Origin of the sequence: Nostoc sp. MG11 (genome assembly GCF_014904695.1) — a bacterium.
Taxonomy (GTDB): Bacteria; Cyanobacteriota; Cyanobacteriia; order Cyanobacteriales; family Nostocaceae; genus Komarekiella.
In genome coordinates this window covers 1-230686 of the sequence record NZ_JACXXN010000001.1, presented here as the reverse complement: position 1 = coordinate 230686, position 230686 = coordinate 1, and the positions used below count along the sequence as shown (strand labels likewise).

Annotated in this window: 203 protein-coding genes and 7 pseudogenes (1 of these 210 cut by a window edge); 106 read left to right on the top strand and 104 right to left on the bottom strand. The window is 41.7% G+C overall.

Translation table 11 applies throughout. The features are described 5' to 3' along the window. Together HCR01_RS01035 and HCR01_RS01030 are read right to left on the bottom strand one after the other, a co-directional pair. Positions 1 to 710: the 5' portion of a hypothetical protein gene (locus HCR01_RS01035; RefSeq protein ID WP_193193686.1), read on the bottom strand. It extends 322 nt beyond the left edge of the window; only the first 710 of its 1032 coding nucleotides appear in the window; it begins with the start codon at positions 708 to 710; its stop codon lies off the left edge, out of view. 816 nt (positions 711 to 1526) lie between these two features. Continuing rightward, positions 1527 to 3602 carry a cation:proton antiporter gene (locus HCR01_RS01030; protein WP_193193684.1) on the bottom strand — a complete coding sequence of 692 codons (2076 nt, stop codon included), beginning with the start codon at positions 3600 to 3602 and terminating at the stop codon, positions 1527 to 1529. 515 nt (positions 3603 to 4117) lie between these two features. On the opposite strand from HCR01_RS01030, the gene bchM reads away from it, so the two are divergent. Continuing rightward, positions 4118 to 4804, top strand: a complete 687-nt coding sequence (bchM, locus tag HCR01_RS01025) for a magnesium protoporphyrin IX methyltransferase (protein ID WP_193193682.1) — start codon at positions 4118 to 4120, stop codon at positions 4802 to 4804. Positions 4805 to 4877: 73 nt separating this feature from the next. Here the strand turns inward: bchM and HCR01_RS01020 are convergent, their stop codons facing one another. Continuing rightward, on the bottom strand, positions 4878 to 6368 hold the full coding sequence (locus HCR01_RS01020; protein ID WP_193193680.1) for an ATP-binding protein: 1491 nt from the start codon (positions 6366 to 6368) through the stop codon (positions 4878 to 4880). Positions 6369 to 6764: 396 nt separating this feature from the next. On the opposite strand from HCR01_RS01020, the gene HCR01_RS01015 reads away from it, so the two are divergent. The 4 genes from HCR01_RS01015 (at position 6765) to HCR01_RS01000 (ending at position 10721) form a co-directional block, all read left to right on the top strand. Beyond that, positions 6765 to 7244, top strand: a complete 480-nt coding sequence (locus HCR01_RS01015; protein ID WP_193193678.1) for a hypothetical protein — start codon at positions 6765 to 6767, stop codon at positions 7242 to 7244. A 62-nt stretch (positions 7245 to 7306) separates the two neighbouring features. Next, a complete protein-coding gene (locus HCR01_RS01010; protein WP_193193676.1) occupies positions 7307 to 7687 on the top strand; it encodes a DUF423 domain-containing protein in 381 nt (126 codons plus the stop codon). Between the two features lie 267 nt (positions 7688 to 7954). Then, the gene (locus HCR01_RS01005; protein ID WP_193193674.1) at positions 7955 to 8842 is read left to right on the top strand and encodes a phosphate/phosphite/phosphonate ABC transporter substrate-binding protein; all 888 of its coding nucleotides are present in this window, start codon (positions 7955 to 7957) and stop codon (positions 8840 to 8842) included. Positions 8843 to 8861: 19 nt separating this feature from the next. Next, on the top strand, positions 8862 to 10721 hold the full coding sequence (locus HCR01_RS01000) for an ATP-binding protein (protein WP_193193672.1): 1860 nt from the start codon (positions 8862 to 8864) through the stop codon (positions 10719 to 10721). Between the two features lie 143 nt (positions 10722 to 10864). Here the strand turns inward: HCR01_RS01000 and HCR01_RS00995 are convergent, their stop codons facing one another. Next, positions 10865 to 11626 carry a DNA polymerase beta superfamily protein gene (locus tag HCR01_RS00995; RefSeq protein ID WP_193193670.1) on the bottom strand — a complete coding sequence of 254 codons (762 nt, stop codon included), beginning with the start codon at positions 11624 to 11626 and terminating at the stop codon, positions 10865 to 10867. Position 11627: 1 nt separating this feature from the next. Between HCR01_RS00995 and egtC the strand changes: the two genes are divergently transcribed. The 4 genes from egtC (at position 11628) to aqpZ (HCR01_RS00975) (ending at position 16409) form a co-directional block, all read left to right on the top strand. Continuing rightward, a complete protein-coding gene (gene egtC / locus HCR01_RS00990) occupies positions 11628 to 12416 on the top strand; it encodes an ergothioneine biosynthesis protein EgtC (RefSeq protein ID WP_193193667.1) in 789 nt (262 codons plus the stop codon). After that, positions 12391 to 13713: an ergothioneine biosynthesis protein EgtB gene (egtB, locus tag HCR01_RS00985; protein WP_193193665.1), complete on the top strand. Its 1323-nt coding sequence runs from the start codon at positions 12391 to 12393 to the stop codon at positions 13711 to 13713. Before egtC ends, egtB begins: the two co-directional genes overlap by 26 nt. Positions 13714 to 14174: 461 nt before the next feature. Next, positions 14175 to 15215, top strand: a complete 1041-nt coding sequence (gene egtD / locus HCR01_RS00980) for an L-histidine N(alpha)-methyltransferase (RefSeq protein WP_193193663.1) — start codon at positions 14175 to 14177, stop codon at positions 15213 to 15215. Positions 15216 to 15659: 444 nt separating this feature from the next. Further along, positions 15660 to 16409 carry an aquaporin Z gene (aqpZ, locus tag HCR01_RS00975; RefSeq protein WP_193194216.1) on the top strand — a complete coding sequence of 250 codons (750 nt, stop codon included), beginning with the start codon at positions 15660 to 15662 and terminating at the stop codon, positions 16407 to 16409. 146 nt (positions 16410 to 16555) lie between these two features. On the opposite strand, the gene HCR01_RS00970 is transcribed toward aqpZ (HCR01_RS00975), so the two are convergent. Continuing rightward, positions 16556 to 16969, bottom strand: a complete 414-nt coding sequence (locus tag HCR01_RS00970) for a Fur family transcriptional regulator (protein ID WP_193193661.1) — start codon at positions 16967 to 16969, stop codon at positions 16556 to 16558. A 144-nt stretch (positions 16970 to 17113) separates the two neighbouring features. On the opposite strand from HCR01_RS00970, the gene purS reads away from it, so the two are divergent. Continuing rightward, positions 17114 to 17392: a phosphoribosylformylglycinamidine synthase subunit PurS gene (gene purS / locus HCR01_RS00965; RefSeq protein WP_193193659.1), complete on the top strand. Its 279-nt coding sequence runs from the start codon at positions 17114 to 17116 to the stop codon at positions 17390 to 17392. Between the two features lie 279 nt (positions 17393 to 17671). After that, on the top strand, positions 17672 to 18349 hold the full coding sequence (purQ, locus tag HCR01_RS00960; RefSeq protein WP_193193658.1) for a phosphoribosylformylglycinamidine synthase subunit PurQ: 678 nt from the start codon (positions 17672 to 17674) through the stop codon (positions 18347 to 18349). A 256-nt stretch (positions 18350 to 18605) separates the two neighbouring features. Here purQ and HCR01_RS00955 read toward each other — a convergent pair whose 3' ends face one another. From HCR01_RS00955 to HCR01_RS00930, 6 genes are all read right to left on the bottom strand, one after another. Continuing rightward, the gene (locus HCR01_RS00955; protein ID WP_193193656.1) at positions 18606 to 20594 is read right to left on the bottom strand and encodes a DICT sensory domain-containing protein; all 1989 of its coding nucleotides are present in this window, start codon (positions 20592 to 20594) and stop codon (positions 18606 to 18608) included. A gap of 236 nt (positions 20595 to 20830) precedes the next feature. Beyond that, the gene (locus HCR01_RS00950) at positions 20831 to 21451 is read right to left on the bottom strand and encodes a pentapeptide repeat-containing protein (protein ID WP_193194214.1); all 621 of its coding nucleotides are present in this window, start codon (positions 21449 to 21451) and stop codon (positions 20831 to 20833) included. A gap of 203 nt (positions 21452 to 21654) precedes the next feature. Then, entirely contained in the window at positions 21655 to 22617 is a 963-nt protein-coding gene (locus HCR01_RS00945; protein ID WP_193193654.1) for an orange carotenoid-binding protein, read from the bottom strand. Positions 22618 to 23312: 695 nt separating this feature from the next. Further along, positions 23313 to 24839 carry an anthranilate synthase component I gene (trpE, locus tag HCR01_RS00940; protein ID WP_193193652.1) on the bottom strand — a complete coding sequence of 509 codons (1527 nt, stop codon included), beginning with the start codon at positions 24837 to 24839 and terminating at the stop codon, positions 23313 to 23315. A gap of 105 nt (positions 24840 to 24944) precedes the next feature. Further along, positions 24945 to 25367: a photosystem I reaction center subunit II PsaD gene (locus HCR01_RS00935; RefSeq protein WP_193193650.1), complete on the bottom strand. Its 423-nt coding sequence runs from the start codon at positions 25365 to 25367 to the stop codon at positions 24945 to 24947. 187 nt (positions 25368 to 25554) lie between these two features. After that, positions 25555 to 27564, bottom strand: a complete 2010-nt coding sequence (locus HCR01_RS00930) for a DICT sensory domain-containing protein (protein WP_193193648.1) — start codon at positions 27562 to 27564, stop codon at positions 25555 to 25557. Between the two features lie 1470 nt (positions 27565 to 29034). On the opposite strand from HCR01_RS00930, the gene HCR01_RS00925 reads away from it, so the two are divergent. Beyond that, entirely contained in the window at positions 29035 to 31323 is a 2289-nt protein-coding gene (locus HCR01_RS00925) for an amylo-alpha-1,6-glucosidase (protein ID WP_193193645.1), read from the top strand. Positions 31324 to 31873: 550 nt separating this feature from the next. On the opposite strand, the gene HCR01_RS40655 is transcribed toward HCR01_RS00925, so the two are convergent. The 4 genes from HCR01_RS40655 to HCR01_RS00905 form a co-directional block, all read right to left on the bottom strand. After that, on the bottom strand, positions 31874 to 32149 hold the full coding sequence (locus tag HCR01_RS40655; RefSeq protein ID WP_193194212.1) for a type II toxin-antitoxin system RelE/ParE family toxin: 276 nt from the start codon (positions 32147 to 32149) through the stop codon (positions 31874 to 31876). Then, on the bottom strand, positions 32149 to 32334 hold the full coding sequence (locus HCR01_RS00915; RefSeq protein WP_193193643.1) for a hypothetical protein: 186 nt from the start codon (positions 32332 to 32334) through the stop codon (positions 32149 to 32151). Before HCR01_RS00915 ends, HCR01_RS40655 begins: the two co-directional genes overlap by 1 nt. Before the next feature lie 161 nt (positions 32335 to 32495). Next, positions 32496 to 32825, bottom strand: coding sequence for a DUF2973 domain-containing protein (locus tag HCR01_RS00910; RefSeq protein WP_191760005.1), 330 nt, complete (start codon positions 32823 to 32825; stop codon positions 32496 to 32498). A gap of 295 nt (positions 32826 to 33120) precedes the next feature. After that, the gene (locus HCR01_RS00905) at positions 33121 to 33438 is read right to left on the bottom strand and encodes a DUF2605 domain-containing protein (RefSeq protein WP_193193641.1); all 318 of its coding nucleotides are present in this window, start codon (positions 33436 to 33438) and stop codon (positions 33121 to 33123) included. Between the two features lie 737 nt (positions 33439 to 34175). Between HCR01_RS00905 and thrS the strand changes: the two genes are divergently transcribed. Then, the gene (thrS, locus tag HCR01_RS00900) at positions 34176 to 36038 is read left to right on the top strand and encodes a threonine--tRNA ligase (protein WP_413773914.1); all 1863 of its coding nucleotides are present in this window, start codon (positions 34176 to 34178) and stop codon (positions 36036 to 36038) included. 75 nt (positions 36039 to 36113) lie between these two features. On the opposite strand, the gene HCR01_RS00895 is transcribed toward thrS, so the two are convergent. Beyond that, positions 36114 to 37082, bottom strand: coding sequence for a glycosyltransferase (locus HCR01_RS00895; protein WP_193193637.1), 969 nt, complete (start codon positions 37080 to 37082; stop codon positions 36114 to 36116). Between the two features lie 58 nt (positions 37083 to 37140). Then, positions 37141 to 38490, bottom strand: a complete 1350-nt coding sequence (ctpB, locus tag HCR01_RS00890) for a carboxyl-terminal processing protease CtpB (RefSeq protein ID WP_193193635.1) — start codon at positions 38488 to 38490, stop codon at positions 37141 to 37143. Positions 38491 to 38802: 312 nt separating this feature from the next. On the opposite strand from ctpB, the gene HCR01_RS00885 reads away from it, so the two are divergent. From HCR01_RS00885 to HCR01_RS00875, 3 genes are all read left to right on the top strand, one after another. Next, entirely contained in the window at positions 38803 to 39504 is a 702-nt protein-coding gene (locus tag HCR01_RS00885) for a YdcF family protein (RefSeq protein WP_193193633.1), read from the top strand. A gap of 19 nt (positions 39505 to 39523) precedes the next feature. Continuing rightward, a complete protein-coding gene (locus HCR01_RS00880; RefSeq protein ID WP_193193631.1) occupies positions 39524 to 39661 on the top strand; it encodes a hypothetical protein in 138 nt (45 codons plus the stop codon). Positions 39662 to 40177: 516 nt separating this feature from the next. Further along, a complete protein-coding gene (locus HCR01_RS00875) occupies positions 40178 to 40957 on the top strand; it encodes a phosphate ABC transporter ATP-binding protein (RefSeq protein ID WP_193193629.1) in 780 nt (259 codons plus the stop codon). A gap of 242 nt (positions 40958 to 41199) precedes the next feature. On the opposite strand, the gene HCR01_RS00870 is transcribed toward HCR01_RS00875, so the two are convergent. Continuing rightward, on the bottom strand, positions 41200 to 44265 hold the full coding sequence (locus HCR01_RS00870; RefSeq protein ID WP_193193627.1) for a PA14 domain-containing protein: 3066 nt from the start codon (positions 44263 to 44265) through the stop codon (positions 41200 to 41202). Positions 44266 to 45704: 1439 nt separating this feature from the next. Here HCR01_RS00870 and HCR01_RS00865 point away from each other — a divergent pair. Then, positions 45705 to 45929, top strand: a complete 225-nt coding sequence (locus HCR01_RS00865) for a hypothetical protein (protein ID WP_193193625.1) — start codon at positions 45705 to 45707, stop codon at positions 45927 to 45929. Positions 45930 to 46177: 248 nt separating this feature from the next. After that, entirely contained in the window at positions 46178 to 47578 is a 1401-nt protein-coding gene (gene mgtE / locus HCR01_RS00860) for a magnesium transporter (RefSeq protein WP_193193623.1), read from the top strand. 59 nt (positions 47579 to 47637) lie between these two features. Here mgtE and HCR01_RS00855 read toward each other — a convergent pair whose 3' ends face one another. Next, on the bottom strand, positions 47638 to 47895 hold the full coding sequence (locus HCR01_RS00855; RefSeq protein ID WP_193193621.1) for a hypothetical protein: 258 nt from the start codon (positions 47893 to 47895) through the stop codon (positions 47638 to 47640). Between the two features lie 165 nt (positions 47896 to 48060). After that, positions 48061 to 48915, bottom strand: a complete 855-nt coding sequence (locus tag HCR01_RS00850; protein ID WP_193193618.1) for an SDR family oxidoreductase — start codon at positions 48913 to 48915, stop codon at positions 48061 to 48063. 846 nt (positions 48916 to 49761) lie between these two features. Between HCR01_RS00850 and HCR01_RS00845 the strand changes: the two genes are divergently transcribed. The 6 genes and pseudogenes from HCR01_RS00845 (at position 49762) to HCR01_RS00820 (ending at position 58224) form a co-directional block, all read left to right on the top strand. Next, positions 49762 to 51363, top strand: a complete 1602-nt coding sequence (locus tag HCR01_RS00845) for a peptide ligase PGM1-related protein (protein WP_193193616.1) — start codon at positions 49762 to 49764, stop codon at positions 51361 to 51363. A 681-nt stretch (positions 51364 to 52044) separates the two neighbouring features. Further along, positions 52045 to 52819: pseudogene (gene aqpZ, locus HCR01_RS00840) on the top strand (aquaporin Z). Between the two features lie 206 nt (positions 52820 to 53025). After that, entirely contained in the window at positions 53026 to 54786 is a 1761-nt protein-coding gene (locus HCR01_RS00835; protein WP_193193614.1) for a serine/threonine protein kinase, read from the top strand. Between the two features lie 274 nt (positions 54787 to 55060). Beyond that, positions 55061 to 55627 carry a pentapeptide repeat-containing protein gene (locus HCR01_RS00830; protein WP_193193612.1) on the top strand — a complete coding sequence of 189 codons (567 nt, stop codon included), beginning with the start codon at positions 55061 to 55063 and terminating at the stop codon, positions 55625 to 55627. 122 nt (positions 55628 to 55749) lie between these two features. Further along, a complete protein-coding gene (locus HCR01_RS00825) occupies positions 55750 to 56931 on the top strand; it encodes a M20 family metallopeptidase (RefSeq protein ID WP_193193611.1) in 1182 nt (393 codons plus the stop codon). A gap of 114 nt (positions 56932 to 57045) precedes the next feature. Continuing rightward, positions 57046 to 58224, top strand: a complete 1179-nt coding sequence (locus HCR01_RS00820) for an extracellular solute-binding protein (protein WP_193193609.1) — start codon at positions 57046 to 57048, stop codon at positions 58222 to 58224. A gap of 192 nt (positions 58225 to 58416) precedes the next feature. Here HCR01_RS00820 and HCR01_RS00815 read toward each other — a convergent pair whose 3' ends face one another. Together HCR01_RS00815 and HCR01_RS00810 are read right to left on the bottom strand one after the other, a co-directional pair. Further along, on the bottom strand, positions 58417 to 58944 hold the full coding sequence (locus HCR01_RS00815) for a hypothetical protein (protein WP_193193607.1): 528 nt from the start codon (positions 58942 to 58944) through the stop codon (positions 58417 to 58419). Positions 58945 to 59284: 340 nt separating this feature from the next. Beyond that, complete coding sequence (locus HCR01_RS00810; RefSeq protein ID WP_193193605.1) at positions 59285 to 60061, bottom strand: class I SAM-dependent methyltransferase; 777 nt, start codon at positions 60059 to 60061, stop codon at positions 59285 to 59287. Positions 60062 to 60186: 125 nt separating this feature from the next. Between HCR01_RS00810 and HCR01_RS00805 the strand changes: the two are divergent. Continuing rightward, positions 60187 to 60862 (top strand): annotated as a pseudogene (locus HCR01_RS00805) (Uma2 family endonuclease). 13 nt (positions 60863 to 60875) lie between these two features. Here the strand turns inward: HCR01_RS00805 and HCR01_RS00800 are convergent. Then, on the bottom strand, positions 60876 to 63428 hold the full coding sequence (locus tag HCR01_RS00800; protein WP_193193602.1) for a U32 family peptidase: 2553 nt from the start codon (positions 63426 to 63428) through the stop codon (positions 60876 to 60878). A gap of 159 nt (positions 63429 to 63587) precedes the next feature. Here HCR01_RS00800 and HCR01_RS00795 point away from each other — a divergent pair, with 159 nt between their 5' ends. The 4 genes from HCR01_RS00795 to HCR01_RS00780 all read left to right on the top strand — a co-directional run bounded on the left by HCR01_RS00795 (position 63588) and on the right by HCR01_RS00780 (position 65137). After that, positions 63588 to 64259, top strand: coding sequence for a DUF726 domain-containing protein (locus HCR01_RS00795; RefSeq protein WP_193193600.1), 672 nt, complete (start codon positions 63588 to 63590; stop codon positions 64257 to 64259). A 56-nt stretch (positions 64260 to 64315) separates the two neighbouring features. Further along, the gene (locus tag HCR01_RS00790; RefSeq protein WP_193193598.1) at positions 64316 to 64531 is read left to right on the top strand and encodes a type II toxin-antitoxin system HicA family toxin; all 216 of its coding nucleotides are present in this window, start codon (positions 64316 to 64318) and stop codon (positions 64529 to 64531) included. Next, a complete protein-coding gene (locus tag HCR01_RS00785; RefSeq protein WP_193193596.1) occupies positions 64528 to 64737 on the top strand; it encodes a type II toxin-antitoxin system HicB family antitoxin in 210 nt (69 codons plus the stop codon). The genes HCR01_RS00790 and HCR01_RS00785 overlap by 4 nt, the downstream gene beginning before the upstream one ends. A gap of 235 nt (positions 64738 to 64972) precedes the next feature. Continuing rightward, positions 64973 to 65137: a hypothetical protein gene (locus HCR01_RS00780; RefSeq protein ID WP_193193594.1), complete on the top strand. Its 165-nt coding sequence runs from the start codon at positions 64973 to 64975 to the stop codon at positions 65135 to 65137. Between the two features lie 31 nt (positions 65138 to 65168). Here the strand turns inward: HCR01_RS00780 and HCR01_RS00775 are convergent, their stop codons facing one another. The 5 genes from HCR01_RS00775 to HCR01_RS00755 all read right to left on the bottom strand — a co-directional run bounded on the left by HCR01_RS00775 (position 65169) and on the right by HCR01_RS00755 (position 69892). Beyond that, on the bottom strand, positions 65169 to 65918 hold the full coding sequence (locus tag HCR01_RS00775; RefSeq protein ID WP_193193592.1) for a HEPN domain-containing protein: 750 nt from the start codon (positions 65916 to 65918) through the stop codon (positions 65169 to 65171). After that, positions 65902 to 66963 carry a ParA family protein gene (locus tag HCR01_RS00770; RefSeq protein ID WP_193193590.1) on the bottom strand — a complete coding sequence of 354 codons (1062 nt, stop codon included), beginning with the start codon at positions 66961 to 66963 and terminating at the stop codon, positions 65902 to 65904. The genes HCR01_RS00775 and HCR01_RS00770 overlap by 17 nt, the downstream gene beginning before the upstream one ends. A gap of 313 nt (positions 66964 to 67276) precedes the next feature. Further along, complete coding sequence (locus tag HCR01_RS00765; RefSeq protein WP_193193588.1) at positions 67277 to 67591, bottom strand: DUF4058 family protein; 315 nt, start codon at positions 67589 to 67591, stop codon at positions 67277 to 67279. Continuing rightward, entirely contained in the window at positions 67582 to 68121 is a 540-nt protein-coding gene (locus HCR01_RS00760) for an SH3 domain-containing protein (RefSeq protein WP_193193586.1), read from the bottom strand. Before HCR01_RS00760 ends, HCR01_RS00765 begins: the two co-directional genes overlap by 10 nt. Positions 68122 to 68383: 262 nt before the next feature. Then, on the bottom strand, positions 68384 to 69892 hold the full coding sequence (locus HCR01_RS00755; protein WP_193193584.1) for a UbiD family decarboxylase: 1509 nt from the start codon (positions 69890 to 69892) through the stop codon (positions 68384 to 68386). A 705-nt stretch (positions 69893 to 70597) separates the two neighbouring features. Here HCR01_RS00755 and pstS point away from each other — a divergent pair. The 4 genes from pstS (at position 70598) to pstB (ending at position 74564) form a co-directional block, all read left to right on the top strand. Next, entirely contained in the window at positions 70598 to 71641 is a 1044-nt protein-coding gene (gene pstS, locus HCR01_RS00750) for a phosphate ABC transporter substrate-binding protein PstS (RefSeq protein ID WP_193193582.1), read from the top strand. 174 nt (positions 71642 to 71815) lie between these two features. Then, positions 71816 to 72814, top strand: coding sequence for a phosphate ABC transporter permease subunit PstC (pstC, locus tag HCR01_RS00745; protein ID WP_193193580.1), 999 nt, complete (start codon positions 71816 to 71818; stop codon positions 72812 to 72814). 58 nt (positions 72815 to 72872) lie between these two features. Next, positions 72873 to 73751: a phosphate ABC transporter permease PstA gene (gene pstA, locus HCR01_RS00740; protein WP_193193578.1), complete on the top strand. Its 879-nt coding sequence runs from the start codon at positions 72873 to 72875 to the stop codon at positions 73749 to 73751. A gap of 33 nt (positions 73752 to 73784) precedes the next feature. Continuing rightward, the gene (gene pstB / locus HCR01_RS00735) at positions 73785 to 74564 is read left to right on the top strand and encodes a phosphate ABC transporter ATP-binding protein PstB (RefSeq protein WP_193193576.1); all 780 of its coding nucleotides are present in this window, start codon (positions 73785 to 73787) and stop codon (positions 74562 to 74564) included. Here the strand turns inward: pstB and HCR01_RS40650 are convergent. The 4 genes and pseudogenes from HCR01_RS40650 to HCR01_RS00715 form a co-directional block, all read right to left on the bottom strand. Further along, positions 74509 to 74667 (bottom strand): annotated as a pseudogene (locus HCR01_RS40650) (hypothetical protein); the annotation flags it as partial. The gene pstB and the pseudogene HCR01_RS40650 sit on opposite strands and share 56 nt — an antisense overlap. Before the next feature lie 195 nt (positions 74668 to 74862). Next, complete coding sequence (psb27, locus tag HCR01_RS00725; RefSeq protein WP_193194210.1) at positions 74863 to 75261, bottom strand: photosystem II protein Psb27; 399 nt, start codon at positions 75259 to 75261, stop codon at positions 74863 to 74865. A gap of 160 nt (positions 75262 to 75421) precedes the next feature. Continuing rightward, complete coding sequence (gene cofH, locus HCR01_RS00720) at positions 75422 to 76561, bottom strand: 7,8-didemethyl-8-hydroxy-5-deazariboflavin synthase subunit CofH (RefSeq protein WP_193193574.1); 1140 nt, start codon at positions 76559 to 76561, stop codon at positions 75422 to 75424. Positions 76562 to 76652: 91 nt separating this feature from the next. Then, the gene (locus HCR01_RS00715; RefSeq protein ID WP_193193571.1) at positions 76653 to 78599 is read right to left on the bottom strand and encodes an ArnT family glycosyltransferase; all 1947 of its coding nucleotides are present in this window, start codon (positions 78597 to 78599) and stop codon (positions 76653 to 76655) included. Positions 78600 to 79450: 851 nt separating this feature from the next. Here HCR01_RS00715 and HCR01_RS00710 point away from each other — a divergent pair. Continuing rightward, positions 79451 to 81172 (top strand): glycosyltransferase, encoded by a 1722-nt coding sequence (locus tag HCR01_RS00710; RefSeq protein WP_413773913.1) that lies wholly within the window; start codon positions 79451 to 79453, stop codon positions 81170 to 81172. A gap of 130 nt (positions 81173 to 81302) precedes the next feature. Here the strand turns inward: HCR01_RS00710 and HCR01_RS00705 are convergent, their stop codons facing one another. Then, complete coding sequence (locus HCR01_RS00705; protein ID WP_193193569.1) at positions 81303 to 81905, bottom strand: DUF3318 domain-containing protein; 603 nt, start codon at positions 81903 to 81905, stop codon at positions 81303 to 81305. Positions 81906 to 81931: 26 nt separating this feature from the next. Here HCR01_RS00705 and HCR01_RS00700 point away from each other — a divergent pair, with 26 nt between their 5' ends. Next, positions 81932 to 82156: a hypothetical protein gene (locus HCR01_RS00700; RefSeq protein ID WP_193193567.1), complete on the top strand. Its 225-nt coding sequence runs from the start codon at positions 81932 to 81934 to the stop codon at positions 82154 to 82156. A 26-nt stretch (positions 82157 to 82182) separates the two neighbouring features. After that, positions 82183 to 82443 (top strand): hypothetical protein, encoded by a 261-nt coding sequence (locus HCR01_RS00695; RefSeq protein ID WP_193193565.1) that lies wholly within the window; start codon positions 82183 to 82185, stop codon positions 82441 to 82443. Between the two features lie 107 nt (positions 82444 to 82550). On the opposite strand, the gene HCR01_RS00690 is transcribed toward HCR01_RS00695, so the two are convergent. The 5 genes from HCR01_RS00690 to HCR01_RS00670 form a co-directional block, all read right to left on the bottom strand. Beyond that, positions 82551 to 84176, bottom strand: coding sequence for an iron uptake porin (locus HCR01_RS00690; protein ID WP_193193563.1), 1626 nt, complete (start codon positions 84174 to 84176; stop codon positions 82551 to 82553). A gap of 130 nt (positions 84177 to 84306) precedes the next feature. Continuing rightward, entirely contained in the window at positions 84307 to 84915 is a 609-nt protein-coding gene (locus tag HCR01_RS00685; RefSeq protein WP_193193561.1) for a Crp/Fnr family transcriptional regulator, read from the bottom strand. Between the two features lie 654 nt (positions 84916 to 85569). Next, positions 85570 to 86241: a phosphate signaling complex protein PhoU gene (gene phoU, locus HCR01_RS00680; protein ID WP_162396364.1), complete on the bottom strand. Its 672-nt coding sequence runs from the start codon at positions 86239 to 86241 to the stop codon at positions 85570 to 85572. A gap of 31 nt (positions 86242 to 86272) precedes the next feature. Next, positions 86273 to 87604, bottom strand: a complete 1332-nt coding sequence (locus HCR01_RS00675; protein ID WP_193193559.1) for a sensor histidine kinase — start codon at positions 87602 to 87604, stop codon at positions 86273 to 86275. A gap of 53 nt (positions 87605 to 87657) precedes the next feature. Further along, complete coding sequence (locus HCR01_RS00670) at positions 87658 to 88410, bottom strand: winged helix-turn-helix domain-containing protein (RefSeq protein ID WP_162396366.1); 753 nt, start codon at positions 88408 to 88410, stop codon at positions 87658 to 87660. Between the two features lie 488 nt (positions 88411 to 88898). Between HCR01_RS00670 and HCR01_RS00665 the strand changes: the two genes are divergently transcribed. Then, positions 88899 to 89882, top strand: a complete 984-nt coding sequence (locus tag HCR01_RS00665; protein ID WP_193193557.1) for a hypothetical protein — start codon at positions 88899 to 88901, stop codon at positions 89880 to 89882. Positions 89883 to 90100: 218 nt separating this feature from the next. Continuing rightward, positions 90101 to 91183 (top strand): hypothetical protein, encoded by a 1083-nt coding sequence (locus HCR01_RS00660; protein WP_193193555.1) that lies wholly within the window; start codon positions 90101 to 90103, stop codon positions 91181 to 91183. 700 nt (positions 91184 to 91883) lie between these two features. On the opposite strand, the gene hisA is transcribed toward HCR01_RS00660, so the two are convergent. Genes hisA through HCR01_RS00645 form a run of 3 tightly spaced genes read right to left on the bottom strand, consistent with a single transcriptional unit; the run spans position 91884 to position 93340 of the window. After that, positions 91884 to 92657, bottom strand: coding sequence for a 1-(5-phosphoribosyl)-5-[(5-phosphoribosylamino)methylideneamino]imidazole-4-carboxamide isomerase (gene hisA, locus HCR01_RS00655; RefSeq protein ID WP_193193553.1), 774 nt, complete (start codon positions 92655 to 92657; stop codon positions 91884 to 91886). Positions 92658 to 92696: 39 nt separating this feature from the next. Continuing rightward, complete coding sequence (locus HCR01_RS00650) at positions 92697 to 92999, bottom strand: DUF3593 domain-containing protein (RefSeq protein ID WP_193193551.1); 303 nt, start codon at positions 92997 to 92999, stop codon at positions 92697 to 92699. Next, positions 92999 to 93340, bottom strand: a complete 342-nt coding sequence (locus HCR01_RS00645; protein ID WP_193194206.1) for a DUF2499 domain-containing protein — start codon at positions 93338 to 93340, stop codon at positions 92999 to 93001. The genes HCR01_RS00650 and HCR01_RS00645 overlap by 1 nt, the downstream gene beginning before the upstream one ends. 238 nt (positions 93341 to 93578) lie before the next feature. On the opposite strand from HCR01_RS00645, the gene csaB reads away from it, so the two are divergent. Further along, on the top strand, positions 93579 to 94622 hold the full coding sequence (csaB, locus tag HCR01_RS00640; RefSeq protein ID WP_193194204.1) for a polysaccharide pyruvyl transferase CsaB: 1044 nt from the start codon (positions 93579 to 93581) through the stop codon (positions 94620 to 94622). Here the strand turns inward: csaB and HCR01_RS00635 are convergent. Continuing rightward, the gene (locus tag HCR01_RS00635; protein ID WP_193193549.1) at positions 94619 to 95185 is read right to left on the bottom strand and encodes a Uma2 family endonuclease; all 567 of its coding nucleotides are present in this window, start codon (positions 95183 to 95185) and stop codon (positions 94619 to 94621) included. The genes csaB and HCR01_RS00635 overlap by 4 nt on opposite strands. Before the next feature lie 96 nt (positions 95186 to 95281). Here HCR01_RS00635 and HCR01_RS00630 point away from each other — a divergent pair, with 96 nt between their 5' ends. Together HCR01_RS00630 and HCR01_RS00625 are read left to right on the top strand one after the other, a co-directional pair. Further along, the gene (locus tag HCR01_RS00630) at positions 95282 to 96076 is read left to right on the top strand and encodes an AAA family ATPase (RefSeq protein WP_193193547.1); all 795 of its coding nucleotides are present in this window, start codon (positions 95282 to 95284) and stop codon (positions 96074 to 96076) included. A gap of 70 nt (positions 96077 to 96146) precedes the next feature. Continuing rightward, complete coding sequence (locus tag HCR01_RS00625; RefSeq protein WP_226889014.1) at positions 96147 to 96623, top strand: retroviral-like aspartic protease family protein; 477 nt, start codon at positions 96147 to 96149, stop codon at positions 96621 to 96623. Positions 96624 to 96631: 8 nt separating this feature from the next. Here the strand turns inward: HCR01_RS00625 and pgeF are convergent, their stop codons facing one another. Continuing rightward, positions 96632 to 97417, bottom strand: coding sequence for a peptidoglycan editing factor PgeF (gene pgeF / locus HCR01_RS00620; protein WP_193193545.1), 786 nt, complete (start codon positions 97415 to 97417; stop codon positions 96632 to 96634). A 77-nt stretch (positions 97418 to 97494) separates the two neighbouring features. Between pgeF and HCR01_RS00615 the strand changes: the two genes are divergently transcribed. After that, a complete protein-coding gene (locus HCR01_RS00615) occupies positions 97495 to 98307 on the top strand; it encodes a biotin--[acetyl-CoA-carboxylase] ligase (protein WP_193193543.1) in 813 nt (270 codons plus the stop codon). 90 nt (positions 98308 to 98397) lie between these two features. Next, positions 98398 to 100008 carry a peptidoglycan DD-metalloendopeptidase family protein gene (locus HCR01_RS00610; protein ID WP_193193542.1) on the top strand — a complete coding sequence of 537 codons (1611 nt, stop codon included), beginning with the start codon at positions 98398 to 98400 and terminating at the stop codon, positions 100006 to 100008. 106 nt (positions 100009 to 100114) lie between these two features. Here HCR01_RS00610 and HCR01_RS00605 read toward each other — a convergent pair whose 3' ends face one another. Continuing rightward, positions 100115 to 100795: a riboflavin synthase gene (locus tag HCR01_RS00605; protein WP_193193540.1), complete on the bottom strand. Its 681-nt coding sequence runs from the start codon at positions 100793 to 100795 to the stop codon at positions 100115 to 100117. Between the two features lie 340 nt (positions 100796 to 101135). On the opposite strand from HCR01_RS00605, the gene HCR01_RS00600 reads away from it, so the two are divergent. From HCR01_RS00600 to HCR01_RS00585, 4 genes and pseudogenes are all read left to right on the top strand, one after another. Next, positions 101136 to 101633, top strand: a complete 498-nt coding sequence (locus tag HCR01_RS00600) for a bifunctional nuclease family protein (protein WP_162396377.1) — start codon at positions 101136 to 101138, stop codon at positions 101631 to 101633. Positions 101634 to 101796: 163 nt separating this feature from the next. Beyond that, the gene (locus tag HCR01_RS00595; protein ID WP_193193538.1) at positions 101797 to 102927 is read left to right on the top strand and encodes an aldo/keto reductase; all 1131 of its coding nucleotides are present in this window, start codon (positions 101797 to 101799) and stop codon (positions 102925 to 102927) included. A 4-nt stretch (positions 102928 to 102931) separates the two neighbouring features. Continuing rightward, the gene (locus tag HCR01_RS00590) at positions 102932 to 103549 is read left to right on the top strand and encodes a Uma2 family endonuclease (RefSeq protein ID WP_193193536.1); all 618 of its coding nucleotides are present in this window, start codon (positions 102932 to 102934) and stop codon (positions 103547 to 103549) included. A 253-nt stretch (positions 103550 to 103802) separates the two neighbouring features. Next, positions 103803 to 105400: pseudogene (locus tag HCR01_RS00585) on the top strand (tetratricopeptide repeat protein). 160 nt (positions 105401 to 105560) lie between these two features. Here the strand turns inward: HCR01_RS00585 and HCR01_RS00580 are convergent. Both HCR01_RS00580 and HCR01_RS00575 read right to left on the bottom strand, forming a co-directional pair. Then, positions 105561 to 106217, bottom strand: a complete 657-nt coding sequence (locus HCR01_RS00580; protein WP_193193534.1) for a GDYXXLXY domain-containing protein — start codon at positions 106215 to 106217, stop codon at positions 105561 to 105563. 54 nt (positions 106218 to 106271) lie between these two features. After that, positions 106272 to 107720 (bottom strand): DUF2157 domain-containing protein, encoded by a 1449-nt coding sequence (locus HCR01_RS00575; RefSeq protein WP_193193532.1) that lies wholly within the window; start codon positions 107718 to 107720, stop codon positions 106272 to 106274. A 622-nt stretch (positions 107721 to 108342) separates the two neighbouring features. Between HCR01_RS00575 and clpB the strand changes: the two genes are divergently transcribed. Continuing rightward, positions 108343 to 110961, top strand: coding sequence for an ATP-dependent chaperone ClpB (clpB, locus tag HCR01_RS00570; protein WP_193193529.1), 2619 nt, complete (start codon positions 108343 to 108345; stop codon positions 110959 to 110961). Positions 110962 to 111217: 256 nt separating this feature from the next. After that, positions 111218 to 111379, top strand: a complete 162-nt coding sequence (locus HCR01_RS00565) for a hypothetical protein (protein ID WP_193194268.1) — start codon at positions 111218 to 111220, stop codon at positions 111377 to 111379. Positions 111380 to 111607: 228 nt separating this feature from the next. On the opposite strand, the gene HCR01_RS00560 is transcribed toward HCR01_RS00565, so the two are convergent. Next, the gene (locus HCR01_RS00560; protein ID WP_193193527.1) at positions 111608 to 112183 is read right to left on the bottom strand and encodes a DUF924 family protein; all 576 of its coding nucleotides are present in this window, start codon (positions 112181 to 112183) and stop codon (positions 111608 to 111610) included. A 5-nt stretch (positions 112184 to 112188) separates the two neighbouring features. Then, a complete protein-coding gene (locus HCR01_RS00555; protein ID WP_193193526.1) occupies positions 112189 to 112746 on the bottom strand; it encodes an SRPBCC family protein in 558 nt (185 codons plus the stop codon). A gap of 1171 nt (positions 112747 to 113917) precedes the next feature. Between HCR01_RS00555 and HCR01_RS00550 the strand changes: the two genes are divergently transcribed. The 9 genes and pseudogenes from HCR01_RS00550 to lpxD all read left to right on the top strand — a co-directional run bounded on the left by HCR01_RS00550 (position 113918) and on the right by lpxD (position 120579). Then, positions 113918 to 115330 (top strand): cation:proton antiporter, encoded by a 1413-nt coding sequence (locus HCR01_RS00550; RefSeq protein ID WP_193193525.1) that lies wholly within the window; start codon positions 113918 to 113920, stop codon positions 115328 to 115330. A gap of 148 nt (positions 115331 to 115478) precedes the next feature. Next, complete coding sequence (locus HCR01_RS00545; protein WP_193193524.1) at positions 115479 to 115814, top strand: cation:proton antiporter subunit C; 336 nt, start codon at positions 115479 to 115481, stop codon at positions 115812 to 115814. Further along, positions 115811 to 116094, top strand: a pseudogene (locus tag HCR01_RS38290) (cation:proton antiporter); the annotation flags it as partial. The gene HCR01_RS00545 and the pseudogene HCR01_RS38290, both read left to right, overlap by 4 nt. A gap of 11 nt (positions 116095 to 116105) precedes the next feature. Beyond that, positions 116106 to 116696, top strand: a complete 591-nt coding sequence (locus HCR01_RS00540) for a DUF4040 domain-containing protein (RefSeq protein ID WP_193193523.1) — start codon at positions 116106 to 116108, stop codon at positions 116694 to 116696. After that, on the top strand, positions 116693 to 117355 hold the full coding sequence (locus HCR01_RS00535; protein WP_193193522.1) for a Na(+)/H(+) antiporter subunit B: 663 nt from the start codon (positions 116693 to 116695) through the stop codon (positions 117353 to 117355). Before HCR01_RS00540 ends, HCR01_RS00535 begins: the two co-directional genes overlap by 4 nt. A 314-nt stretch (positions 117356 to 117669) precedes the next feature. Continuing rightward, the gene (locus HCR01_RS00530; protein WP_193193521.1) at positions 117670 to 117864 is read left to right on the top strand and encodes a hypothetical protein; all 195 of its coding nucleotides are present in this window, start codon (positions 117670 to 117672) and stop codon (positions 117862 to 117864) included. Between the two features lie 52 nt (positions 117865 to 117916). After that, positions 117917 to 118078 (top strand): rubredoxin, encoded by a 162-nt coding sequence (gene rd, locus HCR01_RS00525; RefSeq protein ID WP_193193520.1) that lies wholly within the window; start codon positions 117917 to 117919, stop codon positions 118076 to 118078. Between the two features lie 51 nt (positions 118079 to 118129). Continuing rightward, positions 118130 to 119365: an NAD(P)/FAD-dependent oxidoreductase gene (locus tag HCR01_RS00520; protein WP_193194200.1), complete on the top strand. Its 1236-nt coding sequence runs from the start codon at positions 118130 to 118132 to the stop codon at positions 119363 to 119365. Positions 119366 to 119532: 167 nt separating this feature from the next. Continuing rightward, the gene (gene lpxD, locus HCR01_RS00515) at positions 119533 to 120579 is read left to right on the top strand and encodes a UDP-3-O-(3-hydroxymyristoyl)glucosamine N-acyltransferase (RefSeq protein WP_193193518.1); all 1047 of its coding nucleotides are present in this window, start codon (positions 119533 to 119535) and stop codon (positions 120577 to 120579) included. Positions 120580 to 120794: 215 nt separating this feature from the next. Here lpxD and HCR01_RS00510 read toward each other — a convergent pair whose 3' ends face one another. Beyond that, positions 120795 to 121700: a CoB--CoM heterodisulfide reductase iron-sulfur subunit B family protein gene (locus HCR01_RS00510; protein WP_193193516.1), complete on the bottom strand. Its 906-nt coding sequence runs from the start codon at positions 121698 to 121700 to the stop codon at positions 120795 to 120797. A 389-nt stretch (positions 121701 to 122089) separates the two neighbouring features. Between HCR01_RS00510 and HCR01_RS00505 the strand changes: the two genes are divergently transcribed. The 5 genes from HCR01_RS00505 (at position 122090) to HCR01_RS00485 (ending at position 127165) form a co-directional block, all read left to right on the top strand. Then, the gene (locus HCR01_RS00505; protein WP_162398036.1) at positions 122090 to 122341 is read left to right on the top strand and encodes an acyl carrier protein; all 252 of its coding nucleotides are present in this window, start codon (positions 122090 to 122092) and stop codon (positions 122339 to 122341) included. Between the two features lie 458 nt (positions 122342 to 122799). Continuing rightward, on the top strand, positions 122800 to 124050 hold the full coding sequence (fabF, locus tag HCR01_RS00500) for a beta-ketoacyl-ACP synthase II (RefSeq protein WP_193193514.1): 1251 nt from the start codon (positions 122800 to 122802) through the stop codon (positions 124048 to 124050). 255 nt (positions 124051 to 124305) lie between these two features. Further along, the gene (gene tkt, locus HCR01_RS00495) at positions 124306 to 126333 is read left to right on the top strand and encodes a transketolase (protein WP_193193512.1); all 2028 of its coding nucleotides are present in this window, start codon (positions 124306 to 124308) and stop codon (positions 126331 to 126333) included. A gap of 125 nt (positions 126334 to 126458) precedes the next feature. Continuing rightward, positions 126459 to 126761 (top strand): hypothetical protein, encoded by a 303-nt coding sequence (locus HCR01_RS00490; RefSeq protein ID WP_193193510.1) that lies wholly within the window; start codon positions 126459 to 126461, stop codon positions 126759 to 126761. After that, the gene (locus tag HCR01_RS00485) at positions 126758 to 127165 is read left to right on the top strand and encodes a PIN domain-containing protein (protein ID WP_193193508.1); all 408 of its coding nucleotides are present in this window, start codon (positions 126758 to 126760) and stop codon (positions 127163 to 127165) included. Before HCR01_RS00490 ends, HCR01_RS00485 begins: the two co-directional genes overlap by 4 nt. A 61-nt stretch (positions 127166 to 127226) precedes the next feature. Here the strand turns inward: HCR01_RS00485 and HCR01_RS00480 are convergent, their stop codons facing one another. After that, positions 127227 to 128108: an SMP-30/gluconolactonase/LRE family protein gene (locus HCR01_RS00480; RefSeq protein WP_193193506.1), complete on the bottom strand. Its 882-nt coding sequence runs from the start codon at positions 128106 to 128108 to the stop codon at positions 127227 to 127229. A gap of 222 nt (positions 128109 to 128330) precedes the next feature. Between HCR01_RS00480 and HCR01_RS00475 the strand changes: the two are divergent. Together HCR01_RS00475 and HCR01_RS00470 are read left to right on the top strand one after the other, a co-directional pair. After that, a pseudogene (locus tag HCR01_RS00475) lies at positions 128331 to 128577 on the top strand (hypothetical protein); the annotation flags it as partial. A gap of 340 nt (positions 128578 to 128917) precedes the next feature. Continuing rightward, a pseudogene (locus HCR01_RS00470) lies at positions 128918 to 129436 on the top strand (Uma2 family endonuclease); the annotation flags it as partial. A 77-nt stretch (positions 129437 to 129513) separates the two neighbouring features. Here HCR01_RS00470 and HCR01_RS00465 read toward each other — a convergent pair. Next, positions 129514 to 130452 (bottom strand): NAD-dependent epimerase/dehydratase family protein, encoded by a 939-nt coding sequence (locus tag HCR01_RS00465; protein WP_193193502.1) that lies wholly within the window; start codon positions 130450 to 130452, stop codon positions 129514 to 129516. A 286-nt stretch (positions 130453 to 130738) separates the two neighbouring features. Between HCR01_RS00465 and HCR01_RS00460 the strand changes: the two genes are divergently transcribed. From HCR01_RS00460 to HCR01_RS00435, 6 genes are all read left to right on the top strand, one after another. Beyond that, complete coding sequence (locus tag HCR01_RS00460; RefSeq protein WP_193193500.1) at positions 130739 to 131881, top strand: glycosyltransferase; 1143 nt, start codon at positions 130739 to 130741, stop codon at positions 131879 to 131881. Positions 131882 to 131993: 112 nt separating this feature from the next. Continuing rightward, positions 131994 to 132725 carry a sugar transferase gene (locus HCR01_RS00455; RefSeq protein WP_193194197.1) on the top strand — a complete coding sequence of 244 codons (732 nt, stop codon included), beginning with the start codon at positions 131994 to 131996 and terminating at the stop codon, positions 132723 to 132725. Between the two features lie 429 nt (positions 132726 to 133154). Continuing rightward, positions 133155 to 134234, top strand: coding sequence for a GDP-mannose 4,6-dehydratase (gmd, locus tag HCR01_RS00450; protein ID WP_193193498.1), 1080 nt, complete (start codon positions 133155 to 133157; stop codon positions 134232 to 134234). Positions 134235 to 134257: 23 nt separating this feature from the next. Next, positions 134258 to 135202 (top strand): GDP-L-fucose synthase family protein, encoded by a 945-nt coding sequence (locus HCR01_RS00445; protein ID WP_193193496.1) that lies wholly within the window; start codon positions 134258 to 134260, stop codon positions 135200 to 135202. A 68-nt stretch (positions 135203 to 135270) separates the two neighbouring features. Further along, positions 135271 to 135843: a 5-formyltetrahydrofolate cyclo-ligase gene (locus tag HCR01_RS00440; RefSeq protein WP_193193494.1), complete on the top strand. Its 573-nt coding sequence runs from the start codon at positions 135271 to 135273 to the stop codon at positions 135841 to 135843. Positions 135844 to 135963: 120 nt separating this feature from the next. After that, on the top strand, positions 135964 to 136806 hold the full coding sequence (locus HCR01_RS00435) for a carbohydrate ABC transporter permease (RefSeq protein WP_193193492.1): 843 nt from the start codon (positions 135964 to 135966) through the stop codon (positions 136804 to 136806). Positions 136807 to 136884: 78 nt separating this feature from the next. Here HCR01_RS00435 and HCR01_RS00430 read toward each other — a convergent pair whose 3' ends face one another. Together HCR01_RS00430 and HCR01_RS00425 are read right to left on the bottom strand one after the other, a co-directional pair. Further along, positions 136885 to 137592 (bottom strand): sugar transferase, encoded by a 708-nt coding sequence (locus HCR01_RS00430; protein ID WP_193193490.1) that lies wholly within the window; start codon positions 137590 to 137592, stop codon positions 136885 to 136887. A 280-nt stretch (positions 137593 to 137872) separates the two neighbouring features. Further along, a complete protein-coding gene (locus tag HCR01_RS00425) occupies positions 137873 to 141925 on the bottom strand; it encodes a hypothetical protein (RefSeq protein ID WP_193193489.1) in 4053 nt (1350 codons plus the stop codon). 1022 nt (positions 141926 to 142947) lie between these two features. On the opposite strand from HCR01_RS00425, the gene HCR01_RS00420 reads away from it, so the two are divergent. The 3 genes from HCR01_RS00420 to cobT all read left to right on the top strand — a co-directional run bounded on the left by HCR01_RS00420 (position 142948) and on the right by cobT (position 145656). Further along, a complete protein-coding gene (locus HCR01_RS00420) occupies positions 142948 to 143649 on the top strand; it encodes a Crp/Fnr family transcriptional regulator (protein ID WP_193193487.1) in 702 nt (233 codons plus the stop codon). A 14-nt stretch (positions 143650 to 143663) separates the two neighbouring features. Then, complete coding sequence (locus HCR01_RS00415) at positions 143664 to 144404, top strand: DUF2232 domain-containing protein (RefSeq protein WP_193193485.1); 741 nt, start codon at positions 143664 to 143666, stop codon at positions 144402 to 144404. Positions 144405 to 144483: 79 nt separating this feature from the next. Next, positions 144484 to 145656 carry a nicotinate mononucleotide-dependent phosphoribosyltransferase CobT gene (gene cobT / locus HCR01_RS00410; protein ID WP_193193483.1) on the top strand — a complete coding sequence of 391 codons (1173 nt, stop codon included), beginning with the start codon at positions 144484 to 144486 and terminating at the stop codon, positions 145654 to 145656. Positions 145657 to 145715: 59 nt separating this feature from the next. Here cobT and HCR01_RS00405 read toward each other — a convergent pair whose 3' ends face one another. Both HCR01_RS00405 and HCR01_RS00400 read right to left on the bottom strand, forming a co-directional pair. Next, entirely contained in the window at positions 145716 to 146090 is a 375-nt protein-coding gene (locus HCR01_RS00405; RefSeq protein ID WP_193193481.1) for a hypothetical protein, read from the bottom strand. A gap of 293 nt (positions 146091 to 146383) precedes the next feature. Next, complete coding sequence (locus tag HCR01_RS00400) at positions 146384 to 147016, bottom strand: TetR/AcrR family transcriptional regulator (protein ID WP_193193479.1); 633 nt, start codon at positions 147014 to 147016, stop codon at positions 146384 to 146386. A gap of 100 nt (positions 147017 to 147116) precedes the next feature. Here HCR01_RS00400 and HCR01_RS00395 point away from each other — a divergent pair, with 100 nt between their 5' ends. After that, entirely contained in the window at positions 147117 to 147830 is a 714-nt protein-coding gene (locus tag HCR01_RS00395; protein ID WP_193193477.1) for a Coq4 family protein, read from the top strand. Positions 147831 to 148059: 229 nt separating this feature from the next. Here the strand turns inward: HCR01_RS00395 and HCR01_RS00390 are convergent, their stop codons facing one another. The 4 genes from HCR01_RS00390 to HCR01_RS00375 form a co-directional block, all read right to left on the bottom strand. Continuing rightward, the gene (locus HCR01_RS00390) at positions 148060 to 149028 is read right to left on the bottom strand and encodes a glutathione S-transferase family protein (protein ID WP_193193475.1); all 969 of its coding nucleotides are present in this window, start codon (positions 149026 to 149028) and stop codon (positions 148060 to 148062) included. 207 nt (positions 149029 to 149235) lie between these two features. After that, complete coding sequence (gene gatC / locus HCR01_RS00385) at positions 149236 to 149526, bottom strand: Asp-tRNA(Asn)/Glu-tRNA(Gln) amidotransferase subunit GatC (RefSeq protein WP_191757515.1); 291 nt, start codon at positions 149524 to 149526, stop codon at positions 149236 to 149238. 114 nt (positions 149527 to 149640) lie between these two features. Next, on the bottom strand, positions 149641 to 150162 hold the full coding sequence (locus HCR01_RS00380) for a photosystem I assembly protein Ycf3 (protein WP_162398059.1): 522 nt from the start codon (positions 150160 to 150162) through the stop codon (positions 149641 to 149643). 94 nt (positions 150163 to 150256) lie between these two features. After that, complete coding sequence (locus tag HCR01_RS00375) at positions 150257 to 150934, bottom strand: SOS response-associated peptidase (protein ID WP_193193473.1); 678 nt, start codon at positions 150932 to 150934, stop codon at positions 150257 to 150259. Positions 150935 to 151133: 199 nt separating this feature from the next. Between HCR01_RS00375 and HCR01_RS00370 the strand changes: the two genes are divergently transcribed. Next, positions 151134 to 151745 (top strand): glutathione S-transferase family protein, encoded by a 612-nt coding sequence (locus HCR01_RS00370; RefSeq protein WP_193193471.1) that lies wholly within the window; start codon positions 151134 to 151136, stop codon positions 151743 to 151745. 108 nt (positions 151746 to 151853) lie between these two features. On the opposite strand, the gene HCR01_RS00365 is transcribed toward HCR01_RS00370, so the two are convergent. The 4 genes from HCR01_RS00365 to HCR01_RS00350 all read right to left on the bottom strand — a co-directional run bounded on the left by HCR01_RS00365 (position 151854) and on the right by HCR01_RS00350 (position 153893). After that, complete coding sequence (locus tag HCR01_RS00365) at positions 151854 to 152081, bottom strand: DUF167 domain-containing protein (RefSeq protein ID WP_193193469.1); 228 nt, start codon at positions 152079 to 152081, stop codon at positions 151854 to 151856. After that, positions 152059 to 152475 (bottom strand): DUF2809 domain-containing protein, encoded by a 417-nt coding sequence (locus tag HCR01_RS00360; protein ID WP_193194195.1) that lies wholly within the window; start codon positions 152473 to 152475, stop codon positions 152059 to 152061. The genes HCR01_RS00365 and HCR01_RS00360 overlap by 23 nt, the downstream gene beginning before the upstream one ends. 116 nt (positions 152476 to 152591) lie before the next feature. Beyond that, positions 152592 to 153134 carry a DUF2231 domain-containing protein gene (locus tag HCR01_RS00355; protein WP_193193467.1) on the bottom strand — a complete coding sequence of 181 codons (543 nt, stop codon included), beginning with the start codon at positions 153132 to 153134 and terminating at the stop codon, positions 152592 to 152594. A gap of 18 nt (positions 153135 to 153152) precedes the next feature. Further along, entirely contained in the window at positions 153153 to 153893 is a 741-nt protein-coding gene (locus HCR01_RS00350; protein ID WP_193193465.1) for a DUF2993 domain-containing protein, read from the bottom strand. 258 nt (positions 153894 to 154151) lie between these two features. On the opposite strand from HCR01_RS00350, the gene HCR01_RS00345 reads away from it, so the two are divergent. Then, a complete protein-coding gene (locus HCR01_RS00345; RefSeq protein ID WP_193193463.1) occupies positions 154152 to 155204 on the top strand; it encodes a hemerythrin domain-containing protein in 1053 nt (350 codons plus the stop codon). A 137-nt stretch (positions 155205 to 155341) separates the two neighbouring features. Here HCR01_RS00345 and aroA read toward each other — a convergent pair whose 3' ends face one another. After that, complete coding sequence (gene aroA, locus HCR01_RS00340; RefSeq protein ID WP_193193461.1) at positions 155342 to 156691, bottom strand: 3-phosphoshikimate 1-carboxyvinyltransferase; 1350 nt, start codon at positions 156689 to 156691, stop codon at positions 155342 to 155344. A gap of 518 nt (positions 156692 to 157209) precedes the next feature. On the opposite strand from aroA, the gene HCR01_RS00335 reads away from it, so the two are divergent. Next, on the top strand, positions 157210 to 157722 hold the full coding sequence (locus HCR01_RS00335) for a hypothetical protein (RefSeq protein WP_193193459.1): 513 nt from the start codon (positions 157210 to 157212) through the stop codon (positions 157720 to 157722). 321 nt (positions 157723 to 158043) lie between these two features. Here the strand turns inward: HCR01_RS00335 and HCR01_RS00330 are convergent, their stop codons facing one another. After that, entirely contained in the window at positions 158044 to 158625 is a 582-nt protein-coding gene (locus HCR01_RS00330) for a thioredoxin family protein (RefSeq protein WP_193193457.1), read from the bottom strand. A 143-nt stretch (positions 158626 to 158768) separates the two neighbouring features. Further along, positions 158769 to 158984: a chlorophyll a/b-binding protein gene (locus HCR01_RS00325; protein ID WP_191757526.1), complete on the bottom strand. Its 216-nt coding sequence runs from the start codon at positions 158982 to 158984 to the stop codon at positions 158769 to 158771. Between the two features lie 190 nt (positions 158985 to 159174). On the opposite strand from HCR01_RS00325, the gene HCR01_RS00320 reads away from it, so the two are divergent. The 4 genes from HCR01_RS00320 to HCR01_RS00305 all read left to right on the top strand — a co-directional run bounded on the left by HCR01_RS00320 (position 159175) and on the right by HCR01_RS00305 (position 162787). Further along, entirely contained in the window at positions 159175 to 160668 is a 1494-nt protein-coding gene (locus tag HCR01_RS00320) for a thymidylate synthase (RefSeq protein WP_193193454.1), read from the top strand. A 242-nt stretch (positions 160669 to 160910) separates the two neighbouring features. Further along, on the top strand, positions 160911 to 161675 hold the full coding sequence (locus HCR01_RS00315; protein WP_193193452.1) for a dCTP deaminase domain-containing protein: 765 nt from the start codon (positions 160911 to 160913) through the stop codon (positions 161673 to 161675). Positions 161676 to 161731: 56 nt separating this feature from the next. Further along, positions 161732 to 162190 carry a nucleoside 2-deoxyribosyltransferase gene (locus tag HCR01_RS00310; protein ID WP_193193450.1) on the top strand — a complete coding sequence of 153 codons (459 nt, stop codon included), beginning with the start codon at positions 161732 to 161734 and terminating at the stop codon, positions 162188 to 162190. 24 nt (positions 162191 to 162214) lie between these two features. Further along, positions 162215 to 162787: a deoxycytidylate deaminase gene (locus tag HCR01_RS00305; protein ID WP_193193448.1), complete on the top strand. Its 573-nt coding sequence runs from the start codon at positions 162215 to 162217 to the stop codon at positions 162785 to 162787. Between the two features lie 53 nt (positions 162788 to 162840). Here HCR01_RS00305 and HCR01_RS00300 read toward each other — a convergent pair whose 3' ends face one another. Further along, a complete protein-coding gene (locus tag HCR01_RS00300; RefSeq protein WP_193193446.1) occupies positions 162841 to 163377 on the bottom strand; it encodes a P-loop NTPase family protein in 537 nt (178 codons plus the stop codon). A gap of 343 nt (positions 163378 to 163720) precedes the next feature. On the opposite strand from HCR01_RS00300, the gene HCR01_RS00295 reads away from it, so the two are divergent. The 5 genes from HCR01_RS00295 to HCR01_RS00275 all read left to right on the top strand — a co-directional run bounded on the left by HCR01_RS00295 (position 163721) and on the right by HCR01_RS00275 (position 168293). Then, the gene (locus HCR01_RS00295; RefSeq protein ID WP_193193444.1) at positions 163721 to 164275 is read left to right on the top strand and encodes an adenylate kinase family protein; all 555 of its coding nucleotides are present in this window, start codon (positions 163721 to 163723) and stop codon (positions 164273 to 164275) included. Positions 164276 to 164407: 132 nt separating this feature from the next. Continuing rightward, entirely contained in the window at positions 164408 to 165154 is a 747-nt protein-coding gene (gene rph / locus HCR01_RS00290) for a ribonuclease PH (protein ID WP_193193442.1), read from the top strand. 194 nt (positions 165155 to 165348) lie between these two features. Further along, the gene (gene pgl / locus HCR01_RS00285; RefSeq protein WP_193193440.1) at positions 165349 to 166071 is read left to right on the top strand and encodes a 6-phosphogluconolactonase; all 723 of its coding nucleotides are present in this window, start codon (positions 165349 to 165351) and stop codon (positions 166069 to 166071) included. Between the two features lie 404 nt (positions 166072 to 166475). Further along, on the top strand, positions 166476 to 167360 hold the full coding sequence (locus HCR01_RS00280; RefSeq protein WP_193193438.1) for an FHA domain-containing protein: 885 nt from the start codon (positions 166476 to 166478) through the stop codon (positions 167358 to 167360). A gap of 192 nt (positions 167361 to 167552) precedes the next feature. Beyond that, positions 167553 to 168293, top strand: a complete 741-nt coding sequence (locus tag HCR01_RS00275) for a M50 family metallopeptidase (protein ID WP_193193436.1) — start codon at positions 167553 to 167555, stop codon at positions 168291 to 168293. 10 nt (positions 168294 to 168303) lie between these two features. Here the strand turns inward: HCR01_RS00275 and HCR01_RS00270 are convergent, their stop codons facing one another. The 4 genes from HCR01_RS00270 to HCR01_RS00255 form a co-directional block, all read right to left on the bottom strand. After that, positions 168304 to 169365 carry a 2-hydroxyacid dehydrogenase gene (locus HCR01_RS00270; protein ID WP_193193434.1) on the bottom strand — a complete coding sequence of 354 codons (1062 nt, stop codon included), beginning with the start codon at positions 169363 to 169365 and terminating at the stop codon, positions 168304 to 168306. Positions 169366 to 169591: 226 nt separating this feature from the next. Continuing rightward, on the bottom strand, positions 169592 to 169957 hold the full coding sequence (locus tag HCR01_RS00265) for a nuclear transport factor 2 family protein (RefSeq protein ID WP_193193432.1): 366 nt from the start codon (positions 169955 to 169957) through the stop codon (positions 169592 to 169594). Positions 169958 to 170490: 533 nt separating this feature from the next. After that, a complete protein-coding gene (locus HCR01_RS00260; protein WP_193193430.1) occupies positions 170491 to 172311 on the bottom strand; it encodes a tetratricopeptide repeat protein in 1821 nt (606 codons plus the stop codon). 328 nt (positions 172312 to 172639) lie between these two features. Next, complete coding sequence (locus HCR01_RS00255) at positions 172640 to 175825, bottom strand: plasmid replication protein, CyRepA1 family (RefSeq protein WP_193193428.1); 3186 nt, start codon at positions 175823 to 175825, stop codon at positions 172640 to 172642. A gap of 600 nt (positions 175826 to 176425) precedes the next feature. Here HCR01_RS00255 and HCR01_RS00250 point away from each other — a divergent pair. Continuing rightward, a complete protein-coding gene (locus HCR01_RS00250; protein WP_193193426.1) occupies positions 176426 to 176938 on the top strand; it encodes a hypothetical protein in 513 nt (170 codons plus the stop codon). A 485-nt stretch (positions 176939 to 177423) separates the two neighbouring features. On the opposite strand, the gene bchB is transcribed toward HCR01_RS00250, so the two are convergent. Next, the gene (bchB, locus tag HCR01_RS00245; RefSeq protein ID WP_193193424.1) at positions 177424 to 178950 is read right to left on the bottom strand and encodes a ferredoxin:protochlorophyllide reductase (ATP-dependent) subunit B; all 1527 of its coding nucleotides are present in this window, start codon (positions 178948 to 178950) and stop codon (positions 177424 to 177426) included. 440 nt (positions 178951 to 179390) lie between these two features. Between bchB and HCR01_RS00240 the strand changes: the two genes are divergently transcribed. Then, positions 179391 to 180128, top strand: a complete 738-nt coding sequence (locus HCR01_RS00240) for a COG4280 domain-containing protein (protein WP_193193422.1) — start codon at positions 179391 to 179393, stop codon at positions 180126 to 180128. Between the two features lie 514 nt (positions 180129 to 180642). On the opposite strand, the gene HCR01_RS00235 is transcribed toward HCR01_RS00240, so the two are convergent. The 12 genes from HCR01_RS00235 to HCR01_RS00180 all read right to left on the bottom strand — a co-directional run bounded on the left by HCR01_RS00235 (position 180643) and on the right by HCR01_RS00180 (position 195782). Continuing rightward, positions 180643 to 182226 carry an iron uptake porin gene (locus HCR01_RS00235; protein ID WP_193193420.1) on the bottom strand — a complete coding sequence of 528 codons (1584 nt, stop codon included), beginning with the start codon at positions 182224 to 182226 and terminating at the stop codon, positions 180643 to 180645. Positions 182227 to 182404: 178 nt separating this feature from the next. Continuing rightward, positions 182405 to 183601 carry a histidine phosphatase family protein gene (locus HCR01_RS00230; protein ID WP_226889012.1) on the bottom strand — a complete coding sequence of 399 codons (1197 nt, stop codon included), beginning with the start codon at positions 183599 to 183601 and terminating at the stop codon, positions 182405 to 182407. Further along, complete coding sequence (locus tag HCR01_RS00225; protein WP_193193416.1) at positions 183585 to 185441, bottom strand: ABC transporter ATP-binding protein; 1857 nt, start codon at positions 185439 to 185441, stop codon at positions 183585 to 183587. Before HCR01_RS00225 ends, HCR01_RS00230 begins: the two co-directional genes overlap by 17 nt. Positions 185442 to 185494: 53 nt before the next feature. Beyond that, positions 185495 to 186490: a glycosyltransferase family 2 protein gene (locus tag HCR01_RS00220; protein ID WP_193193414.1), complete on the bottom strand. Its 996-nt coding sequence runs from the start codon at positions 186488 to 186490 to the stop codon at positions 185495 to 185497. A gap of 105 nt (positions 186491 to 186595) precedes the next feature. Further along, entirely contained in the window at positions 186596 to 187807 is a 1212-nt protein-coding gene (locus tag HCR01_RS00215; RefSeq protein WP_193193412.1) for a glycosyltransferase, read from the bottom strand. A gap of 138 nt (positions 187808 to 187945) precedes the next feature. Continuing rightward, entirely contained in the window at positions 187946 to 189133 is a 1188-nt protein-coding gene (locus HCR01_RS00210; protein ID WP_193193410.1) for a glycosyltransferase family protein, read from the bottom strand. Then, positions 189130 to 190422, bottom strand: a complete 1293-nt coding sequence (locus HCR01_RS00205; RefSeq protein WP_193193408.1) for a glycosyltransferase family protein — start codon at positions 190420 to 190422, stop codon at positions 189130 to 189132. Before HCR01_RS00205 ends, HCR01_RS00210 begins: the two co-directional genes overlap by 4 nt. Before the next feature lie 468 nt (positions 190423 to 190890). Continuing rightward, positions 190891 to 192015, bottom strand: coding sequence for a HAMP domain-containing protein (locus HCR01_RS00200; RefSeq protein ID WP_193193406.1), 1125 nt, complete (start codon positions 192013 to 192015; stop codon positions 190891 to 190893). A 2-nt stretch (positions 192016 to 192017) separates the two neighbouring features. Next, on the bottom strand, positions 192018 to 192380 hold the full coding sequence (locus tag HCR01_RS00195) for a response regulator transcription factor (RefSeq protein WP_193193404.1): 363 nt from the start codon (positions 192378 to 192380) through the stop codon (positions 192018 to 192020). A gap of 173 nt (positions 192381 to 192553) precedes the next feature. Further along, entirely contained in the window at positions 192554 to 193222 is a 669-nt protein-coding gene (locus HCR01_RS00190) for a response regulator transcription factor (RefSeq protein WP_193193402.1), read from the bottom strand. Positions 193223 to 193228: 6 nt separating this feature from the next. Next, positions 193229 to 194806 carry a sensor histidine kinase gene (locus tag HCR01_RS00185; protein WP_193193400.1) on the bottom strand — a complete coding sequence of 526 codons (1578 nt, stop codon included), beginning with the start codon at positions 194804 to 194806 and terminating at the stop codon, positions 193229 to 193231. Positions 194807 to 194900: 94 nt separating this feature from the next. Beyond that, a complete protein-coding gene (locus HCR01_RS00180; protein WP_193193398.1) occupies positions 194901 to 195782 on the bottom strand; it encodes a hypothetical protein in 882 nt (293 codons plus the stop codon). A gap of 136 nt (positions 195783 to 195918) precedes the next feature. On the opposite strand from HCR01_RS00180, the gene HCR01_RS00175 reads away from it, so the two are divergent. From HCR01_RS00175 to HCR01_RS00165, 3 genes are all read left to right on the top strand, one after another. Next, positions 195919 to 196836 (top strand): metallophosphoesterase family protein, encoded by a 918-nt coding sequence (locus tag HCR01_RS00175; RefSeq protein ID WP_193193396.1) that lies wholly within the window; start codon positions 195919 to 195921, stop codon positions 196834 to 196836. Further along, complete coding sequence (locus tag HCR01_RS00170) at positions 196833 to 197366, top strand: GAF domain-containing protein (protein ID WP_193193394.1); 534 nt, start codon at positions 196833 to 196835, stop codon at positions 197364 to 197366. The genes HCR01_RS00175 and HCR01_RS00170 overlap by 4 nt, the downstream gene beginning before the upstream one ends. A 274-nt stretch (positions 197367 to 197640) precedes the next feature. Then, positions 197641 to 198162, top strand: coding sequence for a GNAT family N-acetyltransferase (locus tag HCR01_RS00165; protein WP_193193391.1), 522 nt, complete (start codon positions 197641 to 197643; stop codon positions 198160 to 198162). Positions 198163 to 198260: 98 nt separating this feature from the next. Here HCR01_RS00165 and pcrA read toward each other — a convergent pair whose 3' ends face one another. The 8 genes from pcrA to HCR01_RS40360 all read right to left on the bottom strand — a co-directional run bounded on the left by pcrA (position 198261) and on the right by HCR01_RS40360 (position 203848). Then, on the bottom strand, positions 198261 to 200585 hold the full coding sequence (gene pcrA / locus HCR01_RS00160) for a DNA helicase PcrA (protein WP_193193389.1): 2325 nt from the start codon (positions 200583 to 200585) through the stop codon (positions 198261 to 198263). A gap of 342 nt (positions 200586 to 200927) precedes the next feature. After that, on the bottom strand, positions 200928 to 201044 hold the full coding sequence (locus HCR01_RS00155) for an SDR family oxidoreductase (RefSeq protein WP_193193387.1): 117 nt from the start codon (positions 201042 to 201044) through the stop codon (positions 200928 to 200930). Between the two features lie 120 nt (positions 201045 to 201164). Beyond that, positions 201165 to 201410: an aldo/keto reductase gene (locus HCR01_RS00150; protein WP_320073067.1), complete on the bottom strand. Its 246-nt coding sequence runs from the start codon at positions 201408 to 201410 to the stop codon at positions 201165 to 201167. Between the two features lie 80 nt (positions 201411 to 201490). Further along, on the bottom strand, positions 201491 to 202549 hold the full coding sequence (locus tag HCR01_RS00145; RefSeq protein WP_193193385.1) for an NAD(P)-dependent alcohol dehydrogenase: 1059 nt from the start codon (positions 202547 to 202549) through the stop codon (positions 201491 to 201493). A gap of 28 nt (positions 202550 to 202577) precedes the next feature. Then, positions 202578 to 202856 carry a hypothetical protein gene (locus HCR01_RS00140; protein WP_193194266.1) on the bottom strand — a complete coding sequence of 93 codons (279 nt, stop codon included), beginning with the start codon at positions 202854 to 202856 and terminating at the stop codon, positions 202578 to 202580. Next, complete coding sequence (locus HCR01_RS39800; RefSeq protein WP_264299870.1) at positions 202774 to 202950, bottom strand: SDR family oxidoreductase; 177 nt, start codon at positions 202948 to 202950, stop codon at positions 202774 to 202776. Before HCR01_RS39800 ends, HCR01_RS00140 begins: the two co-directional genes overlap by 83 nt. Beyond that, a complete protein-coding gene (locus tag HCR01_RS00130) occupies positions 202950 to 203348 on the bottom strand; it encodes a cupin domain-containing protein (protein WP_193193383.1) in 399 nt (132 codons plus the stop codon). The genes HCR01_RS39800 and HCR01_RS00130 overlap by 1 nt, the downstream gene beginning before the upstream one ends. Before the next feature lie 248 nt (positions 203349 to 203596). Further along, positions 203597 to 203848: a hypothetical protein gene (locus tag HCR01_RS40360; RefSeq protein ID WP_320073075.1), complete on the bottom strand. Its 252-nt coding sequence runs from the start codon at positions 203846 to 203848 to the stop codon at positions 203597 to 203599. Between HCR01_RS40360 and HCR01_RS00125 the strand changes: the two genes are divergently transcribed. Further along, entirely contained in the window at positions 203753 to 204541 is a 789-nt protein-coding gene (locus HCR01_RS00125; protein ID WP_320073073.1) for an AraC family transcriptional regulator, read from the top strand. The genes HCR01_RS40360 and HCR01_RS00125 overlap by 96 nt on opposite strands. 162 nt (positions 204542 to 204703) lie before the next feature. Here HCR01_RS00125 and HCR01_RS00115 read toward each other — a convergent pair whose 3' ends face one another. Then, complete coding sequence (locus HCR01_RS00115) at positions 204704 to 206428, bottom strand: ATP-binding protein (protein ID WP_193193379.1); 1725 nt, start codon at positions 206426 to 206428, stop codon at positions 204704 to 204706. Between the two features lie 1056 nt (positions 206429 to 207484). On the opposite strand from HCR01_RS00115, the gene HCR01_RS00110 reads away from it, so the two are divergent. Continuing rightward, on the top strand, positions 207485 to 207928 hold the full coding sequence (locus HCR01_RS00110) for a CAAD domain-containing protein (protein WP_193193378.1): 444 nt from the start codon (positions 207485 to 207487) through the stop codon (positions 207926 to 207928). 132 nt (positions 207929 to 208060) lie between these two features. On the opposite strand, the gene HCR01_RS00105 is transcribed toward HCR01_RS00110, so the two are convergent. From HCR01_RS00105 to petH, 3 genes are all read right to left on the bottom strand, one after another. Next, the gene (locus HCR01_RS00105; RefSeq protein ID WP_193193376.1) at positions 208061 to 209290 is read right to left on the bottom strand and encodes an S-layer homology domain-containing protein; all 1230 of its coding nucleotides are present in this window, start codon (positions 209288 to 209290) and stop codon (positions 208061 to 208063) included. Between the two features lie 172 nt (positions 209291 to 209462). Then, positions 209463 to 210749: a homoserine dehydrogenase gene (locus HCR01_RS00100; protein ID WP_193193374.1), complete on the bottom strand. Its 1287-nt coding sequence runs from the start codon at positions 210747 to 210749 to the stop codon at positions 209463 to 209465. Between the two features lie 293 nt (positions 210750 to 211042). Beyond that, positions 211043 to 212389, bottom strand: coding sequence for a ferredoxin--NADP reductase (gene petH, locus HCR01_RS00095; protein WP_193193372.1), 1347 nt, complete (start codon positions 212387 to 212389; stop codon positions 211043 to 211045). A 1173-nt stretch (positions 212390 to 213562) separates the two neighbouring features. Here petH and HCR01_RS00090 point away from each other — a divergent pair. The 3 genes from HCR01_RS00090 to HCR01_RS00080 all read left to right on the top strand — a co-directional run bounded on the left by HCR01_RS00090 (position 213563) and on the right by HCR01_RS00080 (position 216965). Continuing rightward, positions 213563 to 214567, top strand: a complete 1005-nt coding sequence (locus tag HCR01_RS00090) for a phosphoribulokinase (RefSeq protein WP_162394190.1) — start codon at positions 213563 to 213565, stop codon at positions 214565 to 214567. A gap of 261 nt (positions 214568 to 214828) precedes the next feature. Beyond that, entirely contained in the window at positions 214829 to 216103 is a 1275-nt protein-coding gene (gene metK, locus HCR01_RS00085) for a methionine adenosyltransferase (protein WP_193193370.1), read from the top strand. Positions 216104 to 216572: 469 nt separating this feature from the next. Then, entirely contained in the window at positions 216573 to 216965 is a 393-nt protein-coding gene (locus HCR01_RS00080) for a hypothetical protein (protein ID WP_193193368.1), read from the top strand. A gap of 355 nt (positions 216966 to 217320) precedes the next feature. Here the strand turns inward: HCR01_RS00080 and HCR01_RS00075 are convergent, their stop codons facing one another. Both HCR01_RS00075 and HCR01_RS00070 read right to left on the bottom strand, forming a co-directional pair. Then, the gene (locus tag HCR01_RS00075; RefSeq protein ID WP_193193366.1) at positions 217321 to 217776 is read right to left on the bottom strand and encodes a pentapeptide repeat-containing protein; all 456 of its coding nucleotides are present in this window, start codon (positions 217774 to 217776) and stop codon (positions 217321 to 217323) included. A 312-nt stretch (positions 217777 to 218088) separates the two neighbouring features. Next, entirely contained in the window at positions 218089 to 218955 is an 867-nt protein-coding gene (locus HCR01_RS00070) for an alpha/beta fold hydrolase (RefSeq protein WP_226889007.1), read from the bottom strand. 208 nt (positions 218956 to 219163) lie between these two features. Between HCR01_RS00070 and HCR01_RS00065 the strand changes: the two genes are divergently transcribed. From HCR01_RS00065 to HCR01_RS00050, 4 genes are all read left to right on the top strand, one after another. Continuing rightward, a complete protein-coding gene (locus tag HCR01_RS00065; protein WP_193193364.1) occupies positions 219164 to 219979 on the top strand; it encodes a DUF1206 domain-containing protein in 816 nt (271 codons plus the stop codon). A gap of 63 nt (positions 219980 to 220042) precedes the next feature. Beyond that, a complete protein-coding gene (locus tag HCR01_RS00060; RefSeq protein WP_193193362.1) occupies positions 220043 to 221191 on the top strand; it encodes a glycoside hydrolase family 10 protein in 1149 nt (382 codons plus the stop codon). 12 nt (positions 221192 to 221203) lie between these two features. Next, the gene (locus HCR01_RS00055) at positions 221204 to 221632 is read left to right on the top strand and encodes a DUF2358 domain-containing protein (protein ID WP_193193360.1); all 429 of its coding nucleotides are present in this window, start codon (positions 221204 to 221206) and stop codon (positions 221630 to 221632) included. A 472-nt stretch (positions 221633 to 222104) separates the two neighbouring features. Continuing rightward, complete coding sequence (locus tag HCR01_RS00050) at positions 222105 to 222389, top strand: hypothetical protein (protein WP_193193358.1); 285 nt, start codon at positions 222105 to 222107, stop codon at positions 222387 to 222389. A gap of 169 nt (positions 222390 to 222558) precedes the next feature. Here HCR01_RS00050 and HCR01_RS00045 read toward each other — a convergent pair whose 3' ends face one another. Then, positions 222559 to 223710, bottom strand: coding sequence for a hypothetical protein (locus HCR01_RS00045; RefSeq protein WP_193193356.1), 1152 nt, complete (start codon positions 223708 to 223710; stop codon positions 222559 to 222561). 505 nt (positions 223711 to 224215) lie between these two features. Between HCR01_RS00045 and HCR01_RS38285 the strand changes: the two genes are divergently transcribed. Continuing rightward, positions 224216 to 224395, top strand: coding sequence for a hypothetical protein (locus tag HCR01_RS38285; RefSeq protein WP_226889005.1), 180 nt, complete (start codon positions 224216 to 224218; stop codon positions 224393 to 224395). Beyond that, positions 224361 to 224618 carry a helix-turn-helix domain-containing protein gene (locus tag HCR01_RS38280; protein ID WP_226889004.1) on the top strand — a complete coding sequence of 86 codons (258 nt, stop codon included), beginning with the start codon at positions 224361 to 224363 and terminating at the stop codon, positions 224616 to 224618. The genes HCR01_RS38285 and HCR01_RS38280 overlap by 35 nt, the downstream gene beginning before the upstream one ends. A gap of 264 nt (positions 224619 to 224882) precedes the next feature. On the opposite strand, the gene HCR01_RS00035 is transcribed toward HCR01_RS38280, so the two are convergent. The 3 genes from HCR01_RS00035 to uvrA form a co-directional block, all read right to left on the bottom strand. Beyond that, a complete protein-coding gene (locus tag HCR01_RS00035; RefSeq protein WP_193193355.1) occupies positions 224883 to 225101 on the bottom strand; it encodes a DUF4926 domain-containing protein in 219 nt (72 codons plus the stop codon). A 17-nt stretch (positions 225102 to 225118) separates the two neighbouring features. Next, on the bottom strand, positions 225119 to 225451 hold the full coding sequence (locus tag HCR01_RS00030) for a DUF6883 domain-containing protein (RefSeq protein WP_193193353.1): 333 nt from the start codon (positions 225449 to 225451) through the stop codon (positions 225119 to 225121). A 78-nt stretch (positions 225452 to 225529) separates the two neighbouring features. After that, positions 225530 to 228427, bottom strand: a complete 2898-nt coding sequence (uvrA, locus tag HCR01_RS00025) for an excinuclease ABC subunit UvrA (protein WP_193193351.1) — start codon at positions 228425 to 228427, stop codon at positions 225530 to 225532. Between the two features lie 183 nt (positions 228428 to 228610). Here uvrA and HCR01_RS00020 point away from each other — a divergent pair, with 183 nt between their 5' ends. Both HCR01_RS00020 and HCR01_RS39795 read left to right on the top strand, forming a co-directional pair. After that, positions 228611 to 229357 (top strand): Uma2 family endonuclease, encoded by a 747-nt coding sequence (locus HCR01_RS00020; protein ID WP_193193349.1) that lies wholly within the window; start codon positions 228611 to 228613, stop codon positions 229355 to 229357. 452 nt (positions 229358 to 229809) lie between these two features. Further along, entirely contained in the window at positions 229810 to 229932 is a 123-nt protein-coding gene (locus HCR01_RS39795) for a hypothetical protein (protein WP_264299869.1), read from the top strand. Here HCR01_RS39795 and HCR01_RS00015 read toward each other — a convergent pair. Beyond that, complete coding sequence (locus HCR01_RS00015; RefSeq protein WP_193193347.1) at positions 229929 to 230129, bottom strand: hypothetical protein; 201 nt, start codon at positions 230127 to 230129, stop codon at positions 229929 to 229931. The genes HCR01_RS39795 and HCR01_RS00015 overlap by 4 nt on opposite strands. 39 nt (positions 230130 to 230168) lie before the next feature. On the opposite strand from HCR01_RS00015, the gene HCR01_RS00010 reads away from it, so the two are divergent. Further along, on the top strand, positions 230169 to 230306 hold the full coding sequence (locus tag HCR01_RS00010) for a hypothetical protein (protein WP_193193345.1): 138 nt from the start codon (positions 230169 to 230171) through the stop codon (positions 230304 to 230306). A 147-nt stretch (positions 230307 to 230453) separates the two neighbouring features. Here the strand turns inward: HCR01_RS00010 and HCR01_RS00005 are convergent. Next, positions 230454 to 230686 (bottom strand): hypothetical protein (locus HCR01_RS00005; protein ID WP_226889003.1); only part of this gene is annotated, 233 nt, incomplete at its 5' end.

The window sequence follows — 230686 nt, the reverse complement described above, 5'->3', positions numbered from 1 at the left end:
TTACCTAAGTTCCAGTTACCATTACCGTCGGTTTTATTATCGTTACCAAAGCCCCAGTTGCCATTACCTTCGGTTTTACTGCCATCACCATAGTTCCAGTTAGCGTTACCGTTGGTTGTGTTGCCATCACCAAAATTCCAGTTACCATTACCGTCGGTTGTGTTGTCACTACCATATAACCAGTTACCGTTACCTTGACCACTGTTGGCACTAGCATTTGCGCCATCTAAGTTTTGAATATCAGATATCCAGTTGTCACTTTTATAAGGTACAGGTAGACCGTTACCAGTTTCAGGTAGTTTGCTACCACTCTCTTTTGAGGGGGGAGTGCTACCAAATGGTAAGTTACCAGGAAGATTGGCATTGTTAGCACCAGAGGCGCTACCACCAGCAAAGGGGTTGCTACCACCACCTAATGCACTGGTGTCACCGCCAACGACTCCGATCAGTTGATTGAACGGATTATTAGTATCTGTTAAAGCCCGCTCGTCGAGTGGTCGCTCATAATTGTAGGCGTACTGTCCATCTTTATTGGTTGTGGATGAGTTGCTACCAGCAGTAGCGCCACCGAAGCCACCACCACTAACCAAAGTGCTGCGATCGCTCGATTGCCATTTGCCATCACTGAAAGAAAAATTGTTATTACCAGTTGAATTGTTGCTAGTATCTTGTGACCCAGCAGTTTGATTGCTATTTTCAGAAGTTGCCATCAGAATTAAATTCCCATTATTCAAAGTGAAATTCCTCCAGGAAGAGGAAGCTCAACGACATGAATGAAAGCATTTTTCGACTTTCATTTTCAATAAAAAAATATCTTCTAACTACATATCTATTTTGGACAATTAGTTAGAATTTGCTTGGAAGTAAGTTAAATATCAATTAAAATACTTTGATTTAAGAAAGCCTTAATTTACCAAAAATCAAAGTAAAAAACCGTGAACGCCACACTTAAAAAAAGTATATAAGATAAGATTTATGTTTAAAATGAACAAAGCTTAGATTTGATTGTTAATTCTTTTGATTTTGTTTAGGCAGAATATTATGCAAGGTAAGAATTCAGGTTTACTTTTGTCCTTCCTAGTTACATTTTCAAGATTTGCTAGTAGAGACGTTGCAATGCAACGTCTGTACATGGTCTATCTGTCACATTCTTTTTTTAAATTGGTATAACTTGGTACGTAAATTCCTGTAAATTAGCTTTAAAAATGAGATTATTGCGGGTAAATTTCCGACTGTCGCGGCTAAAAATCAAATCTCCCAGCTTTATGTTATTGATGATGATAATAATTTAGATTTATTGAATTTTAATCTTATTTAAAAGGAATACTAACCATCACTTAACTAAAAATCTGTAGAAGCGATCGCTCTTTGCGGTTCCTGTCAATGAGCAATTGGCTGAAAAGCGATCGCAATTTACCAGAACTACAGCAGATTTTAGGTAAATAAAGTACATAAATAAAACCCTAAACCCTATAGAGAGACGTTACATGTAACGTCTCTACTTGTTATTTGTGTTGATTTCCAGATCAGGAGTTAGGTTCTCCCAGCAATACAATTGAACACTTCAATTCTTTAATTAGCTGCGTTGTCACTTGGCTGACGGCTAATCCTCCTGCTGTGCGATAACGGACGGAACGTAACACTACTAAGTCAAATGCCTGAGCCTCCCGAATTATAACTCTAGCGATATCATCACCTCTGATTGCCTGAATATTTGTACTCACCTGTAACTGACTTTTAGCAGCGATATCAGTCCATTGAGATGCAAATTTTTCTACCAAGGTTTGGGGTATTTTGCGATCGCATACATGTAACAGCAGCACCTCAGCTTGATTGACATCAGCCAAAATTTGAGCAAACCGCACAGCACCTATGGTTTGACGCGTTAAGTCTCCGACTGGTACGAGAATTTTGCGAATTGTTGTAGGACTACTTAACAAGCGTGTTACTGCTACCGGACAATGAGAAGACCAGAAGACGCTATCAATTACACTACCGAATAAACGGGCACGCAAACCTGTTGTCCGCGACCAACCCATCACAATTAAACTAGAGTTTTGTTCTCGACTGGTACGACTAATTCCCAAAGCTGCATCATCATCAATCCGAGTTGCAGGTGATACTTCTACGTCAAATTCTTGACTGATTTCTCTAGCTAAATTCAATCTTTTTTGATTTTCTTCTAGTGCTATAACTAACTGCGGATCATCCATGTGGATGTGTGCTTTAGTAATAGCTAATGGCACAATCCGCCCAGATTCATGATGAGCTAGGAGTGCTGCCATTTCTATTAAATAGCGCTGAGTTTGAGGGTTATAAATCGGCACTACCACAGTAAATGGAGCTTGTTGTTCTACCTGCTGAGTCTCATAATCCCACCAAGTTGTTAAACTATCTGTTCCTATATCTGCGGGAGCTAGCTGTAGCAAAGTGGCAAATCGAGCTGTGATTATCGGCCCTAAGATTGCAGTAACCAGCATCAGGACAATGACACTGTTTAACACACCTTCATTGATTAATCTCTCACCAGCAGGATTTAAACTTTGATAGGCAACCAACGTTGCTGCTAATGTGGCTGCTACCTGTGGCAAAGATAATGACCACATTGTTAGTAATTCCGCCGTATTGTAGCGGTAAAACAGTTTGGCTAAAAATGCCGCTATAAATTTGCTGCCAATCAAAGCCACTACTATTGCTAGCGTCAGCCAAATTGAACTGAGGGTTTTGATAAATGCAGGAATATTAATTAACAATCCCATGTCTACAAAGAAACAAGGGATAAATAATACACTGCCAATAAACTCAACTTTTTCTTTGACTGGGCTACGTCCTAGAACATCATTGACAGCTAATCCTGCTAAAAATGCACCAACGATTTTCTCAACTCCAATTACCTGCGCTCCAACAGATGCTAAAAATAAAGCTAGTAAGATAAACAAAAACTGATTACTTTGTTCATCTCCAGAGCGACGAAAAAACTCTTTTCCTGCCCAGTCAAATCCAAATAGAACAATAGCAGAGTAAATTGCTAATCCACCTAACAAAGTCGCTAAACTCAAGGCGGAAAATTCCCCTCTATGAATTCCAACACAAATTGCTAGCACTAGCAAAGCACCCGTATCAGTAAAAATTGTTGCACCAATTGTAACTGTTACAGCTTCATTTGTTACAACTCCCAAACGACTCACGATTGGGTATGCTAAGAGAGTATGAGAGGCAAGCAAAGAACCAATTAGGACTGAAGCATTCCAACCAAAATTGAATAAACGCCCTACAATAATGCCAGCAATCATTGGTACTATGAATGTCAGAGTACCAAACCCAATTGAGCGATTCCTAGTTTTACGAAATTGCTCTAAGTCAATTTCTAAACCTGCCACGAACATCAAATAAATCTTGCCAATATCTGAGAGTAATTTGACAGTGTCAGACTCAGAATCTAATAGTTTTAGCCCGTTTTGTCCTAGAACGACACCTGCTACAAGCAATCCCACTAATCCAGGAAGTCGGAGTCGCTCAAATATAGGAGGTACAGTAAAAATTACTGTTAGAAGAATTGTAAATGCAATGATAGGACTGTCTATTACGGAATCTGGTATCATTTGTAATAAATAAACCTGAAATGTTAAAGTTAATTATAAATAAAAAATACACTAATTATTGCTTAAAATTATTATATTATTTAGTATCCTTAGTTACCACTCGTTAAATCTTTAACAGCATAAATGTTGCGATCGCACTAACGACTCTACCTTAAGAAAGGCGTTATTCATATCTATAGATAGAAATAAGAGTGGAAGTGTCTATTAATAAAATAATCGATATTTCAATAGTTATAAATGTTATCTACGAATTATAAATAGTGAAATTATAGAAAAATAAAAGTTTTTAGTTGAAATAAATCAAAATTTATGCTGAGTTAAAGTTTTGAATAGAAAATAATGATAATAATTTGTGAGATAACAAGATTAAAGTTAGATTTAATGCAAAAATCCGTAAATGTCCCCAGATTAAAGCCTGAGCCTAACCAAACAAATGGAAAAATCTAAAATACTGCTCTTTTGGGTTCCTATCAATGATAATTTTAAGCATTGGGAACCTTAAAAAATCACAGTTTATGAACGCAACCGATGATAAAACAATAGTTCGTGAGTATTTCAATTCCACAGGGTTTGACCGTTGGAGGCGGATATACGGCGATGGCGAAGTCAACAAAGTCCAGCTAGACATCCGCAACGGACACCAGCAAACTGTAGATACTGTTCTTGGCTGGTTGAAAGCTGATAACAATTTAGCAGAGCTATCAATCTGTGATGCAGGGTGTGGTGTAGGTAGTCTTAGCATCCCCTTGGCGGCAGATGGTGCTAAGATTTATGCCAGCGATATTTCTGAAAAAATGGTCACAGAAGCCAAGGATAGAGCTTTGGAAACCTTGGGAAACTCGGAAAATCCCACTTTTGCCGTGCAAGATTTGGAATCATTGAATGGTAGTTACCACACTGTTATTTGCTTGGATGTTCTCATCCACTACCCTCAAGAAAAAGCAGATGAGATGATTTCTCACCTTTGTTCTTTGGCGCAGTCGCGGATAATTCTCAGTTTTGCACCGAAGACTTTCGCTCTCAGTATACTCAAGAAAATTGGCAGTTTCTTTCCTGGAGCAAGTAAAGCCACTCGCGCTTATCTGCATCGTGAGGCTGATGTGGTGAAAATTTTAGAAAGTAATGGTTTTTCAGTACAAAGACAGTCGATGACTCGGACTCGCTTTTATTTTTCGCGTCTGTTAGAAGCGACGCTTCAGTAGTGCTGAGTTGTGAGTGGTGAAGCGCGATAGCGGAGCTTTAGCCTGTGCTGAGTTTTGAGTACAAGCGTATGATTCAGTACTCAGCACTGTCGCTAGATATTACAATTGATATCAAGTTCTGCGCTTTATCTTGACGATCGCTCTGCTTTGAAGAATAAATCATGATCATAAAAGAAGCGATCGCAGCAGCTCCTAAGAGAATGATTCCAGCAACTAACCAGACTTCACGCTTAGTGAAAGAATTTTTAGGTTTTAAAGTTTTGACAGCAGATACATGATGATTAAAACTTTGAGGATAGTGATTCAAATCACTGTTTTCAATAATACTACTCTGCTGTTGCCTTATTGGTTCCTTTCTGACTTGGTTGCTTATTTGAGGTGTTTGATTAAGTGTTTGAGAAGTATGGTCAACTTTTTGTTGATCTAGTTTCTCTAATTCCCTGATTTCATCCCATAACGGATGACGTTGGAGTAACCAACGATGGACTAATTCTATTCTTATTTTATTGCCTTGCTCGTTTAAAAAACCCTTATATGTTAATTCTCTAGCTAGTTCTTCTATCAAATATCTTGACAAGACATCATTGCCTTCCAGGAGCATTAAGGGGTCTTCCTCTAGTTGTTGGTCATTTTTTTTAATAGCTATCCTTTGCGCCTCCGCCACAGCAGAAAATACTACTTTCTCTCTTACAGATAAAGCCTCCCAGTACCATGCAAAGCCAGCTTCCGCGAGTTCAATAGCTTTATCTACAATAGTTTCTACATCTTCTTCAGTGACTTCCCATTTTTCTAGTTCTCGCGCTCTATTGAAAATCGCAAAACATAAGACTTGAATGAAGTACGGATGTCCTGCGGATAAGTTGGTAATTGCTTGTATGGCTTTTGGTTCGTACTTTAGAGAATTTGCAGCAGGTTTGATAATCAACTGCTTAATACTCTCGTCATCTAGCAATCCAACTTCTACAATAGGTACATTCTGAAATATTTCTATTAAATTTGATATATCTGTGGTTTGTCTACCAGCAAAAATAATTACAAATAATCTTTTATTTTGAAAAACAACATGGTTTAATTGCTTAAACAATGATTCTAATGTTGCACCTATACTTTTATCGTTTAAAGCATCAAACTCATCTAAAAGTAATACCAAATTAGTGGCTTTCAAGTATTCATAAATCTGATGCAAGAATTTGGTATAGAAAATATCTTTTTGTTCTTGTATTTGTTTGACTCTGGGTATTACTACTTTGCCTGGAGTGATTTCTAATTGTTCGATAACGGTTTCCGCTAAATTCTCTAAGAGATATTCAATTTTTTCTTGGCTATAATGTTCTAAATCAAAGGTAACAAAAGCAAAGTTATCTAGTTTGACGCATTTAGAAATCTTATGAAGCAAGGATGACTTACCAATACGTCTTTGACCATGCACTAATATGATTTTTTCGCCTCGTTTGAGGTTTTCCTCAATAAACGATAATTCTTCCTCTCGCCCAAAAAATAGTTCCGGTTCACTAATAGGACGACCAATGATATAAGGATTTCTCTGAGACGGTAATGGTATCATAGTAATATGTGCACTAGGTCTACTGAGCATCGATTTTTTGGTTTGTAAAGTGTCTTTGAGGTTGAATTTTTAGTCTTGTATATTGGCGGGATAATGTTGATACATTGGTAGGATATGCGTTTCACCTCTGCTTGCATTTTTGGAATGCGTAGGATGTTTACCCTACAATCATCATTTTGAAATTGTGTAACGCCGAATTTTTACAGTGAATAAGTATATTAAAATATTACATGATTGCTGGGGTGCCTTACACGCGATGAGTAACTCTGCTTCTTCAAGGTGCTGGAGTTAGCGAGACAGTGAGGTGTAACAGCTAAAAAGCCCAGATTGAGATACTGGAACCTTTGCGAAAGTAAAGTTAAAATCGCTAGCAAAGTTAAAATCTGAAGTGGAAATATGAAGACTGCTGAAAAATTGGCCGCAGGTTGGCTACTTACACTCGGATTCATGTTTGTAACGTTATCAGTCTCAGCGGTAATTGAAAAAAATGCTACAAACAAGATAAACGTATATCCCAAAGATGAGTATGATTTTACGGCACAAAATCCTACTTATCAAGAAGATAATACTGCCGTTGGTGGTCTGGTTTTTGGTGTCCCTACTTTAATATTGGGGGGATGGTTAGCATTGGGATTGTACAGTCAAAGTCGGCAGCAAAAAAAGGCACTTAATCAACAAGCTAGCGATCGCCTGCAATCGGTTTTTTATGAAATGCTAGAAGAAAATAATGGGCGGATGACTGTACTTGGCTTTGCCATGCAATCACAATTACCAGCAGCCGACGCCAGACAATATCTAGATAAAAAAGCTAAAGAATTCAATGCTAATTTTAAGGTGAGTGAAGAGGGGGCTGTATCATATCATTTTGAAGTCTAGATTCAATTAGGGATTTATACTTTAGCCCCGTCAAATTTTACACCAAATTACGGCTAAGTCTCATGACGCAGATTTTTTTGAGCGTAGCTGCCATTTTAAGCGGTTTGTCTGTTGCCGCTGGTGCTTTTGCTTCTCATGCCTTGCGAGAAAAAATTAGTGAGCGATCGCTAGAAATTTTTGAAACTGGCGCTCGCTACCAAATGTATCATGCTCTTGCACTTTTACTTGTAGCAGTACTAATTAGCCGCACCGAGTCCCCTCCACCTACCCTCATAGCAAGTGGATGGTTATTTATCATTGGCATTGCTATTTTCTCAGGAAGCTTGTACACCCTTAGCTTAAGTAGTGTTAAATCTTTGGGGGCGATCGCACCACTCGGCGGCGCAGCCTTTCTTGCTGGTTGGGGGGCTTTAGCTTTTGCTGCTTGGAATTTAAAGTTATAGAAAAGTTCAGAATTAGGAGTGAATCAATTAAAAACTCCTAATTCCTAACTTTAATTAACTCAGCATTGCTGAATAGTTTTATCATTTATTAGTCAAAAAAACAATGATAAAGCAACAAGAATAATTTAAAACACTCAGGATTTCCAAATTCATCAAACTTATTTACGTAATTTTACAGAAGTCACAAATACAAAAAAGCAATAAGCTTCATAAGTATATTACTAATAACAACCAATAAATTTTACATTTGCAATATCATTCAAACTTATGAAACGGCGGAACTTACTTTGGTATTCGCTACTGTTTACTGCTGGCTGTACAACAGGAGTAAATTCTATTAATAACTCAGAGCAGATGACAATAACTGCACCAAAAAAGCTAAAATTTGCAGTTACAGATGCCACTGGAATTGAAGATTTACAACGAGATTATGGAGTTTTCCGCACTGTCTTAGAAGAAATATTAGGTATAAAAATTGAGTTTTTCCCTGTAGAAAATCCTACAGCAGCAGCACCAGCCCTGTTATCAAGAGAGGTAGATATTGTATTTGCAGGGCCTTCAGAATACTTAATCTTGAATGCTAGGGCAAAAGCTATTCCGATAATTGCCATCGAGCGCAGCAACTACCATCCTATTATTGTAGTTCGTGCAGATAGCAAAATTAAATCATTAGCTCAATTGAAAAATAAAACAATTGCCATGCGAAAAGTTGGCTCAACCTCTGGACACCTTGCTCCTACAAAACTACTGATGGATGCTGGATTAGATCCAAAAACTGATTTCAAAATTGTTATGTTAGGTGATAAGGGAGTACAAGCTTTAAAAAAAGGTGAAGTAAATGCCTGGGCAACTGCATCTGACAGATACAAAAACATTTTAGAATCTGAGGGCTTACTTGAAAAAGATTTTTCTATAATATTTACAGGTCCGTTACTTCCTAATGATGTATTTGTTGCTAGTAATCAATTAACGTCTAGCTTTATAGCAGACCTACAATCGCGCATGATTGAGCATCAAGAAAAACTAATTCAAAGTTTGCTGACTGCTAAAGAAAACCAAAAGTACAAAGGAAGTAAATTAATTCCGGCAAATGATGATAGTTATAATATGATTCGTGAAGTTTATCAAAAGCTCGGACAAGGAAATTTTTTATAAAAGTATAATCCCTAAATGAATGATAGCTGATACGAAACACTATTTTAGAAAAATCTTTATTTTCCTTAGTCACTTAAGCGATGATTGGAACATCGCTAGAAAGATTAGTTATGGCTATACTGTGGCAGTTAGCATTACTTTTATAGGCACAATAAGTGGTTTTTTATTTGCATATCGCTATGAAAGGCTTGCTCAGCGACAGTTGAATTTATCTTCTCAACAACAATCTCTTTTAAAAGATTTAGAAAATAAAATAACCAGAGTGAGATTACATCCACAAAGGTTAGTTACTGTGTTAGAAAACTCTGTTTGGTTGGAATTTGAAAAAAATAAATTCCTAAATGAAATTACTCAAGTTAATCAGCAATTATCTGAATTAGAAATATTTATAAATACATATCCTCATGATTTGATCATAAATAACACAGAATTGTTAAACTTATTGAATAATTATAAAAAAAATACTGAAATCTATACACAGATAGTAAAAAATTTTTGGCAGCAGATTGAACAAAATAAATTATTAACAAAAGAAGCAAAATCTGACCAGAAAGAACTACTAAGTTTTTTTAATAAAGAAGTTAACATTTCTATTGAATTTGAGAAACTTTCTGATGAGTTAATTCGGATTATAGGATATTCTGAAATTTATAAGAAACAGGCAAATACTAACTTTGATAGTGCTCAAAAACTGCGAATTAAAGTAATTATTGCAAGTATGTTATTATCATCTGCGATCGCAGCTTTACTAGCACTATACACCAGTAGGTTGATTGCCCGTCCCCTACAAAGAGTTACTAACGTTGCCAGAAAAATTACTCAAGAATCAAATTTTCAACTCAGAGCTAATGTTACAAGCAAAGATGAAGTAGGGACATTAGCGACTTCCTTGAATCAATTAGTGGAATGGGTAGGAGATTACACCCAGGAACTAAAGCTAGCTCACCAAAGTCTAGAGCAACGGGTAGAAGAACGAACCCAAGAACTAGAACTAGCTCGCCAAAGTTTAGAGCAACGGGTAGAAGAACGAACTCAAGAACTTCAAAAAATATTGCAAGACTTAAAAGAAACCCAAGGGCAATTAATTCAAACAGAAAAAATGTCTTCTCTTGGGCAGATGGTAGCAGGTATAGCTCATGAAATTAATAATCCTGTTAACTTTATTTATGGTAATATTCAATGCACTAATGATTATACTCAAGACTTACTTAATCTAGTAAATTTATATCAGCAACAATATCCAGATCCCATCTGGATAATTGAAGAAAAAATTGAGGAAATTGATTTAGATTTTATTAATAAAGACTTACCCAGTCTACTTTCTTCTATGAAAATGGGTGCTCAACGCATTCGGGAAATTGTGTTATCTTTACGTAACTTTTCCCGATTAGATGAAGCTGATATGAAAGATGTAAATATTCATGAAGGAATTGATAATACCCTGTTAATTCTAAATCACAGATTTCAGTCAGAAATTGAAGTAATTAAAAACTATGGAGATTTACCATTAGTTGAGTGTTATCCAGCACAACTTAACCAGGTATTTATGAATATTCTGAGTAATGCAATAGATGTTCTGCTAGACCAAAAAGGTCAATCACGTAAAAGTAAACAAATTATTATAAATACATTAAAAAAAGATGATACTTTTATCCAAGTAGGAATCAAAGATAATGGTTATGGAATTTCACCAGAGATTAAAAATAAACTATTTGATCCATTTTTCACAACTAAGCCAGTAGGAAAAGGAACTGGATTAGGTTTAAGTATTTGTTATCAGATAGTTGACAAACACAAAGGAAAAATAGAAGTAACTTCAGAATTGGAACAAGGGACAGAGTTTGTAATCGTCTTACCGATTAAAACAGAAATAAACTAGTACTGTTATTATATGAAAAACGCATAATTCAAAATCACCGACGCTTTGGCTGTTGAAAGCAATTGCACAATTCAGTGGTACTGTCTTTCTTGCGGATAGAGGTATTTTAGCTTTTATTATATTAGAATTAATACGTTAAGAACTCATGATAAACAATTTCTCACTCTCAAACGTATTAGCAAATTATGCAAAGCTGCCATAGCTGAAGGTGCTTCTGGCAATGTACTTAATTCATACGCCTCTTGCAATTGATATCGTAGTCGCTCATACTCCCTCTGATGAAAATTCACATCGGCATCTAACAAACTAGACTTTTCTAAACCTGTCAACTTTTGGGCGAGCAAATCAGGAATATATGACAAATTAAAGACTTGATTTAGCTGAATTAAATTAGCTTCAATAATTCCTGTTTGCATCAGATAAATTCCTGTTAGCAACACTCGATAAACATAAAGTAATGGTTTGATTCGATATAGTTTTTCTTTCTCAAAAAGCTTCCATTGTGTTGCAGCAAAACCAATATAATGGTAGCTATGGTGACGGGTGATGCAATTTTTGGCAATAAATTTCAATTCCTCATGTTCTGGAGAAGTTGTTAATATTAAAGGTGAATACAGTTGCTCTAATACATAACCATTTTTTTTAAGTAGCATCAAAAAGAATTTTTTAATATCATGAGTGACTAAATCAATTTGCAAAGATTCGCGAACTTCTGAAATGTCAATAGTTTCATTCCCAGTTTCTAATCCTACTATTTCTTGCACTGGTAAAATATGTACACCACGCAAATCATAATCAGAATCAGGTGACGGAAAACCATATAAATGGGAACCGCTGATAATGGTGAATAAAAACGGGTAAGGTTGCTGCCAAATAATTGTGCTAATAGAAGATGGAATATTCATAATGTGCCGTTTACTTGCTTATCTCGGTTCGCCTATTTCTTTAGAAAAACTTCTGTATAAACCAGAACATTCTTTAATAGTTCAGAGTTACCAACCCCGCGAAATGACCTCTGGAGTAGTAAATGCAGATGGCTTCGGTATGGGTTGGTATCATAATCAAAAAGATACTGAACCTTTTATTTATAAGAACACACTGCCTATTTGGAATGATATCAACTTACCCAGTCTCAGCCGTTATGTTGAATCAAAGTGTGTACTTGCCTATGTTCGCAGTGCTACACCAGGTCAAGCCATTGATTTTGCTAATTGTCAGCCGTTTAATGATCAACAGTTGTTATTTATTCATAATGGACGAATTGAGAATTTCCGCCAAACATTACATAGAAAAATCCGCAGCACTTTAACTCAAAATCTCTATGAAAAAATCAATGGGAGTACTGATTCTGAACACATTTTCGCGCTGTTACTTTCCCAAATAAAAATTAACAAGCATCGACCTCCACAATATGCTTTACGCACTACATTATTAACACTTTTAGAGATGGCAAAACGCTATCAAGTAGAAGTTTCAGCAAATGTAGTTTTTAGCGACGGACATCGCCTAATAGCCTCCCGCTTTACTACTACTTCACCTGCTCCATCTCTGTATTGGATACGGGATGATCTAATTTTCCCCAAATCTGTAATAATTGCCTCCGAACCTCTATTTATTGGTAATTGGACTGCTTGCCCAGAAAATAGCATCATCAGTGTGAGAGAAGATTGTGATATCCAATTTGAGCAAATCTAGTGTAAAAAAGACTGTTTTTCAAGCCTTTGATGAATGTCGCGCAAAAACCCTTTCGTTGTTCCAAGATATAGACCAAGCCAAATTCTCTAGTCAGCCTCATCCTGACTTTAGCCCTGTTGGTTGGCACTTAGGGCATATTGCCTATATTGAGTCTTTATGGATTTTAGAGCGCAGTGTAGGTTTGCCATGTTTTTTTCCGCAATACCGTAAACTTTTTGCAGCTGACGGTTTACCCAAGTCACAACGTGTCCAATTACCAAATTTAGAGGACATCCTCTATTACCTGGATACAGTTAGAGAAAAAGTGCTGGAATACCTAGGAGTTGCTGATATAGAGCAGCAAGAACGTATTTGGCGCTTTTTAATTCAGCATGAAAGCCAGCACTGCGAAATAATTAGTATGGTGCTGGAATTAGTCAAGAGTCAGGAGTCAGGGGTCAAGAGTCAGGAGTTAAAGTTTATTAGTTTGGACTCTGAACTTTGGACTTTTGATTTTACAAAGTTAGTGGAGATGGTTTGCATTCCAGGAGGTGAATTTGAGCAGGGTAACAACTCGATTGATGCTCTAGACAATGAGCAACCTATACATAAAGTATACTTAGACACTTACTGGATTGATCGCTATCCCGTTACTTGTGGACAGTATCGGTCATTTATGGAGGCGGGAGGTTATCAAAATCCTTGCTGGTGGTCTAAAGCTGGGTGGCAGTGGCTAAACACTGAGCAAGTGACACAACCTTTTTACTGGTGTGGCGATGCCTACGGCAGCAAGCTACGCATCTGGGATAATCACCCAGTTTGTGGTGTTAGTTGGTACGAAGCACAGGCCTATTCACGGTTTATTGGTAAGCGGTTACCCACAGAAGCCGAGTGGGAAAAAGCAGCAAGTTGGGATGCAAGAGCTAGCCGCCGCCGCACCTATCCTTGGGGAGATGAAGAATTAACAACCCCAGCCCAGAATTGTAACTGCGATCGCGCCATTGGCAAGACAACCGCAGTCTATGCCTATCCCGCTGGACAAAGTGCTTATGGTTTATACGACACTCTGGGAAATGTCTGGGAGTGGACAGATTGCTGGTTTGATGGTTACGACGGTTTTCAAAGTTACCCTTACTCAGGCTACTCAAAAGTTTATTTTGACCAACAACACCGTGTTTTAAAAGGTGGTAGTTGGGCAACTCGTCCCTGGGTGCTGCGTTCTAGTTTTCGCAATTGGTATCATCCCAACGTGCGCCAAATTTTCGCCGGGTTTCGCTGTGCTGCTAGCGAAGTAAGCTCATCGGCGCGTGAGCCGTAAAAAAAGACCTCTTACAGCTTTTACTACGCAAAACCGTCCCTCTCCAATTCAGCTACGGTGTACACACAAATCTTTTAGAGTTGCCCCACAGGCTTTTGATCCCCCCAACCCCCCTTCAAAAGGGGGCAAAAACCTCTCAAAGTCACCCTTTTGAAGGGGGATTTAGGAGGATATACAACGATTTTGGTTTTGTACAGAGATGTGTGTACACCGTAGCTCCAATTCAGAGAGGGATAAACTTGAACTCAAGTTCAAGACAGGGAGAAATTTATCGAACTCACGTTAAAATGCTTAACAGCTTAATCAATGCTGAGTCAGGAAAAATCCTTAAATATAGCTTTAAAGCTTGAATAATATAGCTCAGGCGTGATGTTATGGGATATAGCTATGTGTTTCACTGGCTGGGGTAAAAAGTTTGCTCTCAAAAGCAACTTAAATTACGCCAGGTATACGGAGGTTAAATGTCAGTATCTAAAGCTGTTAGCAACCAGTCTTCTCAAAACAGCATTGAAAAACGCTTGCAGATACAGCGTTTAGTAGAGGCAACCCAAATAGTTGCGCCTAATACTGGGGGTGATGTAGTTAAGGGATTAACTCAAATATCCAAATCTTTACCCCCCAGTTACTTTTATGATGACCGTGGTTCTGAGTTATTTGAGCAAATCTGTAATTTACCAGAATATTACCTGACGCGCACAGAAACAGCGATTTTACAGCAGTATGCTAGTGAAATTGCCATAATGACTGGTGCTTGTGAATTGGTAGAACTTGGTAGTGGTAGTTCTACCAAAACCCGTATTTTACTAGATGCCTACCAGCAGTTAGGCTATCCTCTGCGTTATGTACCGATTGATGTAAGTGCAGGTATTTTAGAAAGTAGTGCTAAGCAGTTACTAGTAGATTATCCCTCATTGCAAGTTTGTGCGCTGGCAGGAACCTACGAATTAGCCCTTGCACAACTCCTAACAACACAATTACCTAGTAGGATAATTTGTTTTATCGGTAGCAGTTTAGGTAATCTCAAACCCCAAGAGTGTGATGTCTTTTTCTCCCAAATTATAGATGCTTTGCAAGTAGGTGAGTATTTCTTATTGGGGGTAGATTTACAAAAACCGAAACATATTTTAGAACCAGCTTATAACGACAATCAAGGGGTAACGGCAGCGTTTAACCTGAATATGCTGGAGCATTTAAATCAGCGATTTGAGGGAGATTTTGATACAGCACAGTTTAAACACTGGGCATTTTATAACGAAACTGAGCATCAAATAGAGATGCATTTACGAAGTCTGCGATCGCAATCTGTAGAATTACGCGCTCTTAACCTCAAGATTAATTTTGCCGCAGATGAGACAATCCTCACCGAAATCTCTCGTAAATTCGACCTCAACACTATCAAACAGCAACTTACTACAAAGGGTTTAGTACCTCTGCAAGTGTGGACTGACCCCAATCAGTGGTTTGGTTTATTGCTGTGTCAATTGCAACCTGCCAATATTTGAGCAACTGCCAAATATGCCTTATAGAAACGTTCTTTCGAGGAACCGCTAATTAGCACATAGCGCCTTCCTATTGATTTCAATTCTTAACACAGCGATCGCTAAATTATTCTCTCTGATGAGGTAGATATCTCTGGCTATTTTGAGGATACAGAAAGCACAATGTAATTAGTTTTGTGAAATTATCCAGGCAATAGTACAAACTTCATCTAACTTACGAGTGAAGTTTTACCAATTCAGCGTAGCTAGCATCAAATGAACATAAAGCAGAGAATCCGCTACCTTTAGTCTCCAACTCATTTTTGAGGGTTGATTTATGGGTTGAGATGGCTTGGTTGTTTATCCGGTAATGATTCCCGGTTAATCGAGTGTTGGTGGCTATGAGGAAGAAAGGCGATCGCTTACTTGACTTAAATCAATTTAAGGAAGAATCTCAATATGATGACGATGCCACTTTTTACGCGATGCATTGCAGAATTTATTGGGACATTTGTGCTAGTACTTGGTGGATGCGGTAGCGCTGTTTTTGCAGCTGCATTTCCTGATGCAAAAGCCAATGAACTGGGAATTGGCTTTGTAGGTGTTGCTCTGGCATTTGGTCTAACAGTGCTGACTATGGCCTACGCAATTGCTCATATTTCCGGTTGTCATCTTAACCCGGCTGTATCATTTGGACTTTGGTCAGGAAACCGTTTTCCTAGTTCCGACCTACTTCCATATATCGCTTCTCAAGTATTAGGAGCAATAGTAGCTGCAGGTCTAGTTTATTTAATTGCCACTGGTAAATCAGGATTTACACTTTCTGGTTCTAATCCACTAGCGACAAATGGTTTTGGAGAACATTCTCCCGGCGGTTATTCATTTGTTGCTTGTTTCATTACAGAGGTGGTACTTACCTTCATTTTTTTAATTGTGATTTTAGGTGCAACCGATGGCCGCGCTCCTAAAGGTTTTGCACCTATTGCCATTGGTTTAGCACTAACACTCATTCATTTGATCAGCATTCCGATAACTAATACATCGGTTAATCCTGCTCGTAGTACTGGCCCTGCTCTTTTTGCTGGTGTAGAATTGTTTGGGCAACTTTGGATGTTTTGGGTAGCTCCAATTTTAGGTGCAATATTGGCAGGTATGTTCTATTCCAAAGTTTTAGGTGAATCAGGAGCGCAAGTTATGGGTGACGTTCAACCAAGATAGCGTTTTGAAGGAAATCACTGATCTGTTGAACAAGAAGGAAGGAAGATCATCTTTCTTCCCTCTGACCTCTGACCTCTGACCTCTGACCTCTGACCTCGTTGAGAAATTAGGAGTTAGAAGTTAGAATTCAAAACTTCTAACTTTTATTATTCTGTCGCCATGCCGGCGCCGGCAGCTTGTAAATTCTGGCATTGGCTGCACAAACCAAAAAACTCTAGGGTATGGTAAAAAATTTTAAACTTATGGCTGGATTCTAACTGGTCTTCTAGATTATGAACAGGGCATTGATTAATCGGAATTGAGACGCCGCATTGCAGGCAAGTTAAGTGGTGTTTATCTTGCTGCGCTAGGCTGTATAAGGCTTCACCGTTAGCCAAAGTCCGTACTTGTACCAAGCCTTCCAATTTTAAAGCTTCCAAAGAGCGGTAAACTGTCGCTAAACCCATGCTCTGATTGCTATTACGTAGTTCTACGTAAATATCCTGGGCGGAAATGCCTTGTTTGATAGTTTTCAGCAGGTTCAAAATCCGCTCTTGACTGCGCGTGCGTATGGCTCTCATAGACAATAGGTTAAATTTGCCACTGTAATTGAAGCTGTTGGACTGGCTAACTGATAGATTAACTTTAACCGCTTCGTAATCTTATTTTCACTCAGTTGGAACAGAAAGTTATAGTATAGCGATCGCAGCATTCAGCAAAAGCCCGTGCAAAGGAAATATTTAGCCAAAATTTTCGTGACGCTTCGTCCTTCAGTCTTAGATCCCGCTGGTGTGGCTGTACAATCCGGTCTTAAGCAACTGGGATACGACAACGTTGAACAGGTGCGGATTGGTAAGTACATTGAACTGACCATCACCTCGACAGAAGAGAAAAAAGCGCGTCAAGACCTTGATAACATCTGTGATCAGATGCTAGCAAATACCGTAATTGAAAATTATCGCTTTGAGTTGATTGAGGTCGAAACACAAACGGGAGTCTTTTAGGGATTGAGGACTGGGGGAATTTTAGATTTTAGATTTTAGATTTTGGATTGAACAATCTAAAATCCGTCTTGGAAAGTTCTGAACGCTATGCGGGTCTGACTGCCCAACCGTGCTTTTAGAACGGTTGCCTTGTGTCTTTTAGACACAAGGAGAGGCGCAAGGCTTTGCGCCCAAGGGCAGTAAAACAGACCATCGGAGGAAGCCTCCGCTCAGACTTTCCGCAAAATTGCAAATCCAAAATTGAATGACCCTTGACCCTTGACAAATGACAAATAACAAATGACAAAATTCGGCGTTATTGTTTTTCCAGGTTCTAATTGCGATCGCGATGTTGCTTATGTTACCAGAGACTTGCTGGGGCAACCAACTCGCATGGTTTGGCATCAAGAAACGGATATTGATGATTTGGATGTTGTTATCATACCTGGTGGTTTTAGTTACGGGGATTATCTACGCTGCGGTGCGATCGCGCGGTTTTCGCCTGTAATGCAGCAGGTTGTAGAACACGCTCAAAAGGGTAAGTTTGTCCTCGGTATTTGCAACGGTTTTCAGGTATTAACTGAAGCTGGTTTATTACCTGGGGTATTGACTAGAAATCGGGATTTGCATTTTATTTGCGATCGCGTTCCCATGAAAGTTGAGCGTACCAATCTCCCTTGGACGCAAGCTTACACCACTGGTGAAATTATTACCTTGCCCGTTGCCCACGGAGAGGGGCGATTCTATGCTAACCAAGCAACATTATCAGAGATTGAAGATAACGGACAAGTGGTGTTCCGCTATGAAAAAGATAATTTCAACGGTTCACTAAACAACATTGCAGGAATTTGCAATCGTCAGGGCAATGTCTTAGGGATGATGCCACACCCAGAAAGAGCATCTGATGTCATGCTGGGGGGTAGTGATGGGTTGAGGTTGTTTCAGGGATTGTTAGAGAAAGTAGCAGCGTTGGCTTAGGGTTAATGTTTGCGCGTACCTCTAATAATAAACAAAGTTAGGGATACAGCAATGCTGTGTCCCTGTTCGATCTAGCGATCGCCAATTTTTGCTATAGAATTAACTTCAACGCTACAGATATTTTGCGATCGCTCTCAAAATCTCAACTAGGATAGGACTTACGCACACTCTACGAATTCTTCTCTACGAGACGCTACGCGTTGGCGGTTCGATAAATTAAGATTTTTCGCAATTTTTGCGTAAGTCCTGTATGAGATTAAAGAATGGGCAACGCAACTGGAATTGTAAAGTGAAACTGGCTACCCTGGTCTTTACCCAGAGACTCAGCCCAAATTTTTCCTCCCAGATTATCGATAATGCAACGACAAATCGCTAAACCCAATCCGGTTCCTCCCACAGTACGTTGCAAAAATCCTTCTTCTTGATAAAAGCGCTCAAAGATAGATTCTAGTCGATTAGGTTCGATACCTCGACCTGTATCCGCAATAGTGACTTTTAGCATAGAAGTCTTATTAGAATTCTCCAAGGCTGCTTTGTCTTCAACCTCTTCTGAACTCATAAGGTGAGCACGAATAGTAACTTGTCCACTTTTGTCGGTAAACTTACAGGCGTTATCGAGTAGCTTACTCAAAACTTCGATTAGTCCTTCTCCATCTACCTGAATTAAAGGCAAATGCTGAGGCAATTCTACAATAATTTTGGGTAATTTCTGACGCGATTCCAGTCCACTTAAGGCCAAATCCAGGTATTCTTGAAGTGAAATTGGCTCTGGTTGCCAGCGCACCAACCCACTTTCCAAACGAGATAAGGTAATAAAGTCTTGGATCAGCTTACGCAAACGCTCTGCATCATCCAAAGCAGTTTGCAGCATTATTTGCTGCAAATCTGGCGGCATTTCTAGTTCTGTGACTAAACTCTCTAAGCAAACACGAATAGTAGATAAAGGAGTACGTAGTTCATGCCCGACAATGGCAGTTAAATTACTTTGGGTGCGCTCTAAGTCTACCAGTTGGCGATTAAGAGTTTCTAGGTTGGTGTAAGCCTGTGCCTGCATTAAGGCGACTCCAGCTTGAGTAGCGATCGCTTCAACTAAAGCTATATCATCCTCTGTCCACAGATAAGGCTGTGGCTGATGCAATTCCAGCATTCCCAGCCAGATTCCCTGGTAACGGATGGGAACTAGCAAGCAAGCCCGGATTTGCCAGTGCGCTAGTTGCGTTTTTAAGTCTGGATGTGATTGCAAGCCCAAGTCTTGGGTGATATCGGCAATAGCTAGAATTTCTGACTGGTTTTCGCTATTGGTTCGATTTTGCGTCAAAGCAGTTTGAAACAGTGGATGATCTGCCAATGACCAAACTTCCCCCTTCAAAGAAGGTAATTCAGCAGGTGTTGACTCATAAGCAATTGGCTGTTGGCTACCTGGCTGATCAAGATAAAGTAAACAGCGGCAATGGCTAAAGGCTTGACCTAATTCTGTAACAGTAACATTCAGAATCTCTTCGGTGTTCAAAGAGCGGCGGATAGAAGTGGCGATCGCATTGAGCAGGCGCTCTTTACGCTCCTTGCTGGCGATCATGCGATAAGCTTTTAGCAGCCTGTATTGACTGGCTTGTAGATATGTAACTAGGCGGTTGACAAACAGTCTAGAGCCAATCTCTAATACCCGATTAGTTGATGTCTGCGCTTGCGATTCATCCAGCAGACGATAACGTCGCTGTGCTCGCTTGATTTTAGAGGCTAGTTTTGGTTGATAAGTCAGAATCCGCTCCAACATTAGTCGAGCCGCATGAATGCTAACTTGGGGGTCAAAAGTCCAAACCCCCTGAAATTGCCTTAACTGGTCTAGTGATGCTGATTCTATAGGTGAAGCGTGCTCTCGACAAACCACGCAGGCTGAATATCGCCGACCAATTACGATCAAATGCCACTCTTGAGCTAATTCGTCGTCAGGAGCAAAAGGGATAGTTGCATAAGGAGCTGAAACAGCACCAAAGTCAGTCTCCGGTGCAGCTAATACGTAAACATGGTCTGAATGCTGAGCGATTTTCTCATACCGAGGGATTTCCTGGCGGTAAAAGCGCTCCTGTTGAAAATTGGCAATTACTAGGGGTCGTTCTGTCCCTGCCAATACTAGGTCTTCTATGGCGTGAGAAAGAGCCGTCAGCGAAGACTTGAAATAGATTTGAGGTTGTAGATGTGGTAGTACTTCGCACAAATTCTGCAACAGGGAATTCGAGACACTCATCAGTAGTTAGGTTTGAAACTGCCTTTGATAATGAGCTTTCAATAAACAATGGCAGGAGTTATCTAGAGGTTCGCTCTTAACCCCTAAATCCATCTGAGATTTGCTAGGTGGGTAGACATCAATTACTACAACAAGGGTTTCCCCGAAGTCTGAGCGCCGTTTTTGCTGTTTAAGACTTCTATTACACACGCGATTAGCTTAACTATTCGCAAAATCTCAAATAGACGACTGTATGATTAACCTACCTCGACCAAGCTACGTTCAGGCAAGGTTGCTCCGCTAAGAAAGCAGTAGCGCAAATCCACTTTAGTCAGGTCTACTTCCGTGAAATCAACGTAACTTAGATCAGTTTTGAACAAAATAGCTTTGGTAAGATTGGCATGACTTAAGTCTGTCTTGCTTAAGGTTGTCCCAGTCAGATTTGCACCGCTAAGATTTGCCCCTGCCAGAAAAGCGCCACTGAGATTGGCATACCGTAAGTCTGCACCACTCAAGTTTGCACCACTCAGGTCGGCATTACTTAAGTCTGCTAAGCGTAGATCTGCCTTGAGTAGAGAGGCCTTATGCAAATCTACCTGACTAAGCTTCGCCCGAATCAGGTTAGCGGCCTTTAAGTTTGCCCAAATCAGATTCGCTCCACTAAAGTCGGTTCTCCAGAGAGCTGCCGCAGTCAAATTTGCTTCAATCAGATTTGCCCCACGCAAGTTAGCCTGAGATAGAGTCGTGTTAGCTAGATTAGCTCTATCTAGATTGATTCCAGCTAGACACACCTCGCTCATGTTGACTGAGTGCAAGCTTACATAAGTGAAATTTCTCTCTCCTGCACAATAGCGTTTGAGAAGTTCATCAGCATCCATATAGTCTGCCTCCAAATCTCCATTTATCATTCGGAAATTACAGTATCCAATTGATGATTGCTGAAAATAGCGTTTTTTAAGAGACTTTTAAAAAGTTTGCACTGATTTTAAAACTATTTAACAATGTTTTTCCTTAAGCGTGACGAGGTAGCGATCGCTCACTCGCTCACGCTTAAGTAAGTTGGAGCGACTAACCTAATACTCTATTTACGTACTAAGTTGAGCAATTCTTTAGGAGAAGCCAACAAGTCAATGGCAACGAAGAAGATTTTGCCTTGGGGATTTAGCAAAAATCGCCACGCAATATTCATGCCTACACTGGCACCAAACCAGGGAGTTTGGACTTTGCCCGTGACTTTAACTTGGGTATACCCATCTTCTACTGGCTCAGATACACCACGCTCTGGCATCATTTTCAGTCCTTGGCATTCTTCACGCATATAAGCGCGGATTGCTTCCTGACCAACAATCGGTCTTTCAAAGGGAGGTTGCAAAGCACCATCGGACATAAATAGACCCACAGCCGCATCAAAGTCGTTGGCATTCATGTTGTTGATATAGCCCAACACCGTAGGATTGCTGATGCCCTCAATAGTAACTTTAGTCCGAAATGCTGGTGCAGTAGGAGGAGCCACAGGCTCTAAGACTTTTTTGTAACTACCTGGAGCATTTGGGTCAAATCCCATGCTAATTACGGTATTGCGTAGGATTGTGATTTGTTGACCGGGATCGGCTTGTCGGATTGCTTGCAGCACATCGGCAGCCTTAGTAGAAAGCTTATAGCCTTCTGGAATAGGAGCGACGATTCCTTGCGCCATCCATTCTCCTAACTGATACCAGAAGCCTAACTTGATGTTTACAGTGAAGGACGCATAAGAACGGCAGAGGGGAGTATCAGCACGGTTAGCCAAATCATACATGACTTGTGTTTGAGTATCAAAAGGCATCTGCTTGATTTGCTCAAGTAAGCCTTGCGCCAAAACCATGTTAGCTGCCCCTGGAGCCGCAACCGTAATAGATCTACCCATCTCGGTATAGGCAAACCAAAGTAATGCTAGTTGATCTTCAGCATTGAGCTGAGAAAACGATTCAACGACAGTTGGAACAACGTCAGCAACTAAAGTGCCGGGAAAAATACTTTGAGCCGACTGGATGGTAAAAGACATGGCAGGGATTTCAAAAAGAAAACTAAAGTACTGTCAAATTTGAAAAAACAGAAGGAAAATACGCTACACACAACAACTTATTTGCTCCTGAGTTGGATACTCAGCAAAGCAAATCACAGGCTAAATTGCATAGTTATTCAACAAGCCTTGGTTAGCAGTGGTTTAACGCATTTGTATCGTTTTTGTATCTTTATGTAAAGAAACATAACAAGTTTGTTACAAATAAGCAATGATTTCTTAGATATATATTTATAAGTTTTATTTATAAAAAACATAAGATTTGCTTAACTCATAAACAACACCTATATTGATTGAAAGTCGCTCAAATCTTCTCAAAAGCGATAGTTATTTTTGATACAAAAACGTAATAGTTATAGGCGAGATGATGATTTATCATCTGCACTGAGTTGCAAATACATAACTGGAAGCTTGAAATTCAAAATGTAATGTATTTTTCTTGGTGTCTTAGTGCCTTAGTTGTTAAATTATTTAACCACCAAGGCACTACAAAAAGTATGAGTGTCGGCTTTGGACAAACATAACTTTTCAATACAAAGACACTAAGGTAAAAATCCCAAAATTAAAGAAATTTTCTGGGATTTTTACCTTCTTGAAAAGACTAGTTTTTGGATATTTAGAAATAGAAAATTAAGGGCTTATTAAGCCTTTCTTTGCCTGCAATGAAGAGTTGAATTTCAACGCAAGCAACGAATCGCTTCTAAAAGTCCTCTGGCTTTATTCAGTGTCTCCTCGTATTCTTTCTCAGGCTCAGAATCAGCCACCAAACCTGCGCCGGCTTGAACGCTTACTGTATTATCATGCATTACCATTGTACGGATTGCTATAGCACTATTTAGTTGTCCTTCAAAATCATAATATCCATACACACCAGAATAAACGCCCCGGCGACTAGGCTCTAACTCGTGGATAATTTCCATTGCCCGAATCTTAGGTGCGCCGCTGACTGTACCTGCTGGGAAGCAAGCTTTCAGTAAATCCCATGCGGTTTTGTTTGGTGCTAATTTACCTACAACATTGCTGACAATGTGCATTACATGGGAGTAGCGTTCAACTACCATTAATTCATCAACTTTCACGCTACCGCTTTGGCAAACACGCCCCAGATCATTGCGCCCTAAATCAACGAGCATGACGTGTTCAGCAATTTCCTTGGGGTCTTTAAGCAAATCTTCAGCTAGCTCTGCATCTTCTTGGGTTGTCTTACCCCGTGGACGCGTCCCGGCAATTGGGCGTACTGTTGCTATCACTCCACCATCTGGGTCTAGTTCTGCTTTTACCATCACTTCTGGACTGGAACCGATGATTTGCCAATCTTGAAAGTGAAAGTAAGCCATGTAAGGCGAAGGATTAATCTGACGCAAGGAGCGATACAGGGCAAATGGGTCGCCTGTGTATGCTGTTGATAATCGCTGTGAAATTACGACTTGGAAGATATCGCCTGCTTTAATGTAGTCTTTTGCCTTTTGGACATTGGCACAGAAATCGGGGCGAGTAAAGTTGCTGGCGTATTCCTCTACTCCTGTGTTCCTCTCTTCCTCTGCTCCTTTACTTCGTGGGGGTGTCCATGCCAATTTGGTATTTTGTAGCGATAGAGGCAAAGATAGCTTATTGAGCATTTGGGTGACGCGATCGCACGCTTGCTGGTATGCTTCGTGTAAATCAATGGAGTCACGCAAATCAGCATAGGCGATTGCCCAAATTTTTCGCTTCACCTGATCAAAAATTAACAGGTGGTCTACTTGCATCCACAATCCATCTGGAATATTTCTCTCGTCTGGCGGATGAATTGGTACACGCGGCTCTATCCAGCGAATCAATTCATAGCCCCAAAACCCGAACAATCCGCCAATTCCTGGAGGGAGTTGCGGTAACTTGACTGGCTGATAAGGTTCTAGACATTGGGCTAAAGCTGTAAAGGGGTCGCCTTCAAACATCACCTGCGAACCGTCGCGGTGTGTTTGGGTCGTGTTATTATCCCTTGCTTCTAAAATCCACAGCGGGTCGCAACCCAATAAACTGTAGCGTCCCAGTTTTTCTCCGCCTTCTACCGATTCCAACAAAAAGCTATAGGGCTGACCTGCACATACTTTATACCAAGCAGATACGGGCGTATCTAAGTCTGCTACCCACTCTTGATACACCGGGACAAAGTTGCCTTGTTGGGCTAGGCTGGAAAACTGGGAAAAATCAGGAAAAATCATAATTTATCAATGGTAATTGGCAATAGGTAATAGATTAATTGGTAATTGTTTTTTTACTCATTACCCATTACCCATTACCCATTACCCATTACTACTAACAACTAGTTATGGAGCGTCGTAAGGATAAACGCCGCTAAACTTAAGTTTTACTGGACTAGGGTTTTCGCCAATGCGACGGTCTACGTAACGTACTTTTTCGCGGCCTTCGTTTACCTTTTCGGGGAAGACACCATCAGCCGGGTGAATGAAAGTGGTTTCTCCGTTGGGTAAAATCCGGTAGATTTTGTAGTTGGTAATTTTGAACTTTCGGAGTTGACCGCCTAAAGCGATGCATTGCTCTTTTCGAGCTAAATGCAGGAGATTTTCGCCGTTTCGCATAGTGGCAGCACCACCTGTAGGCAATTCAAATACTTGGTCTTTGGGACTAGTCCAAGTAATAGCGTACTTTTCTTCTTCTTTTGCTTTTGTTAGCAAGCCGCCAGTGTTGCCACCATATAGCGGAGTTTGTCCAGAGAGTGTTTCTGCCATAGAGTTGTCTCTCAACGTTTTTAGGGCATCCTAACACCGCCATCAGGATCATATTGCGATCGCGTCATAGACTGTAACAGTTTTTAGTCATGTGTCATCTCTTACAAAGTCTGAGCGCCGGAAGCCGGCGCTCAGACTTTGCGCTTTGTCATTCGTCATTTGTTATTTGTCCTTTGTAAGTCTTAGACTATTTACTCTTGACTTTTGACCGTTTTTCCTCTTTGCTACTCTGGACAATGGGAATGGTGAAATGAAACTGACTACCTTGGTCTTTGCCAAATGACTCTGCCCAAATTTCACCACCCCAGCCATTGACAATTTGGCGGCAAATTGCCAAGCCCAGTCCAGTGCCGCCAGTGGTACGTCGTAGTGCGCCCTCTTCTTGATAGAAGCGGTCAAAAACTACTTCTAGACGATTGGGTTCAATGCCGCGTCCGGTGTCAGCTACGGTGACTTCGACCATCTGATTCTTGTTACGAATAGCTTTAATGGTGATTTCTCCTTGTGGCGGTGTAAATTTACAAGCATTGTCTATAAGTTTTGCTAGTACCTCCACCAGCCAATCACCGTCAGCTCTAACTAAAGGCAAGTCTTGAGTAATTTGAGTTTTGATTTGAGGCGGCTTTTCTTCTGAGGAGCGGGTGCGATTGCGGCTGAGTGCTAGATCTACACACTCTTGTAAGGTCAGCGATTCTGGATGCCATTCCACCCGACCGCTTTCTAGGTTGGAAAGGGTGAGGAAATCTTGTACTAGTTTTCGCATCCGTTCGGAGTCAGAAAGAGCAGTATTGAGCATCACCTGCTGCAACTCCAAGGGCATATCCGGTTCACTGGCGAGGCTTTCGAGACACACTTGAATTGTGGATAGGGGGGTACGCAGTTCGTGTCCGGTGATGGCTATTAGGTTGCTGCGTGTGCGATCCAGGGCTTCTAGCTGTTGGTTAAGTTCTTCTAGGTTGGCGTAAGCTTCCGCTTGAATCAGAGCGGCTCCTACTTGAGTGGCGATCGCTTCTACTAGATCCAATTCCCCAGATTGCCAATCGTGCGGTGGCATCCGGCAATAGTGTAACTCTACAATGCCCAACAATCGCCCTTGATAAAATACTGGTTCTATTAGCCAAGAACGAATAGCAAATTTTTTGGCGATTAAGGAAAGTCCCACCGAATTAATAACACGATTGTCAGTCAGGGTATCGTTAACACAGACGCCCTCACCCTGTTGGACTATTTCTCGAAATAGAGGATTTTTTTCTAACTCCCAGGTTTGTCCGCGAACAGATACAGTGCCAGGAGTTAAAAACTCATGTTCAATTACGGCTTGACTATCGGTAGCTTGAGCGCGGTAAATTAAACAGCGACAAGCTTCTAGGTGTTGTCCTAATTCTTGTGCTGCTACCTGAAGAACTTCATGAGGATCAAGCGATCGCCTGATGGCAGTACTGATCGAGTTGACCAATCGTTCTTTGCGTGCTTGAGCAGTAATTGAACGATAGGCTTTATGCAATTTGTACTGACTAGCTTGTAAATAAGTTACCAAGCGCTGCACAAAGGGGTCTGTGTCAATGTCACAAGCATATTCACTGACCTGTTCTACTCCAGAATAGTTTCTTAGCTCGCCTATGCCAAACCTCTGGCGTGCCTTTTCGATTTTGTTTGCCAGTTCTGGTCTGTAAACCACAATTCTGTCTAAAAGCAATTGGGCTGCTTTGAGGCTAACTCCCCTTTCTGATGTCCAAATCCCCTCAAATCTTCGCGCTGTATCCATATCCAGATTCGGACTTATTTCTGGCAATTGGCTATTTTTGGCAATAGAGCCAAGGCTTTCACGGCAAACCAGACAAGTAGCGTAGTTGTCAGCAATTACTATTAAATGCCACTCTTGACTTAAACCATCTTCTGGCTCAAAAGCTACCTTTTCGTAGTATTCCGAACTATTGGCAAAATCCGTTTCTGGAGCAGACAATACATATACTTGATTGCTTCGCAAAGCAAGCCGCTGGTAGCGATGAGCTTCTTGGCGGTAAAATCGCTCTCGCTGAAAGCTAGCAATTACGAGGGGTTGAACTAAAGTCGCAGCCAAAACCTGATCTTCCATTGCGTGGGAGAGCGCCGTTAGTGAAGCCTTGAAATATAGCTGGGGCCGCAGGTAGGGTAGGGACTTTAGCAGATCACTCAGCACGGAAGTCGAAATGCTCATGAATTATCGTTAAACGCCCAATCTCGACAAGATCTATCCACGTCACAGCTGCATTGTACAAATTACAAAGGACTCTCAAGTTAATTAGACAGTTGCAATATGTAAAGAATGCTAAAAAGCACTTTTTGCCAATGCAAGCGCAGCACTTTGTTACCATAAAGAAGGAGCATGTGCAGCTTTATTTACAAATTGAAAAGTCTTGATTAGCAAATATAGCTACAGCGGCAATGCATTAGTATTTTGCACCCTGACGTGCCGCAAGCATAGATGTAGCACAACCATTTGCCATAGCCGCTTTGTTCTTCACCCAAGTTTTCTTTATCCATTGGCTAACATGTGATGTTTCAAATAGTAGGCTACTAAGCCCAATATACATTCTCGCTCAGCTTTGCCATTAGGTAGCGGTGGCAAAGAACCGACAAATTATAGAAAGGGACAATTAAACAAAGGGGTTTACCCCGGTTAGCTTGTCTCCAAATTCTCTATTCCCTTACGGTAAGCCATCTTCTGGGCGTTTACGTGGGAATCTTAGTCTGCTAATTAGATAGAGACGCAAACAGAAGAAATCAGACGAGCCTGCTTTTTGGAGGACATTGAGGGATTTTATGATTGGGGACAATCATAAATCATACTTGTCAGACACAGGTTGTCAGTTCTTTAGCGCCAAGTTCATAATCGATCAGTAGGAGAAAGGTTACAAGATAGTGCTAAGGTAATAACTTGTACTTGTAACCCATAACTCTCACAGTTAGAAGTTAAAATCATCAAATCATCATTTTGCCTTGTGACTTTCTACTTTATTAACACTAGCAATCGCCGACGTTGATTTCCGCCCACTCTGTTAATCTTTGTTTGTCATCCAGAAATCATTGCTGCTGCATTTACATAAGTTAGTTCACGATTTATTGAATAAATGTAATCAATTAATTAGTTATCATAAATTTGTCTAATCCAATACCAAAAATATTAAAGATGATTGCATACAGTAGTAAGTCTATGGATGCTTTGCCTAAATAAATAACAGTGGATTTTGCATCTTCGCTGGTATTTTCTGTGCCTTGTGTCTATTAAAGTCGAATGACTAAGAACTCATCTAAAAAATTTCCCAGTTTCCAGTCTTGACTTTGGATGTATAAAATATACATTGATATATACATTAATAAATATTTGCCTATAAAGGTTTGATCGCTACTCTGCCAACAGCATGTGACTATTATTTTGACTCGAAAGGCCAAATGATTTTTAGAGAGCGCCTTTTTACCAAGCTGTGAAGGCCGGTTTTCGATCCACTCTGCGGCAAGCCCTTCTCCTGTAGTTAACACTCTTGCTAGCTTGCTTTCTCTTTCTGATGTTCAAGTACTCGCAAAGCTACCGCTAGCGCTGTCTCAACACAGAAGCATCTACGGGTTCATCACTTGTTGACTCTGATACAACCACGTAAATACAGACCTGTACACGGAACTTTGGCTAATGACACCGGATATGCTGATGACCCCGGAAAAAATTTTCTTGGACGGAAAAACTTTTATTCCTGCCGAACAATTACCTATCCCAGAGTGGCCTTGTGTTGTCAGTGAAAGACAACAGCCAACCCTAACGGTTAAAGATGATGATTTATTTTTCGTCACAGATACTATCGGGAACATTTCTGGCTGTTCCCTGAATGATGGCAATCCCAGTATGGGACTGTTTTGTTGTGATACGCGATTTCTCAGTCGCCTAGAGTTACAAATTGAAGGGCGATCGCCTGTACTCCTCAGTAGTACTGCTGAGAAAGGGTTTTCACTCTCAGTTTTGTGTACTAACCCCAGAATCGATGAATCCTTGAGAGCCGAGACTGTAGGGATTCGCCGGGAAATAGTACTCAATGGAGCGCTATTTGAAGAAATAGAGGTATCTAACTACAGTACAACTACCGTCAGTTTTGAACTAAGTCTCAGCTTTGATGCAGATTTTGTCGATTTATTTGAAGTCCGGGGTTATGACAGAGAAAAACGGGGTAGGCTTTTACGCCTAGTGGAACCGACGCTTGAAGAAGGAGCAGTTTCTATTGTTGATAGCGCCTCGTTACCAGCTCAACCTCCCGCGCCGAAGGAAGAATTTTTGACACTCGCCTATCAAGGTCTAGATGGTTCGATAATGGAATCGCGTATCCAATTCCAGCATCGGCGGCCAGACAGTTTTAAAGGTTACACTGCGGTTTGGCAACTAGAGTTGGCTTCTCACGAAACCCAAAAGTTGGGTTATCGAGTCAATATGTTGAAAAACAACAAATCTAGTTCCACCGTGAGCGCAGCTTTTACTCTAGTACAAGCGAAAGCCGCCGAGTTGATGGAGGAGCAAAACTGGGTACAACAAATTACACGGATTAGCTCCGATAAGAGTATTTTCAATCGAGTTATTGAACGCGCTGAGCAAGATATGTATTTGTTGCGCCAGTCTTTTGGCAAGTATAAGACTGTCTCTGCTGGAGTGCCTTGGTTTTCTACACTGTTTGGGCGGGATTCTCTGATTACAGCTTCTCAAAGCCTAATGTTAAACCCGCAAATAGCTAAGGAAACTCTAATTTTACTAGCAGCACACCAAGGTCAAACAGACGATGAATGGCGTGAAGAGGAACCAGGTAAGATTTTACACGAGTTGCGCTTGGGGGAAATGGCTCGTTGTCAAGAAATTCCCCATACACCCTACTACGGTACAATCGATGCCACTCCTCTGTGGTTGATGCTATATGCCGAATATTATGCTTGGACTCACGACCAAGAAATTCTAGAGCAACTTTGGCCTAATGCTCTAGCAGCAATGGAGTGGATTGATCGCAATACCAAACAAGGTAGCTATCTTAGCTATTACCGTAAATCTAAACGCGGTCTTGCTAACCAAGGCTGGAAAGATTCTGGCGATTGTATTGTAGACCGCAAAGGAGAACTAGCTAACGGCCCAGTTGCCCTTTGTGAGGTGCAAGCTTACGTTTATGCTGCTAAAATGCGCCTAGCAGAAATAGCTAGGATGAAGAAGCGGCTCGATCTAGCAGATCGTTGGCAAGAAGAGGCTAGAAATCTCAAGGTTCGTTTCAACAAAGACTTCTGGATGGAAGACCAGGATTTTTGCGCTTTAGCTTTAGATGGAGACGGCAAGCTAGTAGATAGTATTACCTCAAATCCAGGTCACTGTCTGCATTTGGGTATCTTTACACCCGAAAAAGCTTATAGTGTGGCAGAGCGATTGCGAGCACCGGATATGTTTAATGGTTGGGGTATTCGCACTCTAAGTAGTATGTCACCGGCTTATAATCCGATGGGCTATCACATTGGTTCAGTTTGGCCCCACGATAACGCCTTAACTGCAATGGGATTGCGATCGCTTGGCCTAATCGATCAAGCCCTAGAACTTTTCCAAGGCTTATTCGACATGACCAGTCAGCAGCCCTATCAACGTCCTCCAGAACTCTTCTGTGGCTACGAACGCAATGGTGATAATGCCCCTGTACAGTATCCTGTTGCTTGTACTCCGCAAGCCTGGGCTACTGGCAGTATCTTTCAACTACTGCAAATGATGGTCAACTTAGTGCCTGACGCCCAAAATAACTGCTTGCGAATTATCGACCCCGCTTTACCAGAATCGATTAATCGCCTGTCCTTCCATAATTTGCGAGTAGGTGCAACCATTCTCGATTTGGAATTTGAGCGTTCTGGTGGTACTACTGCTTGTCGTGTTGCTAAAAAACGGGGCAATCTCCGGGTAGTAATTGAAGCATAGGAAGGGAGTTAGGAGTAGGGAGTGGTAAATTATCTACTCCCAATTTTATGCTGCGGGGCGATCGCCTACCAGCATAAGGGCACAAATTGTGATTGTGCTGGATGCCCGTAGGTGAAAAATCTTGAGATATGTAGAGCTATCAATGTAATTGTGCCAAAGCTCTAGAAACTGATCCTTTCAAGTTATCGCACTCGTTGACCAGCCTCATGACAACTTTGCCAAAGTAGTCTATGTCGATTAGGTTCATCTCAGCATTGTGCATAATTAAGAAAACGTGCTGCCCATCAAGTTCTTCTATGCACGTACTGGGTTGCTTTGTTGAGCTGCTGACTGCGACCAGAGGATTGAAAACTACCGCCCAGTAGCTTCACTGAGTGCTTCACGAATTATCTGATCACTCACACCATGCCGTTTCAGGCTCGCAATCAATGTAGAAACAGTATCACCTTCAAGTCGCTCAAGATCAACTCTAAGGTTCTTTCGTAGAGACGTTGCAATGCAACGTCTCTACAGTCAACGATAATTGGTCGTTTTACCTTACAATTACAATTCAGGGCTTGAATCTTGATGCGTGCCAGAACCTTGCAATACTCACCTGTTTCTTATCCTCCTCAACCCGATAAATGATGCGATACGGCTTTAGGATTAACTGGCGAATATCAGGTTCATCAAATTCAGAAACCTTTTGACCTTTAAATGGAAATTGGCTAAGTTCTTTCGTTTTCTCCAATAAATGCTGACCAATTTTCCTGACTGCTTCAGGATTGTCCTGAGTGATGTACCGGACGATAATTTCTAAATCTCCAAGTGCTTTTGGCGAAAGAATTACTTAGTAGTCCATGCATCGATTAAGTGTTCAACCTGCTCAACCGGAATGCCTTGCCCTTGATCAATTTGGTCAAACCCTTCCCGTATAGCTGCAATAAACTCTATTTTCTGAACAATTTCTCGTAAAGTTACATCTTGGGGTAAATGTTTCACCAACTCAATAACAGCTTCTTTGTCACTCATAGCAACTTAAACCTATGTCAAGTAGACAATAAAATTTTAACTTACCAGCTTATGGACGCGATCGCCTACAAGTTCAAGGATGGTAAGAAATTTCTGCTAAGAGAAGGGTTAAGGATGTAAAAACAACAATAATTTACACCCAAACTCCCAATTCCTAAATCTTATGCTTCTTCTGAATTTTCGCTTTTATGTCCTGGGGATGATTCGTAAAGGGCATCCAACTGTTGGCGAGCATCGTCAACATTAATTGAACGCATGACTAAAAGTGGCTCTTTAATTAAATTGCCCGCGTTATCTAATAACTCTGGATGAGGTATAAACTGTTGTCTTGATGCGAGATAACCAAAATTACCTTGATTACCCATTCTTGAAGAATTTGTCGGATAAGTCCGCTCTCGATCAAAACTGAACATAATCAGGTTACGAATTAAGTTAGCAACAGCGATAAATGCAAGGATAGTAAAAGCAAGAATGTAAAGCAGGTGTAACATCGGATTTTCCTCCAGAGCAGCAATTTTTAAAACTTTATATTTTAACGCCTTGCTTCGCCGACACTGTGGCTCACAATGGTAGCGAATATTTGATGCACTCTATGTGTGTGCGTTTGCGTTTATTATTGAGGCAAATTGTCAACCGTTATTCCACTTACGGTAACATAGGATACATTATTTTGTTAATCCGAACGATGTTAAGACAATGTTAAGGATTCTGTACTCTTTCTTCGACTTGTATACTGTCTTGCTATTGTCAAGTAGTTTGCCGAATTTTCAATAGATGCAACCAGCCTCAAACTTCATGAGACTGACGAAAGCGCATTGCCACATTCCAGCATTCCGTTACCAATTGATGCCAAGGTATTAACGTTGCCATTTCAATCCCGACTTGCCCATCAGTGGCAGCAAATAGCATCTTCGCCGTATTTAATTCATCTTGCGCTTGCTTAACTCGCAAAAGCAAGTCCGATTGCTCCTGGTCACTCATAAATGAAATGTGTTCGGTTTCCAGCAAATTGCGCGATCGCGTAAACCAGTACTGAAAATCGTCCAGCAGAGGTTCCAAAACCGTTTTTAGCAACTCAGTCCCCGGTAAATTAGAGTCTCGCATAAATGAGAAGCATACTTCCAACTTTATTACTAATATTAACGTTATTTACGATTCTTAACACTTTTCTCATTTATCTCATAACTCATATAAAAAATATTTTTTGTAACAAAAGATACATTTTGTATTGTATGGTCTGACAGAGGGTTTTGTACAGATCCCTGAGAGATATGTCTATATACCCGCAGGTATAGCTGCTAACGAATTGCAATCAAAAATAAGAAAGGAGGTATTAGAGGTTAAACTTGTAATTTATGATGGTAAAGCGATTAAGTCTTTTAATCAATATGTCAATAGACATCTATAAATTCTTGCACCGCTTTTCTAGGAGATGCTATACGTAGCTTACTTCTTTGCATGAATACGCAGATTCATTTAATCAAATATAAATTTCTACATTTTTTTAATACAAATTAATTCAGCAGTTGGAATATTAAGCCAAACTTACAGAAATTAAAATAGTTATAGTTGAAGAAGCTTACATATCAAAATGTTCTACATTTTATTGTGAAGTAATGGCAGCACTCAAAAATTAGGTGATTCAACGTATAAAAAGAGAAATGTTTAAGACAGCCACAGGTAAACTAATTAATGCTTAATACTAATTTAACCAGACTGTTGTGATGCTATGCATCCAGTATAGGTAAAAGCGTACAAACCTAGAAAGTATACCCATGTTATATTTGGGTAGATTTTCAGAACTCGAACTTAGTAAATCATCTTTTGTAATCACTTCGCTAATAGTTCAGCAACCAATGTCGCCAAAATCATCTTCAAATCCCGCTGATCAAAACTTAGAGCTTGAACAACCTAAAAAAATGTATTTACCTCGTACCAGCGAATCGGAGAATTTAAAAAAGATTCGCCACACTGCTTCCCATGTGATGGCAATGGCAGTACAAAGGCTGTTTCCCAAAGCGCAAGTTACAATTGGGCCTTGGATTGAAAATGGTTTTTACTATGACTTTGACAATCCAGAACCATTTAGCGAAAGTGATCTCAAAGCCATCCAGAAAGAGATGGTAAAGATTATTAATCGCAAACTGCCAGTTATTCGCGAAGAAGTCAACCGCGAGGAAGCCGAACACCGGATTAAGGAAATTAAAGAACCTTACAAGCTAGAAATTCTGGCAGATATTAAACAGGAACCAATCACGATTTACCACCTGGGAAATGAATGGTGGGATTTATGTGCTGGGCCTCATTTAGAAAACACCAGCGAATTACACCCGAAAGCAATTGAATTAGAAAGCGTTGCTGGCGCTTATTGGCGTGGGGATGAAACCAAGGCTCAGCTACAACGCATCTACGCTACTGCTTGGGAAAACCCAGAACAACTTGCTGAGTACAAGCGACGCAAAGAAGAAGCACTGCGGCGAGATCACCGAAAACTTGGTAAGGAACTGGGATTATTTATATTTTCTGACCAAGTGGGCCCAGGTTTACCCTTGTGGACGCCTAAAGGTACGCTGTTGCGAAGTCTTTTGGAAGATTTTCTGAAGCAGGAACAAATAAAACGCGGATACCAACAGGTTGTCACCCCTCACATTGCCAGAGTGGATTTATTTAAAACCTCTGGACACTGGCAGAAATATAAAGACGATCTCTTCCCAATGATGGCGGAGAGTGAGGAAGCGGCGGCACAAGAACAAGGCTTTGTTCTCAAAGCTATGAATTGTCCCTTCCACATCCAAATATATAAGAGTGAGTTACGCTCTTATCGGGAACTACCGATGCGACTGGCGGAATTTGGTACCGTTTATCGCTACGAGCAATCAGGGGAATTGAGTGGTTTAACGCGAGTACGCGGTTTCACCGTGGATGATTCTCACCTCTTCGTCACTGAAGAACAGCTAGACAGCGAATTCCTCAGAGTTGTGGATTTGATTTTGTCAGTTTTCAAAAGTTTACAACTGAAGAACTTTAAAGCTAGGCTCAGTTTCCGCGATCCAGCTAGTGATAAGTATATCGGGTCAGATGAAGCGTGGGAAAAAGCCCAAAGTGCTATTCGTCGTGCTGTCGAACAATTGGGGATGGAGCATTTTGAGGGTATTGGAGAAGCAGCGTTTTATGGCCCTAAACTTGACTTTATCTTTAGTGATGCTTTAGGGCGGGAATGGCAATTAGGGACTGTGCAAGTAGATTACAACTTGCCAGAACGCTTTGATTTGGAGTACGTCGCGGAAGATGGCGATCGCAAACGGCCAGTAATGATTCACCGTGCGCCTTTTGGTTCACTGGAACGGTTGATTGGTATCTTAATTGAAGAGTATGCTGGGGATTTTCCTTTGTGGTTAGCGCCAGTACAAATTAGATTGCTACCAGTGGGTGAAGCACAGCTAGATTTTGCTCAAGATGTGGTAGCGAAGATGAGAGCGTTGGGTATGCGTGCAGAAGTCGATATTAGTGGCGATCGCTTAGGTAAACAGATTCGCAATGCTGAGAAAGAAAAGATACCTGTGATGGCGGTAGTGGGAGCTAAAGAAGTTGAAACTAACACCTTGAGTATCCGTACCCGCGCCTCTGGGGAGCTTGGAGCTATAGCTGTAGATGAGGTAGTAGAAAAGATGAAGCAAGCGATCGCAAACTTCGAGAACTTCTAGCCAAAAAACGTAATTTAACTAACAGTTTTATAGCTGGAATGCCTGCTACTATAACCATTTGGTAGCAGGTATTTTTTAAAGCCGCTCAATTATCTTGGCATTTTCTGGCAATTTTGCATCTCGTTGACCAACCGAACGCGCTCTAGCAGTGAATAAACCAATGGGAGTATTTAATATATCTACAAGCGTGGCTTTACCTGCGATCGCCTTTACACTTTCTTTCGGTACTTCCTTCAATAACCAACGTGTTAAGCGATAACCGCATTCTTGAAGTGTAATCTCTCGCATCAACTCGACACCATGCAAATCGTGCAAATAACGATTTGAGCGTCCATAGCGCCGCCATTGACTTTGCAGTTCCTTGAGTGTGGCGCGGTGGCGGTGCTGAACAATCGCTTCTGGGGCAAATTCTAAACGCCCGATGTTTTCCAAGAGAATCCGCCAGCATATATCTGCGTCGCCACCACTTGTAAGATAAGGACGAAATAAACCTGCTTTTTCCAAGGCGATACGTCGAATTGCTAAATTAGCAGTTTGACCGTAGGGATGAAAGGAATGGCCAAGAGTATGCTTTTGTGATAGGGTTTCTTGACGCTCTGCGTGTTGTTCTAAGAGAGTTTTGCCTGGTAGTGCCACAATTTCCCCTGCGACAATTACCACTTCTGGGTTGACAAAAGGTTGAATTAATGCTTTTAACCATTGTGGTTGTGGACGGCAATCAGCATCAGTAAAAACCACAATTTCGCCCGTTGCAGCGCGAATCCCAGCGTTGCGAGCAGCGTAGGAGCTTTGAATTTGGTTTTCGCTTAATGGGTGAATTTTGATTGGGCAGTTTTCAGCAGATGTTTTTAGAAAGGTGAGAGTGCGATCGCTGCTATTATTGTCTACCAGTAAATACTCTACCCGGTCTTTGGGATAAGTTTGAGACAACAGACAGGAGAACAAATCGGGTAAATCTGCCTCACCATTATAAATAGGTACAACCACCGACACATGTGGCAAGAAGCTGTTGGCGGTGGTTGTATTAATTGGCTGATGATTCATAATCCTGAGATTTTGGAGTTGGGATTACTATGTAGTATTCCCAATCCAAGATTCGGTATCAAAATTTCAGGTCGTTGGCGCGATCGCTCAGAGGTAGGGAAGAGGAAGGACGATTGACCGGAGGTTGAGCAAAATTACCACCAGATAGAACTGCGATCGCGCGAGCATATTGCGGATCACTCCTAGTTCCAATTAAATTTGGATTAGAAGCCAGCTGACGCTCTTGTGGCTCTGTCAAGTCTACCTTAATATCTGGCGTAATTCCCTTGTGGTTAATATCCGTTCCTTTGGGAGTGTAGTAATGGGCAATGGTTACTGCTAAACCAGAACCATCTGAGAGTTCATGAACTGACTGGACTAGAGCTTTGCCAAAAGTTTGACCACCAACAACTACCGCCCGCCTGTTATCCTTGAGCGCTCCTGTGAGGATCTCGCTAGCACTAGCTGAATTACCATCTACCAATACCACCAAAGGACGATTTGTCAAAGCAGTGCGATTCGCTTTAGTTTCTTCACTTCCTCCCTGGCGGTCTACGGTCTTGACAATTCCGCCATTATCCAGCCACATCCGCGCAATTTCAATGCTCGCCTGCAACAAACCGCCAGGATTACCGCGTAAATCCAACACATAAGCATCAGCTTTCTTAGTGTTCAAATCACGGATAGCTCGTTGCATTTGCTCTGCGGCATGGGCACTAAACTCTCGCAAACTAATATAACCAACGCGTCGATTTCCTTCTTGTTTAAGGGTATAGCGTACTGTTGGCACTTCAATAGTTGCTCTTGTCAACTTCAAATTAACAATATTTTGTCCCGTCCGTCCCAACCGCAACGTTATGGGAGTTCCTGCTTTACCGCGAATTAGCTTGGAGGCGTCATCCACTTTCATCTTGAGAGTGGGTTTGCCGTCAATTGCCAAAATTTCGTCGCCTGCTTTGATCCCAGCTTTCAGCGCTGGAGAATTTTCTATAGCTTCAACAACGGTGAGTCGCTTAGTCTTTTCGTTTAGCTCCATCCGAATACCAATTCCAGAGACTTCCCCAGACGTTTGGTTCGTCAGAGCTTCATACTGTTTGGGATCCATAAACCGTGTGTAAGGATCTCCCAACTTTTGCAAAGCTTCACGGATGGCAGTGTAAGCTTCTTCACGAGAAGTATAGTCTTTACTTAACAGGCTTTGCCTGGTTGCTTGCCAATCTTGTTGATTAAATTTACCATCAACATATTCACGGTTCACCACTTGCCAGGCTTGGTCAACAATCGCTTTGGGGCTATCTTGCAGGGCTAGGGCGGCGCGAACGCAGCGAGTCCAAGCAGGGCCAAACACGGAAATAGCAGCGGTTGTAGCGATCGCTCCCCCAATCAAGGCTACCTGGAGCGGCGAGTAACTTTTCGCAGATTGGTTCATGTATATCAGCTGGAATAATTGTGTTGTTGACAGTTTAGCAATCAGGCTTTCCAGAAATTTTTAAGTTTTTATACTCCAAAATCGGCTATACTCTCTTCACCATTTTTCTATTTAAATGATGCTGAAAATACTGCATTAGTTGTTAACAATCATTTCTGAGTTTGCTAGTCTTTTCCGGAAGGCTATACTGACCATGTGACACTTTAATCAGCGTCATTTTTGCAGTCTAGATTACTTTTATAAGATAGCACTTTGATCTTTTAATTGCAGTACTGTCAGACAGCCATAGAATCAGCTTTCTTCACTTAAGTCATGAAACGCAAATTTACCATCAAATCATCAATCCCAAGTAGAGGAAAATTCGGTAACCTGTGGCAATTGTTACAACAATTAGTTTGGGGATGGTGCCTGATCTTGGGCGGTTGGCTAATTTGTACTACCATAACCTTATTTTTTGCTGCTTCTAGGCCAGTAGATGCGTTTTTTGTGCTTGGTGGCAGTATTCGTCGGGAAATCTATGTTGCTCAACAAATAAGACAATATCCGCAAACTCCAATTTTAATCTCTCACGGTTCCCCAGACCCATGTTTATGGCTAATTTTTCAGCGAGAAGCAGTAAGTTTACAAAAAGTTTGGTTAGAAAAGTGTGCTAATTCTACCTTTGAAAATTTTTATTATGGTATTCCGATTTTGCGTCATTGGAAGGTGCATAATATAAGACTGATTACTTCCCAAACTCACTTACCAAGAGCCAAATGGATGGCACAAATTCTCTTGGGCGCTCATGGTATTTGGGTAGATTTCGACATTGTTCGCGAGCAAGGTATTCCTGGTAATCGTGAGTTTTGGCAAAAAACAGTACTGGATTTAACGCGCAGCTTCTTTTGGGCGATTTTTAGTCAAATTATTCAGCCGCAATGTACTGCAAATGTCACAAGACTTACGCAAGTGGATATGTCAGCGTGGCAGCATCGAGGTTTTAAATGTGAACGCCAAGGGGAAGTAGCGAGATGAAAGCGGGGAGAATGAATAATTGGCAATATTTGGTATTGTTGAAAACAAGCTCGGATTGATGAGAGAAATTCAGTTGGCTATCCAGGTGAATATGCGATCGCAACAATGCAGAACAACTTGTTTATCCATCTTAGAAAGTGCTGCACGATTTTTATGAATCTCTTGGTATCAAAGAACAAGATGTCAAATCGTACCAATTTTTGCTCATAAATAATAATGGCACATACAAATCCTCTTGAATCTATAAGTACAGGAGGATTTGATTTTTATATTTGATATAAGTTCGACATTCTACTTCTTGCAAAAGTCGTTTTTTGCAGTTTTCTTTGAGCTTTTGAGTGAGTGTTGTAAATATTACAATTGGTTATAAACGACAATAGTTATAAAGAGTCTGTAAAAAATTAATTGTTAAGTAAGGAGGTCTAAAGAAATTCAAGTTTGCAGTTACCGCTTTAGCCCTAATTACAAGCTAGAAAGCATTTTCTCTTCGTTGATGTCTACTTATTTTGTATATATATTTTATACAGACAATTATTAGCTGCATATCTGCTGCATGACAAATAATCTCTGTAAATATCCGTAAATATTCGCTTTTCAGGGTAACATAGTGAAGCAGCGCCATTGATTTTTACTGCTTTATTTAGTAAAGAGTTGTGACACACGTTTGGGAAAGATGAGTAAACTAATTCCAGCCATAAGAGTCAAAAACCTCAACTTTTATTACGACACACAAAAAATGTTTGAAGGCGTGTCAATGGATATTTACCAAAACCAAGTTACGGCAATTATTGGTTCTAGTGGTTGTGGCAAGTCTACTTTTCTTAAAGTCCTAAATCGCATGAGTGAATTGGAAAAAGAAGTGAAAGTAGAAGGCAGGGTAGAATTTTTTGGACAGAATATTTATGAGCGTCGCGTCAATTTAAATAGATTACGCCGCCAAATTAGTATGGTTTTCCCCAGACCAAATCTTTTCCCTATGAGCGTTTACGATAATGTTGCCTATGGGGTGAAATTAGTGGGATGGCGTCCGAAAGTAGAATTAGATGAGATTATCGAATCTGCTATAAAAGCTGCCGATCTTTGGGATGAAATAAAAAATAAACTGCATAAATCTGCTTTGGAGCTTTCTGGAGGTCAACAGCAACGACTGTGCATTGCTCGTGCTTTAGCAGTTAAACCGAAAGTTCTCTTGATGGATGAGCCTTGTTCAGGTCTTGATCCGATCGCCAGCATGAAAATTGAGAATCTAATCCATAGTTTGCGCTCTGAATTGACAATTGTGATTGTGACTCATAGTATGCCGCAAGTTACTCGCCTCTCTGATTTCACGGCTTTCTTTTATAGCAATGAAAATCGCGTTACTCAATTGCTTGAATTTGGTACTACAAATAAAATCTTTACCAACGCCCTGGATTCTCGTACCCGCGACTATGTTTTAGCGCGTATTAGTTGAAGTTTTTGTTGGGGTTATTTAGATTTGATTTACACAATCTATATTCAAGTAAACTTAGTCAGCTTTCACTTGATATTACGAGTCAGGAAACCCAATGCCACTTGCTTCAACTAATTTTTATAGAAACTAGAGGAGAAAGAGACAGACGTAAATGTCTCCTTCTCCCCTAGAACCACTTAATCAGTGTCTTAAGAAAGCAAAATCAACGTCTTAAGAAAGCAAAATCAACAAAAATGCTATCTCTAAGCAGGTCGCCAGCGCTCTATTTTACCTGTGTACAAGCTTACGTAGTACAGATTTCCATCTGCTCCATTGCTAATTTGCACAGGTGATACTAAATCGGATGCAAACCGCCTAACTGAAACAACTTTGCCCTCACTGTTCAATGTCAAATTATCAATAGTTCCTCTACTCGCATCAGCGATAAACAAGGTATTTTGATAGATTGAGGGGAAAGTACTACCTGTGTAAAAATCACCTCCAACGACCGCACTACCGGGATCATCATTAGCATTAGAATGTTTGTAGGTATAAGTTGGTGCTGTGACTTTTGTGCCGCTATTGTAGAAAGCTGTCGCTGATGTCGCTGTACCTGGGTTAACAGCATATTGTGATTGTTTTAGGCTGACAACATTGCCGCTCGCATCAAGACCACCTTCAAAGTAAGGCCAGCCAAAGTTAGCTCCTTTTTTTCCAATATTGATCTCTTCCCAATTCCGCCAACCTACGTCACCAATGACGGGAGTATTGTTCCGTGCATCTATGGTGAAGCGGAAGGGGTTACGCAGACCGGAATTATAGACCTTGGAACGGTTGCTATTGGGATCTCCGTTGTAGTAAGGATTATCGGTTAAGCCTGCACCAGTAATTGGGTTAATGCGTAGCATCTTGCCCGACAGATTATTGACATCCTGGACGCGAATTGCTCGTGGATCTTCCCGGTTGTAGGAAGTACCATCGCCGATGCTAACAAATAGAGAGCCATCAGTACCAAACTGTAGACTACCAACTGAGTGAGATTCACTATCGGTCGCTATAAAATCTTGGACGTTTGTGATGTTGTTGAGATTGTTTAGATAATCTTGAGTGTTGGCAAATAGCTTGCCAGTAGTTTTGTTGAGAATTCCTGATGGTGCCAAGTTACCTGTATTGTTAGTACTGACATTTGTGCTGTTACCATCTGGACGACTGATGTACTGCCAAATGCTGTTTTTGCCTAACAGGGTAACTTCGCTGTTAGCGATCGCAGTAGTGTAGTTGGTTTTAGCGTCCGCTGTCACTCGAATTAACCGAGCGGCACGGTTGCCAGCCTTGTCTGGATCGTCCAATGTGCTGCTGGTTTTGTTTGTATAAACTTCTGCTGGATCGTAGGTGAATAACAGATAAACGTATGGGGTTTTGGGGAAATCTGGATGTACAGCAATGCCTAACAGACCGCGATCGCGCGTATTATTTACCTGTTGAGAAATATTGATAAATGGCGTTGATAGTAAAGTGCCATTTTCAAATACCTTCACCACCCCATCTTTTTGGGCAATGAACATGCGTTTATTGTCAGGTGTCCAATCAAAAGCTGTAGGATTGTTCAACCCGGAGACCACAGTCTCTTTAATGAAGCTACCAGGGTCATCATCAATGATGGTAATGACAGACGTGTCTTTGCTAGTTAGTTTTGCCCCAATTGCATTACTTAATTTCAAATTGAACGTTTCATTTGGTTCTCCAACGGTGTCATTAATGATGGGGATAGCGATCGTCTTACTGATTTGTCCGGCTGCAAAATTCAAGGTTCCAGATACAGCCTTGTAATCAGATCCAACTTTTGCAGTCCCATCCACAGTTTTGTAATCTACACTAGCCGTTGCTGAACTGTTACCCCGTGTAACTGTCACAGTAGCAGTACCATCTTTCTCGTTCACTACTGGCGCAGAGATATTGAGGTCAGTGCCATCGTCATCTTGAATCGTAATTGTGGTAGTTCTCTGAATTCCTAGAGTTGCCCCTTCTGGCTGATCAATGACGAAACTGAAGGTTTCATTTGGTTCTGGTAATGAATCATTCAGAATAGGAATCTTGACCTGTCTGCTACTTTCTCCAGCTGCAAAGATGATTGTCCCGGCGGTTTGAGTATAGTCAACCCCTGCTGTAGCACTCTCAGCAGTGGTGGAATACTTAACTGAAGATATCCCTTTTAAATCACCACTTCGCAGTAAAGTAATGCTCACACTACCATCTGATTCGCGTACAGTTCCAGGAGATGAGCCTAATGTGATGGTGGGTTCAGAAGTTGGTGAATAAAGTTGTGACTGAGGAATAATTTCCTTAGTCTGAGAAGAACTTGACCAAGCGAGTTTAGCAACTCCTTCATATCTATCTTCGTAGTACTCCATCTTAATGTCGTACTTCTGACCTGCAACCAGTGTGATTGTGCCGCTCGATTCTGTGGGGCGTTGGTTAACAAAGTTGTTGATAATTTGTTGACCATTCACCGACAGTCGTACACCATCATCAGCAGTGGTGTAGAAGGTGTAGGTTTCGCTGTACTTGGCTTGCACCTGACCTGTCCAGCGCACCGAGAAGGTATCTGCACCTACCGATGTCGCAGGCGAACCGCTACCCCAGTCAAAGTTCACCCCTGCATCTGTACGAGTTAGCTTCAGGTTGGTGAAGTCTTTGTTGTCGTAATATTCTCCTTTTAATCCTGTACCCGTACCTACCGGGGCTGTGGGAGTTGTGGGAGCTGCACTATAAAGTTGTGACTGAGGAATAATTTCCTTGGTCTGAGAAGAACTTGACCAAGCGAGTTTAACAACTCCTTCATATCTATCTTCGTAGTACTCCATCTTAATGTCGTACTTCTGACCTGCAACCAGTGTGATTGTGCCGCTCGATTCTGTGGGGCGTTGGTTAACAAAGTTGTTGATAATTTGTTGACCATTCACCGACAGTCGTACACCATCATCAGCAGTGGTGTAGAAGGTGTAGGTTTCGCTGTACTTGGCTTGCACCTGACCTGTCCAGCGCACCGAGAAGGTATCTGCACCTACCGATGTCGCAGGCGAACCGCTACCCCAGTCAAAGTTCACCCCTGCATCTGTACGAGTTAGCTTCAGGTTGGTGAAGTCTTTGTTGTCGTAATATTCTCCTTTTAAGCCATTTCCACTAGCGAGTGTGCTATCGCTAGCTCTAGCGGTTACGACTGATTTTTGTTCAGTTGTATCTAAAGGCGATTGAGTAGCAACCACTGAACTTGTCTTTGGATCAGTATTTAATAGACTATTAGAGTTAGGACTTGCAAGATTATTCATTGAGATATATGCCTCATAGCTACATTAAAACTGACACCCAAATGAATACTTTAGGGTGAGTTTTACATTGATTTCTTTGTAAAAATAAACGCCAATCTATAGTGTGGCAATTCTAGATTTGAGTTATGAAAATGTTTTTTCAGAAGACGCGCAGCAGTTTACAGCAGAGTATTGCAAGCACACAAACAAAGAAAAAATATCGTTTGACACATCATCTAGAACTACACAAAAATTTTGATTAGCCTGTTATCTTAATGAATCTAAATTTTTCCATCAGTGCCCACTTTTCTTCTAGTAGAAATTTACAATCTTTGGCACGTCAAAAACTAGCTTGATGAATTTAATCTAATTAAATTCATCAACTAATTATTTACATTAATTATCCAAAATATGACGTGACTATATAATCAAAATATACTTCTGGCTAAAAAAACAGAAGCTATTTCTAGACAGTAACTTACTGAAAATAACTAAATAATAGGTTCAACACTACTACATAATCACTATTTTTGAGAACCCATAATCAGACTAACATCTAAGTGATGAAGGCATAGTAAAAGTAGTGTTTGGCAAGAACAAATACATACTTAGATGCATGAAACCTTAAATTTTGCTATCTTCATGTAAATTCGGTAATTACTTGGTTTTAACTAATTCATTACATATTTGACACTACATACCAGTACTATGTCTATTTTTTTTAGAAGCATTGTTTAAATATTCATATATATATCTAGTTTTTAAAGCTATATCAAAGTTTTCCGCAGCCTTGAATGAAAATAACCAAAATACGGGATAATTACCTGTCTTCTGGATTACAAATATAATAAGTATATAAAAATTTTATGAAGAAGGCTGTTGATATTTAAAGATTAAAAAAATACTATTAATATTTGGTTGGTTCAACACTATGCCATTTCAGCTACGCCGATAACTTTTATAGTTGAATATTATACGACTATATTATGTGCGTTTAAGTAGCTGGGTACAAATAAACATAATTATAATCAAATCACTGTACTAAAGCTTAAAGTTTATAAAAAACAAGCCTTTGACTTTTAATTATTTATTTCCCATTAACGTTTAATTGTGCCTATATATTGAATAATTTTGTAATTTTTGGTCTGAGAGGATATTTTAAAAGTCCAAGAAGGTATAAAACTGTCATTCTGTGTGGAGCAAAGCGCAAGGTACCCCGTAGGAGTACGGGACGCTTCGCTGTGTACCCAATACTTGTCGGTTAAGAAGAAAAGGGGAAAGTGGGTGGGGATAAGAGGCAGAGGAAAGCGGAAAGAAAAAACCTTTAACCCTTACCCTTTAACCCCTTCGGAGTGATACCTCCGGCACGCCTTAGGATGCCCAAAGGGCTGTAAGGCGAACGCCAGTCGCTCACGGGCAGGCAGAGACACTGCGTTGCAAAGACAGCGCTGTGGGCGGCTTTGCCGACTTGTTCGCGCAGCGTCTCCGCTAGGAGAAGCGACTGTCGTCGGGTTCCCCGCGTTGAAGCAAGTATCGTCGGCTTTGCCGACTTGTTCGCGCAGCGTCTCCGCCAGCAGAAACAACTGGTGTGGAAACCCCCTTGCGAGAGGCTCCGCCAACGCGCAGCGTCTCGTAGAGAAGACCGCGCTAGCTCACCTTTTTCCCTAAATCAAATTCCGAGTTAAAAATACTTAACCGAGTAGTATTGGCTGTGTACCCTGCGCTTGCTAGAGCATGACAATAGAAACCCTGTTAAAACATCCTCAGATAAACTTCTATTTACTGGCGGTTGAAGGTGCTAACTGAGATTGATGCTGTTATACCATTTCACGAAAATAACGTAGGAAAAATCACAAGTTTGACGTTGTACATTCCCACTTTCCCCTAGACTAAGGGCAGCAACTTTGTTCAAACTGGCTGAGGAAAGTAAACTTTGACTGAGACAAACAATTTAAGCTTGTCCCTCCAGAATGTCTCACGCAGGGAATTGCGAGATTTAGTACGAACTCAGCTGCAAATGCTGCTGGAAGTGGAGGATTTGCAGGGAGCAAAAGCGATTCTGGTACCTGTCCAACCTGCGGACATTGCCGAGGCAATTGAGGGTTTACCAGAAGCAATGCACGCTTTGGCTTTTCGCTTGCTTTCTAAGGATGAAGCAATTGAGGTTTATGAACATCTTGATTACAGCGTCCAAGAACGGCTAATTGAAGAACTGAGAAGTCAGGATGTGCGTGACATTGTAGATAAAATGTCGCCGGATGACCGAGCTAGGTTATTTGATGAATTACCGGCAAAAGTCGTTAATCGCCTGCTAGAACAACTGAGTCCAGCAGAACGCCAAGCTACGGCCCAGCTATTGGGTTATGAAGCTGATACAGCTGGGCGAATCATGACGCCAGAGGTAATGTCATTAAAAGAAAATTTTACGGCATCTCAAGCACTAGAGCGGATTCGCAACTTAGCTAATGCCAGTGAAATGATTTATTACCTTTACATTACTGATGCGGAAAGGCATTTGACGGGGATTCTATCACTGCGTGAGTTGGTAACGGCTCAACCGGAGCAAACTATCGGCGAAATTATGACGCGTGATGTGGTGTTTATCCACACTGATACAGATCAAGAAGAAGTTGCAAGATTAATTCAAAGATATGATTTTTTGGCTGTGCCTGTGGTAGACCGAGAACATCGTCTAGTGGGTATCGTCACTGTGGATGATGTCATCGATATTTTGCAACAAGAAACCACCGAAGATATCTATGCCTTGGGTGGAGGTGTGCAGTCGGGCGGTGACAACTACTTTCAGATGAATTTACTGGAAGTTGCTCGTAAACGAGTTGTGTGGTTGTTAGTTTTATTAATAACTAATACGATTACAGGCACAATTATTAAGTCACAAGAAGAGCTTTTGACAAAAGTGGTAGTGTTAACTGCATTCATCCCTTTGCTGACTGGTACTGGCGGTAACGTGGGTGCTCAGTCTTCCACAGTAGTGATTCGCGGGATGAATACTGATGAAATCCGATCGCTTGGAGCGTTACAGGTAATTGTGCGGGAAGCGATCGCCGGGGCGTTGCTGGGAGTTATGCTAGGTACGATCGCCACTGTGTGGGCTTACTTTTTACAAGGACAGTTAGAGGTAGCGATCGCTGTTGGCTCCAGTTTAGTAGCTATTTCTCTTTTAGCTTCTATTTCTGGTTCTGCCCTGCCGTTTTTATTTCGCTTCCTTCGCCTAGATCCTGCATTAATGTCAGCACCATTTATTACTACGGCTGTTGATGTAGTAGGCGTTTTAATTTACTTCAATTTGGCGCGGGTAATTTTGAAATTATGATTAGTCAAGGGTTAAAATTAATCACTCTGAACTTTTGACTATGGACTCCGCGCAGCGGTTTACAATTCTGATTCTGTATCTGGAGCAACGATTTCGCCAGTACCCAATTGTAGTATCAAGTCTTGGTCGGTAATCAGTTCGCTGAGTTCTTTCACTTGCAAATTCATTTCTTCACAAGCTTGCCTGAGTTCTCTTGCAAATTTGTTGAGATCATCACCATAGCCACATTGATAGGCAGCTGTTTCAATTCCCTGCTTAGCATTTGCTCTAGCACAATCCACTAATTCTGTGCCATGCAATGGTGTAGGAGATGCCATAGACTTAGTTGTTATTTCTTGTGTTTGCTGTTAGCCAGCTTACCAGTCTTTCAGCATTAATTCATCTCTCCAATGGATGACAATGGAGATATAATTAAGAGTAAAAGTGAGGAATTCAAAATGCAAATTTTGTAGTTCCTCACTCATAATTATTATTTATTTTGCTTAACCGTTAACTACTTCTCCACCATTAGGATGTAAGACCTGACCAGACATATAAGAAGCGTCATCAGAAGCTAAAAATACATAGCTGGGTGCTACTTCTTCAGGTTGTCCGGCTCTTTGCATTGGTACTTGTTTGCCGAAATTTTCAACTTTCTCTTCGGGAAAAGTTGCAGGAATTAAAGGTGTCCAAATCGGCCCCGGAGCCACAGCATTGACACGAATACCCTTTTCAATTAAATTCTGAGATAGGGAACGAGTAAAAGCAATGATCGCACCTTTTGTGGAAGAATAATCAAGTAGTTGCGGACTGCCTTTATAAGCTGTTACCGATGTTGTATTGATGATAGAACTGCCTTCTTGCATGTGCTTGAGTGCAGCTTTGGTTAAGAAAAACATAGAGAAAATATTAGTGCGGAAAGTTCGCTCTAACTGCTTTTCGCTGATATCTTCAATACTTTCTTGCGGATGCTGTTCGGCAGCATTGTTGATCAGAATATCGAGTTTGCCAAACTCATTCACTGTTTGTTGTACAGCTTGCTGACAAAAGCTTTCATCGCCAATGTCACCTGCTATGAGTATTGCACGACGCCCTTGTTTTTCTACCAAATCTTTTGTTTCTTTAGCGTCATCATGTTCGTTAAGATAAAGAATCCCCAGATCTGCACCTTCTTTGGCAAATGCGATCGCCACGGCACGACCAATACCACTATCTCCACCCGTAATCAATGCTACTTTGCCTTTTAATTTGTCACTTCCCCGGTACTGAGAATCGTCGGCTTTAGGTTTTGGCGTCATTTCTGATTCAACGCCTGGTAATTCTTGACTTTGTGGTGGTTGTAATGTTTGTTCTGCCATAAGACTATTCCAATAGTAAAAAAGAACCGATAATTGACAAATGCCCAAAAGTAAACCTTGGATCAATTCAACCCAAGGTTTACTTTTTGCTTTGGCTCCCACTTGCCATTTGCAACTTTGGGTGTTTCCACCCTAGATACCTACTAAACGTACTAATTACTGCAAACTGTACGTGAATTTGGTTATTTATCCTCACTCCAGACACCCATTTTTACTCTGACCACGAAAACAAGTACACAACTTTCTGAACGATGAAGGATTTCTCCTTTTCATCTGTTTTTAAGTTAGCTATAAATACTGCTGAAGTTTATCGCTCTCTAGATGGAACTCAAGCTCAAATTTGCTCAACCTTAAGATGTAAAATAAGTTAAGAAAAATTATGTCATTTGAAATATAAAGTATGTTTTTTATCTTTTATGTAAGCCTGTTTTTAGGTGATAAGCAATATAAACTTTAACCTTCCCAGTTATAGGTTCAAAAATAGCTTAATTATGCTATTTCCGTTAAGATTAATTCAGGTGTATATATTCTGAGAACCTTACAGCACGTTGCCGCCAAGATTCTCTGGAATACCTACATCAACGAATTTAGTGTTAGGCATAAGTGTATTTAATTGGTAAATTCGCATACTAGTATTCTGGACTTAAGGGGGTTTCCATTATTTGATATTCAACGTTTGGGACTGTTTAAGCGATCGCTAAATCTATAGTTTTGTCTTTTGCTTAGAAGCGGAGACAAATTTTACAAAAAGATACACTCTCAAGGTTGAATATTAACACTTCTAAATTGGGGTTTGGGACATAACAGAGTAGTAAAGCAGTGTTGTAATTAGGATGGGAAAAGGCTATGACAACAATTAATCTTTCAGAATTAGAGCAGTGTGATCAGTTTCGCCATTTGCAATTAACTTTGCGCGAACGCTGGAAAACTATCGAGTTATTTGACAATAGCGAGGCAGATATTTTAGTTGTTCCCTCCTTAAGTATCGACCAGCGCGAACTCCAAAAAATCGCAGGTTGTGAACATTATGAAGAACGATTACTATTTTCCTTAATGCGCTTACGGAATCCCCGAACTAGGCTAATTTATGTGACATCAGTACCACTGCATCCCAGTATTATTGAATACTATTTACAACTTTTACCTGGAATTCCCTTTTCTCATGCTCGCAATCGCTTGCTGTTACTTTCTACTTATGATTCCTCTCTTAAACCCCTAAGTCAAAAGATTTTAGAACGTCCGCGTTTACTAGAGCGAATTCGTCAAGCTTTGAGGCTGGAAAAATCATTTATGATCTGCTACAATTCAGCGTCATGGGAAGGTGAATTATCTGTAAAATTGAGTGTACCACTTTACGCAGCTGCACCAGATTTGCAGATTTGGGGTAGTAAAAGTGGAAGTCGGCAGATTTTTGCTGAAAGCGGAGTACCACATCCAGATGGCAGTAAAAAGGTTTGGAATTCCGCAGATTTAGCAGAAGTTACAGCTGATTTATGGGAACGCCAACCGACATTACAACGAATAGTAGTAAAGCTCAACGAAGGCATTTCTGGAGAAGGAAATGCGCTGCTAGACCTGAGACCAATTGCAAGTGTAGCACCAGAGCAATGTGATCATGCTCAAAGGGTAGCAACAATTAGCGATCGCTTCTCAACTCTGCGCTTTCAAGCCAAACAAGAGACTTGGGAGAATTTTTCGGGGCGAATCTCGGAATTAGGCGCAATTGCTGAAGCATTTGTAGAAGGGGAAATCAAGCGATCGCCCAGCGTCCAAGGACGAATCACACCCACTGGCGAAGTGGAAATCCTTTCAACCCACGACCAAATTCTCGGAGGCCCAGACGGTCAAATTTATCTTGGTTGTCGATTCCCTGCTGATGAAAGCTATCGGTTGCAATTACAGCAATTGGGGTTAAAAGTTGGCAGAAAGCTTGCAGAGAAAGGCGCTTTAGAGCGATTTGGAGTAGATTTTATTACTGTTGATCAGGGTAATCGAGAGTGGGATATTCAGGCGATCGAAATTAATCTGCGTAAAGGCGGTACTACTCATCCTTTCATGACCCTGAAATTATTAACTAACGGTCGCTATGACCTGTCCACAGGTTTATTTTACAGTCAGCAAGGTCGTCCCAAATACTACATTGCCACCGACAATCTACAAAAAGACCGCTATCGCGGATTATTACCTAATGATTTGATGGATATCATCGCTCACCACAGACTGCATTTTGATAGTGGGACTGAGACAGGAACAGTGTTTCATCTCATGGGTTGTCTTTCCCAGTTTGGCAAATTGGGATTAACTAGTATCGGTGATTCCCCACAACAAGCAGAAGAAATTTATAACAAAGTCGTCAAAGTTTTGGATGAAGAAACTCGCAGCAACAATAAGGATTTACCCTTGTTCTCCGATTACGCCTTTCCCGTTACTTGGGATGGATATGAATAGACCTCTTGCAAAAATCCGAAAATTATTAGTGTCATTCTGACCAGAAGGTAGTGGAGGGTATCCCTACGCAAAAGCCAAGCTACGCCTTGGTTCCGCAGGAAGGAATCTCACTCCTATGTTTCGCTCCGCTCAACATGACAATTTGAGCATTAATGAATTTATTTACTTTATATTTTTTAACAAACAAGTCAAAAAAGTTAAGATATCAAAATCCTTAAAACATTTGTGTGTTTTCTGATTATTTTAGTTTTTTTGGATATTTTACTTTATCACTACGATATTCAAAGTACTTCTGAAAGTATCGAGACATAGCAAAAAGTAATCAAAACTTCCTAGGTCAACCTTTGTATGGGATGACTTGAAGTTTATATTGCTTAGTGAAATTTTTGTGCGAAATTAGTCTAAATTTCCTATTTTGTGGATTTAGTTTCATAACTAAACTACTTTGATAGCTTGCTAAAAATCGGAATAACTCAAGGACTGTTCAGCATAGCTAAGTAGGTAGACGTAATTAAATGTAAGATAAAACTTTTGTTAGTAGTGAGCGATTTATCGCTCTATACAAGGTTCTTAAGGGCTAGAGCCGCTTACTACAAGCTTTGCTTTAATTAAGCCCTTCTACTTACAAGTTTAAGGTATTTAGTTTCTCATCTGTAATTGAATCTAAGGAGTGTTCTAAATATGCCTCTTGCAAAACCTTGTTTAGCCGAATTTATCGGCACTTTTTGGCTTGTTTTGGGTGGCTGTGGTAGTGCTGTTTTAGCTGCCGCATACACGGCAGATGCCGCAAAAATCAGCGAGAGTACTTCTTTTCCATTGGGTATTGGATTAGTGGGCGTATCCCTAGCATTTGGACTTACTGTCCTTACAGGGGCTTATGCACTTGGTCATATTTCTGGTGGTCATTTTAACCCAGCTGTTTCTTTTGGACTGTGGGCAGGAAAGCGCTTTCCGGGTTCAGATCTACTACCTTATATTATCTCTCAAGTGCTTGGTGCATTTGTTGGTGCAGGTGTTATTTATCTAATTGCTAGCGGTAAAACTGGATTTGTCCTTAGTGGCTCTAATCCACTTGCTACTAATGGCTATGGTGCTCATTCTCCAGGTGGTTATACGCTGTTTGCTTGCCTGATCATTGAAATTGTGATGACTTTTATGTTTCTGCTAATTATTTTAGGTGTGACTGATCGCCGTGCTCCCCAGGGACTTGCACCACTTGCAATTGGTTTTAGACTAACCTTGATTCACCTAATTAGTATTCCTGTAACTAATACCTCTGTAAATCCTGCCCGCAGTACTGGAGTTGCTCTATTTGCAGGCGTAGAACTTTTTTCCCAAGTATGGCTGTTCTGGGTAGCTCCTATTCTTTGGAGCCATTTTAGCAGGATGGTTCTACTTGGCTGTATTTAGTGAATCGACAGTGGAAGAACCGCAGCAACTCAAGGAATTAGTCTAGTTGCAATGAAAAATTATCTTCTGATGAGGCTGCGATCGCTAACGCTCGTATGACATCCAAGGAAATTTGAGCATCAGCTTAAAAACTCAGTATTAAATATACCGAATTGTCGTAATTGTTGAGCGTCAAATAATTTGACGCTCAACAAAAAATATTTAAAAGCAGAGAAACGCTAAAATCAAGTCAGCCTTTGTATTGTAGCGGTTGTGTCCCACATCACTCAGAGTGCGGTTCACTGCATAAATCCTGACTGTCAACGTCCTTATCCTCAGCCTTGGGGAAACAAATTTTGTAATAGCTGTGGCGCACCGCTACAGCTGTTAGACCGCTATATCCCATTTCAGCCTTTAGGTTCAGGAGGATTTGCTCAAATTTACACGGTTTGGGATGAAAAAACTCAAACAGAGAAAGTGCTGAAAGTGCTGGTGGAAGATTCACTCAAAGCACAGGAATTGTTTACCCAAGAAGCTGCGGTTTTAAGTAGTTTGCAGCATCCTGGTGTCCCTCAAGTTGATGCTGATGGGTATTTTCAAATAAATTTATTCAGTCCCAAACAGCGCCGACTAGCTTGTTTGGTAATGGAAAAAATCAATGGGCAAACTTTAGAGGATATATTAAAAAGTTATCCTCAAGGGTGTCCTGAAGATTTGGTATTGAGCTGGTTTACCCAGGCAGTGAAGATTTTACAGGTATTGCACAAACGCCAGATTATTCACCGCGACATTAAACCTTCTAATTTGATGCTGGGTACTACTTCGCCAAATGTACCCCTAGTTCCAAGAACGGGTGGCGATGATCGCTTAGTGCTAATTGATTTTGGCGGCGCAAAACAATTTAGCACAGCAATGCTGCGTCGAGAGTCTAGTTCCACCCGGTTATTTTCTTCTGGCTACAGTCCACCGGAACAAATGACTGGGGGAAATGTCGGGCCAAGTGCTGATTTTTATGCCCTCGGTCGAACGATGATTGAATTACTAACGGGCAAATATCCGCCGCAGTTGGAAGATCCGCAAACTGGAGAGTTGCGCTGGCGTGTTGGAGTGAATGTCAAACCGCAACTAGCAGATTTGTTAGATGAGATGGTACGAGATGATGTGCGATCGCGTCCAGCAAATGCAGCTATTATTCAAAAACGTTTAGCGAAAATTTCTAAAGTATCACCACAGCAAGGGTTATTTTCCCAACTACGAGACACTGTTAAACAAACCTCAACGCAAGCATCCCAAAAATTTGCACTGCTAATACAAGCTGTTGAGCAAGCTTTTGCCGACTTTAATCGAACTGTCGGTAAAACTGCTCGTTTCACAGTGAAGACAATTTTTAAAGTTTTACAAGCTTGTCTAGCAACAATTTGGGCGATGATCCTGACTTGTATTGGCGCTTGTGTAGGTGCGATCGCTGGTTTTATTTTGGCGTATCGGACAAATTTGGGCAATCGTGTTGTGGAATTTATGGTTTATCAGCTAAATCAATTAGTTCCCAATATTCAACCTGACTTTGGGGCTGATATTCTGGTTTTCGTCGCGGCGGGTGTGGGAACGGCTTGGGGACTAACGCTGTCGGGGTGTTTTGGCCAACGGCGGCGATTCTTGGTGGCGTCGCTGATGGCTATGATTAGCTATGGCTTTGGGTGGTTGGTTTTGCAATTAATCACGCCAAAAGATAGCGGCGAGGGCTTGGTGGCATTTATTCTAGTGGCAGTTTGCCTACTGACTTTGAGTCTAGGTCTTCGCAGCCATCATATAGTTTATGCTGTGGTTGCTTCCTTTGGTACTGCGATCGCCTTTGCAATTTCAATTCTTTTAAGGTTGACACCGCCTATCTGGCATTTTTCAAGTCAGCCTGGTTGGTCGGAGTTATGGCTACCTTTAGCGTTTTTTGGTTTTGTAGGTGTCTTCTTGAGTTTCTGGTTGGGGGTAAGTTACTACTTAATTGTGCCTGGGTTGCGTCTTTTGAGATGGCGTTAATCACATATCCAAAAACAAGATCCCCCTAGTCGTTTTTCATTGAGCTAGGGGGATCACATATGTGGTAGTCTATAAAGAGTTCGGTATAACTGGCTATGCTCTGATTCTAAATCCTAATACTTTGTTTTGAGTAGTCTTATCATCAGAATTTATACTATTTTCATAGCTTCTTAATCAATGCTTCATGCCTACTGTTTGCTAGAAAACTCGTATATGTAAGGATGACAATAGGCAACATGTGTAACTAGTCATCCTTGAAAATATCTATAAAACTATGAAACTTAAGATTTTAGCTACCATCGCCCTGTTAGGTTGTTTGAGCTTTGCAGAGCAAGCCTTGGCATTAAACCAACAGGACTTGGATCAGTTGAAAGCCGCGAGTGCCTGTCCTCGATGCGATTTGAGCGGTGCTGACCTAACTCAACTGAACCTAACTGGTGCAAATTTGCGTGGAGCTAACTTGAGCGGTGCAACATTATCTCAAGTTAATCTGACGAATGCTGACCTGACTGGTGCGAATTTGGAAGCTGCGGTTTTGAATTCAGCAAATCTCAGTGGCGCTTCCTTGACAGGTGCAAATTTGAAATCAGCATCTCTAGAAAATGCAGATTTATCCTATGCTGGTTTCATTAGCGCTAATTTGGAAGCAGCCAACCTCAAGGGCGCAAGAGTGCAGTTCACTAATTTCCGGGGGGTAAACTTCCGACTGACAACGCTAGGTAACGGTGTGGTTACTTCTGACAAACCCTATTGGTGGTCGTTAGAGCGTACAATTCCCATAGAATGCAACAAATTTAAAGCCGAGAACGCTAGTAGAGGTACAACCTGCTACACCAAATAAGAAGTTTTAATGAAGTTATGATACCAGGCTTTGTTTAATAAGGCTTGCCCATGTATGGCAAAAGCATTTTATTTATTAACAGTTCTTTATCATGGGAAAAAAGCCTGTAGATTAATTGATCGATGCTTACCCGTATTCAAGACTTAGCAGTAAAACTAGCACCCCGCTTAATTGAAATTCGCCGCCACATTCACTCTCATCCAGAACTCAGTGGTCAGGAATACCAAACAGCAGCCTTTGTGGCTGGTGTTTTATCTTCCAGCGGTCTGCATGTACAAGAGGGAATTGGTAAAACGGGCGTCATTGGAGAACTACAAGGTACTAACCAAGATCACCGTTTGTTAGCGATTCGTACTGATATGGATGCGTTACCAATTCAAGAACGCGCCCGTTTAGAATATGCCTCTCGTGCAGAAGGTATTATGCACGCCTGTGGTCACGATGTCCACACTACAGTAGGCTTGGGAACGGCAATGGTGCTGTCCCAAGTAGCAGATGAGTTGGGTGGTAAAGTGCGGTTTTTATTTCAGCCAGCAGAGGAAATTGCTCAAGGAGCAAGCTGGATGGTAAAAGATGGAGCGATGGAAAATGTTTCAGCTGTATTAGGAATTCATGTTTTCCCTTCAATACCCGCAGGGTCTATTGGCGTGCGTTACGGTGCATTGACGGCGGCGGCTGATGATTTAGAGATTATCATTATTGGAGAATCGGGGCATGGAGCGCGTCCCCATGAGGCGATTGATGCAATTTGGATTGCTTCGCAAGTAATTACAATGCTGCAACAATCCATCAGCCGGACACAGAATCCCTTGCGTCCTGTAGTATTGAGCATCGGGCAGATTAGTGGTGGCAGAGCGCCGAATGTCATTGCTGATAAAGTGCGATTGTTGGGAACTGTGCGATCGCTCCATCCTGAAACCCGTGCTCATCTCCCTAACTGGATTGAAAACATTGTGGCTAATGTCTGCCATATCTATGGAGCAACTTATCAGGTTAATTATCGCCAAGGCGTGCCTAGCGTGCAAAATGATTATGCTCTCACACAACTTTTACAATCAGCTGCCGAAGAAGCTTGGAGTAGCGATCGCGTCCAAGTCTTACCTGAACCATCCCTAGGTGCTGAAGATTTTTCTGTTTATTTGGAACATGCTCCTGGTTCTATGTTTCGCTTAGGTGTAGGCTACAAAGATAGAATTATTAATTACCCATTACACCATCCCGAATTTGAAGTTGATGAATCTGCAATTATCACTGGGGTTGTGACTATGGCTTATGCTGCTTACAAGTACTGGCAGCAAGAGTAATATTTTTGTCTTTTGTTGTTGCTCACAAGTGATTTAGGACTGCTATGGTAGTAAAACCTCTTAGAGGTCTTTTTTTACTATTAAGTATTATCCAAAATCTCAAATCCAAAATCGATGGATCGACGATCTTTTTTACTAAGTACAAGTACACTGGCACTTTCGCAACTGCTTTTTAGCTGTAGTGGAAACAACCAGGCACAACTAAAAGTACGTTTATTAAAGGGTTCCATACCTGGTCAGGTAGTTAATCAATTTCAAAAAGGTTTACAGCAACAGGTACAGTTAAAGTTTGCTCCAGTTGAGCAGATACGGGATTTATTTCAGCAATTACAAAATTGGCAGCAGAAATCAAAAGCTACCGACCAAGAAATATGGAGCCGCTTTATACCGTTTAGGCAAAGTCAAAAAGTAGATGAAGCTGATTTAGTAACATTAGGAGATTACTGGCTAAAAGCAGCTATTGAGCAGAAACTCATTCAACCACTAGATGAAGTACAGAAAAATCAATTAAAACAGTGGTCTGTTTTAGATGAAAAGTGGAAAAGACTGGTAACACGCAACGACCAAGGCAATTTGGATGCTCAGGGAAAAGTTTGGGCTGCTCCCTACCGTTGGGGTAGTACGGTAATTGTTTATAACCGTGATAGGTTTCGAGACTTAGGATGGACGCCGAAAGATTGGCGTGATTTGTGGCGGGATGGATTGCGCGATCGCATTTCCTTACTAAATCAACCTAGAGAAGTGATTGGTCTGGTCTTAAAAAAGCTAGGGAAATCTTACAACACAGAGAATCTTGACCAAGTACCAGACTTGGAAAAAGAATTACAGACATTAAATCAACAAGTTAAGTTCTACAGTTCTAATAACTATCTAGAACCCTTAATCATTGGAGACACTTGGCTAGCAGTTGGTTGGTCAAGTGACGTGCTGCCAATTCTTGGACGTTATCCACAATTCGCAGCAGTTATTCCCCAGTCAGGAACAGCAATCTGGGCAGACTTGTGGGTACGTCCCACGGGTGTTGCTCAGGATACTTTATCATCCCAATGGATTGATTTTTGTTGGCAACCAGATATCGCTAGGCAAATTTCTCTGCTGACTAAAAGTAATTCACCAATTTCTACAAATATTGTCCCCTCTGACATTCAGAAGCCATTACGCAGTCTATTACAAAGCGATGTCTACGACGGGCTACGCCTACGCGAAGTTTTTGACAAAAGTGAATTTTTGCTTCCCTTATCCCCAGCAGCAGCAAAACAGTACGAGTCTTTATTCACCAAAATTAAAGCTTAATTAGACATTGAGCAGGGGGCAGGGGAGTAGGGGAGCAGTGGAGCAGGGGGGCACAAAAGTAGAGTTCAGAGGTGGATTCATCCGGTTCAAAGACTCGTTAATCCAGTTCAAAGGTGGATTCATCCAGTTCAAAGACTCGTTTCTACATCCCAAAATATATCTTCTCTGCCCCCCTGTCCCTCTCTACCCAACCTATAAAGAGCGCAGCAACCCTAACTTATTCTGAGCGTTCATCTGGATGCTACATAACGCTGGACTTGTATTAAAGTTACAGGTGTAGGTTGCTAACAGTTCTTGCTGATAATTGAAAACCCGAACGTTATAACCGTCCTTCCGAGCAACGCTACCCAAGCGATTTACAAAGTCGTAGCGCTCCAGATAGTCTAGTAAGCTCCAAATCTGCTGATTTACTATCAGGTCTGCTCTAGCAGGTTCTTCGGCGGAAGCAGAATATGCTATCCAGTTATCTAATAGCTTGTTCTCAGAGTTTTCTTTGGCCCACCATAAACTAGGAGTGGCTATTTTTTCTAGGTTAATGGTGTTAGCTGTAATCACATAGTCTTTTGGCTTAGTTAATAAATCTAGTTGCAGAGGTGCACTAGAAGGTGGTGGTACTGGGGTCTTTTGCGCTAGCGAGGGTGAGACTAATAAGGTTGTGAAACTAATAGTTAATAGTAGTGATAGCGGTGTCTGGCGACCAGTTGGTTTGTGTTTAAGCATAAGCTAATACCATTTTTGATGGTGGATGAATCTCCAATTCACTCATGAGTAATGGGTGATAGATTTTACCCATTACTAATAATCTATCTAAAATAATTACCGTTTTTATTTGGGCGTTGCTGAATCCAGGTATGAATTTATCTCACGCAGAGACGCAGCGGAAAGTCTGAGCGCCGGCTTCCGGCGAACAGACGCCACTTGCTTCAAGCCGGGGAACCCGTCCAACGCAGTGGCTCAACTTTTCAAGACAGAGGCGCAGAGAGTAAGAGTTTAAGATGTTAAGTTTTTAAATTTCATACTTCAATTCAGCAATGCCTTATTTGATCATGAGCGACACAATCTAAACTTTGATTGCAAAGATGCGAATTCGTCGATAGTCTGCTGTCCAAGTACCCTGTTGATACATTGTCGGCTTGAGATACTGCTCTACGACGTGGATTATGTGCGTTTGTTGCTCAGCAGACAGTCCTACTAACAAAGAGCTGGCAAACATCTGAATCCAGTTTGCTATACCTGCTTCTCCTGCTGCTAAAGGAGTTGGACGAGCAAACAAAGTAGCATAGATGACATCAAAGCCTTGTTGTTCTAGTCGAGTAGCATATTCGCCAACGCTGGGGAAATACCAAGGATTCACTACTTGTGCTTTGGGAATACTGATCGCTTCCAAAGCAGTGTATAAAGCTTTGGCGATCGCCTGCACATTTCCCTTACCACCGAATTCAGCGACAAAACGCCCACCTGGCTTTAGTGCTTGATGTATGGAAGCGATCGCCTGATCTGCTTCTTTCACCCAATGTAGTACAGCATTAGAGAATACAGCATCTAATAGCTGGTCTACGTGAAAGTTACTAGCGTCAGCAACATCAAAGCGCAGATGAGGATAGTTTTGTCTTGCCTTCTCAATCATTGCAGGTGCATGGTCAATTCCCATAACCTCAGCCCCAGCGATCGCAATTTTTTCTGTGAGTTGTCCAGTACCACAGCCGAGATCCAAAATCAATTCTCCCGGCTGGGGGTTGAGTAATTGCAGCAAGTCCTCGCCATACTGCCAGACAAAGGAGTGTTTATCTTCGTAAAGAGCAGTATTCCAATTATTAGGTAAGGAAATATTATTCATAGACAACTATGGTAATTTTTAATTGTATGCCTTTTTGCTTGCTGAATCTGCTGAAATCAGAAAGCAATTAGTGAGTATTACCAAGTAATTTGCTAAACTCTGAACCAGAGTCAGGAGCAAATCTGATGTTTCAAGCTTTACCAAAAACAATCACTTTTGAAGAATTTCTAAATTGGAAACCAGACGGCGGATGTTATGAACTACACGATGGGGTAATTGTTGAAATGCCCAGTAGGAGATCATGAAGAGATTAACGGTTTTTTAGCTAAAAAACTAAACGTAGAATTTGAACGGTTGAGTCTCCCCTACCTCATACCCAAGCAAGCACTAGTTAAAGTTCCTGACAAAGAGTCTGGTTATTCGCCTGATGTCATAGTCATAAATCAAAAAAATCTTTCATTAGAACCGATGTGGAAAAAGTCCTCAACGGTTACTCAAGCTGCATCTGTTCCCCTAGTTATTGAAGTCGTCAGTACTAATTGGAAAGATGATTATGCACACAAGCTGGTTGACTACGAAACTGTTGGCATTCCTGAATACTGGATTGTTGAGGACACTGCGTTGGACGGGTTCCCCGGCTTGAAGCAAGTGTCCGTTGACTATTTAGCTTTGGGTGGGAGACGGTACATAGGTAATCCTAAACGACCTACTATTTCCATCTACTATTTGGTGGATGATGAGTATCAAGTTAGCCAGTTTCGGGGAAGCGATGCCTACGGCGGTAAACAACGCATCGTATCGCCTACATTCCCAGAATTGAATTTGACCGCTGAACAGATTTTCCAAGCTGGGCGGTCGTAAAATGAGTAATGAGTTATGACTGCAACGCAGACACTCCCATAGGGCCGCGAGTTACGCCCAACTGATTTTGTAGCTTCAATTCTCGCCAAAGTTGGGAACCTGTAATCTCGCCTTGCAGTAATTGGCGATAGCAATGTATCGTTTTAGCCACTTGCTCAGCTGTCTCATTCACAAACTCGATGCGAAAGTGACCTAATCCCAAATCTCTGAGACGTTGTACGTACTCGGCTCCTGTTTGAGCAGTGCCGTTAAATACAGTATTCCGGCAACTTACATCTGCCTTGAGGACGTGTTCACTACCGACGCGATCTCTTAATTTCACTTCGTGCTTTTCACAAGGTCGTCCACAGTTGGTGTAATCTGTACCCGTCGATAGAAAGGTACAAAAAACACAATGCTCCATGTGAAACATTGGCATCTGTTGATGAATTGTCACCTCAAACCACTGAGGTGAACAACTGGTAAGTAAGTCTTCTAGTTGGGTGATATTCAGATCATAGGAAGCCGTTAGTCGTTCTAAGCCAAAGTGATGTTGAAAGTAGTCCGCCGTTAAGGGGTTGGAAACATTGAGCGAGAAATCTCCGATACAACGGTCTGCTGCAAAGAATTGCAGTTGGTCATAGTTTCGTACCAGATAGCCATCTGCTTCTGAGGCACGTACTTGTTGCAAAATCCAGTTTTCCCCAGGTTTGGTAATCCGGGGAGGCGCAACCCAGATAGTTTGATTAGCAATAGTTTGACCGTCGCGTACCATCTGCACAGCCTTTCTGTAAGCGCGGGGGTCTTCAAATTCACAATACAGCGTTTGGATTCCTGCTTGGAGGGCGGCTTGGAGTTGTTTGAGATTTCTGACTAGGACGATGAGTGAGGGGGAGTTAAGGAGTGGGGGAGTGGGGGAAGGAAGTAAATCTGCGAGGGAAGCGTTTAAAAATAATTGCCAGCGTTTGGGTTGACTTCGCAACTCTTCTAACTGCGTCACGATTTCCCGCCGCATTCGATTCAACTCACTTACGGGCAGCATAACAGTACCGTTGAGGTGATTGCTTAAGGTTCCCAAACAGAAGGGGGTATTACCAAGACGACCCAACTGTTCTTGTAAACGGTCTGTAGTTAAGGGTTTGGTGTGCGCCTCTACAAGTGAAATTGCAGACTCTACCTGTACGATATTACCGAGATCATCACGAGCGATCGCAATCAACGGCTGACCAACTTCTCCATAAACCTCCAGGTGAATGGGACGCTGAAACTGCGGATTTTCTCCAGCAAAACTCTGACGCAATTGCTTATCAAGTTCTGGGTCATTGGTTTTCCAAACCTTATCGCCCACATGCACCCGACGCAGGTTTAAGTCATGCCGACCAAAGGTTAGCATAGCTTCTTTGCCCTTCTGCACCACCGCGTAGACTCGGCCTCCTTCTTCCTTAGCTTCTGGATGACCGTAGTCAAAAACAATTCCATCCCCTGGCTTAACTGGTGCTTCTAGTCTGAGTGTTACTTGTTCATTGTGGATGCGAGTGACTTTACCCAAGTAAACTCCACGCTTTTTACCAAAGTGGGCATGAACCAATTCTTGATTATTAATCCCGCCAAACCAGCCTGTATATAGTCCGCGAGAAAATGCCATTTCTAAGTTATGTCGTTCCTGGGAAGTTGAGGAGGAGATGGGCAAATGGGGGAGTTTCGTTGTTGGCGTACCCTTGTCCTTTTCCAATTGCACCATCACACGATCAAGCGCTTCTCGATAAACACGTATGACATTGGCAACATACTCTGGGGCTTTCAGACGACCTTCAATTTTGAGGCAAGTTACTCCTGACTTGACTAAATCTGGCAGTACTTCTAGCCCAGCTAGGTCTTGAGGACTAAGTAAGTATTTGCGATCGCCTAAATTTACAACTTCCCCATCAGTAATTAACTCGTAGGGCATTCGGCAAGCTTGGGCACATTCACCTCTGTTAGCAGAACGTCCGCCTAAAGCTTCACTTGTCAAACATTGACCGGAATAAGCAACGCACAAAGCACCGTGAACAAATACCTCTAAAGGTAGCGAAGCATCCTGTTGAGTGATCTGCTGTTGAATTTTATTAATTTCTTTAAGTGAACATTCACGCGCCAGCACCACCAATTGACAGCCAAGAGACTTGGCAAATTCTACCCCAGCAGCGCTGGTGATCGTCATCTGGGTTGAGGCATGGATAGGAAAATCGGGCGAGATGTGACGGATAAGACGGCATATACCCACATCTTGGACAATCACCGCATCGACACCTGCGGCAATAATTGTACGGAGATATTGCTGTGCTGCTGCTAGTTCTTTAGGGAAGATTAGTGTATTGAGGGTAACGTAGCCCTTGACGCCCCGGAGGTGCAGGAATGCCATCAATTGGGGTAAGTCCGCCTCAGTAAAATTTTGCGCCCGCATTCGGGCATTAAACCGATCCAAGCCGAAGTAGATCGCATCTGCCCCATTTTCCACAGCAGCTTTAGCACAGTCCCAATTACCTGCTGGCGCGAGTAGTTCAGGACGTTGAAGAGAGGGCAGGGAATGGAGGCGATCGCTTTTCATCAGTCTAAGGGTTAAGTAGCACCATAGTGATTTTATCGAAGTTGGTGGGAGATGGTGGGGGAAGAGGGCGATCGCTTTTTGTATGGAAGGAGTGATATGGCAAGAATACTTCTGGGAACACTGAAATTGAGTGATAGTTAGTTTAAAAGAATATATGTAATGGAACGTCCTGAACTGCGACTTATTTCACAATCAGCCGGAAGTTCAAAAGCCTTAGTATTTATAGATGGTTATTTAAGTCAAGATAAGGTGCGCGATAACTTGCTTTCAGCATTGAGTTATGCTGAATGGCAATACTCTGTTTATCATTTATGGTGGGATTCTTCTTGTTGGGAAAGTATGGTCTTGGGATTAATTATCCCTCATTGGCATAACTGCAAAAGTCGTGCAAAAAGTGTTGGTAAAGAATATCTACCAAGTTTAATTTACTCTGACATTTCTGAACAACATATTTCTATTGTTGCACACTCACTAGGGGCACATGTTGCTTATTATTGTATGGAGGTTTGGTTAGAAACTTACCATTCATTGCAAGATGTAATTCTTCTCGGTGGAGCAGTTCGTAGGGATAGCAGTAAAGAATGGGGATATGTAGCCTCGCAAATAAGAGGAAATCTAATAAATGTGTATAACTACGATGATCCAATATTAAAAAAGAAATTTAAAGTAGCTGAGGTAGGTAATAATGCTTGTGGACGTAAGCCAATTAAAGAGTACCATTCAAAGATAATAAATGAAGATGCTACATCTTTTATTGGTAAAAGTCATAGCCTTTCAAACTACTTAGACTATTTGCCAAAATTAGTTAGAAAGGGTTTATGGCAGATATGAAATAAATTAGGCTGTTAATAGTCAACAATTAGTATAGTGATTTAACTTGGAGGTAGATGCCCAAAAAAATTAGACAGTTAAAGGCAATGTTGTCAAAGGCTGGGTTTGTCTATCGTCCCGCCAAAGGTAGTCATACTTTCTGGACTCATCCAAAGATACCTGATGAACCAGTCACCGTTGCTGGAAACGATGGAGATGATGCACCGCAATACTTGGAAAAACAAGTCGACCGTGTATTGAAAAAGCTAAGGGAAATAAAGGAGGAAGAATGAATGATCGCTACAGTATGGTTATCCAATGGTCAGATGAAGATAACTGCTACTTGGTACACCTGCCAGAATTCCCTTGGCAGCAGTTTCATACTCATGGCAAAACCTATGAAGAAGCTGCTAAACATGGACAGGAAGTGATTGAATCTCTAATTGAATGGTATCAAGAGCAAGAAAAACCTCTGCCAGAGCCAATTACTTTTCCTTAAAAGCCCTTAAAAGTAGCGTAAACTTCGTTGTTACTATGAGAAAAATAGGTGGTTTGTATAAGTTAGGCGATATCTTCTCTACGAGACGCTACGCGAACGATGGCTACGCCTACGCCCCTTTCAACCCGATTTTCCAGCATCAGCGCTTTTTGCTTTTAACTCAGCAAGCTCAAATTTTACTTTGTTATACAAATCTTGCCAGGAAATTTTAAAAGGTACAGTCACAAGAGCGTAGATGCCTAGCGGCTTGTCGCCAGACATCGCTTTTCATCAGGCTTGGGGAGGATTAAACAGCACCATAGTGATTTTATCGAAGTTGGTGGGAGATGGTGGGGGAAGGGGCGATCGCAGTCTTTATTTTTCCACAACGATTGTCTGCCTATCTTACCCAATTAGTTAGTTAACAATTTCTACCCTTGATCCACTAAAAGCTACAAAATTTGATGAATACTCTCTACAACCTGCTCAAGAAAATCAACTGTATCACCAACCATTGATTCGTCAATAAACCAGCGATTACCTATGTTGAGGGTAGGATCTATATCTGCTTCATGAGCAATTTTATTTCTGCGATCCACAATTAGAGTAAGTTGTTGCTTAATATCTTTAGGAGGTTTACTCATTTTACTAGCAACCTCATCCCACAATTTTTTATCCGAAATTTGCCTGATTGCATTAGCTATTTTGTCAGGTTGCTGGAAGCTTTGATAACTTAGACGTTCTCGAATCTCGTCTTCTAACCATGAAGTATTATTTAATCTATTCAAAATACTATTTGATATATCTGGAATTAAACCAGAAATAGTATGAAAATACTGTAAAAAGTTAGCTCCATAAACCTGCTGTATGTCATTCTCTATCCAAGAGGCGATATCTATGGCTATTTTTCTATCCTCACGAGCGCTTCCCAAGGAAACTTGAAAACGGGAAAAGGCTGATTGAGTAGTATTAGCTGAAGATGCTGGTTCAGTACGTTGTCCTCGATGAATTTCCAGCATACCCAATGTGACAACCTCATGGATATAATAATCCAGGGCACTAACAGTTAGAACTAGGGCAGCTCGTAAAATGTCTGAAAGATCCAGAGCAGCAGTAGCTTGAGCCTTAACGGAAGTATGAAGAGCAATCAGATCTCGAACACGCTGGATACTAATGCGAAATTGGTCAAGCGCTGATTGCATAACTGGATGATAGTGCAATAATTTTACCTGCTAACTCAGAAAAAGTTGTTTTAAATTCCTCTTGCTTTCTTTGATTATTTTCGCGTACAATACCTGTCTGTCCTAAATGCTCGGTTATAAGTGCATAAACTGGCGTACTGTGTTGCTGTGAGAGAGCAATTAAACTATTAAAGTTAGAAATTTTTGTCAGAGTACAACTACCATTCATACCCTGCTCAGTATAGACTTGCTTTGGTAATAAAAGATTATTTTGCTCTAGAACTGGTAGTAGTTTATAAGTAACTGTATTCTCTATTTTTTCTATCCATGTTTGAAATGCAGCTGTTTCTTTACCCCTAATAATTCTATAGTTTTGAACTATGGTTCCTAAAAATTTCAAGGTAAATTCTGGAAAAGGATAAGCAGCTTCCTTTAATATAGGATTTGCGCTTGCCATCCTTGCCCAACTACACCATTTTGATAAAATTCTAGACAGAGAATCAATCGCCATTACAGAGAAAAAATCAGCCGTTGTAGGTACTAAGAAAAAGTCACTTGTCATTAGTAAGTTCTGATTAATTGCTCCTAAACTTGGACTCATATCAATCAGAATATAGTCAGCATTAAATTTATTAGCAGTTTTTTCCAACAGATCAGAAATAGCACCTGGCAAGTTTTTGAGTGTCTGAATTGAGCCACTGAGTTCCTGTGCAATACCTAATGTTACTTCATATTCAGCAAAGCCAACATGACCAGGTAATACAAATAACCCTTCTTGTCCTTGTATAGGAATACAATCGACAGCTTCAATAGCCCGTGGCTGTGACTCAAAAGCAGGAGCCAAGCCAGTTTTTATATTTGAATGTGTATTGTAGATGTTTTCTATCCTTGCCTCATCATCTTCAGTCTCTTCTTTTAGAGCTATTCCTGTTAGATTACATTGAGGATCAGTATCTACAAGGATAACTCTTTTACCCTTTGAAGCAAGCATCCAACCTAAGTTAAAAGTTGTTGTGGTCTTACTGACACCACCCTTGTGATTGAACAAGGCAATCTTGTGAACCATCTTATTTTGCTTTTGATACTTCTGAAATCTTTTGAGTACAGGTTTTATTTTAGAACCTGTATGACTTAAATATAGCTTCTAAAAAGCTTACAGAACAGCAAGTTATTTAACGCCCCTTTATCCCAATTATTCAACATCAGCACTTCCCCTTCCGATTCAACAAGCTCGAATTTAACCTTGTTGTATAAATCCTGTAGGGAAATCTTAAAGGGTACAGTCACAAGAGCGATCACTTGCTTTTCGTCAGTCTAAGAATTAAGTCAAGAGTTATAGTGAGTTAACGTAGTCCTTTTTCTCGCAACACTGCATCCACTCAAACTCTATTCTCTTCTGACAATTGTGATGCTAGCTCTTGACTATAATCTATTACTAAGTCATAACTTGCGCGGTCATAAATTCCAGTTAATAAACTCTGCAAATCTATTAAGGGTTCACGATCATCCGCTCGCAAAAGCAAGGAAAATGAAGGAATTGCATCTTGCAAATTAAAGGCATATAAATCAGATTGCGGACGATTTTCCCCTCGACTAACTAAAATGCGATAATCATCTTGCGTACCATCGCCATTTTTGACTTTTTTCTTAACCCTCTTTTTTTGTGGTAGAGGGGTATGTAGCTCTAAGAACAACTAGTTAGGGCAGCACCACACTGATCTTCCCTTGCCAACCAACCCTTGACACCTTGATATTCTACCCGCGCCCAATCTCCCTGACAGCCTAACAATTTAATATTCACACCAGCGGGAATTTTTCCCACTTTTCGGCCTTGCTGATTAGCATTAGCGTAAATATCTACGCCATTAGTAGCATAGCCCCGTGATGATATGCCTAAGTTTTGCACAAAAACCCATCCAGTTCCTTGAAAACCATCGCTAGCGTTAGTAATCTGTACCCATTTTCCCAAGGCTGCAACAATCTGAACTGTTTCATGGATAGGTATTTGCCCCAGAATTCTGTTTCTGACACTTGCACCACTCCGCACATTTAAACCTTGTAGATCTGTATCAGTAACGTAGGCAAGAATATCGCACTTATTTTCATTAGTTGATTTTGCTAAAACGATTTGATTAGCTATACCAGTATTGATAATTACGCTAACACAACTTAGTCCTAATACTATAGCGAGCTTTGATGGTGAGTTTTTCGCATTTTTTGTCATATTTTCTCTATTTTCCTGGTATCAGTACCCAATGCGGCAGTCTTATTTGTATCTCAAATCATACCTGAAAAAATAGAGTTAATTGATAATACAGAAATGCTTCATTGTCTCAAAGCTTTTTCTGATAATAAAAAAGATATTTATATCAAACTAGATTATTCAGATTTTTCTTTCTGAGATTTTATTATTTTGTCAGTTTGACTGACGAAAATCAGCCAAACTGATAGCTAGTGTAGATTTTTATTGGTTACAATCCAACACTTTACTTCATATCGTAGCCAAACAGATTTGGGTTAACTTCTCCTAACTGTAAATCAGCCAAACCATATTCTGCCCATCGCCTCTCTACCATCGCCGCTACATTTGGATCTGACTCTAAAGGCGCACCCCACTCATGTTCGGTTTCTGGGGGAATCTTCGTGGTAGCATCGATTCCCATCCGTCCGCCTAAACCAATTTTTTCACTAGCAAAATCCAGAGTGTCAAAGGGTGTATTCGGCAAAATAAACACATCTCGTGTGGGGTCAACTTTGGAACTAATCGCCCACACTACTTGACGCGGATCACGAATATTTATGTCTTTATCTACAACAATGACAAACTTTGTGTATGTGAATTGTGGTAGAGCACTCCAAAATGCTAAAGCCGCCCGTCGCGCTTGTCCGGGATATGCTTTATCAATGGAAATAATTGCAGCTTTGTAACTTAAAGCTTCCATTGGTAAGAAGAAATCAACAATTTCTGATACTTGTTGCCGCAGAATAGGGGTATAAATGCGATTTAGCGCGATCGCCATCATCGCTTCTTCTTTGGGTGGACGACCGCTAAATGTTGTTAAGTAAATCGGATCTTTGCGATGCGTCATACATTGGAAGCGAATCAATGGCGAATCTTCGACGCCACCGTAATAACCCATGTGGTCGCCGAAAGGCCCATCTGGTAAAACTTCCCCTGGTGTAATCGTCCCTTCTAAGACAAATTCCGAATCTGCGGGAACTTCCAAATCTACGGTTTTGCACTTTGCCAATTGCACACCCGAACCGCCGTAAAGTCCTGCAAATAACCATTCTGATAAATCTACAGGTATGGGCGTAGCAGCTGCCATGATAATTAGAGGATCAACGCCGAGTGCGATCGCTACTTCTAAGTTTTTCCCACGTTCGGCGGCTTTTCGCAAATGCCTCGCCCCACCCCGTACCGATAACCAATGAACTGTCATCGTATTCTGTGATTGCAGTTGTAAGCGATACACACCTACATTTGGCGTACCTGTCTCGCAATCCCGTGTAATCACTAATCCCAGCGTGATAATTTTGCCAGCATCACCAATATAAGGACGTATTAAAGGCAACTTATGCAAATCTACATCATTGCCTTGCAGCACCACTTGTTGACAAGCGGGAAAAAAGTCCCGTCCTGGTTTCGCCTTAACTACGTCAAATAGCACCTTACCAAAATCTATAGCTTGGGAAATCTTCTTCGGTGGTTTTGGCTGTTGCAGCATACTCAGCTTTTTCCCCAGAGTTTCCAACTCTTCTGGATGCTGCATATTCATCGCCCAGCAAATTCTTTCCACAGTTCCCATCAAATTCACCGCCACAGAGAAAGAAGCGCCTTTGACGTTTTCAAACAATAACCCTGGCCCACCTTTTTGCAGCATCCGGTTGGAAATCTCAGCAATCTCTAAATCTGGGTCAACTAAAGCTGAAATTCGCTGTAATTGTCCTCTTTGTTCCAGAATTTTAATGAATCCCCGCAAGTCTCTCGCCATTGTTCTAATAAAATCGAATATTTAAGAAGTGTGAAGCGCTTTCTTATATTATTAGTCATTTGTTAAGAGTTAAGGGTCAAGGGTCAAGAGTCAGTATTTATTCCCCTCTGCCCCTCTGCTCCCCTGCTCTCTTCCTCCACCATCTGGGAAATTGTTAACTTTAACTGCAACTTAATCTATTTATTTATTTTTCTTAACCATGTTTTACAAACAATTTGGTTATCCTAACCTGGGATAAGCATTATTTATTACAAATAAGCGCTAACCTGCTCAAACATGGCCAGAATAAACTATACCTTACTGGCAGGCAGTCTTGTTATATGGCTCCTGCCAGTTTTTTTGTGTTTTTATAAATTTTTGGAAGTTTGCGATCGCTTAAGTGATTAACCAACCTAAGCTAGTTAGCATTTTCGTTTCTAACTATAAAGAATAAATTACATAAATCTCAAGATAGCAAACTATATTATATTGATATTTTTCTACGTTTGAATTGAATTTTTTCCAAAACATATTAACTCTAATTTTTTTTATATTAAATATACTTAAATAGAAATCAAAGCATAGTATATGCTTTGTTGCGATTAAAAGTTAAAAATATTTTAATAATTTGTTTACCTGTCGTTAAATTGCCTTTAACCATAAAAAATGTACCTTATTTCAAGGCTGTAATGACAACAGTAAAATCTTCCTTTAATACGAGGTAATATGATTTTTTCAACTACCATTTTGAATCGTGTAGTTACTACTTCAGTAGTGACATCTGCTATTGCACTTAGCCCGATTTTTACTGCGATCGCTCAAGCTGAAACTTTGAATGGTGCAGGAGCAACTTTTCCAGCTCCGCTTTACGAACGGTATGCTCGTGAAGTTAGAAAAAAACATCCAGAACTGAAAATTAACTACCAAGGAATTGGTAGCGGTGGCGGTATTCGTCAAGTAATTGCTGGAACAGTTGACTTTGGTGGTAGTGATGCAGCAATGAAAGATGATGAAATGGCTAAAGTCAAGAATGGTGCAATCTTAGTACCCACAGCAGGGGGTGCGGTTTCTGTTGTTTATAATCTTCCAGGTGTTAACAGTCTCAGATTATCTCGCGCTACACTTCCAGCGATTTACTCAGGTCAAATTACTAACTGGGATGACGCAAAAATTAAAGCTGATAATCCTGGTGTAAATCTACCAAATCAACCAATTAAATTTGCTGTTCGTGCTGATAGTAGTGGTACAACTTTCATTTTCACCAATCATTTGAGTGCCATCAGTGCTTATTTCAAAGGAAGAATTGGAGCTAGCACTTCTCCTAAGTGGACACTACCAAACGTCCTTAAAGGTAAAGGTAATCCTGGCGTAGCTGCTTTAGTATCTCGTACTCCCGGCTCTATTGGTTATGTTGAATATGCCTACGCTACCCAAAACAAATTGAAATCAGCGCTGATACAGAACAAGCAAGGAGAATTTGTTGCTCCTTCTTTAGAATCTGCAAACGCAGCTTTATCAGCTGTAACTTTTCCAGACAACTACCGCGTTTTTGTAGGAGATCCAGGACAAGGTTATCCTATCGTAGGTCTTACTTGGATGATGATTTATAAGCAGTATGCTAATGCTTCCAAAGCTGATGCTGTCAAGAAATGGATTAATTGGGTACTGACAGACGGTCAACAATATAACAGTGACCTCAGCTACACTAAGATTCCATCTAATGTAGCAAACCGAGTACTTCAGACAGTAAATAGCACTGTTAAGCCTTAATTTGTCATCTAACTAATTTCTTTCCTGATTAGGGTGGGGGATTTTTCCACCCTATTTACATAAAAAAAGGCTATATTTCTAGATTTGTAATGACCGACATTTCTTGATGTCACAGAGCAAGCAGATTTCTCTGTGAGATCAATCCAAAATCTAAAATCCAAAATCTAAAATTGAATGACATCATCAGAACCAGCCAAAAATAATTCATCAATTCAACAGAATTTAGGCGATGAAAATCTTGACCTGACAGCCACTAGCAGAACAGATTTTTGGTTTGACCAAGGATTTAAACAGCTTGTTTATGTTTTTACCGTAATTACTGTTGCGGTGCTATTTGTGATGAGTTGGGTAATTTTCCGCGAAGCTCAACCAGCCATTGTGCAGTTTGGGCTGGGGTTTTTGTGGGGTCAAGATTGGGATACAGGTAATCAGATTTTTGGTGCTTTACCTTATATTTATGGAACTTTAGTAAGTAGCGCGATCGCTATTTTATTTGCTGTACCAGTAGGAATTGCCGTCGCCTTAGTTACTAGTGAAAATTTCTTACCTTCATCGGTACAAACAACTTTAGCATTTGTTGTTGAATTAATCGCAGCAATTCCCAGTGTGATCATTGGTTTATGGGCTATTTTTGTCTTTATTCCGGTTTTAGAACCTCTGCAAAAATGGCTAGCGATCATTTTCAAATGGATACCACTATTTAACACAGAAGATCCTGTTGGAACGAATATGTTAACTGCTGGCATTATTCTAGCCATCATGATTTTGCCAACAATGGCAGCGATTACTCGTGAAGTATTGCTAGCTATACCTAAAGAATTACGCAGTGCATCTATGGCTTTAGGTGGTACACGCTGGGAAACAATTTTTCGGGTCTTGCTACCATCTGGGTTTTCTGGAATTATGAGTGCAATAATGCTCGCTCTAGGACGTGCTTTGGGCGAAACAATGGCTGTGACTATGGTGATTGGTAATTCTGCTCAAATCAGTCTATCCTTACTTAATCCGGCTTATACAATTCCCTCTGTATTAGCCAATGAATTTGCAGAAGCCGAACCAGGATTGCATATTGGCGCTTTAAGTTATTTGGGATTAATTTTGTTTGGGTTAACTCTAGTTGTAAATGTTGGTGCAGTGTTATTAGTGCAGTGGTTTGGTAGGAAAAATAAATAAGATATTGAACTAGATCGCATCTCAACAAAAAACTTAAATATTATAAACGTTCAAAAAAATGAGTGGTTATCTAAAGTCTGAAAGCAATAAAATAGCAGCAGAATTATGCAGCCCTTTACCAACAAGGCGACTGTTGTTTACATATACAATGAATGCGATCGCCTTTGTTTTTACAGGTCTAGCACTTGTTCCTTTGCTGTCACTTTTATGGGAAATTGTTGTGCGAGGAATATCTGCACTCAATCCAGAAATGTTTGTCAAAACAGTAATTGATAATGGGTTTGCTAATGCCATACTTGGTACGATCACAATGGTGCTGATTGGTGCATTATTAAGTATTCCCACAGGCATAATGACAGGAATTTTTTTGGCGGAATTTAATCAAACCAATCCAGCTATTGGCTTTGTTCGTTTTATTACTAAAATTTTTACAGGTGTGCCTTCGATTGTTGTGGGTATATTCGCTTATGGTGTGATTGTTTTAGTAACTAAGGGATTTAGTGCGATCGCAGGTGGCTTTGCTTTAGCCGTCATCATGCTACCCGTTATCGTACTCACAACAGAAGAATCCTTAAAACTCATTCCCACTACTCAACGCCTCGCCTCCGCCGCTTTAGGAGGAACTAGTCTACAAACTACTTTTCGCATAGTTTTTACTGCTGCAATCCCTGGGATTACTACAGGCATTTTATTAGCTGTAGCTCGTGCAGCTGGTGAAACAGCACCTCTGATTTTTACTGCTTTGTTTAGTCTAGATTGGTCAGAAGGATTGTTAAGTCCAACAGCTTCCTTACCAGTATTGATTTTTAACCTCTACAACGACCCCGACCCGCAAAAAAATCAATTGGTCTGGACTACTTCCATAGTTCTACTCAGCTTAGTTTTGTGTGTCAGTATTGTCTCTCGGTTAGTTATTAGCAAGAGAGAGACAAAGTAAAACTCAATTTTTGTTTCACACCTTTGGTTAAGTATGAGTAACTTAATTCCAGCCATCAAAGTTAAAAACCTGAGCTTTTATTACAGCACTTCCAAAGCAATTGAAGGAATATCAATGGATATTTATCAAAACCACATAACAGCAATTATTGGGCCGAGTGGTTGTGGTAAATCTACTTTCATCAAAACCCTCAATCGCATTAGTGAATTAGAAGGGCCTGTGAAAGTTGAAGGGTGCGTAGAATTTTTTGGTCAGAATATTTATGACCCTCGGATCAACTCAAATAAGCTACGCCGCCAAATTGGTATGGTGTTCCAGAAGCCGAATCCTTTTGCCATGAGTATTTATGAAAATGTTGCCTACGGTGTGAAAATAGCCATGAGGCGTCCCCAAGCAGAATTTGATGAGATTGTCGAATCCGCTTTGAAAGACGCTGCTCTTTGGGATGAGGTGAAAGATAAACTGAATAAATCCGCTTTAGGGCTTTCTGGCGGTCAACAACAGCGACTATGCATTGCTCGTGCTTTAGCAGTCAAACCCAAAATTCTCTTGATGGATGAGCCTTGCTCGGCTCTTGACCCGATTGCTACGATGAAAGTTGAGGAGCTTCTCCATAGTTTGCGATCGCAATTAACGATCGCGATCGTTACCCACAATATGCAGCAAGCCGCTCGTATATCAGATTTCACGGCTTTTTTCAGCACAGATGAGAGTCGTATTGGTCAAATGGTTGAATTTGGTGCTACAGAACAAATCTTTAACAATCCACTCGACCCCCGTACCCGCGACTACATTTCAGGGCGTTTCGGTTAAGATACTTTTTTGTATAACAAAACTTAGTTGTGTTGTCGATGAGTACCACCTCTCGTCCATGACGCGCCAGGTGCGTTGCTACCTCGGCACCCGCAATCCCAGAGCCGAGTACAACACCTGCCCCCGCAGCTTAGTTTGCTCACCCATCTCAAGAATATCGGTGATCATATGACCTCCAATCTATGTATAGTGTCGAAAATAATTTTTCTGTATAATATAATGCCTTAGGCCCAATGCCCAAAAACTCCACCCACAAAGAGATGGAGTTTTTAATTTTTGACGGTAGGTTGGCGAATAGTTAAGCGCCACGCTTCAGCGCCGTCTCTACCTGCTGTAACTCCTTCTCTAAACGATTTTTGAGCTTTTGTGGTACAGGGCGATTTGGGTAAGAACTGTAGTGTCCAGCTAGGGAGTTGAGAGCTGTTCGCATGGTTGTAAAAGAGCCAAGACCAGAAACAGAATTAACTCGCTGGTAGCGAGCTGAAAAGTCATTAATTTTTTGACGCGCTTCTGCTTGAACTTCTGCTTTGTTTTGTGAATCTTCTGATAAATTTAGGGCTTGCCTCATGGAATTGACTACAGCTAAGGTATCTTGGCGATAATCCCCTGTTAAACTATCTGGACTACCAGAACACCCTATTAAGCCAATGGCTAAAACCAAGACCAGTGCAAGCAGACGCGACCAATAGCGCTTCATATGCATTAAGTGAAATACTACGCAAATCAACGTCCATAGTATCCTGGATTGGTATCTTGGGGATCAATTTAGTGCTGAGTGAGGAGTCAAGGGTCAAAAATTGGACTTTGGACTCTGGATAACCTCCACGAAAGAAATGTAAGACTTGCGTAAGTCCTATTTAACTCCTAACTGTTTGATAAAGAGTATCTCGTTGTTGATAAGGTCGTCCTAAAGAAGCGATCGCTGTTTGCAATGTTTCCACTTCCATGCATGTGCCACCTAAAGCACCTGCCATTGTGGTAATGTGTTCTTCCATCAATGTGCCGCCGATATCGTTGCAACCCCAAACTAAGGCTTCCTTTGCACCTGCAAGTCCTAGCTTTACCCAACTCTGCTGATGATTGGGAATCCAGTTACCTAGGAAAATCCGCGCCACAGCGCCTAGTAGTAGCGCATCAGTCAAAACTGGTTGATCGCGTCCGACACGACGACGTAAGGGTTTTGGCGCTTCTTGACCGACGAAGGGTAATAAAATAAATTCAGTAATGCGGGCTGGGTATCCCTGATTGATGGCGGTTTTTTGGAGTGATCGCAATTTTTCTAAATGCTCGATTTGCTGTGCTGGTGTTTCAATATGCCCAGACAGCATGGTGCTAGTAGTGTGTAAGCCTAATTTGTGAGCTGTGCTGACAATTTCTAGCCAAGTAGCTGTGTCAATCTTCTCTGGACACAGTATCCGCCGTACTTCATCATCTAACACTTCGGCTGCTGTTCCTGGCATTGAATTAACGCCAGCATCTCGCAAAGCGGTTATTACATCGGCATACTCAAGTCCGTCAATTCTGGCTATAAATTGCACTTCTTGCGGAGAGAAAGCGTGTAGATGTACCTGGGGAAATTCCTGCTTGATGGTTTCCACTACCTTGAGGTAATAAGCTAAAGATTTGCCGTTTATCTGTGCTTGCGGGTTCAATCCCCCCTGCATACAGATTTCCGTCGCACCTCGCCGCACCGCATCTGTAGCTTTTTCTAAAATTTGCGCCCAATCTAACCAATACGCACCAACATCACCATCATCTCTACGGAAAGCACAAAAACTACAGTGCTGCTCACAGATATTAGTAAAGTTGATATTGCGGTTAATTATGTAGGTAACTGTGTCACCTACTTGAGCGTAGCGGAGTTTGTCGGCTGTGGCGCGAATCGCTGCGATCGCCTCTGGGTCAGTTTGTTCTAATAATATCACTCCCTCTGAAGGAGATAAATCGTACCCTATCAAAGCACGTTCAAGAATTGTTTCAACAGCACTTTTGGTCACATTACATCTCAAAAACTAAAGTATTACTCTCTTAATTTTCTCAGTAAATCTTAAATTTGTGATGCTGTAACCAATAAAATTCTCCAAAATTCTACTTATTTATAAATACACTAAGTTCTGGAGAATACCAGGCTCGCTCATAAATTTTATCTTGAAAATTAATCTTTTGGCGTTTTTCTTGCCTGCTTTTTTTAGTTTCCATTGAAATTATTCCACAAGGTAGAAATTCTTTATAGGGATACTCATTTTCTAGAGACGCTGAAATATTATTTAAATTAATATGTTGAATTTTAACTACTTCTTGCTGGTTTTGCTGTAAAAGTACCCATAAAGGATATTCCCAAGGGTCATTACCCATTGATAACCCAATATTCGAGCATTTTGCTGAATTTAAAAACTCAACGGCTCCTGTGTAAGTTACGTTGAGGTATGGTCTATTGCTAAAGTATTGTTCCACTCTGCTTATTTGGAAAATGCTTTTATTAGAAATAATCGGTCTATATCTGTTAAAAAATACCCAACTTAATGATGATAAAAGCAGGAACAATAGTATAAATATTGCTACTTGATCTTTTTTAACATTGGATAAAACAACACCTATAAATGGAGACATCAGTACGAAAAAAGGTAAATGAAGGCGACTATTCCAGGCTTGCCATTTTACTAAATAACAAAATATCAAAAATGTAAACACGACAGTAATCAGATAAGCAAAAATATAACTTTGCTTACGGAGAGATTTTTTGGTTATAAAAACAGTAATACATAAAATTATGAGAATTAGATGTACTAAATTACCTGCATTGTTTTCATTGCCAGTTATCCCTATTGTTGACCAACCTCCTGGCACAAAGAATGTTTTAGAAAAAGTTATCCTAGGGTCATCAACATCTACACCGATGAATGTGTGGATAATTCTAATTAACTTATTGGCTATCCCATTCCATAAACCGATTGGTGTGCCTATGTGTAAAGCAAGATTTTTGAGTATATTGGAAACAAGTATATTAACACCAAGTATTTCATTTCGATAACCACCTGGTTCACCAAGTGGCGAAGCGAATAAATTATAATTGCGTAAACAGTGATTAATATTAAGCAGTAAAGATATACTACTTACAATCAAAGCTGGCTTCCACACTTGCCAATGTAAGCGTTTAATCTGAGATAAACCTAACCAAATTAAGAAGGGAAATACATAAAAATAAGCTGTTCCCTTAGTCAAAATAGCTAGCCCTATACTACTACCAATTTGGAGGAAATTAGTCCAATTAGAGTTATTTCTTGCTTGTACAGTTAATAGCACATAGTGAGCAAGACAAACTAACCAAAATGCAATTACATAATCATTTTGAGTACTTGATGCTTGCAAAATACCCATAGGAATCGTTACAGCTACAACAGCAGAGAAAATCTGACCTCTTAAATCTGCTCCTAATTGTTTTGCAATTAACGAGACTGCAATCAGGCAGCCAATCATACTCAACCATTGGACTAAGTTAGCGAAGTAGTCACCACCACTCAAAATTTGAAAATGCAAAATTACAAATTCTGACCAAGGGTTTTGATATAGCTGTGGCGTATAACTTGTTGGATAATGAGCAATGCTATGATTTTGTATCCAATGAGCAACGCGACTCATGTGATAGTCCATAGAGTCCCAATTATTGGGTGGTGCGATGATGGCAATTAATCCAATTGTTACTATATAAAAAGCTATATTGCACAATAATAAAATTATTAAGGGCTGAATTGGATTTTTTTTATTGATTTGAGATATTTTATTTTCGGAAATATCATATTTTTGAGTGTTTAACTTAAAATATATAGAAATTAGGATGATACAGCTTACTCCCCAAGCTCCTAATATCCAACCAAAAGTAATTAACTTAAAATAACTCAAGCTTTCTGTGATGATAGTGAGTAAAACTGCCCAGTAAGTAGCTGCCAATATCACAGACTCACGCCAATCGATCCGATTTTTATTAATTATTAAAAAAATATTAATTAAGCAGACAATAGGTAATATAACTAGCATTTTTTCAAAAAATATAAAAGATTGTTGCTATTCCGATGAATCAAGCGAAAAACAACAATAGTTTACGACAAATTTATGTTGATTAAAACCTATATAAGTAGAAGGGCTTAATTAAGTCAGAGCTAGTAGTAAGGAATTTCTCCCTTGAAAACCTTATATAGAGCGATAAATCGCTCACTACGAACAAAAGCTTTATCTTACATTTAATTACGTCTATCTACTTAAAATATTTTGAATGATTTGATATTTATCAAAATTCAGTGTTTATTTAACCAGATTTTTAGGTGGTAGGCGACTAGAGAACTTATTTTAAGACTGATTGTTGAGGATTTGCAGCATTCACCGGAGTGTTGAGGCAACTGTATCGTAGGATTGAAAGGGGCGCAGATTTGACAATAGCTAGTCATCAATAAAAGGAGGCAGTGTAAGTAGTTAGAGTGTTGGCAGGGTTTTTTAATCCCGTGGTGCATTGGAGTGCGATCGCAGGTACAACGCCCAATGATATAAAATTCTCTTGCAGCTAATTGGACGGCAAAAAGTAATTTAAATTGCTGAACTTGTACCCAAATCTAGCAAGCAACCGACGTGAAATAGTCACGAATGGAGATTTTTTAATCGAACTTAAATCTAAAATGTCAAGTCTAAGTAAAAATTGGCTTGTTGATGGCAGGGCTATGAAAGCTATTTTTTGGGGCGTATCTCAATTTTGCAGAAGGATGATCTCGTTGCTACCTACCGACGCTAATCACCGTGTACCTTTGGCAGGTGAAACCTCTGCCTCACAACAAATGCATTTGCATAATTGGCAAGCTTTCCTCCTTTCTCGCTGGTTTCATCCCTTGCTTTGTTTGATGTGGTTGATCATCGGTATCAGCTTACGCCTAGCCAACTTGACTGCAAAGCCTCCTTGGACTGACGAGTTTTCCACTTTGGTGTTTAGTTTGGGGAATAGTTTTTTAGAAGTACCCCTAGATCAAGCAATTGCCCCTGATATCTTATTGCAACCACTACAACCACAACCCGCCGCTAACATTCGAGATGTATGGGCACACTTGAGTCATGAAACTAATCATCCCCCACTTTACTTTGTCCTAGCTCATTGGTGGATGCAGTTATTTCCCACACAAGAGAGTTTAGTGTCTTTGTGGGGGGCGCGATCGCTTGCGGCTATTTTTGGTGCTGCATCCATCCCAGCTATCTATACTTTAAGCTGGCTGAGCTTTCGCTCTCGCTTGGTTGGCCATTTAGCCGCTGCCATGATGGCAGTATCACCCTATGGCATTTTTTTAGCACAAGAAGCGCGTCATTACACTTTGGCGATTTTGTGGGTGATTGCTTCCCTGGGTTGTTTGGTAATTACCACACGTCACATCAAAAACCGAACACAATTACCTATTTGGGTAGCAATCTCCTGGGTGGGAATTAATGCTTTGGGTATTGCGACTCATTACTTTTTCGCCCTTACCCTCTGTGCTGAAGCTCTAGTTTTAATTGTTTTGGCTTGGCAGCATCAGGCTGGCGCAAAATTTTCTCTTCTCTTCTCGCATCCCTGGCGGCGCCTCTATGCCGTTGCTGTTGGCACTTTTGTAGCAGGTGCAGTTTGGCTACCCATATTTTTACACAATAGCTATGGTAGTAAATTGACAGACTGGATACAGCAGCCACGTGTAGGATTTGCTTGGTTAAGCCCAATTTTTCAGGCTTTTGCGGCATGGATAACCATGATTTATTTGCTACCAGTTGAAGCACCACAGCTAGTAATTGTGATTGCTTCGGGGCTGGTGATGCTGATGTTCTTGATTTGGGCTGCACCAATTTTGGTTCGTGGACTAAAATTTCAGCTACAGCAATCAGAGAATCGCTTGATGACTCAGGTATTAGCTGGGGTAGTTGTGGGGGCGATCGCTTTATTCTTTATCTTTACGTACTTTCTTGGTATTGACCTGACAAGGGGCGCTCGTTATAACTTTGTTTACTTTCCTGCTGTCATAGTTTTACTTGGGGCGAGTCTTGCGGTTTGTTGGCATTCTCCTAAAAAACTGATGAAAAGGACTTCCGAAGAAATAGCCAAATGGAGAGAAATTCGGAAATCGAAAATTGATCCTCGGAACTTTGGGAGAATAACTGGTAAAAAAGCCGTGATTCTCATTTGGCTAATGGGATTTTTCAGTGCCGTAACAGTCATTTGCAATCTTGGTTATCAAAAATACTATCGCCCTGACCTTTTTGCACAGCTAATTCAGCAAACATCGCAAGTTCCAGTACTCATTGCCACCACCCAAATTACTCATGTGCATATTGGGGAAATGATGGGAGTAGCGAGGGAATTTAAAATGCAGAATTCCCGTTTCTCAGATATTCTGTTTCTCCTGGCTCATCAAGACCAAGACCCTAATACTTCTACAATTGCTTTAGCAAATAACTTAAAGACGCTACCACGACCCTTTGACTTATGGCTTGTAAATTTTCATGCTCCCATAGCAGAAGAAGTCAAAGAATGTGTTGCTAATACCCAATCTTTGCCATTAGTAAACGGCTATGATTACAAACTTTTTCATTGTAAAAAAGATTAATCAGAATGGTTGATAAGTTATTGCATTATTATGCGTTATCTTAACTCCTGGTGAATTACGAATTACCTAGCTTGCTTCTCCTCGGAGGCGAGTACTACGAATTACGAATTAGAGCAAAGCGGCTCTTTCCTCACTCAAAACTTTCAGGCATACCCACTGGCGATAAACCCGCGATCGCTCGTAAGTTTTGACAACGAATCAATTCAGTAAAATTTAAACCAGAACGTCCTTCAATCTTAGCTACCGCCTCAATTGCAGATAACAAATGTGCTGCTGCTGCAACTTCTGAATAACCGCGCCGTTGTCCTATGCGAATTGCTGCTGCATCAGCATTTAACTCTGATTCTTGAGATTTATTAGTGCGCCAAATCCGAGTAAGTGCGATCGCGCTTAATCCCCCAGCCACAGCTATACCTACTACATCTGACTGTGTTGATTCCACTAATCCACCTAAAAGCCCCGCCAGTACTACACCTTGATAAACATCTGGTTTAAACCACTTCACCCCTGTTAACCAGCTAACCATCTGCAACAGCAGTAAATCTCGTTGCGGCTTCGTCAGACGACGCCACAAATCGAAGTTAATATATATTGGTCGTTCTCGATTCCAGGGTAAGGGAAAAGAAGCTTGTATTACCTTTGACTGCTCCGGTTTGCTGACGACTTTTGTGGTCATCCGACCAGAAGCAGGCATGACATCTAACAAACGTCGAATTTCAACATTTGGCTCCATATTTTTAATTATTAACCATAATATGCATGGTGACTAATTCTGCAAAAGATAAACTTTTCGTGTTAATCTTTGATTTGTCAAACGTTATCACCGTATTTAAGAATAAACCTTCTATTGGTGAAAACCTACGCAAACTAGGGTTTGTAAATAGAACAAACAAAGCTATAAAAATACTAGTAGAGCGATTTTATAAGATGGCGGGATTTTATGGTATCCGTTTGCCCCCAAGTTCAAAACCTCAAATTGGATAACTATTAAGACTACATTTGATAAATACATGGACGCTTTTGCTCTCATCCCGCCTGAATGGACGAATAAGGCAACACACGCTTATGATTTTTGTTGTCCTAACTGCCACTCAAGCAGCTTAGAAGCTGCAAAAGTTTGGCTGAATCGGCGATCGCCCGTCATGACAGAAGACCGTCGCCGCAAATGGCAGGAGTTCTACTATTGTCATTGTGATTATGTATGGTGGGCTTGGAGTAGCGATCGCCCCCCAACAGACATATCTAATCAGCGAGATTATAATTCCACGTAATCCCATTTTTTCCTAAACAAAAACCCGCACAAAGGCGGGTTTTTGTTTATCTAATAGGCTAGTAAGTAGTGAGTACTTGAATGGTCACTACTAACTTACGAATAGTTTTAGAAAGTGAAGGTTGTACGCAGTGTACCTATATAAACGGTGTCATTGGCGTCATTGTGTTCAGGATTGAAGATCACCAACACACCAGGAGTCACAGCAATGTTATCGGTGAGTTTCACCTTGTAGAGGGCCTCTGCATGATAAGAGGTGTCTGGATCTTCTCTACCCGCGACATCATTACTAGTAACTGTGGGTGATTGACCAAAGATTAGACCAAGCAAGTTACCTTCTCTACCAAAGTCCTTAAGACCAAGGGTAGCAGCCCAGTAAAACAAGTCTGCATCACTACCCCTAGTTGCACCAGCTTCAGATTTGGCGGTTGTATAACCAACCCAACCACCAACGGTCAATGCTGAGCTGGGTTGAAAGGTAGCTTGTACGCCATAGTGGTTTGCTGAAGTAGCAACACCATTGCCAAAGGGACGAGTAGCGAAAGCACTACCTGTACTTCCCGTCAGGTTAATATCGTTGGGATTACCAGCAGCCGTAAGATCAGGATCTCTACCACCATCGTAGGTGTGAGCGTAGGTTAGACCTATATTGAAAGCTTTGCTAGGTTGGAATGCGATCTGTCCAAAGGCTGCATAGTCACCATCGGAAATTCCAAAACCGTCGTTGGGGTTGCTAGCTCTAGGAGCCAGATAAGCACCCGACAAGCTAAGAGCACCATTAGGATTAAAAGTGACAGTTACACCAGCGCCACCAGAACCTTGGCGATAAATGGGGCTGAAACGTCCGTAGCGAGATAAAGCACCTGAGCCGCTGCTTCTGAAATCAGGGTTAAAGACGTTGACGTTTTCGTACAACTCAGCACCAGTAGCTTCAACCTTGATACTCAATGCGTCATTAAAGTTAAAAGCATAGTTAACTTTATCAATTTCAACGCCATTGCCGGTATCACCATCAAAGCCTAAGCGGGTCATGTTGGTACCAGTTACACCGCTATTAGATACGATATTGGCAGCATTCAACCGAACTTGCAATTGGTCTTTACCAGCGAAGCTACTGTACAAGTTCAAACGAACCCGGTTAGAAAAAGTAGTATTGCTTTGTAAGTCGCCACCACCAGCTCTCTCATCTCCGAAAGCATCAGATACGTTGAAAATTGCTTCCCCAACCAATTTAGTAGTGGTGGAAAACTGATTAGCTTCAAGTTCAGATGTGCGTGCTTCTAAACTATCAACGCGACCGCGTAAGGTTGCTAATTCGGCGGAAAACTCTTCTTGCAAACGCTGTAAGGTAGCTAGGTCTTGCTTAGTTACCAAGTCAGCTGTAGCTGTAGCAATCAGTTCATTAACCCGATCCAAACAGGCATTCAAACCTGCGGCAAATTCATAACGGGTTAAAGCACGATTACCACGATAAGTACCATTAGGATAACCTGCAATACAGCCGTAGCGCTCAACTAAGGATTGCAAAGCTTGGAATGCCCAATCTGTAGGTTGTACATCCGAGAACTGAGAAACAGATGTTACCTGACCAAGGCTATTAGACTCTTCTTGAGATAGTTGGGCAACAGTTGTTACTTGTTCTTTAGTTTCCGCGGCTAAAGTGCTGTTAGCAGCAAAAAATGTAGCTACGATAACTGGACTGACCTTCAACACATTCCAAAACAGTTTTGTCATGTTTTTACTCTCACTCACACCTAAATAAATTCAACTTATGGTAAAATTACAAGAACTTTTTTTTCAGGAATTTTACTCACAATTTCCGCACCAATTATACCTTGTTTCTAGCAATTATCACAAGTTAAGACTATAGTTTAGTTAATTGCTTTGGTAAACGCAGAATAATACGTCGTTTGTGGCGTAAAAGCGCTCCTTCTTCCTCAAACTGCTGTAACAGCCGAGTTACTGTTACTCGCGTAGTATTCAATACCTCTGATATTTCTTGATGAGTAACATTCATATCTATTAGCTTGCCTTGTTCTACATCACGACCAAATTTTTCACTTAACCACACTAAAAATTGCCATATACGTAACGACATTGGTTTGCGATGTACTATGCTTAATAGTTCTTCTGCCTGCTGAATATGAGACAACAAGGCATTAACATCTTGATGCCAAAGATGAGGTGGTACAATGCTAACTTCCACGCTTGTCAGACATTCGATTTGGTAGGGCATAACTCTAGAAAAAGAATAGCCAATCAGATCCTCAGGGCCCCAATAACCTAGAGTTACAAATGTTCCGTCTTCACTCCAGGTTAAAGTACGAACTGCTCCGCGCTCAATGCGCCACAGTACATCATTCCGAGGTGGAATAACTTCCCGACGGCTAAATAGACGTTGAGGTAAATGGCCACCCAAAGCAGAATTATTCGACGCAACAGAATAGTTAGGAGTAAGACTTGTAGAATACATGATTGCAGGGTTTGAAAGAGCGGAACTATTTGATTAATTTAAAATTTATCAGATGTATCCTAGCAATTTTTTATGAACTACTATGTGGCTAAATAACTTCAAAATTGTTTAATACTGGTGTTTGTAATTATCAAACTTAATTCAAAGATTACAAGTGCTATTACACAGTCAACTCTGGTTACTTTAATCGTGTAAGTTTAAGAAAAGGTAAGCTTTTAGTGAAATGTATGTTAGCTAACTAATTTTTAATTTTTTTTTATATTAGACTTTTTAAGTGAGAATATCTGACATAGGTATTAAATACAACTTTAAAATTAGGTCAGACATCTGAATCGCTTTTTCAACTTGTCACGACAAGGACTCTCCACCATGTCAACGTCTGGTGAAAGGAGGAACTGTTGCTCTCGTTAATCTTTACTACGATGAAGCTTTTATCTTCTACGAATTCTCAAACTCATTTTTCAATCACTATTTAATTGGCTCTTGCACATCTATCTAAAGTAGTATGTTTTTTAACTAAAGTACTGATGTCAAGTCTACCTGAATAGCGACAACGTTATGAGCACCGACTTTCGACACTCAGGCTTCTCTATGCACGCGACGGGCTGCCCGATTTATTATCTCCAAGCTCTAATAAGCTCTAATAAGCTCTAATTAAGAGCGCTGACCAGTAACGATGTATGCCACTCTTTGACCAATATTAGTAGCATGATCTGCCATGCGTTCTAAACAACGAATCGCCAACGCCAGCAGCACAATCGGCTCGACAACACCTTGAACATCCCGTTGGTGAGCTAAAGTCTGATAAACGCGATCGTAGGCATCGTCTACAGTATCATCTAAATGCTTTAAACTTCGTCCACCAGCTTCATCCAAATCTGCTAAAGCCCCCAAACTAGTTGCTAGCATAGCCTGGGCGTGAAGGGACATGGCTTCAATCTCTGATAAACACGTATGAGGCGGATAAGGAAAGATTTTAATTGCAATCTCAGCTAAATCCTTAGCATAGTCGCCAATGCGCTCTAAGTCTCGCACAAGCTGCATAAAAGCACTCAAGCATCGTAAATCTTGGGCCGTAGGTGCTTGTAGCGTCATGATTGCTGTACAGTCTGATTCTATTTGTCTATAAAAGCGATCAATTTTTTTATCTAATCGGGGAAGTTTCTCAGCAGCCGTTAAGTTGCGGGCAAATAACGCTTGGTGGCTGAGGCGAAATGAGTTTTCTACCAAAGCTCCCATAATCAATACATCCCGCTCTAAGCGCCTAATGGCGCGTGCCAGCTGGTGGGGTCTTTGAGAATCAGGATTAGAATGGACAGCTTTCACACTACTTGTAGTCTCAAACGTGAAGATATTATTAACTATAGTCTTGGCTTTGAGAGTTTGCCATAACTTCAGGAAGTTGTAGTTGCATCCATGCACCACCCGTTTCTGGATGGTTCATAGCTTTGATTGAACCACCGTGGGCGAGAACAATTTCCCAGACGATCGCCAAACCCAAGCCATTACCAACAATCGTTCCTATCGAATTACTTTCTTGCAATGGCGAATGAGTCCGCGCTTTATCTCCTCGGTAAAATCGCTCAAAAACATGGGGTAAATCTGCTGGCGAAAAACCGACTCCCGAATCAATAAGATTTATTTCTACAGCTGGGTAAGCAGGATCGCCTTGATGAGTATCCTCTTTCGATAAGATTTTCGCTTGGACGTGAATGGTAGTCTGAGGAGGACTATATTTAATGCTGTTGTCCAGCAAGTTGAGAAAAACTTGGTAAATGCGGGCTTGATCTGCTTTAATCCAAAGATTATCGGGACCAGAATAAGTAAGAGACAGATTTTGCCGCTGTGCCAACGGTTCTAATGTTTCCCATACACATGCAATTAGCGATCGCACTTCCACAGCTTCAGCTTGCAATTGAATAGGTGAGCTTGCTTCCAGTTGAGTCAGTTCCAACCAGCTTTGCACTAAGTTAATCAGCCGATCAACTTCCTGCATCAGGCGGTTAACCCAGCGATCTAAAGGTGGTTCCAAGCGGTTTTGTAACGTTTCCACAACCAGACGAATCGAAGTTAGTGGCGTTCTGAGTTCGTGAGCTAGATCAGAAAAAGAACGGTCTCGTGCTTGATTTATATCGAGTAGAGGTTGGCGGTTTTCTAAAAATACTCCTACTTGTCCTTGAGGTAAAGGTAAACTGGAGGCTCGCAAAGTCAGAGATTTTATTGCCTGCATCTCTGCCGCATTATCACAAGAAGGGTGAAATACCCATTCCCTCATCTGGGGTTTTTGCCAATCACGAGTTTGCTCAATTAAATGATCAAGTTCATAAGACCGTACCAACTCCAGTAACAAGCGCACCTGTCCTGGTTGCCATCTTTGCAAGTACAAAATTTCTTGCGCCTGCTGATTGCACCACAGCAGTTGATTTTCTTCATCCACCTGCAAATATCCCACTGGTGCAAAATCTAACAGGTCTTGATAAGTTTGTAACGACTGCTGCAAATCTTGCCGCAGCTTCTGCACCATTGCTACTTTTTGCCACAGGCGAGGCATAAGTGGCAGATCCACCTTAGAATGACGGCAGGATAGTGATTGGAGTGCTCGCCCTAGATAGCGGTTTAATTTAACCTGTTGCCAAACCCAAAACCCAATGCCTATCGCTAAGCCTAAAAAAAATCCCAATAAAAACATTTGAGTTGTTAGTTTCTTGGTGATTACTAAAAACTAGCAACTATCTCAACTAATTATCCAAACCTATAGCCAAAACCTCTCACAGTCACAATATATTCAGGGTGACTAGGGTCTTGCTCTAATTTTTCGCGTAACCAGCGGATGTGAACGTCTACAGTTTTACTATCCCCAACGAAATCTGGCCCCCAAACTTGATCCAGTAGTTGTTCCCGCGACCATACCCGACGGGCATAACTCATGAACAGTTCCAGCAAGCGGAACTCTTTAGGAGATAAACTTACCTCTTGACCACGAACCAATACGCGGCACTCTTGAGGGTTCAATGCCACATCTTTATATTTTAATACAGGTAGTTGCGGCAAAGTGCTCAAGCGTTGGCGGCGTAGTAAAGCTCGACAACGTGCTACTAGCTCGCGCATACTAAAGGGTTTAGTGAGATAATCATCTGCCCCTACTTCTAACCCCAGAACTCGGTCTGTTTCACTACCCTTAGCACTCAGCATTAAAATTGGTACTGGGTTTCCTTGATGACGCAGTAACCTACAAATATCTAGTCCATTTATCTGAGGGAGCATCAAATCAAGAATAATCAAGTCAAAAGGAAGATCTCCTGAGTTAGGTTCAAAATTTTTGAGATACTCTATTGCAGATCGACCATCAGGAGCAGTTATTACTCCGTAACCTTCCTCTTCCAATGCTACAGCTAGCATCTCTTGGATTAGTTCTTCATCTTCTACTACTAAAATGCGGCTGGTTTGACCGATGTCCGCTCTAGTAGAATACTTTGTCGATTCACTGGTATACATTGATATCATAAAATTCTGGGACTGTACTTGTATCAATATGATAATTGAGTCAATTATCTAGTCTCAGTGCATCCACACTTTTGGGGTAGAGAATTTCTTTACAATAAGTAACATACATAACAGTACCCTCTATATTGATATTGTAAATCAATGTGGCTGTAAGCCACTAAAGTCTCTGTGTCTTTAAAAGTTTTGAAATTCCCAAATAAATTTGATTCTGTCTTGACAATAGCAGATAAGGTTAAGTATATTTATCTTAGTACAAAAGTACTATATAAATTTCAAAAATAAGCTATACCTAAAAACAACAGGATACTGTAATAGATAATTGAGTCCACAATCAAGTGTCATGTGTTTCATTAATCATTCCAGTATTTGTACTGCGCTAAAAATGCTAGTTTCAAGGCTACCCTGATGTCTGCATAGGGTAGTTCTTGGTATGACTTGCTACCCACATAATTCATTGTTTATTCAAAGGAGTTGAAGTTATGACTATAGTTGCAATCCAGGATAGTAAACAACAACTAATGCAAGCATTTCAACAAATTCTTGCAGATAGGAAAAAGCTAGAGTCAAAAATAGCAACTAAACAAGAGGAAGCAGCAAAAACAAAAAACCAAGAAATACTAGAATCTGCTTCCACATACACTGTTGAGAGTATTGTCAAAGGTTTAGCTGATTTGCAATTAGAGTTTGGTGACATTCTCAATGCACTATCTGAGAAGTTAGATAAAGAAAATTCTCGGTTAGATGAATTGAATCAAGCTCTAGAAATTAAAAGTCAGCATTTGCAAGAGCTTAGAAAAATTAGAGTTGTAGCAGATATTTTAGATATTTTAAATCAAGAACATCAAGAAAAATTAAAAATTTTAGAACAGGATAATGCTAGCAAGCAAGAAGCACTAGAGAAAGAAACTACAATCCGTCGCAAAGAATGGCAAAAAGAGCAAACTGAGTATGAGAAAAAACTTCAATTTTATAATGATTTATTAGTAAAAGAACGCCAGCAAGAACTAGAAGAATGTGAATATAAACTAGAAACAACTCGTAAACTAAATACAGATACTTACGAGGCAAAAAAACGCCAGCAAGAAAGGGAAATTCAAGAAGGTTATCAACAGAAAGAGAAAGACTGGACAGAAAGAGAAAAAATATTGACTGAACGTCAAGCAGTATTTGTGGAATATCAACAAAAAGTAGCAGCATTTCCTAATGAACTGGAAGAAGTAGTTAAAAAATCTAGAGAAGAAGCAATTAAAGAAACAAGTCAAAAAGCTAAAATTGAGGCTGATTTATTTGAAAAAGAGTGGGAAGCTAACAAGCAAAATTATGAATTAAAAATTCAAGCTTTAGAAGAAACAATTAAAAAGCAGACTGAGCAAATAGAAGGTATTTCTACTCAACTTCAAACTACATTGAAACAAGCACAAGACTTAGCTATGAGAGCTTTTGATAGTTCTTCTAACAAATAGATTTCTTGCATAAATGCTTAAATTGTCATGTTGAGCAGAGCGAAACATCTCGGAGATTCTTTCCTGCTGAACCAAGGCGTAGCTTGGCTTTTGCGTGGGGGTACACTCCACTATGTTCTGGTCAGAATGACAGTTATAATTTTCGGACTTTTGCAATAGGTATTATAGTTATTGTTGAGTATTTTAGTAATTTTTAGTTTTTGCAGAGGAGAGATTTTGTGGCAGTTAAAAAACCAAGCGATAAAAATACCAAAGTTGAAATTCTTCAGGCATACGAAGAGTTAAATAAAGAAAAAATAGCACTAAAATCCCAACTTGATCAAGTAGTTAAAGAAAACCAGCCTGCAACTAAAGAAATCCCTAAAGTAGAGCAAAAAATGTCTGTAAATAATCAGCCTTCTACTATCCAGCAAAAGATGAATTCTACAATTGAAAGCTTGGCAAAAATTCAGTTAGGCTTTGGTAGTGCTGCTAATGAATTATCAGAACAACTAACTATAAAAGCATCTAAGTTAGCAGAAATTAGGCAATCTGTAGAGAATGAAATTCAGCAATTAACACAGTTACATAATTTGGAAATATCTGAAGATATATTGGATACTCTCATCCAATCGTACGAAGATAATTCTAAAGGTTATCAAGAAGAATTTCACCAGCGCTATGAAATACTATCACAAGAAACATTAGAGCAAAGGAATACTTGGGTAAAAGAGCAAGAGGAACATCAACGAGCTATCAAAGAACGAAATGAAAACCTCAACAAAACTCGGCAACGGGATGTAGCAGAATACAAGTATGATTTAGAACTCCAGCGTCAACTTGAAAGCGATGAATACGCACAACAGCAAAAAATATTATATAACCAACTAAAAGAATTACTACAAGAAGCAGAAAAACAGTGGACTGAACGAGAGAAAGCGATTTCTGAGCGAGAAAAACAATTTGAGGAATATAAAACTAAAGTAGAAGCATTTCCTAAAGAGAAAGAAGCATCTATCAAAAAAGCTATGGAAGAAGGCAAAGGTATCGCCTACTACCAAGCTAAAGTCAAAGCAGATTTATATGGTAAAGAAGTCGAAGGGCAAAAGCGTTTCTATGAACAAAGATTACAGTCTTTAGAACAAACTATTATCAATCAAGAAACAAGGATTCAAAACCTTTCTAAACAGCTTGAGTCTGCCCTCAAACAAGTCCAGGATTTAGCAGTTAAAGCTATTGAAGGAACTGCAAATGTCAATTCATATCAGGCAATCAAAGAAATAGCTTTAGAACAGGCAAAAAGTCAAGTTAAAAATAAATAATTAGGTTACATTATGGAGACGTAGCTCTAATTACGTCTCTATAACTAACTATGATTTTATATTTGGGGTTTTTTAATTGGTTTTTTTAATTCAGTCTTACGTGGTTTACCCAGAGTGTTAGGGGGTTGTGGTTTATCTCCTCTGTGATGTTGGTCATGTTCTTGGTTAGACATAAAATTAAACTTTTAAGTTAACTACAAATTTAGCTACATTGTAAATATTATCGATTCCAGAAATATATCATAATTTTTCTAAAGAAAAAAATAGAGACGTTGTGATTCTTACGTCTCTATAACAGAGGAAACCCATTATTTTTAATAATTCTAAATAAAATTTCTATAAAATAAATTTTTGATTGAAATTTGAAATCTAGTAATTAATCAAGTTATTTGCAGTAGTTGAATTTTACTTTTCAAATGGGCATTACTAGGCTCGGTTTTAAGTGAATTGGCATTCTTAAGCAGTTGTTGAGTCCTGAGAACATCAATGATTGTGAACCTTCTACAAGTGGGGATACAAGAGTATAAATTGCAAATTCGGAAATTTTAAAAAAATATAAGATTTTTGTATGCTCAAGTGAGGTGTATTCTGAGAGAGTTTGAAAAGTTAAAACAGCTATATTACAGATATGTCTCGACATAGAGACACATCTGTGCATTAGTTTAGATGCAGCAAAACCTTTGGGCAAAGGCAGAAAATTTCAAGCGAAGTTAGAAAACCCTATATTTGGTGGAATATCCTGAATTCGCCCTGGCCCGATCGCTCGCAATGCTTCTTTCAACAAAATATCCCCAGTATACAGCGCACGACCGACTATTACACTAGTCACACCTTGAGGTTCTAGCGCCAACAAACTTAACAAATCGGTAACAGAACTCACCCCACCAGATGCAATTACTGGGATGGAAATCGCCGCAGCAATTTCTCGCAAAGCTTCTAAATTCGGGCCTGTGAGAGTACCATCACGGTGGATATCTGTGTAAATAATGGCAGCTGCGCCCAATTCTTGCATTTGTACGGCCAGTTGAGTTGCTAAAACTTCCGAGGTTTCTAACCAGCCGCGAGTTGCTACTCGGCCATTACGGGCGTCAATGCCGATAATAATCTGTTTAGGAAATTCTTGGCAGAGTTCTTGTACTAGCTGGGGTTGTTCTACGGCAATAGTTCCGAGAATTGCCCACTGTACGCCTAAATTAAAGACTTGTTGCACGCTAGCGCGATCGCGCAATCCTCCACCTACTTCAATAGGCACTGATATTGCTTGAGCGATCGCTTCAATTGCGCCCAGGTTTACTACTTTACCTGCTTTTGCACCATCTAGATCAACTATATGCAATCTGGTAGCACCCTGATCAACCCACTGTTTGGCAACATCAACAGGGTTTTCGCTAAAAACTTGTGATCGTTCATAGTCTCCCTGATACAGTCGCACACAGCGACCTTCTAGTAAATCAATCGCTGGAATTACATCCATTTACTTGTTCCTCATAACTCAATCTAGTTAAAATTCTTGCTATATCTGGGTTTTTTTCGTTTTTAATTGCCTGACAGCTTGCCCGAAACCCAGCACAAGTAAGATGTTAGAAAGCGTCAAAAAAACTTCTGCACCGCCGTGTAGCCAATCTACATTTGCTAAAGACTCGCCATAATGCAATACAGCATAAATTCCCGCTGGGATGGTGATGGCAACAAACACTAGAGTGCCGTAAAATCCATACAGTGCCAAACGTGGCATTTGCTGACTGCGGCTGATAAACCACAAGAAACCCAAGTAGGGAAACAGTGAAAGGGCAAACAGGGTTTCTTTAGACATCATTACTCTGATTTAATAGGTTTTGGCTCAACAGTTTTAGTTACAGTGTTGGCATTGGTAGAGCGCCAGATCAAAAACGCCGCTGCCCAAAGCGTAAAATTACCAATTAAGGTCATGGTAGCTTGAAGCGTTACCAGCCATTCTAGAGATTCGGCGTTGTCGAAATAATGCCAGGTACAAGCGCACATAGCGCTGACCAAAGCTGGTAACATGGCAAGGGACAATCCCCACCAAGTACGGTTATTAGTAAGTTCGCCGTAAGTCCAGATTAACCAAATGGCGGCAATCCACTCAATAACGCTAGAAATATGAATAATCCAGGTGGGAATTGAAAGGGCGTGCATAAGAAAGTCAAGAGTCAAGAGTCAAAAGTCAAGAGTAATTAGTTCTCTTGTTTTTCTATAACATCATCTTCCCACAAGAAAATTCCTCTTCTGTTGGTAGGATGGCTGATATCTCGTCAACTATTTAGAAAAAAGTTGATAATCTCAAATCCGTCTTGGAAAGTCTGAGCCAAGGAAATCTATCTTCCAACTTTCCGCTAAATCCAAAATCCAAAATCCAAAATCCAAAATGGTAAAGATGCGGGCGTTATTATCTGGGTATTACGGTAAAGGTAATGGTGGTGACGAAGCTTTGTTGGCGACGCTTTTGCAAATGCTACCACCTGATGTAACGCCTGTGGTTCTTTCGGGCAATCCAGAGGAAACCCGCGATCGCTACAATGTCGAAACCCACAATCGCATGGCTCCTTTACCTGTACTGCAAGCTTTACGCTCTTGCGATGCTTTTATTTGGGGTGGTGGAAGTTTAATTCAGGATGTTACCAGTACCATAAGCCCATTTTATTATGGGGGACTGATGGCATTGGCTCAAAAAATGGGATTAAAAACTGTTGCTTGGGCGCAGGGTATCGGCCCGTTAACACGCGCACAAACTCGTTGGTTGGCACAATACTCCTTCGGATATTGTACCAGAGTTAGTGTCCGCGATCGCGCCAGTGCTAGTTTATTATCTGATTGGCAAATTCCTTGTATCCTTGCTCCTGACCCTGTTTGGGCGTTGGAGTCTAAACCAGTACCAGGACTTTGGGATTTACCTGCGCCTAGAGTTGCTGTGACTTTGCGATCGCATCCCCAACTTACAGAAACACGCCTAGCAAATTTAACTCGTGCTTTGGTTGACTTTCAAAAAGCTACGCAGGCTTTTATTTTACTGCTGCCATTTCAGAAAAGTGAAGATTTAAGTATTGCCGAAGCTATTCAACCACATCTTAAAGATGTCAGCAAGATTTTATGTCTGGAAGACCCGCAACTTTTGAAAGGTGTATTTCGCGGTGTCGAGATGGCAATTGGAATGCGGCTACACAGCTTGATCATGGCTGCTGCTGAAGGTTGTCGCTGTTTTGCTCTTAGTTATGACCCCAAGGTAAATCGTCTGATGGAAGAGTTGGCGATACCTGGGTGGGATTTGGCGAGTTTGCCAGATGACCCCAATTCGATTAGTCTGACTTGGATGGAGCATTACGCTAATGGTGAGCCATTATCATCTGAGCAAATCCAATCTTTGGTAGATCGTGCGTTAATGCATCGTGAAGTATTGTATGAAGCACTGGCTAAAGATTAACTGAACAAACGCGCAACATCGCAAGTGAACCCAGGTAGTAGCGGTGAACTCAGATTATCGTTGCTAAACAACGTTTCTATTAGCACCAGTGTTGCTTGCTCTCGTCGATAAACTTGAATTTGCTGTAACTGCCAATCAACAATCCAGTATTCTCGGACACCTTGAGCAGCGTAAAGTTTCAGCTTCACCTGTCGGTCACGTCGTTCGTTTTCCTGTCCAGGAGAGAGAACCTCAACTACTAACTCTGGTGCAGCTGTTAAATGGCCAGCATCATCCAGCACAGAAGCTAATCGTTGATTGCTAATCCAAACCACATCAGGGATGACGTTATCAGCATCGCTAAAGATAATCCCAGCACTACTTACAGGCTTTCCTAAGCCAGTCTGCCGTGACCATAGTTTTAACTCTGTACAGATATTGTCAGTAACTTCTTGATGACCCCAGTGTGGTGCGCGTGTCACAAATAATTCTCCGTCTACAATTTCATAGCGATTGCCGTTGTCTGGCAACAACTCTAAATCGGCAGATGTCCATCGTACTTGGTTAGTCGAAGTCTGGTTCATAGGGGCATCCTTGGAATTATATCTTTCAATGTACCAAGCCTAACTGAGATGCGGCACAATTATAAAGTTGTGCTGTAAATGGGTAAGTATGATTAAATGATCCATTTAAGAGCGATCGCTAAAAAACAAATCAATAAAAATATTGATTCTTTCCCTTTTAATCTCCCTTTAATGAAAGCTTTGAAAGAAATTAAGTTTTCAAATTCCGTAACTTTTTTTGTGGGAGAAAATGGTTCAGGTAAATCAACTTTATTAGAAGCAATTGCCGCAGGTGTTGGCTCAATTAGCGTTGGTGGTGAAGATATTCAGCAAGATAGAACATTAGACCATGCTCGAAAGTTATCTACACAATTAAAGTTTGTCTGGCAGAAAAAGACTGGACGTGGCTTTTTTTTAAGAGCAGAAGATTTCTTCAATTTTGCAAGGCGAATTAAAACCCTTAGCCAAGAATTAGAAGAACAAGTATCAGAATATGACCAAAAGTTTACGGGAACTGGTTTATGGCTCGCTAAACGCTCTGTACTAGGTCAAAAAGCTGCTTTAGCTGATAAGTATGGTGAAAATCTTGATGCTAACTCTCACGGAGAAAGCTTTCTCAAACTTTTTCAATCACGCTTCGTTCCTGGTGGATTATATCTTCTCGATGAGCCGGAAGCACCTCTTTCTCCTCTGCGACAATTATCACTATTGTCTTTGTTAAAAGATATGGTAAATCAGGATAGCCAATTTATAATTGCTACTCACTCTCCAATTCTCATGGCATTTCCACAAGCATCAATTCTCAGTTTTGATACCTATCCACCACAAGAGGTAGAATATAATGCACTTGAACACGTTACTTTAACAAAAGCTTTTTTAAATAATCCCCAATCTTTTCTACGGCATTTGTAAAAAGTTCATAGTTAGCAATAAAGCACTAATTATAGACAATACCTAGCGGGATATTCTAGAAACAGATTCAATGATTTTCCAAAATACACCGATTATGGTAAATCTCAATCGTTCACATCCTGCCAGCAATCAATCTATGGGTGCAGTTCGAGTCAAAGTCAAGCTCACCAATGCCATTGATGAAGCGCTTGTCAGCCGAGGAATGCTCAACCCAAATATGTTGCGAGTGTATGAAACTGAAGCACTCGTAGACACTGGGGCAGTACGTACTGTACTACCCATGTCTATTGTGCAACAACTTGGTCTAAGAATTCGAGGACAGCAGATAGCCCAATACGCGAATGGTAGTGAAGAATCAATTGGCTTGACTGAACCCGTAATTATTGAATTGGCAGGACGGGAAACTACTGAAGCAACATTAGTTACAGGTGATATAGTCCTGATTGGACAAACGGTGCTGGAGACGCTGGATTTACTAGTAGATTGTAGAAATCAGCGACTTATCCCGAATCCTGAGCATCCTAACTATCCTGTGCTAAGGATATAGCAGCAATTCTAGTGACTTGTTTTGCCGCTGACAATTCCCGACCACTGAACTTTTTTCTCTTTTTCTCGACGGTAAGAAAAGAAATGCTCTGGAGTTTGGTAAGTACAGTATGGAGCGATCGCAACCTGTTCTGCACTAATCCCCATATTTTCTAACTGTAAAGCATTTATCCGGCGTACATCCAGCCTTACCTTACCTGGATTTGGATCTTCTAGCAAGGGTGAATTGGGTAACTCATGCAACGCAGCCACAATTTTTTGTTCGTCTTCGTGTGGTATTATGCTAGCCCCGATTTCAGCAGCTACTTCAACAGAAACTTGGTAAACCTCACCAGCGATCGCCGGGCCCATTGCAATGCGTAAATCATCAAGTTTGCTGCCTTGGGATTGTAATCGAGCGATCGCTAGAGGCACAATCTTCTTAGCAGTACCCCGCCACCCTGCATGTAGTGCTGCCACTTGTCCAGTTTTTATATCCCCAATTAGCACGGGTGTACAATCTGCACTAGCCACCCATACCGTTTGTAAAGGCTGCTCGCTAATTAAACCATCTGCCGATGCTAAATCATCTTCACCCGAACTTAACTTTTTATTAATTTCTTGTGGGGTGAGAACAGTATTGCCATGAACCTGCTTCAAACGATAGACTGATGCCTCTGGTTGCAGTACTTCTGTCAGATTTTGTGGCGAACGCGGCCAAAATTGCTGGGTAAAGAAGCCGTGATGCCAAAATTCTAAGAGACTACAAGTCAGATAGGGCAGTCCTTCCCAATTGCGCCAATGCCAAGTGTGCATCTTGAACCAAACCTAAACAGAAATCACTTATCAGCCAATTAATGCTAACTTGAACAACGGGATTTGGGTCAACTGCTGTGGAATTTAATCGGCAAAACTTGGAATTAGCCCTAAAAGCTGGGCGTAAGTCTAAATATTTACCATTTTCCCTACACATTTTTGAAAGCGTCTCCTCCACTAACCAAACCCTTTGGGACTTGCTCGCTCAGGGAGCAGAAGCGGGATGTGTAGTGATTGCAACTCAACAGACTGCTGGGCGGGGACAATGGGGACGCCAATGGGTTTCTCCTTCTGGAGGATTATATCTTTCGGTTGCGATCGCTCCTAAAATAGAAGCTACTGATAGCTACCAACTAACTTTGGCTTGTGCTTGGGGAGTTGCTTGGCAATTACGAAAGTGTGGTGTGAATGTGGGAATTAAATGGCCTAATGATTTAGTCCTAAATGGTCAGAAATTAGGCGGCATTTTAACAGAAACTAAAGTAAACAAAGGAAAAATCACCCAAGCAGTGATTGGTGTTGGTATTAACTGGGCTAACCCGGTACCTGACACTGGAATCAATCTGGAATCGTGGCAAGCTTCGCAACATTCCAATCCCATTTCCTGTCTGGAAATGCTAACCTCTACGGTTTTACTAGGCATAGAATCCGGTATAGAGTGCCTTTTCCAAGAAGGAGTAAGCATACTCTTGTCTCGCTATCAAGATTTGCTTACAAACATGGGTGATCAGGTTTACGTAAATAATCTTTCAGGCAATGTAGTAGGAGTAACTCCTCAAGGGAATTTACGAGTGGATCTAGAAACACATGATACAAACGAACTAATAAGACCAGAAATTTACGTTGAACCCGGTACAATCAGTTTGGGTTACAGTAAATCTTCCGTTTAAATTTGAGGTTTGTTTAAAATTTCGCTCTTTGGGCAAGACAAACCACTGACATCATCTGTTTATGCTAATTACACACAACTGAGAGAACAAATGACGCAGCGCAATCACTCTGCCCACAATCGTTTGCACTACTCATGGCCGCGGGGTCAAACTAAGAAACGCTTCGCCTCTACCTTACCAGCACAGAGCCTTTGTTGGCTTAGCAGTGTTAGCCTGCTTAGCGGCGGCTTCGTGTTTGCCCAAACGGAAACATCAATAGATAATATCGTTCCCACTATTGAAAATTCCCAGCCAGCAGCAGTTACAAATTTCATAAAAAAACCAACTGTTGCACCGGAAGCAGCTCAAGCACAGCCAAACTTTTCCCGACAGCAAACCAGACTTAGACAGAGACTCCGCAAGCAAGCGGTTTCTCAAACAAAACAGCCACTTAGACAATCTAAACCCAAAATAGAAGCTTCCGCGCCTGCCACTGGTATTAGACGCTCTATTCCCCAGGTAGAAACTTCGCGGGTTGCACCTGCCAGGGTTAGTCAAGAAAAACCCAAGCTCGAATTCCAACCAAGAGCAAATATCAGAAAAATTGAGGTAGCCAAACCCACTGCTCCTGCGCCTTCCTTACCTGAGAAACTCCCAGAAGTTGCCCAACCATCTAATAACTCAAATAGCACTGCCAGCCGGACAGCGGGGAAAACCAAGGATTATAATAACTCCTATATTGACCCCAACAATTACGATAGTGCCACGGGTACTTATCAAGCACCCAATTCCGTAATTATCACAGAGCGTTCTAGTGGTTGTCGAGCAATTTTACCTTCAGGACAAGGTTTATTGGGCGGCGTTTGCGCCAAAGTACCATCGCGCAATCAGCGTGTAGCTGGTTCTAATGGCACAGCACCTAATTGGCTCAAAAGAAGTCAAAATGCACAGTTAGCAACCGTTTCAGCAAGACGGCAGGTTGTAACCACTGCTAATAACAGCGGATGGCGTGCGACTCGGAGTGTTTCGGGCAATGCCAAGAGCGCATTTCGCCCTAATCGGTTTATCCCTAATCCCGGCGATTTCAGCACCGCAACTAGAGTCAGTGCAACTCCCATTGCACCGAGTGGTGGTACTTTGCCCCCACCAATGGCAGACGGTAACGTTGCACCCCGCCCCAGCACTGTGGCTTATGACTTCTCGCTAGCATCAGTATTGCCGCAAATTCCCTACACTGGTGCAGTCGCCTATCGTGGTACGGGAATGATGTACCCACTATCTATCCCCGCTCCCATTACTTCTTTATTTGGTTGGCGAGTTCATCCGATTACAGGTAATCAACGCTTCCATGCTGGTACAGACTTAGGTGCGCCAATGGGTACACCAGTTTTAGCAGCCGCAAAAGGCCAAGTGGAAACTGCTAATTACTTGGGCGGTTATGGTTTGACTGTGACTCTGAATCACCAATCTGCTCAACAAACCCTCTACGGTCACATGTCAGAAATCTTTGTTCAACCCGGTCAGTGGGTGGAGCCGGGAACTGTCATTGGACGGGTTGGTAGTACAGGCAACTCCACAGGCCCTCACCTACACTTTGAAGTCCGCCACATGACACAGAACGGGTGGGTTGCTACTGACCCAGGCGTTCAATTACAGACCGGACTGAGCCAGTTAATTCCAACCTTGCCAACAGCTCAGGTAGCTCAGCAACCAGGGAGCTAAGAGAGGAGTGGAGGAGTGGGGGAGCAGGGTAAGAATAGCTAATGTCCCATGCCCCATGCCCTCTCTTACAAAGTTCAGATCGCTATGCCGGTCTGACTTTACGCCATTACAAATACCCGTGTTCTGCTAAGAATGCGGGTGTAATGTCATCTAAACTAGTTTCATCTGAGGTTGGAGTGGGCTGGTTTCCAGAATAAAGGAATTTTTCCACGTATTTGCCGAGAATATCCCCTTCTAGATTCACCAAACTGCCAGATCCTAAATAGCGAAGATTTGTTTCGGCATAAGTGAGGGGAATTACCGCTACTTTAAATTGGGAGAGTTCTGGCTCATAAGCGGCCACTGTGAGGCTGATGCCATTGACAGCGATACTACCTTTAGGGACAATGTACCGTGCGATCGCCTCGGATGCTTTAAAGGTCATTTCCCAAGAACTAGCCGTTTGTTCTGCTGTTAGCAATCGACCTATGCCGTCTACATGACCCATAACAAAATGACCGCCGACTTTACTGCCTACCCGTAGCGACGCTTCTAAGTTGACATATTTCTGTTGTGTTTGCTCACCTCCTAGGGTTGTGCGGCGTAGCGTTTCCGGTGAAGCAGTGGCAATAAACCCGTCTTTTAAAACTTCTTCCACTGTCAAGCAAACACCATCTACTGCAACACTGTCACCATAAGCCAAATCCTGCATAATTACTTCACACGACTGACTTACACAAGTAATTTGCCAAGAATCGCCCCCTAAGGGTTTCATTGTTCCTAATGCCTGGATTAATCCTGTAAACACGGCTTTTTTGTCAAACTAACTCTATTTATTGCTTAATTTTGCCTGAAATTAACTGGTAATTCTCACAAGAATGCAGAACATTCAGAGTATAATTTCTGACTTTACTTATTATAAGGTTGTTAACACATTAGCATCCTGCACAAGGCATACTTGGGTAAGAAGGTTATTGTCTAATTAGACCAATTTGTCTTACTCTGGTGTTCACCACAAGTTCGGAGTTTAATAGAAGCAATTATAGAGAACAAATGCCTATGTTTATTCCTGTCCCCAATTCACCTAAAGAAGAGTGTTATTTGTTACTTAGCACCCAATCGCTCAAAGGATTGTAGAGGCTTAGCCAATGATTGAAATGAGAGTCGCTGGCATAGCATTAGATGCCATAACCCGCAGCCCGATTGTACTTTTGAAAGATGCTTCAGATCGCCGCGCTTTGCCAATTTATATAGGTCAGGAACAGGCTAGAGCAATTATGGGTGCATTGGAGAATCAAAAGCCTCCCAGACCCTTAACTCATGACCTAATTGTAAATATGCTAGAGACATGGAACATGACTCTAGAAAAAGTTATCATTCATTCCCTACAAAAGGATACATTTTATGCAGCTTTGATTGTCCAGCAAGGCGAAGTTAAAAAAGAAATCGACGCGCGTCCTAGTGATGCGATCGCCGTTGCCCTTCGTACAAATACGCCTATTTGGGTAATGGAAGAAGTAATCGCCGATGCTTCTATCCCTGTTGACCGCGATGCTGATGAAGCCGAACAGCAAGCATTCCGTGAATTTATTTCCAATCTCCGTCCTGAAGATTTGATCAAGCGCTTTGGTGATGGCGACAGCTAAAAAAGTGCTGAGTCATGAGTGCTGAGAAGGAATAGAAAATCAAAGAATAAAAATAATTTCTTTATTCTTTCTTTTTCACCTTTCACTCTTGTACAGACACTATTAATCGTGTTTCTACTCAGCACGGGCTAAACGCCCCGCTACCGCTAACAATACTCAATTTATGCAATACCGACGCTTTGGGAAAACAAATCTTTGCCTCTCTGTCTTTTCATTAGGAACAATGCGCTACTTAGCTGGTTTTGAAAATGCTCAGCAAACTATCGAACAGGCTTTAGCGCTAGGAATTAATCATATAGAAACTGCCAGAGGCTACGGCAAAAGTGAGGAGTATCTTGGTGGAGCGTTAAAAGCTGGGTTGTCAGTACCCCGAACAAGGCTTCACATCACCACCAAAATTTCTCCTACAAATGATGCTGACACCATGCGTCGGTGCATTGATGAATCCTTGGAAAAATTACAGCTAGATTATCTAGATTGTTTGGGAATTCATGGTTTAAACACTTGGCAACATTTAGAGTGGGTGCAAGCCAAAGGTGGCTGTATGCAAGCCGTGCAAGAAGCTGTTGCTGATGGTCGAGTGCGACACGTTGGTTTTTCCACTCACGGATCATTAGAAATAATTCTGGCGGCAATTAATACAGATTTTTTTGAATTTGTTAATCTGCATTATTACTATTTCTTCCAACGGCACGCATCAGCGATTCAGCTAGCAGCAGAGAAGGATATGGGCGTTTTTATTATTTCTCCTGCTGATAAAGGAGGACGCCTTTACACGCCGCCGCAAATTCTTAAAGACTTATGTCAGCCGTATTCACCTTTAGAATTAAACTACCGATTTTTACTTAGTGATAACCGTATTACTACTTTAAGTTTAGGGCCAGCAAACCCAGACGAATTAATAGAACCCTTGCGATTTGCTAAAAGTAATGGAGAGCTAACAAAAGAAGAAATTTGTGTTTTTCAGCGGTTAGAAAATCACCAAAAAATTGCTTTAGAAATTGATAAATGTAGCCAATGCTATGCTTGTTTACCCTGCCCAGAAAACATCAATATTCCAGAAATATTACGATTACGTAATCTGGCAGTGGCATACGATATGACTGACTATGGAAAATATCGCTATGGAATGTTTGAAAATGCTGGACACTGGTTTCCTGGAATGAAAGCTAACCGCTGCACAGAATGTGGTGACTGTTTGCCAAGATGTCCAGAAAATTTAAATATTCCTGCTTTGTTAGAAGATACTCACGACAGATTAAATGGAAAAGCAGGTAGAAGATTGTGGGGATAAAACTATGCAAGTAACACAACAGCAACACTACACCCCAGAAGAATATTTGCAGTTAGAGGAAGCTGCTGATTATAAAAGTGAATATATTGACGGACAAATAATTCCTATGGCGGGTGGAACAGCAAATCACAATCGAATCTCACTAAATCTAGGTTCTGCCTTAAATTTTGCGTTCAGACAGCAGAATTACGAAGTCTTTGTAGGCGATTTGCGTTTGTGGATACCCCAAAAGCGGATCTACACGTATCCAGATGTGATGATTCTAGCGGATGAACCAGAGTTTTTTAACAACCGGAGGGATATAATTCTGAACCCACAGGTTATTGTTGAGGTTTTATCAAAATCGACCAAAGGCTACGATCGCGAGGATAAATTTGAGGCTTACCGGACAATCTCTTCCTTTCAAGAATATCTTTTAATTGACCAAACCAGAATTCATGTAGAACAGTTTTCTAAAACTGGGAAAAAGCAATGGAATCTACGTGAATATGATGAAGAGGATAAAGCGATTGCTCTTGTGTCCGTACCCTTTGAGATTTCCCTACAGGATTTATACAACAAAGTTAAGTTTGAGCTTGTGGAATTAGAAACGGAAAGTACTGGTACTGAGAAATTGGAGTGAGAGAGGCGATCGCTGATTTCACATCATATCATTTGTTCAGCAGTCAAAACTTAGTTTTTGCCAAAAAGCTAATTACGTTGAACTAGGATAAATGTAATATTTAATACATATATTAAGAAAGTTTGGGAATCTTACACAGGCTAATTGAAAGATTTACGTCGAATGGATATTTTAATAGAATGATCTCATCAAAAGATTCGCAGAAATATAAATGGACTGGATTACGCTACTGTGATCGCTACAGTCTGATTTTATTAAAAGGTTAACAACTGGTTGTCTGCTTCATTGTGAAACAGAAGGTCAATATAGTGAATTAACCATAATCTCTGGAGAGAGGTTAAAAGCACTACGGGAATTTTGCTGGCTGATGGCTGAGAAATATAAGCGCGTTTTGCCAGTTCGTGATGTTTTTATTAGCTATCTTAAGGGAAAACTCGGTGAGGAAGTTGTCAAGGAACGTTTAGCCGATTTTATTACGGAAGTGGATTATGAAAAGCGATTTGGCGGCGATGGTAAGATAGATTTTATCTTGACTTCTGACCCATCTGTTGGTATTGAGGTGAAATCTCGTCACGGTAGTATTGACAGAGTGAGATGGTCAATTAGTTCAGAAGAAGTTGAAAAAAATGCAGTTGTAGTCTGTATTTTGATTCAGGAAGAGGTGAGTGAAGCACAATCTGAATATCACCTTTTTTTGGCTGGCTTTCTCCCAACTCGGATGATTAAGTTGAGAACTGGGAAAATTTCATTTGAGATAGACCAATTACTATATGGTGGTGGCTTATGGTGCTATCTAGAACAGTCACAATTTTCTATAAATTACAATTCTTCCAGGCAAGAACCTCTAATTAGTAAACATTATTTACCGCAGGAAACGCCATCTAAAGTAACTAATAATCAGTTAATCAAATCTTCTTTTCAACCTAATTTAAATAGCTATTTAGACACTTATGATGAAGATTTAAATCTACTTTATATAAAATTAGGTGAAGAATGTTTCGATAAAGGAGAATATGTAAATGCGATTACTAACTATAATCAAGCTTTGCAACTTAATCCCAACAATACTGATTTATATTATCGACGAGCTTTAGCGCATTATCAACTAGGAGATTATGAAGGAGCGATCGCAGATTATTCTCAGGCAATCCAAATAAATCTTCATGATGCTAAATCTTACAATAAACGAGGTTTAGCTCTATATCAACTGGGGCGATTTGAAGAAGCAATTGATGATTATACCCAGGCAATTAGAATTAATCCTAATGTTGCTGTAGCTTATAAAAACCGTGCTGAAGCACGTTCTCACATAGGAGATAACCAAGGAGCAATTGAGGATTATACTCAAGCTATCAAAATTAATCCCCATTATGCTGATGCTTACAAAACCGGGGAATCTCTCGTTATCTCTTAGGATATCAGCCAGGATTTACTCAAGCAATCAAGATTAATCCTCAAGATGCCAATGCTTATAAAAATCGTGGTAATGCTCGTTCTGACTTAGGAGATTACGAAGGAGCAATTGAAGATTATACTCAGGCAATTCAGATTAATCCTAATTATGCCGATGCTTATTACAACCGTGGTAATGCTCGTTTTGACTTAGGGGACTACGAAGGAGCAATTGAAGATTATACTCAGGCAATTCAGATTAATCCCAACTATGCTGATTCCTATTACAATCGTGGTAATATCCTTTTAGAAAAGGGAGATAAACAGGGAGTTATTGAAGATTTTCAAAAAGCAGCAGATATTTATCGTAAAGAAGGCAAGTTAGAAGCACTTAAAGATACACATGCAAGAATATTAGACTTAGAAATAGAAGAATCATTAGATATTTTAAACTTCTAAAAAGGCAAATATACCCAGCGATTATAAATCGCAGTTCATCTTGCATACAAATAAAGTATGCCTGCGTGGACTCCAGGAATTTGAAACCCACGTAGGCAGAATTTTAAGAGCCAAATTTTCAAGAGTATGCGGGAATTTATTCTGCGTAAGTCTTTGAAAATTAAAAATAATATTTGCGATCGCGTACCCACATACTTATAGGTACAGCTTGACCTTGTGCATTCACTTTCACTTCCACTACTATCGGTTGCGGCTGGCCTGGTTTGATTGGTCGGGCTGTTGAGATATCTTTGTTAATATCGTTCCGTTGATCTTCTGGGATGTAGTAAGTTTCCAAGCCATAAGTGATCGAATTATAGCCATTATACCGACCTTTTAAAGCTATCTGATTGGCAGCTAGAGAAATTGGGAGTTGTCCACTTACTCGCACAGGTTTCCAAGCTTGAGGAATCCCACCAGAAGATTTTTGTTCTTCCAAAATTATGTACAAGCTGGTTCCCTGCGCTAAAGGATCGTATTGTTTGTTATTACCAGGATTTTGCTTGACCAAATCTGCCCAACCCGGAAGTTTTGTTAAATTATCTGTGCGAGAAATTTCATAGTTTAGTGTTACAGAATAACCCCGCAGCAAATCATAAGGATCTACAGGTAGAGTTTGCAAGATAGCCGTTTTGCCTGTAACCAACGTGTAAACTGATTGGGCTGGTACTGATAAGATGATCGCTGTTTGAATTAGCAGGGGAACCACAAATCGCCAAAGAGTTATGGGTTTTTCTGGAGGTTCATTTTGCAAAAGTAATGCTTCGTTAGTTTCCATAGGAGATAATCCTAAAAATGATTTTTGAATTACTAGTTTTTTCCAGTTTTAATCTCATGATCGATGAGTTGAAGAATTTGATGAAGCTGGTAAAGTTGACAAATAGCGTTCAAACCACAAGCCGGCAAAAATTACAGCAACACCGCATAAGACAAAAACAAAAGATTTGAATAGTAAGGCGGTGTCATATTCCAGCATTCGGCTGATAATTTGTAGTGTTAATAAAAATATCCCACCCCAAAAAGCCTGTCGTTGTCCTAACTCCAGCGCTTCACGAACTAGTCCAAACCCTAACACTGCTAAAAGAACATTAAACGCAAATATGGGAATAGCTGGAATTGGAGTGATAGCTTGATGAATGAAGATGAATAAGGCAGTTATAACAATCAAACTACCAATAAAGATTGTTTTTACATCAATTCCCTGGCGTTCCTGGTTACGTGTTGGGCGTAGCAAATGCCACCATTGCCACAAAGCTAAAACTGTGAAAATTGCCACATCAATAAAGGGTAGCCAGGTTGCTAGGGAAGTGTTGCGAAATTGAGCTTGATAACCAACAGTTCGAGCTTCCCATAGCCAACGGAAAGACAAGAAATAAAACATGATACTGAAAAACGCTAGAGTTAAAATCCGCGCAAAGGGCTGAAATAGCCTCGAAGAAACTCGCACAAACAGCAAATCATCATAACTCCACAATAATGCTGACGGAAGAACAAATGTGGCTATAGCAATCCAAGGCGGAGCATCTGTATATGTTAATATTTCCAGTGATTTAAGATGAAATTGCCAGAATATAACAAATGCGATCGCGGCAATTCTAAAAATCCAACGGGAACGACACCAATAAGCTAGAGGTACAAACAATACACTTAAAGCTAAGGGTATATGTTCTATTACTATCCGCCCCAAGGTAAGCTCATTTCGTGTAAAGTACCAATCGAATAATCCTGTTGAATACCCGATTAGCACTAAAATCAGGGCAAGCATCCCCAAGGAAGTCAAGCGTAGACTGTAAGCCATTAGCAAAACAGCCAATCCCCAACCTAAAAAAAGTTCGTAACTTGAACCACTAATGTGGAACATCTGCGCCAACAGCGCCATATTTGCGCCTATGGTCAACGCACCTAAAATTAGCAAGCCTTCTCCGAAAACCTGTTGACGACGTTTTCGACCTCTTGAAGAGATATTATTGTTTGCGGGTTGTCTCCACAAGCTAAAACCAGCAATATTAGTTGTCAGGAATAAACTTAGCAGTAGTATTAACCTGGCTTCTCTACTCAAAGCTTGCCAGTTTGCAGCTACAAAAGTAATTACACCTAAGCCTAACAATGTTGCACCCACTGCGATCAAGATAAAAACAAAGCGATCGCGAGCAGCCGTTTCTAGATTATTAAATTGATATCTTTGTGCGAGTACTTGGTAAAAATCCGCATCAATAAGTCCTTCATCCTGCCATAGTTGCGCTTCTTGACGCAACTGGCGGCGAAAATTATCAAATATCATGACCTTCTCCTATGCTATAAGCAAACAGGATATGTGACGAGAATTACGCTCGTGATTAAAACGTGATTGATTATACTTTCAATATCAATACTGTATTTTACGAAAATTCTATTATTGAAATCCTCGTATTTCCACTGAATCTTAATATGATTCCCAGTTCCCAAAAGCCGATTATTCTCTCACCCGACTCAGACGGTTAGGGATGGGTAGTTTGACCATAAGTTTGAGTTTTGACTGAGGAGATAAAAGGAGCGATCGCGTTACTCTTAAACTAATCGGAGTTTTTTGGGTATGAGTAATGGGGAATAGTAAACAGATACACTACCCACGCAGCGGGACGGCTTGCCCACAACACCCACTGTCTTGACAGGATTTCCCACCACTTTTGATGAAGAAATTAGACTACGGGGAAATACCACTTTTACAAGACGTGAACACCGATCTAGGCGATCGCCCCCGTCTTCTTACAATATCCATTGAGAACGAAATTTTCTTTCCTTAGCGACGAACACTATGCAAGGGCGAGAAGAACCCCCCAAAGTTCAGATCGCCGACTTCCGGCGATCTGACTTCTCTCCGCACGCAAGTATCTTCCTTTTGTGGTTCCTTATTCCAAAAGCCTATGCAACCTACTAATCCCAACCAATTTACAGAAAAAGCCTGGGAAGCGATCGCTCATACTCAGGATATTGTCAAACAATACCAACAACAGCAGATAGAAAGCGAACACCTTTTGAAAGCGCTGCTGGAGCAAGATGGACTTGCTAACGTTATTTTGACGAAAGCAGGTGTTAACCTACAAAAACTGCGCGATCGCACTGAACAATTTCTTCAACGTCAGCCGAAAGTATCTGGTAGCAGCAGTTCTGTATACTTAGGACGAAGTTTAGATAAACTTCTCGACCGAGCGGACGCCTATCGTCAGGAATTCAAAGACGAATATATCTCAATTGAACATTTGTTGCTAGCTTACGCCAAAGATGACCGCTTTGGCAAAGCTTTATTCCAAGAATTCGGTTTAGACGAAGGCAAGCTTAAAAATATTATTAAACAAGTTCGTGGGAGCCAAAAAGTGACCGACCAAAATCCAGAAGGCAAATACGAAGCACTGGAAAAATATGGGCGTGACCTCACGGAAGCTGCTCGTAAAGGTCAACTTGATCCAGTGATTGGGCGCGATGATGAAATTCGCCGCACTGTGCAAATTTTGTCACGCCGCACCAAAAATAACCCTGTGCTAATTGGTGAACCAGGTGTTGGTAAAACTGCGATCGCCGAAGGACTAGCACAGCGTATCGTCGCTGGTGATGTACCCCAGTCGCTCAAAGACCGTAAGCTGATTGCTTTAGATATGGGTGCTTTGATTGCGGGGGCAAAATTCCGGGGTGAATTTGAAGAACGCCTGAAAGCAGTATTAAAAGAAGTGACTGAATCCGGCGGTAATATCGTTTTATTTATCGATGAGATTCACACCGTTGTCGGCGCTGGTGCAACTCAAGGCGCGATGGATGCGGGTAACTTATTAAAACCAATGTTGGCGCGGGGCGAATTGCGCTGTATTGGGGCGACAACTCTAGATGAATACCGCAAATATATCGAAAAAGATGCTGCCTTAGAAAGACGCTTCCAGCAAGTTTATGTAGATCAGCCCAGTGTAGAAGATACTATTTCGATTTTGCGCGGGTTGAGAGAACGTTATGAAAACCACCACGGGGTGAAGATTTCTGATAGTGCTTTAGTTGCAGCGGCGATATTGTCGAGTCGATATATTAGCGATCGCTTTTTACCAGATAAAGCCATTGATTTGGTAGACGAAGCCGCCGCAAGACTGAAAATGGAGATTACTTCCAAGCCGGAAGAACTCGACGAAATAGATCGCAAGATTCTGCAATTGGAAATGGAGAAGCTATCACTGCAAAAAGAAAGCGATGCAGCTTCTCGTGAACGCTTAGAAAGACTAGAAAAAGAAATTGCTGATCTCAAAGAAGAACAAAGAACACTCAATGCTCAATGGCAATCAGAAAAAGATATCATCGACAAAATTCAATCTGTGAAAAAAGAGATTGAACGAGTCAACCTAGAGATTCAGCAATCAGAACGTGACTACGATCTCAATCGTGCTGCGGAGTTAAAATTTGGCAAGTTAACTAGTTTGTATCGCCAATTAGAAGCAGCAGAAAATGAACTGGCAAATACCCAAAAGACTGGGAAATCGTTGTTACGCGAGGAAGTAACAGAAGCAGATATTGCCGAAATTATTTCTAAGTGGACAGGAATTCCTATTAGCAAGTTAGTGGAATCTGAAAAAGAAAAACTGCTGCACTTAGAAGATGAACTACATCACCGAGTGATTGGACAAGATGAAGCAGTCACAGCTGTAGCGGATGCAATTCAGCGATCGCGTGCTGGACTGGCTGATCCGAATCGTCCCATTGCTAGCTTTATTTTCCTTGGGCCTACAGGTGTAGGTAAAACCGAATTGGCAAAAGCACTGGCGGCATATATGTTCGACACCGAAGACGCGCTGGTGCGGATTGATATGTCGGAGTATATGGAGAAACACGCTGTTTCTCGGCTGATTGGTGCGCCTCCAGGATACGTCGGTTACGAAGAAGGCGGACAATTAACAGAAGCGATTCGGCGTCGTCCCTACTCAGTGATTCTCTTCGACGAAATCGAGAAAGCACACCCCGATGTATTCAATATCTTCCTGCAAATTCTCGATGATGGTCGTGTTACTGATGCCCAAGGTCATAAAGTGGACTTCAAAAACGCTATTATCATCATGACCAGCAACATCGGTTCGCAGTACATTCTCGATGTCGCCGGGGATAACGCACACTACGACGAAATGCGCCGCCGGGTGATGGAGGCGATGCGAAATAGCTTCCGTCCAGAGTTCCTCAACCGGATTGATGAAATTATCATTTTCCACGGCTTGGATAAGAAGGAATTGCGCCAGATTGTGCTACTACAAGTAGAGAGATTGCGGCAAAGACTTGGCGATCGCAAGATATCTCTAAGACTTTCTGATACTGCTCTTGACTTTTTGGCTGAAGTAGGGTATGACCCTGTATTTGGAGCGCGTCCATTGAAGCGAGCAATTCAACGAGAGTTAGAAACTCAAATTGCCAAGGCAATTTTGCGCGGCGAATTTAACGACGGCGACACCATCTTTGTAGATGTGGAGAATGAACGCCTTTCTTTTAGTCGCTTACCTGTTGAGTTGTTTACTAGCTAATTCCAGATAATCTCCCAAAAAAACGCAGAGGCGCTGAGAACGTCTTTGCGTTTTTTTGTATAACTTACCGTAAAGCCGACATTCCATCGTTATATTTGGTGGGCTGATAAGCTGCTTTATCCCTTGGTAGGGACGGCATTTTAGACTATCTGTACAAGTTCCGCGTTAAGTTTCTCACGAGTTTATCCGAGAGACAAGGTGTTGTTATGCTAAAAGTTGAGGACAAGTAGTTAAATTCAGATTGGCGGTTCGTAACGTGGATGTTTTAATTGAGTCAACAAGGGGCTTTGAAAAGGATATTGTTAGGCTGAGTGAAGATGAAAAAGCAACAGCTATTCAAATCAAGTATATTATTGAGGGGCAAAGGCATGATGATGTGATTGAGGTGATTAAATCTAAGAAGGTACGCTACGAGTAATCCTCAATCCTATCCATCGTTACGCCCTAACAAGTCGCTGCACCGGAACGCATTAATATGATTTATCGAATTGCAGAGAAGCGCTTTTCTTTTCAAAGTTTACCTGTTGAGGTGTTTAATAGCTAAACGAGTTTATCTCACATAGAGGCGCAAGAAAGAGTGCTAATAAATATGAGTTGAAAAGACGCTTTTGCTATTGAGAAAAGCGTCTTTTCGCAATCAATTCCTCTAAAATATCGAACCTGGCTGCTGCAAAAACTCCTCTTCCTCTGGAGTTGAAGGACGTCCCAAAATACTATTGCGATGAGGAAAGCGCCCAAAACGCTCAATTATTTCCCTGTGACGAAATGCGTACTCAATTGCGCTAGTACTATTAGGGTCATCACTGAGTTTTTGAAACAGTTTCACACACTGACGCTGATGATCAGGGTTTTCGCTATGTTCAAAGGGCAAATAGATAAACCAACGTTGCACAGGCAATAATTCGTGATCGTAGCCTTGTTTAACAGCGTGTTGCGCGGCTGAGAGGGCTTCCCAGTCGGTTGCAAAGGCTTCAGGGGTGTCACGAAACATATTTCGGGGGAATTGATCTAACAGCAGAATCAATGCTAAACAAGTTTCAGGTAAATCTATCCACTCATCTAAATATCCTGCTGCTGCCTTTTGGTAATCTTTGAGAAACCGGGTTCGCAGTTCCTCATCACAATCGAGTTTTTTGCCAAACCAAAATTGCCGAGGTTTGCCGTAACCCAGTTCATCAGGCTGACCAAACCAAAATTCCAAAATAGCTTTTGCCTGTGACATTGCTGTTATTGATCCTTACAAAGCACTTGGCGCATTTTACGCATATTCGTAGGTAACTCGAAGTTCATTGCTTGTTGAATGAAAACTGAGGGTATTGGAATCAGAGGCGTAGCTTGCACAGTATAAGCAAGCAGTGTGCCGTTACCGCAATCTTTTAGCTCTAAATTTGCGGCAAAATCCTCAAAAGTTCCTTTTTCCATTTGAAATTGAATTTGCTGACCAAGCACTTCTACCACGTTAAGATAAATTTCGACTTGAGCTGTAAAGAAGAAAAAAGCTTTTTGTGCTGCTTGGTACAGATACTTGACTTCCCCTCTGGACATGACTTCACTTTTGGTGATATCGGGAAAATATTGTACCCAACGGGGGTAATCAGTTAATTGCTGCCATACTTGCGATCGCACCATCGGTAAGTACATCCAGGCTGTCACCGCACCACCCCAAGTCTTGTGCGATCGCGTCTGTACCAAAATTTCACCCTGCACCAGCAACTTTTGCTTGTCTTGATTCCAAGCCATATCCGAACCTGTAATAATTGATTCTGAGATATAAGACGCAGACATATTGATTTTAGTTACTCCTCAACCATCCACCTGAAAAGGTTAAAACTTCAAGCCATTAAAACTTGATCTACTCTAACCCCTTAAATTTTAATTCCAGTCCAGACATAATATTTTTCGGAAACTGTGATTTTTTGGTAATTATTCCGATAATTTACTTAAAAAACTGTATTTTTAATTACATTTTAGACTCTAAATGCTTAAGTGAATTTAGTAGTAAGTAAATAGACGTAGTTAAATACCAGATAAAACTTTTGTTCGTAGTCAGCGATTTATCGCTTTATGTAAGCTAAATGAGGCGTTGTTGCATAAACAGGGAGAAATAGTAAACTTTACTTACTTCCCATTTCACACTCAGTTTGACCATGAAGACCAAAGCGAGGTACAAAGTTCACAATTGCAATGCTTATGATGCGGCGCTAAAGCATTGAGAGTCATAGAGCAATGACGCAACCAAAGGTAGCTTCCAACTATTACAGCGACGTAGCGATGCCTTCGCTAAATAAGTAATATAACTTTTATTTATCTTATTAATTATTGCAATAAAACTTGTCACGAAGTATAGGCTTTTATCTATGAAACCAATTTAATATTTATTTAATGTTAAGGCATATCAATGAACAACATTGACATGTAAAGCTGTAAGCTATTGTTAACCGCATTCAAATTTGCGATAAATCAAACTTGCAATTTATGTAAGTTTTTTCAGCCAAATTTTTGAACTGTCTTTGACCTAAGCCTTCTCTGTTGGAGATTCGGATTAAGCGAGTCACTATTTAGAAAGGCACTATAGTCTGCTGATTTGCACAAAATTAAAATTTTCGTTGCCAAGTTTTTTATGCTCATAAAACATGAAACTTACTCAAAGTAGCTGGCAATTTTTACCAATCAAAATTTATTTTGCTGTTTTTGTAACTACAACTTCAAGATGTCATTGACTAATACTATCGATTTTAGAAACTTATGAGGCGATTTATTCGGTGGTGTAACTGCTGCGATCGTTTAGTTGCCTCTAGCGCTAACATTTAGTGCCGCCTTTAGTGCTGGACTTGTGGCTGGTCTTGATGATGCAGTTTAGTAATTCTTAACTTCATCATTAATTAGGAATTACGAGATATAAATTACAAATTCTTTTGGCTCGACTTCAAAATAAATCAGCAACACAAATAAAAACATGATTTTTTCAGAACCAATAGTTAATTCATGTACCTGGTTAAATTTCCTCCCTGTAGGTTTACAGCCTTCTTTACTAGCAAAAACCAACGAGGCTGAATATGCTCCTATTGTCCTAACTGGAGTATTACTAAGTTTAGTAGTCATTTATCTGGCTAGTAAAATTGGTGGCGAATTATCTAGAATGATGGACTTGCCTCCTGTATTAGGAGAATTGGTTGGTGGTGTGGTTGTCGGTGCTTCTGCTCTCCATTTGGTAGTATTTCCCGACAGCGGAGCAGCTGCTACCGACTCCATGATCATGACTATCCTGCAATTCATTAACAACCTCACTCCTGATGCACTCACATCAATATTTCAAACTCAGAGTGAAGTTGTTTCCGTTCTCGCCGAATTAGGTGTGATAATTCTATTATTTGAAATTGGTCTAGAATCAGACTTAAAAGAATTGCAGAAAGTCGGTTATCAAGCGACAATTGTTGCTTGTGTTGGGGTAGCTGTTCCTTTTGCAGCTGGCACGGCAGGACTGATTTTATTGTTTCATGCACCAGTAATTCCGGCAATTTTTGCAGGTGCAGCGCTAACAGCTACTAGTATTGGGATTACCTCCAAAGTTTTGTCAGAAATTGGGCAATTAAAATCTCGTGAAGGTCAAATTATTGTCGGTGCAGCCGTCATTGATGACATTTTAGGCATCATTGTACTGGCAGTAGTTGCGAGTCTTGCAAAAACTGGCGAAGTTGATATTTTCAATGTGATTTATCTGATTGTCAGCGCTACAGTCTTTCTCATCGCTTCAATTTTACTAGGCAAATATTTCAATCAAAGTTTTGTCGCCATTGCTAATAAATTGCAAACGCGAGGAAACTTAATTATCCCAGCATTTATCTTTGCCTTTTTCATGGCTTTTTTGGGTAGTGCCATTCATTTAGAAGCTATCTTAGGCGCATTTGCAGCTGGCTTAGTTTTGGATGAAACGGATAAACGCAAAGAGCTAGATGAGCAGGTTAAACCGGTTGCTGATATCCTAGTACCAGTTTTCTTTGTGACAGTTGGCGCGAAAGTTGATCTGGGCGTTCTTAATCCTTTAGTTCCAGGAAATCGAGAAGGATTAATTATTGCTGCCTTCTTAATTGTGATCGCGATTATTGGTAAAGTTGTCACCGGTTGGTCAGTTTTCGGTCAACCTGGAATTAATCGGTTAGCGGTTGGTGTGGGGATGATTCCCCGTGGCGAAGTTGGGTTAGTGTTTGCCGCGATTGGTGCAGCTAGTGGTACGCTCGATAAACCATTGCAAGCTGCGATCGTGATTATGGTGATTTTGACAACCTTCGTAGCACCGCCTTTATTACGGTTTGCATTTAAGCGATCGCCAGAAGAAAAAGAATCTTTAGAGGAAGCCAATTTCACCTAATTCATAATTATTAGTTCATAATTCATAATTAAAAAGGTTTTTATTTCCCTCCTTCTAAAAACAGTGCTATTTCAGGTTTTCTTACATAATTTATGAATTATGAATTTTTAAATTTGAACAGGCAACCCTTATCCAACAGGCAATTCCAGTGTTAGAAGCGTGCATATTCGCAACAGTATTGTGCGGGTTTTTCGGCATCATCCTTAAAAAGAACCTTGTGATGAAGATCATTTCTATGGATGTCATGAGTACGGGGGTTATCGTCTATTACGTGCTAGTTGCATCACGAAATGGTTTGTTCACACCAATTGTTTCCAACGTCAAAAATGGTGCTTATGCTGATCCGGTTCCCCAGGCGGTTATATTAACGGCGATTGTAATCGGCTTTTCGATTCAGGCCTTAATACTAGTCGGTGTCATGAAGCTGGCGCGGGATAATCCGACCTTGGAAAGCAGCGAGATCGAGAAGAACAACACGCCATGAGTACCATTACCATCGCCTGGATTGCACTACCATTTTTTTGGGGTTCAGCATTTATTTGCTTCCCAGACTTGACCGATATCTTGCACTGTGCATGGCTTTTGTTTCGGTGGGATACGCGTTGCAGGTATTTTTCAACCAGTCGCCACTGACACTACAGTTACTAGATAATTTCGGCGTTATCTTAACAGTCGATCAATTAAGCGGCTACTTTATATTGACAAATGGGCTGGTAACGGCGGCGGTCATCCTCTACTGTTGGCACACCGATAAGACAGCATGGCGGAGATAGCCATGAATGATAGCTATGTCTATGTGATCATCGCCCTGCTGCCGTTGGCTGCGTGTATGGTGGTATTTCAGGCTAATCCATACCATGCCCTGGTAATTCGCGGCATATTGGGAGCGATGGCGGCATTAGTATATACAGTTTTGGGGGTGCCAAATGTTGCTTTGACCGAAGCATTAGTAGGCACTATGCTGGCAATTACTCTCTATGCGATCGCAGTCCGCTCATCGCTGGTCATGCGTCTTGGCTTGCTCAAAGATGACGATTCTCTACAAGATGACACCGAAGACCCTTTTGGGCAACTGATAGATGACTTACGCACAATTTTTGGTAAACACCATGTACGTCTAGAGTTGGTTCCCTACCCAAATACTCAAGCTTTGCAACGAGCGCTGATGGATAAAGAAGTCCATGCAACCTGTGTCCGACGAGAACACGCCGAGCCAAACCAGACAATAAGTGAGGACAAAAATCAGTACCATTATACCGCCATCAGGGTGAAACGCATCTATGACATTATGCAAACTAAACTTGCATCACCAGCGACAATCCTAACCTACGTAAGTACACCAGATTCAGGAGAGAAGCACAAATGAAATGGGTCTACATTGCAGCAGGGATAGCGTTATATGTAAAAATGCTCGTCTTGCCGAATCCAGAACTAAACCTACCGGATTTCTCTATCGTTGAATCGATTGTCAAAGATGGTGGCATACCCAACGCGGTTACAGTGATCATTCTCAGGAATCGGTTGTATGACACTATTTTTGAGGTAGTAGTATTTACAATTGCGATTATGGGTGCTTATTTTCTCCTAGCTAATGAAATACCGTCCTGTGCGATCTATCATTTCACAGATAAACCATCCATTGTGCTGGCGCGTTTAGGAGCGACCATTGCCGCGTTAGTAAGTATCGAGCTAGCTATTCGGGGGCATCTGAGTCCAGGCGGTGGTTTTGCAGCCGGAGTGGCGGGCGGAACTGCGATCGGTCTAATTACGATTACCTCATCACAGGAATCGATGCAAGCAATCTACCAGCGCTGGCACGCTGCTACATGGGAGAAAGTTTCGGTTCTTGTTTTCATTGTATTAGCAGTTATAATTCTGGCTGGAGTAGAGTTACCGCACGGAGAGTTGGGCGCACTTGTCAGTGGAGGAGTTATTCCCTTGCTCAATATCCTGGTTGCAGTCAAAGTCGCATTGAGGTCGTGGGCGGTGATTTTGGTTTTTATTCGTTATCGAGGATTGTTGTGAGAGATAAAAACTCTGCGTACCCACTGAGTAACTATTAATGACATAGTTGATTGCCAGGTTTTACCTGGCTTATGAGAGCAGATTACTACTAGCTTTTATTTAATCCTTTTCCTAAGTAACACTTGATTGATCAAAAGCCAATATTGAAAAAGCTAGAATCACACAAATACTATCTAAATATCAAGTTGCAATCAGTTCTATAGTGATTGATATGGTGGATAACAGTAGTTTTGAGTTCCGTTAGCGTAGCTGGGCGTAGCCTATGCTGAGTCATAACTCAATTTGTTGTACTCATGAGTAGAGAGGTAAATTAGGTGAGTCAATCTTCTTTAAATCGCAGATTAACCCAGATTTTTGGGATGCTGCTTGGTATTGGCATAGCTGTTTGGGTACTGAGAGGCTTTGGTATTCTCAGTTTTATGCCAGGTGGAATTATTTGGCTAATAATATTAGGGGCGATCGCTGTAGGAATTATCAGTTATGCCCAAAGGACATGGTGGCGTTTATAACAGTTATCAGTTATCAGTTATCAGTACACGCAATTTATAAGAGGAAAAGAAGATGATACCCCATATATGCACTGTTTGCGGCTATGTATATGACCCAGAAGCGGGCGATCCAGATAGCGAAATAGCACCGGGAACAGCTTTTGAAAGCATACCAGATGATTGGGTATGTCCAGTTTGTGGCGCGGACAAAGAAGAATTTGAACCTAATGAGTGAAGATAGCAGCTAGCCTAGAAGGTAGGTGCTATAAAAGAGATATTTTTGAAATTGTTGCCGTTACAAATTGTAGTTATTGGTGGTGGAGCAGCGGGATTTTTTAGTGCGATCGCTTGTGCTAAAGTCAATCCTCAAGCCCAAGTTACTTTACTCGAAGCCAGTCGCCAACCACTGGCGAAAGTTCGGATTTCTGGAGGAGGGCGCTGCAATGTCACTCACGCTTGCTTTGAACCAGAAGGGTTGGTGCAAAATTATCCCAGAGGTGGAAAAGCTTTGCGCGGTGCTTTCACTCGCTTTCAAGCTAAAGATACAATCACTTGGTTTGCTGTCCACGGAGTCCCGCTGAAAACTGAAGCTGATGGTCGGATGTTTCCAATTACAGATAATTCCGAAACGGTTGTCAACTGTCTAATTAAAGCCACTGTTGCATCTGGGGTTGAACTTCGTACTGGTACACCCGTGATCTCAGTCAAACGACTATCGTCTGGGGGGTTTGAAGTTTTCCTGAAATCAGGAGAGACAATCAAATGCGATCGCTTACTTCTGGCCACTGGTAGCAACCCTATAGGTTATAAGATAGCTAGAGATTTAGGTCATCAAATTGAGCCGCCCGTCCCTTCTTTATTTACTTTCAATATTGGCGATCAAAAGTTGCGGGACTTAGCTGGAGTTAGTGTTAACTCTGTGCAGTTGCGGTTATCTGGTAGCGGAAATTCTCAATTAGAACAAACGGGGCCATTGCTGATTACCCACTGGGGTTTGAGTGGCCCAGCCGTTCTGAAGCTTTCGGCTTGGGGTGCAAGAATCTTACATGACAGCCACTACCAAGCGACATTATTAATTAATTGGCTGCCCTCTTTGTCGCAAGAACAAGTTCGACAACAAATCTTAGCAGTTAAAACTGAATGGGCAAAAAAAGCGATCGCATTACATCGCGGCGCTGACCTACCTCATCGTCTCTGGCAATATATCATTGCTCGTGTACGCATCACTACAGAAGACCGCTGGGCCGGATTATCTCACAAAACATTAAATCAGCTGGTGCAAGAACTCACTCAAGGACAATACTTAATCAACGGCAAAGGAGCTTTCAAAGAAGAATTTGTTACTTGTGGTGGCGTCAATCTTAAAGAAGTTAACTTCAAGACGATGGAAAGTAAGTTAATTCCTGGTCTTTACTTTGCCGGGGAAATATTAGATATTGATGGCGTTACAGGCGGCTTTAACTTCCAAAGTGCTTGGACAACTGCTTATTTAGCTGGTAACGCAATGGGAACTGGAGGGTGAAGATGAGGGACTGGGGAATTTTAGATTTGAGATTTGAGATTTTGGATTGAACAATCTAAAATCCAAAATTGAATGACTATTGACCTTGACTCTTGACTTCTGTTTCCCTGTCTTTGCGTCCTATGCGCCCTTTGCGGTTTGATTATTTAAAATACCAATACCTAATAATGAAATTTAGCGAAATTATAAGTCAATTCGGCAACGCCGCCACCGTCCATAGCCTCACCGCCAACCCAGATCACGACCCAGAAATTACGGGGGTAGCAGCCCTTGATGAGGCTACTAGCGGCACTCTCAGCTACATTGAGGGGTCTAAATTTGCCTCTTTTGTCGGCAAAACAAATGCCAGTGCTTTAATTTTGCCTCAAGACGAAAAATTACAGATGCAAGCCCAGGAACGCGGTATCGTTTGGATAGCAACCCCAGATCCGCGACTGTTGTTTGCCAAAGCGATCGCTCTTTTTTACCAACCATATCGCCCAAAACCAGAAATTCATCCCACTGCTGTGATTGACTCCACAACAAAAATTGGTAGCGATGTTTACATTGGCCCTCATGTTGTGATTCAGCCAGGGGTAGAAATTGGTAATGGTGTAATCATTCATCCGAATGTAGTGATTTATCCAGATGCCAAAATTGGCGATCGCACCACCTTACACGCCAACTGTACCATCCACGAACGTACCCACATAGGTGCAGACTGCGTAATTCACAGTGGTGCTGTCATTGGTGCAGAAGGCTTTGGCTTTGTTCCTACCCGCACTGGTTGGTTTAAAATGCAACAATCCGGCTATACCATCTTAGAAGATAGCGTAGAAGTGGGAAGCAACAGCGCCATAGACCGCCCAGCCGTTGGTGAAACACGGATTGGTCGTAGTACAGTAATTGACAACTTAGTACAAATAGGACACGGTTGCCAAATAGGTTTTGGTTGTGCGATCGCAGGTCAGGCAGCAATGGCGGGAGGCGCGAAACTGGGGAATCGGGTTATTTTGGCTGGCCAAGTAGGAATTTCCAATCAAGTGAAAATGGGCGATGGGGCGATCGCATCTGCGAAAGCTGGAATCCACAGCGATGTCGCGCCAGGAGAAGTTGTCTCTGGTATGCCAGCAATTTCACATAAACTATACCTCAAGGTATGTGCTATTTCTAACCGCCTCCCAGAGATGTATGAATCGCTGAAACAGTTGCAACGCCAACTAGGGCAAAAGTGAGGAGTTAGTCAAGAGTCAAGAGTCCAAAGCCCAAAATATTATATAGTCTAGAGCTAAAACTCTTTTGACCCTTGACCAAATAATTACTAATTCGCTCTGAGGCTACGCCCCGCTGCGCTCTAAGCGTAGCTATGCCAGAGGCTTTACGCAATTCGTAATTGAACTTCCTAATTACGAATTATGAATTATCAATTACGAATTATTTTGACCCTTGCCTAAAAGCCCAATTTCTCCAACACCGACCGAGTAGAAACAATGTGGCGTGCTAAACCCAGTTCTTCTGGGCTAACCCCAACTGCTAAAGCAATCAACTGGGGCAGATGTAATACTGGCAAACCTAGCTTTTGCCCAATTACTTTTTCCACTTCTGGCTGACGAGAATCTAAATTCAAGTGACACAAAGGACAGGGAGTTACTATACAGTCAGCTCCAGATGCCAAAGCGTCTTGAATGTGCATCCCCGCCATCTTGAAAGATTGGGTAGTGGCATAGCTAGAAAGCGGCCAACCACAACATTGTGTACGACCGCGATAATAAATTGGTGTTGCACCTACTGCCCGAAACACATTTTCCATTGCTTCCGGTTGGAAGGGGTCATCGTAAGGCATAGACTTTTGAGCACGGAGGAGATAGCAACCATAAAAAGCCGCACATTTTAGTCCAGTTAACTTACGGGTGACACGTTTGGTAATTTCCTCCAAACCGTAATCTGTCACCAAGGCATAGAGTAGATGCTTGACTTCCGTACTGCCACGATAAGGCGAACAGCCTTCTTTATTCAGTAAACCATTAACTTGTTGAATGTAGGCGGAGTTGCTTGTTTGGCATTCTTTCAGGCGTTCATTGACATGACCAATCACACCCTGACAAGTGCTGCAATGGGTAAGTAAAGGCAAATTTAATTCTTCTGCTAAGGCAATATTCCTCGCATTAACTGTATCTTCTAGCAGTTGAGAATCTTCTTTAAACGTTCCCGAACCGCAACAAGCAGCTTTTTTCAATTCAACCAGTTCGATACCCAGTGCTTGGGTTAAAGCTTGGGTTGACTGGTAAAGTTCTCGACATGCCCCTTGGGCAACACATCCTGGGAAGTAAGCGTATTTAAGTGTCTGAGATAGCATAGAAGTATATTTGGGTTAGGGCAATTGCCCTACACAATAACTGTTTTAGCATCTTTTGTTAGTACTGAAGTTCTAATAACTGCGGCAAACCGCAATTCAAACTTAATCATTACTGTTAAAGCGATGGATTTTAAATAGGACATCAGAAAAAATTAGCAAAAATCGGTAAACATTAAGTATTTACGCGATGTATGCGATCATACAGCATCCCTTACTACTATATAAATACATAAACACTCTCCGTTCCTCAAAGAAACGGGCTGAGTTTTCCTACAGAAAACTCCTCGGTAGTATGCGGGCGATCGCGCTTTCCGATAAGATGTATATGCTCAAAACAATATCGCCCATAAAGAGCGTAATTATAGCAACCAGGTAAGGACTTTATATCTATGAGCCAAGCAGAAATTCTTGAAAGAGTTAAAGAAGTAATCGTCGAGCAACTGGAAGTAGAGCCTGAGGCTGTTGTTCCAGAGGCTAAATTTACCGACGATCTACACGCAGACTCTCTAGATCTTGTTGAATTAGTAATGGCTTTGGAAGAAGAATTTGAACTTGAAATTCCCGATGAAGCTGCCGAAAAGATTCTATCGGTTCAAGACGCAGTAGACTACATCAACAACAAAGTTGCCGCATCAGCTTAAACATGTTTTGAGTCCCGAATACTGAGGAGCCAACCGCCTAATTCGGGAAAACGCTACTTAGCTACCCCGCAAAATAGCTGCCCTCTGGGTATTTACAAGTAGGGGCCAACGGCAGTTACTACAACTCTCAAAGGCGAGAGCAAAGTACTGCCTCTCCATCAAACTAGGTCTTCAAGTAGGGAAAATCTTTCCGACGCTTATACGAAGCCACTACGTGGATAAGTTCTCAAGGCAGTTCGTTGAGGAACGAATCCCGTAGGCAAAGAGAAGTTTGTAGCAAGATTTCGCAAGGTGCGGCGGCTTCCGAAATTCTGATTTTCGGGATATCCCAACTTCTATTTGCAGCACTGGCTTTTCATACTCGCAAGACCAGCCAACAAAACGCCTCTTTAGGAATTAAAACTTTAGCACTATTTTGTTTTTCTGACTGCTGCTTTTTCGCCACCTTTAACTGAATCATGACAGACTATAAACGTAAACGCGTTGTTGTAACTGGTGTTGGCGCGATTACACCTATTGGTAACACACCAACAGAATATTGGGAAGGATTGTTAAGTGGACGTAATGGCATAGACTACATCACTGCTTTTGATGCGTCTCACCATGATTGCCGCATTGCTGGTGAGGTGAAAAACTTTGATCCACATGATTACTTGGAGCGCAAAGAAGCCAAGCGCATGGATCGATTTGCCCAATTTGGGATTGCGGCGGCAAAACAGGCGATATCCAACGCGCATTTAGTGATTGATGACCTGAATGCAGAACAGATAGGTGTCATGATTGGTTCTGGCATTGGCGGTCTTAAGGTATTGGAAGACCAGCAAACTATCTACCTCAATCGTGGGCCTGATCGCTGTAGCCCATTCATGATACCGATGATGATCGCCAACATGGCAGCAGGATTAACAGCAATTCATACCGGTGCTAAAGGGCCAAATTCTTGCCCTGTAACTGCTTGCGCTGCTGGCTCCAATGCCATAGGGGATGCTTTTCGCCTGATTCAAGGAGGATATGCCCAAGCAATGATTTGCGGGGGGACAGAGGCGGCTGTGACACCATTGTCAATAGCTGGGTTTGCCGCAGCGCGAGCACTTTCGACTCGTAATGATGACCCTGCTCACGCTTGCCGTCCCTTTGACCGCGATCGCGATGGATTTATTCTTGGTGAAGGTGCAGGAATTTTAATTCTAGAAGAACTACAATACGCCCTCAGTCGCGGCGCTCGAATTTATGCCGAAATAGTTGGTTACGCCATGACCTGTGACGCTTACCATATAACCTCTCCGATACCGGGGGGATTAGGAGCCGCCAGAGCCATACAATTGGCACTCAAGGACGCAGCACTAACTCCAGAGATGGTAAGCTATATCAATGCCCACGGTACTAGCACTGCGGCTAATGATACAAATGAAACCGCTGCCATTAAAAAAGCCTTGGGAGAACATGCTTACCGAGTGGCAATTAGCTCGACAAAATCGATGACAGGTCATCTGTTAGGCGGTTCTGGAGGTATAGAAGCAGTCGCAACAGTACTAGCGATCGCTAACGACAAAATTCCACCAACAATTAATTTAGAAAATCCCGATATAGAGTGCGATTTAGATTACGTGTCCAACTCTAGCCGCGCTCAAAAAGTCGAGGTGGCATTATCCAACTCTTTTGGGTTTGGTGGTCATAATGTCACACTAGCCTTTAAGAAATACCTCTAAAATTCTCAATTTTGCCACTGGTCGGCTCTACTGAAGTGTCAGTGTGAAAAGTATCATAGATATCATTCTGCTGGGAGCTAAGCGTTCAGCATGACCCAATTATCAGCTTGATTTATCACCAGAAACTCAGAAGATCCCGCTTGTCCATCAACAATCGGGAATGGGATGATGAGGATACTGTAGGGGAATCTAAAATAACCCCAGCAAGAGAGAGAAGCTCGAAGAGTGCTAACCCGTCGTTAAAAACAAGAGATTATGACTGTTGCAACCCAATCCCTCAAAGAACTTTCCCTCGAAGAACTTTGTATTAACTCGATTCGCTTCTTGGCTATTGATGCCGTAGAAAAAGCAAAATCGGGGCATCCAGGACTGCCAATGGGGGCGGCTCCAATGGCTTTTGTCCTTTGGGATCGCTTCATGCGATTTAACCCCAAAAATCCCAAGTGGTTTAACCGTGATCGCTTTGTCTTGTCTGCTGGTCATGGCTCGATGTTGCAGTATGCCCTGCTCTACCTGACAGGCTTCGACAGTGTATCGATTGAGGATATCAAGCAATTCCGTCAGTGGGAATCTAAAACCCCCGGACACCCGGAAAACTTCATGACCCCAGGCGTAGAAGTCACCACCGGCCCCTTAGGTCAAGGAATTGCTAATGGAGTCGGTTTGGCAATGGCGGAAGCACATCTTGCCGCAAAATTCAACAAACCCGATGCTAAAATTGTTGACCACTACACCTACGTAATTTTGGGTGACGGTTGCAACATGGAAGGAGTTTCCGGCGAAGCTGCTTCTTTCGCGGGACACTTGGGATTAGGCAAACTCATCGCTCTGTACGACGACAACCACATCTCCATCGACGGTTCCACAGATGTGGCATTCACCGAAGATGTTTCTAAGCGATTTGAAGCTTATGGTTGGCATGTTCTGCATGTCAAAGATGGTAATACAGACCTAGCGGCAATTGAAAAGGCGATCGCCGAAGCAAAAGCTGTCACTGATAAACCGACCATGATTAAGGTAACAACTACCATCGGTTACGGTTCACCCAACAAGCAAAACACCGCCGGCGTTCACGGCGCTGCTCTGGGTGCGGACGAAGTTGCCTTGACTCGCAAAGAATTGAAGTGGGAACATGAGCCTTTCGTAGTTCCACAAGACGCACTCAACCACATGCATAAAGCAGTAGAGCGCGGCGTAGGCTACGAAACTGAATGGAACAAGACATTTGCCGACTACAAAGCGAAATATCCCCAAGAAGCGGCTGAATTTGAACGTTACGTTAGCGGCAAACTCCTCGACGGTTGGGATAAGGTACTACCCACCTACACCCCCGAAGACAAAGGACTACCCACCCGCAAGCACTCGGAAACCTGCCTCAATAAACTGGCGACGGTTTTACCTGAGTTAATTGGTGGTTCAGCTGACTTAACCCACTCTAACCTTACCGAAGTCAAGGGCAAAGGCGACTTCCAAAAAGGGCAATACCAAAACCCCAACATCCACTTTGGTGTACGGGAACATGGAATGGGCGCAATCTGCAATGGTATAGCGCTGCACGCTTCGGGATTAATTCCCTACGGCGCTACCTTTTTGATCTTCACCGACTACATGCGCGCTGCCATCCGCTTATCCGCCCTGTCTCAAGCTGGCACGATTTGGGTGATGACCCACGACTCCATTGGACAAGGTGAAGATGGCCCAACACACCAGCCTATTGAAACCTTAGCTTCCCTGCGAGCCATTCCCAATTTAACGGTAATTCGCCCCGCAGACGGAAACGAAAGTTCTGGCGCTTACAAAGTAGCGATCGAAAAAGCGAAGCAAAATGCTCCCACTCTATTGGCGTTCACCCGTCAAAATGTCCCCAATTTAGCAGGTACATCGATTGAGGGCGTAGCGAAGGGTGGATACACAGTAGTGGATAGCCAGGGTACGCCTGATATCATCCTGATTGGCACTGGTTCCGAGTTGAGCCTCTGTGTCACCGCAGCCGAAAAACTCACCAATGAAGGTAAGAAAGTTCGTGTTGTTTCCATGCCCTCAACTGATTTGTTTGATGCACAGGATGCGGCTTATAAGGAGTCTGTTCTGCCTAAAGCTGTCACCAAGCGCCTGTCTGTAGAAGCTGCTGCTAGTTTCGGCTGGCACAAGTATGTAGGCATTGAAGGCGATTGCGTTAGTATTGATCGCTTTGGTGCTTCGGCTCCAGGCGGTGTTTGTCTAGAGAAGTTTGGTTTTAGCGTTGATAATGTGTTAGCTAAGGCTAAGCAATTGTTGGGTTAATAGCAACGGAATATTCTCTTATTTTTGTAAGGTGGGCTGAAAAGTCCGCCCTTTTTTTTACGCAGAGGGACGCGGAGGAGGATTGTTTATAATTGGGGTAATTAGTTAATTAATCAGAGGAAATAATGCCAGAAGTTGCTAATTATCATCAAGAACTCTTTAACCGGATCTCGCCAATTGTTGAAAAGCTAATTCAAGGTAATAGTTTATATCAAGTCAAGTTAAACCAACGAGAAATGATAGAAATGTTGGTAGAACTATTTGAGCAGTTCTCTCCTGAAGAAATGAGGGAAATTAAAGATGATGATTTGATAGATAGAATTGATAGTATTTTAATTTTAGAGGCAGCTTCAGGTACGTTAAATGATTTAACACCTGAGCAAATAGCCATTTTTGATGCAGTTGTAGAAGGAAGACCGATAAGGTGAGTTATTTACTAGATTCAAATATTGTTACTTACATTTTGAAGAGAAATGCAACTGTAAACAAAAAATTTCGAGAAGTGCGTCGGCTGAAACAAGATGTGTTTATTAGTTGTATAACTTACTATGAAGTCAAACGAGGTCTTTTAGCTATCAATGCAACCAGACAGTTAGTTGATTTTAATAAATTCTGTCAAATATATAAAATTTTGTTAATAGATGATTTAGAAATTATTGAAAGAGCATGTGAAATCTATGTGGATTTACAACTCAGGGGTTTTACCATTCAAGAACAAGATATACTGATAGCAACAGCGATCGCCCGCGGATTAATCTTAGTCTCTAATGATTATCACTTGCTCAGAGTTCAGGGTATTAATTTAGAAAATTGGGCAAGAATAGAATATTGAGTTTGGGCTAGTTAAGTAAAAGACTATTGAAGCAATATCTGACTTAGTTCCATTGATTTAATTATTTAAAATTATAGGCAGGCAATCCAGTAACGTCAGTTTGGAGAGCAAACACATCGCCAGAGTAGAAACTTTTTTCGATTTCCGCTTGGCTGAGTCCAACCGAGGCTGTGGTAATGTAAAGCGTCTGTAAATCCTCGCCACCAAAGGTGCAGCTTGTTGGCAACTGTACAGGTAGTTTGATCCGCAATATCTCCTCACCTTGGGGATTGAAACGAATTACACACCACCCATCCCACATCGCTGACCAGATATGTCCTTCACTGTCTATCGTCAACCCATCGGGATAAAATGACTCACCAGTTAAATCAACAAAAATGCGGCGATCGCTAATGCTGCCCGTTGCTGAATTAAAATCATAAGCATATATCTTTTGCTGGGGAGAATCGGTTAAGTAAAATGTCTTTTGATCAGGACTCCATCCCAGACCGTTAGAAATAGTTAATCCCGTTTCCATCACATGCAATGAGCCATCAGGATCATAGCGATAAAGACTAGCCTGCGGTTTTTCCAAACAATGCATTGAGCCGAACCAAAAACGACCTTGAGAGTCGCATTTGCCATCGTTGAAACGGTTATCCGGCAAATCCGCTTCAATTTCGAGGATAGGAGTTACTACACCTATCTGAGTGTTAAAAAAAGCCAGATGATGACGTAACGCCATAATTAATCGATTTTTACCTGCTATGGCGATCGCTCCTACCACATCTCCTACATCAAAAAAGGTATTATTTCCTGTGGCAGGATGGAACTGATGCACTCGATGATTGTAAATATCAAGCCAGTAAAGTAGCTTTTGTGTCGAATCCCACATTGGCCCTTCACCCAAGCGAGCACGCGCCTCTAAAACATTTTGGAGTGGATACTGTAAAACATCAGTCATATTATCAACAGACAATAATTTCAGTAACATTTACACGATTCATTAACAACAGGTCTTTTTCACCAATCCACTGATATTGATATATTCAATAGTTAGAAAACCTTGTGAACTGAGCAATACAGAAGAAAATAACACGCTCACTTTACAGTAAAAAATAAAAACGCTATTGATCGCGTCTTCCGCAGGTACAAGAAAAAATTTTTCTTGTAACTTCTGACTTTTATGTATCAAACAGATCCTCCTCGTCCTGCCAAAGAAGTTTTACCTACCATGTATGATCTTCCTAGTGAAGACCCAGAGGAACTAGGCTTGCCTGACGAATTTCACATTTTTCAACCCCGACTTTTGGGAGATACTTTCGCTACACCCAACTATCCACCAGACCAGGTATTTGTTGCTAGTGACCATACACTGTGGTACAAACGCCCAGACTGGTTTAGCTGCTGTGGGAGTTTCGCGTCTTTATCAGAACTTACGCACTCAGATCCCCCAACCCCCTTAGAGAGGGGGCTTTACACGTTCCCCCCTTTTTAAGGCTACGGTGTACACACATCTGTGTACAAAACCAAAATCGTTGTATATCCTCCTAAATCCCCCTTCAAAAGGGGGACTTTGAGAGGTTTTTGCCCCCCTTTTGAAGGGGGGTTGGGGGGATCAAAAGCCTGTGGGGCAACTCTAAAAGACTTGTGTGTACACCGTAGCCTTTTTAAGGGGAGCCAGCGCGGTCTTCTCCCAACGCGAAGTAGCGTCTCCAAGAGTTGGGGAGACGCAATCATGCGATGGGGTCTCCCCAAGTGGAGCGACTGGCGTGGGTTAGAGGGGATCAGGGTTTCAGGCTTCAGTGCGTAAGTCCTATTTATGAACAGCAGAACTTGCGTCTAAGTTATGTCATCTGGCAAGAAGGAGTTGCTCCCTTTATAGCAGTAGAATTGCTGTCTCCTGGAACTGAAAAAGAAGATTTAGGACAAACCCTGCGGGAAATTAACCAACCACCGACGAAGTGGGAAGTTTATAAGCGAGTTTTGCGAGTTCCCTACTACGTTGTGTTTGACCGCTACACCGACAAGCTACAAGCCTTCCAACTAGTTGCAGATCGTTACAGCGAGTTGAACTTAAGTACACCACGGGTATGGATGCCTGGTTTGCAGCTGGGTTTAGGACTATGGCAAGGTTCCTACCAAGGGATTGAGCGATTGTGGCTACGCTGGTAAGATGCAACTGGGAATTGGGTTCCCACTCCAGTAGAACAGATAGAACAGAAAAGCCAAAGGGTTGAGCAATTAGCTGCGCGACTGCGAGAGTTGGGCATTGACCCCAATGAAGTATGAGGGTGCGATAGGCTACGCCTCGTCGGCGGCGATCGCATCAGTAGAGGCACAACATTGTTGTGCCTTGATCGTGTTGTTTACAACGCTTGCAAAATTTCCTCATCCACAGAGAAATCGACATCAGCCTTATCCCGCTCGGAAGCCAAATAATCATTCTCCAATGAGTCTTGTAAACCAGAAATTAAATCATACTCCGGTTGCCAACTCAATTCTGTAATGGCTTTATTCACTGAAGCAAAGAAATGCTGCACCCGCATTGGAAAAGCTTTACGCTTGCCGAAATCAAACTTTTTCGGGTCATAGTGGACAATTTTCACAGCATCAGGTGACTTGCCAGCAGCAACAGCACTAGCACGGGCTAAACCGTCAAAAGTGACAAAGCGATCGCCAGAGACATTGTAAATCTGTCCAACTGCCTGTTCATTATCCATAACCTGAGTCATTGCCTTTGCTAGGTCTTTCACATGACCTAGCTGAGTAATATGTAATCCGTTACCAGGGATAGGAATGGGGCGATCGCGCACAATTCTGTCAAAAAACCAGCTTTCTAACTCGTTATAATTGCGGGGCCCGTAAATGTATGTGGGCCGAATGGAGGTAAAGGGTAATCCCAATTGCGTTAGATAAGCTTCTGTTTCATGTTTGCCCCGGTGACGACTTTTAGGATCGACGGTATCACCTTCTACATGGGGTAATTGATCAGATTTAAGATACACTCCCGCAGAACTCATATACACAAAATGTTTTACGCGCTCTTGAAAAATTTCTGCTAGTGGTTGAGTATCAGTAAGTTCCCGTCCGTTATTGTCAAAAATGACATCAAACTTTTCTTGTGATAACTTTTCCTTTAGTTGAGTTGCGTCAGTGCGATCGCCTGTAATTTGTCCTACTTCCGGCAAGGAAGGTGCTGGACGATTGCCACGATTGAACAGTACCACCTCATGTCCTTGTTCCACCAGTAGTTGAGTCAGGTAAACACCAATGAACCGAGTGCCACCCATAATCAGAATTCGCATAAATTCCCAGTTCCCATATTAGTTGTCGGGGGACTAGGGACTAGAGACTGGGGACTAGGAACTGGGAAAGAGGTAAAAAATAAACTCTTCTCAATACCCAATACCCAATACCCGATACCCAATCCCCAATTTGAGGTTATCAGGTTACAGATCCCTCTGGAACCTCTGAGTGGAGGATTACGTCTTAGAGTTAATCTGGGGCGCTTCCCATTCATTAATCACAACGGGAAACTTTTCAGTTAACCTCATAAATTACCTAAGTGTTTTCCATCTATTCAAGTTAGCTGTGCCCTTGAAATATGCTTTGGTTCATGAGTGGCTGACGCCTAAAGCCACCGGCGGTTCAGAACTCGTTGTACGGGAAATCTTGAATCACATCAATGCTGATTTGTATGCCCTCATCGACTTTGAATCCAGCAATCCTGAAAGTTATTTATACAAGCGTCAGATTGGTAACACGTTTCTCCAGCACTTTCCCTACGCCCGCAACGGTGTACAAAAATATTTGCCTTTGTGGCCGTTGGCGATTGAACAACTGGATGTGCGGCAGTATGACGTAATTCTGTCTTCATCCCATGCTGTTGCTAAAGGAATCCTCACCACTTCTGAACAGTTGCATATTTGCTACTGTCACAGCCCTATGCGCTACGCCTGGGACTTGACCTTTGATTATCTGCGCCACAGCAAACTGGGTAGTGGTTTACCTGGGTGGGTAACGCGATACTTATTGCATCGTTTGCGCCAATGGGATGTATTAAGCGCGAATCGCGTTGATTACTTTATTGCTAACTCCCAGTATACATCTCGTCGAATTTGGCGTTGCTATCGGCGAGAAGCAACAGTCATCTACCCACCAGTAAATATTGAGGAATTTCCATTTTTACCTCAGAAAGAGGATTTTTACCTCATAGTTTCCCGGCTAGTGAGTTACAAACAAGTATCTTTGATTGTCAAAGCTTTTAATCAACTAAAACGACCATTGGTCGTAATTGGTACAGGAGATGAAATGAACCAAATTCGCAAGATAGCAAATCCTAATATTCAAATACTAGGATGGCAACCCGATAATGTGGTAAAAAAATATATGGCTAATGCCAAGGCGTTTGTGTATGCAGCTTGTGAAGATTTTGGCATTGCCTTAGTGGAGGCGCAAGCTTGTGGAACTCCAGTCATTGCTTATGCTGCAGGAGGTGCTCTAGAAACTGTGCGAGATATTCGTTCCTGTGGGGATACAGGAACCGGTGTATTCTTCAGAACACAAACAGAGGAAGCTTTAGTTGCAGCAGTGGAAAAGTTTGAAATGCATGAGGGTTTGTTCAATCCTGAGTATATGCGATCGCACGCCGCGCAGTTTTCGCCACAAATCTTTGCAGAACGCTACCTAGATTTTTTAGAAAAGTGCAACGCAAAAAGACCTTCCTGGGAGTGATGGTCTAGATTTGCTGATTTGTTTTGTAGGCTTTTGGCAATTTACCTCCAGAAGCACCTCCTTTTGGCTTTAAGATTGGGACTATGTGTGGTGTGGATTGTTAAGGAGTATGATGACTGCCCAGAGCTCACTCCTCTCCGGCAAGCGATCGCGTACTTTCTTAAAACGTGGTCAAAAAACAAAGACGCCTAGGGTTAAACCCAAAGGTTTGTCTTTTCAGGGTTTAAACGGAGAGTTTGCCAAGCGACTGTTCGATATATTGTTTTCGTTGTTGGTGTTGATTTTGTTCCTCCCCATTTACTTAATCTTGGCCTTGCTAATTGCTTTAAGCTCAGAAGGCCCGATTTTTTACGTCCAGGAACGGGTCGGCAAAAACTACAAACGCTTTAATTGTATTAAATTCCGCACAATGGTGAGCAATGCCGATGAAGTTCTCATCCAAATGATGGAAACATCCCCTCAGCTGCGGCAAGAATTTGAAACCAGTTTTAAGCTCAAGCAAGATCCCCGAATTACAAAAATTGGTCGATTCTTGCGAATTACTAGCTTAGACGAATTTCCCCAGTTCTGGAACGTTTTAAAAGGGGATATGAGTGTTGTCGGCCCGCGACCTTTAGTAGCGGAAGAACTACCAAAATACGGTTGTCACATCGAAGAGATTTTGACAATTCGTCCAGGAATCACTGGCTTGTGGCAAGTGTCTGGGCGTAATGATATTCCATATCCTCGGCGAGTCCAAATAGACCTGCATTATGTCCAATTTAGGAATCTTTGGCTCGATTTATGGATCATCTTGAAAACTATCGATGTGGTCATTATGCCCAAAAATAACGGAGCATACTGAGAAACTACTTAGGGTGATTTTGTGGGGCAGTTAATGCCCCAAAGAACAATAATTCTTTTATCGAATGAACTGCGACATAAGATTATTTACGTCCGTGTTCTCATTTTTAAACACACATAAGGTCTTTTTAGTAACAAAATAGCCTCTGGTCAATCTAAATACCCAATTTATTCAGCCTTCACAAAAACCCAAGCTGTATAAAGTTTCAGCAAAAATCAAAAAAATATACACACTTTCTCAGGAATATTTATTTAATTTAGATAAGGTTTACTTGTTAAATTACTTATTATTAAGTATATTTATTTACGGCAAAGTTCTGATATCAACTAGGACTCGTATGTTTCCCATTAGGCAATTTAGCAATTAACTGCTAGGTTGTATCAGATTGACTGTAACTTTTTCATCGAAGACAACGAGGGATAATTGAGCATGACGCAACAGAAGCGAGCGTTGATTACTGGTATTACCGGTCAAGATGGTTCATATCTGAGTGAGTTTTTGCTAGAGCAAGGTTATGAAGTTCATGGCATAATTCGCCGAACTTCTACCTTTAACACAGACCGCATCGATCACATCTACGAAGATCCTCACAAAGAAGGTGTGCGGTTGTTTCTTCACTACGGTGACTTGACGGATGGTACAACGCTGCGCCGTATTTTAGAAGAAGTTCAGCCAACAGAAATTTTTAACTTGGGCGCTCAATCCCATGTAAGAGTTAGCTTTGATTCACCAGAATACACGGTGGATGCAGTAGGAATGGGAACACTGCGTTTGTTAGAAGCAATTCGTGACTATCAAGGACGTACTGGAATTCAAGTGCGGTTTTATCAAGCGGGTTCTTCGGAAATGTATGGTTTGGTACAAGCAGTACCTCAAAGCGAGACAACACCGTTTTATCCACGCAGTCCTTACGCTTGTGCTAAAGTTTACGCCCACTGGCAAACAATAAACTACCGCGAATCTTACGGTTTATTTGCTTGCAATGGTATACTTTTTAACCACGAATCACCACGACGAGGTGAAACCTTTGTAACCCGCAAAATTACCAGAGCAGTAGCCAGAATTGTTGCAGGTAAGCAGAAAAAAATCTTCATGGGTAATCTTGACGCCAAGCGAGATTGGGGCTATGCGAAGGATTACGTTAAAGCAATGTGGCTGATGTTGCAGCAAGAGCAGCCAGACGATTACGTAATTGCTACTGGTGAAACTCACTCAGTTAAGGAGTTCCTGGAACTGGCATTTGGTTATGTAAATCTTAACTGGCAAGATTATATAGAGTTTGATGAGCGGTATCTTCGTCCATCTGAAGTGGACTTGCTGATTGGCGATCCTACCAAGGCACAGCAGAAGTTAGGCTGGAAACCGTCAGTAACTTTTAAAGAACTAGTTGCTCTGATGGTGGAAGCAGATTTACAGGCTTTGGGTCACACCTTACCCAATGGGAATGGTGTTCAATTTCCACATGATATTGCTACTACTCGTCAAGAACTGGGCGCTCTCCACTTTTGATTCACACTGCTGAGGATAACAATATGACTGCCTTAGAACTACAAAGTAAACGGATTCTCGTCACCGGTGGAGCGGGGTTTTTAGGTCGTCAGGTGATAGATCAGCTGTGTAAGGCAGGGGCCGACCATGACAAGATTACAATACCGCGATCGCGTCAGTGTGATATACGTGTATGGGAAAATTGCCAACGTGCAGTTGACCAACAAGACATAATTATTCACCTAGCTGCTCACGTCGGTGGTATTGGTCTTAACCGGGAAAAACCCGCAGAGTTATTCTACGATAACTTGATCATGGGAACCCAGCTAATTCATGCTGCCTATCAAGCTGGAGTAGAAAAATTTGTCTGTGTTGGCACAATCTGCGCTTATCCCAAATTCACCCCAGTGCCATTTAAAGAAGATGACCTGTGGAATGGCTATCCAGAGGAAACCAACGCTCCCTACGGAATTGCTAAGAAAGCGCTTTTAGTCCAATTGCAATCTTACCGCCAGCAGTACGATTTTAATGGCATTTATCTGTTGCCAGTAAATTTATACGGCCCAGAAGATAACTTTGACACCGGAAGTTCCCACGTCATTCCAGCGTTGATTCGTAAAGTTCACGAAGCCCAACTTAAAGGAGAAAAGCAGCTCCCAGTTTGGGGTGATGGTAGTCCTACCCGCGAGTTTTTATACTCAGAGGATGCGGCACGAGGAATTGTCATGGGTACTCAATTTTACAACGACTTGGAACCAGTTAACCTGGGCACGGGTTATGAAATCTCCATCCGCGATTTAATTACACTCATCTGCGAACTGATGGAGTTTGACGGTAAAATTGTTTGGGAAACTGACAAACCCAATGGTCAACCCCGCCGCTGTTTAGATACAGAACGGGCAAAGCAAGCCTTCAATTTCACCGCTCAGGTAAGCTTCCAGGAAGGGCTAAAGAATACGATTGAATGGTATCGTCAACACGCTGCATAACAAGTACTAATGTAGGGTGGTGTAAGGTGGGCAATGCCCACCTTATTTGTTTTGATATCATGAATTTTATGGACAACATTGATCCTCAATTAAGTAAAGTAGAACTACGTCGTCATCTGCTCCAAACACGTCAATCAATGCCCGTCCGAGAGTGGAGAGAAAAAAGCGATCGCATCTGCTCTCATCTGCAAACTTCTGTTTTGTTCACCCAAGCAAAAACAATACTTGCTTACTTCAGCTTTCGTCAAGAACCTGACCTCAGTCCACTATTTGCAGATACTAAATACCGTTGGGGTTTTCCTCGCTGTGTTGGTAAGTCCCTTCATTGGCATATTTGGACACCTGAAGATTCTGTGCAAACTGGCGCTTATGGAATTACCGAACCCCATCCCAACACTGCAAAAGTTGAATCTGCTGAAGTGGATCTAATTCTTGTCCCCAGTGTTGCTTGTGACCATCAAGGATATCGCCTAGGCTATGGCGGAGGATATTACGATCGCCTACTCAGTTCAACTGAGTGGGTTACAAAACCAACCATAGGAATTGTATTTAATTTTGCCTATTTACCCCAACTACCTATTGAACCTTGGGATAAACCGTTAAAAAATGTTTTTACTGAAACTGGCTGGGTTAACTCTTAAAAAACAGTAGCCTTGCACAACAGTTGTCTCTCAATCTCATCGCACGCCACACGTACACCTTTTTCTAATCACAAAATACGTCCAATAGGCATAAAAAGTAAAATCCGCAAATTTAGTCAGATGGTTAATTTCAAAATCCAAAATTCACGACTACAAATTCTTGGAATGTATGCATTATTGGGAGCGATCGCACTAGTAACACTCTTTCCATTACTATGGCTAATCAGCACAGCTTTAAAATCGCCAACAGAAAATATATTGCAGTCGCCACCGCAGTTACTACCAAGTCAACCCACACTTGATAACTTCTCTAGCGTGTGGAACTCTCTACCTTTTGGACAGTACTTGTATAACAGTACCGTAGTATCTATGCTGACTGTTGGCTTGAACCTATTATTTTGCGCTTTAGCTGCGTACCCGTTGGCAAGACTGTCGTTTGTAGGGCGAGACTGGATTTTTATTGCGATCGTTTCTACAATTATGATTCCTTTCCAGATTGTGATGATTCCCCTCTACATTTTGACGGTTCAGTTGGGTTTGAGAAATACTTATTTGGGGATGATTTTTCCTAGTTTAGCTTCTGCCTTTGGCATTTTTCTATTGCGGCAAGCTTTTATGAGTGTCCCTAAAGAAATAGAAGAAGCTGCCCGTATGGATGGCAGTTCTGAGTTAGGCTTATGGTGGCATGTGATGTTACCAGCAATTCGCCCAGCACTAGTTACCCTAGCTATTTTTGTATTTATTGGCGCTTGGAGTGACTTTTTGTGGCCTTTAATTGTCATCCAAGACGAAAATTTATACACTCTACCTTTAGGAGTTGCAAAACTAGCAGGTACGTTTTCTCTTGACTGGCGATTGGTAGCCGCTGGCTCAATAATTTCGATCGCTCCAGTACTACTACTATTTTTATTTTTACAACGTTATATTGTACCCACTGAAACTGGTAGCGGGGTTAAGGGTTAAACAGTTTAAATCCAAGAATTCCAAAAATTCTTGGATTTAAACTGTTGAATTTTGAATCAGTATGAGAGTTAAAACAACTTAATAAGCACCATTCTTTTTTAATACCACCCAGATAGTTTTAAGAATCAGACTCAGATCGTAAGCTACAGACCACTTGCGCTGATAAGCTATATCCATGCTGACAATGGTTTCAAAATCTTTAATGCTAGAACGACCATGAGCCTGCCATTCTCCGGTTATACCTGGTTTGACTCGCAATCTTTCCCAGTGGTGCGGTTCGTAATGCATAACTTCATCAGGGGTGGGTGGGCGAGTACCAACTAAACTCATATCTCCCACCAAAACATTCCAAAATTGGGGTAATTCGTCCAAGCTAGTGCGGCGTAAAAATTTGCCAACAGGAGTAATACGAGGATCGTCAACAGATTTAAAGATGTGACCTTTGGCTTGGTTTTTGACTAAATGCTTGAGTTTATCAGCACCGACGATCATGGAACGGAATTTCCACATGCGGAAGGATCTTCCATGCAGACCGCAGCGAATTTGAGAATAAAATATTGGGCCTGGATCTTTAAAAACAGTAGCGATCGCTACAGGAATTGCTACTATAAGTGTGATACTCAGTCCGACAATGGCTCCCAGAATATCAATTAATCGTTTTGTAGTGCTTACAGTTGAGGGGTGTAAAGGCTGTTGTAAGAGATTAACTGAATGAAGATGATTCACAAGTGCTAACTGATCCACAACAGGGCTTTTTGTGTCAGTAGTAAAAGTAGACATAGACATGATTTTTATTCGGTTTTTACTTGTTTTGTCGTTTCTACTGAGTTTCTACTGAGTGTTAATATAGACAATATTGTAACCAGCTAAAAACCGAAACCTTAAAGTTTACAGAATCTTACAATTAAAGTGGTAGATTTTAAATTTCTAGTTTTATTTCTTAAAATAAAAACAACAAATGTTAGAATAACGCGCGGACTTAGGAGTAAAAATTAGTTTTACTGGCAAGGCTGCGCGTTGTGGTTTGCATATTTCTTGAAGATCAGACTGTCCTGAGACATTATTCTTAATGATCAACCTCTAAAACGAAATTCACCGTATAAGGTTCCTCCAATGACTGTTGATTGCTAGCTTTGATCATATCTAGATAGTGACGCAGACAAAACAGTTGTTGAGAATTCGGACGATAGGTGAGACTACCTTGTTTTTCAAAAAGTGGTGCATTGGCGATCGCCTTGTAGTCAGAATTTCCCTGAGAACTGTGGGTGAGCCAGGTTGAGTCTATCACCGAAGGTATCAAACCTGGAGGTAGTTCACCCTCCAAGAAAGCCAGTAAGCGTTGCTGACAAGTCCGGGTATTAATGCCACGGCTCTCGAATAACTGGATAATTTCACCGAAAGATAGGGGTCTGTCTGGCAGAAGCCGCAGTAATTCTGTGAACAGGAAATAATCAGTATACTGTTGCCTGGGTATTTCTAAAACCTGGGGATGCAAAGGTAGCATCGCCAAACCATAAGCAACCTGACTACAACAAGGAGCGCCATTTTCGCCAAGATATAAATCTTGAATAATCTTAGCGTTGGGGAGTTTTTGCCGTAGCCAACGGTTCACCGTTCCTACAGAAGTTACGCCACCAGTGAGGATAGCTTGATTAATTGCTTCTGTGGGTATACCACGAGCTACCAATAACTTATTGAATTCTCGGTTCAGGCGGCGGACAAACGGGATAAACACCTGGCTTTCTAAGTCTCTTCGCTGCAAAATCCACCGCTGATCGGCTAATTCCAGGGTAAAAGAGTCTTGGTGTTGCAAAATTAGCTTCAGAGCAAGCGCTGCATCCAATACCGCCTGTCCCAGAAGGGAACTCTCTAGACGCTGCTGGAGCCGAATGCGAGCGGTGATATCTGGTTCCCCAACTCTAGGTAATTCTAATTCTTCTAACCCCAAACTATGCCAGCGCATTTGGTCTAAACCAGGAATAGCTGGTTGCCATTGCCAAGGGTTACTGCTGATAGTTTTGCTATCGCCTTGTGTTTCTACGCGTGATTGCCGAGATTTTGGTGGTAATAACAGTTGGCAGATAATGTCTTGCTCAATGCCTTTACCTGCATAGGCAAAACTGTGGAGCATGAAATCATTATGTGTCAATTGCACCAGACTTTCTGGTAAATCTACCAGTAACATTTCTGTTGCAGTTGCTCCAATGTTAATCACGAGGGTGTTACCAACAAGAGGATGTTCGCTGGTTCTTGTCGGACGTAAACCCTGACGCTCACTTAATTGTACTTGTTCACCGTTAGCACTATCTAGTTGCGGCAATAGACTAGCGATCGCTTCCTCAACGAAAAAGACTTGTTGGGGATGTTGGATAAGTTTGCTAGTTAATACAGCTTCCCGCACATTGAAGCGATATTGTTCCGACCAGCTAGATGGGCAGGTGCAGATCACACCAGCAATGTTATTAATAATCTTTGGAAAAGTTTGTTCGTTAATACCAACAGCAGCCGCAACTAAACCAGGGGTGGTACTGGTGCGATCGCACTTGAGAGTCAATAGCAGCTTCGAGAGCGATCTGACAACCCAAATCAAAGGGCCAGCAGAAAATTCATTTAATTGCAACACAGGTTCCCATTTTTGTTGTTCACTCTTGTAGGGAATGGCTACTTGCAAATAGGGTTTCAACTGCGCCGAGTAAAGATTGTTCGTTGGATCTGGTGCTGAAATAGTAGCTGAGTGGTCAGGGACTTTCTCCTGAGCAACAGCCGCGGGTGCTGTTTGTTCCTGTGCTTCAATGCTTTCATTTTCTCCATGAGGCACAGAAGCCGCAGGTAAATAAACCTCTGCTGGTAAGCGAAACGATTGCTGAAAGGAAGTTGTTCCCGGTTGTTTTTCTGCTGACCAGTAAATAGGATACACAACAAAATTGGAACTATTTAACAGTGCTGCCGAAATTCCAGTTGTACCCAAATCAATTCCTAAATACCAGACTGATTCTAGAACATTGAGTTGAATTTCTGGATTATTTATTGAGTTGGAAATTGAACTTGAAAAGCTTTCCTGAACAGGATTTGTGACTTGCTTTTTTTTTTCAGTTTTTGATCTAATGTCTAAGTTAGCTTCTGTCTGAGGCTCTGCCAAGTAAGACACAGCAGGAGTTGCAGAATTTTCTGGTGTCTGCATTTCTGGCAATAACTGCCTGGACTGAGATTCAGCTTGAGGAGAAGTTGAGCGGTGCGTGTCTTGCTTTTTACCAACTACTTCCTGAGAATTATCTAAGTTAGTGGCAGGCTGTGACTCAGAATTTAGTTGCCGATCAAAGTTAGCCAAATCCTGATCTAATTGCTGCAACTGCTGTTCATTCAAGGAAATATTAGGTAAAGAAGGAGTCTGAGTTTCCTCAGAAGAAAGTAAATTTTCGTGTGGCGAAGCAGGAATATAATAATCTAAAAAATGTTCTTGAGTGTCATCGTGAATTACGACTTCCGATGTGGCAATTGGCAAGTCACGCGCAATTCCCTCTGATTCTGTAGTTACTGGATTATTCACAGAAGATGATACTTCCAACTGTTGCTGCTCACTGCCTGCATCCGTCAATAAATCAGTCAAAGTTGTAATTGTATCAGCAATGGCTGGCTGAACACGGAGTTGCACAGGTAAACTGTCTATTGCCAAAACTTCTTCTTGGGGCAAGGTAAAGAAACCAACAGGTGCGGCTAGAAAAGTATCCTCTTCAAACAATGGCTGTTGTGACTGTGATGATGTTGTGGCTTGTACTGGCTCCTCTTGGGTTTCTTCTAGGTTAGGGTTGTTCAGCTCTAAAAAACCCGCCTCTGGCACATCAGACCAAGGATCTGGCATTGTAATTGCAGAATCCGCTTGTTGCAGTTGATTGGTTGGGGGTTGAGGTGAGCTTTCAGCGATACCCAACGCTGATGGTGAGCCTATAACATTGCTAGTACCAAACAAACTGGCATAAAGTTGGTCTACTTCATCACCTAACTCAAAATTATCTTGCTGTAATTCAGTTGAGTTTGCATCAGATTCAGGCGAGTCTACACCAAGTTGCAATAGTACAGCATCTAAATCCTCTATGTTGGCAGTATCTTGTTGATCGGAATTAATTACCAGAGAGGATATTTCTGGTTGGATAAAATCTGAAGCTTGGGGTACAACCTCAGTACTGCTAGCAGTTGGTACTGCTACTAAATCAGCTAATGATGGTGATGGAACTGGTGTTTCAGCTTCCAAACTGGGGAAAGATGGCTGAGTAGAGGATTGTTGCTGCAAATACTGGGTCACATTGTTGAGAAAACTCGTCATCAATTGTTCGCCTTGCACTCCTTTGCTATGCATTCTTGCTAGTGCTTGCGATAAAGATTCGTGATATGTATTAATGTTGCGTTGTAGTGCCTCAAAAACAACATTTACAGTCCCATCTAGTGATAGTAAGCGTTGATCTAACTCCTTGGACAACTGCGTTAACCGTTCGACGCGATCTGGTGACTCTAACAAAGGTTGTGGCTCGCAGGTTGCTAGTTCTAGGTTCGCGCTATTGCTTGTTTTTGAGAAACTGGGAGAATCTGTTAAATTCTGTGCTAAGTGTGGTGTTATTGGCACAAGGCGACTCATGAGTACCTGTAAAAACTCAGAAATCATCTGCTCCTGTTTTGCCAACTGCTGTGCTAAAGAGTAGTTTTGCGATCGCCTTTGCTCTAGCTGTCTAATTTCTTGGACGAGAGCTGCTCGCTCTTGCAATAACCCTTCTAATTCTGCTCGCAAGGGCTGTATTAATCCAGAAAATTCACTCTTTAATTGTTCTGCCCCAACAGTACTCTGCTCTTGATCGGGTTCGTCTTCTAATAGTGAAGACTGGTTGTTACCTTGATCGATAAATCTCGCCAACAAAGGCGATACTAGCTGTCCAGAAGACTGATTTTGAGTGGCGCTTTCTAATGCCTCATCTTGTAGCTTAACTAAGAATTCACGAATTCGTTGTAAAACTTCTTTAGGCTCTTGCGCCTGACCAGACAGCAACCTAGATAGGCGCTTACCACCGCTGGTAAGTAAGTTGTCAATGTCTGCAATCAGTTTTTGAGTTTCATCTGCGCGGAAAGTCACTTTAAATCACCTTAGCTAGAACTGTACGTCAACCAGTGTGGGAATTACTTCACAATTACCGAAGTGTTGAGTGGTAAAAGCTTTTCTCCTGTGGTCGATGCTGCGCTTAGCTTGCTTCGACCTAGGGGTACAGAGCTGTTTCACCGCTGCTTAAACTTCTGACTGCCATTATGTTATCGATTGATGGGAGTCTTAGTAATCGTTAATTAGCATCTGGTCTAGAAGATTAGCTTGACAGCTAATTGTAGTCTGGGGATACACACAATATTCCGCGGTTCCGCTAGCGCGGCAGTTTACACGGCACTGTGTTCTTTCACTAAATAGCCAATGTTACAACCACACGGACTTAATAGCATAAAACATAGAAAAAAATGCAACAATCAAGCAAACTGCCTTTGTTAATGAACGCTGGAATACCGATACCAAATTGATAACCTCAGTAAATACTACTTCGACGGTTACTAAGCTAAATAGTATACCTATAAATTAAGTAATGCTGAGTATCTCATCAATGCTGAGGAGACAACCGCATGGGCAAAGAGAAGTCTGATGGTCTGTATTACTACTGCCGAGAGGCAACATCGCGCTCAGAACTTCGGTAGCTTCGTCTTTACTTAGCACGGGCCATGCCCTGCTACGCTAACAATACTCAGCACCGTTTCGGTAATTAGATAGCAAAATGGTTTGTTTTACCTAGTTCTTTATTACTGATAACCGCTAAAATACGTGAGCAAAAATTTACTAGCTTGAGTATCATTGATTTTGTCTGTCTATATTTTTAAGTAACCAAATTTGCAGTGCAGCTAGCCGCTTAGAAACACTTCAGCGGGTCATAAACAACTTTTTGCAAAACTTTGACTTTTTTGTAAACCTATAAAAGGTTGTTTAGAAAAACGTTCTTGTCGCTTTCTTGTGTAGGATAGTTTAGTTTTATCTTTGAAAGGGGCTGTGCTTTGATAGCTTAGGCTGAAAATGGTGTTCTTGTTTTTTATGTATATAGCCGCTTAAATAAAGATGTTGTAATGGAAGACCGATATAGCTTGCAGGCACCCGCTAATCCTTGGATGATCACGTCGGCTCCCTTTTTCCAAGGGTTGCCCGAAGCTGTTGTGGAACCAGCCCTGACCCATCTTGTTACCCGTACTCACCCAGCTAATCAAGTGATTCTGCTAGAAAATGACTGGGGTGGTTCTGTGTATTTTATTGGGGATGGATGGGTCAAAATTCGCACCTACAACATGGAAGGCAAAGAGGTAACGCTGAATATTCTCGGTAAGGGGGAATTATTTGGTGAAATGGCGGCTTTAGATGAAGTACCTCGATCTACCGATGTAATTACTCTTACCCCTACGGTGATTGGTAGTATGCCTGCTCAGGATTTTGTCAAGTTACTTCAAATAGAACCCTTGGCGGGAGTCCGATTATCGCAACTGATGGCACGACGTTTGCGGCAAGTAAATCGCCGCTTGCGGTTGCGGGAATCTGATAGCCAATCGCGGGTGGCAGACACATTACTATTTTTGGCAGAAGGTCAAGGAAAAAAAGGGCATACAGGCACCGAAATTCCTAATTTACCTCACCGAGAATTGAGTAGTTTGAGTGGATTGGCGCGGGAAACAGTGACACGAGTATTGACAAGATTAGAAAAAAAAGGGTTGATTAAACGGGATCCGGACACTATTTGTATTCCCGATTTGTCAGCTTTGGAAAGAATGATAGTTTAACAACTTGTCAGAATATGAGCATTTTAGATTCTCTGCCAGATGAGCCGGAGAAAGATCCATCGACTGAATCCCAAGCTTCCCTAAATCAATGGTCAGATACACAAGCGCAGTTGACGCATCCCCAATTAAAATCGGATGCGCCCTTAAGAATGGTGGAAACAGCATTTTTAGCTAGTACTGCTAGCTTGATTTGGTTTATTAATTTCTATTTTCCGCTGGGCCCATTATTACGGATCTTTTTTCCAATACCGATCGCTCTAGTTTATCTGCGTTGGGGTAAACGAGCGGCATGGATGGCAGCTCTCACCTCTGGGCTACTGCTGGCAGTACTGATGGGGCCATTTCGTAGTTTACTATTTATCATGCCCTTTGGGTTTATGGGTGTGCTTTTGGGGGCGACTTGGTATCGTCGTCGTGTTCCCTGGATTGTTTCCATCATCTTGGGTACGCTGCTAGGTACTTTAGGGGTCTTTTTTCGGCTATGGTTGCTGTCTGTGTTGTCGGGTGAAGACCTGTGGATTTATTTGATTACCCAGGTGACGGAATTCATCGAGTGGATATTTCTGAAGCTAGGTTTATTAGCGAGTCCTAGTGTATTTTTAATTCAAGTAGGCGCGATCGCTTTAATCATACTCAACAACTTTGTTTACCTATTTGTGGTACACCTAGCAGCATGGCTACTTTTTGATCGCTTGGGAAATCCCATTCCTCGCCCGCCAAATTGGGTACAAGTCCTCATGGATTATGAAGGTTAGTCCAAAGTCCAGAGTCAAAAGTCAAAAGTCCAGAGTAGCTAACTTTGACCCTTGACCCTTAACCCTTGACCCTTAACTTATGATTCGTATTTATACCCAAATAGAACAGGGTGAAGAATGGCTGCGACGGCATCGCAGTTGTTTACCTGTATTTACCTGCGTTTTAGGATTTACTGCAACTGGTTTGATTCCAGGAATTTCAGCCGCCGGTCGAACTCCTGAAGATCGCAAATATACTGCTTGTGCTGATGCCGAGTTTTTGTATTACGGTTCTGCACGAAAGCCTCAATATCCCCTTCCACCACTGGCGGCGGGGGCTTCGCCTGTGCTGATTTCTCGCGCTGTTGTTGAGGCATTCAAGATACCAGTTTATTTATTTAATGCTGGTTTACCTCAATCTCCTGCTGTGCCAGCAATTGATTTGGGTGGCACTCCTGCTAGGTGTTTAAGTGAAGGCGCTGCTATGGAATTAACAACGGTACGCCATTTGTTAGAGCAAGGATTACTGTGGGGAGAAAGCCTTGCTAGCAATATTCAACAAGGATATTTGGTCTTAGGTGAGTGCGTCGTTGGAGGCACTACAACCGCCCTAGCGATTTTAACTGGCTTGGGTATAGAAGCAGCGGGAAAAGTCAATAGTAGCCATCCTGTTTGTAATCACGCGCAAAAGTGGGCGATAGTACAAGCGGGGTTGGAGAAGATGAGAGTAACAGAGGGGAAGATAGATCTCCAAAATCCGAAATCCAAAATCCAAAATTCTTTAGATCCTCTACAACTTGTTGCCGCAGTGGGCGATCCGATGCAAGTGGTGGTAGCTGGGATGGCGATCGCTGCTAGTCGTAGTTGTGGCGTTTTGCTGGCTGGCGGGACGCAAATGCTGGCGGTTTATGCTTTGATGAGTGCGATCGCTCAAGCTTACTCTTTATCATGGCAACCAACAGAAGTAGTTGTAGGTACAACTCGTTGGGTAGCAGAAGACCTTACTGGTGGTACGGTTGATTTAGCCCTCAGCTTAGCCAAAAGTAGCCTAACTCAAAGTGGAGGAACTCCTCCTCTATTAGCAACTCAACTGAGTTTTGCTGATTCTCGTTATCCTCAATTCCAAGCTTATGAGCAGGGCTTTGTGAAAGAAGGTATGGGCGCTGGAGCCGCTTGCATAGCCGCCCATCTTAGCTACGATTGGCAGCAAAGTCAACTTTTGGCAGCCATTGAAAACCAATTTGAACGTTTGTGTCTAGTCAATAGCCAATAACAAAACTACCGGACTAAAACAGCTTCCGGTAAATCTTTGAAATATTGACTATTGACTAATTAGTGAATTCTTTCTCTGAGTAATTGTTCTTCTAGGGCTGCAATGCGATTGTATGCTGCTGTTAATTGCGCTGTCAGTCTTTGTATTTGAATTTCTGGTGTTAAGCTTTGATCTCCAGCTTGACGATTCAAGTCTAGATAAATACCATCTGTCAATACATCCTTGTGTTCTAAATCTGACTTAGAACTGATATTTCCCTTTAAAGGGTAACGTCCAGCCTCACTATTTTCCTGATAATTATCCCTTTGTTGTGTTTTTGCTAAGGAACACTCTGATAAAGCTTGAGAAACTTTTGTTTCAAGTTGCTCAATCATTTGGTAGAGGGCATCCAGTTTATGGCTCAACGTCATAATCTGCTTCTGTAATGGCTCCATTTAATACCTTTAACCGCATATTTTCTCTATGTTATTCAATTTACTGCAAATCTTAAACTTACTTATGAATTATTTAAGTATTCAAATTTTTTGTGTAAATCTGATAATTTAATCCTTAATTCTAGACATAACTCGATATTTACTTTCAGCATCAATAAACAATTTTATTGAGAAAAATGAATCTTTAGGCATTTATTCTCATAAAAACTCGCTAAATCTAGAGACGTTGCAATGCAACGTCTCTACAGTGGTCTATCTGTCGCATTCTTTTTTCAAAATTGTATGGGTAGTGCCTAAATTTGGTAGGCTTGCAGGTATGCTGTAATCAATGTTTTCGTTTCTGCTAGGAGTTGTTCGCGGAAGATTTGATCACGGGTAAGAGAGAGCCATAGCAACTCGTTGACAGCTTTCACAATAGTTGTGGCAATTAATTCACACTTTGCTCTATCTAAAGATGGGTTTCGCTGTTCTAAAAAATGAGCAAGTTCTTTAATAATCTGTGGGTCGTAAGTATCTAGGGTATTGATATCTGCTACTACCATCAGATCGATCAATTGTTCTAATACCGCACGATAACCGGGATGATCGGTTGCAAACTGGTCAAAAGCATCAACCATGCGCTCAGCATAGACCGCAATTGGGGCTTCTGCTAGTTCGGTATGAAGTTCTACAAACAGGTGATATTCCTGCTCAAAGTAATGATTTGCCAAAGCTTTAAGAATCGCTTCTTTGTCAGGGAAGAACTGGTAGAGCGAGCCAATGGGTACTTCTGCATGAGTTGCGATCGCTCTTGTTGTGGTCTGATCGTAGCCACGTTCGATAAATAGCTGCTCGGCAACACTAAGGATATATTGGACGCGCTCCTGGCTGCGTACCTGCTTTGGTTGCCGCCGCATTTTTGCTGGCTTTTGAAGATCATTTACCATCGCCAAAAATCATCCTTGCAAAAAGTGAACAATGTTCATATTATAGAGATGTGAACATTGTTCATATCTTACTTCAATTCCACCTGGCGGAGGTAATTATATGCAGTCTATGAATTCCGAGTATTTGCAACCAGTCAAAGGTAATACGAGCGGACAGATGTGGGCAATCGCCAAAAACTTTTTTCGGATGTTAAAAGCAACAAAAGCATTCTTGACGCTGCTGATCGACGACAGTGGAAATCTGGGTGCAGTTGGAAAGTTGAGCACTGGTTTGGTTAACACTCATGCTTTCCATGTTGCCGTTGAAGCAATGAAGGTAAAACCAGAAGTCGCTGAAATAATTGCAGAACGCTATATGGCTCCCCCGCATGATTTGGAAGCCCTGTTGCAGTATCCCAAGGACTCGTTGGGCTACACCTATGCTAGCAGTTTGAAACAGTCAGGTTTTCAGACATTGGCGGCTGAAGTCGAAATTGATTCGGATACCAGTTATGTTGAAAATCGCTGGCAACAAACCCACGATATTTGGCACATTATTACCGGATTCGACACCAGTGAAATCGGTGAAATTGGTTTGCAAGCCTTCTACCTGGCACAGTTTCAGCTACCGCTTGCAAGTATGCTGATCGCCAATGCCTTGATTAGCATCACGCTGTTCCAACCTGAAGTCTTATCTCCACTTCTGGGCGCGATCGCCAAGGGATGGCAAATGGGGCAAACAGCCAAACCACTTATTGCTCAAAAATGGGAGGAAGCTTGGGAAAAACCAGTTGCAGTGTGGCAATTAGAAATGAATGTGCAACCTATTTCATAGTCTGAATATCGAGGTAGTGCGATCGCACAACCGACAAGACACAGCTCAAAGTATAAAAATCAGAGTGAAGCTAAGCGTGACCAATAGGTTGTAAGCCGTGAGTCATAAATCAAAGAAGATTATCCTAATCTGACGCATTTCAAATGACTAAATGGCCTACTGAGCTCACGTAAAACGGTAGAAATTTGAGGTTGAATTTAAAACTAATTAAGCGCAATACAAATTATGCTTATGCACTAATTTGCTCACGATTATGTGGTGCGTCAAAATCAATCAGCGGCCCTTTTGGCACAATCCGAGTTGGATTAACTTGGGGATGGCTTCTGTAATAATGTCGTTTGATATGGTCAAGGTTGCAAGTTTCCTTAACTCCCGGCAGCTGATAGAGTTCTTTGAGATAATTCCACAGATTGGGATAATCTACAATCCGACGTAAGTTGCATTTAAAATGCACATAATAAACTACATCGAAGCGGAACAAGGTAGTAAACATACACCAGTCCGCTTCTGTAATTTGATTTCCGCAAAGATAGCGCTGATTTCCTAATACTTTTTCCCAGTGGTCAAGAGCCGCAAATAATTCCGTTACAGCTTCATCATAAGCTGACTGAGTAGTAGCAAAGCCCGCACGATACACACCGTTATTTATTGGTTGATAAATTGCATCAATCGTTTCATCAATTCTTTTTTGTAAATGTTCTGGATAAAAGCTAATATTTTGTTTAGCTAAAGCATTGAATTCTGTATCGAGCATCCGAATGATTTCGCGGGATTCGTTATTAACTATTGTTCGTTTTTGAGTATCCCACAAAACTGGAACTGTCACTCGTCCACTGTAGTTAGAATCAGCCTTTAAATAAAGTTGCCATAGATACTGAGTGCCATTGACCGTATCAGGAATGCTCCCTGGTTCATCGGTAAATTCCCAGCTATTTTGATCAATTTCCGCAGCAACTACCGATAAACCAATGACATCTTCCAGCCCTTTCAACTGGCGCATAATTGCAGTGCGACATGCCCAAGGACAAGCCCAGGAAATATACAAATGATAGCGCCCTGGTTCAGCTTTAAAATCACTAGAAACATCAGTTGTAATTTGATTGCGGAAAGTTGTTGATGGTCGAACAAATCTACCTTTAGAGTCTTCTTGCTCTCGTTGAGATATCCACTGACCATCTTTAAGGATTCCTAAACCCATAATTATCTCCTTGGTCAAGAGTCAAAATAATTCATAACTAATAATTCATAATTAATAATTACTAATTCATAATTGCAATTAGCGAAAAGCTCTGTAGGCGGGTTCCTCTCCCGCAGAAATTTTCGCTAGTACCTCACTAGGTGAAAACCGCTATATGAATTAATAATTATTTGGTCAATGGTCAATATTTAAACTTTGGACTATTGACTACTCAGCGTTGAGAATTTTTGGTACTTTGAAAAATTCGCCTTCTTGTTCAGGCGCACTGTTAAGGATTGCTTCTCTATCGGGATATGGTTGTAATTCATCGTCTCTAGTAACGTTACTGACATCAATAGCCCTTGTTGTCGGGGTAACATTACTGACGTCAAGCTCATTCATCTGTTGGACATAATCTAGAATATTTCCTAGCTGAGAAGTGAATTGTTCCTCTTCTTCTGGGGTCAATTCTAAACGAGCGAGATTAGCAACTTTGCGAACTTGTTCACGGTCAATCATAAATTGTCATTAGTCACTAGTCATTGGTCATTGGTCATTAGTCATTAATCCATTAGTAAATGACATAGACGCCCAAAGGGCGGCTTTCCTTAGGGTAGGACTAATGACTGATGACTAAAAGAATACGTCAATTTGCGATCGCCCAGTGGTTTTCAACCAGTTTTGAGCTTCGATGTAGTTGTTGGGAGCCATGCGAATAGCTCTAATCCAATAGTCTGCTGCTTGGTCAAATAAAGCTTCGCCGCCGTCATTATCCCCAGCTTCTTTAGCCCTTTCGCCTTGGTAGTGGTAAATCACAGCAATATTATTCAAGGCTTGGGGTAAGCGTGGGTTTAACTCGATTGCCTGATGATACAACTCTAAAGCCTTGCTGTGGTCGCCGTTGCTGGCATAAATCAGCCCCATGTTGTAGAGAATATAACCGCGATCATTGGTGTCTTCCTCTAGTGTTAGAGCTTCTTCATAGTATTCCAATGCTTCAGCATATTCCCCTTCTGCCTGGGCTGACATGCCATCTCGGTAATAAACAAATGCTTCTTTGGCTTTTTTGTTTGCTGGCAGGATCTTCAGGATGATATCCGCCATCACTGTAAAGGATTTGTCAACAAAATTATCGTTTTTTTGCGTTCTTGGCATATGTGCCTCTGTGTTTGTGTAGCTATTTGAAGATTAGGGATGGGTATTGGATATTGAAAAAACTCTTCTCTAGTCCATAGTATACAGCCCCAGTCTAGTCCCCACTAATGGGCATGATGCATTCTGGACTGTTATGCCGAGGGTTGTTTACTAGGGTGCTAACTGGGTAAGCAGTCATTGCTGGTGCTGGATAGGGACGCAATAGTTGCTGTAGTGGTTGGGGCGTTTGCACTTGAGGATCTAGCCATAAATCGTAATCTTGTGGCTCTAAAATCACTGGCATGCGATCGTGGATAGGTTGCAGTAGTTCATTAGCTGCCGTTGTCAAAATTGTACAAGAAGTTATTTCTTCATTGGAAGGCGTTCGCCAAGTCTCCCACAACCCCGCGAAGCCAAAAGGTTGCCCATCTTGAAGACGAAAATAAAACGGCTGTTTTTTACCTTGTTGCCTTTGCCATTCATAAAAGCCGTCAGCTAGCACTAAACAGCGTCGGTGCTTAAAAGCTGACCGAAAAGACGGTTTTTCGGCAACAGTTTCCGCCCTAGCATTGATCAGTTTCGCTCCTATTCCTGAATCTTTCGCCCATGAGGGAATTAATCCCCAACGTAATTGCTGAAATTCCCGCTTATCACTATCAAGTTTATGTAACACTGTTGCCACCATTTGCGTAGGTGCAATGTTATATTCGGCTGCTAAATCCAGAACTTGCTGAACATGGAAAATATGGGCTAAAGCCGTTGCTGGCTGGTTTAAAGTAAATCTTCCACACATACTTTTATTCTCAACCACTGACTAAAATTAAACATCTAATTACCGAAAATAAATAATAATTTTTTTTATTTTTGCAGATAATTATGCGTTGCACTCAGAAACTAAAATATAAGAAAATATCCGGTTTTTTGAAAATCATTTGGTAAGATATTGTATTTTGAACCCTTAATTCTCAACATATTCCTCACATACTTTTGGCATGGAAACGCTGCGTTTGTACGATTTTTTACCTTCTGGGAATGGTTATAAGATACGTCTTTTATTGACACAACTGGGTATGCCCTTTGATAGGGTAGAAGTTAACATCTTGAAAGGCGAGACTAAAACACCAGAATTTTTAAGTAAAAATCCTAACGGGAAGATACCAACTTTGGAAATTGAACCAGGGAAATACTTGGCTGAATCAAATGCCATATTGGTGTATCTAAGTGAATGCACAGAATTTTTACCTTACGACCGCTTTTCGCGATCGCAAGTGCTGCAATGGTTGTTTTTTGAACAATCTAGCCATGAACCTTTTATTGCTACCTCAAGATTTTGGATTTCAATTTTGGGTAAAGCTGAAGAATATCGTGAAGCTATAGAGCAAAAACGTAAACCGGGTTATGCAGCACTTAGCTTGATGGAAAACCATTTAACCTCTCACATTTTTTTTGTGGGAGATCGTTACACTATTGCTGATATTGCCTTGTTTGCTTACACTCATGTAGCTGATGAAGGTGGGTTTGATTTGACACAATTTCCTGCTATCCAAGCTTGGATAGAACGAGTCAAAGCTCAGCCGAGACATATTAGTATTACACAAGAGTAAAAATTCTGCTTTGTGAGTTTTTGGCTTTTGTTCCCTGGCTCTACCAGGGAATACATTGAGTGAAGCTATTCACAACTAAACAGCAAAGTAACAAAAAAGTAATTAATACTAAGTTTCAGTGTTAATTTCAATTATTTTTTGCCGAGAAGATAAACCAATCTTAATTTGGATATAAGATTTGGACACATCAAATTTTTCGGCTAGTAGTTTAATTAACTCTTCATTAGCTTTGCCATCTACTGGAAGCGATTTTAAATACACAATCAGACTGCCGTCAGGTTGTTCTTCGATTTTCTGTTGCTTTGAATTAGGTTTAACCTTGACTTCTTTTTGCATAACCGATTCCTTGTAATTGCCGCAGCCACAACCAACCTAAAACACAACCCAATGCATAATGAGGAAAATCCCACCAAGCAAAAGTAGTACCAAGCAACAATTTACCTATTAAGGTAGTGCGAATCTCCTCTAACAGTGGCGGATGCCAAAGTTGCAATAATTCGAGTATACAGGTGATGACAAAAACCCATAAAGGAATTTGGATTACTGCTGCCCGACTTCTAGCAAACCAAAACGCAAATAAGCACCAAAATATTTCGTAAAACACGGCTGCACCGTAGTCATTAAACCACTGATAGGCAGGCCCAGTGTAATACTTAAAGAAAAAGCCCATCACAACAACGATGAGCAGAGAAAGAATGATAAATATTGATTGGTTACGGTTGCGATGCATTTTTACAAGGCTAGAGACTAAGCAAGATTTTAGCCTCTGCACCGCCAGTTCCTCAATAATTCGTAATAGTAGGATCTTAATTATGAATTACGAATTATGAATTATGAATTATTTTGTTATGGATATCTTCTGCTACCAGCACCAACCACACCAATTTTATGCCGATAGGAGAGTTCGGCACCAAACCAGCCGGAAACGCTAGTTAGCGTACCAACAACAAGCGAGATTAACAATCCCCAAGGCAATATCCGTGACTCAGGAGCACCCAAACGTAGCAGGAAGTTGACGAGTGTCAAGACTAAAAGAGAAACGTTAAGAATCAGATGCGCCCAGCCGGCGCTACGCTTGCGGACTCGTTCTATTTGTAAAAAGTCGCTCAAGCCGATCGCAGCTGCTAAGACGCCTCCTGCTAAGCCGAGTCCGATTAACCACAATGAAGCTCTAGCCCAGAAGAAATCACGAGTTAACCAATAGCCAAAGTCGCTTCCCAAGGCGGCGGCGAGAAAGGCTATAGGAAAGATCACACTCAAGGGGTGTAAAGGATGTCCAGCGATCGCAACTGTACTAGGTACACCGCTATCACGATACTCACTATCGTTACTTTCAATAACTGGCGGGATATTTGGGAAAGGTGTAGAATTTGTTTCCGTAGTTTCCATTAGCTTAGTATCCTAATTTTAAGCGGTAGGTATCTGTTCAACATGAGCTTCAGCTTGCAGCGTTAATTTGCCTGTTTCTACTTCTAGTTGCTTAACTCGCAGGCTCATTCCTTCTAAATCGAAGTTACTTAAATTCAAAATTTCGCTGGTTTGATCTATCAAAGCTTTTGTCAAATCTGGAGATATTTCCTCGCCTTCGCCATACTCGACATTTTCCAGAGAAACTGTTTGTCCGTTAGGGTTAACACGGGGTACTGCTGAAAAATCAACTTGCTTGGTTTCGCCAGTTTCTTTTATTAGGATGTTGGCATTCAATGCTACTTTGCTCTCACCAGGTAAGCGAAAGTCTACGTGTTGAAGTTCAATAGCTACTGGTTGCCCGTTGAGGTTTATTTTCTGACTTTGCAGTTGTGAGCGTACATAGTCAGAGTTGAAAGCGCGATTGATATCAGTTTCGATTAGCACAACCCGTGTGCTGGCTTCAGTAGATTTAGTCAGTTCAATTTTGCCAAAAGCAACACTCAAAGGATTAATAGCAACGCTATTCATTTGCATTTCCATTTCTTCCATGCGGAGGTCTTTTTGCATTACTAAACCTTCGCCTTCAATGGTGACTGCATCTACTTGTCCCTGAACCAGTTTGAGCGGATCGGCTTTTACATTTACATCTAAACTTTCTACTTCATCTAACTGGCTAGATAAACCGATTTCTGCCGCTTTATTCAGGGCTTGCTCTCCTAGTCCAGAACTTTCTGGCATTATTAATTAATCTCCTATTTAAACATCCATGAGTCAATCTATAAAACTAATATTAAAAATTTATCTATCTGAGGATGGAGTACAGATTATATTCTTGTATATCTAAAAGTAGAAGTAGATAAAATATGAGAATAATATTTGATTTTCTATCTAGAGTTGCGAACTTTAATCGCTCAAAAGAAAGATGGAATATACCTAACCTATGTGCCAACCTGATATTAGTAATAAATACGAACACTTGGCCGAGGAGAACAACAGATGGTAGTTACTTTAGATGATACCAAACGCAATGCTATTGCCATTAAGTTGGCAGGGATGAAATCAGTTCAAAAATTAATCATTGAAAACGAACAACAACTTTTGAAACAAGGACTCGATACCGAAATCGCTGATCGCATTAGAGATTTCCTCAAAGATGACGAAAAAAATCTGGGCATTCTGGAAACTGTAATCGGTCAGTATGGTATTCAGGCCGAACCAAAACAAGCTATTCAACAAATGATTGAAACTGTTCGGAAATTATTCCAAGGTTCCGAATTAAGCTTGTACGAAAAAGTATTTCAGCATGAGTTGTTAAAGCATCAACAAGCAATGACGGGCTTGATAATTCACAAGGCAGCACAAAAAGTTGGTGCTGATGTAATGCTGGCGATCGGGCCTTTAAATACCATTAATTTTGAGAACCGCGCTCACCAAGAACAACTCAAAGGCGTTCTAGAAATTTTAGGTGTCCGCGAACTAACTGGACAAGATGCAGATCAAGGAATTTGGGCACGCGTCCAAGATGCTGTGGCAGCATTTAGCGGTGTAGTAGGCAGTGCTGTTACCCAAACCAGTGACAAAAAAGATATGAATATCCAGGATGCTATCCGCCTGGATCATGGTAAGGTTAACACCTTGTTCACTGAACTGCTGCAAAGCAACGATCCACAAAAGATCCAAGAATATTTTGGTCAAATTTTCAAGGATTTAACTGCTCACGCTGAAGCTGAAGAGGAAGTTGTCTATCCGAGAGTACGTCCTTTCTACGGTCAAGACAACACCCAAGAGTTGTTTGATGAACAAGCTGAAATGAAGCGGGTGTTACAAGAAATTAAGGCTCTCAGCCCTTCTTCATCTCAATTTAAAGACAAAGTTAGACAATTGATGGAAGCTGTTGGCGACCACATGCGTCAAGAAGAAAGCACAATGTTTGCTGCTATTCGCAACAACTTAAGCTCAGACCAAAGTGAGCAATTAGCTACTGAATTCAAAGCTGCTAAAACCCGGATTCAACAAAAATTGGGCGTTGTCAGCGAATCGAAAATGTAATTAGTCGAAAGGCTCAGATTCCCAACTTATTAAATAAGTCGGGAATCTTGTATAAACATTGCTCACTTTTTACATCAAATAAAAAGACGCGATTCATCGCGTCTTTTATTTTGTAATTAATATATTGAAAACGATATTTAACTACAAACTTGTTGCAGTGTCGTGGTGAAATTAGGGTAGGAAATAGCAGCGGCTTCTGCACGGTGAATAGTAGTAATTCCAGTGGCGACTAAAGCCGCGATCGCTAAACTCATGGCAATGCGATGATCTGTATAGCTATCTACGTCAGTACCCACTAAAGGTGTACCGCCAGTAATTTCCATACCATCGGGTAATTCGGTTACTTTTGCTCCCATTTTATTGAGTTGTTGAGCCATTACAGTAATGCGATCGCTTTCTTTAACCCGCAACTCAGCTGCATCCCGAATAATTGTCGTCCCCTCAGCAAACACCGCTGCCACTGCCAAAATTGGAATTTCATCAATTAATCTGGGTATGATATCCCCGGCAATGGTGCAGCTTTGCAAACGACTAGAACGCACGCATAAATCGGCTACTGGTTCACCAGCAACTTCTCGCTGATTTTCCAGTTGGATATCTGCTCCCATAAGAGCTAAAGCTTCCAAGATCCCCGTGCGACTGGGATTAACGCCCACATTCTCAATTACTAGTTCGGAATCGGGGACAATTGCCCCAGCCACTAACCAAAAAGCAGCTGAACTGATGTCACCTGGTACAATTACGGACTGTCCATGTAATTGAACTGGACCCGTAATAGTCACGCTGTTAGTTTCTGGCTCGATGCTAAGTTCTGCCCCAAATGCCCGTAGCATCCGTTCGCTGTGGTCGCGAGAAAGCGCGGGTTCTGTAACAGTAGTTTGTCCCTCAGTCATTAAACCCGCAAGCAAGATGCAGGATTTAACTTGAGCAGAGGCGATGGGGGAGAAGTAGTGAGTGGGTTTGAGGGCTTGTCCTTGAATTGCCAGGGGTGCTAAAGAGTTGCCTTTGCGTCCCCAAATTTGGGCCCCCATTTGTTGCAAAGGTTTAACTACGCGAGACATGGGGCGCGATCGCAAAGAACCATCACCCGTTACAGTAAAAAAACGCCCTGGATGAGATGCCAAAATACCCAACATCAGTCGCAGTGTTGTGCCAGAGTTACCAGCATTTAACACATCAAAGGGTTCTTGCAAGTTCCCCAGACCAATCCCTTTAACCCGTACCAATTCCGTATTCAATTCCGAAATTTCCGCACCCATAGCTTGAAAACAGCTAGCAGTGCTACGGGGGTCTTCTCCTAAGAGAAGACCTTGGATTTGAGTTTCACCTTGGGCTAAAGCACCCAACATCAGCGCCCGGTGGGAGATAGATTTATCCCCAGGGACTCGGATAGAACCCTGTAAGGATAGTTCATTAGAGGGGCGCTGAATTATTAACTTATGAGAAAAGTCTTCTTGAGTTTCTAGGGTTATAACAGAAGCCGACATTTAGGATACACTGGCTTTTGAATACACCGGAAGTTCATAAGTAACTTAAATTTGCCACTGCTGATGACTTCCTGCCTAGTATCCTATCGCTTTTTGCTGTATGAAATTTACTCAAATCTTTGGGAATTTTGCCTTAAAGTAATAACAAGAAGATTTACAAGCTTTATTTGATCAGCTTTCTCTACAAAAAGCGCCATTTTTGCAGTTTAAACCCATATACTACCTATTTGCACTCTGATTCGTCTAGCTTAACAACTCAGCAGATTCAGTTAATATTAAGCATGTTTTACTATTTATGTTGTTTACCTTGACCTGCTAGACCCCAATACAGTTCAGTTAAGCCCAAAAAATTAAATTATGTAGGTTGGGTTGAGGAACGAAACCGAACGTTTGCAGGCCTTTGTTGGGTTTCACTGCGTTCAACCCAACCTACAATTATTCTTAACTGAACCGTATTGTGCTAGACCCCCTAGTGTTTATTTCATTTTGTTCAATAGCTTTTAGCCCTTATCGCTCCCATGCTGACCCATCACCGCAAGCCCGTGTGCTTATCACTTATTTCCACTGACTTACCAGTCTGGTCTGTTGTCGAAACTGCCGGAACATTGTATCAGAAAGATACTGATCGCTTCCATTTACTACTGACTGCACCACCCCTAATTAGTTGCGAAGTAGCAAGTTTCCAAAGTCCACAAGATACACTTCCACAAACAAAAAGCAACGTCTACGCTCCCACTAGTCCCAGGATTTTGTGGCTGGAGATTTCCCCTTATCGGGTAATCATGACCATGCAAGGTAACGCTCAAGTAAGTTATCGTCATTTCTGGGAACAGGGCGTTTATGGCATTAGCCGTTTTTGGTTGCCAGCTGAGTCACTGCAACCTAACTACCCCATTCGCTTACGCAATTTTACTAGTAGCCTGTCTCTTACTGGACACCCCTTGCCGGAGCATTTGCGGGTGGAATACGAATTGTGGGCTGAAAAAGTCCAATTGGGCCGCTACGTCCTTAACTTGGAAATTAAGCACTAATAGTCAAATAATTTATAACCTCCCGTGCTAGATCAGAAATTTTGGCGAGGGAGGTTACTTATGTATTCCATCGGGCGGATGCTACTAATTGATGTTCCTTTGCGTACTGATGCCTGAAAGCTGAAGCATTATTTAAAACAATAGCCAAATTCGTTAACAGCTTAATTTCAACTTACGACTGTTATGAGCGTTAGTCACACAGCAAAGCTCAAATTCGTAATTGATAACGGGCTTCGCTAACGTAATTCGTAATTCAAATCAGTAGTAGCTCTGTTCTTCTTTGAGTTACGAATTACGAATTACGAATTAGTAAGAGTTCTACTAGCCAAAATAACTGGGTTGGTTCCCAGGTTTCCATTTAATATTGCAACCAACACTTGGCTTTTGATCATCTGTAACAGGTTTATCGGCTAGTACCGCTTCTATAGCCGCGCGTAAATCTTCTCCTGTTACAGGTTTGCCATTACTAGGGCGACTATCATCTAATTGTCCGCGATAAACAAGTTTGCGATCGCTATCAAATACAAAAAAGTCTGGTGTGCAAGCTGCTGTATAAGCTTTTGCCGTTTCCTGGCTCTCGTCGTAGCATAGAGTAAAAGTAAACCCTTGTTCTGTGGCAAATGCTTTTAACGACTCTGGCGCATCATCTGGATAATTCTTTGCATCATTAGCACTGATGGCAATGATCGCTACATCTTTTGTGAAATAATCTTTTCCTAACTGCGCTAGTTCTTGTTGCACGTGCTTCACGAACGGGCAATGTCTACAAATGAACATTACCAATAGCACTTTTTTATCTGCAAAGGTGGAAAGTGAAGTTGCCTTTCCAGATACAACTTCCGGTAGATGAAAATCTGGTGCTTGAGTGCCTATTGGCAGCATAGTTGAAGCAGTTAAAGCCATAGTTCACCCGACATTTTTAACTTTGAAAACGGCTCTTACTATCAGTATATTTTCACTGTAGCATTAAATTTTCAATAAAATTAGAGACGAGAGATTTCTCGTCTCTTACGTAAGAGTTGCTCTATAAAAACTCAAATTGTTTGTTAAAGGCTTCCCAGAAGACCAAGGATACCGTGTCCTGTAAGTACTTCCAATGCTATCAGAGAGACAAAACCAATCATTGCTAAACGACCGTTGAGCAATTCTGCATAGGTAGTAAACCCTGTGCGATCGCCTTGCTCGTCTACATAAATCTTTGGCTCGATCGCAAAGTTGTTTAGTTTGCCCTGGTCATCAACGATAGCAGTGCTTGTACGCATATAAATTTCCCTGTCTTTTTTGTATGTAAATAAATGTAACAAAGTTGTTAATATTTGTAAAGTAAACTAAGGATAAACTTACATACCAAAGGTGTGGTCTAGCTTGTTAAACTTTTCTCAACAATTTGCTCGACTGGCAGCAGATGTAGTGGTATGTTAACCTAGCTAGTTTTTTAAGTTTTAGCCAACCATGACAGTAGCGGGTAAGGCAACCAAATTTGAGTACAAAGCACTGCACAAGCCTAATCAGCTGAACTATGGCAGTGGGCAAACAGCAGTGATTACAGGATGGACGGTCAAGCAGGCGATCGCTAAACACCTGCAACCGCAAGAGTATGCTGTAATTGGGCAGTTGTACTCGCCCACACGGGGGATAAACTTACTGATTCGCAATTTACTGTTTAATCCCCACGTCCGCTTTTTGGTTGTTCTCAACGCTTCTAAGGAAGATAAGAACGCAGGTGCATGTGAGTGCTTGCTGGACTTTTTCCGTAATGGTGTTGAAGAAAGTTTAAGCGATATTGGGCGCAGAGCTTGGGTAATTCGCTCTCCCATCCCTGGTTACATAGATATTGAAATTAATATTAATACCTTAGAAAAACTGCGGAATTCTGTAGAGTATAAAGAAGTAAAATCAATTACTGAAGCAGTTAATCTAGTTAAGTCTTATGCTCAACGTGAAATACTTGAGCCTTGGGGTTTGCGGCTAGAATTTCCTATGTCTAACGTTGAGCCAACTGTTTTACCAGGAACACGTTACGGACACAGAATAGAAGGTAAGACCATAGCTGAAACCTGGGTAAAAATCATTCATCGGATTAAGACAACAGGAACAATTAGACCAACTGGCTATGATGGGCAATGGCAAGAATTAATCGATTTAATGGCAATCATTACTGATGAGCCTGCTGATTTCTACTTTCCTGAACCTAATTATTTACCAATTGACCGGCCTTTTCTTGAAGAATACGTTTCGCAGATTTTAGATGATGCGCCCTATCGAGAAGGGTTGAAATATACATACGGTCAGCGTTTACGTTCTTGGTTCGGGCGCGACCAAATTGGGCAGGTAATTCAAAAATTAATAGGAGAAATTGATGCTGCTAGTGCAGTGATGAATCTATGGGATGTAAAAGACCACGAGAAAGGTGGTAGCCCTTGTCTTAATCACATTTGGTTGAGAGTTGTTGATAATGAGTTATCACTAACTGCAACTCTTAGAAGCAATGATATGTTTGCTGCATGGCCTGCAAATGCTATGGGCTTGAGAGCTTTACAACGATATATTAGAGATGAAATTGCTAAGCGTTCTAAGTATGAATTGAAAATGGGCCCGCTAATTACTATCAGTCAGAGCGCTCATATATATGATGATACCTGGGATAATGCGGAGAGGTTAATTGCAAATCAATACGCTACAATTTTGAACCAGCGTAGCTATTATGATCCCTCCGGTAATTTTTTAATTGAAGTCGATAGCAAAGAAATAGTTATTTCTCATACAACCGCTGGTAGTGGTGAGGTGATTAAGTCTTATCGTGGCAAAAACCCACTCAACTTATTAAGAGAGATTTGTGCTACTTCTCCAGCAATTCAGCCTGAACATACTGGTTATTTAGGTATCGAACTGCAAAAGGCTAGTAACTGTATTAAAAGTTGCCAGCCTTATATTCAGGATCAGTAAGCAAAAAACCGTAATCCATACAAGTATTTAACAGTGCTTACATAAACATTAGCGACATAAAATTAACCTGTATTTTGCAATACACTAGAACATAGCTTAAAATACGTGTAGCAAAAGTAGCATTTTGATTAAAAAAGTCAGGGCGTCTTATTTAGCTACTGATTAAATGTGCTTGACTTTATAACTACATTTAAATGTGTTTGTAGAAAGTTCTAGTGGTTTGTGAAATAAAGGAGTATTGGATGTCAGTCTTGAGCGATAGAGATATTATTAGGGAACTTGGTAAAAGTATACTTTTTCATCCTCTCAAGCCAGGTAGTATTAATGCTTGTGATTTATGTCTAACTGCTAGCGAATATGCATATGCTATTGGACAGCAAAAACGTTTGGCTATTGAAACAGAACCAAAGAAAGACAAGCCTGGTGAAGAACAGCAATTTTTCTACATACCACCAAGGGATACAGCTCTAGTATGGACTGATGAATCAATCTGGCTAAATAATTATATGTGCGGTTTGATTAACTCAAGGGTGGGTTTAGTCTCTCAAGGTCTAGGCCATCTTGGAACCAGGGTTAATCCTTCTTGGTCAGGTGTTTTGTGCATAGCCCTTCATAATGTCTCAAATGAACCACTAAGAATTAATGTTAGAGACATTAATGAACCGATTGCCTATTTAATGGTTCAAAAATTAAGTTCCCAATCTTCCAAAAACGGGAATATAGATATTCCGGCAAGGCTTGATATTCTTAATAATCTGCCTAATACTAATGAAATATATGCGTTTTTCTCTAAAAGAAAAAATAAATGGATGTCAGATGATAAAATTCAACTAAAAACCCTCTTACTTGAATCACATGAGTATAAGAAACTTAAACGAGGATTTAGTGACATATTTCTACGAATTTTAGGTTCAGATGAACAGACTAGGTGGACGGCAATAGCTGCAATAGGAACAATATTATCAGCTTTTTTTGCAGTACTTCCTTTACTTATGGAAAAAAAGTAAGGATATTTTGTAAGTTAATCAAAAGGAAAATATTATCTATTTAATATGTAAATAGTATGAACAAAGTATATGTATCTGGTGCATTGACTGATGTAGTAAATCTATCAGAAACCAAAGCACTTTATGAAAAAATAGGCTTGCTTTGTCAGGAAATAGGTCTTCAGGCTTATGTTCCACACAAACAAACTGATCCAATAAATAATCCCGATATTAGTCCTCGTGAGGTTTTTGACCAAGATAAATATCAGGTTAGTAGATCAGACTTAGTTATTGCTTATCTTGGCTCACTTTCCTTTGGTGTAGGAATGGAGTTAGCTTATGCAGAAACAAACAAAATTCCTATTATTCTTTTATATGAAACAGGTAAACGGATATCACGATTTCCACGCGGCATTCCCTCTGTGATTGCTGAAATACAATTTCACGATCATGAAGATGCTCTGAACCAACTTAGAAATATTTTAACGAAGTGGAACCCAGAGCATCCACAGTTTCCGTTGTCAGCAAGGCGGTAAAATAAAGTTTGAAATTGACAGATTATGCAAGATATTTCTCCAGTCGAAGAACGCCATCAAAGGCCAACATGGGATGAATACTTTTTGATGTTGGCCAAACTTGCAGCTACTCGCTCAACATGTTTAGCCTTTCCGGTAGGTGCTGTGATTGTTAAAAATAAACAAGTAGTAGCTACAGGTTACAATGGCTCACCATCAGGTTCAGCCCACTGTACTGCTCAGGGCTACTGCTATCCAGGGCTAAATAGCTGCGATGCTAGTAAAACTCTACCATCAAGGGCTGTACACGCAGAAGCAAATGCGATCGCCCAAGCAGCAAAGCATGGAACCGCCACAGATGGTGGAAGTATTTACGTCACTCTAGAACCTTGCCTCTCTTGTTTGAAGTTAATTATCTCCGCAGGGATTCAGGAGGTGTTCTATGAAACTTCTTTCAACTGCGGAGAGAAAGCCTTGGTGAGAGATACCTTTGTCAATGAAGGTTTAGTTACCCTTAAACAGATTGAGCTATCTGAAGCAACGGCACAACAAGCTGCTCAATTTCTCCTAAACCCGACATCTGGTGCTAGAACAGTAAGGTGTGTTCACGAAGTTTAATACACCCTCTTACTTAAGATTATTAAGTTTAAAAACTCAAATTCTAGGAGCGTTTAGGGTCGATGACTGCGGCGGATTTCTGTAATTTGATCTGCTACATCGAGGAGAGATTTCGGCATTTCAGGCCCGGTGAGAATGATATCAACATGAGGAGGGCGTTTTGCTAGAAATGCTAAAACTTCTGTTTCGGGAATTAAACCAAAGTTAATTGCCAAACTTAGCTCATCTAGAACCACGAGAGAATACTTGCTCTCGCATACTACCTGTTGTGTATATTGCCACAGCTTTTGTAAGGCTTGGTTCTCAGCCTCGTCTAAGTGTGGTGTATCAATACAACGAGGCAAATCGCAGCGAATCCAGTCTAAATTTTGTCCTAGTTGTATGGGTCGCTCCTGTCCTTGGCGAATGCCCCCTTTGAGGAACTGTACTATTAGCACTGGTGTGCCTTGACCGGCAATTCTCAGTGATTGAGCCATAACACTCGTAAAAAAGTTACGATGAGAGCTAGTGAAAACTTGCACTAAGCCTTCAACTGGATATGGTGAAGTGAGGGTAGAATTTATACTTTTGGTTTCTAACTGAGCAACCATAGATTAAGTTTAAAAAGTTACGACGAATTACAAAGCTTTTACTGAGAGTAGTTGTTACAAATCTGCCTGCATAATCAGTCTGTTTTTTATAAACATAGTCTCTTGAGCAAATTGCCTTCTTAGTCAAACACTACATTTGTACTAAAGTCAAGAGCTATTTCGATTTACCTTATCGTAGTTATCCTAAAGTTAGTTGTAAAAATTAGAACGTCTAAACTGTAGTTCTAGTGAAATTAAAAGCAGGAATTAGAGGCTAAAAACCATTAGATGTTATATTTCTCAGTTGTTTGGGCAAAACAGAGTTAGAAAGTAACAAATTTGACAGGATGAGGAGTGAATTGTTGTGAGATTGGTGATTCTGGGAGGTTCAGGATCGGGAAAAAGCACTCAAGCAAAGAGGCTTTGCAGATACTTTGATATTCCTCAGATTTCCACAGGTGAGATTTTACGGGAGGCGATCGCTAATCTGAGTCAATTGGGTCATCATGCACGGACGTACGTAGAAAAAGGGGAGCTAGCCCCGGATGAAATGATGATTGAATTGCTCCGAAGTCGCTTTAAACAACCAGATATTAATTGTGGTTGGGTATTAGAAGGTTATCCCCGTACTGCCTTCCAAGCTGAGGAATTGGATTTTTGGTTAGATAATTTAGGGCAAAAGCTAGACTGGGCAATTTATCTACAAGTACCAGAGTCCGTTATGGTTAGTCGTTCCTTAGGGCGTTCTTTGCCAGATGACCAACCTGAAATCGTGCAGCGCCGCGTAGAAATATTCTATGATCGCACCATTCCCATTTTGGAATATTACGACCGTCGCCGCCGTCTGTTGACTGTCAATGGAGACCAGTTTCCAGAAATGGTACAGCAGAACATTCTAACTCTGCTCTCAATTCCTTAGATCAATCTTTGGTGTTCCTGCCTAGTTAAAATTTCATCCTGGGTCTTTGGATGCTGACCCTAAGATATAGCACTCAGTTGATTTACAACACTAAGGTAACCTTAAGGCAGTATTCTATTTGAGGCAACTCCAATGGCTTGGCAGCGTCCAGACGGTCGTCTTCCCTACGAACTCCGTCCAATTAGCTTTTACCCTAGTTTCACTCGCTTTGCTCCCGGTTCCGTTCTGATAAAATGCGGGGACACTCAGGTACTTTGTACCGTTAGCGTTACTCAAGGAGTTCCCAAGTTTCTTGAAGGAAGTGGTAAAGGCTGGTTAACTGCTGAGTATCGGATGCTACCATCAGCCACACAAAAACGGCAAGAAAGGGAGTTATTGAAATTATCTGGACGCACGCAAGAAATTCAACGCTTAATTGGACGCAGCTTAAGAGCAGCAGTGGATTTTGAGGCGCTAGGAGAACGCACGCTGACTGTGGATGCTGATGTATTGCAAGCAGATGCAGGAACTAGGACAACAGCGATTACAGGCTCTTTTGTGGCGTTAGCTCATGCGGTTTCTCAATTGTTACAACAAGGGGTGTTAGAGCGATCGCCATTATCCGGGCAGGTGGCAGCGGTATCTGTAGGATTATTACAGGGAGAGCCATTTTTAGATCTGAATTATACCGAAGATGTATCTGCAACAGTAGATTTCAACGTAGTGATGAATCAACATTTAGAAATTATTGAAGTCCAAGGAACGGCTGAGGAAGGTAGCTTTAGCCGCACTCAGTTGAATCAACTGCTGGATTTCGCTCAAAAAGGAATTCAGCAATTGTTAACCGCTCAACGCCAAGCAATCGCCGATTGGGAAACGCTATTTCTAGGGGATTGGTGACTGGTGATTGGGGATTGGGTACTGGATATTGATTATTTGTTCACTTTCTCCCCTTGTCTACCTTATTCCTCAGTTCCTCAGTTACCAGTCCCTAGTCCCTAGTCCCCGATGTTAAAAGTTTCAAAAGTTAAAAAGGGGAATTGTAATAAGTTCGGTATTGTATTGCTGGAAGTCGGCAATATGATCATCAAGCCATGAATAAAACAGTTGAAGTTTTACCCGATCAGTCAGCACTAGTTGCACGAGCGCTGGAATTGATTCTCTCAGAGTTAAAAACTGCCATTGAGCAACGGGGGCGATTTACAATAGCCTTATCTGGCGGCAGTACACCCAAGCCTTTGTATGAAGCAATCGCTAGTCAAAAACTGCCTTGGGATAAAATTCATGTGTTTTGGGGGGATGAACGTTTTGTTCCACCAGATCATCCTGATAGCAATGAACTAATGTCGCGTCGTGCGTGGCTAGATCGCGTTGATATCCCAGCAGCCAACATTCACGCCGTACCGACTTTGGAAGCTGAACCAGGGCTAGCAGCGGCTAAGTATGAACAACATCTCCAAGAATTTTTTAAGTCTTCACCCGGAGAGTTTCCTTCCTTGGATGTAATATTACTAGGAATGGGTGATGATGCACATACCGCATCTCTGTTTCCCCACACAGAGGCCCTCAAAGTAGGCGATCGCCTCATTACTGTGGGTAACAAAGACGGGAACCCCCGCATAACCTTCACTTACCCCTTCATCAACTCTGCTGGCAGCGTGATTTTTCTGGTTGCTGGTGCTAATAAACGACCAGCTTTGGCTCAAGTCTTTGCACCCGTAGCTGATGACTTCACTTACCCATCCCGTTTGATTCAGCCTCAAGGAAAACTTTGCTGGTTGCTGGATGCAGCAGCCGGTTTGGAACTCCAACCTTAAATTTACCATCAGGAGTAATTGTTAGAATCTAAAGCTAGGATTGCTCCTCTGCCGAACTTCCGATGCCGTCTAAGTGTCCGTAGCGTCTACAGATAGCGCAGCTAAGCCGAGTTCGCGTACTCCTACGGGGAAGCAAGCTACGCAAGCTACGCAAAGAGAAGTCTGAGCGGAGGCTTCCGACGCTCCTACGTCGCTCTAAGCGTAGCCATGCCGCAGGCTTTACGCTGCGCTATCCGTTGGCGCAGCCCGCCGTTGGTATCAGAACTTCGGCAGCGTCTCGTAGAGAGCGTCGACTTCCGCCGTCACAACTCTCTTGCACGCTGTCTTAAAGTAGAAGTGTCTACGGAGTTATCTCTAATTGCCAGTAATAATTGTACGATGATCTTGAACAAAGGCTAATATCGATGATCGTCTGCCCTAATTGCAATCATCCCAACCCTGATGGTGCTGTCCAGTGTGAAGCTTGCTATACGCCGTTACCAGCGACTACTAACTGCCCTAGTTGTGGGGCAACTGTGCAGGCAGATGCCGCTTTCTGCGGTCAGTGTGGCTATAATTTACACTCAGCACCCGCTGCACACGTTGCAACAGCAGTAACACCAACAGTGGCTCCCGACATTCCTGTGGAAGTACCGCCGTTAGTTACGCCTGATCCACTTTTAGAACTTTCACAACCAGATTCGTTAGAAATCAGTAGTACCAACTCTTATCCCCCTGTTGCCTCATCTTTACCACCAACAGCGGTGGCAGCTCAACCACAAGCAATGGCTACAGAAAACAGCACCCCAACGCCACTGCCAAGCGTCCCTGAACAACCCGTATTTGAGCAAGAAATCCCGACTCCCCCCCCTCTGGAACCAGTGGCTACTCAACCAACGCCACCCCCTGAACCAGTCTCAGCCCCGCAATCGCCTCTGCCAGCAGCATCAAATGTAACTGCTGCCAGAACTCAATTGCAGCAGGTGACAGCGCGGTTGTTCCACGTCCAAAGCGACCGAGAAATTGAATTACCGCAAAATCTGACTGTCATTCATATCGGCAAGCCCAATGACCGTATTCCCCCGGATATAGATGTATCAGGATTTCCCAATTCGGAAATTGTCTCACGGATTCATGCAGATATTCGCCTTGAGGCAGGCGCTCACTATATAGAAGATGTAGGCAGTTCTAATGGTACTTACATTAACAATTTGCCGCTATCATCGGGGAATCGACATCGCTTGCGAGCAGGCGATCGCATCAGCCTAGGTAAGGGAGACATGGTAACATTCATTTTTCAACTGTCTTAGCTGATTGTTAATCAGAGCATCACAAAGGCGGCGGATAACTTTATTCGTTATGTGTAGCGTCTTAGTTTACCACCGTCGCTTTGAGGTGCAAATTGCTGTATTCTCCAGCAACTCCAGCATTTTATTATTTACACTAGGATGGATAAAAGTACACTCCGGTAATTGAGATAATTACGTTCAGGAAAGTGATCCATGAGGAAATCAGGCAAAGATTTTGAAACCTTGCTCAACAAAGAAGCCCCGCCAGTTGTTGAACGCATGGGGCTAACTTGGCTGATTGGAGCAGCGATCGCCACTACTTTGCTATGGCAAGTTCCAGGGGGCGATTATATTTTATACCCATTTACGATCTTGGCAACTTGGTTTCACGAAATTGGTCACGGCTTGATGGCTCTGCTACTAGGAGGACAGTTTCAGAAATTAGAGATTTTTAGTAGTGGTTCCGGTGTGGCAACTTATGGCCTCCGGTCGTCATTGGGGCCTATTGGCCCGGCTTTGGTTGCAGCAGCAGGACCAATGGGCCCGCCTCTTGCCGGTGCGGCTTTGATTTTGGCTTCTCGCAGTTTTAGAGCAGCTTCCCTAAGTTTGAAAATTTTAGGAAGCTTTTTGCTGTTTTCAGCATTAATTTGGGTGCGTTCTTTGTTTGGATTAGTAGCAATTCCCCTGCTAGGTTTGATTATCCTAGGTATTGCCTTAAAAGCTCCTCGCTGGGCACAGGGTTTTGTCATTCAATTTTTAGGCGTACAAGCTTGTATAAGCACGTATCATCAGCTTGATTATCTATTTAGCTATAGTGCTGGTTATCTAGGACTTTCGGATACAGCACAAATGCAGCGGTATTTAATTTTACCCTATTGGTTTTGGGGTGGATTTATGGCGATCGCGTCTCTGGTGATTTTAGTCCAAAGTCTCCGCGTTGCCTATCGTTCGTAGTGTTAGTTAATTAGCTAACTAGTGCTTTAGCTTCAACTTCTGGTTGAGCACGAATTTCATTTGGACAAGGACGACCTTGTTCAACGTCAGAAATATTAGCAAAAGTCGTTTCGGCAATATTGTGCAGAGCTTCTTCTGTAAAGAAGGCTTGATGTCCGGTAATAAGTACATTAGGAAATGTTGTCAGGCGTTGGAAAACATCATCTTGGATGATTTCGCCAGATAAATCTTCAAAGAACAATTCCGATTCTTGCTCGTAAACATCCACACCGAGAGAGCCTATTTGGCGCGACTTTAGTCCTTCGATGACTGCTTGGGTATCAATCAGCGCTCCTCGGCTGGTATTAATTAACATAACCCTTGACTTCATCTGTTCTATAGCCTCGGCGTTAATCAAGTGATGAGTTTCGGGAGTCAAAGGACAATGTAAGGAAATGATATCGGAGTTGGCAAATAGCTCACGTAACTCAACATACTTCCCACCCAATACCTCTAATTCTGAATTACGATATACGTCATAGGCGAGTATGTCACAGCCAAACCCCTTCATAATCTGTCCTAAAATCAGACCGATTTTTCCAGTACCGATAATCCCTACTGTGCGTCCATTCAGATTAAACCCCAACAGTCCTTCTAAAGAGAAATTGGCTTCTCGGACGCGGTTATAAGCACGATGAATTTTACGATTGAGGCTCAAAATCAATCCAACGGCATGTTCTGCCACTCCATAGGGTGAGTAAGCAGGAACACGCACAACAGTAATCCCTAAGTCTGCTGCGGCTTGTAAGTCTACATTGTTAAACCCTGCACAGCGAAGCACAACTAGACGAGTTCCATTAGAGGCAAGAATCTCTAAAGTTGAAGCATCAACTTGGTCATGTACAAATACACAAACTGCTGGAAATCCGGCGGCTAAGATAGCGGTATCTCTACTCAAACGGGGTTCAAAAAACACCAACTCATGAAGAAAGTGGTTTGCGGAGGTATTTTCCGTTGAGAGTTGGGTGGGAGAATTTGCAGCTTCTAAAAACTGCCGATCATAGGCTTTTGTACTGAAAACTGCGACTTTCATGCAAAACCTCAGGCTGTATGCTGCAACATGTTTTTCCAGTACATGATAGCTTGTGAGTGAGATGAGCGATGCTTGGGTTAGGCTGCGTCTACGCCTCTTCTATAACTACCAGCCATAGGCGTTAGAGTTTCTCTGGCTAATTCCACAGCTACAGCAAAACTTTAGAATTTTAGGTAGAGTGGTAAATCTCAACTCAAACCTTGATAACTGTTCACTATTCACTGATTTAAACTGGCGTTTCAGTGTCGAAATACTCACGCCATCTACTGATCAGACCATCTTTGAAATCAACAACAATAACGTCATCAGCTTTGTTGCGGCGACCTGTGGCTTTATGAATGTCTTGATAGTACCACTCAACTGCGGCTTGGTTATTCTCAACGATAATTCGCTGGATGTCAATTTTCACATCTGAATACTGCTGAGCAAAATGGGTTATTTCTGCTCGAATTTCTGCTCGACCTTGCCATTTTTTTCCTGGGACAATAATTTCTCCATCTGGTGTAAACATCTGGGCAAGAGCATCAGCATCTTGAGCAACCCAGGCTTCTTTAGATTTGTTAATTAGTGTCAGAATATCTTCTTGATTCATATTATCTTGATTTCCAAATGCATCTGAACTGAATAAATCTATTCCAAATAAGATTAGTATTATTATTAAACCTTTAATTAAAATTTTTCTCCAGTCTTTCATACTCCTTTTTTCCAGAACCAAGTTTAATTTATATTCTAAAATAGTGAAGTTAAATCAATAACAGAATCAATTAAAATATACCCTGAGATAGACAATAGTAATTAATACACCTATTTCCGCAGCTTAACAGAGATTCCTCCCCTAGAAGGACTAATTACAAGCAAGCAGATTGCTATGATTATCCTATGACAATCAGCACTGGATGGGTGTTATGCCGCTGTGGCCTATTGTCGTGTATCAAAGGAGAGCGATGTCAGATACGCGAACAGTGTACAGATTTGCCATGAAAGGTGTGGAGTTTTTATCGCTTCCTCCACTTTGTTGCCACCAAAGGAAGGCTAAACCCTTCATCAGAGCGGTCTGAGGTGGTAGGCTTCTGGTATGAGCTTCTTGTAGACAAGATTCCCGATTTTTTGAGAAAGTCGAGGATACTAGTGCAGCTGTTCGATTAACTCTATAATTTGCTGATAATATTCTGTGTTTCCTTCTTGGAAATACAGGTCGGCAGATTTTTGGAAATCGGCAATTGCTTCTTGATAGTCTCCTAAATTTTGGCGGATATCTGCCCGAACGATGTAGGCTGAAGTCCAATGAGGCTGATACTGCAAGGCTTGATTCAAGTCTGTAAGCGCTCCTTGCAAATCTCCCAATAGAGAACGGCTACGACCTCTGTTGAACCAATCTTCAGCAAAGCTAGAGTTAAGCGCAATTGCTTGATTGTAATCTTCTATTGCTCCTTGATAATCTTGCAGGGCATAGCGAGCATTGGCGCGATCGCTATAAAATGCAGCAGATTGAGGATTTATCTGCAAAGCTTGGGTATAATCTGTGATCGCACTTTCATAATCTTCTAGGGCATAACGGGTAGAACCCCGATTATAATAAGCCTCAACCAGATTAGGATTAAGTTGTAATGCTTGATCGTAATCTGTAATCGCCCCTTGTTCATCTCCGATAAGGCGGCGAGCATTACCCCGGTTACAGTATGCTTGAGAAAAGTCAGGTACAATCTCTATCGCTTGCGTGTTATCTTCAATTGCTCCTTGGAAATCTTGCAAAGCTTCGCGGGCAATACCTCGACCATAGTAAGCTGAGGCTAAGTTATGATTAATCTGCAATGCCTGATCATAATCTTTAATTGCTCCTTTATAATCTCCTAAAGAACGACGAGCAGCGGCGCGATCGCAGTATCCTTCAGCTAGATGGGGATTGAGTTGTAATAGTCGATTGCTATCTTCAATTGCGCCTTGATAGTCTCCCAGTTGGCGACGAGCATTAGCCCGAAAGCCGTAGACTAAAGCTAAAGTCGGATTTTCTTGTAATGCCTGATTATAGTCTGCGATCGCTCTTTGATAATCCCCAAGTATGCTAAGTACAAGACCCCGTTCGTAGTATGCTTGGATATCATCAGGATTCAGCTTCAGAGCTTGATTAAAGTCTTCAATTGCCCGGTGATAGTCTTTGAGGTGAGAAAGAACAAGACCTCGGTTGTAGTATCCTCCTGCAAAGCTGGGGTTGATTTTTAATGCATAGTTGTAATCGGCGATCGCGCTTTGATAGTCTGCTAGAGCGTAGTAAGCATTACCTCGATTATGGTAAGCCTCTGCTAAATTGGGATCTAACTGTAATGCCTGGTTATGATCAGCGATCGCTTGTTGATAGTTTCCTAAAATATAGTAAATATTACCCCGATTGCTATAAGCTGCGGCAAAATGAGGATACCACTGTAAAGCTTGTTGGAAATCTGCAATTGCTCCTTGATAGTCGCCGCGATCAAAACAAGCTACACCCCGGTTATGGAATGCTTTGGCAATATCAAAATTAATATAGGTAGCTAACTGAGTACTCTTTTCTATTGCTTGATGATAATCTGTGATCGCTTTGTCATAGTCTTCCAAAGCAAAGTAGGCATTACCCCGACTGTGGTAAGATTCAGCCAAGTTGGGATTAATTTGTAATGCTTGGTTATGCTCAGCGATCGCTCCCTCATAATCGGTTAAAAAGTAATGAGCATTAGCCCGGTGACAGTAAGCTGTAGCAAAATTGGGACTGATTTCTATTGCTCTATTAAAATCTGCGATCGCACCATGATAATTTTTAAGTTCACCACTTAGAATAATACCTCGGTTATGGTAGGCTTCTGCATAGTCAGGATTTAACTTGAGTGCTTGAGTGTAAGCTGCGATCGCTCCTTGATAATCTCCTTGTAAATTGTTGTTTAATCCCTGATTGAAAAAATCTTCAGCATTCATGTAATTTTTTTGAGTTTTAACACTCCCTTGCTTTTAGCGACGGGATTCTTGATGATTACGTATCTTTATTATGTAATGCTTTATAACACAATACAGTTCAGTTAAGCCCAAAAAATTAAATTATGTAGGTTGGGTTGAGGAACGAAACCCAACGTTTGCAGGCCTTTGTTGGGTTGAACGCAGTGAAACCCAACCTACAATTATTCTTAACTGAACCGTATTGCTTTATAACAGCCCTTCGCTTTCATTCTTGGTTCATTACTTGTACAAGGATAGTCACCAGAGTACAAACTTGTTTATTATAAATAGTTGGACGCTGGTGTAAGGATTAGATCTTTGATAATGGAAGAGTCGGCGTAGATGCTATGTAGCCTGCTTTTACAGGCTCAGGTTTTGTAATCTCAAACTTCCAGTCTGAGGAATAATTAGTTATCTCATATCCAGCACTTTTAACATGAGCCAACATTAATTCATCTCGTTGATGCCAAACTGCAAATATTTTTTCTCTGCCATCATTAAGCGTTTCTGAATCAATTTGATAAACTTCATTTAATCGCTTCAGCTTTAAACCCAACAAATTTAACAGTCGGCTGAGTATTTTCATTCCCGAAACTTGCTCTTTCTCACTATCTAAGCTAATACCAAGCGCTCTTTTAATATGTTTACTATGCTGAAACGCAACATTTTTTAGCAATATTAAATCAGCGTCGTTTTCAGTAAATCTTCGTTCTAATTCAAGAAATTGTAGCATTCCTAAAGCTCTCATTGCTTCAACTTTTAGTGTGTAAGTTTTTAAATCTGGTAAAAAAACTTTCCCTTCTCCCCAAGACAACTGCTGATGCCATTCTTGCTGATCTCTGACATGAAAATACTCACTTTCATGAGTTAGATAATAGTGAATTAACAATTGACAATAATATCCTTGTTCATCTTGCAATTTCAGCATGGGAGTAACTTCTATTCCATACCTTTGTCTGAGAAGATATTTATTGATTTGGTTACGTTCTGCATCAGTAAGAGAATGTTTAGCTAATAGCTGCTCATATTCTACGTAATCAATATCCCTCGCCTTAGCTACAGCCGCCGCGGCTGCTAATTGATTTTGCTGCTTAATTTCTTTAATTTTCCGCTTAATTTCTTTAGCTTTCTGGCGGCTTTGTACCCAATCTTTTTGAACTTTGACAATTTCTAAAATTAATCTTCTGCGGGTAGCTAAGTCGTTAGGATCAGTCGCCATAAAAGCTAAGCGTAAATCTCGAATAATATTATTATGAACAGCGTTACTTCGCATCTGTATTTTATGCCCATCAGCAATTAAACCATCTTGCATCGATTGACGGTAGAGGCGAATAGAAGCATTTACTCTTGCAGATAACTTTGCCCAAGTTCGCAAATGAATAGGATCATAAACTAAAGGCAAATCCACATCTATTTTATGTAGTGGACTCAGCAAAGCTAAGTTTTCCTTTTGATTTTCCTGATACCAATCAGATAGCGATCGATAATTTGTACTACCACTACCAATTAAGCCAATACCTCGCTTAGCACACCAGACAATACGCGGCACATCATCTCGTACTCTTGCTAATGCTTGTCGTGCTTCTGAGTCAGGAATTACCCCTTGAAAGACGCCGTAAACCCGGTCAAAGTGCTGGACATCAATACTAATTCCTGTACCAAGGCTAGGGGTTACAAAAACGCCATCATATTCAGGTATTTTTTGATTAATAGCTGCTATAAAATCAACCGCTGCGTGACCAGGCGTGTTTGTCGTATGGCTACTAACTACGAGGGTTTTAGGAAATTGCCGTCGTAGTTTTTGTAAGCGCTCTTTTAGATAACGTTCGATTGTTTCACAACTATAACGCCCAGAGCGACTATCAGTAGTCACGTAACATTTACGTCCTGCAAGTAAATCTAATTCCAGTTGATGAATTAGCGGCGTTGGGTTAGGAGAATCGTAAAAAGTAACATCCCAACCTTGTTGAGGTTTCCATTGATTTACAACCACCCAAGGCATTAATTTAATTCCTGCTAATCCTTGCAAATATTCTAAGGAAACATCTGATAAATCAGCATCTTGAGCAATTACTAACCCTCCAGTTGTCAGAACTGTAGCAATTAGTTGCTGGAATAATTTTAAAATTTTGACACGCTTGTGTTTACAAGTATTACTATTGAGTAGATGCCACAAAGATTGCTCTACTTCATCTAAAATTACTATTGCCCCGCGCCAGTTTTCAGGGTTAAGTTTCCAAATAGAATCAACACATAATCCCAAAGAATGGAGCGGATAGCGCGAGTGCAAAATTGGAGGAGTGGAGGAAAGTGCTTTATAATTTTCCCATTCTCCAACTCTTCCCTTCTCTCCGTCTTCTTTACCTATTCCCCATTGAATACCAATTTTTTCACACAAAAACCGCCCCAAAATAATTCTATGAGTAATTAATAAAACAGGTTGATTTCTACTTTTGGCTTGTTTAACAACGCTTTGAAGTGCTGTAGTTTTACCCGTTCCTTTTGCTGATTTTACTCCTACTAATCCAGAGGTGGGGAAAGGGATTTCACCTATATAGGGACGGTTGATGGTGAGCGTAGCTGGAATTGTTAACTCTGTGTGAGGTTTAGTTTGAGCAAGGTAAATTTCTAAATCAACGCTTTGACGATAAATTTTATCGAAAGCAGTTGCACCTTTAGCAACAATAAATTCATCAACTCCTTTTTCTATCCCTGGAAGTTCGACAACTTTAACCGAGCAATTTTTTTGTTGAAACAAACAACCAAGTTGAGAAATAGCATTATTTATAGCAGCAATTTTTTTTGGTTGAGTTTCATAATCAAAGCAAATATAAAAGCTACGCTTTGTAATAGCAAACTTCGCTAAGTCGGGAATCAGCTGACGACGGGTGACTTTGCCGAACTCATCTTTGACAACCCGATAACTGCTGGTAATTCCAGGAATACCAATAGCTGCATAGCCTTGTGTCAACAATGCTGCTGCTTTCTTGACACCCTCGCAGATGATTAGGGGGATATTCTGTTGCATCACCCATTGCCAGAAGCCTTCAGCTTCGCCATCGGGGGTAATGCTGATATTGTCAGGCATGACTAGGTTGTAACGCTGGGCGACTTGCTGCCATACTTGCAGCGATACCCGTAAACAAAACACTCGTGTTGATGTACTGGGTGGATGCTCGTATTTAACGAACTTACCATTGTTATTTTGTCGGGGTTTGTTTGGCTTAAAGCATCCCCACTCCATTATCTGCCAATCATTTAGAGGATCTAGTCCAGAACACCACCAACCGCCTTCAGTAATATGAGCATAACGGTGCAACCAGCTGCTTTTCACCATTCCCGTATTAGTACGGGGAAGTAGCTCAGAAATTAACAGGTACTCATAGGCATTCTCGCCTTGAAGAGACTTAAAATTGAGCTGTATCAGGTGTAAATCTATGCCACTGCTCTTGACTAATTCTTCAAGGTGTTGTGGGTGTAAATGTTGCAGATGCATAGGACAAGGCGCGGGAGGAGGACGATGAGATTAAAACACTAACATGCATCTGCTAGTTATTCATAAGAGAGATTGCGAGGTCTTAATGATGCTTTTTTTACTTCGTTGTCGGAGATACATCGGTTAAGACTTCAGTGGGTTATTCTGCCTATTAGATTCCTGAAGTAATAATTTTGTATTGTAATATTTGTTTAGTGTTATTTTTTATTTATCAGTATATTTATCCATTAAGGAATGCGATCGCTAGAGGGGTTGCAGCAACGATCGCTATAGGGTAACATCTTCATCTACTTCAGAACTGTACACTGAGCATCCATCTGTTACCAAGCCTCATGTTTGGGATGTGACATCTCTGAGATGAATCAAGACAAAAACGCTCAATTGACAGAATCCTAAAGGTATACTGATAAAACTTTGAGATAGCCAAGGCTATTAATTTTTCTTTCGCAAACAAGGCTAATACAGATACATTGAGGTAACACTTTTACTCAAGTAGCACGGTAACTTCAAAAACTAATTGGAGGTAAAATAAACAACAACCTTCCAAACAAGTTCAATCTGCTTTATAAACCCTTTGCTTTTGTTCCGAATGTAGGAAATATGGCTTTGTACTTTTTGAGTATACCGTGTGCTTGTTTCATCACTGGCTATTTTTTATTAAAAAAAACTAATAATGAAATCTCACATTTAGTAGCTGTATTTGCAGCTATCAGCCTGATTTTGGGTTTAATGTTAGCTCCTTGGCAGATTTTACTTCTACTATTAATTCTTATTCTTATCAGTACAAGCTACGAATACTACACAAGCAAGGTGGTCAGCAGGGAAACACAACATCCACAACAGCCAGTTCCCAAATCTGAACCAGATTATAACTTAATCTACCGTGGGGCTTCCTATCGTGCTGACCTTGATGCCAAATCAAATGGAGTAACCGTACCATTAGTAACCCATAAATTGAGCTTTAGGGGATGTAATTATTTTGTTCGCGCTGATCCTAATGTCCAATCGACTGAAATAATTACACCACCAGTAATCTATAAATTGAGCTTTAGGGGAAGCGCCTATTCTATAAACAGAACTGCACATAGAGAAATTAAAGAGCGAAGAATGTAACAAAAATAGCTGAAATTATCTGTAAAGTCATACCTAATTCAAAGCTGACAAAAAACCTATTTTGAAAGATAGGGGCTATGAGTTACACTGTTCAATAAAAATCGTGGCTGTAAGCATGGATTCTCTCAAAGAAAAGATTTTGGAGAAACTAGAAGACCTCTCGAAAAATGCACAACAGTAAGTTTTAGATTTCGTTGAGTTTCTAGAGTAGCGAAAGAAGAACTGTCAGGAAACTCAGCTAAACGACTACAATGAAGTAACCGATAAACTGAACTATTTTTAGAGTTTTAATTAGTCTGGTGCATAGTCTATTTTCGTTAGAACTGCTGGATAATTGATTGCTATTTAGAAACGCATTATTTTTAATAAATTAGTTTGTGCAGTTGAATTTATTTAATAATAATCAGAAGAGTGTTCTTTCAAAGAAACACTCTTCTCTAGAATTCTAGCTATCAGCAGTTTTATAGCTGATAACTAAATTATCATTAAGCCCCCACAGCTTCCTTGGCAGCGTACAACACCTCAGCGTTGATTTCTTTGAAACCGCGATCGCGGGCAAATTTCTCAGTATTTCGCTTCACTTTACCGCGAACAAATCCAGGAATCTTATTCAATTCTGCTTGACCATCTTTTGTCCAGTTGAGGTCAGAATCAGCAGAAATTCCTCTAGTAATTACTTCTTTGGTATCGTGACCACCGAAGATTTCTAACAGGTGATCTTCCATTCCCAAAGTGAAGGAATTGTAGATCAAATCTGTAATCTGATTCGTCCCTTCGTAACCCATAAATGGTTTGTAGCCAATGGGGAAGTTTTGGACGTGGATTGGTGCAGCAATTACGCCGCAGGGAATATCCAAGCGCTTACCAACGTGGCGTTCCATTTGAGTACCGAAAATAGCAGAGGGTTCGACGCGGGCGATCGCATCCCCAATTGCACCGTGATCTTCGGAGATTAGCACTTCATCGCAATACTCGCTTACCTGTTCGCGGAACCAGTCTGCATCATATTTACAGTAGGTTCCAGCCCAAACAACGTGAATCCCCATTTCTCGCGCCAGAATCTTGGTAATGGCGGCGGCGTGGGTGTTGTCACCAAAGACCACAGCTTTTTTGCCAGTCAAGTTTTGACAGTCAATAGAACGGGAGAACCAAGCAGCTTGAGATACATGCAAGGTTTGCTCGTTGATAAAGTCTTCGTAGTCAACTTCTGCGCCTTGAGCGTTGATTACCTGCTGAATCTTGCGAATACAACGGGCAGTTTCCACTACACCCATTGGAGTAATGTCTATATAAGGTGTGCCGAATTGTTCTTCTAGGTAACGAGCTGTGGTTAAACCGAGTTCACGGTAAGGCACTAGGTTAAACCAGGCTTTAGGCATCTTCTTCAAGTCGTTCACCGAAGCACCTTCGGGAATTAAGGTATTTACCTCAATCCCCAAGTCAGCCATCAACCGTTTGAGTTCGGTGCAGTCGTGATTGTTGTGGAAACCGAGGGTAGTAGTACCGATAATGTTAACTGAGGGCTTCGCTGTTTTGCCTTCAGGCAATTCGCCCCGCTTGCGGGCTTTCTCTATGTAATATTGGACGATTTGATCTAGAGTGCGATCGGCTGCTTGCAGTTCGTTGTAGCGGTAATGGTTCACATCCGCCAGCATTACGTCTCCTTTTGCTTCCAGCTGCGCTCGTTCGACAAAGTTGTGCAGGTCTTCTTGCAAAATGCTGGAGGTGCAAGTAGGAGTTAACACAATCAGATCAGGGTGTTCCTCGGCATCCTTGCGGGTAATGTTATCTACCACCTTCTCTTGAGAGCCACGTGCCAAAACGTTACGGTCAACGACACTAGTTGTCACCGGAGTAAAATCCCTCTCCCGCGATAGCATGGAGCGCATTACGTTAAAGTAGTCATCGCCAATGGGGGCGTGCATGATCGCATGAACGTTTTTAAAAGAACTAGCGATCCTGAGAGTGCCGATGTGGGCTGGGCCTGCATACATCCAGTAAGCCAATTTCATGTTTGTGTCTCTACCCGATAATATGTGGACTATAAGTGCTTGATTATTAAGTCGTTTCTGATTGTCTCAAAAGTTGTAGCCTTGATGAAGTGAAGACTTGTAAGGGTTTCATCTGCCGCATGTAAGCTTAGCTAGCCGTAGATATCCCTCAAACCTCGTTAGTGATTGGGATGTAGCTTCCAACTTTAACAACATTCATGTTGTTTAATTTAAATAAATTTTAATATTTCAGCAAATTTGTTTTTAATTTGGAGTGTTGTGTTAACCATCAACACCAGATATAGAAGTGCCGTTGGCTATACCGACTTATAGCAACTAGCGTTCAAGAGTCCAAAAAACCTGGACTCTTGACTCTTGACTCTTAACCTTCATAACAGAAAATATATGTGCCAGTTGCGTAAGTCTTGACTATAAAACCACAACTGTGAGGTATTAATTTTATGAATTGGGAAATCTTTCTTGCCAGTTTTGCAGGATCTCTGATTGAGTTAGTTGAGATTCTGGGCATAGTCATCGTTGTCGGTAGGCTAGCAGGTTGGCGTAACGCCCTAGTTGGCTCAGGTAGTGGCATTGCTTTAACAATAATTGTCTCACTCATCTTAGGAAAAAGTTTGACGCTCATCCCCGTAGACATTTTGAGGGTTGTTGCAGGCAGTTTACTACTGTTATTTGGGCAGAAGTGGACACGCTCAATTATTAAGTACTACGGCGGCATTCCTAAGCGTGGAGGTGACAAAGAAGACAGGCTAGAAGCAGAACTAGCAAAAGAAGACAACCAATCTAGCTGGAACTGGTTTGCTGTAGTTACCACATTTAAGGGTGCGCTGTTGGATAGTGTAGAGGTGGCGATCGCAGTAGTCACATTAGGTGCTGCTGGAGGTCAATGGATAGACGCCATTAGTGGGGCTGTAGTTGCAGCAGTTGGGTTAGCCGTGTTTGCATTCTTATTCCGAACTCCACTCAATCAAATACCTGTTAAGCCGATGAAATTTGTCGCAGCAATGCTGCTGATGGGATTTGGCATTTACTGGTTAGGTGAAGGACTAAATGTAGAGTGGCCTGGTGGAAACTGGGCTATTATCTGGCTACCGTTAGCCTGGGGTATTTTTATGGCTCTTGCTGCTGGACTTCTGCGCTGGCGAGTTGGGTTGCAGAAGCCGGAAAAGATTGTTAGTTAAGTTACATCCATAACAAAGCAAGCAAGCCTGCTTGACACTCACCCGACTGTTTAAACAGTCGGGGGATTCTTAAGAGTCCATAAACAAATTCTCAACGACGTTGTATTAAAATCAGCTAGACAGCTATGCTTGCTGCCACTTCTATGTAGATTTTACTTTGCTAGTTAGAGGTTGTTTGAAAAGTGGTTGGCTGTGATTTTAGGCACTTTTAGATCCCCCTAAATCCTCCTTAAAAAGGGGGACTTTGACTCCGGTTCCCCCCTTTTTTAAGGGGGGTTAGGGGGGATCTAAAACCTTTTGCTACCAAAAACAGGACTTTTCAAACATCCTCTTATTGATATTGTTGTGGTTGTCATTGTTTGAACTTTCCAAATAAGCCTGAATATATGACACCACAATTTGTAATATTCTTTAATATTCCCGGTTTTTAATAAGAAGAATATACAGAGACGTTATATATAACGTCTCTATAGAGTTTCGGGTTTTATACTCTATTTTGTAAGTCTACTGATTTTTAAAAGCTGAAAGTTGTGCGAATTGTGCCGATATAGATTGTGTCGTTTTGGCGATCATGTTCTGGGTTAGTAATCATCAATAATCCTGGAGTGATGGCGATATGATCATCAACTTGGAAGCGGTAGAAGGCTTCTAAATGGAGAGATGTATCTTCATCTTCGTATAGCTGATTTGCAATCTCAAAGTCATTACTAGTAACTTTGGGTGGTTGACCGATCGCAATTCCGCCAATGCTGTTTTCGCTGCCCAAATCGACGAAAGCCAAAGTTAACGCCCAGTTAAAAACGTTTGCTACTGGGTTGTTTGGCAGATCTATTGCTGTTGCGTGAGTAAAACCAACCCAACCAGAGATAGTTAAACCATCGTTAACATCAAAGGTTGATTGTAAACCAAAAGAGTCTGCAATGATTGCATCACTCTCGTCATCAAAAGGATCATTGGCGCGGGAACTGCCGGTTCCGGTTTCGAGGCTGTTGTAAGAGTGAATGTAGGTTAAGCCGACTTTCAAAGAGTCGCTGGGTTCGAGATTGAGTTGAGCGATCGCCCCGTATTCCGCTTCACCAAACCCAACTTCTGGATCATTCACATCGTCAGCCACATACCCCAAACTCAAGCTGATTGAGTCACTAAAATCGTAAACCAATCCGACTCCAGCCCCTCCGCCCTGCCGATAAATTGGGTTGCGCTGTGCAAAACGGGAAATGGAACCACTACCACTACCACTGAAAAAAGGATTAAGCGTATCGGTAAAATCATCAAGATCGCCGCCTTCCGCCTCAAGATAAGCAGTAGCTTGCTCTCCTATGGGAAAGCGATATTCTAAGACACTCAATTCAAATTGATTATCGCTGTTGCTCTGAAAGGCTAAACGAGCCATGTCAGTTTCCGTAGCATTATCTATTCTAGGAAGATTACTGGCTTGCAGGCGAACTTTCAGGCGGTCTTTACCAGTAAAGCTGGTATTAAAGGTCAGGCGTGCCCGACTACTCAAAGTCAGATTGCTATCGATAGTATCACCACTGCCATCAGCTTTTTCACCGCCGCCAACTCCAGAGACAGCAAAAATAACTTCGCCTTCTAATTTCGTAGTTGGAGAAAACGAATGTGTAGACTCGATTCGGGCTTCCACACTGTCTAATCGTCCCTGTAAAACCTCTAGTTCTTTGCCAAACTCAGCTTGCAACCGTTTCAAAATTTCCAGGTCTTCCTGACTGGCTGTGTTAGCATCTGCTGTCAGTTCATTGATGCGGTTCATGGTTGCGGCAAGATTGGCAGCAAATTCATAGCGAGTCATGGCTTGGTTGCCACTAAAGATGCTCTCAGAATGACCTGCAACCACACCATAGCGCTTCATTAAGGATATTAGAGATTGAAAAGCCCAGTCAGTAGGTTGAATTTCTGCTAACTCAGAAACAGCATTGATTTTGGCGAGAGAATTAGTGTTATCAATGTCGTAATCAGTGAAGAGAGAAGGGGCTTCGTGAGCAAAAATCCTACTTTCCAGTGAAATAATAGTTGTAAAGGCAAGCAAGGTGATATAGCAGACATTCCAGATATTTCTTGACTGATATTGTTTTTTCATCTAAGCCGGAATGTTTTTTAGTCAGGACTTACACAACTGGTATATGTTTGAGGTTAAAAGTAGCTCTTTTAATATCTCAGTATTTTTCTTTGGTACTTTAGTGTTAGTGCCATAGACATTTGTCATTTGTCCTTTGTTATTTGTGCTTGGTTGAATGATGAGTCTTACTAATGCCCAATCACCAATTAAAATCAGTAACATTCATGGCTTGCAGCACAGGGGTACGGCTTTTTAGAGGATAGTAAATAATACTTAGGGTATCGGGAATCAGATTCAAGCACTGTGGTGAGGTATCTAAAACCTGACTTAGCAAATTCTGGATAATGGAGGGAGAGGCTACTATTAATCCTGTTATAAGATGGGGTGAGTCCATGTCATTAGATGACATCATGGCGCGTTGAGATGAAAGCTGTTGCTGCACAGTCTGAGGGAAATATTTATGTGATACTTGGATTTGTACCGTTTCGGCATGATATTTAAGTAGTTGCTCGGCGATGTGTTGAGAACTTTCCAAATCGCTGTTAAGGCTAAAATCAATTGTTATTGTCTGAAGGCGTTCAGCTAGCTTTTGAATTAAATGTGTGACTGTGCCAATAGCTGGTATAAAAAGTAGACGCAGACCTTGTTTACCATCCTTTACCTTGGGTAGAACTTCACCTAGATGAGTAGTAAGATTCATTGCCGCAAGTTGCGCCTGCTGATGTCCGAGTGTGGGAAAATTTAGGATGCTGATGCCACAGTTTGATTGTTGGAGAACGTGGTATTGCTCAAATTTCATTGCGATCGCAGTACTAATTAACGCCCGAATTGTGCCGCTATGGCTGACAATCAGGATAGTCTTGCCAGTATGAAATAGCAGAATTTCTTGCCAGAATTGATCAGCGCGATCGTACAAATCCAGTACTGGGAAGCATTGTTGTTGGACACATATAGCAGATCTTGACTGCCTTTCTACCTGCGCTGTCATCTGAAACTCGTGGGGTCGCTCCTTCCAGCAGCGATAGTCTGCCGCAAAATGTTCTTGTACGTATTTGTACGTTAGTCCTTGCCATGCAGGCATCTCGATTTCTTTGAGAAGCGGAGATGTCAAGACAGGTTTTTCTACTTTCATCCCTCCTAAAATCTCAACTACAGTTTCCTGAACTCGCCGCAGAGGACTTGTATAAACTGCATCTATCCTTATATCCCTGAGAGCAACACCAGTTTGATAAGCATCGTTGCGCCCCTTTTCGGTTAAAACTGAGTCGTCGCAACTTCCCTGATAACGCTTTTGGGCATTGTAGGTACTCTGTGCGTGACGCACCAAAATCACACGGGTGATTGAGGATGGGGATTCTGGCCACTTTAGCCCTTTTTGATCAAGCTTCAACTGCATACATATCATCCTCGCGGGAATTTCCGCTAATCGCAGATTTCAAGGCATACATCGCGGCGTATCGTCCACCTAGGCGCAGCAGTTCCTTGTGCGTACCCCGCTCTAAGATTTGTCCACCTTCGATGTAGAGAATCAAGTCAGCTTGTTCAACGGCTTTAAGGTTGTGAGAAACTAAAAAGGTCGTGCATTCTTGAGTCAAACGTTCCAGTGCTTCGTTGACGGCGTGTTCGTTTTCGTTGTCTAAGCCAGTGGTAGGCTCATCCAAAATTGCAATCGCAGCTTGACGAATGGCAGCGCGAGCAATGGAAATTCTCTGCCGTTGTCCCCCTGAAAGCGTCGCCCCTCTCTCACCTAGAATAGTCTCGTAGCCTTCAGGCATTGCCATGATGAAATCGTGGGCATTTGCCAGGCGAGCAGCGCGTTCAATTGCTTGGTCAGAAGCTCCCAAACAACCATAAGCAATATTATCTTTGACACTGGCGGCAAACAAGATGGTATCTTGTAACACCACGCTGATTTGCTGCCGGATAGATTGCAGCTTGTACTCGCGCAGGTCGTGACCATCAACTAAAATCCGTCCTTCCAATGGGTCATAAAGGCGCAATAGCAGACTTACCAGAGTTGATTTACCGCCACCAGACGGCCCCACCAAGGCAACGCGTTGACCTGGTTGCACCTCAAAGCTGACGTTCTGTAAAATTCCCTTTTTTGGTTCATAAGCAAAGGTAACATTTTCAAACCGCACACCTCCCTGTAAAGACGGTGCATCCATTGCCCCTCGCGCATCACGGATGTCGGGTACGGTGTCCAGCACATCCAAGATGCGCTCACCGGAAGCAGTAGCTTTTGCAATTTGCCCGGTATACTTGGCAAGCTGCCGCATTGGCTTAAAGGCAATTCTCAGATAGTTGACAAATACCAGCAAATCCCCAGGTGTGATGGCTTTTCCCAATACCAACTGCACACCCCGCCATAACACTAAGGCAGTGGCAATCCCAACTAGCAATTCCACCACCCGCTCTAAACCTGCTGCCAGTTTTTGCGCTTTGGCACTTTCTTTTAAGCTTTGGCGGTTATGGCTGGAAAAGGTATGCTCCAGCATATCTTGCAGAGAGAGCGCCTGAACAACCTTGATTGCCCCGATGGACTCTGCTGCTGTAGCAGCCATTGCACCTTCACGCTGACGCTGCGATCGCACTACTTGCCGGATGCGTTTTGTCAAGCGCATAGTAAAGAAGATAAACAGAGGAAACACGGCAGCAGCAATCAATGCCAATTCCCAATGTAGCCAGAACATGACAAAAATCATGCCGAATAGGGTGAGGGAGTGGGCAATTAAGGGCAATACCGCCATTACCGTAACTTCCCGTAGTCGCTCAATATCCGAGGCAACACGGGTAATTAAGTCGCCACCCTTGGCTTTGTGGTGAAATGACAAAGAAAGGCTCTGGAGATGACTATAAAGCTCAGAGCGAATCTCAGTTAACACATTGCTAGCTGCCAGCGCCATCCCCACCACGCTGAAGTAAGCAGCAGTGGCGCGAAGTAAAGCGATCGCTACTAACCCTAATGTCAAGCCTGTTAATAGGGCAAATGGACTGAGTTCTGCAAGTAGGTGAATCCCCAAGGATTGAGAACGAAAACCAGGTACAAGAATGTAGTCAAAGATAAACTTTAATGGCCAGGGTTCTAAAAGATGCAAGATAATCTCAGCCATTAGTGCCACAAAAGACACAATTAATAGCGCCTTTTGTTTGCCCATCTGGGGCGCAAACCGCCGCAAAATCCGCACAATTCCCGGTAAAGCAGCTTTCAGACTTTTGGGATCTCGATGCGCCATATCATACCAATTCTCCAAAACCCACACCAAAACTGACTTTCAAAAATTACGAATTACGAATTATTTTGGTTTTGAGTATAGTGATCGCTAATATACTGATTTAATTTCTTTTCGAGAGCGATCGCCATTTTCTCTAACCACAAAGGGTTTTGCTCAAAAGTAAGACGACTCAGCAGCGGCTTCAAAAATCCCTGATGACGACGATGCCCCATCCGCTTATAGCGCTTCTTGAAATACTTGTCTTTGATTGTCAAATCCCACTTTTGCGAGAAATATTCTAAACTGGCAATTTCCCAAGCATCGCTCCAGCGCAGCATAAAAAATGCTAGTTCTGGTAATTCAAATTTCAATCCTGGTACATAGGTAACTACCGAAGCTGGTTCACAGTAAAAAGTACCTCCCGCCTCAGCCACCGTCATACAAAAATCGATGTGTTCTCGCGTACTCAGCAAACCCTCATCTAATAGCCCGATTCGTTGGAAGATCTCAGCGCGAACCAACATACAATGAAACTCGGCAAATTCGCATTGTTGACGATGAAGTTGATCGCGTACTTCCGCAACTTTTCGGTTCACAAAGTAGTGTTTTTCATGGACTCGTCGCTTGACTCCAGTTTCCTGTGGCTCCACAAAAATATGAGCTTCGCCACCCGCCAGATGTATTGTTTCCCCCAAAGGCTTGCCAATACAGGTAAGCGGACAGACTACAGTCGCTTTTGTTTCTTCAGTGCATTGGAGTAACGAGTTTAGCCAACCTGGACTGACAATCACATCGTTGTCAATAAAAACTAAATACTTGCTATCAACTTGTTGTAAACCCAAATTGCGGGCTTGATTGGGTGAAAGGTAGTGTTCTGTGCGGATTAGCTGGAATCCTTTTTCTTGCGCTTGTTCTTCTAGGTAGCGCCGGATGGGGCGGGGTGAACCGCCATCTACATAAATTAGGGAGAAAGGTAGTTGAGTATTTTCGTAAATGCTTTCTAGCGATTCGCGGGTAAAACTGAATCGCTCACGCTGCGAAACAATTATGATGATTTGTGGTTTGTTCATGGTTTAAATTCTGTTTTTAAGAAATGAATTTCTCTGTTATCTCTGCGTTTCTGCGGTTAAATAAATAGCGAACCGCAGAGACGCGGTGAACGCAGAGTGAGGAGATTAAACGAGAGATATTTCGCCTAACAAAACTGATTTAGATGTGATTAAGACTCGTTGATAAACGTTGATCCAGTTTTGGTATTCTACTGATGGGGCAAGCTGCTGAGTTACTTTTGTTTTTGCTGCTGCACCCAACTTTGGCCGCAGTTCTGGTTGAGTTGCTAGATATCGGAGTGAAGCAGTTAATTCTTCTGTACTGCCAGGGTTGACTAGCAAACCGTTTACGCCATCTTCTAGGATTTCCGCGATCGCATCTACACGAGTGCCAATTATTGCTCGACTCGCTAGCATCGCTTCTAAGAGGGTATTCGGACAACCGTCATGCAGTGAGGGAATCACGAAAATATCCAAGTGGGGCAGATAAGCTAAGGCTTCTTGGCGAGTGGTGATTCCCGTGATGCGGAGGCGATTACCAATTCCACTTTGTTCTACTTGTTGCTCCCAGTATTCTCGTTCTTTCTCCACAAAATCACCTATGAGCAAAAGTGTTAAATCTAACTCTTTGCTTAATTCGGCGCAAGCGTCAAGGAGAAATTCAATTCCCTTTTTGTCTCGGAACCTACCTGATGAACCGATAACGATACCTGGTAATTCGTTAACTAGAGGTGGGGTAGGGAGTTGCTCAAAGTTGATAGGTGCAATGGAATTCCAGAAAGCTGATGATTTTAACTTCACACTCGGAGCAATGACACTAGCTCTTTTTTGCAAGTCCCGACTCACAAATGTCACCCAAGCAGAATTTTCTAAAATCCATGTTATTTGAGCATGGTTCTTGGGATTGAAAATATGCTTATGCAAGTCGCTACCGCGAACGCTATTGATTACCGGAACATCATTTTCTTTTGCTAAAAGTGTCGTCACATACCCTGTTTCATTCATGAAAAAGGCATGAAAAAGGTCAAAGTTATATTTTTGATGCAGGCATTTTAGTTGAAAATAAACGTCACTAAAAAAGTCTTGAATTTCTGTGACATTTTCACGAACTGCTGATTTAATCCGATGTACAAATACACCATCTTGAAACATTGTTGTGCAACTTGCTCGTCTGCGGCTTCCATCAGAAACTAGCCGTTGTTTCGAGCGAAAAACCGCAACGTGGACTTCATAGCCACTGTCAATCAGCATTTTGGAAATTCGATGTACTGACTCACCAACTCCGCCAATATCAGGTGGATATTCAAGTGTGGTAATGCAAATTTTTGTTTTATCCATGATTGTATTTTTCTGTGAGGAGAAAGTCTAGTGTTGCTGAGTTAGATTATGAAAATCTCACGCAGAGACGCGGAGGCGCAGAGAGAGAAATAGGAAGTTGGTAAAGCTTGAGGTGTTATGAAATTAGGCAATACTGTATTAAGCTACTTTTTGCTTGACCGCTAGAGCTTTTAACAGGCTGGCTGTCTTCTCAACTCCGGCGAAATCAAAGTTAATTTTATTGGGTTGATATTGAAGGTAATTGATGATTTTTAAGGCCAAGTAATCTGGTTGCAAATCATTAGGATTGAGAAGTCTAACAACTCCTAAATCACTTAACTTCTCTGCTCTAATAGTTTGTTCTCTGTCTTGGTTTCCTGTAAAGGGAAGAATCATGGCTCGTACACCTGTAGTTAAAATATTCATCGTGGTGTTGTAGCCAGACATACTTATAGAAAGTTCTGCTTTTTTCATGTAACTCAGCAAGTAAGGTGTGTAGCGTCCAATACGAATATTTTTGCTATCTCTTGCCATTGCTTGCAGTTGATTAAATTTGTCTTCTGGCATGAAGGGGCCAGTGAAAACTTGAATATTGTGCGGCAATTTTTTTTCTAGCCAGGGAGCTGTTTTTACTACACAATCAAGCAATTCATGACCAAATCTACCACCTCCGACGCTGACTAGTATGAGGGGTTTATCAGAGTTAATCAATTCCTTTTCTTCGTCAGTAAGCACAGGATGCATCGGAGGTTCTTGTACTACATATCCGGTGTAATGTACTGCACACTTGAGGTCACTGACTCTAGAGAAGGTTTCTTCTAAGGGAACAAATTCAGGATCACCGTGAACCAATAACAGGTCAAAGTATTGGTTGATTAAGTTGCAAACTTTTTCTTCGTGTTTCGCCTGCTTATGTTGTTTAGTAACTACAATATCTCGCAGGCTAGAAACAACTTTGGTTGAGCTTTCATTTGACTTTGCCCGTTCTAGTAAGGGAATTAATTCAAAAGAAAAGCGTCGTCTACCAAAGGGGAATAACTCAATCATTAAGATATCAGGCTGAAACTGATCAAATATTTTCAGGAGTTGATTTTTTCTGATTTCTTTGGCTTCGGTGAGACTAAAGATATCATCTACTACTTGTAGTTCTTCAAATTCTGAGTCGGTTTTAATTGCAGGTAAATTGATGATTTCAACACCAGCCGGAAACTCAAATTCTTTAATTATTTCACCACCATTAATAAAACAAATTTGAAAGTCTTTGGTTAAACCACGGACAATTTCCATGCTGCGAACCAGATGACCCATACCCAAAATATGTTGGCAGTAAAACATCAGACGTTTCATGGCAACTTTACCTCTGTAAATTTGTTTTTATTTAGATGATCGCAACTATTTCTAAATCCCTTAATTGTTCCGGTGGCTGATAGGTTTTGCCAAATGGAACCACGCTCTTTTTTTTTTACTAGTAAGGTAGAAATGTATTGACTAATTTGGGGCAATGCATTCAAATCAATTGTCGGAGTAGAAATCTTATGTTGCGGAGTATTGAGTTGTTGTAGGAGCGATCGCAGTAATATATCAGGTGTCAAATTATCTGGATGAATAGCTGCCAAAACCCCCAGTTTTGTTAAATGTTCTGCTCGCATCCATTGTTCTTGAGATGGTTTAATTCTGGGTATCACTACTGCCGGCTTACCCACTGAGAGAATCTCACAGGTTGTATTGTAGCCACCCATTGCCACTACTGCATCTGCTGCGGCAATGTAGCTCATCAAATCATCGGTAAACTCAACCATCTGCACTTGCGGATATGCAGCCGCCTTTTGCTCCAGTGCTGCTTGGTCTTTTAAGGGCATTTCCGGGCCACATATAATTAAACTTCGGAGTTTATGAGAGGTAGGCAGCAATGCCAAACTCGATAGATAGGTATCAATTAAGTTGTAGCCATCCTCGCCACCTCCCGGCGTGACTAAAATCAGCTTTTCTTCTGGGCTAAGTCGCAACTCATTACGAACGAGATTTGGACTTTTACGTCCTAGTTCTTTGCGGATATAGCCACAAAACTGCACCTTCTGTGCCACTTTTGATGGTAGTTGATATTCTTGGCGGATATCAAAAATTTCTGGAGTGCCAACGACAAGCACGCGATCATAAAATCTTTCAATCGCTTCGTAATAACCATGCTTTTGCCATTCTTGAATTGTCACATCTGGATGATCCAAAATGTCACGCAGCAGCAGAAGTAAGGGAGTTTCTGGTAATTCTGTTTTGAGATATTCGATAGCCGTCTCTAATTCATTGCGGATGCCGTAGGGTTTTTTGTCTACCAGAAACACATCCGGTTTAAAATTAGCGATCGCAGATAAAATTAACTCTGAACGCAGTTTCACTGTTTCATCGATTGCTGTCCCCAGATACTTGGCAGACAACTCACCCGATGTTCCCCGATTTATGCAGGGTAATTTAATATAATCCAGTCTTCTCGGCAGACGAAAGCTGTGTAACATCGGCGAACCAGAAACAACCAATATAGAAAGTTCTGGAATCGAATCTAGTAAGTGAGTGCAGATTGCCAGCATTCTGCGAATATTACCGAGACCAAAGCCATCGTGGGAATATACCATCAGTTTCATGGCTAAATGTCCCTCAATTATTCAGTGAATGGATGCCTCACTGATCAGCTTCTCAATCTTCCATGAGTCTTTTATGAAACTTTTATGAGAAAGTTCTCATGATATTTTTTCAGGAGGAAAACCCCGGCAAGAGGCACAGGGGCAATGAAGGGTATTTCCAGATATAACCTAGAAACGAGATTTTAAGTTGGGTTTCGTTCCTCAACCCAACCTACGCCTACATCTCGTCGGCGAGTATTAGAGACTCATTAATGAAGCTCAAAGACTCATTAATGAAGCTCAAAGACTCATTAATGGAGTTCAAAGACTCATTAATGGAGTTCAAAGGCTCATTAACGGAGTTCAAAGACTCGTTAATGAAGCTCCAATACTCATTAACGGAGTTCAAAGGCTCGTCGGCGAGTCCTATTTATCCCAATCCCCAAAATTACAGCTACAAAATCATTCTCCCCCTGCCCCTCTGCCCCTCTACTCCCCCTGCTCGCTTTCCACGAGTTGTGCTTGAGTGCGACGTAATTCCTCTAATGCCAACTCCAAGCGGCGATTTTTCTCATTTAATTCCCGCGTCCGTTCGCTTGCTTTCTTTTCTAGCACCTGGCTGTATACTTCTAACTGTTCGTTAGCATCTTTCTGGGCTTTGATGAGTTGCTGAACTTCCTGAATGAGACGATTTAGGGAAGCAGCCAAAATTCCAACTTCATCATTGGTTGTGACAGGTGCTTGCAAATCGAAGTTAGATTCTTCGGTAACTTGTTGAGCAACGTGGGTAACTGCTTGAATGGGATGAGCAATGGCGCGACTGGTGTAAATTGCTAATAGTGTGGCGATCGCGATCGATAGTGACAGGCTCGCGCCAATAATATACAGGCGTAATTTCTCTGCTGTTTGTAATTCCTGTTTTGCTTGCTGATACTCTTGGGCTGTAACTTCAACAAGACTGGTTATGTCATTGAGAAAATCATCAATTTTGAAAACTGACGAACCATGCATGAAATTGAACAGTTGAGTTTGTGCTGTCTTAATTTCGTTTGGTGACAACTTGCTGGGATTATTATCTTGAAACAAGGCTTCTGTGTGCTGTAAGTAAGCGCTAAAACCATTATGAGTCTGCAACAAACGGTGAATCGCTTTCTGTTCAATTACAGAATCATATATGGCAGATTTTTCAATGCTGTAGTTTGCTCCAAAATCAGACCAAATTTGGCGGGCTTGAGCAACATTTTTAAGCAACTGAGTGTATTTTTCTTGCCATATCTTTGGTCGATCCATGTAGTAAATTAACTTGTGTTGCTTGGTGCGGACACGAAACACACTACTTTTGAGTTGGTAGACTTCATACAACTCTTCAATCGCTGCTTCTTCCCGTTTTTGTGCCTTGGACTTGTAGTGATCCGCAATCAGAAAACCAGCGGTAGTTCCTAGTACGGCGATGCTCAAAAGCAGTCCATACCCGATACCGATCTTTTGACCAACCTTCAAGTGGCTAAACCAATGTCTAGAATTGCTTGTGTGCAGATCTGAGTTATTTAATGGTTGCAAGCGGTGATTGGATTGTCTAGAAACTAGTTCATCAAAATTACTGTGCTGTTTCATACTCAACCACGACTCAGATGAATTTGAATTCGTTCCAACAAGTCACTAAAGCGAAATGGCTTAGTAATATAGTCGTCTGCTCCATTTTTAAATGCATTTGCTCGTTCGTGATTGTCCTTACGCGCTGTGACGATGATAATAGGTACTATCTGTCCCTGTCTACGAAGTTCTTTTAATACCGTCCAACCGTCCACTAGTGGTAAACCCAGGTCAAGCAGTATCAAATCAAATTCATTGTTTTGAACCAGGAGGAGTGCCTGCTGTCCGTCTTCGGCGATGGTGGTTGTATATCCCTGTCTTTGCAACCCTTTTTCAATAAAAGTGGAAACCCCTGCTTCGTCTTCAACAATCAAAATTTGATTCATAAACCGACCTCAGCAGGTGGATTTAAATTAATTCGTAATTCGTAATTCGTAATTCGTAATGGGCTACGCCCCGTTGTGCTAACGCAATTAAGAAGGTTTTCTGTAGATTTATGTCTCTGCTACAGTATGGTAATCATTGATGAAATCATAAGAAAATAAACATGAGAAAATTCTCATGTTCGCAGGCGATAACCCATTCCTCTAACCGTTTCAATGACTTTGCTGCCTAGTTTTTTGCGAAGATAACCGACATACACATCAACAATATTAGAACCTGGGTTATAGTCGTAGCCCCAAACAGAATCTAGCAATTGCTCTCGACTGATGACTTGTCCTGGATGACGGCAAAACATTTCTGCCATTGTAAATTCACGAGCAGGCAATTCTACAAGGCGATCGCCTACTCTCACTTGTCGAGTTCGCAGATCAAGCACCACGTTGCCTGTTTTCAGGACAAGCTCTTGAGCCTCTCTAGCAGGTCTAGCACTCCGCAAACGTACCCTTATCCGTGCTAGAAGTTCTTCAAATCGGAAGGGTTTGGTGACATAATCATCTGCTCCCCTTTCTAGTCCAGCAATTTTATCGTGGATGTCACTCCGGGCAGAGAGGATAATCACAGGTAAATCTTCTCCCTGTCCGCGTAGTTCCTCCAATACCTGAAATCCATCTTTTCCGGGCAATCCCAGATCCAAAATTAGTAAGTCAAAACTTCCACTTTGTGCTACATCCAGTACATGCAGCCCATCGGCAACAACTGCGGTTGTGAACCCTTGCGATCGCAATCCTTTTTCAATGAAAGAGGCAATCCGGGGTTCATCTTCAGCGATGAGAATGTTGGGCATAAGCACTCATTTCCTGGGGGGATCGAGCGGTAAAACGATGGTAAACATCGAACCAGCTCTTAATTTGCTGCGAAGCAATACTTGCCCATCGTGAGACTCTGCGATCGCTCGCACAATGGATAAACCTAGTCCAGCACCTTCAGAACGACGGCGACTGTTAGTAGTCCGGGCAAAGCGTTCAAAAATGCGTTTTTGATCCACAAGGGGAATTCCTTCGCCTGTATCGCGTACCCAGAATCGCACTTTTCCTTTAGCGATCGTAGAACCTATAGAAATAGTATCACTCTCTTCAGTATGCTGAGTTGCATTCTGTGCCAGGTTCATCACAGCCTCAGTAATTCTTTGGCGATCAACTATAACCTGACCCTTCGCCACTGAATCTATTTGCCAGTCCCGCTCTGCCAATGCCTGGGCTTTAGCAAATAACTCTTGGGTTAATTCTCCTACATTCACCGTCGCCAACTGCAAAAAATCTGAGCGTTCTGCTTTTGCCAGCAAAATCATGTCATCAACTAAACGACTCATCCGGTCTAGTTCTCCGATGACCAGTGTCAAGGTTTCCTGTTGCTCTTGGGGGTCATCTCCCATCAATTCTAGATGTCCACGAACGATGGTAATGGGCGTCCGAAGTTCATGTCCAGCGTCATTGACAAATTCGCGCTGAGTGGCAAAGGCTGCCTCTAGTCTGTCCATCATTTCGTTGAATGTCGTTGCGAGTTCTCCCAGTTCTCCCTTACCTCGCGCGGGTAAGCGCTGAGTCAAGTCTGTTTCACTAATAGCATGAGCAGTAGTGGTAATTGTCCGTAGGGGAGCCAACACCCGTCCCGCAGCGAACCACGCCAGAACTGACGATACGACAAATACCAGGCTGGAAACCTCAATAATTACGGAGACTGCATCTAGAGCTTCTGCCCGCTCACCAGCTGCACTATGGGCAACAACGAAGACTCCCCGTGTTTGTCCATTAATTTTTATCGGTTCTACCATGTAGAGAATCTTACTAACATCAGGGTCAGAGAATTCTTTTTCTCCCTGTTCTGATTGGGTTTGTTTTGCCCACCGTTGCATGAGTGGTGATTCCTTCGCCAGTGGCTTGGGGCGTGCTCTAGGACTAGATTTGTAAAATTCACCATCGATAAACGTGATGAAGTAAGATTCATCCTCTGGCAGTCGATACAACAAATAAGCTCTGAAAAGCAGCAACAAATCTTCTGTAGAGGCTGGAGGAGCGATTTGTTTTTTTCCAGAGAGTAACCACTTCAATTGCTCTGGCTTAATCACTAAGTCTTCTGGGTCGTCCTCAGTGAGTGCATCATCTGGAGCAAACGTTTCACCCCTAATCAACGCCTTGAAAGCTGCCATGTCTTCTGTCATGTCCTGGCGAACACGTTCATCAATGCGCTGGTAGAGGTTGTAGCGAAATGCCGGAATAGCAATGAGAAACGTGATCACCAAAATTAGCAAGTACCAGAATAAAATCCGGGTGCGTGCTTCTCCAAATATCTGCTGCCAACCTGCAAACAGCTTAGGTATTTTAATGTTAGATGTGCGATGGTCGCGTTGATATTTTGTTGCACTGCTCATTTTTTTACCTTCCCAAGCAAGGAGTCAAGAGTCTAGAGTCCAGAGTCAATAATTTTCTCATTGTCTCCCCTGCCCCTCTGCTCCCTTCCTCTACTCAACTCGTCGTTTGTCGTTTAAAAATCACCATCTCAGTTCCGACAACTGGATTACGAGCAATCAGCCTATTTTGAGAATCGAGAATTTCTAAATGGGTAAAATCCAGTTCTTGAGAACGCTGTAAGATTTCGGCGGCTAGTTTGTTCTGTTGAGATTCTTCGAGAGTATACCAATCGTTGCTAATTTTGAGAGTTAGATTGCTGGTGCGGAAGTTGGCTTGAATTGACTTTATCAGACCAGAGGCGAAGCGATCGCTAATTTCCGCTACTTGATTTTCGATGGCTGCAATCAAGGTTTGTTCTGGTGTCAATTCCAAAGTTGGTGTCGGCGTTGGCGAGGGAATTGGTTCTAGTTGCGGTTCTGGTGGTGACGGGGGAGTTTCTGGTTCTGACGGCGGCGTAATTTCTTCTGGTGGCTGTGGTTCCGGTACTGCTGACTCCGGCGGAGTAGTTATTGTAGGTGTTGGTGCAGGAACTTCCTTAACTGGGGGAGCTGTTGCTACCTCAACAGGTTTACTACTAAAGACAGTTGCAGTTGTCCAAACTATTACTACAGCAACAACAGCAACTATCGCTGTCAAACCTGTATCTGATAACTTTGTTGACAAATTTGATGGCAAAAATAAGCGGATTGTCCTTAACAGTCCACCCCACTTCAATTGCAACTGCTGGAAAAAACTAGGTTTATCCTCAGTACCAGGTGGTGGCGCTGTTTCCAGTTTCTCTACTGTCGCTTCTAAAACCCCAATCGTCCCTCTGAGTATCTGGATAATTTTAGACTTCCAAATAGGTTGAATTCTCTGGTAGGGTTCTTGAGGAGGCTGATTCGCTTCGGGTTCGGGAGACGAAGGCGGTTGTGAATTCTGATTGTCCTGTGACATGGAACTTTCACCAAAAGCAGCGAATCTAAAGACAAATAACGCAAATTGTTACAGGTATTGTCTCTACAGCCCTAATGTATCACTTCATTGCACATTGCTTCGGCTAATCTGACTATTTGTTGAATTTGGTGAATATATGAACATGAAACGTCGTCAATTTTTATTTTTAAGTAGCCTCAGTGCCATTGGTACAGGATTTGTTGGCTGGATGTTAGCTCATAAAAATAATCAAAGTGATGATATTGCCGATTCAATAGCAATAGCCGCAAACTCACCTAAAAAAGACTTGTTGTTACGTTTTGTGTCTGTGGCAGATACGGGGACAGGAGCTAAAGGACAGTATGCTGTGGCTAGGGCAATGAATTTTTATCACAAGCGAAATCCTTATGATTTGGTAGTTTTAGCTGGAGACAACATATATAACAACGGTGAAATTGAAAAAATCGGCGCAGTTTTTGAGCGTCCCTATCAACCTTTGCTCAAGCAAGGTGTGAAATTCCAAGCTTGTTTAGGTAATCACGATATTCGGACTGCTAATGGTGAGCCACAAGTCCGCTATTCTGGCTTTAATATGAATGGACGACGTTACTACACATTTAAGCGTAATGGCGTACAATTTTTTGCTTTAGATACTAACAGTAATGCTGATTGGCAAAATCAATTACCTTGGTTAGAACAAGAATTAAGTCTGAGTAAAGCAAGTTGGAAAGTAGTGTTTGGTCATCATCCGGTTTATTCATCAGGTCACTATGGGGTCAACCAAACTTTTATTAAAAACTTTACTCCGCTATTTCAAAAATACGGTGTTCAACTTTACATCAATGGTCACGACCACAATTATGAGCGCACTCGTTCTATTAATGGTACAACCTATCTAATTAGTGGTGCAGGTGCAGGTAGTCGTCCTGTAGGACGTTCAGAATGGACTGAATATTCTACTGAAAACTTGAGTTTTGCTACGTATGAAGTGTATCCAGATAGAGTAGAAATAAACGGTATTGGCACTGATAATCAGATTTTTGATAGAGCTATTATTCAATTGAAATCAGCATGAATCAGCAAGAGCTTCCTGCTGCGATCGCCAATATTATAGAATCGTATCAAGTACCAGATACCCTATTTACTGCGTTATTACCAGCTTTGGGTGAGTTTTTGCACTGCGATCGATGTTTTCTCTACCTGCACAATCCCAAGACAAACCTCGGTAGAGTTGCCTTTTGTTGGGTTCGCACCCCAGATATACCCACCGTCTACAATGAAAATTGGCAAGCGCAACCCCCATCTTTACCAGATGAAGACCCGATGTTTGCTGCTGCGCTGCGTGCTGAACCTTCCATCTTTATCGAAGACGTAGAAACTGCTGATTCTCAAATCTTAAATCGGCAATTTGAACAAGAAAATTTTGGGCATCGCGCTCTTATTCATGCTCATATTCGCCAAGATAATCAACTCTGGGGCATTTTACAACCTTGCGTTTTTGGTCATCCAAGAATATGGACTGAATATGAGCGGGAGGTGATTAATAATCTTGTCCAAAAAATCACACCTTTTGCAGTTTATTATATCAAATCTGCTTTTGATTAGCTGTTTTTTATTATTAATTTATTAGCTGTAGTAAATTAGGTTCAACGTTATTAAAACTATGAAAGTCAAAGGCAATTACATCAAGAATTGGCTAATGAAATTGGAGCAGATGAGCCAGAGTTTGTCAAAGCGGATGTACTGATTCGGCGCAAGGAAATTCTCAACCGATGAAATACATTAAAAAGGGTCAGGAACAAGAAAAATTTACCAAGTGGAATGCTCTGGACGCTTAAAAAATGATTTTTAACAACCACCACTTGCGAATACAGATAACATGAAAATCCGATTTTTAAACTCGCAAGATGTCACCGCTTACCGCGAACTGCGTTTACAAGCGTTGAGTGAGTCACCGACGGCTTTTGCTTCCAGTTTTGAGCAGGAGGCTTGTTTGACTTTGACCGACTTTGCTGCCAGACTATACGCTCATGATAATTATACTAGTGGTATTTTTGGTGCTTTCGATGACAGAGAACGACTAGCAGGAATGCTTGGCTTTTCGCGTGAAAGTCGTCCGAAACGCGCTCACATCGGTTCACTATGGAGTATGTATGTTTTGCCCGAATTCCGCCGTCAAAGTGTTGGAGCAGCGCTTCTAGATCGGGCATTATCCCATGCCCGACAACTTGGTGTTCTGCGACAGATTGTCCTCGCTGTCACTGCGAATAATTTAGCAGCATCCTCTCTTTATAAGTCACGCGGTTTCGAGCGTTTTGGTTTAGAGCGTGACGCTTTATTCATTGATGGCACATATTTTGATGAAGAGCATCTCGTATTACACTTCAACCACGATATCTAAATAGCAGCTTGGGCATTATGAGAAATTGAAGATTACGGTATGTGCGATCGCTTACTAACGTATCCTAACTTGCTGTATTTCAAAAATAAAAAACTATATCACTCCACTCTTTGTAACTGCGCTACCCTGGGGTCGATGATTTTTTGACCCAGGCTAGCAAATTTAATCGCCACAGACATCTTATTACCAGTTCCGAAGACATGAGTTATTTCACCAACACCAAAAGTTTTATGTAATACTCGATCGCCTACTTGCCAATTCTGGGCTGTGCCTTGCTTACCATTAGGTGCAGACGCAACTTTGGTATAGGTTTGACGACTCATCTGTTGAGTAGTTAATAATTCTTCGGGCAATTCATCGAGAAATTGCGATCGCATTGCAGGTTCACGAGAACCATACAGGCGGCGTTCACGGGCGTGTGATAAATACAACCTCTCTTGAGCGCGAGTAATGCCCACATAACACAAGCGGCGTTCTTCTTCCAAAGATGCGGGGTCACTCAGCGAACGGTAGCCGGGAAATAGTCCTTGTTCTAATCCCACCAAAAATACTACGGGAAATTCCAGCCCTTTGGAAGCGTGCAAAGTCATCAAAGAAACGGCTGTTTGTCCTTCTTTCAAATTATCCAAATCGGAACTGAGAGCCGCACTACTGAGAAAGTCTCGGAGGGAAACCTCTTCGTTTTCTTCTTGAAATTGTAGTGCTGCGTTGTAAAGTTCCTGGACGTTTTGTACTCTATCTGTGGCTTCATCTGTGCCTTGATTCATCAAGTCTTGGACGTAACCAGAGTCTTCTAATATTCCTTGCAAAACCTCAGTTACGGGAAGCGTGGCGACTTGTCCTTGCCAACGGCTAATCATCTCGGCAAAGCTATTCACAGCTTTTGTCGCCCGTCCAGCTAATGTATTAACTGATGTTTCATCGCTGAGTATTTCCCACAATGTTGTACCTAATTGCTGGGCAGCGTTCACCAAAGCGTCAATAGTCGTTTTGCCAATTCCTCGCCGAGGAGTATTGATGACTCGCAATAAACTTAATGTATCAGATGGGTTAGCGATCGCTCTTAAATAAGCAATCACATCTTTAATTTCTTTGCGATCATAAAATTTCATTCCTCCCACAACTGTGTAAGGAATTTGATATTTCACCAACAATTCTTCAAACGGGCGAGATTGAGCGTTTGTCCGATAAAGTATGGCAAAACTACCCCAGTTCAATTCGGGATTTTGGTGTTCTAAAGTGCGAATTTGACGAATTACAAAGTCGGCTTCTTCTAGTTCATTATCCGCTTTGTGGGAATAAATTTCTTCTCCTGCCCCACGTGTCGGTTTGAGGACTTTATCAATCCGTTGAGTGTTATTTTCAATTAGTTCATTAGCCGCTTGCAAAATGTTTTCGCAAGAGCGATAGTTTTCTTCAAGTTTTACCATCGTGCGGGTATCATCATCTGGCAAACCATCGCCAAAGTCGTTTTGGAATTCCAGCAAAATGGTAAAATCTGCCATTCTAAAACTATAAATAGACTGATCTGCATCACCTACAACAAAAACTGAGCGATTCTGCCATTCCCATTCGCTCTTTCTGTCTTCGCCATTTGTGACCAATAAGCGAATTAGGTCATACTGGGTGCGGTTAGTATCTTGATATTCATCTACAAGAATATGGCAAAATTTGCGATGCCAGTAACCCAATACATGCTCGTTTTGCTGAAACAATCTAGTAGGTGTGAGAATTAGATCATCAAAATCAAGTGCGTTATTTTCTGCTAACTTATCTTGATATAAACTATAAACTTCAGAAATTACCCGTCCGCGATAATTGGGTTGTTCTCGCTCCAATTCTTGGGGTGATAAACCTTGGTTTTTAGCGTTACTAATCGCGTAGCGGACAGAACGAGCCTCGAACTTCTTATCGTCTAGATTTAGCTGTTTGTTGACAATTTCTTTAACCAAGCTGATGACATCAGATTCGTCAAAGATGGAGAAATTGCGATTCCAACGGCGTCCTTTTTCGTCTTCGTATTTGTCGATATCAAAGCGGAGAATCCGGGAAAATAGACTGTGGAAAGTCCCACACCACAAATCTTTAATAGTAGTTTTGTAAACTTGCGATCGCAGTTTAGTTTGTTCATATTCTGGCAACAAATCTAACCGCTGACCGTGTTCTTTCATTGCCAATTGTTCAGCAAACAGCCTTTGAATCCGCTCTTTCATCTCCCGCGCGGCTTTGTTGGTGAACGTCACCGCCAGGATATTTTCTGGATTTACTCGGTTTTTGAGAATCAGGTTCGCAATGCGATAAGTTAGTGCTCGTGTTTTGCCGGAACCTGCACCAGCAACAACTAGCAATGGGCCGCAGTAGTGTTCGACGGCTTGGCGTTGACTGGGGTTAAGGTGACTGAGAAAGTCAGTGGTTGTTGTCATGGATGTGAAAAAGCGATGTCTGTCTTGTAAAGTTCAGAGCTGCGGAAGCCGCAGCTCCGACGCTAGTTGCTTTCCGACGCAAGGCGACAGGAACGCACTGGCTCGACTTTTCGCTCCGACGGGCTAAGCCTACGCCTGGCGTCACATCAATAGAGAGTTGCTATTGCCCAGGTTACAATATCCTAGCGAAACTTGGTTAATAAAGATGATGTGGCAATATTCTAACCAGAACTAATCAGCCTTTGCTTTTTATCCTTACCGCCTCAGTCACCAGTCCTATGGCTCCGTAGAACTTTCTGTGGCGTCTCAATGCGGCGGCGGTCGTTGGGCGTTGAAGATCCTTTACCACACTACAAATCCTCCATCAACGAACATCGCACATCCGGTTATAAACGAAGCCGCATCTGAACAAAGCCAAAGAATCGCTTCGACGATTTGCTTAGGCTTACTGGTTATCACGCCGCTCTACGGAGTTGAGCTTCCACGGAAGGTGGCCGCAAGATAGTGCCTCGAACTTAATGGTTAATGAAGCATCAGCGGCCTCCAAAGAATGCAACCAGAGAACACATTTTTTGCCGCTTAGCGATCGGTCATTTGCTCCAGCTTTTTGGGGTACCGAGCTCCTTGCACCGTGATCTTGGAGGTGGCGTCATCGATATCACGCAGATCGTCGGGCGTGAGTTCGACTGAGACTGCCCCGATGTTTTCGTCCAAGCGATGCAGCTTCGTAGTGCCCGGAATCGGAACAATCCACGGCTTCTGAGCAAGCAGCCAGGCGATCGCGAAAACACCGTCGCTGAATGCCTCCAAGCGGGTGGTATCCACACTCACCTCCTCTGCGAGTAGTCGTTGCTGTTACCAAGTTTGCGCTTCTGCATAGTTATTCCTTTGAGGTTCCACCTCGGTTATGCAGATTTAAGGGATACCATATCGATACAGAAGCGGTACTTCACATCGGACTTGAGCAGTCGCTCGTAAGCTTCGTTGACCTTTTGAATGGGGATGACTTCGACATCGGCAGTGATGTTGTGTTCCCCGCAAAAGTCCAGCATCTCCTGGGTTTCGGCAATGCCGCCGATGTTAGAGCCAGAGAGACTGCGGCGGCCCATGATGAGGCTGAATGCCGAGACGTCCAGGGGCTTTTCAGGTGCGCCGACCAGGGTGATGTTGCCGTCGAGGCGGAGCAGGTTGAGATAGGCGTTGATGTCGTGCTTGACGGAGACAGTATCGAGGATGAAGTCGAAACTGCCAGCGTGCTTCTGCATTTCGTCGGCATTACGGGAAACGACGACTTCGTCGGCACCGAGACGGAGCGCGTCTTCCGTCTTGTCGGGCGAGGTGGTAAAGACGACGACATGGGCACCGAACGCACGGGCGAACTTCACACCCATGTGGCCCAGTCCGCCAAGACCGACCACGCCGACCTTCTTGCTCTTGGTGACGCCCCAGTGGCGCATGGGCGAATAGGTTGTGATCCCAGCGCAGAGGAGCGGCGCGGCTCCGGCGAGATCGAGGTTGGAGGGAACGCGCAGAACGAAGCGTTCATCGACGACGATGCTATCGGAGTAGCCACCATAGGTGACACCTCCAAGGTGCTTGTCCGGGGAGTTGAAGGTGAGGGTCTGGTTCGGACAAAACTGTTCAAGACTAGCTTTGCACTGGGGGCAGGTACCATCCGAGTCGACCAGGCAGCCGACCGCTGCGAGATCGCCGGGCTTATACTTGGTAACTGCTGAGCCAACCTTGGTGACGCGGCCGACAATCTCATGACCGGGGACAATCGGATAGACAGTGGGCATGATGTTGCTCCACTCGTTACGCACCGAATGGAGGTCGGAGTGGCAAATGCCGCAGAAAAGGATTTCAATCTGTACGTCGTGTTCGGTTGGATCGCGCCGCGCGATCGTGGTGGAGGCTAGTGGTGATGTTTCACTGACTGCGGAATAAGCTTTGGTGTTGTACATAAATTGATGCTCCAATCTGGAAGATAAGCTAGTTTCCTTCTACTCGGTCTTGAATCTGTCCTGGTATTGTTCGTCGCTGACCTTTTCCATCCAGTCCGCAGGCTTGCCGTCCAGTACCTCCTGAGTGGCGATATGAGTCATCGCCGTTGACGGTGAAGGTGGCGATGGCGACAATGCTTTGTTGTCGTGCGTTTAGGGTTTGATCGTGTTGGCGACGAACATCACTACACTGTTTGACCGCCATCGACGACCAGGGCGTGCCCGACGGTGAAGGAGGACGCATCCGAACACGGCCAGACGACGGCATTGGCGATCTCTTCGGGTTGACCCATCCTGCCAATTGGCTCCTGCGAGATCACTTGTTCTCGTCCTTCGGGAGTGCCGCCGCTGAAGCGATCCATCATCGAGGTGTCGATGATTCCGGGGCACACAGCATTGATGCGGATGTTCTGCTGCCATCGAGCACCTCCTGAATGGCAATATGCGTCATCGCTGTGGTTGCCGTAGCACCGTGCCAATGTTTCTCACCCGGCGAGAACCAGATCACGTCCCCCGGCCGAATTTGCTTGATCGAACCGCCCCAGCGTTGTGCAAGACCGCAGCCAGCCGTCACAATCAGGATCTTTCCCAACGGGTGGGTGTGCCATGCTGTCCGAGCGCCAGGCTCGAACGTGACACTGGCGCCGAGCGCACGCGCCGGATCATTTGCTTGGAACAGGGAGTCAACGCGTACAGTGCCGGTAAAATACTCAGTCTGTCCTTTGGCAGAAGGCTGTGAGCCACTTCTTTTGATGTCCATCTTCTTAATTCCTTCACTTGATGCCAGTTTGGTGGCTAGCAGGCAAGTCTCTTGCCCAATCAAAACTGAGTTTTCTCTTAAATAAAAATCCAGAATGCTTACAAGAAGCCGAAATCATTTTTCCTTGCTTTAGCTTCATTCTAAGAATCCTGAAGAACAAGTAATAGAATGATCGTCTAAGATCGTTGTACAATCCTGCAAACTTAGAAATGAACGCTGCCAAAACGAGTGAAAAGTCCGATATCGATTTAATGAGCGACCCGCAGGCAAAGCGCGAGGTAGACAGAGCGCAAGCCAACAGAGACGAACTGAAAGAGCGGATTGCACAGGCGATTCGTCAGGATGGGACGATTGAGCCACTGAAAGGATTGCACTTCAACCGCTCCTCCTCGCCTTCGGAATGCATTCATAGTGTCTCTATCCCTGCCTTTTGTGCGATCGCTCAAGGCAGCAAAGAAGTTCTTCTGGGCAGCGATCGCTATCAGTACGACCCGATGCATTATCTGCTTGCTACAGCTGAACTTCCGGTTATCAGCCAAATTCTGGAGGCGTCCAAAGAGAAACCGTATCTTAGCGTTCGCCTCGATCTCGACCCTGCCCTGGTCAGTTCAGTCATGGTCGAGGCAGGACATCTTCTATCACAAAGGGGTGCCAATGTCAAAGCGATTGACGTAAGTCCTTTGGAAGTAAATCTGTTGGACGCTATGGTGCGGCTCGTCAGGCTTCTAGATTCCCCTGCTGAAGCTCATGTTCTCGCATCACTGATTAAGCGGGAAATCATTTACCGACTCCTGATAGGAGAGCAAGGTAGTCGACTCCGTCATATTGCAGTTCTGGGTGGCTACACCCACTACATCGCCAGAGCCGTCGAGCGACTTCGTAAAGACTTTAATGAGCCGCTTCGGATTGAAAACATCGCACGAGAGCTTGGAATGAGTGTCTCAGGCTTCCACCATCACTTCAAGTCTGTCACTGCAATGAGTCCCTTGCAGTTCCAGAAGCAACTGCGGCTTCAGGAGGCTCGCCGTCTGATGCTGGGGGAAAACCTTGACGCTACCAGTGCTGCCTACCGTGTGGGTTATGACGATGCCTCGCACTTCAACCGGGAGTACAAGCGGCTCTTTGGTACACCACCGATGCGCGATGTGGAAAGGCTGCGAGAAGCTGTTAGGGAGACTGCTAGTTCAATATGATCTCCTCAAGACGTCCTAATCTTGCCAGAAATCGTTTCCACGCAAACATCCTTTAACGCGAGCACTTCAGGAATACGGCAGGTTGATCAAGACAGTTCATATTCTGCGTTAGTATGCCGTCCTGAAAATCCTGGATATTTATAAATCGCACTTCAAACCAGTTTATCCTTGCACAGTCAATGGTAGGCGAACGGTGAAAATTGAGCCAACTCCCGGCTGACTTTTGACAATAATCTCACCCCCCATCATCTGGCAGAAGTGGCGGCTAATTGCTAAACCTAATCCAGTACCTCCATACTTTTTCGTAGTTGAGGTATCCCCTTGAGTAAATGGTTGAAATAATTGCCGCTGTTGATTGTGAGACATACCTATGCCTGTATCGCTAACGGTGAAAGTAATGATGCCAAAAGGAGCCTCCGGTAGTAAGTCTTCTTTTTCGCTCTTGACTGTCAGCATTACCTTGCCGTTGGTGGTAAACTTTGCGGCATTGCTCAGTAAATTTAACAACACCTGCCGCATCCTAGTTTGATCAGCGTACATTGTGCCAAGTCGCTCATCAAAATCTACTTCTAAGATATTGGCATTTTTTTCTATAGCCGGCTTGACTGTAAGGACGACGTTATGGATAAGTGTTGCAATCTCAAACGTCTCAGGATAGAGAGTCATTTTCCCCGCTTCAATTTTTGACAAGTCGAGGATATCGTTAATCAGTTCCAGTAATTGTCTACCAGCAGAGTTAATTGTTTCCAAGTCTGTGATAAAGTCTGCCGATAAACCAAGATCGGTTGCGTCATCTTCTAGAAGTTGGCTCAAACCAATCACAGCATTCAACGGCGTGCGTAACTCGTGACTGACATTTGCCAGAAATATGCTTTTGGCTTTGCTAGCTGCTTCGGCTAATTCTTTAGCCTGCTGTAATTCTTTAGTTCGCTCAGATACCCGCTCAATTAGACGATTCAGAGATTTGGCTAATAACCCAATTTCATCTTCTGTGGTGACTGGAGCTCGCAAATCAAAATTAGATTTCCTCGCCACTTGCTCAGCCACTTGAGTTACAGTGATTACTGGTTCGGCGATCGCCCGACTAGTACGCCACGCTACAATGGCTGCGATCGCCACTGACACCACCATACTCACCATCACAATTAATCTTTCAACTATTTTTGCCTGCTCAAGAGCTTTTTGCCTTCCCTGCTCTTGTTCTTCAGCAGTTTGCAAGATATTAGTCAATTTTGCCGAAAGCTGCTCTAACTGCATGGCTGTTTGACCACGCATAATTTTTAACAACTGCCCCCGTGCTAAAGAAATCTGCTCTGGTTGCACTTGCTGATTATCAATTTTCTGTAAAACAGCTTCGATTTGATCAACGTATAATTTTAAGTTAGTCGCGTTATCCTGCAATAAAGTCTGTAATGTAGAGCTGGTCGCGGCTAATCTCCGGGGTTTGCTATCGATAAACCCAGAAATTTCTGGCTCTAATTTTTTAGCTCTTTCAAAACTTTTGATAAATTCAGCTTTTTTGCTTTGCAGCTGCTTTGGATCTTCTAACACAGCAACCAAGTTAGAGCTGTGCAATTGTGCCCCTACTATTGCATCTTGATAATTTCTCAGGAGTTGTCCTTGCTCATGGGCTTGATTTAATTGTACGACTTCTCGTCCCCGATAGTAGTTGGCAATTACCAACCCAGTCAGTGAGCCGAAAAAACCAATACCAATTGCTACAAAGTACCCATAGCCAATTTTTTGATGGATGCGCCAAGAACTGGCTTTGAGTTTCCCTCGTGAGGGAAATTCTATGGTCGGGAGTTCGTCTGTTGATAGCTCTTCCGCTGACACTTTTTTGCTTTCTGAACTGCTGTCAAAAGGGGTTGGCTTTTGAGTTGGCATCCCTCAAATCTCCTTGCCTTCCCGCAAAAATTACCAAATTAGCTTAGCCTGTGCAATCACTTCAATTGGTGATTAACATCTACATTATCTTCTTTTATAGCAAGCGCAAATCACTGCTTACTAGATAATTGGCATGACCTTTACTATATTTAAATGGTTTTGTTCGCAATCTTAGGAAGCATACTTGCTGGCGGCGAACAGAATTTACTGCTTTAGGCAACTACATAGTTACATACAGTAGAGACTTTCCTGAAACTGTCTCCTCCTTGGCACTTTCTTTAATATGCAGTTGATAACAGTGAGTTTTCTCCATTGAGAATGACACTAATCTACTTTACTGCTTCTTTATAAAACTAATCCGATCAGGAAAAAAAGACAAGGGATGAGATATGTTTGCCTTTTTGGCCGATATTGCTTGCAAAGCAAAATCCATAGAGGTGTCGCAGCTTGCTCTGGGCTAAGGTCTGATGTTGGTAATTGCCAGGGCTAGGTGTGGAGCGTCATTATACGGTTTTTTATTTAGATTGCAGGCAAGCTAGTCTTTAGTCTTCAGTCAGGCAATCCCGATTACCATAAAAGATTTTTAAAGTCTAGTCTATATGAGTACAGAAAAACTTTTATTACGTATTAAGATCAATACGAATAAGTTAATTGGCGAACCAGGCTTAAGATAGCTTTAATATCGGATAAAATCAGCTTTTAGGCTTGTATAAATGAGAGGTGAACCGATTTTCGCCTAATTTATACTGCGATGAGTACGATTATGAGCAATTGACACGGTATGAGATAATCACAACCTGAGGATTACAGTTGATTCCCAAGAAACCGAACTCAGAAAGCTAATTTTAATACATTCTGCCGCCTTCTGACTTCTATCCTCCTACTGGCTTTCTACCTTGTAGTTGATGCAGTGGAGGTTGCGGGACAATTATGGTTATAGGACACTATAACCTTTTTGTACCCCAAACTCAGTTGTACTGATGCACAAGTGCATTGCCTAATCAACGGCTTTTTGGTTGTAATTATCCAGATTAGAGAAACTCAACTGTCAAAATTATGGAAGTGAAAATGCAAGAACCGGAATTTACGGAAACCAAGTCAAAAGAGGCAACAGTGCCAGAGATTAACAACCAAACGGGAACCATTACTAAAGTCCCGGCTTCCGCGCCTCAAGATGAGTGGCTAAAATACGGTGAACAAATTTCTAGATTTTTAGCGACACTGCCCGAATACTTAGGAGCCTTCTTTAATCAATACAAGCAGCCCCTAATTAGCATTGGGTTAATTGTGGGAGCGATTGTCGCAGTTAAGGTGCTGTTGGCAATATTGGATGCTTTGAATGATATCCCCTTGGTAGCTCCTACTTTCGAGTTGATTGGTATTGGCTACTCTGCATGGTTTGTTTACCGCTATTTACTCAAAGCCTCAACCAGGAAAGAGTTGACTAGTGAAATTACAACCCTCAAATCACAAGTTGTCGGCAAAATACCAGAAGCCTAATTTCTGACTGATGCAGTACAGAGCGCTATTTTAATCTCTAATGCGTTTGTTGATTGCTGCTATTTGGTAAAACAGAAGCGTGAAAGTGGTCAGGAGAATTCAAAATCTTGACCACTTTTACTATCAAGCTTACTAAGGCGATTCTGAGGATAAGTTACCTTCAGGGTTCTCCTTTTGAATCCGCGAGAGTCTTTCCTGTTTTCTGTTGTCAACACTACGCGGAGCTTGCTGTAGTGTAGGATTACGAGATGTTGCGCGGAGCTTGCTTTCTCCTGGGGGTATAGATATGTTTGGCGATCGCACAATGCTTTGAGATGGAATTGTTTCTAATTTTCCTAGGTGTACCAAAGCTTGATGAATCATCGCCGCTACCTCAGCCCGACTAGCCTCTTTGTTGGGAGCTAGGATTTGTGAGTCTGGGTAGTTAACTACAAGACGATTAGCTGTAGCGGCTGCTATTTTGCCAACAGCATATTGCGGAATATTTTTAGCATCTTTATAACCACTCAAAATCTGATTTGGGGAAGCGGGTGTTTTTAAGTTCAACCCACTAGCAAGAGCAACTAAAACTTGCGCCCGCGAGATCTTTTGTTGGGGTTTGAAGGTTTTATTCGGGTAGCCTTTTAAAAACTTAGTACTGAGGGCTTGGTCAATTGCTGGATTTGCCCAAAATTTTACTGGTACATCTCTAAATGCTGTCGTAGTCTTACTCAGTTTTTGGTCAAAAGCTTTTTGCAGTATGGCAGCAAATTCAGCGCGGTTTACAAGCTGATTTGGTCTAAAAGAATAATCGGGAAACCCCTTGAGAATACCACGAGAAGAAAGAACGTTAATAAACCGCTGACCCCAAAAGTTCTCAGGCACATCGTTAAATGCAATTGGCGGTGGAATAGTTGATTTTTTCTCTGCTGGAGTTACTAATGGCAATGCTGCTGCTATGACTGGTGGCTCAAAACTTTTTGAGGGAAACACAGGCGTCTTTCCCTGTGGGGATTGAGTTGGATCTACGTTAATGGATGGCCATACCAAGGGGTGAGGAGTCGCGCTATCAGTTAAAGATGAAGTTGTGTTGGGTTCAACAACAGCACCAGGTACAGGTGACGGTGAACCTTGGAAGTTGGGCGCTGTATTTGGTTCTATGGGCGTAGGAGAAGGCAAAGCTTGATTTGGCTGAATGCTTTTATTTGGCGCAGGGGAAGGCGACAATAGCCCGTTTAAGTTCCAGCTAGAATCCTTACGGGAAAATGACCAAAACAAAATCGCTCCAATAGTGGCAAAGGCAACCAGAATGGCTATAAATTCATCAAAGCCAAGGGCAGTTCTTTGGGATGACTCCGATTCGGACGGAGGTCTATTTGTCATCGTAATTACCCTGGTAGCGGTAAAATTTGCGTCTAAACAAATTAAGCCATAGATGACTCTTTTACACCACCCCCCTCTTTTTTCCTCAGTGATTGCTGACAGGGAATTTTAAAATAAATTTTAAAATGCGATCGCAGTTTCAATGGTAGCAAACTCTTAGTTCTGCTCGAATTTAAAGTACACGCAGTAAGCTGGGAATACTGTTGATCGCTTCTAGATTCTGAATTTCTGCTAAAGCTTGGCGAAAGTTTCCTTCTCGGACATCGTGGGTAACAACTACAATTTCTGCTAGCTCTCCCTGAAAACCAGTTTGGACAATTGACTCTAAGCTAACGTTATAGTTACCGAAGCAAGTACCTAATTTGCCAATAACTCCGGGTTGGTCTTTTGTGAGGAAACGGGCATAAAACCGAGTTACAAGTTCTGCCATTGGCGCAATTTGACAGTATTCTTGATGCCCACAAGCTAGCAAGAGATTTGGATCTACTGTCTTAGTTTTAAGGACAGCAACTAGATTTAAAATATCAGATGATACTGCACTGGCGGTTGCACCAGCACCAGCACCAGGTCCGAAAAACATCACCTGTCCAATGGGTTCCCCTTCGACAAGAATGGCGTTATAAACGCCGTTGATGCTAGCCAACGGGTGTGCTTTAGGTACTAAGGTAGGATGCACTCTGACGGACAGGGGAGATGAGGGAGTATTGCGTTTAGCGATCGCCAGCAATTTAATCACAAATCCTAACTTTTCCGCATAGGTAATATCTGTCTTGCTAACTTGCCGAATCCCTTCACAGTAGACATCTTGTAGGTTAATGCGTCCATCAAAGCCTAATGATGCCAGGATGGCAATTTTATCTGCTGCGTCTAAGCCCTCGACATCGGCGGTGGGATCAGCTTCCGCATAACCCAACTGTTGGGCATCAGCTAAGACATCACTGAAGTTGCTGCCTTCTGTTTGCATCCGCGTCAGGATGTAGTTAGTCGTACCGTTAACGATGCCAGTAATTGCGTGAATACGGTTAATACTTAAGGACTGCTTTAGGGGTTGAATCACTGGGATACCACCACCTACAGCGGCTTCTAGCATGACGTATACCCCGGCTTGATTGGCAGTTGTGAAAATTTCCGCCCCAAAACGGGCGATCGCTGCTTTATTAGCGGTGACTACGTGCTTACCATTATTGAGAGCTTTGAGGATTAGCGATCGCGCTGGTTCTAGCCCACCCATCACCTCAACAACTATATCTATCGCCGGGTCATTGACAATAGCTTCTAAATCTGTAGTTAGTACTTCTGTAGATAATTCTACTGCGCGGTGTTTATCGAGCGATCGTACTCCCACCCGATATATTTCTATTTCTTGCAACAACGGGTGACGCCCAGCCCCATCTTGCAATAATTGCACTGTACCCGTTCCCACAGTGCCTAATCCTAGTATTCCTAGCTTCACGCCCACAAATTTTGTACCCAATCCATTTTTGAGTTACCGAAGTTCAGAGTCTCTTTCAGAGACGCTGCGCGAACGGCGGTTCGCCTTTGGCGTTCCCGCAGGGTAGCCGCCGCTCTGACTTCTCGCTGAGTACTGAGTTTTGAAGTGCTGAGTAGTTATAAGTACCTATTACTTTAAAACTCAGAACTTAGAACTCTTGTCTCAGATGTTCATACAAAACAATTGTAGGGTGAGCACTGCCCACCCTACAAACTTATAACTCAGCACGGGCTAAATACCCCGCTACCATGCTTCAGCACTTAGTATGTTTCTACGTGCCAGCGATGGGCTTTCTTGAGTTCCTTCTGGTAATCACTCCAGGTTACACCTTCCTTCGCAGCAGCAGCAGTCAATGCTGCATCGATCCCATCTTCCATACCTCGCAAACCACAGATGTATGTGTGGGTTTTTTCATCTTTAATTAACTGCCACAATTCATCTGCATGTTCTGCTACGCGGTCTTGGATATACATTCTGCCGCCTTGGGGGTTTTTCTGTTCCCGGCTAATAGCGTAAGTGAGGCGGAAGTTATCAGGATATTTTTGTTGAATTTCTTCCAGTTCTTCCTTATATAGAATATTTGGACTTGTCGGCACACCAAATATTAGCCAAGAAAATCCCTTAAATTGGTATTCTGGGTTAGCTGCTCTTTCTGCATCTTTGAACTGCCGCCACAGGTAAGCCCGCATAGGCGCAATACCTGTTCCGGTTGCCATCATAATCACTTTGGCGTCGGGGTCTTGGGGTAACAACATTTCCTTACCCACCGGCCCTGTAATTTTTACATCTGCCCCTGGTTCGAGGAAACACAGGTGAGTAGAGCAAACACCATAGACTGTTTCGTTGGTTTCTGGGTGCTTATACTCTAATTGGCGGACGCACAATGATACTGTCTTATCATCCACATCATCGCCATGACGAGTTGAGGCAATTGAGTACAGTCTGAGTTTTTCAGGTTTACCGTTCTTGTCCACTCCTGGCGGAATAATACCGATACTTTGACCTTCTATGTACTTCAAATCGCCGCCGGAAATGTCAAACTTGAGGTGCTGAACAATACCAATTCCACCTTCTTTGACTAAAGGTTCATTAGATATTACCTTGCCAATATACGGAGCATTGGGACGGTAAATGTTGACAGGAACGTCACCGTGGGCGTCTTTCTTGGCTTTCGCTTGAGTCATGGTGTTGCCTTTTTTGTCCTTGTTCTTGGGCTGTTCTTCAGCAGGTGATTTAGCGAAGCCTTTCACTTCACTATTAGTATTCACAGGTGTGGCTTTACCATTCCCCTCACTGTTAGCAGTTTCCCCAAATGTGGCTAAGCTTATTTCGCTGTTAGCATTTCCAAATGAGGCTTTCCCATTGACTGGCTCTAGAGCAGTTAATGGTTGGATGCTAACAATTTTGCCGCCTAGGCGAGTGATCCGTCGCATTTCTTGATTCATGCGGTTATAAGGCACTCTGATGAACACACTGCCACTTTTACGAATTGGGTAGTTCGTTTGATCAGTTTCTTCGCTCTGACGCAGACCCACCACTTCGTACACGAAGACACGGCTACCTAATTCTTTATTGGCAGCACTCTCAACAGCACCTTGATTGTACATTCGTTCTACCACTCCGATATTTACTTAACCGTTTTTCAAAAAAACTATTCCCATCCCATGCCAGCTTTAGTTTACCGGATTTTTGTTTCACAAAACTGGCTCCCTGGAAAAACGGCATCATTAAATAATGCCTTGCTAAGTACACTCACCAAAGACATGCAGGCATTGTAAAAAACACACCTGTTCACCTTCTAAGGTAAAGGATAAGTCTTTTGGAGAATGTTAATAATGAGTCAATTTAATCTTTTTTTCGTTAACTACGACTTCCACCAAAAGATAACTTTTTAACTACCCAACTAGTAAATTACAATGGCAGACATTTAAACCACCGTTCATTGTGCCTCCAAAGACTGCCGTTGTACTTACCTAATTTGGACGCTGATATTCGGAAGATGCCAATTCTAGAAGGTTTTCTGCGGATTGGTTCTACTTGACTCAACTGTAGTAGCTTCCCAAAATGTTATTAGCTATATCTGTATCCTGCTCATGGTCAATTACACGACCAGAAAACTCCAGCTAGAAACATGATGATAGAAGGAAGCGTGATATGGGCAACTATAATAAGTTTTACTTGATGTGAAAAATCTGTCAACCTCTATTATTACCTTGCATAATGCTCATACCTAGATTTGAGCATATCTAAAAATTAAATCACAATAATCTCGCTAATCTAACTTAAGAGTTCATTCCTTAGATAGATTCTAGATTTTAATATCTCAAGTTTTGCTTGAGCGCCAATTAAAATTTTCAGGTAGCAAAAAAGTTGCTGCCGGAAAAATTATACCTTATGGACTTGGTTTATGGAGTTACAATCCAGTAATGGAGATCGCCACACCAATTACAGGCGATAATGTTTGCTCTTTTAGAATTAACAACTAAATTATCAAAATGATTAGCGAACCACATAGATTATTCCTGACAGCAAATATTGTATGGGATACCGCCTTCTGTTAAAATTAAATGTACCACTAGGATTAAATACTTACCAGCACCGAATTTCAGAACTAGTCTGACGAGTAACAAGTATTACTTTGTTGTCTACCCGTCTGATATCTCATCGCTGTGCTGGGTAGAAGGAACACAGGACAAACCAAAGGGGTAACTCCTGGCTTCAAAATCTGCTGTGTGAAAAATTATTGATTGACACAACTTTAGTATTTTTAGAGGAGATTTATGACAAGTAAGCCGGAACGCGTGGTACTGATTGGAGTAGCAGGAGACTCTGGGTGCGGTAAATCTACGTTTTTGCGTCGTTTAATAGACTTGTTTGGTGAAGATTTAATGACAGTCATTTGCTTGGATGACTATCATTCTCTTGATCGTAAACAGCGCAAAGAAACAGGAATAACTGCACTCGACCCCAGGGCGAACAATTTTGACTTAATGTATGAGCAAATTAAAGCGCTCAAGAATGGTCAAGCGATTGATAAGCCGATTTACAACCACGAAACCGGCTTGATTGATCCGCCAGAGCGGGTGGAGCCGAATCATATTTTGGTTATTGAAGGGCTACATCCTTTATATGATGAGCGGGTGCGATCGCTAATTGATTTCAGCGTTTATTTTGATATCAGCGATGAAGTCAAAATTGCCTGGAAAATCCAGCGAGATATGGCTGAACGCGGTCATCGCTACGAAGATGTCTTAGCCCAAATCAATTCCCGTAAACCTGACTTTGATAAATTTATTGAACCACAAAGAGAATTTGCTGATGTGGTTCTTCAGGTATTACCTACAAACTTGATTAAAAATGACACGGAGCGCCGAGTCCTACGGGTACGTATGCTCCAGCGGGAAGGTAAGGAAGGCTTTGAGCCAACCTACCTTTTTGATGAAGGCTCAACAATTAATTGGACTCCCTGCGGACGCAAGCTAACCTGTTCCTACCCTGGTATGCAAGTGTACTATGGTTCAGATGTCTACTACGGCCGCTACGTCTCAGTATTAGAGGTGGATGGTCAATTTGACAACCTAGAAGAAGTAATTTATATCGAAACCCATCTCAGCAACACATCTACCAAATACCAAGGTGAGATGACTCACTTGTTACTCCAGCACCGCGAGTATCCAGGTTCCAATAATGGTACTGGTTTGTTCCAAGTGCTTACAGGTTTGAAAATGCGTGCTGCTTATGAGCGTTTAACAGCTAAAGAAGCAAAGTTAGCAGTTCAGGTTTAAAGCAGCAGTGTTTGTGTCAAAGCTTATGGGGGTACTTCTGGGTATCCCTGTTTTTTTTGTTATTAAATACACTTTATTAACCAAATAATTACCGTAAATATTATCCTTTTTACAGATACTTAGCTATAATTAGTGGTTTTTCTGAGGAGAAGAACACACTAACTACTGAATGTGTCAATATTGTTATGATTCCATAAATAAGTAACTGACCTAAATATCCACATTTAGTCAGCGAAAAAACTCTTAGAGGAGGAATTGCCCTTGTCTCGTCGATATTTATTTACCTCTGAATCAGTCACCGAAGGTCATCCAGATAAAATCTGCGATCAGATTTCTGATACTATTCTCGATGCCTTACTAACACAAGACCCCAGCAGCCGTGTTGCTGCTGAAGTAGTAGTTAATACTGGCTTGGTGCTAATTACAGGTGAAATTACCACCAAAGCAAATGTGAATTACGTCAATCTCGCCCGCAAGAAGATTGCTGAGATTGGCTATACCGATGCCGATAATGGCTTTTCTGCCAATAGCACTAGCGTTTTAGTAGCTTTAGACGAACAATCACCTGATATTGCTCAAGGTGTGAACACCGCTCAAGAAACCCGCGAGCAGGATAGTGATGAACTATTCGATAAAATTGGTGCAGGCGACCAAGGGATAATGTTCGGCTTTGCCAGCAACGAAACCCCAGAACTGATGCCCTTGCCCATCTGTCTCGCCCACCGCATTGCTCGCCGCCTTGCAGCAGTCCGCAAAACAGGTGAATTGCCATACTTGCGCCCCGATGGCAAAACACAAGTAACAGTGGTCTATGAAGACGGACGTCCGGTGGGTATTGATACTATCCTAATTTCAACCCAGCATACAGCAAGTATTGGGGAAATAAAAGATGAGGCGGCGGTGCAAGCCAAGATTAAACAAGACCTCTGGTTGGCGGTGGTCGAACCTGTTTTTGGTGACATTGAAATTAAGCCAAGTCAGGAGACACATTTTTTAGTCAACCCCACCGGCAAATTTGTCGTTGGTGGCCCCCAGGGAGACTCTGGTCTGACAGGACGGAAAATAATTGTTGATACCTACGGTGGTTATTCACGGCATGGTGGCGGCGCTTTTTCTGGCAAAGACCCCACCAAGGTAGACCGTTCTGCGGCCTATGCTGCTCGCTATGTGGCGAAAAATGTTGTCGCCGCTGGGCTGGCAGATAAATGTGAAGTCCAGCTAAGTTATGCCATTGGTGTAGCGCGACCGATGAGCATTTTGCTGGAAACCTTTGGTACTGGCAAAGTAGATGATGAAACCTTGCTGGAATTAGTTAAGCAGAACTTTGAACTGCGACCGGCGGGGATTATCCATACCTTCAATTTACGCAACGTACCAAATGAACGAGGCGGACGTTTTTATCAGGACGTCGCGGCTTACGGTCATTTTGGACGGACGGATTTAGACTTGCCTTGGGAACGCACCGATAAGGCAGAATTGTTGAAACAAGCGTTAAATGAGTCATTTTCAGTAGCGATCGCTCAGGCACTCACTTAAAAATATCGCTACCGCAAAATCCTAGCATATTATGTATGAGGGTATTGGCAACTTAACAACTTGTCTATGCCCTCATTTTTTTATAGCTAGCGGAATATTGAAAAGTGGATAAATAAAGGATATTAAAATCGCACCTTGGGAATAGCTTCATCTATGCTATTTAGCTGAAATTTTCGAGTTTTATAGGTATAGTAGCATCTGTTTTTTTCATAACCGAGATATACCTTTTGCTAGAAGAATAATAACCTTTTTATAGTTAGGGTTTACTTATGTTCAAAATAGCTAGTTGGCTGAAAAATAGATAAAATCTTCCTAGATTTTATTACTAAAACCTATAGCTCCGTTCGCTCGATTAATTACAGGTAGAAGCTAAGTTTAGCTTTTAATAGCAGCAGATGAATTTGGAGTAAGCCAATTATCTCCGCCAAAATTGAGAAAAGCATCAACAATCAACTAATGGAGTATTTGCATGACAAATTTGATTTCTAGGACAACGACTTATATTAGTTCCTTGCTGAAGGGACTTCAGGTAAAACGTTTTTTAGCTGTTGTCTTAGTTGGTTTTTTACTACTGACAACGAATGCTACTCCTGGGCGTGATAACACAGGTTTAAAAGAGAGAGTTCGCGAACAAATAGAGCAAAACGATGCCCAAAGACCAAAAACAGTAGGGCAATGGAATAAAGAAGCTCGTGAAACAGAAGGTTCTCCTGGCAAACGTCTTCAAAAGATTGGACAAGAGTCAGCAGAAGCCCTTAAAGAATTTGGGTCGGGCTACGTAGAGGGTGCTCAAGAAACTGCTAGTGATGTAGGGGATAGTGCAGCAAAAGCAGGCAAAAATATCTCTAACAAAGTTCGCTAAATGCTTTTAGTCTGTCAAAATAACTTTGGCAGACTACTAAGAATAATCTTCAATATTTCCGTGTTTCGAGTCTTTCAAAAAGCCAAGTTGTCTACTTAAAAGACTAAAAGCCATATGTAGCAAAATTTTTACGACATTGCATACAGTTCAATTCATAAAATTAACTAAGGTTCAACGCCAATAAGGAACCCTCTACCTTAATGATGTGAAGTCTAAAAGGTAGAGGGTTTTGATTTGTCTTGATGTTTTTGTAGCAGAGGTTTAGGGGTAACACTTGTAAACAACCAGTTTCTCAGATTTAAAATCGGCAAAAACCATTGTTTTAGTTATTCCAACCTGTCTACGTTAGATGAGCCTAGTCCCAATCTGGAATCTGTGCATCTTCACCACCAACACCGATTCCAGTGTTATATATTTCAGCATCAGTGATATTAAGATTTTCCATTGATGCTTGATATACATTGGAATCATAAATCTTAGCGCGAGTAAAATTTACCCCGTTGAGATTGGCTTGCTTCAAGTTCACATTGGTTACATGAGCTGATGTTAAGTTAGCGCCTGCTAAGTTAGCACCAGTTAAATCAGCACCTTCGAGGTTTGCTTCTGTAAGGTTGGCTCCTTGAAGATTCGCTCCTCGCAAGTCAACACCAATTAAATGAGCACCACTAAGGTTAACCCCTGATAAGTTGCACTGAATACATTCCCTAGTTGAAAACAGCTTTTGTAAGTCCTGCGGATTTTCAGCTCTAACTGCGCTAGCGAAAAATAGGGGAGTTGCTAAGGCTAGAGGTGCTAATAGCTGGAGTTTCATAATATTTCCCCCTTGATTATCAAGTTGCGTCCGTTCTTTGCCTCACAGCCCTATTATCTCACCAAATTCCTTGGGGACACAGATTGACCTTGCAAGCTTATTATGATATGTGACAGCTATATTCGTGATGCCAAAAAAAGTATTGATTCTGTTTTTGGGTTATTTATCAGCTATAAAGCTTGAAAAACAGCCACTATTAAATCACTGTTAAATATTTTTTATAGCTTGCACCACTCAGCTTAATTTAACTAGGGCTAATGAGTATTTTTACTTCACCAATTACCCATTTGGTATAGCAGCTACCACAAATAACTAAGTCGTTAGAAATTCTCGCATATACTGATTAACTAAATCAGGCTGTTCTTGTTGCACCCAATGGCTACAGTTGGGTAGGTACTTAATTTGAAAATCCTTAACATAGGCTTCAGTGCCGTAAGTTAGTTCCTTACCAAGTGCGGTATCCTTTTCACCCCAAATCATCAACGTTGGTACTTCCAAAACGCCCCAGTTTTCATTGGAAATTCTCTGTTGAAAAATATTGCGGTAATAGTTCAACATTGCTGTAAGGGCCCCGCGTTTGGCAGCAGAATTTTTATAAGCGTCAATATCCGCTTGGGTAAAAGCATTTTTGTTAATTGCCATACCTTTAAAAGCTGTTTCAACTGCTTGATAATCTGAAGATTGTAGGAATAATTCCGGTAATAACGGTAGTTGAAATAAGAAAATGTAGAAACTACGTAGCAACTGTTGAGGAGTGCGTAAACCTTGGGCAAACTTAGCCGGATGAGGCAGATTGAGTATAATTAATCGTTCTACCATACTTGGGTAATCATAAGCAAAATTCCAAGCGATCGCACCACCCCAATCATGTCCAACTAAAACACAATTCTGGTATCCTAATCCTCTAATTACTCCCTCAATATCTTTAACAAATTCATTCATTACATAAGCTGATTGCTCTTTTGGTTTATCACTGTCGTTATAGCCACGTAAGTCAAGAGCGACAACTTTAAAGTCTTTAGCAAATTCTGATATTTGATGCCGCCATGAGTACCAAAACTCAGGAAAACCATGCAACATCAGCATCAAAGACCCTTCACCTTGGGTAACATAGTGTAGTTTTACCCCATTGGTATTTATATATTCGTGTTTCCAAGAAGATTCATTTACAAACACCATTAATACTACTCCATCCGTAAAAAAAATTATCAAAGTCTACAAGAAATATTTTTATTATCATGTCTTTTTAAATGCCACAACATCTATTGATAGAAAGCATTATGGCGGTAATTTTTTATAGTAAAGTCTCTGCATAACTCTCCTTTAGATAGATGTAGATTTTAGATAAATATTGCTAAAAACAATATCATGATTCCATCCAACTACCATGACAAAACAGCTGACACACTACCCTTCAATCTGGGTTGAGCGACTGGCACGACTCGGTTATGCTTCCAAGGGAGTAGTTTATGGTATTGTCGGATTATTAGCAGCACAGGCAGCTTTTGGCACAGGTGGTAGAACGACCGATACAAGAGGTGCTTTACAAACACTTTTAACTCAACCATTTGGTAAATTGTTACTGGCTCTGATCGCAATTGGCTTAATTGGATACGTGCTTTGGCGATTTGTGCAAGCAATAAAAGACCCAGAAAATAAAGGTACAGATGCTAAGGGATTGGCACAGCGAATTGGTTATGCAATCAATGGTTTGATATACGCGGGTTTAGCGTTTAGTGCTGTGCAACTTATCCAAGGTTCAGGCGGTAATAGTAATAGTAATTCTACCGACGATTGGACGGCTCGCTTACTTTCTCAACCCTTTGGTCAATGGTTGGTGGGAACTGTCGGGGCATTTATAATTGGTATGGGTTTCTATCAGTTTTATAAAGCCTTTACTGCCAAGTTTCGCAGAGAACTCAATTTAACCGAGTTAAGCGAGACAGAACGCAAGTGGGTAACAGGTATTTGTAGATTTGGTTTGCTGGCAAGGGGCGTTGTGTTTTGCATTATTGGCTGGTTTCTGATTCAAGCCGCAAGACAATTTGATGCTAGCGCTGCTGGAGGTTTAGCTGAGGCATTACAGACTTTGGCACAACAACCTTACGGTTCATGGCTTTTGGGTATTGTCGCGTTTGGTTTAGTTGCCTACGGGATTTATTTGCTAATTCAAGCGCGGTATAGTCAGCTGGTCACAGGTTAAAAATAGCGGTATCTCACAACAAGTTGCTACGGATCTACGCATTGTTTTTAGTTATGCTTAGATATGGCAGAAATACGCGGTGTCTGGCTTACCACTACCGATAGTAAAGTTCTCAAGTCAAAGCAACGCATTGCCGAGGCGATGGACTTCCTTGTTGAGACGGGTTTTAATGCAGTTTTTCCCGTTGTTTGGAACAAGGCAGTAACCTTGTATCCTAGTCAAACTATGCAGCAGACTTTTGGGGTGGAAATTGACCCTATGTGCATAGGTCGTGACCCGTTAGAAGAACTAGTGTTAGAGGCGCGGCGAGTTGGACTGAAAGTTATCCCTTGGTTTGAATACGGCTTTGCTAGTTCATATAATTTGAATGGTGGTATACTTTTGCAGAGAAAGCCGGATTGGGCTGCCCGTGACTGCAAGGGTAATTTATTAAAGAAAAATGGTTTTGAGTGGTTGAATTCCCTCGACCCCCAAGTACAGGAATTTCTGTTGAATTTGGTACTGGAAGTTGTGAAAAATTACGATATTGATGGCGTACAAGGTGACGATCGCTTTCCTGCGTTACCCTGTGAAGGTGGCTATGATCAGGTAACTGTCACACGCTATCGCCAGCAATTTCATCACAATCCGCCACAAAACCCCAAGGATTGGCAATGGTTAAAGTGGCGTGCAAACATTCTCACTGACTTCTTGGCGCGTCTTTACCAGGAGGTAAAAGCGGTTAATCCTAACTTGCTAGTATCAATGGCTCCTAATATATATGATTGGGCATTCAAAGAATATCTGCAAGACTCACCCACATGGCTAAAGCGGGGACTAGTCGATATTATCCACCCGCAGATTTATCGTCGTGACTTTAGGAGTTATCAGGCGATCGCTGATAAACTAGTAAACCAGCAGTTCACAGATGCGACGTTGCCGAAATTAGCACCGGGAATATTGATGAAGCTTGGCAGTTATTGTATTAGTCCAGAATATCTAGTGCAGGCAATTGAATACAACCGCCAACTTGGTATTCAAGGGGAAATATTCTTTTTTTACGAAGGTTTGCGAGAGAATAACAATACCCTGGCTAAAGTTTTACGAAATGGCACCTATAATAAGTCTGCGTCATTTCCAAGTTTGTCATATTTGAGTAGAGATGGTGTACGTGAAAACAAATCATCTTCAATTTGGCAAGGGGTGGAGAGGTTGTTAAAAAATATTTTTTAAGGGACAAAGTGCGTGGAATATCAATTGCAGATAGAACGAGTAATAAAAACTCTCAAACATGATTTACCAACACTTTTTCAAAAAGATATCTCTTATGACATATATACACAAGATATCTACTTTCAAGACCCTGTAAATAAATTCAAATACAAATTCAACTATCGCATTATATTTTGGACTTTGCGATTTCATGCTCGACTATTTTTTAATCAAATTTATTTTGATGTACATGAAATATACCAGTCAGATGAAGACACTATTTTAGCCAAGTGGACAGTTCGTGGAGTTTTACGTGTTCCTTGGCAAGCAGGTATATTTTTTAATGGATACTCAACTTATAAACTCAACCGAAAAGGTTTGATATACGAGCATATTGACACTTGGGATCGCAAACCAGGAAAGATTTTAAAGCAGTTCTTTAGAAAGGGAGAAGATAGCTAATTAGCAGCTATATATTTCCCTTTTAAAGACTAAAAGGAAGTCTTCCTCTATTAATTAAAGAAACAATAGTAATTAAAGATCATTTATAGTGTTAGCTTGTATCAAATTTTGTTTAGGGAAACAGACCAGCAAAAAATTACTATAAAAAATATCAAATCTGGAGACAAAAGTCATTTAATTCTGTCCTAAAAAAATTTTTATATAACTAATTTTTCTATAAAGCTTTACATATTATTTATTTCCTTATAAAAATTTTATATATAATCTAGTTAAACTCTGAGTAATAATATTAAACTTTATAAAGTCAAATTCAACTCTGGTTTTACCAATTAGAAAAGCACTATTTTATCTAAAACTATTGATACTCTGTGTTCTCGAATTTTGAGGAAATTTTAAAAAATTTGTATTTATGGGGAAACCTACCCAAAAATACTTCACAGACACGCACAGCGTTTACAAAGAATAGATGCAAATGGTAAAACACGAATTATATCCTGATTACGAAAATAAAATAATGGCTAATATAATAATTTCAGACTTAGAGCCTATTGATGTAAACCCATTTATAAATGGCCTGGCTCCAGCGCAAATAGATGATTTATTGGGAGGAGATATTAATATTCAGATAATCGCTATCAATTACGGCTTTAATCCCTTGCTCAACATAATTGGAGGCCCGTATAGCGTTTATGATAATAGGGCTGATGGTACAGACTATTCAAGACAATTAACAGTTGGTTCTGTTTTTAGCTATTAATAACTGATTCGGTTTTGTTGTAAAAACTTAAGTATGAGCAAAAATAAGTTGTAAAACTATGTTTCATCAAACCTACTCTTCATTATTAGCCTAAACTTTAGTTTCTATATTTGCTCAGGTTGAGTTTTTGGGTTTGTGAGCTATTGATTTGAGAGGATTCAGTTGTTGGCTAATTAGTTGCACTATGTTTTAAATCTTCTGCTGCTTCCTGAATGTCTTTAGCAGAATTCTGAAAATTTTCTCCTGCTTCCTGAATATCTTTGGCGGAATGCTGAAAATCTTTTCCTGCCCCCTGAATCTCTTGAGCAGAATTCTGAAAATCTTCTCCTGCTTCCTCAAGTTTGGTTACTGTTTCTGATGGTATTACAACACCTTCTGCTCGCTGGATAATATCATCAGCTAACCGTTCGCTAAAACCAACTACAAATGCAATTGAAAAGAAGAAATAATATTTAATATCAGTATTTCTTGGTTCTTCAGATGACTTAGGAACTTGTATAGTTGAGATAATATTAGAGTTAATAATTGTAAAAACTAAGATGCCAAATGCTGTTCCAATCAAAGGCTTGGCAAAGCCAACTAAAATAGGAGCAGCTGAGCCTTTATAGTCACTATCCTGGTATTTTTTCAGTCGAATTAGGATGCTAATAATACTACCAAATGTTCCAGCAAAACCAGCGACCATTACCAAAGTAGATCTTTCAAAGAATAGTTGTATTTGACTTGGTTTAACTTTTGCTTTTTCATCTATAACATTAGAGGATTTCGGCACAGTGTTACTATTTTTCAATGCTTCTGTTAGCGAGTCTATCTGGGTCAATGTTGTTACTGCAACCGTGATCATGAAAACTCCTATTACAATTGAATAGATTGGCATTGCCATTGCAAGCCCCAGTAGAATTTTGGTCGGTGCTGACCATTCTCGAACAGCTTGCTTGAAAAAGTTTTTTATCAGACCTAGAAATGTTTTACTGTTGATAAAATATTCAATATCGTGTCTTATATTTTTAGCAAGAACTATTTTTTCTTGCTTCATCATTAGCAGAAAATACAAAGCCACTTTAGCTGATTTGAGCTTTGATTGTAGAGTGATACATTCAGCTATACTTTTTGGTTTACTATTTTGAACTTTTAAAATGTATTCTCCAAAGCGCTGTAAAAGTGATATTTGACTAGCAATTTCTTCCTGAATATTCTCTTTTAAATTTTGTAACTCTACTTGTTGAAGTTTATTTTGTATTTCTTCAAGCAGTTGATAAATTTCTTGTTGTAGGTCTTTAAGGATACTTTGGCATTGCTCCTGGATATCTTTGTGACTCATAAGCCTATTTTCCCTTGAGATATTTCTGATGTGTTTAGCTTGATGTAATGTTTTCGGTGTATAATTTAGTAACTCAGTTAGGCAATAGCTGGATTGTTATTTTTTAAATCGAGTTAGAGTGATTTGTAATTATTTATTTAAGTAAAATATTAGCTTAAATTTCATATTTCTCAAGTTTAAAAACTCATATGAAAACTAATATTAAACCTAATATCAAAATATATTTTACTTATTGACGTATTGACGAAAGTAATAAATAAGTAATGATTTTTATGAAAAGTACCATTTTATACAATATCAGTTCGTGTGCAAGTTTCTTGATTAGTTGTTAGAAGTTGGAAGTAATTAGCGATCTCACTCAAAAACCCTTACTTCAGAGCAGATCCAGCGATATTAGGTGATCAGCTATGCAGTTCCCTTGCGATCGCGCAATATCTCCGCTTATATTATTCGCTGCTAGCCTTCATCGTCCACTTGGCTAAAGTTCTCAAAGACAACTGGAAAAATGACTCTTACTTTTAACTTAGACATTTACAGTCAATTGCTGTCTCAACATCAACCTCGGATTATCAAGACAGAAGAGGAAAACGATAAGTTTTTAGAAACTGTTGAAGAACTGCTTTTTCGTTCTCATCTGACTCCTGAAGAAGATGCTTTGCTGGAATTATTTAGTAAAACTGATTGAAGATTTTGAAGATAAGCACTATCAGCTTCATGTTTCAACACCTTCCTTAAGACTCAAGCATTTGATGGAAGCTAGGAGTTGGGAACAAGCTGATTTAGTACAAATTATTGGATCGAGCGAGATTTTAGCAAAAATTATTGATGGCGAGTTAGAAATAACGGAAGAACAAGCTGAGGCTTTGGGAAAGTTTTTTCACGTTGATGGAAGTTTGTTTATTTGTTGATTTTCTAGATGGTCAAACTATAGAATAAGCTACAGAGGAATGACAAAATGATTTACTAGGTAATAAAATTATAGAAGAAATGTAGTGTGCAATAACCTTGTTTAACTTTCCCCAATACCGCCAAATCTCGACAAAACCCTCAAAGACTAATTAATCTGAGGATTTTACTGTAGAGAACTAGCTATATTGCTATAATCCCGCCCTCTCAGAGCCAAATGTGGTGTGGGTGTTGAGCCGATCTCAAAAGTACCGTAGGGAGGGCAGTTAAACCAATAATGTTTTCCCACCAATTGGTTGATGATATAAAGTCATTAGCTGGGTAGCATTTAAAGTTTCTACGGCATAAGCTTTTCCTGTTAAGTCGCTGAATTCTACTTCAAAAACTCCAGGTTCATATTCTTCCACAATCGTTCCTACTTGACCGCGATGCAATCCCAATTCTGGTAAGTCTTCGGTTAGGGCAACCACATCTAATAATTTCATTGGTATTACCTCATTGCTTAGATTACATAACAGGTGACTAGGCGGGGGAAGCCTTCATTATTACGCACTATCCAAACGCTTTGAATAATTGCTTGTTTATCTGAACGATTTAGAGGAAAATCAATGATATATTTTTGACCGTATGGATTCCTTTTACCAGGGATAGCATCATAATTTGCTACTGCTTGTAAAAGGATCGCTTGTAATTCTTCCGCATCATCTAAATTTAAGTCTAGTGCAGATTTAAATACACGGGCTTTGTGTTTTCCCTCTGGATGTTCTGGGTTGAGACAGTAACCCGCGATTTTATCTATTTCAACGATAGCGCATTCACGGTTAGGAAGTTTCATAATACGTTTGCTACACAACCTTCTCCGCTTTTTTCACCTGGATATGACCTGTATGTAATACACCCTACTCGGAAAAGACTAAGATTTCATCGCCGGATACTGTTTCAAAACCTGCTGCAAATATTGCCCAGTATAAGACTTGGGATTAGCTGCAACTTCCTCCGGTGTGCCTACAGCAATCAATTCTCCGCCTTTATCGCCACCTTCTGGCCCTAAATCTATCACCCAATCGGCACAACGAATTACATCTAAATTGTGTTCAATTACTAAAATTGAATTGCCTTTATCTACCAAACGTTGCAATACATCTAATAATTTATGAACATCGTAAAAAGATAACCCTGTTGTCGGTTCATCTATTAAATAAAGTGTCTTACCTGTGGCGCGTCGAGATAGTTCAGTTGCTAATTTTACCCGCTGTGCTTCACCACCAGATAAGGTAGTCGCAGGTTGACCAAGTTTAATATAACCCAACCCTACATCAAATAAAGTCTGCAAACGGGCGACAGCTTTAGGAATATTTTGAAAAAACTCTAAACTCTCCTCAACTGTCATGTTGAGAACATCAGAAATGGACTTGTCTTTATACTTTACCTGCAAAGTCTCACGGTTGTATCTTGCACCTTTACAAATTTCGCATTGTACGTAAACATCGGGTAGAAAATTCATTTCAATGACATTCACCCCCTGTCCGCTACAAGCTTCGCAACGTCCACCTTTAACGTTAAAAGAAAATTGTCCGGGTTTGTAACCCCTAGCTTTGGCTTCTACTGTTTGGGAAAACACATCTCGCACAGCATCGAAAATACCTGTGTAAGTTGCAGGGTTGGAACGTGGTGTACGTCCAATGGGGGATTGATCTATGACGATCGCTTTATCAATAGCATTTAATCCCTGTATCTTATCTAACTCTTTAGGTAAGGGAACTTTCTTAGTTAAATGGTGTTGCAGAGATGGGTAGAGTAGTTCGTTAATTAGCGTAGATTTACCAGAACCAGAAACACCAGTAACGGCGACGAGTTTACCTAGTGGGATTTCTACATCGATATTTTTTAAATTGTTGCGATTAGCACTTTTAATTACTAAACTGCGTCCATTTCCTTCTCGACGTTCCTCTGGTGTGGTAATTACCCTCCGTCCTGATAAATATGCACCAGTTAAGGAATTTTCTGCTGCTAGCAACGCCTGGAAGTCACCTTGAGCAATAATATTTCCGCCGTGAATTCCTGCACCGGGGCCAATATCAACTATGTGGTTAGCTGCGCGAATTGTTTCTTCATCATGCTCAACCACAATTAATGTATTACCTAAATCACGCAACTTAGTTAAAGTTTTAAGCAACCTGCCATTATCTCGTTGATGTAAACCAATACTCGGTTCATCTAAAACATAGAGAACTCCTGTTAAACCAGAACCAATTTGTGTTGCTAAGCGGATTCGCTGTGCTTCGCCACCTGAAAGCGTCATTGCTGGACGGTCAAGGGTCAGGTAATCTAATCCTACATCTAGCAAAAATTGCAATCTAGCTTTGATTTCTCTGAGTACTAAATCAGCAATTTGTAACTGGCGATCGCTTAACTTAAACTGATCAATTCTCTCCCGACAATCTCGAATTGAAACCCCAGTCAACTCTAAAATTCCATATTGTCCCAACTTCACCGCCAAGGCTTCTGGTTTTAATCGCTTTCCCCCACAAACCTCACACGGTTGATCAACTAAATAATCCTCTAGCTTTTGCTTAACCATCTCTGAAGCACCCTCATACTGTCTTTGCAGTATGGGAATTACCCCTTTAAAATTCTGCTTTTTATCTCCCTCTTTAGTTTGTTCTCCATACAAAACTATCTGCTGCTGTTCTACTGTCAGCTTGCTCCAAATAGTCTGTAATTCAAACTCATAAGCTTGTCCCAAACTGTAGAGTAATTCCAAATAGTAAGAATTATCTTTTTCTGACCAAGGCGCGATCGCAGCATACAATGGTGACTCTGGGTCAGGTACTACCAAATCAGGCGAAAATCTTTTTAAAGTCCCGATCCCATGACAGTGAGGACACGCACCATAAGGTGAATTAAACGAGAACAATCGTGGTGATAATTCCTCCATCACCGCCCCATGTTCTGGACAAGCAAAATTTTCCGAAAATACTAATTCTTCTTCGTCATTTGTCATTTGTCCTTGGTCATTTGTTTGCTGCTGATTATCACCAATGACAATGTTCGCAATACCACCTGATTGCTTGAGACACGTAGAAAGAGAATCAACTAAACGCTCTTGGATACCAGGTTTTTTTACCAAGCGGTCAATTACAACTTCAATGGTGTGAGTAAAATTTTTATCTAATTCAATCGAATCGGACAGTTCTCGCACTTCGCCATTGACACGCACACGGACAAAACCTTGAGATGCCAAACTAGATAACAGCTTGCGGTGAGTACCTTTTTTACCTCTGACAACGGGGGCGAGGATTTGGAAACGGGTGCGATCGCCCAGTTCCATAATCCGATCAACCATCTCATCAATTGTCTGGGGTGAGATACAGCGATCGCAAATCGGACAATGGGGTTCACCAGCGCGACCAAACAGCAGCCGCAGATAGTCATAAATCTCTGTTACTGTGCCGACAGTGGAACGGGGGTTATGAGAAGTTGACTTTTGGTCAATGGAAATTGCTGGACTTAAGCCTTCAATCGCCTCCACATCCGGCTTATCCAATTGTCCTAAAAATTGCCGCGCGTAGGCACTGAGGGATTCCACATAGCGCCGCTGACCTTCAGCGAAAATGGTATCAAAAGCTAAGGAAGACTTGCCCGAACCAGAAACGCCAGTGAATACAATTAGGCGATCGCGCGGTAATTCCAAGTCAATATTCTTCAGATTATGCTGCCTAGCACCCCGAATCCGAATGGTATTCTGGCTGTTATGGTCGGGGTAGGGAAGATGTCCATTTAGAGATTCGGCTAGCTTTGGATCTGACATATCGGCAGGCTGATGGTGAGAGGCGGCGTGAAACAGTCCTTAATAATACTATCTTTATTACGGTTATGGTAGAACAATCGTACTGTTTTTAGTGGTGATCGCTCCAGATTCATGCCGCAGACATCCTCCTCTATCTGCTAATTTGGAAGCAACACGATTAAACATCCTTCTAAGGGCGAAGCTATGGTGTTTCAAATCCAACCACAGACTCATCCAGAGGTTATCTACCCAGATTGTGACGGACAACCAGTGGCGAATAATACTATACAGTTTCGCTGGATAGTCGAGATTCAGCAGAATTTAGATTGGCTATTTGCTGAAGATCCTAACGTGTTTGTTGCAGGAGATTTGTTTTGGTATCCCGTGGAGGGACGTAACACCATTGTCAACGCCCCGGATGTCATGGTGGTATTGGGTAGACCAAAAGGCGATCGTCTCTCCTACATGCAATGGAAAGAAAAGGGAATTGCACCACAAGTGGTGTTTGAAATTCTCTCTCCTAGCAATACACCAAATGAAATGGACAAAAAATTACTTTTCTACGATCGCTACGGCGTGGAGGAGTATTACATTTATGATCCTGATAAGAACAACTTGCAAGGTTGGTTGCGTGGAGAAGACGGCTTAGATGTCATCCCTCAAATGACAGATTGGGTTAGTCCTAGATTAAAGATTCGCTTTGTTTGGTCAGCAGAAAACTTGCAACTTTATCGTCCTGATGGAGTGTCTTTTCTAACTTACACAGAGATTTCCCAGCGAGTAGAACAAGAAAAACAACGGGCTGAACAAGAAAAACAACGGGCTGAACAAGCAGAACAGGCTAGAAGGGATGCCATACCCCGATTATTGCAAATGGGCTTAAGTGTAGAACAGATTGCCCAAGCTTTGAGTTTCTCAGTGGAAGAAGTGGAAGCAGTTGCTCAAGAATAATTTTTGGATCTGTACTTGAAATATTGTAATTATGCTAGCCAATGCAGCCAATTATTGAGTTTGTCAGTGGAAAAAGTGCGATCGCTTGCTCAACAATAATTAATTTTCTTTGGGATTAGTCAGTGCGATCGCATTTACAACTAAAGAAAGTAGCAATAAATATCTTTGCAGTGAGTAAATCCAACATCAAAACTCGGAAGTTCGTGCTCGGAACTCGGAAGTTCGACCTTTTTGCTCGGCCATTCGTGTTCAGAACTCGGAAGTTCGACGTTTTTACTCGGCCATTCGTGCTCGGAACTCGGAAGTTCGACCTTTTTGCTCGGCCATTCGTGTTCAGAACTCGGAAGTTCGACCTTTTTGCTCGGCCATTCGTGTTCGGAACTCGAAACACCGAGATCTGAACTGCGATATCTTCGATGGGCTTCGCCTACGCGTCTCTTTGTTATCAAGCGATGTCTACGACGGGCTACGCCTACGCCTTGCACTCTACATTTAAGCTTAGTGTTACAGCAGGCGATCGCATTCCTACAGCAAATTTCATTTTATTTGAATACGCGGCAATGCCTTATCCCTAGTCAAGTACTGCAAGAGCCTCATTCATCCTCAAAGGTGTTTCGCCTGTTACTGCTTCTTGCATGGCTCGATAAAGTCCTTCGTCTTCAAGAGCTTCTAACAAGCGCTGATATTCCTCAAACTCTAAAACAACCTTGAGAACTTGACCTTTTTTATCTGTGATTAACTCCTGAACAAAGGGATATTCTTCAGCTTTCATAGGTCATTGCACAGAGTAATTACCTTTTACTATAGAGCGATGTCTACGACGGGCTACGCCTACGCCTCACACTCTATATTTCAACTCAGGATTACAGCAGGCGATGTCTACGACGGGCTACGCCTACGCATTTTCTCATGGCGGAGCGCTCATTTTCTTAACTATGGGAAGGCGTAGGTTGGGTTGAGGAACGAAACCCAACACCCAAAAAGCTTGTTATTGTTGGGTTTCACTTGGTTTAACCCAACCTACAATTATTTTTCTTTAACAGATAGCCTCACACTCTACATTTAAACTCAGGATCACCACAGGCTTGCCCCCTCATCATTTCTTCCTGCAAAGCTGCCTATCGCTATCACTCAAATTAGGCGCATAAATTAAATAGTTATGCAACCACCGACAACCCCGTGCTAGTAATTGCTCCAAGCTTTCCACATTCCAGGCATAAATAGACACAACTCGCGCTGTGTTGTCCCAGGAGGCGGTGAGGATGCGCTGCCCATCCGCGCTAAAACTGGCAGTTGTGACCCTACCCTCATGCCCCTGTAACTTGGCAA

Excerpts from the sequence above, each read along its gene's own strand:
- HCR01_RS01030 (WP_193193684.1), bottom strand. The coding sequence starts at position 3,602 with ATGATACCAGATTCCGTAATAGACAGTCCTATCATTGCATTTACAATT.
- bchM (WP_193193682.1), top strand. The coding sequence starts at position 4,118 with ATGAACGCAACCGATGATAAAACAATAGTTCGTGAGTATTTCAATTCC.
- HCR01_RS01020 (WP_193193680.1), bottom strand. The coding sequence starts at position 6,368 with ATGATACCATTACCGTCTCAGAGAAATCCTTATATCATTGGTCGTCCT.
- HCR01_RS01015 (WP_193193678.1), top strand. The coding sequence starts at position 6,765 with ATGAAGACTGCTGAAAAATTGGCCGCAGGTTGGCTACTTACACTCGGA.
- HCR01_RS01010 (WP_193193676.1), top strand. The coding sequence starts at position 7,307 with ATGACGCAGATTTTTTTGAGCGTAGCTGCCATTTTAAGCGGTTTGTCT.
- HCR01_RS01005 (WP_193193674.1), top strand. The coding sequence starts at position 7,955 with ATGAAACGGCGGAACTTACTTTGGTATTCGCTACTGTTTACTGCTGGC.
- HCR01_RS01000 (WP_193193672.1), top strand. The coding sequence starts at position 8,862 with ATGATAGCTGATACGAAACACTATTTTAGAAAAATCTTTATTTTCCTT.
- HCR01_RS00995 (WP_193193670.1), bottom strand. The coding sequence starts at position 11,626 with ATGAATATTCCATCTTCTATTAGCACAATTATTTGGCAGCAACCTTAC.
- egtC (WP_193193667.1), top strand. The coding sequence starts at position 11,628 with ATGTGCCGTTTACTTGCTTATCTCGGTTCGCCTATTTCTTTAGAAAAA.
- egtD (WP_193193663.1), top strand. The coding sequence starts at position 14,175 with ATGTCAGTATCTAAAGCTGTTAGCAACCAGTCTTCTCAAAACAGCATT.
- aqpZ (WP_193194216.1), top strand. The coding sequence starts at position 15,660 with ATGCCACTTTTTACGCGATGCATTGCAGAATTTATTGGGACATTTGTG.
- HCR01_RS00970 (WP_193193661.1), bottom strand. The coding sequence starts at position 16,969 with ATGAGAGCCATACGCACGCGCAGTCAAGAGCGGATTTTGAACCTGCTG.
- purQ (WP_193193658.1), top strand. The coding sequence starts at position 17,672 with ATGACAAAATTCGGCGTTATTGTTTTTCCAGGTTCTAATTGCGATCGC.
- HCR01_RS00955 (WP_193193656.1), bottom strand. The coding sequence starts at position 20,594 with ATGAGTGTCTCGAATTCCCTGTTGCAGAATTTGTGCGAAGTACTACCA.
- HCR01_RS00950 (WP_193194214.1), bottom strand. The coding sequence starts at position 21,451 with ATGGATGCTGATGAACTTCTCAAACGCTATTGTGCAGGAGAGAGAAAT.
- HCR01_RS00945 (WP_193193654.1), bottom strand. The coding sequence starts at position 22,617 with ATGTCTTTTACCATCCAGTCGGCTCAAAGTATTTTTCCCGGCACTTTA.
- trpE (WP_193193652.1), bottom strand. The coding sequence starts at position 24,839 with ATGATTTTTCCTGATTTTTCCCAGTTTTCCAGCCTAGCCCAACAAGGC.
- HCR01_RS00935 (WP_193193650.1), bottom strand. The coding sequence starts at position 25,367 with ATGGCAGAAACACTCTCTGGACAAACTCCGCTATATGGTGGCAACACT.
- HCR01_RS00930 (WP_193193648.1), bottom strand. The coding sequence starts at position 27,564 with ATGAGCATTTCGACTTCCGTGCTGAGTGATCTGCTAAAGTCCCTACCC.
- HCR01_RS00925 (WP_193193645.1), top strand. The coding sequence starts at position 29,035 with ATGACACCGGATATGCTGATGACCCCGGAAAAAATTTTCTTGGACGGA.
- HCR01_RS00915 (WP_193193643.1), bottom strand. The coding sequence starts at position 32,334 with ATGAGTGACAAAGAAGCTGTTATTGAGTTGGTGAAACATTTACCCCAA.
- HCR01_RS00910 (WP_191760005.1), bottom strand. The coding sequence starts at position 32,825 with ATGTTACACCTGCTTTACATTCTTGCTTTTACTATCCTTGCATTTATC.
- HCR01_RS00905 (WP_193193641.1), bottom strand. The coding sequence starts at position 33,438 with ATGCGAGACTCTAATTTACCGGGGACTGAGTTGCTAAAAACGGTTTTG.
- HCR01_RS00895 (WP_193193637.1), bottom strand. The coding sequence starts at position 37,082 with ATGAATCATCAGCCAATTAATACAACCACCGCCAACAGCTTCTTGCCA.
- ctpB (WP_193193635.1), bottom strand. The coding sequence starts at position 38,490 with ATGAACCAATCTGCGAAAAGTTACTCGCCGCTCCAGGTAGCCTTGATT.
- HCR01_RS00885 (WP_193193633.1), top strand. The coding sequence starts at position 38,803 with ATGAAACGCAAATTTACCATCAAATCATCAATCCCAAGTAGAGGAAAA.
- HCR01_RS00875 (WP_193193629.1), top strand. The coding sequence starts at position 40,178 with ATGAGTAAACTAATTCCAGCCATAAGAGTCAAAAACCTCAACTTTTAT.
- HCR01_RS00870 (WP_193193627.1), bottom strand. The coding sequence starts at position 44,265 with ATGAATAATCTTGCAAGTCCTAACTCTAATAGTCTATTAAATACTGAT.
- HCR01_RS00855 (WP_193193621.1), bottom strand. The coding sequence starts at position 47,895 with ATGGCATCTCCTACACCATTGCATGGCACAGAATTAGTGGATTGTGCT.
- HCR01_RS00850 (WP_193193618.1), bottom strand. The coding sequence starts at position 48,915 with ATGGCAGAACAAACATTACAACCACCACAAAGTCAAGAATTACCAGGC.
- HCR01_RS00845 (WP_193193616.1), top strand. The coding sequence starts at position 49,762 with ATGACAACAATTAATCTTTCAGAATTAGAGCAGTGTGATCAGTTTCGC.
- HCR01_RS00830 (WP_193193612.1), top strand. The coding sequence starts at position 55,061 with ATGAAACTTAAGATTTTAGCTACCATCGCCCTGTTAGGTTGTTTGAGC.
- HCR01_RS00825 (WP_193193611.1), top strand. The coding sequence starts at position 55,750 with ATGCTTACCCGTATTCAAGACTTAGCAGTAAAACTAGCACCCCGCTTA.
- HCR01_RS00820 (WP_193193609.1), top strand. The coding sequence starts at position 57,046 with ATGGATCGACGATCTTTTTTACTAAGTACAAGTACACTGGCACTTTCG.
- HCR01_RS00815 (WP_193193607.1), bottom strand. The coding sequence starts at position 58,944 with ATGCTTAAACACAAACCAACTGGTCGCCAGACACCGCTATCACTACTA.
- HCR01_RS00810 (WP_193193605.1), bottom strand. The coding sequence starts at position 60,061 with ATGAATAATATTTCCTTACCTAATAATTGGAATACTGCTCTTTACGAA.
- HCR01_RS00800 (WP_193193602.1), bottom strand. The coding sequence starts at position 63,428 with ATGAAAAGCGATCGCCTCCATTCCCTGCCCTCTCTTCAACGTCCTGAA.
- HCR01_RS00795 (WP_193193600.1), top strand. The coding sequence starts at position 63,588 with ATGGAACGTCCTGAACTGCGACTTATTTCACAATCAGCCGGAAGTTCA.
- HCR01_RS00790 (WP_193193598.1), top strand. The coding sequence starts at position 64,316 with ATGCCCAAAAAAATTAGACAGTTAAAGGCAATGTTGTCAAAGGCTGGG.
- HCR01_RS00785 (WP_193193596.1), top strand. The coding sequence starts at position 64,528 with ATGAATGATCGCTACAGTATGGTTATCCAATGGTCAGATGAAGATAAC.
- HCR01_RS00780 (WP_193193594.1), top strand. The coding sequence starts at position 64,973 with ATGCCTAGCGGCTTGTCGCCAGACATCGCTTTTCATCAGGCTTGGGGA.
- HCR01_RS00775 (WP_193193592.1), bottom strand. The coding sequence starts at position 65,918 with ATGCAATCAGCGCTTGACCAATTTCGCATTAGTATCCAGCGTGTTCGA.
- HCR01_RS00770 (WP_193193590.1), bottom strand. The coding sequence starts at position 66,963 with ATGGTTCACAAGATTGCCTTGTTCAATCACAAGGGTGGTGTCAGTAAG.
- HCR01_RS00760 (WP_193193586.1), bottom strand. The coding sequence starts at position 68,121 with ATGACAAAAAATGCGAAAAACTCACCATCAAAGCTCGCTATAGTATTA.
- HCR01_RS00755 (WP_193193584.1), bottom strand. The coding sequence starts at position 69,892 with ATGGCGAGAGACTTGCGGGGATTCATTAAAATTCTGGAACAAAGAGGA.
- pstS (WP_193193582.1), top strand. The coding sequence starts at position 70,598 with ATGATTTTTTCAACTACCATTTTGAATCGTGTAGTTACTACTTCAGTA.
- pstC (WP_193193580.1), top strand. The coding sequence starts at position 71,816 with ATGACATCATCAGAACCAGCCAAAAATAATTCATCAATTCAACAGAAT.
- pstA (WP_193193578.1), top strand. The coding sequence starts at position 72,873 with ATGAGTGGTTATCTAAAGTCTGAAAGCAATAAAATAGCAGCAGAATTA.
- pstB (WP_193193576.1), top strand. The coding sequence starts at position 73,785 with ATGAGTAACTTAATTCCAGCCATCAAAGTTAAAAACCTGAGCTTTTAT.
- psb27 (WP_193194210.1), bottom strand. The coding sequence starts at position 75,261 with ATGAAGCGCTATTGGTCGCGTCTGCTTGCACTGGTCTTGGTTTTAGCC.
- HCR01_RS00715 (WP_193193571.1), bottom strand. The coding sequence starts at position 78,599 with ATGCTAGTTATATTACCTATTGTCTGCTTAATTAATATTTTTTTAATA.
- HCR01_RS00710 (WP_413773913.1), top strand. The coding sequence starts at position 79,451 with ATGTGGTTGATCATCGGTATCAGCTTACGCCTAGCCAACTTGACTGCA.
- HCR01_RS00705 (WP_193193569.1), bottom strand. The coding sequence starts at position 81,905 with ATGGAGCCAAATGTTGAAATTCGACGTTTGTTAGATGTCATGCCTGCT.
- HCR01_RS00700 (WP_193193567.1), top strand. The coding sequence starts at position 81,932 with ATGGTGACTAATTCTGCAAAAGATAAACTTTTCGTGTTAATCTTTGAT.
- HCR01_RS00695 (WP_193193565.1), top strand. The coding sequence starts at position 82,183 with ATGGACGCTTTTGCTCTCATCCCGCCTGAATGGACGAATAAGGCAACA.
- HCR01_RS00690 (WP_193193563.1), bottom strand. The coding sequence starts at position 84,176 with ATGACAAAACTGTTTTGGAATGTGTTGAAGGTCAGTCCAGTTATCGTA.
- HCR01_RS00685 (WP_193193561.1), bottom strand. The coding sequence starts at position 84,915 with ATGTATTCTACAAGTCTTACTCCTAACTATTCTGTTGCGTCGAATAAT.
- HCR01_RS00675 (WP_193193559.1), bottom strand. The coding sequence starts at position 87,604 with ATGTTTTTATTGGGATTTTTTTTAGGCTTAGCGATAGGCATTGGGTTT.
- HCR01_RS00670 (WP_162396366.1), bottom strand. The coding sequence starts at position 88,410 with ATGTATACCAGTGAATCGACAAAGTATTCTACTAGAGCGGACATCGGT.
- HCR01_RS00665 (WP_193193557.1), top strand. The coding sequence starts at position 88,899 with ATGACTATAGTTGCAATCCAGGATAGTAAACAACAACTAATGCAAGCA.
- hisA (WP_193193553.1), bottom strand. The coding sequence starts at position 92,657 with ATGGATGTAATTCCAGCGATTGATTTACTAGAAGGTCGCTGTGTGCGA.
- HCR01_RS00650 (WP_193193551.1), bottom strand. The coding sequence starts at position 92,999 with ATGATGTCTAAAGAAACCCTGTTTGCCCTTTCACTGTTTCCCTACTTG.
- HCR01_RS00645 (WP_193194206.1), bottom strand. The coding sequence starts at position 93,340 with ATGCACGCCCTTTCAATTCCCACCTGGATTATTCATATTTCTAGCGTT.
- csaB (WP_193194204.1), top strand. The coding sequence starts at position 93,579 with ATGCGGGCGTTATTATCTGGGTATTACGGTAAAGGTAATGGTGGTGAC.
- HCR01_RS00635 (WP_193193549.1), bottom strand. The coding sequence starts at position 95,185 with ATGAACCAGACTTCGACTAACCAAGTACGATGGACATCTGCCGATTTA.
- HCR01_RS00630 (WP_193193547.1), top strand. The coding sequence starts at position 95,282 with ATGATCCATTTAAGAGCGATCGCTAAAAAACAAATCAATAAAAATATT.
- HCR01_RS00625 (WP_226889014.1), top strand. The coding sequence starts at position 96,147 with ATGATTTTCCAAAATACACCGATTATGGTAAATCTCAATCGTTCACAT.
- pgeF (WP_193193545.1), bottom strand. The coding sequence starts at position 97,417 with ATGCACACTTGGCATTGGCGCAATTGGGAAGGACTGCCCTATCTGACT.
- HCR01_RS00610 (WP_193193542.1), top strand. The coding sequence starts at position 98,398 with ATGACGCAGCGCAATCACTCTGCCCACAATCGTTTGCACTACTCATGG.
- HCR01_RS00600 (WP_162396377.1), top strand. The coding sequence starts at position 101,136 with ATGATTGAAATGAGAGTCGCTGGCATAGCATTAGATGCCATAACCCGC.
- HCR01_RS00595 (WP_193193538.1), top strand. The coding sequence starts at position 101,797 with ATGCAATACCGACGCTTTGGGAAAACAAATCTTTGCCTCTCTGTCTTT.
- HCR01_RS00590 (WP_193193536.1), top strand. The coding sequence starts at position 102,932 with ATGCAAGTAACACAACAGCAACACTACACCCCAGAAGAATATTTGCAG.
- HCR01_RS00580 (WP_193193534.1), bottom strand. The coding sequence starts at position 106,217 with ATGGAAACTAACGAAGCATTACTTTTGCAAAATGAACCTCCAGAAAAA.
- HCR01_RS00575 (WP_193193532.1), bottom strand. The coding sequence starts at position 107,720 with ATGATATTTGATAATTTTCGCCGCCAGTTGCGTCAAGAAGCGCAACTA.
- clpB (WP_193193529.1), top strand. The coding sequence starts at position 108,343 with ATGCAACCTACTAATCCCAACCAATTTACAGAAAAAGCCTGGGAAGCG.
- HCR01_RS00560 (WP_193193527.1), bottom strand. The coding sequence starts at position 112,183 with ATGTCACAGGCAAAAGCTATTTTGGAATTTTGGTTTGGTCAGCCTGAT.
- HCR01_RS00555 (WP_193193526.1), bottom strand. The coding sequence starts at position 112,746 with ATGTCTGCGTCTTATATCTCAGAATCAATTATTACAGGTTCGGATATG.
- HCR01_RS00550 (WP_193193525.1), top strand. The coding sequence starts at position 113,918 with ATGATTTTTTCAGAACCAATAGTTAATTCATGTACCTGGTTAAATTTC.
- HCR01_RS00540 (WP_193193523.1), top strand. The coding sequence starts at position 116,106 with ATGAATGATAGCTATGTCTATGTGATCATCGCCCTGCTGCCGTTGGCT.
- HCR01_RS00535 (WP_193193522.1), top strand. The coding sequence starts at position 116,693 with ATGAAATGGGTCTACATTGCAGCAGGGATAGCGTTATATGTAAAAATG.
- rd (WP_193193520.1), top strand. The coding sequence starts at position 117,917 with ATGATACCCCATATATGCACTGTTTGCGGCTATGTATATGACCCAGAA.
- lpxD (WP_193193518.1), top strand. The coding sequence starts at position 119,533 with ATGAAATTTAGCGAAATTATAAGTCAATTCGGCAACGCCGCCACCGTC.
- HCR01_RS00510 (WP_193193516.1), bottom strand. The coding sequence starts at position 121,700 with ATGCTATCTCAGACACTTAAATACGCTTACTTCCCAGGATGTGTTGCC.
- HCR01_RS00505 (WP_162398036.1), top strand. The coding sequence starts at position 122,090 with ATGAGCCAAGCAGAAATTCTTGAAAGAGTTAAAGAAGTAATCGTCGAG.
- fabF (WP_193193514.1), top strand. The coding sequence starts at position 122,800 with ATGACAGACTATAAACGTAAACGCGTTGTTGTAACTGGTGTTGGCGCG.
- tkt (WP_193193512.1), top strand. The coding sequence starts at position 124,306 with ATGACTGTTGCAACCCAATCCCTCAAAGAACTTTCCCTCGAAGAACTT.
- HCR01_RS00490 (WP_193193510.1), top strand. The coding sequence starts at position 126,459 with ATGCCAGAAGTTGCTAATTATCATCAAGAACTCTTTAACCGGATCTCG.
- HCR01_RS00480 (WP_193193506.1), bottom strand. The coding sequence starts at position 128,108 with ATGACTGATGTTTTACAGTATCCACTCCAAAATGTTTTAGAGGCGCGT.
- HCR01_RS00465 (WP_193193502.1), bottom strand. The coding sequence starts at position 130,452 with ATGCGAATTCTGATTATGGGTGGCACTCGGTTCATTGGTGTTTACCTG.
- HCR01_RS00455 (WP_193194197.1), top strand. The coding sequence starts at position 131,994 with ATGACTGCCCAGAGCTCACTCCTCTCCGGCAAGCGATCGCGTACTTTC.
- gmd (WP_193193498.1), top strand. The coding sequence starts at position 133,155 with ATGACGCAACAGAAGCGAGCGTTGATTACTGGTATTACCGGTCAAGAT.
- HCR01_RS00445 (WP_193193496.1), top strand. The coding sequence starts at position 134,258 with ATGACTGCCTTAGAACTACAAAGTAAACGGATTCTCGTCACCGGTGGA.
- HCR01_RS00440 (WP_193193494.1), top strand. The coding sequence starts at position 135,271 with ATGGACAACATTGATCCTCAATTAAGTAAAGTAGAACTACGTCGTCAT.
- HCR01_RS00435 (WP_193193492.1), top strand. The coding sequence starts at position 135,964 with ATGGTTAATTTCAAAATCCAAAATTCACGACTACAAATTCTTGGAATG.
- HCR01_RS00430 (WP_193193490.1), bottom strand. The coding sequence starts at position 137,592 with ATGTCTATGTCTACTTTTACTACTGACACAAAAAGCCCTGTTGTGGAT.
- HCR01_RS00420 (WP_193193487.1), top strand. The coding sequence starts at position 142,948 with ATGGAAGACCGATATAGCTTGCAGGCACCCGCTAATCCTTGGATGATC.
- HCR01_RS00415 (WP_193193485.1), top strand. The coding sequence starts at position 143,664 with ATGAGCATTTTAGATTCTCTGCCAGATGAGCCGGAGAAAGATCCATCG.
- cobT (WP_193193483.1), top strand. The coding sequence starts at position 144,484 with ATGATTCGTATTTATACCCAAATAGAACAGGGTGAAGAATGGCTGCGA.
- HCR01_RS00405 (WP_193193481.1), bottom strand. The coding sequence starts at position 146,090 with ATGGAGCCATTACAGAAGCAGATTATGACGTTGAGCCATAAACTGGAT.
- HCR01_RS00400 (WP_193193479.1), bottom strand. The coding sequence starts at position 147,016 with ATGGTAAATGATCTTCAAAAGCCAGCAAAAATGCGGCGGCAACCAAAG.
- HCR01_RS00395 (WP_193193477.1), top strand. The coding sequence starts at position 147,117 with ATGCAGTCTATGAATTCCGAGTATTTGCAACCAGTCAAAGGTAATACG.
- HCR01_RS00390 (WP_193193475.1), bottom strand. The coding sequence starts at position 149,028 with ATGGGTTTAGGAATCCTTAAAGATGGTCAGTGGATATCTCAACGAGAG.
- gatC (WP_191757515.1), bottom strand. The coding sequence starts at position 149,526 with ATGATTGACCGTGAACAAGTTCGCAAAGTTGCTAATCTCGCTCGTTTA.
- HCR01_RS00380 (WP_162398059.1), bottom strand. The coding sequence starts at position 150,162 with ATGCCAAGAACGCAAAAAAACGATAATTTTGTTGACAAATCCTTTACA.
- HCR01_RS00375 (WP_193193473.1), bottom strand. The coding sequence starts at position 150,934 with ATGTGTGGAAGATTTACTTTAAACCAGCCAGCAACGGCTTTAGCCCAT.
- HCR01_RS00370 (WP_193193471.1), top strand. The coding sequence starts at position 151,134 with ATGGAAACGCTGCGTTTGTACGATTTTTTACCTTCTGGGAATGGTTAT.
- HCR01_RS00365 (WP_193193469.1), bottom strand. The coding sequence starts at position 152,081 with ATGCAAAAAGAAGTCAAGGTTAAACCTAATTCAAAGCAACAGAAAATC.
- HCR01_RS00360 (WP_193194195.1), bottom strand. The coding sequence starts at position 152,475 with ATGCATCGCAACCGTAACCAATCAATATTTATCATTCTTTCTCTGCTC.
- HCR01_RS00355 (WP_193193467.1), bottom strand. The coding sequence starts at position 153,134 with ATGGAAACTACGGAAACAAATTCTACACCTTTCCCAAATATCCCGCCA.
- HCR01_RS00350 (WP_193193465.1), bottom strand. The coding sequence starts at position 153,893 with ATGCCAGAAAGTTCTGGACTAGGAGAGCAAGCCCTGAATAAAGCGGCA.
- HCR01_RS00345 (WP_193193463.1), top strand. The coding sequence starts at position 154,152 with ATGGTAGTTACTTTAGATGATACCAAACGCAATGCTATTGCCATTAAG.
- aroA (WP_193193461.1), bottom strand. The coding sequence starts at position 156,691 with ATGTCGGCTTCTGTTATAACCCTAGAAACTCAAGAAGACTTTTCTCAT.
- HCR01_RS00335 (WP_193193459.1), top strand. The coding sequence starts at position 157,210 with ATGCTGACCCATCACCGCAAGCCCGTGTGCTTATCACTTATTTCCACT.
- HCR01_RS00330 (WP_193193457.1), bottom strand. The coding sequence starts at position 158,625 with ATGGCTTTAACTGCTTCAACTATGCTGCCAATAGGCACTCAAGCACCA.
- HCR01_RS00325 (WP_191757526.1), bottom strand. The coding sequence starts at position 158,984 with ATGCGTACAAGCACTGCTATCGTTGATGACCAGGGCAAACTAAACAAC.
- HCR01_RS00320 (WP_193193454.1), top strand. The coding sequence starts at position 159,175 with ATGACAGTAGCGGGTAAGGCAACCAAATTTGAGTACAAAGCACTGCAC.
- HCR01_RS00315 (WP_193193452.1), top strand. The coding sequence starts at position 160,911 with ATGTCAGTCTTGAGCGATAGAGATATTATTAGGGAACTTGGTAAAAGT.
- HCR01_RS00310 (WP_193193450.1), top strand. The coding sequence starts at position 161,732 with ATGAACAAAGTATATGTATCTGGTGCATTGACTGATGTAGTAAATCTA.
- HCR01_RS00305 (WP_193193448.1), top strand. The coding sequence starts at position 162,215 with ATGCAAGATATTTCTCCAGTCGAAGAACGCCATCAAAGGCCAACATGG.
- HCR01_RS00300 (WP_193193446.1), bottom strand. The coding sequence starts at position 163,377 with ATGGTTGCTCAGTTAGAAACCAAAAGTATAAATTCTACCCTCACTTCA.
- rph (WP_193193442.1), top strand. The coding sequence starts at position 164,408 with ATGGCTTGGCAGCGTCCAGACGGTCGTCTTCCCTACGAACTCCGTCCA.
- pgl (WP_193193440.1), top strand. The coding sequence starts at position 165,349 with ATGAATAAAACAGTTGAAGTTTTACCCGATCAGTCAGCACTAGTTGCA.
- HCR01_RS00280 (WP_193193438.1), top strand. The coding sequence starts at position 166,476 with ATGATCGTCTGCCCTAATTGCAATCATCCCAACCCTGATGGTGCTGTC.
- HCR01_RS00275 (WP_193193436.1), top strand. The coding sequence starts at position 167,553 with ATGAGGAAATCAGGCAAAGATTTTGAAACCTTGCTCAACAAAGAAGCC.
- HCR01_RS00270 (WP_193193434.1), bottom strand. The coding sequence starts at position 169,365 with ATGAAAGTCGCAGTTTTCAGTACAAAAGCCTATGATCGGCAGTTTTTA.
- HCR01_RS00265 (WP_193193432.1), bottom strand. The coding sequence starts at position 169,957 with ATGAATCAAGAAGATATTCTGACACTAATTAACAAATCTAAAGAAGCC.
- HCR01_RS00260 (WP_193193430.1), bottom strand. The coding sequence starts at position 172,311 with ATGAATGCTGAAGATTTTTTCAATCAGGGATTAAACAACAATTTACAA.
- HCR01_RS00255 (WP_193193428.1), bottom strand. The coding sequence starts at position 175,825 with ATGCATCTGCAACATTTACACCCACAACACCTTGAAGAATTAGTCAAG.
- HCR01_RS00250 (WP_193193426.1), top strand. The coding sequence starts at position 176,426 with ATGGCTTTGTACTTTTTGAGTATACCGTGTGCTTGTTTCATCACTGGC.
- bchB (WP_193193424.1), bottom strand. The coding sequence starts at position 178,950 with ATGAAATTGGCTTACTGGATGTATGCAGGCCCAGCCCACATCGGCACT.
- HCR01_RS00240 (WP_193193422.1), top strand. The coding sequence starts at position 179,391 with ATGAATTGGGAAATCTTTCTTGCCAGTTTTGCAGGATCTCTGATTGAG.
- HCR01_RS00235 (WP_193193420.1), bottom strand. The coding sequence starts at position 182,226 with ATGAAAAAACAATATCAGTCAAGAAATATCTGGAATGTCTGCTATATC.
- HCR01_RS00230 (WP_226889012.1), bottom strand. The coding sequence starts at position 183,601 with ATGCAGTTGAAGCTTGATCAAAAAGGGCTAAAGTGGCCAGAATCCCCA.
- HCR01_RS00225 (WP_193193416.1), bottom strand. The coding sequence starts at position 185,441 with ATGGCGCATCGAGATCCCAAAAGTCTGAAAGCTGCTTTACCGGGAATT.
- HCR01_RS00220 (WP_193193414.1), bottom strand. The coding sequence starts at position 186,490 with ATGAACAAACCACAAATCATCATAATTGTTTCGCAGCGTGAGCGATTC.
- HCR01_RS00215 (WP_193193412.1), bottom strand. The coding sequence starts at position 187,807 with ATGGATAAAACAAAAATTTGCATTACCACACTTGAATATCCACCTGAT.
- HCR01_RS00210 (WP_193193410.1), bottom strand. The coding sequence starts at position 189,133 with ATGAAACGTCTGATGTTTTACTGCCAACATATTTTGGGTATGGGTCAT.
- HCR01_RS00205 (WP_193193408.1), bottom strand. The coding sequence starts at position 190,422 with ATGAAACTGATGGTATATTCCCACGATGGCTTTGGTCTCGGTAATATT.
- HCR01_RS00200 (WP_193193406.1), bottom strand. The coding sequence starts at position 192,015 with ATGAAACAGCACAGTAATTTTGATGAACTAGTTTCTAGACAATCCAAT.
- HCR01_RS00195 (WP_193193404.1), bottom strand. The coding sequence starts at position 192,380 with ATGAATCAAATTTTGATTGTTGAAGACGAAGCAGGGGTTTCCACTTTT.
- HCR01_RS00190 (WP_193193402.1), bottom strand. The coding sequence starts at position 193,222 with ATGCCCAACATTCTCATCGCTGAAGATGAACCCCGGATTGCCTCTTTC.
- HCR01_RS00185 (WP_193193400.1), bottom strand. The coding sequence starts at position 194,806 with ATGAGCAGTGCAACAAAATATCAACGCGACCATCGCACATCTAACATT.
- HCR01_RS00180 (WP_193193398.1), bottom strand. The coding sequence starts at position 195,782 with ATGTCACAGGACAATCAGAATTCACAACCGCCTTCGTCTCCCGAACCC.
- HCR01_RS00175 (WP_193193396.1), top strand. The coding sequence starts at position 195,919 with ATGAACATGAAACGTCGTCAATTTTTATTTTTAAGTAGCCTCAGTGCC.
- HCR01_RS00170 (WP_193193394.1), top strand. The coding sequence starts at position 196,833 with ATGAATCAGCAAGAGCTTCCTGCTGCGATCGCCAATATTATAGAATCG.
- HCR01_RS00165 (WP_193193391.1), top strand. The coding sequence starts at position 197,641 with ATGAAAATCCGATTTTTAAACTCGCAAGATGTCACCGCTTACCGCGAA.
- pcrA (WP_193193389.1), bottom strand. The coding sequence starts at position 200,585 with ATGACAACAACCACTGACTTTCTCAGTCACCTTAACCCCAGTCAACGC.
- HCR01_RS00145 (WP_193193385.1), bottom strand. The coding sequence starts at position 202,549 with ATGTACAACACCAAAGCTTATTCCGCAGTCAGTGAAACATCACCACTA.
- HCR01_RS00140 (WP_193194266.1), bottom strand. The coding sequence starts at position 202,856 with ATGCCGTCGTCTGGCCGTGTTCGGATGCGTCCTCCTTCACCGTCGGGC.
- HCR01_RS39800 (WP_264299870.1), bottom strand. The coding sequence starts at position 202,950 with ATGGATCGCTTCAGCGGCGGCACTCCCGAAGGACGAGAACAAGTGATC.
- HCR01_RS00130 (WP_193193383.1), bottom strand. The coding sequence starts at position 203,348 with ATGGACATCAAAAGAAGTGGCTCACAGCCTTCTGCCAAAGGACAGACT.
- HCR01_RS40360 (WP_320073075.1), bottom strand. The coding sequence starts at position 203,848 with ATGCATCGGGTCGTACTGATAGCGATCGCTGCCCAGAAGAACTTCTTT.
- HCR01_RS00115 (WP_193193379.1), bottom strand. The coding sequence starts at position 206,428 with ATGCCAACTCAAAAGCCAACCCCTTTTGACAGCAGTTCAGAAAGCAAA.
- HCR01_RS00110 (WP_193193378.1), top strand. The coding sequence starts at position 207,485 with ATGGAAGTGAAAATGCAAGAACCGGAATTTACGGAAACCAAGTCAAAA.
- HCR01_RS00105 (WP_193193376.1), bottom strand. The coding sequence starts at position 209,290 with ATGACAAATAGACCTCCGTCCGAATCGGAGTCATCCCAAAGAACTGCC.
- petH (WP_193193372.1), bottom strand. The coding sequence starts at position 212,389 with ATGTACAATCAAGGTGCTGTTGAGAGTGCTGCCAATAAAGAATTAGGT.
- HCR01_RS00090 (WP_162394190.1), top strand. The coding sequence starts at position 213,563 with ATGACAAGTAAGCCGGAACGCGTGGTACTGATTGGAGTAGCAGGAGAC.
- HCR01_RS00080 (WP_193193368.1), top strand. The coding sequence starts at position 216,573 with ATGACAAATTTGATTTCTAGGACAACGACTTATATTAGTTCCTTGCTG.
- HCR01_RS00075 (WP_193193366.1), bottom strand. The coding sequence starts at position 217,776 with ATGAAACTCCAGCTATTAGCACCTCTAGCCTTAGCAACTCCCCTATTT.
- HCR01_RS00070 (WP_226889007.1), bottom strand. The coding sequence starts at position 218,955 with ATGGTGTTTGTAAATGAATCTTCTTGGAAACACGAATATATAAATACC.
- HCR01_RS00065 (WP_193193364.1), top strand. The coding sequence starts at position 219,164 with ATGACAAAACAGCTGACACACTACCCTTCAATCTGGGTTGAGCGACTG.
- HCR01_RS00060 (WP_193193362.1), top strand. The coding sequence starts at position 220,043 with ATGGCAGAAATACGCGGTGTCTGGCTTACCACTACCGATAGTAAAGTT.
- HCR01_RS00050 (WP_193193358.1), top strand. The coding sequence starts at position 222,105 with ATGGTAAAACACGAATTATATCCTGATTACGAAAATAAAATAATGGCT.
- HCR01_RS00045 (WP_193193356.1), bottom strand. The coding sequence starts at position 223,710 with ATGAGTCACAAAGATATCCAGGAGCAATGCCAAAGTATCCTTAAAGAC.
- HCR01_RS38285 (WP_226889005.1), top strand. The coding sequence starts at position 224,216 with ATGACTCTTACTTTTAACTTAGACATTTACAGTCAATTGCTGTCTCAA.
- HCR01_RS38280 (WP_226889004.1), top strand. The coding sequence starts at position 224,361 with ATGCTTTGCTGGAATTATTTAGTAAAACTGATTGAAGATTTTGAAGAT.
- HCR01_RS00035 (WP_193193355.1), bottom strand. The coding sequence starts at position 225,101 with ATGAAATTATTAGATGTGGTTGCCCTAACCGAAGACTTACCAGAATTG.
- HCR01_RS00030 (WP_193193353.1), bottom strand. The coding sequence starts at position 225,451 with ATGAAACTTCCTAACCGTGAATGCGCTATCGTTGAAATAGATAAAATC.
- uvrA (WP_193193351.1), bottom strand. The coding sequence starts at position 228,427 with ATGTCAGATCCAAAGCTAGCCGAATCTCTAAATGGACATCTTCCCTAC.
- HCR01_RS00020 (WP_193193349.1), top strand. The coding sequence starts at position 228,611 with ATGGTGTTTCAAATCCAACCACAGACTCATCCAGAGGTTATCTACCCA.
- HCR01_RS39795 (WP_264299869.1), top strand. The coding sequence starts at position 229,810 with ATGTCTACGACGGGCTACGCCTACGCCTTGCACTCTACATTTAAGCTT.
- HCR01_RS00015 (WP_193193347.1), bottom strand. The coding sequence starts at position 230,129 with ATGAAAGCTGAAGAATATCCCTTTGTTCAGGAGTTAATCACAGATAAA.
- HCR01_RS00010 (WP_193193345.1), top strand. The coding sequence starts at position 230,169 with ATGTCTACGACGGGCTACGCCTACGCCTCACACTCTATATTTCAACTC.